We start from the raw sequence: 230,686 nt of genomic DNA on the forward strand, positions 1-230,686 counted from the left end.
TACGTAATGACATGGCAGATCTCTCATTCCACGGCATAAGCAGCTCCACTCAGAAGTACTCATACCTATGTTGTAAGTGTCTACCATGTCCCCGAACAAGTGTTCATGATGTCCTCGGTCTGTACACTCCCACAGGGAGAGGGTTGGGGTGAGGGGCCGCAAACGCCTCAAATCAGCTTAGAAGCGCACCTCGCCACCAAACAGATACGTTCGACCGCGGGCGGTGTTGGCCGCAGTGGCCTCATCCCCTTGGATCGGCAGCATATTCAGCTTGTTAAGCGCATCGGAATAGCTTTTATCCATCACGTTTTGCACGCTGAATTTCAGCAATAGGTTACGGTTTATCTGATAGGTGCTGTACAGATCGATAACGGTGGGAATATTTGGCATCTCCTGTTTCATCAACTTCCCGGTTTGCTCACTCATTTCAAAATCAGGAGAAAGACGGCGAGCCTTGCCGGTATATTTGATGATGCTGCCCACGGTCAGCGCTTCGTCAAAGAAACGCAACCCGCTATCCAGCGTGAAATACATGTCCGGCAGTTCGTTGATATCTCCCGCACCAAAGTAGCTACTGGCGATAGAGGTAGGCTGGTCGGTATGCTGTTTGCTAAATGAGGCACGGGCAAAACCGCGGCCAGCATCATAGTTGGCTTCCAGCTCCACCCCGTGGGTACGCACCGGCGTCAGGGAGTTGACGTAGATATACATGTTATCCGAGAACTCTTCGCTGGCATCGCTCCAGTCATTCTGCAAGTTCTCACCCAAACTACACTTGCGGCCATTTCGGCACACCATGTAAGACTCGCTGAAGATATAGTTTTTGATTTTACTGGTGTAAACCACCGCCTTAAAGCGCAGGGTATCCTGCTTGAACAACAGATCGTTGCCGCTGAGGTTAAAGCCGGCCTGCCAGGTTTCTGCACGTTCGCCTTTCAGGAACGGGTTCATCGAAGCGCCTCCGGAGTTAGAGAAGAACACTTCCTGGATGTTGGGGGCACGCATCGATTTGCTGTAGCTGGCAAAAGGTTGCAGCCAGGGCGTGACCTGCGCAGACAGCATCACCGAAGGGTTAAATCCGTGCTCCTTCAGGTCGATGTTGGCACTCCCCTGCGGAAAACACTCCACCCGCAAATCACAGGCCGGTTTAAAGCCAGTGAGCTTGTTGTTGGCATAATTGAGATTGAGATCGAGCTGGTAGATATCACGGTTGAGTTGCAAGCCAGTGTACAGGCTGGCGATACGCTGGTCGCCCGACGGAGCAAAGGTGTTGTTCTCGATCGCCTCATGCGCCGTCTGCGGATCCTCAATCTGCGATTCGACGTGCTTTTCGTACTGGTTGCGCATCAGTTTACCGCCGTAGGTGAACGCTACGTCGGTCTGCCACAGGCTAAAACGGCTGGTATTATTGATATCCAGCGCGTCGGAGCGGTTTTCCGCATTGGTATTAAAGAAAGTGAACAGTGAATCACTGTCATACTTCTGATTACCCTTGCTGTGGCTGGCGGTCATATTCAGATCCACCCACTCAGAAAATGGCGCATAGTGATATTTGAGATAAAAATCGTTGCTGTCGATATCGCGGCGCGAGAATTTATTCTGGTAAGTTCGGGCGGATAATTCAATGCTGTGATATTCGTTGGGCTTGATATCCACCTTGAACAGCTGCGATTTGGGGTTTTGCTTCATAAACTCGTCGTAACCAAAATCTTCACTGCTCACGCCGTCGCCGTTGTTGAAGTTGGAATAGATGGAGCTGCCGCTAATGGCAGCCATCACGCCCAAGCTGCCGGTATCGGTGAACGCAGCCCCCTTGGCCCCAACGGCGATCATACCGCTGCGGCCAATGCCGTTACTGCCCACGGAGAACTTGGTGCGCACGCCAAACGGATTATCGGCAAACACCACATCATCCACGCCGATAGTGCGGAAGTTGGCGCTGCCAGCCAATGCGTTCACCCCAGATGCACCGCTGTTCTCGCCACGCGCCACGTCGACCCCAACAATAAAATTCGGATCGATCAGCACGCCGGATTGATTGTTGGTAGAACCATGGGACATCACGCCAGAGGTCGAGGTGCCAAAATAGCTCTGGGTAATGCCATCAACCATGGTATTTACCCGGCCAAAACCACTCATCCCACGGATATTGACGCTGACCGCCCCTTGGCTGGGATCGATTTGAGTGAAGGTGCCGGGCATGCTGCGCAGGATATTATCTATCGACTGTAGATTTTTATTTTCGTCGCGCGAGCTGAATGCCCCAGGCTTTTCCAATGCCTCCTGTTCGCTGTTATTAGTCGCCGCCGAAACGTTCAGCGGGCTGAATAGCGCTTGGCCTTTATTTTCTGCAGCCAACAGCGGGCCAGACAAAACCATACCGGTGCCAACCGCACCAATAAGCAGTTTAAATTTCATATATCCCCTAAAGTATTGCTATCAAAATCAGTGAGTGATCAATGCTCAGCAGAAAATACCGCCAGGTAGGCGGAAATTAATTATGGTTATTATCTGCCGCGCAGCCATTAAGCTGCGCGGCCAAGAGCCTTATTTTTGCGTTTTTTCGTCCATTGCTAAAATAAAGCTGTATTCCAGCGCGCTATTTTCCAACCGACTCAAGCGGCCCGATTTCCCCCCGTGGCCCGCCGACATATCCGTGGACAGCAATAACACCGCATCCCCCTGCTGGAATTGGCGCAGCTTCGCCACCCATTTGGCGGGTTCCCAATACTGCACCTGTGAATCATAAAGTCCGCTGGTGACTAACAGATTCGGGTAGCGCTGCGCGCGCACATTATCGTACGGACTGTAGGACTTGATCAGCGCATAGGGCTGCGGCTGATTGGGGTTGCCCCACTCCTCGTATTCACCGACGGTCAACGGAATGCTGTCATCCAGCATCGTCGTCAGCACATCCACAAAAGGTACCTGAGCCACCACCGCGTTATACAGTTGGGGAGCCTGATTGATCACCGCCCCCACCAGCAAGCCTCCGGCACTGCCTCCCATCGCGTAAACGCGCCCCGGCTGCCCGTATCCCTTATCGATCAGCGCCTGAGTGGCATCGATAAAGTCATTGAAGGTGTTTGGTTTGTTCGCCAGTTTGCCCTGCTGATACCAGTCTTGCCCAAGCTCACCACCGCCGCGTACGTGGATCAGCGCATAGACGAAACCGCGATCCAACAGGCTAATGCGATTGGCGCTGAACGCCGGATCCATACTCATGCCATAGGCACCGTAGCCGTACACTACCAACGGACTTTTGCCAGGTTTGAATTTGGCGCTGTTGTATACCAGCGAGACCGGCACCTTTACTCCGTCGCGGGCGGTGATCCACAAGCGCTCACTGTGATACAGGCCTGGTTCTACGCCCTTCACTTCCTGTCGTTTCAGCAACTCGCGTTTACCGCTGTTGAGATCCCATTCATAGGTGCTGGTTGGCGTGGTCATGGCCGAATAGCCATAGCGCAGACGGTCACTTTCCGGGTCCGGGTTGTAGCCCAGCCAGGCCATATAGCTGGCATCATCAAACGCAATGCTGCGTTGCTCGCCCCCTTGCCAGGCAATCTGCCGTAAATGCACCAGGCCCCCACTGCGCTCTTTCACCACCAACCAGTCACGAAACAGGGCAAAGCTTTCCAGCTCACCGTTTTCCTGTGGAGCGATCAGCGGCTGCCATGGCTGGCTCGCGGACGCAGTCTGGTACAAACCAAAGTGCGGGCTTTGATGATTGGAACGCAGATAAAACTCACCGCGATAATGGTCGAGGTAATATTCGCGCCCAGTCTGACGCGGGGCAAAAAGTTGTACCGGAGTTTGCGGCCGGTTGGCGTCGAGCAGACGCACTTCGGAAGTGGTATTCCCGCTGATGGTGACAATCACGTAATCCCGCGAAGAGGAGAGACCCAAGCTCAGGTAAAATGCCCCATCGTTTTCCTGATACACCAGCTTATCGGCCGCAACCGGCGTACCAAATTGATGGCGGTAGACCTGATAGGGTGACAGCGTTTGGGGATGATTGCGCACATAGAACAAGCTGTTGCCGTCGTTGGCCCACACCATATTGCCCGAGGTGTTTTCAATCACCTCTTTGGCCCAAGTGCCGCTAGCCAGATCGCGCAGGGAAATGCGGTACTGCCTGCGCCCTTGAGTATCCTCCGCCACGGCCAGGCGGCGGTTATCTTCACTGACCGCCATTCCCCCCACGCGGTAATAATCTTGGCCCTGGGCGCGCTGATTGGCATCCAGCAACGTCTGCCAGGCGGAGCCATCCGCCACGGCCTGCCGCTGGTAGACGGCAAACTCCTTACCCGCATCAATGCGTTCCTGGTAGCGGTAGCCATTGAGCTGGTAGGGAACCGAGCGATCTTCCAGGCTCATGCGGCCCAGCATTTCGTGATACAACCGATCGCGCAGCGTCTGATACGGCTGCATCACCTGTTCGGTATAACGGTTTTCCGCCGTCAGATAAGCCAACACCTGTTTATTCTGGCGGCTATCATCGCGCAGCCAATAATAATTATCGATTCGTGTTTCGCCCAGGGCGGTTAATTTATGTGGAATAATTTCAGCCTGGGGCGGCTGCGCGGCCACCTTGGTGGCAAAGCTTAATACCCCCATAGAAATCAGTAAATAAGTCACCAAAGGCCTGCGGCAGCGAGCCGATTGAACAGGTAATGTCATAACCCCTCACAATAATTTGAGCGTAGCAACCCCCTCTCCTATTGCGTACAACAAGAGATAACGCCTGATGGGTAAATACTTTTTGGCTGGCTTACAACAACGCCAGGTTAAAATCCACTGCCATGGTCACGGCAATCTTGCCTTGGCGCAGCATTTCCGCTGGTGGCGAAGGTAACGGCTGCGCACGCAATATCACCGCCAGCGCTTCACGATCTAACGACGCGGTAGCGGAGGGCGTTTTCAGTACGACATCGGCCACTCGCCCCTGAGCATCCACCACAAAACTCACCACCGGTGCCCCCGAACGCTGACGCCGTTTGGCGTCTGCCGGATAGCGCTTCACTCGGTTGAGCATCCCTTTGACCTGGCTCTCCCAGGAAAGCCTGGCCTGCGCCTGCGCGGTAGAATCGCTGTTTAACGGAGCCGCCACGCGCTGTGCCAGGTTTTGCGCCTTGGGTGCCGCCGTGCTGGCTGCTGCGGAATGCGTGACGTCTTGCTCTTTCTCCATCGGAGTTGGCGGCTTTGGCGGCGCTTTACGCTGCTGCTTATGCGCATTTTTACTGCGCTCGGCCACCACAATTTTTGCCGCCTCGGCACGTGCCAGTTCGGGCATCTCCGGCTCCCGCTGCTGTTGCGCAGGCTGTGCTGCGGAACTGTCCGCTTGTTGCTGCAACCCCAGCGGCAACGGTTTAGGCTGGCTTGGCGCTTCGATCTGCGCCGCCCAACTGAGCATGATCGCCGGTGGCGGCATCAGCACCGGCGGCAACGAAGTTTGCGGCCAGTAAAACAGCCATACCAGCGCCAGATGAACGCCTAGCGCATACAGTAAACCACGCCCCCAGCGCGGCTGCGGCAGAGCAGCCGCCTGAGTGCTATAAGGCTGACTAAACATAGGGATAGTAGATTACCTAATTGCGAATGATTGCAGATCACATTTGCTAATGATAATCATTTGTAAATGTTAATGACAGATCTTTTCGCTATCCTGACGTAATCATTTTGCGGTTGGCGTGACCCACAGGTAATCCGCCAAGGGCCGATCGATTGCCACGCCCTGCTCTGCCAGCATCAACACCGTAAATTTGGCACCGGGCTGCAGATCCTGGATATGCAGCGGCACACCGACCGTTCTGGAGGCGTGATACCCCCCCACCATCAACAGTGCAGGGGTGGGTGCAGCCAGTAAACTTTCGGCCATACGGCGATCGCGCTGCTGCTGAATGGCGAGCATGGCATGCAGCTGCACCTCATCAATTTTGCCGTCATGGGAATCACGGATGGTGGCAGCGAGCGCCTGCTGGACTTCTGGGCGCACGGAAAGCTGGCCTTTGGGGAATTCGGGCCGCTGATAAAACGCCATGATTTCGCTGCGATCGAGGTTGGCGGATAACAGAGGATAAGGTGCACGCATCGCCGCCATTACCACGTCACCATACAGTGACCACTTCCAACTGGCTTGCCAGGCTGTCAGTTCAGCTACGCGGCTATCACGTACCGTCGGTTCGGTTTGCAGCCACTGCTTTACTTCATCCACTTTGCCTTGCTGGCTGGGTGTGATCATCTCCATCAACACGCTGCCCTGCGGTCTTAGCTTAGGTAATTGCTCTACCAGCCACAGTTCGATCTGGTGGTGATAAGGATTGTCGTGCTTTTCACCCACGATCACCCGTGGCTGATCTGCCAGGCGCGTCAGTAACTGCTGCGGCGTCAATATCTCGCCACTGCGTAAATCAACAATCTTGCCTAGCGTGGTAATGTCGCTTTTCGGGGGAGAGGTTGGCCCCTGGCTACAGGCCGTAAGCACCAACGTTGCAAACAATATCAGAAACTTCATGTTGTCTTTCCTTACACAAAAGTGGCGACATTATAGATAATAGTTATCATTTGCATATAGAAATTGGCAGCACCTGGTGGCTGACACCTGTTTTCTCGTTACCGTGTTTTGAGTTACGTTGATTTCGCGTAATGGAACGGGTATAACTGATAGCCATTTAGACGTCTATATGGATAGAGTGTTATGCAACCTGCCGCTGAAGGGCAATTCAAACGCACCATGAAAGCCCGGCATTTGGTGATGCTGTCGCTGGGCGGCGTGATCGGTACCGGTCTGTTTTTCAACACTGGCTATATCATCTCCACTACCGGTGCACTAGGCACCCTGCTGGCCTATTTGATTGGCGCTGTCGTGGTCTATCTGGTCATGCTGTGTCTGGGGGAACTTGCCGTCGCCATGCCGGAAACCGGCGCATTTCACGTCTATGCGGCACGCTATCTTGGCCCGGCAACCGGCTATACCGTTGCCTGGCTGTACTGGCTGACCTGGACCGTCGCGTTGGGTTCCAGCCTGACAGCCGCCGGTTTCTGTATGCAATACTGGTTTCCACAATCACCGGTCTGGTTGTGGTGTCTGATTTTCTGTCTGGCCATTTTTCTGCTCAACGTCATCACCACCCGCTTCTTTGCCGAAAGTGAATTCTGGTTCTCGCTGATCAAAGTGATCACCATTCTGGCGTTTATCGTGCTGGGTGGTGCAGCCATGTTTGGCCTGATCCCGATGAAAGACGGCACGCCAGCGCCCTTCCTGAGTAACCTGACCTCATCGGGTTGGCTGCCCAATGGAACGTTACCGATCCTGATGACCATGGTAGCCGTCAATTTCGCCTTCTCCGGTACTGAGCTGATCGGCATTGCGGCGGGCGAAACCGAAAATCCGGAAAAAGTGGTGCCCTGGGCCATCCGCACTACGGTGGTCCGCCTGATGGTGTTCTTTATCGGTACGGTATTTATCCTGGCAGCGCTGATCCCTATGGAGCAGGCCGGGATCGTGAAAAGCCCGTTTGTTCTGGTCTTTGAGCGTATTGGGGTGCCTTATGCCGCCGATATTTTTAACTTCGTGATCCTGACAGCCATTCTCTCGGCCGCCAACTCCGGGCTGTATGCTTCGGGGCGCATGCTGTGGTCGCTGGCCAATCAGCGCACCATGCCTGCCTATTTTTCACGAGTGAATGCGCGCGGGATCCCGATGAATGCATTGACGTTCAGCATGCTCGGCGGCGTGCTGGCCCTGTTGACCAGCGTGATCGCTCCCGATACGGTGTTTGTGGCACTGTCTGCCATCTCCGGCTTTGCGGTCGTTGCCGTCTGGCTGAGCATCTGTGCCGCCCACTACGTTTTTCGCCGTCGCTATCTGCGCAGCGGTCAACCGATTGAAGGGCTGAAATACCGTGCACCAGGCTATCCGCTGACGCCTATTGTCGGCTTTGCGCTGTGTTTATTGGCCTGTATCGGTCTGGCATTCGACCCAGAGCAACGCGTGGCACTGTATTGCGGCCTGCCGTTTGTGGCGATCTGTTATCTGGCCTATTACCTGACCCGGCGTTCCGGGCAGAAAAACCTACTGAACACCGGAGAAGAACATGTCGGTTAACAACCCTCTGGCCGCCTTGCTGGCCGATAACCGCACGTTGATTTTGGACGGGGCAATGGCCACCGAACTGGAGGCCCGAGGTTGCGATCTCACCGATCCGTTGTGGTCGGCGAAAGTGCTGATTGAAAACCCGGAGCTGATTTATCAGGTACATCTGGATTACTTCAATGCAGGAGCGCAGTGCGCCATTACCGCCAGCTATCAGGCCACGCCCCAAGGTTTTTTACGCCGAGGCCTGGATGAGTCGCAATCGCTGGCACTGATCGCCCAAAGCGTCCACCTGGCACAGCAGGCACGCGCCGATTATCTGGCCCAGCGCCCGCAGCAATTGCCTTTACTGGTTGCCGGTTCGGTCGGCCCTTATGGCGCCTACCTGGCAGACGGCTCTGAATACCGTGGCGACTACCATCTGCCGCAAGCAGAGATGATCGCGTTCCATCGTCCGCGTATCACTGCTCTGGCCAATGCTGGAGTGGATCTCCTGGCATGTGAAACGCTGCCTTCGTTCGCCGAATTACAGGCCCTGCTGGCGCTGCTGGCGGAATTCCCAGCGCTGGGTGGGTGGTTCTCTTTCACTCTGCGCGATAGCCAGCATCTAAGCGATGGTACACCACTGGCCGTCGTCATGGCTGAGCTTAACGATAACCCACAGGTGCTGGCAGTAGGCGTCAATTGTATCGCGTTGGAAAACGTCACCCCGGCGTTGCAGCAGCTTGCCGCGCTGAGCAATAAACCGTTACTGGTTTACCCAAACTCCGGCGAACACTACAACGCGGTGAGCAAAACCTGGCACAGCTGTGGTAACCACCAGCATCATCTGATTAATCAGTTGGCCGATTGGCAGCATGCCGGGGCCCGCTTGATTGGCGGCTGTTGTCGAACCACGCCTGCCGACATTCAGGCGATTGCCGAACGCTGCCACGCATAAAAAAACCCCCTGTGGCCGAAGCCGCAGGGGGTCTCTTTCACGCTATCACAGCGGTTGGGTTTGTGCTTCTACGACTGCCAATGCCACCATGTTGACGATACGGCGCACCGAAGCGATCGGCGTCAGGATATGTACCGGCTTGGATACGCCCATCAATACCGGCCCTACCGTTACCCCTTCGGAAGACGAGACACGCAGCAGGTTGTAGCTGATCCGCGCCGCTTCCATACTCGGCATGATCAGGATGTTGGCCGCACCTTTCAGCGGGCTGTCCGGCATCAAATCGTGGCGGATACTTTCCACCAGCGCGGCGTCCCCGTGCATCTCACCGTCGATCTCCAATCCCGGTGCCATCTGATTGACCAGCTCCAGCGTTTTACGCATTTTGCTCGCCGACGGGCAATTGGAAGAACCAAAGCTGGAGTGGGACAACAGTGCTACCTTCGGCTCAATCCCGAAGCGCCGTACCGTATCTGCCGCCATCAGGGTGATTTCCGCCAGCTGTTCCGGCGTTGGGTCATCGTTGACGTAGGTATCGGCGATAAAGGTGTTACCACTCGGCAGCAGTAAGGCGTTCATCGCCCCTGCCACATGCACCCCTTCACGGAACCCGAACACCTTTTCCACCACGTCATAATGCTCGTGGTAGCTGCCGATAGTGCCACAAATCATCGCGTCAGCCTCACCACGGTGCAGCATGATGGCAGCAATCAGCGTTGGGTTACCGATCACCGCACGGCGAGCCTGCTCCTGGGAAACGCCACGGCGCTTCATGATCTGGTAATACTCCCCCCAGTATTCATTAAAACGCGGATCGGACTCGTTATTCACCACTTCAAAGTCTTTGCCCGGCGTCAGCTGCAGGCCGAGTTTCTTCAGGCGCATTTCAATCACGCTTGGGCGGCCCACCAGGATTGGGTAAGCCAGCCCCTGCGATACCAGCTCTTGGGTGGCATGCAGGACGCGCTCTTCTTCACCTTCGGCCATTACCACGCGTTTCACTTCTTTCTTCGCCTGGGAGAAGATCGGCTTCATAAACAGGTTGGTTTTGTAGACGAACTCGGTCAGTTTCTCCACGTAGGCATCAAAGTCTTCGATCGGGCGCATCGCCACGCCGGAATCCATGGCTGCCTTGGCTACCGCCGGGGCGATTTTGACAATCAGGCGCGGGTCGAACGGTTTGGGAATGATGTATTCCGGGCCAAAGGAGAGGTCCTGATCGCCATACGCCGAAGCCACCACGTCGCTCTGTTCTGCCAGCGCCAGATCGGCAATAGCGTGCACGCAGGCCAGCTTCATCTCTTCGTTGATGGTCGTGGCCCCCACATCCAGCGCGCCACGGAAGATGAACGGGAAGCACAGCACGTTGTTCACCTGGTTGGGATAATCAGAACGGCCGGTACAGATGATCGCATCTGGGCGTACCGCTTTCGCCAACGGCGGCAGAATTTCCGGTTCCGGGTTAGCCAGCGCCATGATCAGTGGATCTCTGGCCATGGTTTTCACCATGTCCTGCGTCAGCACGCCAGGGCCGGAGCAACCCAGGAAAATATCGGCATTGGGAATGGCATCCCCCAGCGTACGCTGGCCGTTATCCGCAATGGCATACGCCGCCTTGGTTTCTTCCATCTTGGCGTCGCGGCCCTGATAGATCACGCCTTTGGAGTCGCAAACGGTGATGTTCTGCTTGCTCAGCCCCAACGCAACCAGCAGGTTCAAACAGGCAATCGAGGCCGCACCGGCTCCCGATACCACCAGGCGTACGTCGGAGATGTTTTTCTTCACCACCCGCAGGCCGTTGAGCACCGCAGCGGTGGTAATAATCGCCGTGCCATGCTGATCGTCATGGAACACCGGGATCTTCATACGCTCACGCAGCTTCTTCTCAATATAGAAGCACTCGGGCGCTTTGATATCCTCCAGGTTAATGCCGCCGAAGGTCGGTTCCAGCGCAGCGATCACGTCAATCAGCTTGTCAGGATCGAGTTCATCGACTTCGATATCGAACACGTCAATACCGGAAAACTTCTTAAACAGAACCCCTTTACCTTCCATGACCGGCTTACCGGCCAGCGCACCGATATTCCCCAACCCCAGCACCGCGGTGCCGTTGGAGATCACCGCCACCAGGTTACCCTTGGCGGTATATTTATAAGCAGCCAGCGGATCGGCGGCAATTTCCAGGCAGGGAGCAGCCACGCCCGGCGAATAGGCCAAGGCCAGATCGCGCTGTGTAGCTAGCGGTTTAGTCGGCGATACCTGGATCTTCCCTGGGACCGGAAACTGATGGAAATCAAGGGCACTCTGTTTGAGCTGTTCGTCCATTATGGGTTCCTTTGCTTTCTTCTTTTATGTTGAGGTAAGGCTTTATCGCTGAACTAGTATAGTGAGAGAATCGTCACAAACTTTGAAGCGTGCCATAACCTTGGGCGAAACTTGTAAATAAAAGTTAAAAGGAAGTTAAGCGAACAGAAAAGCAGCAGTTTTGATCACCTCAGAAGTCACCGTTGACCGCTCAAGCCGGATAATCTTTGAACGGTAATTGGAAATGTGGCCCATCTTTCAGCGTTTTCCATCCACCGCCCCACTCGACATCAACACCGCACTCCAACCCGGCACGCCGCACAGCCGAAGCGATCTGGGCATAGTAATCCCATTCCCAAGACACCGTCCCTAAAGGCATCGCCACTACGTCAACCGCATGCCCGGTAAGATGGCGGCTTCTTAGCGTTTGGCTTTTCCCCTCACGCAGCAAATCCCGTTGGCGGGCCATGGAGCGCAATCCTTCGGTGACGGTGAACGGCACCAGCGAATAACGCAGCGCCAAACGCATCACCCGCACCAAATCGGGATGTACCCCGATCAGGTTTTTCTCGCTGCGCGCGTTGAATTTAATCTCCGTAGTTTCACTTATCATTGTTAAATCCCGTTTTTTTTCCAATAAATCGTTTAATTAAATCGCCAAGGTAATCCGCACCGAGAAAACCAATTAATACGCTGATGGCATTAGCCCATGCCAACTCCAACCCCATCAGCGATAACAGATCGCGAATGGTTAATGCCAACAAGGCACAAATACCGGCGTTTAATAACCGGCGGCGTGATGGCATATTCAGATAGGCGCCTTTCAATAACGCCATAGTGCCCGCTAAAAGGGCATTAAAGACCGGTTGCAGATATTCACAGACTCGCTGAATGATTGCGCCAACAGCGTCTGGCTCAAAGCTGGACATGGCTCCTCCTGGTTATTATTAGCCGCATGAGCATTTCAAACGCCAAATAAAATTAGGCGACGTGAACTATCCAACCGAATGACTGGAATAGCATCAAGTGCTATCGTTCTTTAATAATTGGATAATTCAGAAGGACAATTATACCGACAACCTCAGCGCTGTCGTTTGCTTTGCGTTGTTAGAGCGCTCACCGAACAAGGGCCGGAGGTCAGTTTTACCAGAAGGGGGGAATCGCAAAGGGTTCAACCTGACGCAGTTAAACCCTTTTTTACCGTAGCGATTACTGTGACATATTAAGAATGGTGCGGATGTTGAGGGCACTGGTCGCGATAATATCGATCGCCCCGGTGCGCAGCGCGCCCAGAATAGCCAACGCTTTGGTATTCTCAGAGGCAATGGCGATCACACAAGGGATTTTCCGCAGTTCATCAATGCTCAGGCCAATGACGCGATCGTTCATCACCGTATCCACATGCATCCCCTGCGCATTGAAAAAGTCATAACCGGCGATATCACCGATCACACCCTGATTCAGACTGGCATCAATGATCTCGTGGGGAGTAAACCAGCCAAGTTTTACCATGTAGCTGTTTTCATTCATATCACCAATGCCCACCAGAGCCACATCGGCCTTGCGCGCCCGATCCAGGGTTTCCTTGATGGTGCCGTTTTGCATAAACGCCTCTTTCAGCGCCCGGTTTTCAACATACGCCGGGGCATACAGCGTCTCGCTGCTACCACCAAACTTCTTCGCCAAACGGCGGCTGATGTGATCAGCATTTATAGCGTCACCAGGGCGATGCGTTCCCCCAATGCCACAGATAAATTTACAGCTTTTTGGTGCCACGCTGCCCACATGGTCGGCGATCGCAGCCACGTTACGCCCTTGGCCAACCGCCAGCACCATATTATCTTTCAATGACATAGCCAGATAACCGGAAACCAATGCTGCTACCTGACGCCGCTGTTCTTCCTCATCCTGATGATCCAGCGCGATTAATGCACGGCTGAGAGAGAAACGCTCCAGCATTTGCTGCTCCAGCCGGGTACTGAATACCGGATGATAACGGACGGTAATCTCAACAATGCCTTCTTCTTTGGCCCGCTTGAGTAAACGCCCGACCTTAATCCGCGAAATACCGAACTTTTTTGCAATCTCCTCCTGAGTGATTTCGTCCTGATAATAAGCCACGGCAATTTCAGTCAGCAGTTCGTTATCCTGGGATCCTGTTTTTTTTTCCATCCGTTACACGTTTCCCCACGGCAAATTGGTCTTTTTCAATAGAAGATGGGTTCAGCATGCCGAACCCAGCTTATCGCATTGCCCGCTAGTATAACCTGTTCAGGCGGCAACGGTATTCAAGCGTTGTTCTACCGCATCAGCCAGTTGGCATAAAAGTAGACAACAGGATACCGCACCGGCATCCAGCGCACCGCGCGAACGTTCACCCAACCGACTCGCGCGGCCAATCTTGGCAACCAGATCGCGGGTTGAATCACGCCCGACAACGGCAGCTCGTTTCAGCTGTTCCAGTGATTCACTGAAGCTATCGCCGCGCCGAACCGCCTGCTCAAACCCTTCGATCGCAGGGATCAACGTATCCATCAGGCACTTGTCACCTACGCCAGCGCTGCTGATGTCTTGCAGTTCAGTGAGTCCATTGCGTAACATAACCAGAAAAACCTGTTTATCCAGCGCCGCTTTATCGCGCACGCCGTCGGCCATGCCCATGAACAGACTGCCATACAGCGGCCCCATCGAGCCACCAATCCCTTCCATCAGCGCGTCCGCTACCGCGTCGAAAGCCTGTGCCAACGACAGATTTTGGCCCTTGATGGCCTCGCCACATAAGGTGAAGCCTTTTGACATATTAATGCCGTGATCGCCGTCGCCAATCGCACCATCTATCTCACTGAGATACTCACGATTGCTGACAATCACGCCAATCAGCGCCGTGACGATCTCATTGCCATACTGCGTCGAAATTTGTGTGGTCATGATTCACTCCACCTGGGTTAGGCCCAATGAATGAGCGGGCATATCAAGCAACGTTTTCAATTGGTCGTCGAGCTTCATCACGGTTAGCGTCACTCCCATCATTTCCAGTGAGGTAAAATAGTTACCCACATAGCGACGGTGAACCTTGATGCCACGCTCCGTCAGCCGCTTTTCAACCTCGGCATAATAGATGTAGAGCTCCATCACCGGCGTGGCTCCCAGGCCAGAAATCAGCAAGGCGACTTCCTGCCCCTTGTTCAACGGCATATCATTGAGCACAAAGTCGAGCATGGTGCCAGCCATCGCGGACGCCGACTGGATCGGTGATACCTCAATCCCAGGCTCACCGTGATGGCCAATCCCGATCTCCATTTGGCCATCGGCAATATGGAAGTTGGGCTTACCTACCGCAGGGATGGTGCAAGAGCTGAGCCCGACCCCGATCGAGCGGCAATTGCCAATGGCCGTTTGCGCAGCAGCGATCACCTCGTCGAGATCGTAACCCAGTGCTGCGGCAGCGGCCCCGATTTTCCACATTAGAATTTCACCGGCGACGCCACGGCGCTTTTCAATTTCACTGGCGGGCGCAGAGGCAACATCATCATTTGCCACCACGGTTTTTACCGCGATACCGGCGGCGCTGGCCTTCTTCATCGCCATTTTGACGTTCATATTATCGCCAGCATAGTTGCCATACAGGCAGGCGACCCCCGCCCCGCTGTCCGCGGCCTTGAACGCATCCAGAAATGCCCCCGCCGTTGGCGAAGAGAAAATCTCACCGATGGCTACAGCATCGAGCATGTTCTTGCCAACATAGCCCAGAAACGCTGGCTCATGCCCCGAGCCCCCACCGGTAACAATACCTACCTTGCCTTTGATCGGTGCAGCAGGGTATTTGAGGACTCGTGCATTATCGGTCGCGGTGAAATATTCCGGATGAGCCTTCAGATAGCCCTGAATGGCATCTTCCACGACGTGATCGGGATCGTTAATGATTCTGTTCATCATGGCCTCTCTTTTGCCTGAGTATCGAGTTATTGAATGGTGTAACCGCCGTCAACCACCAGATTGCTGCCGGTGATCATGCTGGCCGCATCGCTTGCCAAGAACAGCGCGCTGGCGGCAATATCCTCGGGTTCGGCAAAGCGCCTTAGGGGAATTTTCTGCTTCATTTGTTCCGCAACCTCACCTGACCATGCTTTGCGCCCCAACTCGGTCAGCACCACCGTGGGTGAAATGGCGTTTACCCGCACGTTGTGCGGCCCCCATTCCAATGCCAGAACCTGGGTCAAACCAATCACGCCGGCCTTGCTGGCGCAGTAAGCCAGATGATTGGGTAAGGCGACTACACCGGCCTGCGAGGCCAGGTTGATAATGCTGCCACTGCCCTGACGAATAAAATAGTGACCCACGGCCTGACTGGTAAGGAACACCCCTTTCAGGTTCACCGCCATAGTGTTATCCCAAGCGTCTTCGGGCAGTTCTTCCGCCGGATACAGCGCGACGATCCCGGCGCTATTGACCAGTACATCCAGCCGCCCGAAATACGCATTGGCCTGCGCAACAGCCTGTTCTACCGAGGCTTTGTCGGTAACGTCCATCACGATGCCCAACGCCTGCTGCTCATCCAGCTGTTGGGCAATCTGCACCACCTGTGCAGCACGATCCAACAGCACAACCTGCGCACCGTTTTGCAGATAGCATTTGGCAATAGCCAGACCTATTCCCGCCGCGCCGCCGGTTATCAACGCCACTCTCCCTTGCAAGGCTCCCTTGCTTTGACCAGTAATCATAGAAAACTCCCTCAAACGGTTAGTTACGCCAGGCTGTGATGATTTTCTTCCACGGCGGCAGGCACGGCTTTAGGCAAGGTGACATATTTCATCAATACGCCGCTGAACAAATACAGGCCGGTGAAAATCCAAATCACCCCACTGCTCCCCAAGCTGCCAATAAACAACCCTACCACTGCCGGGCCAACGAAGGTGCTCAAACCCGCGCCGAGATTCAGGATCGACATGGCGGCACCTTTATTCTCCGGGGCCAACGTCGGCATAATGGCCGAAAGAGGCACAAAGGCGGCCAGGCAAGCACCGAATAGCCCGGCGGCCACGACGGTCAGCAAAAAATTGGGGCCAAGGAAATAAGGCACGTAATAGAACATCAGCGTGGTGACGGCGCAGCCGACGCAACCGAACCACATGACGACGTTACGCCAGCCCAAGCCGTCGCTGATCACCCCAAAGATCAGGTTGAAGATAATGTTCACCGTCCACAGTGCCGCATACATCTGTAGCCAGTCAGTGCGGCTAAACCCGATATCCATCATGTACATCGGCATAAACACCACGAAGCCATACGCCGCAGAGGTATTGATGGTGCGGACAATGCCACCCAGGCCGATTTTCGGGTTCTCAAACGCAATGGTGATCCCCTTTAGCACATAGCTGAGAGAGGCTTTTTGCTTGTCCCCCATGTCGCTATGGCCAGGGGTGCGGTTAAGCATCAGTGCGATCATCGCCCCGAGCACCACAAAGATTAATGCGCTCCATAAGGTATGAATTTCCCCCAGGAACGGCAGCATGATGCTGGAGTAGAGCACGCCCAGTACGCTCAACCCACCGCTGTAGACAAACCAGAAAATCCCCACGGCGGAACCCAGCCTCTCCGGCGGGGCCTCATAGGCGACCCACACCAGAAAACCATAGGCAAACAGGGGATAGCCCAGCCCGCGCAGCGCATAGGTCGGTATCATCACCGACAGGTTATTACTGGGTAATCCCCACACCAGAAAACACACCGAGCCCAGCAAGAACAGCAACAACCCGGCCAGCATGACGCGGCGAGCGGTAAAGATTTCCGCCAATACGCCGGAAAACCAGGCGGAGATTGCCGCAGCAAAACCGTAAACGCTAAACAGCAGCGCAGATTCCTGAATGGTTAAGCCTTTGCCGATCAAATAGGGTGAAAGCCAGCCTTGTTCCAGCCCCTCCCCCATCATAAAGACCAACACACCGGCATAACCGAGCATTAATTTTGGTGACAGACCAATGCGATGAATCAGTCCATTCAGCATAAAACACCCCAGCACATTGAATTGTGGAGGTGCAGGCTAGCCCGCACCCGAAGAATGATGCAGGCATTACAGATTTGGGTTGAGCACCACTTTGATTGAGCCGATGCCCCGTTTCATCATGGCGAAGCCTTCAGCAAACTGCTCAAGTGGCAACGTTTGAGTGACGACGCCTTTGGTGGGCAGATCGCCATTGCGTATCCCTTCAATCACCAACGGATAACAATAAGGGCCCAGGTGCGACCCGAGCACGTCCAGCTCCTTACGATCGCTGATAATGCTCCAATCGACGGTCACCGGATCTTTAAACACCGAGAACTCGACAAAGGTGCCCAATTTGCGGATCAGCATCAGCCCCTGTTCGACAGATTGCTGCGCGCCGGTGGCTTCAATGTAGATATCGCAGCCGTAGCCTTCGGTCATGTCCTTAACGATCGCCATCACATCATCGCGCAGTGGGTTCAGCACGATGTCAGCACCAAATTCTTTCGCTAACGCCAGGCGCTCGTCAGACAGATCGAGCACCACCAGCTTCGATGGGCCAGATTTTTTAATCGCCCCGATCATCCCCAACCCCAGCGTTCCGGCCCCGGCCAGCACCACCACGTCACCCAGTTTGATATTGGCGCGCTGTACCGCATGGAAAGAACAGGCATAGGGTTCGATCAGAATGGCGTCCTCGATCGGCATATCCGCAGGAACGTGGTAATTGATGGCCTCTTTGGTGAACTTCATGTATTCCGCCATACCGCCATTAACGTTCTTCTGGAAGCCATACAGATCGTGTTTCTCACACATCCAATACTGGCCACGGTTACAGAAGCGGCATTGCCAGCAGGGGACTATCTGTTCAGAGATCACCCGATCGCCCAGCTTAAATCCCTCAACGCCTTCACCATATCCCACTACGTGGCCGATAAACTCGTGGCCAGGGATCATCGGCGCTTTGATATAAGCCGGTTGTTTTTCATCCCCCCAAAAGCTGGCGGCCCCTTCAAACGCTTTAACGTCACCGGCGCAGATGCCGCAGGCTTCAACTTTCACCAGGATCTCTTTCGGGCCAATTTTCGGTACCGCCACAATCTCTAGGCGATAGTCCTTCGGGGCATAGGCCACCACCGCTTTCATGGTTTCAGGAATGCCTTCGGCCATGTTTGCCGCTGTTACGCAGTTCTGACACATAGTTCTATCCTCGGGTAGGGTTTATTTTTATGATCATAAGTACACACAAAGAACAAATAAACATTACATACTCTCAACATGTTTGCCCACCACCAACCTTTGAAATTGTGATCCTGCTCAAGAAGCCCCCTTAAAGTCATCAAAAAGGCCTTTATACCGATTTATTCGTGACGTTAATCACCTTTAGTGACCAAACACTCTTAATAAAAACAAAAACAAATGAACATCAATTGAACATTTGATAAATGATGGTTATGGTAATAGCCATGACGCGCCACCGGGGATCGTCAGCCTTACCCTTGACCAGCAGGAGATGTGTTATGCAGCCTATTGCGATTGGCGCCGATGATGCCGCCATTGAACTGAAGAATGTGATCGTTGCTTTTCTGCAACAACGCGATATTTCGGTCACCGACTACTCACCGGGAAGCGATACGGCCCCCGTCGGTTATCCCGATATCGCCTTTCAGGTGGCACAGGGCATTAAGGATGGGAAACACCAACGTGGCATTTTGCTGTGTGGCACCGGTATTGGCATGAGCATTGTGGCCAACAAGGTCCCGGGGATCCGCGCGGCACAGTGCCATGATACTTATTCGGCACAGCGCGCACGTAAAAGCAACGATGCACAAATCATCACGCTTGGCGCACGCGTTATTGGCCCGGAACTGGCGAAATCGATCGTCGAAGCCTGGCTGGGCTCTGAATTTGAAGGAGGGGGATCGGCGCCCAAGGTGGCAAGAATAGGCTATTACGAACAGGTCGTTGGCCAACGCTGAACCCAATGCCGATAAAGCGTCAATGCGTGGGGGCCCGTAGCAAGCCTGCATTTGCGCCCCCCATTGTTTCTATCCATTGCAACAATCAGAAAAAGCGTATTTCATTCATCAGCCATATGATGCATGGTGTTAACCATAATGAAATACGTTCTCATTTACTGTTATGACTTTGGGCAAGGAGCTTATAAATGAATCAATTAGACGCACTCAAACAGTTGACCGTAGTCGTTGCCGACAGCGGCGATATCGAATCCATCCGCCAGTTCGAACCGCAGGATGCCACCACCAACCCTTCGTTAATCCTCAAGGCCGCGGCGCTGCCGCAGTATAAATCGCTGATCACCGAAGCGCTGGAGTACGCCCGCCAGCAAGGCGGCAGCAAAGAAACCCAACTGATTAACGCCAGTGACAGACTGGCGGTGAATATCGGGGTAGAAATTCTAAAAAGCGTGCCGGGCCGTATCTCCACTGAGGTGGATGCCCGCCTATCCTTCGATCGCGGTATGTGCGTGGCCAAAGCACGCAAGCTGATCGGCATGTATCAAAACCAGGGGATTGATAAATCCCGCATTCTGATCAAGCTGGCAGCCACCTGGGAAGGGATCAAGGCGGCCGAAGAGCTGGAAAAAGAAGGCATCAACACCAACCTGACGCTGCTGTTCTCCTTTGCTCAGGCCCGTGCCTGCGCCGAAGCCGGTGTCTATCTGATTTCGCCGTTCGTTGGCCGTATCTACGATTGGTATCAGGCCAGACAGCCGATGACCGATTACGATGCAGAGCAGGATCCGGGCGTGAAATCCGTTCGTACCATTTATGAATACTACAAACAGCACCGCTATCAGACCGTGATCATGGGCGCCAGCTTCCGTAAAGTTGAGCAGATCCTGGCGTTGGCGGGGTGTGACCGTTTGACCATTGCGCCAAACCTGCTGGAAGAGTTGAAGCAAAGCAATCAGCCTATCGAACGTAAACTGACACCGTCTACCGAAGGATTTTACCAGCCTGCGCCACTGGCCGAGGCTGAGTTCCGCTGGCTGCATAACCAGGATGCCATGGCGGTTGAGAAGTTGGCCGAAGGCATTCGCCTGTTCGCCGTCGACCAGCAGAAGCTGGAAGATATGCTGATCGCACAGCTGTAACGTGATGATAAATAAGTGAGATCGGCAAAGCAATTGCCCCTCACCCTAACCCTCTCCCACAGGGAGAGGGGACCGATCGAGTTCGTTGATTACTCTGTGTAATACCCTATCTTTCTTCTTCCTAATCCCTTACGTGGCTCGAAAATTCGGCGATACGCATTGGATTGGGGGTCGCTCGAGTTTGCTGAGATTATCTATTTACCTGCAAAAGAGCTGGGGCAAACAGCTCCCTCTCCCTGTGGGAGAGGGTTGGAGTGAAGGAAACTACTCCATCACCCGGTGGATCTGCAAATACTGTAACAGCATGATGGTTTTACCATCCTTGATGCGACCATCGGCGATCATCGCGATTGCCTCACCAAAGGGCAATTCCACCACTTCAATATCTTCATCCTCGATGCCACCACCGCTGGTTTGCCGTTCATCATCCTGGTACTCGGCAATAAAGAAGTGGAGTATTTCCGTCACGCCACCCGGTGACATGTAGGCCTCAAAGATCTTTTGCACCTTCGAAACCTGAAAACCGGTTTCTTCTACCGCTTCACGGCGGGCGCACTGTTCAGGCTGATCGTCATCCAGCAGCCCGGCGCAGGCTTCCAACAACATGCCCGTGGCATTGCCGTTGACGTAGGTCGGCATGCGGAACTGGTTGGTCAGCACCACGGTGCCCTTGGCGCGGTTATACAGCAAAATGGTCGCCCCGTTGCCCCGGTCATAGACCTCGCGCACCTGTTCGATGGTTCCGCCATTTTTACGCTTTAACTCAAAGGTATATTTATTCAAAACGTACCAGTTGTCCGATAACAGCTGCTTTCTGATATTTTCAATTTTTGACGACATTTTCCCTTCTTCCGTTAGCCAACGCACTGCAACCTTTGGCCACTAGCAAAGCGCAGCCACGGCGGATTTGCAACAAAAAACCCCGCAGGCCTTGCAGCGCTGCGGGGTTGATATCCACCGGAGTTAGAATCCGTTAGGGATCCCGTGCATGTCCGGCAGTTTATGTGCGATCCCTTTATGGCAATCGATACAGGTTTTGCCTTCGGTGATGGCTTTATCATGCATCTTGGCCGCCACGGTTTTCTGCGCGGTGAAATCCATATACTCGAAGTTGTGGCAGTTACGGCACTCCTGCGAGTTATTGGCCTTCATACGCGCCCATTCGTTGCTGGCCATGGTCAGACGATGCTCTTCAAACTTCTGTGGCGTGTCGATAAGGCCAAACGCCTTGGCGTACAGCTCTTTACTGGCCTTCAGCTTACGCAGCATCTTTGGTGCCCACTCATGCGGAACGTGGCAATCAGGGCAGGTGGCACGTACGCCACTGCGGTTGTTGTAGTGCACCGTCTCCATATACTCTTCGTAGACGTTTTCACGCATCTCGTGGCAGCTGATACAGAATTTTTCGGTGTTGGCCGCTTCCATTCCGGTGTTAAAACCGCCCCAGAAAACGATCCCGGCGACAAAGCCCAACAGCAGCAAAGTCCCCAGAGCTAGCCTGCTCGGCCTGCGCCACCAGCGCCATAGACGACGGATCGGTCCGGCCTTTTTCTCGGATGTTGTGGTATTACGTTCGGCCATAGCTCCCCCGCTTAGTGCCCAAAGCCCTGCATAGGCTTGAAATCATTGCCGATGATAGGTGCCGCATCGGTTTGTGGTACGTGACATTGCAGACAGAAATAACGGCGTGGAGCGACTTCACCCAGCACCTTGCCATCGCTGTCCATAAAGTGTGTCGGGCTGATACGCGGTGCGCCGGTGGTGCGATAGTGCTCCACGCCGTGGCACTGCAAGCAGCGGTTAGTGTTTTTGCTAATCTGGTAGCCGTCGACACTGTGCGGGATCATCGGCGGCTGGTTGACATAGTTTAGCGCCATCTTTTCCTGCTGCTTGGGCATTTTGATCTGCCCTTCAGCCGTGCCGGAAACCTCTGGCGATTGCTTGAGATCGACATCACTGGCGGCAAACGCGGCACTGGCAACTACCAGTGTTAACAGCGCGCCCCACAGGGAAAGCTGCTTTTTCAGGACATTGCTGGTCATTTTTTGGCTCCCGAATAATGAAATTTGCTCTTAATTTCGAATACGTTTTCTGCACAAACGTCGATACAACGTCCGCAGGCAATACAGGCATCACTGGCAACCCGTGGTGTACCTTTTTTTACTAATAACGGCTCACGCAGGATCTGCGGTTCTGGGCAAACATGAAAACAATCCATGCAGCGAGTACAGTTGTCACGCTTCTCCGCGCTGATCTGCACCATACCCTGGCTACCAATGACGCCATACAGCGCTCCCATTGGGCAAAGATGGCCACACCAGCCGTGTTCGACCACCAGCAGATCGAACAGGAACAGCGCCACAATCAGCCAGATGCCTGCACCAAATGCGGCACCCAACCCTTTCAGCCAAGCTAACACGCCCTCCCCACTGCCGTGGATCAACCCGCGCCCCATCAGGGCAACCGGATTAATCCATTCCCAGAGCAGCGTGCCACTCACGGCACTGCCAACCAGTACGACAAGCAAGATGCCATAGCGCAGGGAACGAGGCAGGCTGGCCGATTGACGCAAACCTAACTTGCGCCGTAGCCGGGCCGCCAGATCGGTCACCGGGTTAACCGGGCAAACCCAGCCGCAAAACACCCGATTACCGATCAGGCCATAGATCAGCACTACTACCGCGCCTACCCATACCAGCCAGGCTGGCCAATGCCCGGCCAACAGGCTTTGCAGCATCATCAACGGATCCGTTAATGGAACCGTCTCCGCCAATAGGCTGGCGCTGTAGTTGCCCCGCAGGATCCAGATGCCCCACAGCGGCCCCGAGAGAAACATCAACAGGATCAACAGTTGGCTGCAACGGCGCAGGATCAGGAAGCGGTTGCTACGCAACCAGCCATGGCGCAGACGGGCATCACGCCCGGCTTCAGCGACTGGATTAGCCATCATTCACCTCCCTTTACGCCGCGTGCCGGCAATGTGAGGCCTTCCGGCACCAGTGAATGCCCTGCACGCTGCTTTTCCTGCCAGCCCCAGCGATAGTGTTCACCCAATTGGCCACGCGCCAGTTCCATCGGTAACACCTTGATCGCCGCCTGCTCAAGCACACAAGCCTGCTCACACTTGCCACAACCGGTACAATCCTGGCTGTGAACCGTCGGCAGAAACATGGCGTGCTTGCCGGTACGCTCGTTATGTTGCAGATCCAAGGTGATGGCCTTGTCGATCTGCGGGCAAACGCGGTAACACACGTCGCAACGCAGCCCCTGCCAGTTCAGACAGTTTTCATGATCCAGCAACACCGCCAGCCCCATCCGCGCCTGATCGATATCCGTCAGGTTCGGATCCAGCGCACCGCTCGGGCAGGCCACCACACACGGGATGTCTTCACACATCTCGCAAGGGATATCCCGCGCCACAAAGTACGGCGTTCCCGCCGCTCTCGGCGACAACAGCGTCGCCAGTTTCAGCGTCTGGTACGGGCAGGCTTGCACACACTGACCACAGCGAATGCAGGCGCTATCAAACGCCCCCTCGGCCAGTGCTCCTGGCGGCCGCAGGGCCAGGCCATCACGTGCCTGAGACTGCTTTTGTTGCAGCCCCAGCAGTACGCCTATCCCTGCCAATCCCGCCACACTGCGAGCCGCATCCCGCAGGAAGCGACGCCGGGCCGGTGTTTTATCTCGTTGCTGGCTCATTCCGTTGGCCTTATACCTTCTCCAGTTTTACCGCACACTTCTTGTAGTCGGTCTCTTTCGACAGCGGATCGGTGGCGTCCAGCGTCAGGTTATTGACCAACTGCGCGGCATCAAAGAATGGCATATACACCAGACCTTTCGGCGGGCGGTTACGGCCACGGGTTTCGACAATGCTCACTACTTCACCACGGCGTGACAGTACCTTCACCTTGTCGCCACGGCGTAGATTGCGGCTCTTGGCGTCCAGCGGATGGATAAACAGCACCGCCTCTGGGAAGGCTCTGTGCAACTCTGGCACCCGGCGCGTCATCGAGCCGGTGTGCCAATGTTCCAGCACGCGGCCAGTGGACAACCACAGATCGTATTCCTGATCCGGGCTTTCTGCCGCAGGTTCGAACGGCAGTGCGAAGATCACCGCTTTGCCGTCTGGCTTGCCATAGAAGCGCACGCTTTCACCGGCCTTCACGTAAGGATCGGTTCCTTCACGGTAACGCCACAAGGTTTCCTTGCCATCCACCACAGGCCAGCGTAAACCGCGCGCCTTATGATACATATCAAAGGCGGCCAGATCGTGACCATGGCCACGGCCAAACCCGGCATATTCTTCAAACAGCCCTTTCTGGATGTAGAAACCGAACTCGCGCGACTCGTCGTTCAACTGGTCGGCCGGGATCTCTTCCAGCTTGTACTTGTTCACTTCACCATTGACGAACAGCACGTCGTACAGGGTTTTGCCACGGTATTCCGGCTTCTGGTTAATCAGCTCCGCTGGCCAGACTTCTTCCACCTTGAAGCGTTTGGCAAATTCCACCAACTGCCACAGGTCCGACTTGGCCTCGCCCGGTGCTTTCACCTGCTGATGCCAGAACTGAGTGCGGCGCTCAGCGTTACCGTAAGCCCCTTCTTTCTCTACCCACATCGCCGTAGGCAGGATCAGGTCGGCAGCCAATGCGCTCACCGTTGGGTACGGATCGGAAACCACGATAAAGTTGCGCGGATCGCGCCAGCCTGGCATGCGTTCTTCATTAATATTTGGCCCGGCCTGCATGTTGTTGTTACACATCACCCAGTAAGCATTCAGCTTGCCGTCTTTCAGCGCACGGTCTTGCGCAACCGCGTGCAACCCGACTTTTTCTGGGATGGTGCCCGCTGGCAGTTGCCATTTCTGTTCGGCAATCTGGCGGTGTTTCTCATTGGTCACCACCATATCTGCTGGCAGGCGGTGGGAGAACGTCCCCACTTCACGCGCGGTACCGCAGGCGGAAGGTTGGCCAGTCAGCGAGAATGGCCCGCAGCCTGGCTTAGAGATCTTACCGGTCAGCAAGTGTAGGTTGTAGCAAAGGTTATTAGCCCAGACGCCACGGGTATGCTGGTTGAAGCCCATCGTCCAATAAGACACGACCTTCACATTTGGGTCGGCATACAGTTTTGCCAGCGCTTCCAGTTGGTCTTTTGGCACGCCGCTCATTTCGGCGGTCTTTTCCAGCGTGTATTCCGCCACAAAGGCTTTGTAATCTTCGAAGCTCATCGGCTCCGAAGCATCGCTGCCTGGGTTCTTCGCCGCTTTCTCCAACGGGTGGGTTGGGCGCAGGCCGTAACCGATATCGGTCACCCCTTTGCGGATATTGACGTGCTGCTTGAGGAAATCCTGGTCAACCGCGTTGTTCTGAATAATATAGTTGGCGATGTAGTTCATGATCGCCAGATCGGTCTGCGGGGTGAACACCATGCCGTTATCCGCCAGCTCGAAGCTGCGGTGTTCAAAGGTGGAAAGGACCGAGACGTTGACCTTGTCGTTGCCCAGGCGGCGGTTGGTAATGCGCGACCACAGGATCGGGTGCATTTCCGCCATATTGGAGCCCCACAGCACGAAGGCGTCGGCCTGCTCGATATCATCGTAGCAGCCCATCGGTTCATCCATGCCAAAGGTGCGCATAAAGCCGACCACGGCAGAAGCCATGCAGTGGCGAGCGTTTGGATCGAGGTTGTTGGAACGCAGACCCGCTTTGAACAGTTTGGAGGCCGCATAGCCTTCCCATACCGTCCACTGGCCGGAGCCGAACATGCCTACCGCCTCTGGCCCTTTTTCTTTCAGTGCCCCTTTGAATTTTTCTTCCATCACATCGAAGGCTTTTTCCCAAGTGATGGGAGTAAACTCACCTTCTTTGTCATACTGCCCGTTCTTCATGCGCAGCATTGGCTGTGTCAGACGATCCTTGCCATACATGATCTTGGGCAGGAAGTAGCCTTTAATACAGTTTAAACCCCGGTTAACCGGAGCATCCGGATCGCCCTGCGAAGCCACGACCCGGCCATTTTGGGTACCGACCAGAACACCACACCCAGTGCCGCAGAAACGGCAAGGTGCTTTGTCCCATTTGATTTCGTCACCGCTGCCGACCACGGCTTGGGCGACCGTTGGGATCGTCAGCCCGGCAGCTGCGGCAGCAGCCGCGGCAGCGTTCGCTTTCATGAAGTCTCGACGACTGAGTTTCATGGCATTACCTCACCTTGCTCATCCTGCTGGTGATAAACCAGCGACACTGCCAACACGCCTTCCAGATTGCGCGCCGACTCAATTTTTTCCAGCAACGCCTGGGAGCGTGCTGCTTGCATAACGACGACCAGCTTGCCCTGCTGTTGATCCTGTGCCGGAATTTCCGTATCAGGGATTGCCAGCAATGCCGAGATCAGCGCCGGGAATTTGTCAGGCCGGGCCTGCACCATCAACCCGCTTACGTGCCATTCACTGCTCATTATTTTCACTCCGGGTTATTGCAATCGCCGAGGTCGGGCAGCCGGCAACGCAGGCACCACAACCATTACACGCCGCCGCCTCGAGCGCCGGTTGGGCTATACCGCCTAACCGTGGCCGAAAACGGATTGCCTGCGTTTCACAACTGTCCTGACAGCTGCGACATTCTACCCCCTGCATCGCCAGGCAAACGGCCGAAAACGACGCCACTTGTTGCCAGGGTTGGTGCTGGGGTGGGTAAAACAGTGGGGCTTCGCAGGCATCTGCGCATTGTCGGCAAAAGGTACATTCCGCGCGTTGGAAATCGATTTCGGGATAACCGCCACTGCCGCTGATCAATACACCGGTTTCGCAGGCGTTAACGCAGGCCTGACACCGGGTACAACCCGCAAGGAAGAGAGGGGCTTCACGCGACCACGGGGGACGGATCGCATCAGTTTGATGACGCCATTGTCCGCTGAGCAATCTGCGTCGCGACAATTCGGCCATTCGGGTTATCCTTCAAAGTTGGCAACACGCGCGCGTGTAAAAATTATTTAGTGTGACTTTATTATTGTTTGTCTCGCACCTCGGGTAAGAGGCAAGGATAAAATAGGCTTATCGGAGGGGGTAGATAATCACCCTAAATAGGTAAAAGTAGGTATTACTTGCGCCAGATCAATCACTGATAGCCGATATAGGGCATTTTGCCAACGGTAGGCCGCCCAATCGCTATTTACTTGATTATATAGCGAAGATTGGTTTTGGCGGTAAATCGGCCGTTTGCTCAAAATCGCCATGCTTTTTGCCAGCAAAAGTTATAATTTGACGGCGCATAACACTCCGGCCAATAACCATAAGGACGCTTAATTGCTCGTAAAACGCTCAGTGACAGGCAGCCTGGCGAAGGCGCTGATAGCTATCGTGATCCTTTCCGTGCTGTCCACCGGACTGGCACTGACCACCGTGGCCGGCAGCCTGCAAGATGCCGAAGCGATCAATATCGCGGGATCGTTGCGCATGCAGAGCTACCGGTTGGCGTATGAGCTCACTAACGGTTCCGCTGAAGTGCAGCAGCACCTGGTACAGTATCAGCAGTCGCTGATGGCTCCGGCCCTGCTTAAACTCGATCGATTTTATGTGCCTGACGATGTGCGGCAAAAATACCTGACGCTGCGCCAAGCCTGGCTGGTACTGGAAAAACAGATCCTGGCCGGAAACCCGGAAAACTATCAGGCTAACGTGGCCAGCTATGTCAATCAGATCGATCATTTTGTCTTGGCTTTGCAGCGCTACTCTGAACAAAAGCTGACCATCGTAGCGACGATCAGCGTGATGGGCTACATCGCCATCATTGCCCTAGTGCTGTTCTGCATCCGCTTTATGCGCCGCCAAGTGGTCACTCCACTCAAACGTCTGGTGGACGCCAGCCTGCGTATGCAACAACGTGATTTTAATCATCCGCCGCTCGACGTTTCATTGCCAAATGAACTGGGCGTCCTGTCGCAGACCTTCACCACCATGTCTGGCGAATTGGCGAAGCTCTACCAGTCACTGGAACAGAAGGTGCAGGAAAAAACCGAGCGGCTACAGCAGGCCAACCGCACGCTGGAGGTGCTCTACAGCTGCTCTCAGGCGCTGAGCGTTGGGCAGTTGGATCAGCGGGCGTTTGAGAAGGTCCTGCATATCATCAAGCTGAGCGAACAATTACATTGTATCCGGCTCAATGTGGAAGACAGCCTCAGCCAATGGCAGGTCAGCAGTGGCGAACCCGTGGCGGAGCTGGCCTGGCATTCACAGGTGATTATGCAAGACAACAAACCCTTGGGTAGCCTGAGCTGGCAACATGAGCAACAGCCGCCCCACCCGCACCTGATGCAAAGCGTGACCAATATGCTCAGCCGCGGGGTTTACTTTAACCGCGCACAAAAGCAGCATATGCAGTTCCTGCTGATGGAGGAACGCGCCACCATTGCCCGTGAACTACACGATTCGTTAGCCCAGGCCCTCACTTTCCTGCGCATCCAGCTTACGTTGCTCAAACGTACTCTGACCGGTCATTCATCGCAGGCAGATGAGATCATTGATGATTTTGATCGGGCGCTGGCGGATGCCTATCGCCAATTGCGCGAACTGCTGGCCACCTTCCGGTTGAGCATTCAGGATGCCGATCTGAACGCCGCGTTGCAGCAGGTATTGGAACCATTAAAACTGCTGACCAGCGCACGGATTCAGTTACACTGTCGGTTAGCCTCACAGGCGTTGAATGCCCAACAACAGGTTCATGCGCTACAGATCGTGCGTGAAGCCGTGCTTAATGCCATCAAACACGCCGATGCACAGGAAATTGTGATCCATTGCGAAGTCTCCGCCAGCGGCGACAACGAGATCACCATTTGTGACGACGGCTGCGGCATCGACAGCCTGGATGAACCGGAAGGCCATTACGGGCTAACCATTATGAGCGAACGCGCATCGCGCCTGAACGGTACGTTACATATCAGGCGTGGCAATGCCGGGGGCACGGAGGTCTGTCTTAGCTTCCCGCCCTAAGGGCTAACAGCATTGCACGGCGGCCATTCGAGCCGAGCGACAATGCTAATTACTACTATATTTTAAGAGTCAGCTTTACTGCCGGCAGTACGCAGTGGCTTTACTCGCTACAGGGAGCAAGTTTTATTGTGATGAAAAATTACCGAGTAATGATCGTGGACGATCACCCGTTGATGCGCCGTGGTATCAAACAGTTGCTGGGGCTAGATCCTACTTTCACCGTGGTGGCAGAAGCCAGCGGCGGTGCTGAGGCGATCGCCCTGGCGGCTCAGTTCACGCCAGACGTGATCCTGCTCGATCTGAACATGAAGGGTCTTTCCGGGCTGGATACGCTGAAAGCACTGCGCGATGAAGGGGTAGATGCACGCATTATCGTGCTGACCGTTTCCGACTCCCGCAGCGACGTCTATGCGCTGATCGATGCTGGCGCCGACGGCTACCTGCTGAAAGACAGCGAGCCAGAACAGTTGCTGGAGCATATTCGCCAGGCCGCCGAGGGCCAGAACGTGATTAGCGATGCGGTCGCGGACTATCTCTCGTCTCGCAGCGAGCAACACGATCCCTTTGCCGCTCTGACCGAGCGTGAACTGGATGTCTTGCAGGAAGTGGCGCGCGGTATGTCAAACAAGCAGGTCGCGGCGCAGTTGCATATTTCTGAAGAGACGGTGAAAGTGCACATCCGCAATATGCTGCGCAAGCTCAACGTGCGTTCGCGCGTGGCAGCAACCGTGATGTATCTGGAAGCGAAAAGCCAGTAATGCTTCCCCGGCACGCCGGGGAACATTCAACCAATGGCCGCCAGCAGCATCTCATGATGCTGATTAATCCAGCTTTGGCTTAGCGGGCCCCAGTTTGCCAACTGGTAATAGCCATCGTTATTACGCTTCCCCTGCTGCACAAAGTGCAACTCCAGGCCCAGGCCTGGCAAAGCTTTGAGTACATCCTGCAACGTACGGCGCGGCCAACCGGTCAGTTCCATCAGGCGCGGAACGTTAGGGCGCTCATTGCTGCTGATCAGCCAACACAGATAAAGACGACGAGCAAATACCGGGTTAATTTCCATGCTTAACTCCTGCTGAGGAAAACGTCCTGATTATTTCACCGTAACGCCATAAAATCGCCATAATGACGCATTTCGTGGTGGTGCAATGTGTAACTGTAGATTTCTACTACTGTTATTTACATTATCTCCTTTTTTTCTCCACGCTTTATCTGCGCTTGACGAGTAAAGTGCAGTGGCACCTTTGGGTACAATCAAATCCTGCGACAGCCCGGCCACCAGTCAGCGCCAGGCGTAAGCATAACTGATGCAGTCAAAAATAGAATAAGTCACAACGAGGTTCATGCCGCATGGCCAACTTTTTTATTGATCGCCCGATTTTTGCCTGGGTTCTGGCAATTATTCTTTGCCTGACGGGGACGTTGGCGATTTTTTCTCTGCCTGTCGAACAATATCCGAACCTCGCTCCGCCAAACGTGCGTATCAGCGCCTCCTATCCGGGGGCATCAGCACAAACGCTGGAAAATACCGTTACCCAGATTATCGAACAGAACATGACCGGCCTCGACAACATGATGTATATGTCGTCCCAGAGCACCAATACCGGCCAGGCCTCGGTTACGCTGACCTTTGATGCAGGCACCGATCCCAACGAGGCAATGCAACAAGTACAAAACAAGCTGCAGGCCGCCATCAAGCGGTTGCCACAGGCAGTACAGCAACAAGGCGTAACGGTGTCAAAATCGGGCGATACCACGCTGATGATGGTGGCCTTTGTCTCCAACGATGGCAGCATGGATAAGCAGGACATCGCGGACTACATCGTCTCCAACCTGCAAGACCCGCTCAGCCGTATTAACGGCGTGGGCAGCATGGATGTTTACGGTTCACAATACGCCATGCGTATCTGGCTGGATCCGAACAAGCTCACCAGCTACCAGCTCACCACTCAGGATGTAGTCAACGCCATCAGTTCACAGAACACCCAGGTGGCAGTGGGCCAGTTGGGCGGCTCCCCTTCTGTGGATCAGCAGGCGCTAAACGCCACCATCAATGCTCAATCCCAGTTGCAAACGCCGGAGCAGTTCCGCGAGATAACGCTGCGCGTCAATCGGGACGGTTCCCTGGTCACCCTCGGTGACGTTGCCACGGTGGAATTGGGCGGGGAAAACTATAACTACCTCAGCCGTTACAACGGCCTGCAGGCCGCCGGGATGAACATCAAGCTGGCTTCCGGTGCCAACGAATTGCAAACCGACCAGTTGGTGAAAGCCAAGATTGCCGAGCTTTCACAATATTTCCCGCACGGGCTGGAAGCCAAGATCGCCTATGAGACGACACCGTTCGTGCAGGCGTCGATCCATGACGTGGTAAAAACCCTGCTGGAAGCCATTTTGCTGGTATTTTTAGTCATGTACCTGTTCTTGCAGAACTTCCGCGCCACGTTAATTCCCACTATCGCCGTTCCGGTGGTGCTGTTGGGCACCTTTGCCATCCTTTCGGCCTTTGGCTACAGCATTAACACCCTGACGATGTTTGCCATGGTGCTGGCGATCGGCCTACTGGTTGATGACGCCATCGTGGTGGTGGAAAACGTGGAACGCGTGATGAGCGAGGAAGGTCTCTCACCCAGGGACGCCACCCGTAAATCCATGGGGCAGATCCAGGGCGCGCTGGTGGGGATAGCCATGGTGCTTTCGGCGGTATTTATTCCCATGGCCTTCTTCGGCGGCACCACCGGCGCCATTTATCGCCAGTTCTCGATCACTATCGTTTCCGCAATGGTACTTTCGGTGCTGGTCGCCATGATCCTCACCCCGGCCCTGTGCGCCACTATTCTCCAGCCGATCGCCAAAGGCCATCATCACGGCAAGCGCGGTTTCTTCGGCTGGTTTAACCGCATGTTCAACCGCAACACCGAACGCTATGAACGTGGGGTAGCGCGCGTGCTGCATCACAGTGTCCGCTACATGGTGATCTACCTGTTACTGCTGGCCGGTATGGCAGTGCTGTTTATCAAACTGCCGACCTCGTTCCTGCCGCAGGAAGATCGTGGCGTGTTCACCGTACAGGTGCAGTTGCCTGCAGGCTCCACACTTCAGCAAACCACCAAGGTGGTGGAAAAGGTCGAGCACTACTTCCTGACCAAAGAGAAAGCCGACGTGCTGTCGGTGTTCTCCACCATCGGTGCCGGGCCAGGCGGCAACGGTCAGAACGTCGCACGCCTGTTCTTGCGCCTGAAGGACTGGGATCTACGCAGTTCGGGAGCCAATAGTTCGTTCGATATCATCGAGCGTGCCACCAAGGCCTTTAGCAATATCAACGAAGCGCGCGTGATCGCCAGCAGCCCGCCAGCGATCACCGGGCTGGGGAACTCTTCGGGCTTCGATATGCAGTTGGAAGACCACGCCGGGCTGGGGCATAGCAAACTGATGGAGGCTCGCGATCAATTGCTGCAGTTGGCTGGGAAAAACCCGCAGCTATCGCGCGTGCGCCATAATGGCCTCGATGACAGCCCGCAGTTGCAGATCGACATCGATCAGCGCAAGGCACAGGCACTGGGCGTGTCGATCGACGATATCAACAGCACCTTGTCAACCGCCTGGGGCTCTACCTACGTCAACGACTTTTTAGACCGCGGGCGAGTGAAGAAAGTGTACGTTCAGGCCGGAGCGCCCTTCCGCATGCTGCCAGAGGACATCAACAAGTGGTACGTGCGTAACAACAGCGGTGGGATGGTGCCCTTCTCCGCCTTTGCGACTTCCCATTGGGAATATGGTTCACCGCGTCTGGAACGCTACAACGGTAACTCCACGGTAGAAATCGTGGGCGAGGCCGCCTCGGGCGTCAGCACCGGTACCGCGATGGATGAAATGGAAAAACTCGTCAGCCAGCTACCGACCGGTTTCGGCCTCGAATGGACCGCAATGTCCTACCAGGAACGCCTGTCCGGTTCACAGGCACCGGCGCTGTATGCCATCTCGCTGTTGGTGGTATTCCTGTGCCTGGCTGCCCTGTATGAAAGCTGGTCGATCCCGTTCTCGGTCATGTTGGTAGTGCCGCTGGGGGTGATCGGCGCCGTTACGGCCACTTGGCTACGAGGGCTGGAAAACGATGTGTACTTCCAGGTGGGACTGTTGACGATTATCGGGCTGTCGGCCAAGAACGCTATCCTGATCGTGGAATTTGCCAGCGAGCTGAACAATAAAGGCCAGGATTTGATGGCGGCAACGCTGGAAGCTTCTCGCCTACGCTTGCGCCCTATCCTGATGACCTCACTGGCGTTTATCTTCGGCGTTCTGCCAATGGCCATCAGTTCCGGTGCAGGTTCTGGCAGCCAGCATGCGGTAGGCACCGGGGTGATGGGCGGTATGATTTCCGCCACCGTTCTGGCGATTTTCTTTGTCCCGCTGTTCTTCGTATTGGTACGCCGCCGCTTCCCTGGTAAAGCGCTGCCTCACCATCACGATAGCCAATAGCAGACGTAAAAAAAGCAGCTTCGGGAAACCGAGGCTGCTTTGCTAAAGACTTAATATTGTTACCCTAGGTGCTTTAAATAAAAACAAACCAATTAGCCTTATTCAAGCTTTAAACCCTACATGGTGTTAGTTACCTAACATCTCATCAATAAAGTCTTTCCAATTTGTTAACTCACGATCAACCATAATACTGACTACCTCCGTTTATTGGACGCAGGGATTCTACGCCGGTTTTTTGACCAAGTGAAGCCTTTTGGGAACGATGCCAGTCAAGAAAATCCAGGAGTGGAGCATATTTCCAGATTAATCAAAAACCTACCCTTTCTTTAGCGTTCTGGAAGGTTTACGGGGTAGCGGATACCTACGTAAAGTTGAATTTATCCTACACAATCAACACGACAATTTTAATGTGCTACAAACAAGATCATTCCAATATAGTCACCTGCATCATCCTGTTATTGATACACTCCTTTATGTATGGCTTGAAATTGCACCTTAGATAGCTATCCTAACATTTCATTAATATGAAATAAGGCTGGAACCCATGAAAAAAATAACTCATAAAAAGGCGGCCAATGTTATTGGCGGTAATCATTTGGTGTGTGGTAACACACGCTACTTATGGATAAGAAATGACGATGGCAGCGGCAACTATGTCTGTATGAAGAGGGATGAATGCAATATACCTGGTGATGACAAATTAGGTAACCCGCAAATCCACTTTAACAGAGTCGCCGCTTCATTCTGTGGGCGATAATTAACATCCGTTAATTTATCCGGCGTCTTTTTATAGACACCGGATGTTCAACGTTCAGCCTTACCCAAAAATGCGTGAGTGATTATTGATTTAAAGTAATCATGACGTGTCGCTATCCCTCTTTTTCCGGTTGCCTGCGCTTGAGAATACGCTGATACCATGGCTGAGGCACGGGGTGAACAATATGTCGCAGCGCTCGGGCGTAATCCATCACCAGCCCTGGTGTCCAGGCCATTGAGAGTGCCCTTCTGCGTACCTGCGCGGCAATCCACAGTTCCGGCATGGTCAAAATACGTAATGTGCCCAGCCAGCTTTTACTCTGTTTGGCAAGCACACCATCCAATGAGGCTTCCAAGGCATAGGCAACACTACTGGAGCAGTTACGCGACGTCAGATTGTAGATTTTAGTCAGCTGATAGCCGCTCCAAAAACGTAGCAGCGCCGAGCTGTTATAACGGTGAAACTGGATCTGCCGATTCGAATCGCACCAGTTGGCCGCCTCGGTAACATAGTCCGGCTGGAAAGTGCCGGGCACGTCATTTTCTCGCGTCGCCTTCAACACATTGAGAAACTCTGAAGGAGAACGATCGATATCTGCCGCTGGATACAGGCTGATATAGATGCTCGGTACCAGTTCCAATGCAGCATGTCCGGTGGAGATAACCCCTTGAGCATCCACTGCCGCGATATAGCGATTAATGACTGGCCGGGGGATTGGGGTCGCACTCGCCGTTCCTTCCGGGGTCCAGATATGGACGGTTAAAGGCTGTTTAAAATCAATGCTGGGGGCAACCACCTCGGCTGGCCGAGCCGCCGATTTCTTTCCAAAGACGTAAAATATCTCAGTAGGTACCAACAATTCAAACACCGAGGTGCCGTCCCTTAAAAGGTTGGCCCGCCTGGCTAATTGCAGGATATTGATGCCACTGACAACCATCAATGTGCCCAGGAAAAACGATATGGTGGCCTTGTAATGCACCGGATAGGGGCTAAATATGAGCATGGCGAACAGTATCTGAGCAATGCCGCTGACCAGCGCATTCTTCCAGCGCGGAAACCGCACGATCCAGGCAGAAGCGATCATAAACAAGCCAATAACGAAATAGGAGAAACCGAATATGATTGCCAGTAGCAAATTACTGTAGGGTTTGTTCGCCAGGATCAGCAGTGCGACAACACAAAAGATCCCGCCCTTGAAATAAAGCACCGCTTTCTGCGCCCCAACCCCGCTGGAGGCAATACTCAACGTGACCAGGCTCTCCAGAAGCATCAGGGCACCAAAAACCTGTAAGGGAAAATAGAGCACGCCATCAAGGCCATCGATAAAGATACCGATCCCCATAAGCCCCCAGATAATCCCGATTACGCCCAAAAATTTGGCTTTGGAGCGCACAAAATCAACGCCGAATAATAACAGGGCAATCTGGATCACTGCTGCAACTCTCCGCAATATGCAAATAATAGGTTCATTTAACTGTCCTGGTGATAATGGCTTGCTTGCCAGTTGCCGACAATAATGCTCTGTTCTTCCTCATCCAGCAGGACGCAGCTGTTATCCACCAACGTCAACCACTCGCCCTTTGGCATCTGGATACGGAATACCAACGGGGGACGGGGCTGAGGGCTATCATTGAGGAGCCAATGGTCACGCAGCTTGCCTTGATCATGCGGATGAACCCATTGCATGACGTCATCCATGGTGTCTAGCTTGCTGGGAACCTGCTGCTCAAACAAACTACCGAGCTCATCTTCCCAGTGCAAAATCCCGGTCCGCGGATTGAGGCTATAAATCACCCCCTTGCCGGTTATCCGGCCGGTATCTGGGTTAAAACTGTTGGTCGAGTGCTTCAACACCCTGATAAACACGATCAACAACGCCGTCGCGGAAAGGTAGCTCAAGGCTAATAACAGAGACTCATTGAGATGTAAGCCCTTTAGAAAAAAGGGCCCATGCTGATGATTGGTATAGTAAATCACTCCCAACCCAAGAGTGATAAGCGCGAGAGAGCCCCCGCGATTTCCCCAGGCCACAGAAAGCATAATCGCCAGAATAATGGGGAGGCATGCCAAGGCAAAGTAAAGCGCAGCTGCATTGTGTTGCAACCAGAGAAGGGGGTAACCAAAGATAAACCAGATCGAAACACACAGCAGCAGCCAAAGTGCCCCACCCAGAAGGCCCGTTTGCAGATTGCAACTGGCAGGTTCCAAGCGCCGATTGACAAACCCCATAATAACGGTTGTGGCAAAGATAATGCCGGTAACATCAGCGATAAAGTTCTGCCAGAACAAGCTGAACAAAGGCTGCTGGTGGATTAGGGCATAACCCCCACCAATAATTAACGCATCCAGCCCGCTGAAGACCAAGGTTGCAGTGATACAGATTAAAATAGTATGGAGATCGTCATTAAGCCGTGCAAAGCGTCGAACGGCCCAGGCGACCGCTACGTTGGCTGGCATGGATAGCAGGGCATCGATCAGTGATATCAATGGTTTGTGCTGCCAGCCCTCCGTCAACAACAAGCTCGCCAACGTCAAAATGACGAACAGGGTTAAATAACTACGCCAGCGGGACAAAAGAAAGGCGGCAACCGCAACACCAGAGGGAAACCACACGATTGCGATCGGCGAGTTAGGGTCGTCAAATTTTAATGAGATCAATCCGGCGAGGTAATAGATTATCCCCCACAGCAGCAGGGTGAAAAGTTGTCGAACATACGATGGTACGTGGGGTGTCATTTTTTACTCACTGATATGCACGCAGGCATTTTGTGAAAAATATCACGTGTTGCCGTCAAGAAAAGCCTGATTAACTATAGGACATTCTACATCAGCATGATGTGAACGTACTATTTCAAACTCATCGGAGATCTATCCAAGTATATATTTCTTTGCGGATGAATAGTGAAGGAGTAACGTTGCTACAGGATTTAGCAAAACACCGTTGAAAGGGAAAATCATGTCTTCGAGTATCACCATCGAGCAGTTGAAACAGCAAGGCCGCTACCCGGAAGCCACTGAGCTGGCCCAACAGATGCTGCAACAGGCACCGTTGGATGGCTCGCTGCATTACCAGCTGGCGTGCCTTTATGATGTGCAGGGCTTTGAGCAGCAGGCGATCCCCTGCTATCTCGCCGCCTTGCAGCACGGCCTGCCTGCACAGTTACGCCAGGAAGCCTGGTTGGGTCTGGGTAGCACCTATCGCGCATTGGGGGAATATCAGAAATCGCTAGCCGCTTTCGACGACGGGCTAAACGAGTTCCCGCAGGCCAAAGAGATCACGCTCTTCCGCGCCATGACGCTCTACAATCTGGGGGAAACCAAACAGGCGGTGGCGGATCTGCTGATCCTGTTGGCTGAGACCTCTGCGCATACGGAAATCAGCAGCTACCAGCGTGCTATCCAGCAATATGCTGCGGATTTGGATCGTATTGGCTGAGGGGAAAATTATGGAGATCATCACCGATCCGCGTAAATGTCATATCGACTGGCAACAGTTAGGCGAGTTGCTGGCCGCTGCCGGGCTGGGTGAGCGTGATACGCAGGTCTTACAGAAGGTGTACCAAAATAGCCAATTCTGCTATTGGGGCTTTATTGAGGGAGAGCTGATGGCCACCGCTCACGCCATCAGTGACATGACCTCGGTAGCTTATCTGGCCGATGTCGCCATCCATCCGCACTTTCAAGGGCAAGGTTATGGTCAGCAGTTGATGGATCGCGTCATGCAAGATCTGGCCCCGTTAGGTAAAGTGTTTATTTATTCGGTGCCGGACAAATTGGCATTTTATAAGCGATATGGCTTCCACGATCTGACTACCGGTATGGTGTATGCCGATGGAAGCGCGCTGGAGCGGTTACAAAATAGCGGGTATATGCGTTGAACATCAAACAGCTAAATAGTGACTCCTAATAAGCCTGGCGTATGGATAGCATGAGTAACGATATTAAACACCACCCTCAAATCGATAGCATGAAAATGACTGAGCATAAGGATCACGCGATGAAGTTTTTCATTCTGCTACCATTGGTAATATTAAGCATTACTAATGCAGTGCCTCCTCCATCCCACCTGAAGTGAAAGGTTCGCAATGGCAATACGTCGATGGGATTCCGATCGTAGCCTTGTTTTGATGGACGCCAAGAGAATAGCAAAAAGTACCGGCACTAGCGGAACCTATATCTTGCGCACGGTAACGATAAAGCCATACTATCTGGATGATGGCCGAAACTACAGCGACTCGTTAGAGCAATACCAGATAGAATGTCAGAGAAAAACTATCAACTTACTTTCTTACAGCTTATATCAGTTTCAATGCCTAGCTCACATTGACGTTTAGCATTTTCTCCTTAATGAAAAACCACATCGATTTAATATAGAACCTCATTGGTGTTATATAATATGATGGAATGATTAACATAAGAAACATGAAAATAATAATCCCTAATGCTGGGGCACCATTTTTAAGCGTGGTACCAATCGTGAAGATTGTTAATATCACAGTTAAAGTAACGCTCGTCCTGAATGTCCTTTTCCCTACATCCCTTACCGAATAGATAAAATCAAGGTTGAAGATTTTAGCATTGGCTTTTGCCTGCTTGATTTCATGCCGGGTAAAACCTGACTCCAGCAGCAATCTACTCGTCGTTTTAGTTTTTCTACTAATAGATTTCATTTCTAATACAGCTTTGGTTAATTAATGAATTAAAATAAATTATAAGCTTATTTATGTAAAGTTTAGTGCTAAATCTTTATGGTGTAGCTGTACTGGCGAGGCCTCAAAGACAGATTTATCGCTCTGAGATCCTACACTAAATAACTTCCCCCATACCACTGAAGCCTGAGGCAATACTGTTATAAACGATAACTCCCCCACCCAATCAATACACCCCATGAATGTATTCGCGCCAATTTAATTGCGCGACGAATACATAGCATGCTTTAGATACTGGATTTAAAATCAGATCCTATGTATTATAAATTTTTCTATACTTAATGTAAGGGATTTACATGGCTAATATAATTTACGGAACCATCCAGGGTGACAAGCAAGGGCTGATCTCTGCGGGGTGCTCAACTCCGGATTCAATAGGCAATAAGTATCAAAAAGGACATGAAGATCAGATCTTCATCCTCGAATTGCTCAATCTTATGACCCGTGAGAGTAACGTGCAACTCCACCCGTTGCAAATCAGAAAACCCATAGATAAAGCCACTCCACTCCTAGCCTTGGCAATGAACCAGAATGAACGTTTAACCTGTGAGTTTGTCTTTTACAGAATGAATGCATCTGGTGGGCTGGAAATTTTCTTTAAGATAAAACTAACGGGAGCGACGTTAACTGAAATCAGAATGTTTAGCCCTAACTCATTAACGCATAATGAGGTTCAATCTGATGAAAGTATTTCCATCAAATATGAATCTATCACTTGGGAACATGTTATGGCAGGAACAAGTGCTTATAGTATCTGGGATGATAGGGTGTATTAATTATGGGTACGACTGCAATAGCTCATTTAAAGTATGACTTAGATAGACATGCTGTGGACCTAAGACGTATTGCTACTTTAGCCTCTGCTTACTTTATGCCCGACTATCAGACAAGAAGAGAATACCTCAGGGAAGTTGAGGAGTTTATAAATAACATCAATCGTAGATTTAAGAATACATTTGATATCAATGAACGCATGAGATTAATTTATGAAATGCGTGCTGAAAGTGAGTTGGCCAGTCAAGAATATCAGATTTTAAGACAAGGTAATTATACAAAATACCTCATTACTGACATATACGAAGATCAGGGAGTTATCAAATATGCGAAAATAGGTTGGGGAGTCGCCACCGGTACTGGTCAAGCTGTGGGTGGTGCATTGATGGCCAATCTTGGTCGCAAGCTTCATTCAAGAAAACTGAAAGGCTATGGTGTTATATTATTTGCTCATGGTCTTAACAACGCATATGAGTCAATATCCCCTATCATATATGAACATGAGCATAAAGACTCTGGTTTTCTCAGAGATATCTATAGAAATGGAGCCGGATTAGTCGGTTTGAACCAAAAATATGGTGACTTAGCTTATAGTGCAGTTGATTTCACTATCACTGCATATGCAGGGTATCGCGGCTTAGTTTTGAAGAACCATGGTGATAGACTCGCAACAAGTGCGTTGTTTGAAAAGCCTGGTACCGGCATGATGTTCAGAAATCTCAAACCTGATTATAGACCCAAGTGGGATGGTAAAGGTACTCCAATGAGAATTGTCATGGTAGGTACATCCGTTGTTAAAGCAAAGATTCTATTTTTTGATGGTACATACGAACTGAATGATGAATAATAACAAAATTCATTTATCAACGTATTCTACTTTTGGCGGTGACACTCGATATAAGAACATACGGAATCGAAGTCTAATCAATTTTGCTGTTAGCAAGAGACTTAGCTTCATTCCTCTGCTATTAATCCAGATATAAAACAAAATAAAAATAACGAACAATACTAAATAGAAGATAGCCTGCTTTATATCATCACTAAAGAAGTAAGCTCCAAACATCATCACAAAAAAAACAGAGGAAAGAAATATCATATTTCCACCGCATAGCTCTGAAACTAGCAGAATGTAGTTTTTTAATGATTCATCATCAGTTGTTTTTACTCCTTTCCCATAGGTTTCATTCTTTTTATCCCTATACTGATTTTTTAATTTTAGTAGCTCTTGGTAAGTGAATCCATTCTTCAAAATTAATTCATTGATTTTCATAGTATTATTGCTATCTTATTGTGACTGGCATTCTATTATTCTAACTTAATTGATTGCTATATAACAAGCAAAACCTAAAGTTTCAATTATGTTTTTTTAGAAATAAGCATTCATCATAATAGTCATTTATGTACAATAACCACATAGTATCAGTATAAAAACCTGTACCATACTGTAACTTTAGCTAACTGCGATACAGGTCGAACAATTCAGTAATAAGTACTGAGTGGAGCTTTACCTTTCACTCTAACAAACGAGTAAAAACTTGCCTAAACCAGACGTATTCTGTATGTATTGGCCTTTAAATACAAACCTCTCTCTGTCAATGATGAGCACATCGTTGTCTGGATCTATACCCCGTTTTCCCGCATTATCTGTGCTATCACCGTGCGGTATAAGTTAGTGATCTACTCTTGTGCCACTCAGTACAGATTTTGACGATTAAAAGGTAGCTTTTACGCCATGACAGACAAACCGCAGCACACCTCGCTGACCATGTTCGGCATCAAAAATTGTGACACCATCAAAAAAGCCCGCCGCTGGCTGGAAGAACAGGGAGTGGCTTACCAATTCCACGACTACCGCGCAGACGGCTTGGACGAGCAGCTGTTGCGTGATTTTGTCGCGCGCCTGGGCTGGGAACCATTGTTGAATACCCGTGGAACCACCTGGCGTAAACTGGATGAAGCCCAGCGCAATGCCTGCGACAATGCCGATGCCGCCATCGCCCTGATGCTGGAGCAACCGGCCATGATCAAACGCCCCTTGCTGGACGATGGTAAAGGACATGCCCTGCTAGGCTTCAGCAGCGAAAGCTATCAGCAATTTATTACCGAGGTTAACTCATGATCTGCCCTGTTATCGAACTGGCGCAACAGCTTATCAAGCGCCCTTCCCTCAGCCCGCATGACGAAGGCTGTCAGGAGCTGATGATCGCCCGCCTGAAAGCGATCGGCTTTACCGTCGAACCGATGAACTTTGGCGATACGCAAAACTTTTGGGCCTGGCGCGGCCAGGGCAGCACGCTGGCATTTGCTGGCCACACCGATGTGGTGCCAACCGGCGACGAGAAAAATTGGGATAACCCGCCGTTTGAGCCTGTCATCCGCGACGGCATGCTTTATGGTCGCGGAGCCGCCGATATGAAAGGTTCCCTGGCCGCCATGGTGGTGGCCGCAGAACGCTTCGTTGCCGCCAACCCCAACCATCAGGGCCGCCTGGCGTTTCTGATCACCTCAGACGAAGAGGCCAGCGCCACTCATGGCACCGTGAAGGTGGTCGAAGCCCTGATGGCTCGCAATGAACGCCTTGATTATTGCCTGGTCGGCGAACCTTCAAGCACCGAGCGGGTCGGAGACGTGGTGAAAAATGGCCGCCGTGGCTCGATCACCGCCAATCTGCGTATCCATGGCGTTCAAGGGCACGTCGCCTATCCGCATCTGGCGGATAATCCGGTTCACCGGGCTATGCCTGCGTTAAACGAATTGGTCACCATTGAGTGGGATCAGGGTAACGAATTCTTCCCGCCAACCAGCATGCAGATTGCCAACGTGCAGGCTGGCACTGGCAGCAACAACGTGATCCCCGGTGAAATGTTCGTGCAGTTCAACTTCCGCTTCAGCACCGAACTGACCGACACCCTGATCAAGCAGCGGGTGCAGGAACTGCTGGATCGCCATAACTTGAATTACAGCATCGATTGGTGGCTGTCTGGCCAACCTTTCCTAACTTCACGCGGTGCCTTGGTAGATGCCGTAGTGAATGCGGTGGAACACTATGCCGAGCTCACTCCGCAATTGCTGACTACCGGCGGTACCTCTGATGGCCGCTTTATCGCCCAGATGGGAGCACAGGTGGTTGAGCTGGGGCCGGTCAACGCCACCATCCATAAAGTGAATGAATGCGTACATGCGGCCGATCTGCAGTTACTGAGCCGCATGTATCAGCGTATCATGGAGCAACTGGTCGCATGATCAGCGCAGAAATGCTCACCGGGCGCTCGACGGAGCATCTCGCCGTGCTGAGCGGTAATCATCGGCTGCAACCCGCTGCGGTGGTGGCCTTTCAGGCCATGCAACAGGCGGCTAAAGCGGCAGGCTTCGATCTGCAACCGGCCAGCACCTTTCGCGATTTCGACCGGCAACTGGCGATCTGGAATGGTAAGTTCTGCGGAGAGCGGCCAGTATTAGATCACAATAGCCAGCCGATGGATATCCAGCCATTGTCCACCGCCGAGCGTTGCGAAGCCATTTTGCGGTGGTCGGCCCTGCCGGGTGCCAGCCGTCATCACTGGGGCAGCGATCTGGATGTTTACGATCCGTCGCTGTTGCCAGTTGGGAAAAAGTTACAGTTGGAGCCGTGGGAATATGAAGCTGGTGGTTATTTCCATCCGCTAAATCTCTGGTTGACTGCACATATGGCCGAGTTTGGTTTCTATCGCCCGTTTACCGCCGATCAAGGTGGAGTGGCGATGGAACCCTGGCATTTAAGTTATCGCCCGTTGGCGCAGGAGGCCGAGCATTTACTGACGCCCAAGCTGCTGCTGGCGGCCTGGCGAGATAAGGACGTTGCTGGCGCATCTTGGCTCGCAAGCCATCTGCCCGCGATATTCTCGCGTTTTGTTCGCCCTGAAGGAAAGGTGTAAACATGCATTGGTTAGCTGACTACTGGTGGATAATCCTGGTGATATTGGCAGGCATTATCATTAGCGGGATCAAGGAGTTACGCCGCCTGGATCATCGAAAATTTCTGGCTAACAAGCCTGAATTGCCGCCCCACCGCGATAACAACGCCAAGTGGGACGACGAAGACGACTGGCCGAAAAAGCCATAACCTCAGGGCGCACATAGCGCCCTGCTGTTTATTTAAAGGCGATCAGATCGCCCCGTTTACCAAACATCGCCTCTTCCCAATAGCGCTGTGGCACGTAGTAATGCAAACGCTCCAGAGCAGCATTCATCATGCCCGAGCTGATTGCATGCCCGACGCCTGGCTCAATATCCAACGTCACGTCTGCGCCAACGGCCTGTAACTGAGCCTCAGCCGCTTGCGCATATTCCGCAGCAATAACGCCGTCCGTCTCACCATGGATCAGGTGTACCACGCTGTCACCAAAATCGGCTTGCGGTAACTGGGCAAAACGGCCGCTGAAGGCCACTACCCGCCCGGCCAGTTTGGCTTCGGCTTTCAACCCTTCCAGAGCCATAATCGAACCCTGCGAAAAACCAACCAGCGCGGTGCCCGCGTAGCTCACGCCGCTGTGTTGCTGCCAGTAGCGCACGGTTTCAACAAAGGTTGGCATCACTTCGGCAATACGCTGCGCGCGGTTGTCTTCGGTGATCCCCTGAACCGAGAACCATTGACGACCCTCACCGTTACCAAAAGCGAATGGGCCACCAATGCTCACCACCAAGGCCTGTGGGAAATCTTTGGCGAAGTAACTGCCAATCTCCCCCATCGCCACCGGGTTATCCCCCACGCCATGAAACAGCAATATCAGTTGCTCTGCCGGTGTTGCGGGGCTTTGGACAACAAAATGCGAGTGTTTCATAGTGGACTCCTCAGGTTAGATACATCCGGGACTGACCCGGCAACTGCCCCTTACTATACGCCGTGGAGAAATCAGGAAAATCGGGTTTTATTGAACAACTCTTTCCATTTATTGCAACGACTGCGCCCACTCCTGCCAGTAACGGCAATGTTGCGCATTAAGTTGTTGCAACGCCTGCCCAGCCTCTTGTCGCCAAAGCCGCAGCAAGGCTTTTTGGCCACTCAGGCTATATTGGGCAGCGCACTGGGCCATGGTTTGTTGTTGCTGCAAATGCGCGCGCAATGCCGCACAGGGCAGTGAGCTGGTCAACAGCAGACGTTGTAGCGCCCCCAGGCTGGCCTCCAAGGGCCGGTGGGCAAAGGCAAAACCGGCCAGCTCGCGCCAATCTTCTTCATTTAATAGCGGATCGGTATCATCGTCGAGCTCTAGCAACAGATCGCTACGTTGCCGCAACCAGCGCCAATCCCGTGCCAGATGCTTATGCGCCGCATGGCAAAGCGCCTCCCCTTGCTCGCTAATGGCCAGCAACGCCATGGCGCTATAACAGCCGCTGCTGGCGTCCGGTTTGTTGCCAATCCTCACCAGGGTGAAACCACAAGATTGCCAGAACCGCCACAGCGGCTCGGTATAGCCGAAGCTGACGGAAAGAAAATCCAACCCCTGCGAGACACGTTTTTGCTGTTCCACTAACCGGCTGGCGATCCCTTGCTGGCGTAACTCCGGCAACACGGCGATACGGGTAATGCGACGGGAACGCAGAGTGGGTGCCCACCATTGGCCGCTATGTGCCGCCAAAGATTGAGCGACCAGATTGCCACGTGGCCTTCTGCGCCCCGCCCACACCTCATGGGCCAGTTCAACCGATAAGCCGCCCTCATCCACCAGCCACAGTGCCCCGACCACCTCATCCTCCAGCGATGCCGCACTGAAGTGCATCCCGGGCGCATCCATCAGGCGGCGTAAATCCAGCGGAGAAGTTCGATAGTGTGCGCTACAGAGCAACGCATAGAAACGCCGTAACCGTTGAGGATCGGCACACAGTTCTGCCTGCTCAATAGCACCAAAAATGGGTGACTGCCCGGCCACTGCCCATACGGGTTCCTCGTTGAACAGCAAGGCATGATCGATAATCCGCTCCAGGGCATCGCCCGCTGCCCAACGCATCGGTTGCTGCAAGCTTAGCGGCTGCCACTGTGGCAAGGTGGCGCAGAACTTCAGTAAAAAACCGCGCCCCGTTCCTTCATATCCCTGCACCGTAGTTGTCAGCAATACGCGTGGGAAATAGTCCATTAACTGTTGCAGTAAAGGTCCTGGGATCGCTGCGGCCTCATCCACCAGCAGCCAGCCAACACCCTCTGCACCATGTTCAGCACAATGCTGTAGCAAAGCATCCGGTGCCCAAAACTGGGCCCGTCCTGCGGCCCACTCGCTGGCAACGTCGGTTGCAGCTCGGCTCGGGCCGGTGATCCAACAGGTTAACGGGCTGCTGGCCATCAACATACCTGCTACCGTCGATTTCCCCCGGCCACGTGCAGCGGTTAATACCCAGATCCCAGACTCGGCCGCCAACAAGCGGGCCAAAATGGCCTGCTGTTCCTCACTCGGATTACCCTGAGGAGCTAGCCAAACTGGCCGTGATGGCAAGGGAGCCAGGCACAAGGGTTCACCTTGCCGCCAGATAGACACTTCGCTATCGGCCAGCAATTGTTGTTGCAGATGGTGGATAAAATGGGGCGTAGCGATCGGCTGTGGGCAATCGCTCCAGCGCAGGCTGTCACTATCCGGCTGCTGCGGCCAGCTTTGCCAAGGTGGCACCAGCAACAGTAACCAGCTACCGGCTTGTAATGTCCCGCATAGCTGGGCCAGCGCTTCAACGTCCAACCCTACTGACGCATCAAACACCGCATGCAACCGCTCTTGCCCCAGCAAGGTTCTGACCGCGTGACTCGCCAACGCATCGATTCCTGCGGGCGCGTCATTACCGACCCAAGGCCAGTCACCCGGCAGCTGTGCCGCCAGTTGCTGCGCCTGATCCCGGCACCATTGCGATTCGCCGCTGATCACCAACAGTCGCCGAATACCCTGCTGCTGCATGCGTTGTTGCATTTTTTGTAACATGAATATTGAGGCCTGAAAGCAGAGTGCCGGGCTCTAGGCACCGGCACTGAGTAATATCAACGGGAGGCGAAGGTGTTGCAGGTGTTAGGGTCGCCGCTATCGAACCCTTGCTTGAACCAGGTATAACGCTGCTGCGAGGTGCCATGCGTAAAGCTGTCCGGCACCACTCGCCCCTGGCTTTGCTGCTGCAAACGGTCGTCACCAATCGCCTGTGCGGCATTCAGCGCAGCTTGCAGATCGCCCGCTTCCAGCATCTGCTGTTTCTCGGCGTAATGGCCCCAAACGCCAGCGAAGCAGTCGGCCTGAAGCTCCATTTTCACCGATAGGCGATTAACCTCTGCCTGGCTAGCGCCTTGCTGCATCTGGCGAACCTTGCGCTCAATCCCCAGTAGATTCTGCACGTGGTGGCCCACTTCATGCGCAACCACATAGGCCTGAGCAAAATCACCGCCCGCACCCAGCTTGGTTTTCATATCCTGGTAAAACGAGAGATCGATATAGACCGTATCGTCCGCCGGGCAATAGAATGGCCCCATTACCGATTGACCGGTGCCGCAGCCGGTTCGCGTCGCGCCCCGGTACATCACCAGCTTGGGATCCTGATAGTTTTTCCCCATCTGCTTGAAGATCCCCTGCCAGTTATCTTCGGTAGAGGCCAGCACCACCGAGGTAAACTTGGCCAGTTGATCGTCTTGCGGACTGATGCTGGCGCTTTGCTGTTGAGACTGTGGAGAGACATCTCCGCCATTCAGCAGCGGAGTCAGGTCTACCCCGTAGTAACCGGCAACCAGCACCACTACCAGAATGATCAGGCCACCTTTGCCGCCGATAGGTATCCGGGGACCACCACCACCGCCGCCCAGACCGGAAGACTGCCCACGGCGATCCTCGACATTGTCACTTTCTCGACGCCCTTGCCAACGCATAAATAAACTCCAGAGATGATTTTTAATAATCGTAGGAAACTTGCCCTGGTTACTATTATAAGGCGTTCGTGGCGGATGGAATGCAGTAATTTTCTGGAAAGTGGTGAATGAGGGATGAGAGGCTCGGTTCGATGCTTTGCCCCTTACTCTGCACTCTCCTACCGGGAAAGGGCTAGAGTGAGGGGCATTATTTAACGATTAGTCCAGCTTCACGCCGATACGGCGGGCGACTTCTTCGTAGGCTTCAATCAGGCCACCCAGGCTCTGGCGGAAGCGGTCCTTGTCCATCTTGGCCAGGGTATTCTTGTCCCACAGGCGGCTACCGTCCGGGGAGAATTCATCGCCCAGCACCACTTCGCCGTTGAACAGGCCGAACTCCAGCTTGAAATCGACCAGGATCAGGCCAGCATCGTCAAACAGCTTGCTCAGCACGTCGTTAGCCATGTAGCTAAGCTCGCGCATACGCGCCAGATGCTCTTTGCTCACCCAACCGAAGGTTTCGCAATAGGATTCGTTCACCATTGGGTCGTGCATCGCGTCGTTCTTCAGGAACAGATCAAACAGCGGTGGGTTCAACGGCAAGCCTTCTTCGATACCCAAGCGTTTGACCAAAGAGCCCGCAGCGCGGTTACGGATCACACACTCAACCGGTACCATCTCCAGCTTTTTCACCAGCACTTCGTTATCAGACAGCAGGCGTTCCATCTGCGTTGGGATACCGGCCTCTTCCAGCTTGCTCATAATGAAATGGTTGAACTTGTTGTTCACCATCCCTTTGCGATCGAACTGCTCAATGCGCTGACCATCCAGTGCTGACGTATCGTTACGGAATTCCAACACCAGCAGATCCGGGTTTTCGGTGGTGTAGACGGTTTTTGCCTTGCCGCGATACAGTTCAGCTAGCTTTTGCATCTTAACTTACTCCAATGAGATGGTACCTTCCGGCTGCCAGACAGCCTACTGGGCACAAAATTGACCTGATAAGTTCTTTGGTTTGCTGATAACTATTGTGCCAAATCTGCGACGCAAACGATACCGTATCAGCAAAACAAAAAGGGGCCGTAGCCCCTAGATGTATTTATTTAACGCTGGTTTTACTGAAAGCCGTCTGGAGCACCGCTACCAGCGCATCGTTCTGCGACTGGGTCAACGGCTTACCTTTGGAATCGATAAATTGCAAACTGGTACGGTTATTCAAATCACCGACCTGCAGTTTGTAATCACCCTCTTTCAGTTCAGGATCTTTCGCGCCCAACGCATCCCAATCACTGCTGCTCAGGGACTTGTAGGTTACGGCGACGCTACCCTGCGGACGGCTGCGGTCACCCACTTTCATCCCCAGTTTTTCCAGTGCCGGTGGCAAACGATCCCACACTACCGTGTACGGCGCACGTACGATCAGCGTCGGCAAACCGGTGTCATCCGCGCCGCTCTGCACGTCCAATACGCCAATACGGTTGGCGGACTGGCTGCTCGACAGGTTGTCCTGCTTGTCCAGGCCTTCAACGATGGTGTTCATCATCATACCGTTGTAGCGCTGAACTTCAGAAGGATCGGTAACCTTGTCGGTTTGCCCCTGCTGACGCAGTTCAAGGGTTTTCACCACCAACGCTTGCTGGTAACCCTGTTTCTGTACCGTGATCTGGTAGCGGCCTTCGTACTGGTTGTCTTCATCCAGACGGTTCCACTTCACCCAGTCGGTGGTCAGCGTTTGGCTGGCATCCGTACGTGAGGCGATCGGAATGTTTTTGCTCTGCAACAGGCTGGCTACGCGCGACCACAGGTTATCGTTCTGCGGGCTGCTTTCCAGCAGCAGCGTGCCGCTGTCACCCGCATATTGACCACGGGAACCGCTCAACAGTGCCAGCGGTTGTACCGGTGGCCGGATATCCAGTTGCTTGCCAACAGCGCCTTTCTGCGCGTTTGCCGGCACTTCATAATTACCGGTTTGTACCGGCAGGATCAGGCCGGACGGCGCACTCAGCGGTTTGAGCGGTGCGGCGTCAAGATAGGCCTCATCGCCGCTAACCTGGCGTTTGTAGCGCTGATCGGTAGAACAAGCCGCCAGCGTCATCACCAGCGCTAATCCCACGACCGTTGCTAGCGTCGACTTTTGCAATGAATAAGCCATCAAATCTCCCTAAGAGTTACAGCAAACCGGCGCTTTTCAACGCACGCTCCACGACAGGACGGGCAGCGTCGGTCAACGGCGTCATAGGCAGACGCATCGTATCGGTTGCCATCAATCCCAATGCCTTACAGGCCCATTTCACCGGAATTGGGTTTGCTTCTACGAACAAATCCTGATGCAAAGGCATCAAGCGCTGATTCAAACGGCGGGCTTCGGCAAAATTGCCTTGCGCCGCCAGGCGGCAAAGTTCGACCATTTCACGCGCTGCCACGTTGGCCGTCACGGAAATCACCCCTTTGCCACCCAGTTGCATGAAGTCCAGACCGCTGGCGTCGTCGCCGCTCAGCAAAATGAAGTCTTCATCATCAACCAGCACTTGGATCTGACTAACACGACTTAAGTTCCCTGTTGCCTCTTTAACGGCAACAATATTCTTAATTTTGGCCAAACGAGCGATCGTTGGCGGCAGCATGTCACAACCGGTGCGTGAAGGCACGTTATAGAGGATCTGCGGCAGATCGGTGCTTTCGGCAATGGCTTTGAAATGCTGGTACAGGCCTTCCTGGGTCGGTCTGTTGTAGTAAGGCGTGACCGACAGACAGCCCACGACACCGGTATTGCTGAAACGCTGCGTCAGTGAGATAGCCTCGCTGGTAGCGTTGGCACCGGTGCCGGCAATCACCGGAATACGGCCTGCGGCCAGTTCCAGCGTCTGCAAGACCACGTCCACATGTTCGTCATGGGGCAGCGTGGCGGACTCGCCGGTAGTTCCTACGGAAACGATCGCCGCAGTCCCACTGGCTACATGATAATCAATCAGTTTTTTTAGGCTCGCACGATCGACAGCACCTTTGGTGTCCATCGGCGTAACCAGTGCAACAATACTTCCCGTAAACATTGGCCGTCCCCTTCACAAACAAGTTACCCATGGTACTTTTGTCACCTATCCAAAAGCAAGCAAACAACGTGTCTAAGCGCTTGGCAGGCGGTTTTTTTTGTGTTTACCATGGTAACCCCATTCAGTACGACAGGAAGCTGCATTTTGCCTAAGCCTGATGAACACTATCTGGTGATCACCGCACTGGGCGCCGATCGCCCCGGTATCGTCAACGCCATCACCCGCCACGTCAGTAGCTGCGGGTGCAATATCGAAGATAGCCGTCTGGCCATGCTGGGTGAAGAATTCACCTTCATCATGCTGCTTTCAGGTAGCTGGAACGCGATTACCCTGATCGAATCCACTTTGCCGCAAAAAGGCGCCGAGCTGGATTTACTGATCGTGATGAAACGCACAAACTCGCAAGAAAGACCGCCAATGCCAGCTACAGTTTGGGTACAGGTTGAGGTAAAAGACTCCCCGCATATCATCGAGCGGTTTACCGGCCTGTTTGATTCGAGCCAGATGAACATTGCCGAGCTGGTGTCACGGACTCAGCCAGCAAAAGGTGAGCAGCCCTCGCAGCTCTATATTCAGATCACCGCCCACAGTTCCGGTGGCCAGGATGCAACAAATATTGAACAAGCCTTTTATCGCCTATGTACAGAATTGAATGCGCAAGGCAGTATTAGCGTGGTGAACTATCCACAGCATGATGAGAGAGATGGAGAGTAGTTATGAGCCCATTGAAAGCCGGTGATACAGCGCCGAAATTTAGTTTACTCGACCAGGATGGCGAGGAAATTAATTTGGCCGACTTCCAGGGACAACGAGTACTGGTTTACTTTTATCCCAAAGCCATGACACCAGGTTGCACCGTGCAAGCCTGTGGGTTACGGGATAACATGGATGAATTGAAAAAGGCGGGCGTCGAAGTGCTGGGCATCAGCACCGATAAACCCGAAAAGCTCTCGCGTTTTGTTGAGAAAGAACTGCTCAATTTCACGCTGCTATCCGACGAAGATCATCAGGTAGCTCAGCAGTTTGGCGTTTGGGGCGAGAAAACCTTCATGGGCAAAACCTATGACGGTATTCACCGTATCAGTTTCCTGATCGGCACCGACGGCAAGGTTGAAAAAGTGTTCGATGATTTCAAGACCACCAATCACCACGAAATCGTTCTGAACTACCTGCAGCAGTAAAGGGTAAAGCGCAGCAGCATCGGTTGCTGCGCTTTATTTTTCTCACTTCACCTCATCACCCACATCCACCAGCATGTCATCCGGCCAGGCGTGGATCACGGCTTTCACCAGCGTCGCCAACGGGATGGCGAAGAATACGCCCCAGAACCCCCACAGACCGCCGAAGATAATCACCGAGAGAATGATCACCAGCGGATGCAGGTTGACCGCCTCGGAGAACAGGATCGGCACCAGCAGGTTGCCATCCAACCCCTGCACCACCAGATAAGCGATAATCAGCGTCCAGAAGTCGGCACCAATGCCCCACTGGAACATGGCCACCACCACCACCGGGATCGTCACCAGCACCGCGCCGATGTATGGGATCAGCACCGAGAGGCCGACCAACACCGCCAAGAGCAGGGAATAACGCATATCCAGGATGAAGAACACCAGATAGGTCGCCACCCCGACGATCACCATCTCCAACACCTTGCCGCGAATATAGTTGGTGATCTGCTGGTTCATCTCGATCCATACCTGCCCTGCCAACCCACGGTTGCGCGGCAGCACGCGGCGTACCGCATTGATCATCTGCTCTTTGTCCTTCAGCAGGAAGAACGCCATCAAAGGGACCAGGATCAGATAGATGGCCAGAGTCAGCAGCCCAACCAGTGAGGCCAGCGAGAATTTCACCACCGATTCTCCCATGCCCGACAGGCGTTCACGCAGGTTCTGCGCCATCATATCAATGATGCCCGCATCCACCAGCGCCGGGTAGCGTGTCGGCAAGGTCGCCGCATAGTTGTAGAACTGATTGAGCATGCCCGGTAAATCGGTCATCAGGTTGATGCCCTGCTGCCAGGCGGTTGGCGCGACCACGAAGACCAACAGCATGGCAATACCGCCAAACACGATCAGCATGATACTTGCCGCCCAGGTACGCGAGCATCCCAGGCGCTGAAGGCGCGCGGTAGGCCATTCCAGCAGGTAAGCAAGCACCAACGCAACCAGCAAGGGGGTCAAGATACCGTGCAAAAAATAAAGGATGCAGAACCCGGCAACCAGGATCACCAGCAACGCAATAGCCTGCGGATCGGTGAAACGACGTCGGTACCACTGTAATAACAACTCCAACATCAGAGATTGCTCCTTATGCCATCAATGGGGGGGTGAGGCTCGCTAATCCCTGTGCGGCCGAGCGGGTATGACATGATTTTTAAATAATTTTAGCCCGGTTATCACCGCGCAGGCGTTTCAATGTGGGTTGTGGCTGGCTATGATGTGATAGCGTTTTTGCCGCTTAAGCGCACAACCCCTGAAAATGTATTTTTGTGAGCCAACGCACTTTCGCGATGATTGTACTGGAGAGTCTGGCATGGAAGAAGAACTCTTATCTGATGCTGGCGTCTTAGTTGATGACTTTATTGAGGGAATGACCTGACTATGACCATCCGGTTGACTAAAACAGCGCTAACAGTCCTGCTGCTCGGCTCGCTTTGCACCTCTGCGTTGGCGCCGGTTAACGCCCAAACGCAAGACCAACTGCCGGATATGGGGACTTCCGCAGGGGGGACGTTGAGCATCGGCCAGGAACTGACCATGGGTGATTTTTACGTGCGGCAGCTACGCGCTAGCGCCCCGTTGATCAACGATCCGCTATTGACCCAGTATATCAACCAGTTGGGTAACCGGCTGGTCGCCAGCGCCTATTCGGTACGCACCCCGTTCCACTTCTTTCTAGTCCGTAACGACGAGATCAACGCCTTTGCCTTCTTCGGCGGCAACGTGGTGCTGCACTCGGCCCTGTTCCGTGAAACCGACAACGAGAGCCAACTGGCCTCGGTCCTGGCGCACGAAATCTCACACGTGACCCAGCGCCACCTGGCCCGCGCAATGGAAGACCAGCAACGCAACGCGCCACTGACCTGGGTGGGCGCACTGGGCTCTATCCTGCTGGCAATGGCCAACCCAACCATGGGCATGGCGGCGCTGAGCGGTACGCTGGCGGGAACGCAGCAGGGGATGATCAGCTTTACCCAAGCAAACGAACAAGAGGCCGACCGTATCGGTATTCAGGTATTGCAGCGCGCCGGGTTCGATCCCGAAGCGATGCCAGACTTCTTGCAAAGGCTGGCCGATCAGTCCCGCTATGCCTCAAAACCCCCGGAAATGCTGCTGACGCACCCGTTGCCAGACAGCCGGCTTTCGGACGCCCGCAACCGCGCCAACCAAATGCCACGCCATCTGGTGCAATCCAGCCAGGACTATCTGCTAGCGCGGGTACGTACGCTGGGCATGTACAGCTCGGAAGGCTATGGTCTGAGCGAAGACCTGCTGGACACTTACAGCAAAGGCAACATTCGCGAGCAAATAGCCGCCAAATATGGCCGGGCGATCCTGTTCTATGAAGCCAAGAAATACGACGAAGCGCGCAATCTTATTCAGCCGCTGCTGGCAAAGGATCCGAAAAACGTCTGGATGCTGGATCTGCTGACCGACATCGATCTGGGTCAGAATAAGGCCGCTCAGGCCATTGCTCGCCTTGAGGCGGTCAACGCGGCGCAAAGCAATAACCCGGTGTTGCTGCTCAACCTGGCGAACGCCTACGTTGAGGGCAATCAACCCGCTCAAGCGTCAAAAATTCTCAACCGTTATACCTTTGCCCATCCGGACGATCCGAACGGCTGGGATCTGTTGGCTCAGGCCAGTGCCGCCCAGGGCCTACGTGATGAAGAACTCTCCGCTCGGGCAGAAAGCATGGCGCTGGCTGGCCGTCTGGATCAGGCGATAGGCTTGCTCAGTAACGCCAGCTCATTGCAAAAGCTGGGCAGCCTGAAACAGGCTCGCTATGACGCGCGGATTGACCAACTGCGTCAGTTGCAAAAAACCTTCAGCAAGTTCCAACGCACTTGATTTGAACAAGGAAAGAGAAAAGTTGAAAAACGTCACTATTTATCACAACCCACGCTGCTCAAAGAGCCGTGAGACATTGGCACTGCTGGAACAGCACGGTGTCGAACCGCAGGTGGTGCTGTATCTGGATACACCGCCTTCCGTCGCCGAGCTGAAAAAGCTGTTGCAAGAGCTCGGTTTCACTTCGGCCCGCGAATTGATGCGCAAGAAAGAAGATCTCTACAAGGAGCTGAAACTGGCGGATGAAACCCTGAGCGAAGAGCAACTGCTGCAAGCGATGGTGAGCAATCCGAAACTGATCGAACGCCCAATCGTGGTCAAAGGCGGCAAAGCCCGCATTGGCAGGCCACCGGAGCAGGTGCTGGAGATCTTGTGATCCCGTGACGGCAAGCCGGGCGTTATTCGCCCGGCGGCTGTATTTACAAAGGTTTATGCGCTGTTTCCCGGGCAGAGAGCAACGCCCACAAGGTAATTAGCAGTGCCAGCACAACGTAAGCCGAAATGGCCAGCGTGCTGTTAAAAGAAGTGAATAACGAAGCAATGATCAACGGCGCAAAGCCACCACCCACGATCCCCGCCAGAGTATAAGCCAGCGAAGAACCAGCATAGCGCACCCTGGTCGGGAACTGTTCGGTGATGAAGGCCGCCTGCGGGCCGAACATCGCCGCATGGATCAGCAAGCCAATCACTACTGCGGTACAAATCAACACCGGTTGACTGCTATCGAGCAACACGAAGAAGGCAAAAGCCCAGACTATCCCCGCAAGTGCCCCGCCGATATACACTGGTCGACGGCCTAAGCGATCGGATAAGGCGCCAAACATCGGTACGGTAATCGCGTTGCCGATCGCCCCCAACATGGTGGCAGTCAGGGCCAGTGGCCGTGGCAGGTTCAGCACCGTGGTCACGTAAGTCAGGGTAAACACCACCACCAAGGCGTACAACACGTCGGAGCCAATGCGCGAACCACCGGCGATCAGCAGCGAACGTGGGTGTTGGGTGAAAACCTCACGGATCGGCGAATGGGTAACATCCTTCGACGCTTCCAATTTCAGGAACGCCGGTGTTTCCCCGACCCCACGGCGCAACCACAGGCCAAAGACCACCAGCACCAGGCTCAACAGGAACGGAATACGCCATCCCCACTGTTGGAAATCGTCTGCCGACATCGCCATGGTCACCAACGCAATCAGCCCGGTGCCAATCAGCGAACCGCAAGAGGGACCAACCTGCGCAAATGAGGCGTTACGCCCACGCTGATGTGGCTTACCGTGTTCCATCGAAAGCAGCACGGCTCCAGCCCATTCCCCACCCAGCGCAATGCCCTGGATAAAGCGCAGTGCCACCAGCAACAGCGGGCTCCAAATCCCCCAACTTGCATAGCCGGGCAGTAACCCCATCAGGGTGGTAGTCACGCCCATGATCACTAGCGTGGCAACCAGCACAAAACGCCGTCCCAGTACGTCACCAAGATGCCCAAAAACGATGCCGCCGATCGGCCGTGAAACATAGCCGACCGCATAAGTGGAAAACGCCAGAATGGTGCCGACCAACGGATCGAATGACGGGAAGAAAACATGGTTGAAAATCAACGCCGCCATAATGTTGTAAACGGTGAAGTCATACCATTCCAGCGCGGTACCTATCGAACTGGCGGCCGCCAACCTGCCGGTTTTAGGAGGATCGACGGCGTGATCTTTCACCGATAAGTCCACAATCGGCGTTTCAGTGGTGGACGTATTCATGATGCCAGCTCCTGTGAGGTCAGTTGCCAGCCAAGTGCGTAATGCACCTCCTCGCCAGCAGGGATTTTCAACGTGTGGCAAGCCAGCTCACTCAAACGCTGCCCCGCCTCTGCGCTACTGCTTTCGATCAACACCATCGGTAACAACTGACGATTTTCTCGCGACTCTTGTGGAAGCGGTGAACTGAGCTCGGCGTTTGGCAACAGCAGGCTGCTGCGCACAAAACCCGGCTGTTCAGCCAACAAGGAACCCAGGTGCTTAACATCGTTTTTCAGAACATCCTGCTCACTCACTGCCAGCGTGATGATGCTCAGATGGCTACCACTGCCCTGGCCGGTGACGGCTTCAACCGTGCAGACCCGGCGCATGGGATCGCGCATCTTGCCCAGGCAGGCAACCGACCACGGCGTCTGTTGGGTAAAAGCATTGCGATAGGCCTGGGAGGTAAAACTGGCCAGAGAGGCGGTTTTATACAGCCCGAGGTATTTGCGCCCACCCTGTAGCGCCTGATAGCGCGTACCGGATAGAAAACCGGGAACACGCACCCGCTCTTCCACGTGTTCACGGTCGTACCACTGATTGAAATCCGCCTCATCCTGCGCGGCGACATCCGTTGCAACAAACAGCATTCCGTTAGGGGAACCGATCATGGGTATTCTCCTGGTAGAGTCAGTAAGGCAAGGTGGCACCCTGCCGAAAAATCACGCGCCGGCAAGGCAACGTTCGATTGCCAGCGCCCAACCCAGCAGTGCCTGGTCATGCATGGGTAACCCGGCCACCATCAGGCCGACGGGGGCCTCACCTGGCCGCTGGCAGGGTAGTGATAACGCACAGCCGTCGAGGAAGTTGATGACGGAAGGATTACGCAGCGCGGCACCGTTGGCACGAAAGTAGGCTTCGTCGTCCTCTGCCAGTTCGGCAATGGTTGGTGCTATCAACGGCGCGGTTGGCATCAATAAGGCGTCAAAACCCTGCACCTTGGCCGTCACCCGTTGTTGCCAACTGGCACGCAGCTGCCGTAGCTGCTGCAGATCGCTCTCGCCCAACGGCTGGCCACGGCGAATGCGTGACAGCACCCGGGGGTCATAACCCTCGGCATATTCGGCAATCAACGGCTGGTGCCAATGCCAAGACTCCAGTGCCGTAAAACCACCGGCACCATTGATCTCTGCCAATTCGGCGAATTCGCTGCAAGGGATAGCTTCAATCTGCGCACCGGCCTGGGCCAAACGTTTCAAGGTGCGCTCAAACGCCGCTGCAACCTCTTCGTCCAAGCTATCCAGCACTAACGTTTGCGGGACGGCAAAACGTGCACTCTCCAAGGATTGTGACTCAGGCCGTAGCGCTTGCTCGGCGATCGCCGCATCCAGTGCGATACAGCTGGCAACGTCATGAGCAATCACCCCAATAGAGTCCAGCGACGGCGACAACGGCAGCAGTCCACCGCTGGCCATTCGACGGGCGGTAGGCTTATAGCCGGTCAAGCCACAGAAAGCGGCCGGAATACGTACCGATCCCCCGGTATCACTGCCAACAGCACCGCAGCACATACCGTCAGCTACCGCGACCGCCGCACCGGAAGACGATCCGCCGGGGATACGGCGGGCGGCCCGATCCCAGGGATTTGCAGGGGTACCAAAATGCGGATTGAGTCCCAGCCCGGAGTAGGCGAACTCGGTCATGTTGGTTTTACCGATCACCACCGCTCCCGCCTGCAACAGACGCTCCACTATCGCTGCGTGCTTCTTGGCCACCGCAGCATCAGCCAGCACCCAAGAACCGGCGGTAGTCACCTGCCCGCTCACGTCAAACAGGTCTTTGATCGAAACCGGCACGCCATCCAAAGGGGACAGCGGTTTGCCTACTGCACGACGTTGGTCAGCCGCCAGCGCCTGCTGTTGTGCCCAATCGACATACACCTGAGTAAAAGTACGCTCCCCTTCCCCTTGCGGATCGGCGATCTGCGCCAAGGCACCCGCGATCAACTGCCTGGAAGTAAACTCTCCACTGGCCAACCCGGCTGCGGCCTGCACAAGCGTTAACTTAGCCATCACGCCACCACCGGCAGTTCGATACTGCGATAGCTATGGGCGATGGTGCGCCCCAACACCTCATCCACCAGTTCCATACGGAATTCGGCTGATGGTCGGATCCCCCCAATCGCCGCGACCGTGCCACAGGTCATTGCCAGCCCGTCACTCGGTAGCAGGGGAAGCGCCATGCCGCTTTCTGGAAGTTGCTGCCCACCAAGATAGCGTTCGAGCAAATCACCGGGAGTGCGCAGGCTGGCGAGAGTACCCTGCTGATAAAGCTGAAACGCGCCATTTTCCTTAACCCATGAACGCAGGATCAAGGAGTCCCAGTGATCGCTCACTTCGTGTAACGGCCAGGCAGCACGCGCTACCGGTTTAACGCAGATCTGCTTGGACAGTGCTACGCTGTGTACTTCCAACTGACGATCGGTATGATCGGACGCTAATGAGACATACAGCTCGCCGCCATGGCTGAAAATCAGCGGTTCCGCTTCGCCGGAGGTCGCCTCGCCGATCACTTCGATGCAATCGCCTTGGCTAAGTTGATTAACCGCAACACGGTAAAACAGCGGGACGCTGCTGGGTTGAGGGACACCCAGTTCGGCAAGCTCCTGGATATGATGTTGAATTGCCTTATAATCACGACCGGTCCAGCCAGCGATGACCAGATGATCGATGTCAGCATCCAACGTCTTGGCACTACAGGTTTCTGGTAAAGTAAAGGTCAGCCTCATGGCAATTGTGTCCCTTTGGTTAAAATAGTGTGAAATTTCACTATATCTTCAGTTAACAACTAAGCGACTGTCATGTGACGTTTTTGTGTACCATGTCTAAAAATTTCTTCTTGCAGGAGTAGTATGTGAAGACCATTGACGCAGAAGATCGAGGGTTCCCGGTAGCAGAGGAAGCCGGTTTGTCGCTCAATGAAGTGGCTTACCGCCGCTTCAAGCAGGCATTGGTGACGTTAAGTTACAAACCAGGTGAATACCTCAATACCGCGCAGGTAATGGGAGAGCTGGATATGGGCAGAACGCCGATCAATCAGGCGATCCACCGTCTGGCGAATGAGGGCTTGCTGCAGGTGATCCCGCGCAAAGGGGTGATGGTCTCGCCGCTGTCGATAGACGATGCGTTAGAGTTAATTGATGTCCGGCTGGCCAATGAAATGCTGTGTATGCGCCTGGCCAGTGCCAAGATCACCCTGCCACAGGTTGCCGCGCTGAACGCGCTGAACCAGCAGATCGAAGCCGCTTGCCTGGATCGTGACCGGGTGAGGATGATGATGCTGGATCATCAGTTCCATCAGGAGCTAGCACAAATTGCCGGGAATAACATGTTGACGGATATTCTGAGCGTTCTGCACGCCAGAGCCCAACGTTTCTGGGCCAGCACGCTGTCGCGAGAAGGGCATATGCAGGAGGTTATCGATGAACACCGGGCGATTATCAGCGCGTTGGCCGCACAGGACAGCGACGCCGCCGCCAGCGCTGCACAGGCACACATCCTGTCATTCCGCAGCGCGTTATTGCACGAAAGCTGAATAGCCTAAAGCGTGGTGACGGGCTACAACCCCAGGATTTCCTTCACAAACGGAATGGTCAGCTTGCGCTGTGCCGTGATCGACGCGCGATCCAACTGATCGAGCGTCATAAACAGCGTGCGCATTTCACGATCCAGACGCTTGAGCAGGAAACGGCCCACGTCTTCCGGCAGCTCGAAACCACGCAGTTTGGCGCGCAACTGCAACGCCTGTAGTTTCTCTTCGTCCGACAGTGGCTGTAGCTTGTAGATCTGCCCCCAATCCAGGCGCGAGGCCAGATCCGGCAAATGCAGATTTAGCTGGCGCGGCGGACGATCGCCAGTGATAAACAGGCGGGTGCGGCCAGTTTCCAGAATGCGGTTATAGAGATTGAAAATCGCCATTTCCCATTCCTCATCACCGGCAATGCATTCGATGTTATCGATGCAGACCAACGCCAGCTGTTCCATGCCGTCCAGCACTTCGGGCACAAAATAGGCGCGCTTATCCAGGGGCACATAGCCTACCGCTTCGCCACGCTGCGAGAGTTCGGCACAGGCCGCATGCAGCAAATGGCTGCGTCCCCCGCCTTCGCGTGACCAGAAATAGATGTAGCTACCATGCTCCTGACGGACTGCGGATTGGATCGCGGCTAACAAGGATGGGTTCTCACCCGGATAAAAACTGGCAAAAGTTTCATCATCGGGTAGATAAAGTGGCAGTGAAAGCTGTGCCGGCGTATTCAGAAAAGCACCTCAACCAAAACTGGCAGGAAAACGCGAAGAGTCTACCACAGAAAGCAACCGCTGTTGAACCCGCCATGAGAACAACGCAATTTAGTTGCCAAATTTGTCTTATACGGCAAAGCTGTTCTAAGATAAATCGCACAAATTGAAGATGACCGAAAGGAGTTAGACCGTGAAAGCGTGGAATAAAGTGCTATTGGCCTCAATGGTAGGTTTACTGCTGGTGGGCTGCGATGATGCCAAGGTCGATTCCCATCTGGATAAGGCCAAAGACAGTGCCGAACAAATGAAAGATGCGGCGGAAAAGAAAGCGGATCAACTGACCGACGATGCCAAGGCTAAAGCGGAAGAGATCAAACAGGCCGCGGCGGCCCAGACAGAACAGTTGAAGGACCAAGCTTCCGCCATTAAAGATGACGCCGCCAAGCAGGCAGATGCCCTCACTGATGATGCCAAGGCCAAGGCCGCCGCGATCAAACAGGATGCAGACAAACAAAGCCAGCAGTTGATCGATCAAGCCAAAAACATCAAGGCCGATGCAATTAACGGAGCGAACGATCTGGCGCAACAGGCCAAGGCAAAAACCGAGCAGCTCAAGAACAGCATGGACAATAAGGCTCAACAAGCCGACGGTAAACCCGAACAACCGGCCCAGCCCGCCAATCAATAAACAGAGTTGCTCTGTATGGGCGCAGCATTTACTGCGCCCGCTTGGCTACCCGCCCTTCATTTCTTTCCTGCTTTCCCACCACCTCGATTCAGCCAACCCGTTGATAAAGTGTCTGATATGCCCTCCATCAAATAGGCCTGGCCAAACCCACTTATGGCGAATGACCTAAGAGTTGTCATTAATGTGAAGATTAACACCTCATTAAGATTTTTCTGGTTAATGAGGCACTATCGATTACAGCTAAATATCCCAATAAAAAACAGCCTAAAAACCAAAAATACAACATTATTAATGCAATTTATTTACACCAAGATCCTACAGGATAGTTAGGCCATCTCATTGAGATTGAATGATAAACTTTGAGTTTTATACCGCTGGTTCCTACGTAATATAAGTCTGGCAAACGGGAGTCGCAGCTTGAACAAGTTCAGCGTTCTCTGACGAACCAGAAATTGAAGCGGGCATTAATTTGTCAAAATCAGTGGCAAGAAAATAGGAATTAACTCAATTTCAATCTTGAGCATATCTAAATGAATTTATTAAATTTAATCAAAAATATGGATTTTTATTCCAAAAAATACTTATTTTTGACACTTTATGCTGAATTAAAAATCCTGATCAACCGCAGCGCAAAGTTTAGCACACCTGGATAATGCAGTTTTTACATCTAAAAAATGGAAATAATTTAGTCAAAAACTCCATTTCGTTACAAAATGGAAACCCTAAGATCAGGATATTAAACGTATTGTTTTATATGAGTAAGAACATAGAATTGTCTTACCAACGGATAGGCTCTCTACCTAATAACAGGAGTTTTAGGAAATGGATAGGAAAAAACTATTTGGCTTCTGGGTTGAGCCGGATCTGCAAATCGATGTTAAGCATAACAGGATAGTTCGCCTCAGCACGGACAAACCTAGCGCCAACTTCTCCTGCGCGATCGTCTCGTTAAAAGAAGTGACGATGGCCATACTCACCTATTTACTCAAGCATGCCGGTGACAAGTATGTCAGCCGTCAGGAATTGCTGAGCGAGGTCATTGGCAAAATGAATTATTCATCTTCCAACCAATTCCTGTGGCAAGAACTCAAAGAGCTCAAATTAAAACTGGCGTTATTGGGGATTTCAGAAGAAATTATCATTACATCCAGAAGCAAAGGCATCAGTATTTCAAGGGGCGATATAAAAACGCTTTACTATTAAAAATGGCCTAATAAGCAATAAACTCAGCCAAGAGTCCGATTATCACCTTGCAGTTAAATAACAATAAACCAGATTATGCCAATCATGGTCCCTATTGCGCCTACTGCCAGAACTGTATCTTTGAGGAAAAATGAAGTATAAGCCAGCAATCAATATTTATGGGGTTGACTCATTTTTTAAATATGGAGTAGAGAGCGTCTTAGCCGATATTCCGCTACACCTGCCTTTGGAACCAGGGCAGGCAATACCTCAAATCGATATATGGGTAATCAGCCAGAAATGCCTGACCGACGTGCTGCCCTTTGTTAACCGAGCAGCACCGAAGATACCCAGCATCGTTTTTTGTTCTGAACGCTGCCAGCGCTTGTTACAAGGTACCCCTACCGACTGGAGCGTTTGCCTGTTCGATTTGGATATAACCATCACCAGACTCAAACAGGAATTACAAAAAAAATTATCGATGCTGTTCTTAATGGGCCGGTTTGATGTAAACAGTCCCCCAAAGCTGAACTTATCCGAGATGGAAAGGGAAACGGTACGGCATTTATCGATGGGCCATAGCCCACACCGGGTTGCGCAATTGACCCACAAAAGCGTTAAAACGATTAGTACCCACAAGCGTAATTCAATGAAACGGCTGGGCGTATTCAGCAATCAGGAATTGATGATGAAGGTTAAAATCCTCGGACTGCACTGAAGCGTGTAAATCCGTCATTTAAACCAAGTCAGATAATTTAATCGCTCGTTAAAGGTATCCGTATTAATGGGCGGCAGGTTTGAACGTAGCTTTACGTTTAAAAAAGGAGGCGTGACGAATAAATAAGCCACTTATTGTTCGCTACAACCTACTTATACACCAAGTATTACCATGATGGTAACGATACTCGATCTATAAAGGACGTTTTAAAGATGAAAAAAACAATTGTTAGTCTTTCTCTGCTGGCTGCACTGGGTTTGGCCGCTTCGGCACAGGCTGCTTCAACCGGTACCATTACGTTTAATGGCCTGCTGACTGACAGCACCTGTGACGTGGACATCGAAGGCCAGGGCGCTGATGCCACCATCATTCTGCCCACCGTTAGCGTAACCGAACTGACTAGCGCGGGTGACACCACCGGCCGTGCCTCTTTCAAGATGAACATCTCCAAATGTGTGATCGGTACTGCGGGCGGCCATTCCAAGGTTTCGGCGTTCTTCCAACCGGGCAATACGGTAGACCTGGGCACTGGGCGCCTGAAAAACGTTGGCGGTAGCGCCACCAAGGTTGATCTGCAATTACTGGACGTGTCCGGCAACTATAAAGTCATCGACATCGGTAGCACCAACCAGGTCAATGATATGACTTATATCGACATCGATCAGGCCAATGGTACCGCGCTGTTGCCGTACGCCGTTGAATATTATGCCAATGGCCAAACCACGCCGGGTACAGTGACCAGTAGCGTAGTTTATAACCTGCAGTACAAATAATGTTTTGATTTATCAGGGAGGGCAACCTCCCTGTTCATTGTTCAAGGATAGTGTATTTATGTTCAGCAAATCATTCCCGTTAACACTCTGGGCCGCCTTATGCTTTCTACTGATTTCCCCGCTGCCTGGCTCGGCCAGTATTGTGGTCAACGGGACCCGCGTGGTTTATCCAGGGAATGACAAGGAAGTGACCGTCAAATTATCGAATGTCGGTCAGGCTCCTATGTTGGTACAAAGCTGGATTGATACCGGCGACTCCGATGCCAAACCGGAAAAAATTCGCGTACCCTTTATTCTGACGCCACCCATTAACCGCATCGATCCCAATAAAAGCCAGACGCTACGCCTGAGTTATACCGCATCTCCTGCACTGCCTGAAAATAAAGAATCCGTGTATTGGCTGAACGTATTAGAAATTCCACCGGTGAAGGAAAATATCGCGCCCAATCGCCTGCAGGTCGCCTTCCGTACCCGGATAAAAATCTTCTATCGTCCGGCTGCCATTGCCGATAACACCAAAGCGGCCGACGCCGCCGAAAAATTGGTTTGGTCTTTTAGCAACGGAAAGCTACAGGCAACCAACTCCTCACCCTATTACGTTTCATTAGTCTCGGTGGTCGTGCATCAAGGGGGAAATACGTTCTCTACTGAAGGCGAGATGGTGCCTCCCGGCGGCGTTCAACAATTCACACTGAAAGACGCGCGCACTTTACTTGCGGGAGCTGCAATCTCCTACGAATACGTTAACGACTGGGGGGCGGTTAAAACAGTGAAGGCTGTTCTTTAATCCGTCGTTGTATTTGGGATAAATATAAACAGGGTTGTTTATCTACTATGCGTCATCCATTCCATTATTCTCTATTGGCTACCATGGTAATGTTGGCCGTCATGCCTGCGGCCCAGGCCACAGAAGATACGCCAGCGATTTTGCGCAACGATGCTCCTACGGGAACTGGCGTGCGTTTCGACCCGATATTTCTAAGCTCGTCTGAGGCAGACGCGGTTGATTTATCCCGTTTTGAACACGGCGCAGCAGCTTCACCGGGCACCTACCCTGCCGATATCTATGTTAACGGCGAATTGGCGACGCACGAAAAGGTGTTGTTTGTCGAGCAGGCGGATAAGCAAGTCTTGCCTTGCTTGTCACCAGCCATCCTGAAAAAAATCAACTTTAACTACAGCCAACTGCCAACCTCTTTTACTGAGGCACTACGCAATGAACAAAGTTGCTACCCACTCACCCACCTGATCCCACAGGCTCAGGTGGCGTTCGACTCAGGGTTACAGCGCCTGGATATCAGCATCCCGCAGGCGATGATGCAAAATATCGCGCGCGGCTATGTCAGCCCGGAGCTGTGGGATAAGGGCATCCCTGCGTTGCTGTTAGGGTACAACACCAGCGTCTATACCACGCACTCACGTGGAGAAACCAGCAACTCGGTCTACACCGGGATAAATGCTGGCATCAATATCGGCGCCTGGTATTTCCGCCACGATGGGAATTATAACTGGCAGCAGAAGATAGGCGGGCAATACCAGTCGATCAACAATTATGTCGAGCGCGATATTCCGGCGATCTTGGGCCGTGTGCGCCTGGGGGAAACCAGCACCAAAGGACAGGTGTTTGATACCCTGCCATTCCGAGGGATTGAACTAGTCAACGACGACCGCATGCTGGCCCCTTCCCAGCGCGGGTATGCCCCCAATATCCGTGGGATCGCGCGGACCAATGCGCGGGTCACCGTGCGCCAGAACAGTCTGGTTATTTATGAAACCACGGTATCGCCGGGGGCCTTCGTGATTGACGACCTGTACCCGACCGGCTTTGGCGGCAATCTGGACGTGACGGTTAAGGAAGCAGACGGCAGCGTGCAGAACTTCCAGGTTCCTTATGCGTCAGTCGCCCAGTTGCTACGCCCAGGCACCCACCACTACGACGTGGTAGCGGGTAAACTCAATGATATCTCGCTGTCCTCAAAACCCACTCTGGTCCAGGCTACTTATCAACGCGGGCTGACCAATACCCTGACCGGCTACGGCGGCCTGCAGGCAAGTAATGATTATTATGCGCTGCAATTGGGGGCAGCATTGAGCACCTCGATTGGCGCGTTCTCCGCCGATGTCAGCCAGGCTCGAGTCCATCTGGAAAGCACCAAAGAGCGGATGAACAGCGGGCAGAGCTTCCAGTTGAGCTACAGCAAGTTCTTGCCGGCAACCAACAGTAACCTGACCATCGCCGCCTATCGCTATTCAACCTCCGGCTATTACGACTATATGACCGCCATGCGGGCGATCGATGCCGAGCAGCGCGGTCAGTCGGCTGACAATATCTGGCGGCCACGTAACCGATTTAATATCACCATGAATCAAGGGCTGCCAGCCGGTTGGGGGCAAATGTATGTCACCGGTTATACCCAGGATTACTGGAATCAAGGCAATACCGATCTTCAATATCAACTGGGCTACAGCAACGAGTATCGCGATATCAGCTACAGCCTGAGCGCTGGGCGCGTACGCGGAATGCGGGGCGGGATGGAAACCAACTGGCTGCTGAACCTCAGCATGCCATTAGGGCGTAAAGAAAATGCCAATCTACCCTCGCTGAGCGCCAGCCTGAATCACAGCACCACGGGGCAAAGTGGCCAACAAGTTGGTATTTCTGGCAGTGCCGGGGAAGACTACCAATACAACTACGGCGCCAGCGCGATGCATTATAACCAGGGAGGAGGCAGCAGCATGGCACTCAACGGCGGTTACCGTTCAGCTTACACCCATATGACCGCCACTTACGGCGCGGGAAGACATTACCAGAATGCGTCGGCAGGGCTGAGTGGCACGATGATCGCCTGGCCGCAAGGCGTCGTCATGACCCCTTATACCGGTGATACCTTCGCCGTGGTTGAAGCCAAGGGGGCGACCGGCGCCAAGGTGGGTGGCTATTCCGGGGTGCGTATCGATCCATGGGGACACGCCGCCGTGCCTTATCTGAACCCGTACGAGATGAATGAAATCACCATCGATCCAAAAGGCATGCCGTACGAGGTCGAGCTGGAAAATACCAGTGACAAAGTTGCCCCACATGCAGGCGCGGTGAGCAAGGTGACGTTTAAAACCCAACAAGGGACACCGCTGTTGATCATGGCACAACGCGCTAATGGCGAAGCGGTGCCATTTGGGGCCGAAGTGTTCGACAGTGTGAAAAACAACATCGGCAGCGTTGGCCAGATGGGACAAATCTATGCGCGGGTAGAAAAGCAACGGGACCAGCTTACGGTCAAGTGGGGTAGCCAACCGGGTCAATACTGCCAGCTGAATTATATTTTACCGCCTAAACAACCAGGCTCGACCATTAAAAACATTATCCGCTTTGATTCAATCTGCCGGGAGGATTAACAATGAACAGGTTTACTAACGGGTGGCTTGAAAGCATTCGAACGACCTTAACTAACTATAGCTTGCACGCCTTATTGGTCGTTCTGGTTGCCTACAGTTCAGCTGGTTTAGCGCTAACCTGTAAGATAAATGTGCCGGTCAGAACCGATGCCTTTCCCTTGCAGGGAGGGAATATCACCGTGGGTAACGAACTCCCCCTCGGGTCCATCATTTATCGGCAAAACATCACCTCAACCAAGGATTATGCCAAAGCGCCCCATGGTCTTTGTGATGGCACCGGCCCGCATACGGACAGGCAATATATTTATCTCACCAAAATGCCGCAGTCGCTTTCCAGCTGGCAAGGGGGAACTTATTCAGGAAAAATTTACAACACCAATATCCCTGGCGTTGGCGTGGTGATCGCCAGAGGCAACACGGGTCTTAATGCCACTCCCTTCCAATGGTATAGTGAAACGCGAGCCAGCATTGGTGATATACAGGTGTGGACCACCATCACGATGTTACTGATAAAAACCGGTAATATCACACCGGGTACCCTGAACGGCAGCTCCTTACCTACCGCCGTCATTCGTAACGATTACACCGTTGCCAACGGCAGCGCCGTCCTTTACTCATGGAAGCCCTATACCGTTAACTTTAGTGGCAGTTTAAGGGTCATCTCTCAAACCTGCAGCGTACCGGATTATACTGTTGATCTTGGATCCTGGGATATCTTTGATATGATGTCAAAAGGCTCCAGCGAATGGCGCGATGCCTCAATCAAAATGACCAACTGCCCAAGGTTTTACGGTTATATCAATAATGCCTTTAACACGGTCCACTTAACCGGCGCGATTTCTGGGTTAAAATATACCGGTAATGCCATTGGGCTAAAGCTGTCCGCATTATATGGCAACATCAATGCTGCCAGCGGTATCGTCAAATTAGAACCTTCAAACAACACGGCCAACGGCGTCGGTATCCAGCTTGCTTCGGGTAACAAAGCTAGCAACACCCTGTTCAATCTCGGTACTGAGCAGCGGATAGCCGTTAGCAATAGTGCTAATACCAGTCTGACAATTCCTTTGGTAGCCAGGTATATCAAAACAGAGAACAAAGTGACACCAGGCAAAGCAGACAGCAAGGTGGTATTCACCATAAATTATTATTAGCAAGCTATCCAAAGCACCTTGCTAAATAATAGTGATAATTATAACCTTCTAATGCCGCCAGTTATGGTGGCATTTTTTTGAGACTAATAAACACCCCATCAGACCTTATCTCCCCTGCGCTTTAATCATGATACTTATATCTCCGCAATCCTTTCTGTGGGCTAGTATATTTTATATGCTAGACTCACCGCCTTCAGATTATTATTACTATGAAGGAGCTTGAAATGACCAATGATTACCTGATTAACAAAACTATAGTTTACAATAGCGTAGAGGGTGTCATTTTTAAGCTGAATAAACCAGATGTAAAAATAAAGCTGTCAAAACCTGGCGCCGAGTGCTTACGGATCCTGATTGATGCCAAGCATCAGATCATCTCACAAGATGCTCTTGTTAAGGACATTTGGGGGCAAAAAGGAATGGTTGTCGGCCCGAATACGCTTTATCAACATATCTATATGTTAAGAAAAAATTTCGGGGCTTTAGGGATAGATAGAGAGATTATTAAAACCACGCCACAACTCGGATTTAATATATCCACAAACTTTGCTATTGAGCGAATAGCAGATGAGTTTCAACGCACAGAAAATCGCGCATCAATTCATGAACAAGTGAGCAATAATCTGCTGAGATTATCAGTAAATGCAAACATCCCCCCCCAGGTTGAGACCTCATCCGGGTGGCATAAGCTATTTTATTTCATGCCGTTTATTATCAGCCTAATCATTTTATTGGTTAATAGCGACCGCCAACTGTTAAATAATGACTCGCTTTCGCATCAATATGGAAACTGTGCCCTCTATAGCTCCTCTGATAATGTATCCTGGACCTATCTCAATTCAAAAGCGCACAGCAGAGAGCCCGTATGTCAAAGCCCAAGCAAACATATCGTGAATGGTATATCAAGTAACACGGTATGCCGGGTTGAAAAACAAGGCTATCCGGTAGGTCAGACCGATACCACTCTATTGTACTGCACCCGCATCTGATACACGTGCAATATGCGAAGCCGGAGTAAGGGCATCCCCCTCCGGCACTTTCTACTGCAACAATGCATCTGTACCTGGCCGCCGCACGTTGCCTGTTTACTCTTAGACACTATATATATGTTAAATTAAATCGGGATAAGACTTTACATGCGCCGGGAATAATCCTATCCTTATGGGTGGCATTCATTACTCAGAGGATTGAGATGGTTGGTTACTATTTGATAGATAAAAAGATAGTTTACAATATTGATCACGGGGAAGTTTTCAACCTTAATGAGCCAGAAGTAAAAGTAAAGCTTTCTAACCCTGCGGCTAAATGTTTACAAAAACTCATTGATGCCGAACATCAAATTGTCTCTCCAGATGAGCTTATCGATGATATTTGGGGACAGAAAGGCGTTATTGTAGGCACTAATACTCTATATCAGCACATCTATATCCTGAGAAAACACCTTTGCTCACTAGGGTGTGATAAAAATATTATTAAAACAACTCCGCGCTCCGGGTTTAATATCCCGCAAGAATTTACTATTGAGCCCTTTCAGGATGAAGTTGAATACGTAAAACAAGAAGATCATCAAGAACAACAGCAACAGGTGGAAGAACAACCGGTATTAATAATCAATGAGTTACCAAAGAAAAAAACCGGTTTTATAAAAAAACGCAGCATCTATTTTATGGCGATGGTTTTCATCCTCATTATTGGCTCATCAATTTATATTTACAACGCCAAAGAACCTTTAGAGGTCGATTACACATTAATAGGGAAGTATCAACATTGTGATATTTATGGAGAAGATGGGAAACTCACTCTCTCATATATCAAATCAAGAATTGACACTCACAACATACAGTGCAATAACGTAGAGAGCCAGTCTTTGTATTATTTTGTGAATACCGAAATCAAAAGAGAATCAATTTTCTTATGTGATAATCGCATTGATGGTAATGCTAGAAGTAATTGTAAATCATATCATTGGACTGGCTATGAAAACTAAATTCATTATTCCATTAGTAATTTTGACCAGTGCTATTTTGGCCGCTGCGTATTACTTATTTTATTTTGAAAACAAAACAGAAACTATCTCTTGCGAAACTAAACTTTATTACAAATTTTACAAACCCAACCCCGAAGTAGTCGCCAACTACAATATAATTATAAATTTAAAAGGCGACAGCGATAAAGATGATGGAAGAGGTAAGTTCTCAATAACTGCAAACTTTAATGATGGGAAGAACACTTACTTTATCAGACGTGATATCATCGTCAGCTACCAAGTTGACGATAATGGCTTGTATTTTTTTAAAACCCTCTATATCAATAAATATGCCCGAGACACCATCCCTGAAAATATCGAAAAACGCATTGTGCCAGATGTTTTTTCTAAAATAAACAGTTTGTCAGGCTACACCATACGCCCGGCAGGTAAGCAAGGGTACTTTATCTATGAAACCGATATTCCGGTCTTTTACTGTAATCGGTTATAACCAGGCAACCGTTGGCAGAAGTACTTGCCTGTTGCCCAATTATCCGTGCCTATAGCCTGCAGCAAGCAGGCTATAGGGGACCTAGAAGCACTCAAGAAACATCGCCTGGCCATGAAGCCAATATTCCCACCGTTAAGGTGAATAATATTGGCACAATCATCAGCAGGCCCGCTCTATCAGCAAGCTAATAGAGCTTTGCCGATTATTTTTGGTCCAGTCGCTCTTCTGGCACATCGATCACTTCTTCTTCCTTGCGGTATAGGCTAATCAATTTGAACAGCAGGCTTAGACCGATACCGACGATGGTTGCCAATGCCATACCTTTCAGCTCCGCTGCACCGATATGCACTTTCGCGCCGCTAACGCCGATAATCAGGATCACCGAGGTCAGGATCAGGTTCTGCGCCTTGTTGTAATCCACCTTGGACTCGATCAATACGCGGATACCCGAAGCGCCAATCACGCCATACAGCAACAGGGAAACACCGCCCATTACCGGCACCGGTACCACCTGGATCGCCGCCGCCAGCTTGCCTACGCAAGAAAGCAGAATGGCCAGAATTGCCGCTCCACCGATCACCCAGGTGCTGTAAACCTTGGTAATGGCCATAACACCGATGTTCTCACCATAGGTGGTGTTAGGCGTAGAGCCGAAGAAGCCGGAGATCACGGTGGAAATCCCGTTGGCAAACATTGAGCGGTGGAGGCCAGGATCGCGCAGCAGATCTTTTTTAACGATGTTTGCCGTGACTACCAGGTGACCAACGTGCTCAGCAATTACCACCAATGCCGCAGGCAGAATGGTGAAGATGGCAAACCACTCAAAGCGCGGCGTGTAGAAGGTCGGCAAGGCAAACCAGTGTGCGTCACGGATTGGCGTCAGATCCACCACGCCCATAAAGAACGACAGCGCATAGCCTACCAACACACCAATCAGGATCGGGATAATCGCCAGGAAACCGCGGAAAAGCACCGAGCCTAATACGGTAACACCCAGCGTCACCAGTGAAATAGTGATGGTCGTGCTGTCTGCGGAGGTGCCTTCCGCCGGTAACAGCCCAGCCATGTTGGCCGCCACGCCCGCCAGCTCCAAACCGATGACGGCAACGATTGCGCCCATCGCCGCAGGCGGAAACATCACGTCCAGCCAGCCGGTTCCGGCTTTCTTGACGATCAGCGCGACCAGGCAGAACAGCACGCCGCACATGATAAAGCCACCCAGTGCAACCTCATACCCCAGCGGCAACAGCAGCAACACCGGTGAAATAAACGCAAAGCTGGAGCCCAGATAGGCCGGTATCTTGCCCTTACAGATAAACAGATATAGCAATGTCCCCACGCCGTTAAACAGCAGTACCGTCGCCGGGTTGATCTTGAACAGGATCGGCACCAGCACGGTGGCCCCGAACATGGCAAACAGATGCTGGAAGCTGAGTGGGATGGTCTGGAACAGCGGCGGGCGTTCACTAACGCCGATGGCGCGACGGGTCATGGGGTGTTTTTCCTCTGAGTTAATATCAGTTGTGTTGGCTTGGTGATCAATGCTCAATGGATTGTCAGGGTTGGCAATCCAAAGGGCATTAAAAAGCCGACTCTCAGGTCGGCTTATTTATTATTTGGTACCAAATATCTTATCGCCTGCATCACCCAGGCCAGGCACGATGTACCCTTTGTCATTCAGACATTGATCGATCGAAGCGGTATACAACTCAACATCTGGATGCGCTTTCTCCAGCGCGGCGATCCCTTCAGGAGCGGCAACCAGCACCAGCACCTTAATGCTGCTGCAACCGGCTTTCTTCAGGAGGTCGATAGTGGCGATCATCGAACCACCGGTAGCCAGCATTGGGTCAACCACCAGCGCCATGCGCTCGTCAATGTTGGAAACCAGTTTCTGGAAATAAGGGACCGGCTCCAGGGTTTCTTCATCACGATAAACCCCAACCACGCTGATACGAGCGCTCGGTACGTGCTCCAGCACCCCTTCCATCATGCCCAGACCGGCACGCAGGATTGGCACTACGGTAATCTTTTTCCCTTTAATCTGCTCAACTTCAACCGGCCCACACCAACCTTCGATGGTAACTTTCTCTGTCACCAGATCGGCGGTCGCTTCATAGGTCAGCAAACTACCCACTTCAGAAGCCAGCTCACGAAAGCGTTTGGTGCTGATATCGTGTTCGCGCATCAGACCAAGCTTGTGCTTAACCAGCGGGTGTTTCACCTCAACGATCTTCATCATTTTTCTCCTATTAAGGTGGTTGACGGCCAAAAAAATCGCCGGATTATACCGCCTTTTGCTTCCGACGCCACTACCAATAGCCGGATCGAGATCAACAAAAGCGTGATCAACAGTATAGAAGACGAAAAGTTCGAGCGGGCTCACATGGTTCTCGCAAACGTTTGCTTGCGCTGTTAGAATTGCCGCGCCTGGTTCCGGCACCACCGCCGGAAGCACCGTTCTCAAACCGCAAACCGTCGTGGGGATCGCGCAGTGACCGACAAAACCTCTCTCAGCTATAAAGACGCAGGTGTCGATATCGATGCTGGCAACGCATTGGTAGACCGCATCAAAGGTGTAGTGAAACAGACCCGCCGCCCGGAAGTGATGGGTGGACTGGGCGGTTTTGGCGCCCTGTGCGCGTTGCCGCAAAAATACCGCGAGCCGATACTGGTTTCCGGCACCGACGGCGTGGGTACCAAGCTGCGTCTGGCGATGGATTTAAAACGCCACGACACCATCGGTATCGATCTGGTGGCGATGTGTGTTAACGATCTGGTGGTTCAGGGCGCTGAACCCTTGTTCTTCCTCGATTACTTCGCTACCGGCAAGCTGGATGTGGATACCGCCGCCAGCGTGATCACCGGGATTGCCGAAGGGTGTAAACAGTCCGGCTGTGCGTTAGTGGGTGGCGAGACCGCCGAAATGCCCGGCATGTACCACGGTGAAGACTATGACGTCGCTGGTTTCTGCGTGGGCGTGGTTGAGAAATCCGAAATCATCGACGGCAGCAAAGTACAGTCCGGCGATGCGCTGATCGCTCTGGGCGCTTCAGGCCCGCACTCCAACGGTTATTCGCTGGTGCGCAAGATCCTCGAAGTGAGCAAGACCGACCCCACCACCACTGACCTGGCAGGCAAACCGCTGGCAGATCATCTGCTCGAGCCGACCAGGATTTACGTCAAATCGGTACTGGAATTGATCGAGAAAGTGGAAGTGCACGCGATTGCTCACCTGACCGGTGGCGGCTTCTGGGAAAACATCCCACGTGTGTTGCCAGAAGGGATGCAGGCGGTGATCGACGAGTCGAGCTGGCAGTGGCCTGCCGTGTTTAGTTGGTTGCAACAGGCAGGCAACGTGAGCCGTCATGAAATGTACCGTACCTTTAACTGCGGTGTCGGTATGGTGATTGCGCTGCCACAGGAGTCGGTAGAAAAAGCCATCGCCATATTGACCGCCGCGGGTGAAAAAGCCTGGCAGATTGGTAAACTGACCGCTTCTTCTGACGAACAACAAGTGGTCATCCAGTGATGAAAAAGATTGTGGTGTTGGTCTCCGGCCAGGGGAGTAATCTCCAAGCACTGATCGATGCCTGCCAACAGGGCCGGATCGCCGCCACTATCGTGGCGGTATTCAGCAATAACGCGCAGGCTTATGGCCTGCAGCGTGCCGAAGAGGCTGGCATTGCCGCTCAAGCGCTGGATGCCAAAGCCTTTGCCGATCGCGAAGCCTTTGACGCCGCGTTGGCGCAGGCTATCGACCAATACCAACCCGATCTCGTGGTGCTGGCCGGTTATATGCGCATTCTCAGCAACGCCTTTGTGCAGCACTATGCCGGGCGCATGCTGAATATCCACCCTTCCCTGCTGCCGAAATACCCTGGGTTGCATACCCATCGTCAGGCTATCGACAACGGCGACGCCGAACATGGCACTTCGGTGCATTTCGTCACGGAGCAGCTCGACGGTGGCCCGGTGATCCTGCAAGCCAAGGTACCGATCTTCCCTGGTGACGAGGAAGATGAGATCATTGAGCGGGTGCAGACCCAGGAACACACCATATACCCTCTGGTAGTGAGCTGGTTTATTGAAGGGCGGCTGGCAATGCGCGATAACGCCGCCTGGCTGGACGATGAACGCCTGCCAGCGCAAGGTTATGCCGCCGACTGATCCGCAATTTAACCGCAATCTAAACGGTGCCTTTCACGGCGCCGTTTTTTTTCGCCTTGAATCTGCTCCTGGGGTTATACTTTTGCCAGATTACTGATACCTAGGAGAATGTATGTCGAGTACCACCAACGTCAGGCTGCGCCCGCTGGAGCGGGAAGATCTGGCGTTTGTTCACCAGATGGATAACAACGCCAGCGTCATGCGCTACTGGTTCGAAGAACCTTATGAAGCCTTTGTCGAGCTTTCCGATCTGTACGATAAACACATTCACGATCAGAGCGAACGGCGTTTTATCATCGAGCATGAAGGGGCCAAGGTCGGGCTGGTTGAACTGGTAGAGATCGACCATATCCACCGCCGCGCCGAATTCCAGATCATCATCGATCCGGCGCATCAGGGCAAAGGCTACGCCAGCACCGCCGCCAAACTGGCGATGGACTACGGCTTCTCGGTACTTAACCTGTATAAGCTGTATTTGATCGTCGATAAAGAAAACCCGAAGGCGATCCATATTTACAGCAAGCTGGGCTTTGAGGTCGAAGGCGAATTGATTGACGAATTCTTCGTTAGCGGTGCATACCGCACCGTGCTGCGCATGTGCATCTTCCAGCCGCAGTATTTGGCGAAGTTCAAGACTGCCCAGTCTGGTGATAATCCATTGATTAAATAACAGCCAGTCGGGGAGATATTATTCTCCCCGAAAGATGCAGAATTACTTCGCGCCCAGATAATCCCATTTTCCCACTTCCACACCCTGATTACGCAGGATGTTATAGGCGGTGGTCAGGTGGAAATAAAAGTTGGGGATGGCGAAAGTCAGCAGGAAATCTTGCGCGGTGAAGTGGAAGTCACGCGTTTTGCTTTTAATCTCAATGTTGCGGTCATCGGCCTCGGCAAAATCTGCCGCCTGGAAGCCCTGCACATAGGCGATGGTTTTTTCGATACGCTGGTACAGTTCGGCAAAGCTGGCTTCGTTATCCGGCATGGACGGTACTTCCTGCCCGGCTAATCTGGCCACTGCGCCTTTGGCAGCATCGCTGGCAATTTGTACTTGCCGCAGCAGTGGAAACATATCTGGCGCCAGTCGAGCTTCTAACAGCACGCTTTCAGCCTGCTGCTTCTGCTGCAAGAACTGCTCACCTTTTTTCAGTAACGCCGACAGGATCTGCAAACCACGGACAAACTGTAATGGGGAATGGGCATAAATCGATAAAGACATACAACCTCCAGATGTGAGTGACCAGCCATCTTACGCCGGTTGCCGGAGTAATGTCGTTGAGTTGTTTGACAGAGTGTGTCCGCATCCCATATTCATGCAAAAAATCTATTTAACATTAAAAATCATATAAATAGTCAATTTTCATGCCCCTTTGAGAATATCCTTGGTTGGCCAAGCGAGTGGTGAATTAGCTCGCATTATTAGGTATCATCACTCGCTACTACGGATAGCCCTGCAGGAACCGTCACGCTGGCTGCCGCCTGGCATCCCGCACTTTCGCGGCGAATGGACTTCTAACGGCCTGAAAAACATGCGTAATTACAACTTATTATGGTGTATATGGGGATTATGGACACTGTCCATCGTTCTCTGGCTGACAGGGATCAGCTTCACCGGTATCTACTTAAAACGCGCGCTGCTGGCCGCCTTGGTCCTGGCACTGTTGGCAACGCTGGCGTTTATCTACAAAATAACAAGGATGGATCAAATGCTGTCATTCAATAAGAAAAATAAAGCCGTTAATGAGGAAAAAGCGCAGGAGCTGATCGATCAGCCCGTGCCTCAGCCGGCTGCTCACTCTGAGCCAAACGCCCTGCCTGAAGTTGCCGACGCCATCAAGCCAATCCGTGCCAAGAAGGACACCTTTATCTCCAATGGTGCGCTGTTCACCGGTGTGATCGAAGGCGATGGCAATATCATTGTCGAAGGCCGGGTTGAGGGAAACATCATTTGCAGCCACATGGTGCGCATTGAAACCAGCGGCCATGTCAAAGGCGAGATCCGCGCCCAGCAAATCATGATCAATGGCCCCGTTGAAGGCCGTTGCTTCGCCGACTCGCTGTCAATCCAGCCGAAGGGCAGCATGCGCGGTGATATTTTCGCCGACGAAATCTCCATCGAGAAAGGCGGCCTGTTTATTGGCCAGTCGCAGTTGATGCAAAAAACGCCTCCACAGGCCCAGCCCGCTCAGGCAAAAGTGACCGCACTGAAAAAGGTTGAACCTGAACAGCAGGAACAACCGACCCCGCAGCCGAGCAAGCATGCCAATTAAGCTCCTCGCCCGTCAGCCATAGCGGCCAGTAATGTAATCCTCTGTACGGCGTTGGCGTGGCGAAGTGAAAATCGCGTCGGTATCGTTATATTCCACCAGCGTCCCCTGGTGGATAAACGCCGTATAGTCGGAAACCCGCGCTGCCTGCTGCATGTTGTGGGTCACCAGCACCACGCTGTAGCGCTGTTTCAGCACCGAAATCAATTCCTCGATGGTTAAGGTGGAAATCGGATCCAGCGCAGAGGTCGGCTCATCGAGCAGCAACACTTCCGGTTCAACCGCGATCGCCCGTGCAATCACCAACCGCTGTTGTTGGCCGCTGGATAGGCGGAACGCATTTTCCCGTAACCGATCTTTCACCTCATGCCACAGCGCGGCGGCACGTAAGGAACGCTCCACGGCTTCATCCAGAATGCGCCTGTCACGGACGCCCTGTAAGCGCAGGCCGTAAACCACGTTTTCGTAGATCGATTTCGGGAACGGGTTTGGCCGCTGAAATACCATGCCCACGCGCCGCCGCAAAGCGGCAACGTCAATCTGCGGGCCGGAAATGGTTTCGCCATTAAGTTGCAGTTCGCCGTCAATCCGGCAGCGATCCACCAGATCGTTCATGCGATTAAAGCAGCGCAACAGTGTCGACTTGCCGCAGCCAGAAGGACCGATCAGCGCCGTCACTCGGTGTTTGGGAATACGCAGGGAAATATTGTGCAGCACCTGCTTGTCACCATAAAACAAATCCAGGCCGTTGACCGCCAGCGCGGTATGCTCATCGGCAAGATGCTGGACGTCCAACCGAGGTAGGCTGCCCGGCGTTATCAGACTCATTTGGCACTCCCCAAAAGATTTAACCTTGTTATTGCGACCATGCTTTATACCGTTCCCTTAGCGAATGCCGAATACCCATTGCCGTCAGGTTCAACCCAACGACAATTAACACCAGCAGGAATGCCGTGGCAAACACCAGTGGCCGCGCTGCTTCTACGCTGGGGCTCTGAAATGCCATATCGTAGATCTGGAAGCTCAGGTGCATGAATTTACGTTCCAGGTGCAAATAGGGGAAAATATCGTCCACCGGCAGCACCGGTACCGATTTCACTACGCCAACCAGCATCAGCGGTGCCGTTTCCCCCGCCGCACGTGCTACGGCCAGGATCAGGCCGGTCATCATCGCCGGTGCCGCCATCGGCAGCACGATCCGCCAGAGAGTTTCCGCCCGGGTGGCTCCCAGAGCCAATGATCCCTGGCGCAACGAAACGGGAATACGCGACAACCCTTCTTCAGTAGCGACAATCACCACCGGCAAGGTCAGCAATGCCAGGGTCAATGCGGCCCACAGTACGCCCGGTGTGCCGAACGTCGGGTTCGGCAAGGAGTCGGCATAAAACAGCCGATCGAGCGACCCCCCTACTATATAGACAAAGAACCCAAGACCAAATACCCCGTAGACGATCGATGGCACCCCCGCCAGATTCACTACGGAGATGCGGATCAGCCGCGTCAGCAGATTATTACCGGCATACTCGTGCAGATAGACGGCGGCAATCACGCCAAACGGCATCACCACGATCGACATCAGGATCACCATCAACACGGTACCAAAGATCGCCGGGAACACGCCCCCTTCGGTATTGGCTTCCCGCGGGCTGTCGGTCAGGAATTTTTGTACTTGCTTGGTCCAATGCGCCAGCTTCTGCCCGCTGCTCATGTCGTTCGGATACCAGGCATCGCGCACCTGGCTCAGGGGAATGGTATGAACCTGCCCATGCATGTCGCGCAGCAGCAAGGCATCACGCTGGCGATCGCGTTCCAACCCTTGCAGTTTGCCTGCAAACTGGCGGTATTGGCGTTGCAACTCCTGCCGCTCGGCACGGATAGAGGCTTGCCAGCGCGCATCCAGCTTATTCTCACGCTGCAGACTCTTTTCATGCAGGCGTAAATGCTCAAACTGTTCGTTAATCCGTGCCATGTCGCGGAACTGAATATCACGCGCCTGTCGCGTCAGCGCAGCAATCTGCGGCAAGCGCTGTTGCAACGCCTGGCTCAGATCGCTGCCGGTCAATGGTTGACCATCTTCCAGTAAGCCAGCCAGGTAGCCGTACGCGGTGCCATTGCTGTTACGCTCCAACACCAATAAATCGCGAGGGGTAGTCATTCTACTGACGTCACTGGCCAGCAAAGTACGGAAATCCTGCCCTTCGCTTTCCCGGTTCCCCACTTTGATCAGGTAGCGGATAAAGCTCTGCGCTTCCCCTGGGGGCAACGCAACACCGGCGTCTTGCAATTGCTGGCGCGAGATCGTTTGCCGTTGATATAGCTCGCCCACCACCGATACCGGGCCTGCGGCCGTCTGATTCAGCTCGAACTGATTGACTGGGCTGGGCCAGAAATACCGTGTCCCCTGCCCGGCCAGCAGCAGTAAAATGCCGATCAGCGCCAGCAGGCTGATGGCCACCGATGCCGCCGTCAGCCAAATCCACGGGGAGCCGCTTTTCACCCAGCTTCTCATGGTGTCTCCTGGTTCAGCGTATAGCGCTTACGCAAGCGTAAACGTACCGCCTCCGCCAGCGTGTTAAACACAAAGGTAAAGATAAACAGCACCAGCGCGGTCAGGAACAGGACCCGATAATGGCTGCTGCCCGTGACGGCCTCTGGCATTTCGATGGCGATATTGGCCGCCATCGCCCGTAAGCCCTGGAACAGGCTGCCGTCGATCAGCGGCGTGTTGCCGGTGGCCATCAGCACGATCATGGTTTCCCCCACCGCGCGGCCAAAACCGATCATCAGCGCAGAGAAAATACCGGAGCTGGCGGAAGGCAACACCACGCGCAATACGGTTTGCCACTGGGTGGCCCCCAGGGCCAATGAACCCCGGCTAAGCGAGGCTGGCACACTGAACAACGCATCCTCTGCCAGCGAAAAGATAATCGGCACCAGTGCGAAGCCCATCGCCACACCCACCACCAACGTGTTGCGCTGATCGAAGTCCTCACCCAACCAGAAATGCAGCGGTTCACCAAACAGCTTAAGCTCCAGCCAAGGTCCTACGGCAAGCGCCAGCCAAACGGTCAGCACCACCACCGGTAACAGCAACAGTAAATCCCAACCCGGTGACCAAGGCCGCCTCGTAAATCGGTTAACCAGCCAACTGCATAACAGCACGACCCCTGCCAACAAGAACGGCAAAGCCAACACGGCCAGCAGATAACGCTCGATCATCGGTGCCAGCCAGATACCGGCCACCAGCCCAATCACCACCGTTGGCAACGCGCCCATCACCTCGACCGCCGGTTTGACGACCCGCCTTAACCCTGCCGACATAAAGCAGGCGGTATAAATCGCCCCGGCCAACGCCAGCGGGATGGCGAATAACATGGAGTACGCCGCCGCCTTGAAGGTGCCAAAGATCACCGGCATCAAGCTGAATTTAGCCTGGTAGCTATCTTCACCCGAGGTGGATTGCCACACATAGGCCGGCTCAGGGTAGTTCTCATACCACAGCCGCTGCCACAGTGAACGCCAGGTGACGTCTGGATAGAGATTATCCACAGCATAATGCTGCCAACCCTGGGCCGTTTCCAGCAACAGACCGTCGCCACGCGGGGCAAACGCCATCTGTTGTACGTTGGCGGGAAGCTTGTCCTTGAGCAACGGCTTGGACTGAATACTGGAAAACAAGGCGAACTCGCCCTGCGGCTGCAAGGTGGCGAATACCCGCCGATACGGCTCGGCGACCAACAACTCCTGCGTGGTAGTCTGATGGGCAAATTGCTGTATCGGTGCTAACTGGTAGCGCTGGTTTTTCTCCACGTCAAACCATTCACGCAGGCTACCGTCGCCAGCCTGGATCAATAATGCGCTCCCCCCTGGCAACGCCGTCAGGCGATAGGGAGGATGTTCACCCAAGGTTCGCGTCTCTCGCAGCTGCGGCTGTGCCCCTTCAATCTGATAGCGGGCCAGTTGGTTGCCGGTTAACAGATAAAGCTGGCGGCCATCCGGCGTTAGCAACAGTTGTTGTGGCGCGGCTTCCAAAGGGATTTCCGTGGGGTGGCCCTGAAGCGTCGGGCTGAAACGCCCAAACAGCAACCGGTTGTCGTCCGTTACCGCCGCCAGCAGGAAGTTGCCGCGGCGGACTTGTGCCAGGCTTAGCAATGTCAGTGCATGCCCATGGGGATCAAACGCCAATGGCTCCTGCCCTAGTGGAAAGCGCCACTGTGGTTCACCACCGCCCGCCGGTGCAAAATCGGCCTGGGCAACCATCAATCTGCCATCCGCACGCGCCAGGGCAAACAGGTCGCGCTCTCCAACCGCCTGAGCCAATAATGTAGGCTGGCTCAATAGCGTTTGCTGTGCAGGGTTATTGCTCGGTGCCTGCAACGGATAAAAATGCCCTTCCCCCTGGCGATCGATGCGATAACCAATACGCTGCTGGACGTCCATCCCGATGGCCAGCGCTGGGGAGCTGTAGCTCATTGGCAATACGCGCGAAGTGCCTAGCGAGGCCGGTTTAAACAGCGGTAGAACCGAAAGCAAGAGATAGACAAAGATCAGCATCAGCGTCATCAATACCAGCAGCCCGCTGACGGTCACGGCCCCTTGTACGCCACGATCAACGTGCGCACGCAGGCGATCCCGGGGATGTTGGTTAAGCGTTGTCTGTGCCATTTGCCTGTCGTCGGTTCCGTTGTCGGGCTTGCACCCAAAGATAACCGGGCATCTTATGTCAGTTTTGTGACGTTTGCATGACAAAGTTACCGGGTGCCATGATAGAGGAATAACAATTTGCGGCGGGCAATGCGGCGGGATAACTCCGCAGATATGTTGGACATTGTTGTCAATCTCTCGCAATAATGAAGAAGGACACTAGAGCGGTATTCGGCGATAAGTCCGATCCTTTTCTAAAATTGAACTGGAGTAGCAATGGGTCAGGAAAAGCTCTACATCGACAAAGAATTAAGCTGGTTATCCTTTAATGAACGCGTGTTGCAGGAAGCCGCAGATAAGAGCAATCCCTTGATTGAGCGCATGCGATTTCTGGGCATTTACTCCAATAACCTGGACGAATTCTATAAAGTCCGCTTTGCCGATCTGAAACGGCGCATCTTGATCAGCGAAGAACAGGGTTCAGGTGGCGCTTCACGTCATTTGCTGAAAAAAATTCAGGCCAAGGTGCTGAAGACCGATCAGGAGTTCGACAGCCTGTACAACGATCTGCTGCTGGAGATGGCGCGCAACCAGATCTTCCTGATCAACGAGCGCCAGGTGTCAGAGAACCAGCAAATCTGGCTGCGGCAATACTTCAAGCATCATTTGCGCCAGCACATCACGCCGATCCTGATCAATCACGACACCAATCTGGTGCAGTTCCTGAAGGACGATTACACCTATCTGGCGGTGGAGATCATTCGCGGTACACGCATCGATTATGCGTTACTGGAAATTCCGTCCGACAAAGTGCCCCGTTTCGTCAATCTGCCGCCGGAAGCCCCCCGCCGACGCAAGCCAATGATCCTGCTGGATAACATCCTGCGCTATTGCCTGGACGACATCTTCAAGGGCTTCTTCGACTATGACGCGCTCAACGCCTATTCGATGAAAATGACGCGCGATGCAGAATACGATCTGGTGACCGAAATGGAATCCAGCCTGTTGGAACTGATGTCGTCGAGCCTGAAACAGCGCCTGACCGCCGAGCCGGTACGCTTTGTGTATCAGCGCGATATGCCCAACGAGATGGTGGAACTGCTGCGTAACAAGCTGGGGATTTCCAACTACGACTCGGTGATTGCCGGTGGCCGTTACCACAATTTTAAAGACTTCATCAGCTTCCCGAACGTCGGCAAGGCCAATCTGGTCAACCGCCCGCTACCGCGCCTGCGGCATATCTGGTTCGATAAATTCCGCAACGGCTTCGATGCCATCCGCGAAAAAGACGTGCTGCTGTACTACCCGTACCACACCTTTGAACACGTGCTGGAGTTGCTGCGCCAGGCGTCGTTCGATCCCAGCGTGCTGGCGATAAAAATCAATATCTATCGGGTAGCCAAAGACTCACGCATTATCGAATCGATGATCCATGCGGCGCATAACGGCAAGAAAGTGACCGTGGTGGTGGAGCTACAGGCACGCTTCGACGAAGAGGCCAACATCCACTGGGCCAAACGCTTGACCGAGGCCGGGGTGCACGTGATCTTCTCCGCGCCGGGGCTGAAAATTCACGCCAAACTATTCCTAATCTCGCGCCGTGAAGGTGACGATATTGTGCGCTATGCTCATATTGGTACCGGCAACTTTAACGAAAAAACCGCCCGTATCTACACCGACTACTCGCTGCTGACCGCCGATTCACGCATCACTAACGAAGTACGCCGGGTATTCAATTTTATTGAAAATCCGTACCGGCCGGTCTCCTTCGACAACCTGATGGTTTCGCCGCAGAACTCCCGCCGCATGCTGTACGATCTGATCGATCGTGAAATTGCCAACGCATTAGCCGGTGAAAACGCCGCTATTATGTTGAAAATAAATAATCTGGTGGATAAAGGGCTGGTAGATCGGTTATATACCGCTGCCGCTGCCGGCGTGAAAATCCGTCTGTTGGTGCGCGGCATGTGTTCGCTGATCCCCAACCTGCCGGGAATTAGTGACAATATTCAGGTTATCAGCATCGTCGACCGTTTTCTGGAACACGATCGGGTGTACGTTTTCGAAAACAAAGGTGACAAACGGGTTTATCTCTCTTCCGCCGACTGGATGACCCGTAACATAGATTACCGTATCGAAGTAGCAGTATCGCTGCTGGATCCGGCGCTCAAGCAGCGCGTTCTGGATATTCTGGAGCTGCTGTTTAGCGATACGGTCAAGGCCCGTTATATCGATAAAGAACTGAGCAACCAGTATGTACCGCGTGGCAATCGCCGCAAGGTACGTGCACAGGTGGCCATTTATGAGTATTTAAAAGCTCTGGAACAACCGGACAACTAGGCCAGCCACTATGCCGCTAAAAAGCACTGCAACCAATAATAAGCCACAGGAAATCGCTGCCATCGATCTTGGCTCGAACAGTTTCCATATGGTGATCGCCCGCGTCGTTAACGGCGCCTTACAGGTGTTAGGCCGTTTAAAACAGCGGGTACACCTTGCCGATGGATTGGACAGCGAAAACGTGCTCAGTGAAGAAGCCATGGAGCGGGGCCTGGCCTGCCTGGCGCTGTTTGCCGAGCGATTACAGGGTTTCCCGGCGGATAACGTTACTATAGTGGGTACCCACACCCTGCGTCAGGCGGTGAATGCCGAGGTGTTCCTCAAGCGGGCGGAAAAAGTGATCCCTTATCCAATCGAAATTATCGCCGGGCAGGAAGAGGCCCGTCTGATTTTTATGGGGGTCGAACATACTCAGCCGGAAAAAGGCCGCAAGCTGGTGATCGACATCGGCGGTGGCTCTACCGAACTGGTGATCGGGGAGGATTTCGAGCCTCTGCTGGCAGAGAGCCGCCGCATGGGTTGCGTGAGCTTTGCCCACCTGTTCTTCCCTGAAGGGGAGATCAGCAAAACCAACTTTAAACGAGCACGCCTGGCCGCCGCACAAAAATTGGAAACCCTGGCCTGGCAATACCGCATCCAGGGCTGGCAATATGCTTTGGGGGCATCTGGCACCATCAAGGCCGCCCACGAAGTTTTGGTGGCCATGGGTGAAAAAGACGGTTTGATTACCCTTGAACGGCTGGAGTTGCTGGTTGAGCAGGTGTTGCAGTTTAAAAACTTCAGCGCCCTGAGCCTGCCGGGCCTGTCGGAAGATCGTCAATCGGTATTTGTGCCGGGGCTGGCGATCCTGTGTGGGGTATTTGATGCACTGGCAATCCGCGATCTGCGTCTGTCCGACGGTGCCCTGCGAGAAGGCGTGCTGTATGAAATGGAAGGCCGCTTCCGCCACCAGGATATTCGCAGCCGCACGGCCAAAAGCCTGGCCGATCACTATAATATTGACCGCGAGCAGGCCAAGCGCGTGCTCGATACCACCGAGCTGTTGTACGCTCAGTGGATGGCGCAAAATACCAAACTGGTGCAGCCACAGTTGGAAGCGCTGTTGAAATGGGCCGCCATGCTGCATGAGGTGGGGTTGAGCATCAACCATAGCGGTATGCACCGCCACTCCGCCTATATTCTGCAAAATACCAACCTGCCGGGCTTCAACCAGGAACAGCAGTTGCTGCTGTCGGCGCTGGTGCGCTTCCAGCGTAAAGCGATCAAGCTCGAAGAGTTACCCCGCTTGAACCTGTTCAAGAAGAAATATTATCTGCCGCTGATCCAGTTGTTACGCCTCAGCACCCTGCTTAACAATCAGCGTCAGGCCACCACTACACCGGAAACTCTGCGCCTGACAACCGATGATAATCACTGGACGCTGCGCTTCCCGGTAGGCTATCTGACGCAGAACAACCTGGTACAGCTCGATTTCGAGCGTGAGCAGGAATACTGGAATGACGTGGTTGGCTGGAAACTGGTGATAGAAGAAGAAGGCGAGCAGGACGCAGACACAAAACCTGCGGCCTAACCCACACCGTATTCAGTATGTTTTGATTGGGATCCTAATGAAGTATCCAGCCGTTTGTTCCCCTCACCCCAACCCTCTCCCACAGGGAGCGGGTTGGGGTGCTAGGTTGGCGTGTGCTGCTTCGGTATCTACGGAGTAAGAAGAACGCGGATGGAGTATGACGCAGAAAAATCAGCGTACTCGATCGGTCCCCTCTCCCTGTGGGAGAGGGTTAGGGTGAGGGGCATACTCTCAGTCAGACTCTTCGTCTTCCGGCAGTGCCTCCATCGGCACTAGAGACGCCAACAACTGGGGTTTACCGATAAAGTAGCCCTGCATATAATCCACGCCCAGACTTTTAAGCGCATCGCGCTGCTCGGCCGACTCGACGTATTCCGCCACAATCGACAACCTCCTCATCAGCGCCACCTTACAGATTGACGAAATGATCTGGTAATCCACCTTGCTGGTCAGCATGTCCTGCACAAAACTGCCATCGATCTTCAAGATATCGACATGCAGCTCCTTCAGGCGATCGTAGGTGGCATAGCCGGTGCCAAAATCATCCAGGGCAATGCGACAACCTAACTGACGCAGCTCTTTCAGCGAGTTCTTGGCATATTTCACATCCTGCACCAGATGAGACTCCGTCACCTCCAGCACCAGTTGATAAGGCTCAATCTGGTATTGCCGCAGGGCATCGCGCACGTCTTGGCACAGGCTTGGGCGACATAGCGAGGACGGTGACAGATTCACTGCAAAGCGCGCGCTAGGCATACCTTCGCGATGGAGCTGCATAAACTGCAGGGTTTGGCGCAGTACCCACATATCCAACTGGTAAGCCAAACCAAATTCATGCACCACCGGTAGAAATTCGTTGGGAGGAATGACGTTACCTTCATCATCCAGCATACGCAGCAGGATCTCATGGTAAGAATCGCCGCGAATCCCGACAATCGGTTGAGCCATCAACATGAAACCGTCGTTATCTAGCGAGCGTTGCACCCAGTGTAACAAAGCGACTTTGCGCTTGATTTCATCCTGCACCACATGATGACCATTCTGCACGTTTTCAGGCCGGCCGCTGGTCAGCGACATTTCCGCCAACGAGCTCAATTCCCCCAGTAACAGATGCAGGTGTTCCACTTCCGAATAGACTCCACAGTAGCTAATTCCCAGCGGTGGATGGATTGGCAGACCGTTCCACACCAGACGAAACTTCTCCAGCGTACTCTGGATTTTGGCCACCCGGGCCTCACCGTCAGAACCGTTGAGCCGCAGCACCAGATCGTACCCCGGCAGGTGATAGACGTCTTCCCCTTCCTCCAGCACCGTGCGCAGGCTGCTCGCCAGCTTCTGTTTGAAGCGGATGCGCAACTGCATGCCATAGTTCCGGCTGAGCAAATCCAGCTCGGAAATCCGCAGGAAGCACAGCGTAGAACGCGGCACCTTGGCCAGATCGCGCTTCAATGCGCGCAGGTTGGGTAAGCCGATGACCGGATCTTTCAGTGAGGCATTTTGCGCCTTGGCATGATCCATCCGCTGGCGAGTATGCACCGCAGAAGTCAGCAAAATACTGAGGGTGAACGCCAGCATCATTGACGAGATCATGGTCAGGTTATGCAGCAGGCTGTCCCATTGCACATAACCCGGATAGTTAAAGAACAACACCAGCAGGGTTGCTGCCCAGATAATACAGTTGAACAGGTAACCAAAGCGCATAGCGCTATACAGCATCACCGGCAGTAGCAGCGTCAGGCTGTAGTCGGGCACCTGCATCGCGTTGGTATCTGCCGTGTGGTAGGCAAGTACCACCACCAAGGCAATCAGCACCACCAACCACAGTTGCAGTTCACTCTTTTTGACCGACGGCGCCATCTCACGGCGGATCCTTCCCAACAGTACGCGGGCAAATTTGGGATTCTTGATGATCCGTAAGGCGAAATAGAACAACTGCATGGAAGACAGGCAGCCAATCAGGATGGCCTGGAAATTGATCAGTGCGTGTAGGTGATTACCGCTACCGGAAAGCATGCCGAGTTCGTCCGGCAACAAATCGAGACCGATAACCAGCTGTAAACCAAATATAAACAGCACTGGCGGCATCAGTACCAGCCAGATCAGCCGGTATTTACCCAGCTTCAACTCGGTGAGCCCCACACACCAGCGGCGCTGCGACTGGCAGCGATAGCCCCACCAGCAAATGCTCAGACATCCCACATACAGCAACGTCATGATCACGTCGACATCATTGCCGGAACGGTTGGAGTAGCGGATAAGGATAGCCAAAGCGATGCCTGGCATGGCACGCCAGTCATAAACCATCAGCAAAGAAAAACAGACCGCCAGCGGTAGATAGACCAGATACACTTTGCCATCAGGCAGCATCAGGCGTGGCGATAGCCAGCCTGCAAGCGGCACCAGTAGCAGGCTCAGCACTATAGGCTGCCCCCACCAACGGTCACGTAAATTATTCCAGAACTTTAAAATACCCATCAAGACACTGTATCCGCTAAGGCGTGATTCACTTCGTCGCTTAAGCGTTTTAAATCGCAGAAAAGGCAGGATCCGATCCCACCACAGAACCATTCTGGGAACAAGCTGAGACATCCGGTTCCAGCATCAAGAATGGCTGTGAATTCTATTCTCTGCGATAGCTTAAGATTTGACCACGATCAATTAATAGAGAAAAGGCTAAGAAAAATCCATACAACACTCAATAGGTCGATAATAACCTATTAATACACAACAAAAAATCAGACAAAATCTATATCCCGTCCATTTCGAGTGACCGCTTAAAAAGTGGTGGACATAAACCCCAGCTAAATTGCTCAGTCAAACGCACGGAAATAAATGGACATCTTTTGTCATCAGAGCCTAGAATTCCATTTACAATTTAAATCAATGTTAGCTATGGCAGGCATGCGTCAAACAACGGTAATCGCTACCATCATTTTCCAGGGGCAGCCCCAAAACGGTGCTTGAACAATGCCAATGGGAAAAACCGACGGGCTCAATCAACCATGAGAAAGACCACAACCGGGCGCATGACCAAAGTCGTGCTGCTGATCAGTTTCATCATTCTAGTCGGTCGCCTGCTGTATGCTGCCATTGCCGCTATTCCCCATCATCAGGAAAAAAGATCGCTGCCTGAACCGCAGACCCAGGAAGCCCGCGTGGATAATCGGTGATTATCTTGCCCTACCAAGCGACCCTCACCCTGAGTCACTGGCACGCCAAAGCTGCTGACCCTGCACCATCAGAGTGATAAAAATCACGCCAACTGCCGCTATGCTCTATCTTTTAAAGATAGTCTAAAAGGAACCCGGTGTGCCAAGTCAGCGTTAAGGAATTCCATGTCCGCCGCAACACATAACGTCAAAAAAGTCGCTGAGTATCGTCAGCGCATTCTAAGCCTACTGTTAAATAATACCCCTTTGGTTGACGGCATTCTTGGCCGCTCAGGGGATGAAAAACAACTCAGCGAAGGCGAACTGCTTAATCATACCGCCGAAATCACCCACTTGCTGCAAGATATGCACGCCGCTGACCTCGCGGACCTGCTAGAAGCATTGCCACAAGATGAACGCCTGGCGCTGTGGCGGCTGGTAGATAACAACAAGCGCGGCCAAACCCTGGTAGAAGTTGCCGAACCCGTCTGGGATAGCCTGATCGAAGAGATGAGCGATAAAGACCTGCTCAAGGCGATCAAAACCCTGGATGTCGATGAACAGGCCTATCTGGCGCAATACCTGCCACGTAACCTGATGGGCCGCCTGCTGACCTCACTGGAGCCAGAGCAGCGTGAGCAGGTGCGCGAGATGGTGCATTACGGCAAGGATACCGTCGGCTGGATGATGGATTTCGAGCTGGTCTCGGTACGCCCGGATGTCTCCTTGGGGGCCGTACACCGCTTCCTGCGTCAACGCAAAACCATCCCGGACGCCACCGATAAGCTGTTCGTCACCGATCGCAAAAACACCCTGTTAGGCGAACTGCCGCTGACCGCGATCCTGCTTAACGATCCACAAACCCCGGTGTTTAAGGTGATGGACAGCGATCCCACCACCTTCCAGCCGGAAGATAAAGCCGAAGCTGCGGCCAGCGCGTTCGAACGTTATGACCTGATCAGCGCGCCGGTGATCGATGCCAAAGGCAAACTGATGGGGCGGTTAACCATCGAAGAAATCGTTGACGTGGTTAACGAAGAAAGCGACACCACTCTGCGTCGTATGGGGGGGTTAAGCCCGGAAGAAGACGTGTTTGCCCCAGTCAGCAAGGCGGTGAAAACCCGTTGGGCCTGGCTGGCAATCAACCTCTGTACCGCCTTTATCGCCTCCAGGGTTATTGGCCTGTTTGAACACACCATTTCACAATTGGTAGCGCTGGCCGCCTTGATGCCCATCGTCGCCGGTATCGGCGGCAATACCGGCAACCAGACCATTACCATGATCGTGCGCGCGCTGGCGCTGCATCAGATCGAAGAGGGCAATATTTCGCGCCTGTTGTTCAGAGAGCTGGGCGTAGCCATCATCAACGGGATCGTCTGGGGTGGCATCATGGGGCTGGTTACCTATCTGCTGTATGGCGACCTGGCAATGGGGGGCGTGATGACGCTGGCCATGATGCTCAACCTGCTGGTCGCCGCGCTGATGGGGGTGATCATACCGATGACCATGCTCAAACTGGGCCGCGATCCTGCCGTGGGCTCCAGCGTACTTATCACCGCCCTGACCGATACCGGCGGCTTCTTTATCTTTCTGGGGCTGGCGACCGTGTTCCTGCTTTAGTCAGTGTCGCCGATAGCTAGCGCGGGTTTCCCTTGCGGAGGAAGTGCCGAATCGCAACGGTGTGTCTTGATAGAGGTTGGGTATATACTTGGATAGGTCTTCCTCGTCCGCTGTACTTCCCTATGGCGGCAGGGTTTAGTGGTCGATAGCACAAAGTGAAGGTTACCGATGGATCTCAGCGCAGCGCAGCACCCACTCAAAGCTAAAGGTTCCTTGTTCACCCACTCGTTGCTGAGCGCACTGATTGTGTTTCTGCTGGCCTATCTGTGCCTGACGCTGTCAGCAGAATCCAGCCACTTTACCCCGCTGTGGTTCCCGACTGCCGCCGTTATTATGCTGATGTTCCACCAGCCACCGCGCAATTGGCCATTGCACTTGATCCTCAGCGGGATCGGCATGTGTATTGCCAGTTTCCTGCTGTTCGGCCTCAGTTGGTTCCCGGTCAAACTCACGCTGATTAACCTGCTGGAAGCCACCGTCTGTACCCTGCTGTTACGGCGAATACTGCAGCCGAACGATCCGTTAAACGACTTGGCAAGCTGGTTGAAATTTGTTTTCTGCGCCGTGATCTTCATGCCTATGTTCAGCGCACTACTGGCGGCCACAGTAGCACCGGAGCCAGGAGAAACCTTTTGGCAGCCCTTCAGCACCTGGTTTATTTCCGAAGCGATTGGCGTACTGGCTCTGGCGCCGATCGGGCTGGTTTATCGCCGCTCAATGTTAAGAACGCTAAACCTGTTTGAACTGCTGCTGGTATCGCTGGGGACACTGGTCTTCAGCTATCTGGCACTGCTCAACCTTCCCTTCCCGTTTACCTTTATCATCCTGCCGTTGCTGTGGGCAGCGATCAGCCTGCCGCGGTTCGAAGCCTTTATCATCTGTTTTACTACGACCCTGATGATTACGGTGATGATCTCGCTCGGGCTGTTGCATTTTCAGGATAGGGGGACGTTTTTAAGCGATGTGACAATCTACCTGCCACTGATGTTGATCCTGATCCCGGCACACTCCATGGCGATGGTGATGCATGCTTTCCGGGTGGAAAAAGAGCATATCGTGGAAAGCGAAGCGCGTTTCCGTAATGCGTTGGAGTATTCGGCCATCGGCATGGCGCTGGTATCACCAGAAGGTAAATGGTTACAGGTTAATCAGGCGCTGTGCAAGCTGCTGCGCTATCCCCCAGAAACCCTGCGCCACCTGACGTTTCAAGAAATCACCCATCCCGATGATTTAAATGCCGATCTGACACAGTTACAAGACCTGCTTGATGGGCACATCAGCAGCTACACCATGGAAAAACGCTATATCCGTAGCGACGGTGAGAGCGTCTGGACACTGCTGGCGGTATCCCTGGTGCGCGATCCGCAGGGCCAACCGCTGTACTTTATTTCTCAAGTTGAAGATATCAACGAACTAAAGCGTACCGAAGCGGAGAACCGCAGCCTGGTGGAGCGCATAACGCTAGCCAATCAGGCTGGCGGGATCGGCGTGTGGGAATGGATGCTGGCTGGGGATAAACTCACCTGGGATAAACGGATGTTCGAGCTGTACGAACTGACGCCGGATCAACCACCCACCCTGGCACTGTGGAAGTCATTGCTGCTGGAGGAGGAGCGTGAGCGCATCGGGCGGCAAATGGCAACGCTTACCGACCAGCACCGGCCGTTTGTGATGGAGTTCCGCATCAAGACCCGGTTGGGGGGAATACGCCATATTCGCGCCCAGGGTAATACCATTTTCGATGAGCATGGTGAGCCAAAGCGGATGATCGGTACCAATATCGACATGACGGAAATCAAATCGCTGGCCGAAGCGCTGCACGAAGAGAAGGAACGTTTGCACATTACGCTCGACGCCATTGGCGAAGGGGTGATCTCCACCGACCGCGAAATGCGCATCACCTTTATGAACCCGGTAGCGGAACAAATGTGCGGTTGGCCGCTGGAGATGGCGCTCGGTATGCCGATCAACGGCGTGGTGCGGATGACCAACGGCAAGGATGGCCCAGAGATAGAAAATCCGGTGAAAAACTGTCTGCAAGAGGGGCCCCCTCTGCCAGCAGAATACGCGCTGGTACTGCACAGCCGCGACGGCCGCCGTTTCGATGTACAGGAATCGGTATCTCCGCTGAAAACCATCGAGGGCGGAGTGATGGGGGCAGTGATGGTGTTGCAGGATGTCAGCGCCTCGCGGGAACTGATGAAAAAGCTCAGCTACAACGCCTCACACGATGCGCTGACCAACCTGCAAAACCGTACCAGCTTCGAAAAGCGGCTGAAGGGCGCGATTGCCAGCGCGGCCGAAAACCAGCAACAGCACTCGCTGGTGTTCCTCGATCTCGACAGGTTCAAAGCGGTTAACGATAGCGCCGGACACGCGGCAGGCGATGCCTTGCTCAGGGAGATTGGCCAGTTGATGCAACGCCAACTGCGTAACAGCGACTGCCTGGCACGGCTCGGTGGCGACGAATTTGGCCTGATCCTGTTCGACTGTTCGTTGGAACAGGCCAAGTTGCTGATGCAACAGATGATCGAGCAGATCGGCGAACACCCATTCTGCTGGGCAGGAAAGATTTATCATGTCGGTGCCAGCGCGGGTATTACACCAATCGGGGCCAGCAGCGGTAAGAGCAGCGAGCTATTGGCACAGGCCGATATCGCCTGTTATACCGCCAAGCACCAAGGCCGCGGCCAGGTTTATATCTATGAAGCCCGGCAAAAACAGCAGATGGAGCGGCAGCATGAGCTGCTAACGCGCCAGGAAGTGCTGAATATTATCGATAATCAGCAATTGCTGTTACGCGTCAGGGCAGCCTCGCCGCCTAAAACGCCGCAGGCGGCCTGCTTCTATCAGTTAAAGCTGCACGTTCGCCCCCCCGATGACCGCCTGCTGGCCTCCGAGTCCTTCTTGGCAGCTGCCCAGCTCTACGGTTTGCTGCCAGATGTCGATCGCTGGTTGGTAAGCCAGGTACTGGAAAGACACGCCGAAGCTCTACGCCGCAAGGGGCTGGCCATTGCGCTGCCATTGGCCACCGACAGCGTACTAGATAGTGATTTTCAAAATTATTTGCTGGAATCACTGGCGGCTTCCGTGCTGCCGGCCAGCGCGCTGTATCTCATGGTGGACGAGACTATCGTGCTCGATCACCCAGAGGATGGCGGTGCCTTTATGCGCCGTTTGCAGCAGATGGGCTGCAAGCTGATCGTCAATGGTTTTGGCCGCAACCTGAACACCTTCGATCAGTTAAACGGCCAGACTATCGATTACATCCGCATTGACGAACGTTTTATCACCGACGTCCACTGCAATCAAATGGATGAGCTGATGGTTTCAATGATCCATGGTGCAGCACATCGTGTAAATGCCCAAACCCTGGCTGGACCAGCACATCAACAGGTTACGCTAAGTGCGCTGATTGCCATCGGGGTCGATCTGGTAGACGGTGACACCATTGCACTGGAGCTACCGCTGAGCGATTTACTCAGCGGCGGCTACTTCGGTATTCACTGAAGGTGTCCAACGATCGTTATGCCACAGATGCAAGGTGGCGTAGGACCGCCAAGGCCGCCAGCGTTCGGCATAGCGCTCAATCTGGCGCGGCGTCATGCCGGGGAAACGCTGTTTGATCAGATAGTCCCCCGCCAGAAAAACGTCCGGCCATGACCAGGCCCGCATAGCAATATAGCTGGCGGTCCAACTGCCTATCCCCGGCAGTGCGGTTAACTCTTTGATACCCTGTTCGATATCCAGCACGTTATCCAGTTGCAAACGCCCTTCTGTCACCCTGCGCGCAATTTCAATCAGCGCCGCCGCACGCTTCAGTTGTACGCCCAATGGGCGCAGCTCTTCCGGTTGCAGTTGGGCAATCCGCGCCGCCTGCGGAAAAATATGAGTGATATCGCCATACGGTTGCTCCAGCGCCGTTCCCCAGCGTTCGGCCATCCGTCCGGCAAAGGTAGCCGCCATCTTGACGCTGACCAACTGACCCAATACTGCACGCGTAGCCTGCTCAAAGCTGCTGACGCAGCCTGGCAAACGTAAACCGGGCGCATCCGCCGCTAGCGCGCCTAACGCCTCGCAAATGCGGTCCGGCGCGGCATCCAGATCAAACAGTTGGCGAATGCGCCGTAGGACTTCGGTCGTCACTCGGCTAAGTGACGGAGCAATTTCCACCCGCACCCGGTTTCGCGCCTCTTCCGGCTGGACGCTCACCCAACCGCAATATTCGACGCCCCCCTGATCCACCGCAATCGAACGGCAGTATTGTTGACCGATAACGCTTTCCACGCCGCTGACCGCACGCGTCTGTAAGAACCCCAGCATACGCGGCCAATCGTAAGGTGGCCGATACCCCAGATGAAACACCAGCCCGCTGGTGGCGGCACGCTCACTACGGCCAGCAGTGCTGCGCAATACCGAAGGGATCAGGCGATAACGGGCTTTAAACAGCTCATTGAAACGCCGCAGGCTGCCAAATCCTGCGGCAAACGCCACCTCGCTCAAGGGTAAATCGGTATCCGCCAGCAGCCGTTTGGCCTGCAACAGACGGTGCGACTGGGCGTAATCAATGGGGGAAGCGCCGAACTGCTCGGCAAAAATGCGCCGCAGATGGCGATCGGAAATCCCCAGTCGGGTAGCCAGTTGTTCACAGCTGTGCTCTGAAAGATAGCCCTGCTCGATCAATTGAACCGCAACCTGAGCATAGCGATTGCCCAGATCGATCAGCGCCAGCCCTGGAGCCAATTCAGGGCGGCATTTCAGGCAGGGGCGAAAACCGGCCAGTTCGGCGGCGGCAGCGCTGGGGTAAAACGTACAATTTTCGATTTTCGGCGTCCGGGCGCTACATACCGGCCTGCAATAGATACCGGTGGAGGAGACACCGACAAAAAATCGTCCGTCAAACTTACGGTCACGCGCACTCAGCGCGCTGTACAGCGCCTGTTGTTGATTCTTCATGGCATCGCTCGGAGTCAGTTTTTTGTTCATTATGGCGTTCGGACCTGTGGCTGACGTGCGGGAATCGGACATTAACCTGTTTGATATCGCTGCCATCAAGTTAACCATGCCGCCGCGATTGCCGCTAAATTTTTCGCCAGTTAGCCGCCCACTCGTTGCTCGGCAGACCAGTCTCGGGTAAAGTCGCCCCCCTTCATCGGCATGGGGAACGAAAAATGTTTATTGGCTTCGATTATGGCACTGCCAACTGTTCTGTCGCCGTTATGCGCGATCAGGGCCCTGAATTACTGACGTTGGAAAACAACGAACCGTATCTCCCTTCGATGTTGTGCGCACCGACGCGTGAGGCGGTGAGTGAGTGCCTGCATCGCCACTGGCAGGTGCCAACCGGCAGCGAGGAAAACCAGCAGTTGCTGCGCCGCGCCATCACCTTCAACCGCGAAGAAGATATTCCGGTCAACGGCGACAGCGTGCTGTTCGGCCTGCAGGCGCTGGCGCACTACATCGAAGATCCGGAAGAAGTGTATTTTGTCCGCTCGCCGAAATCCTTCCTCGGGGCTAATGGCCTTAAGCCACAGCAGATTGCGCTATTTGAAGATCTGGTGTGCGCCATGATGTTCCACATCAAGCGCCAGGCGGAAGGCGTGTTACAAACCAGCATCGATCAGGCCGTCATTGGCCGCCCGATCAACTTCCAGGGCACCGGCGGTGAAGAGGCTAACCAGCAGGCGCAGGGGATTTTGCATCGTGCCGCACAACGGGCCGGTTTCAAAGAGATCGAGTTCCAGTTCGAACCGGTTGCCGCCGGGCTGGACTTTGAAGCGACGCTAAGCGAAGAGAAAACCGTGCTGGTGGTCGATATCGGCGGCGGAACCACCGACTGCTCGGTGCTGCTGATGGGGCCACAATGGCGCGATCGTGCCGAACGCCAACAGAGCCTGTTGGGGCACAGCGGTTGCCGCGTGGGCGGTAACGATCTGGATATCATGCTGGCGTTCAAACAGTTGATGCCGCTGTTCGGTATGGGCGGTGAAACCGAGAAAGGGATCGCCATGCCTGCATTGCCTTACTGGAACGCGGTAGCGACCAACGATGTCCCGGCCCAAATCGATTTCTACAGAACGGCCAATGGCCGTATGCTGCGCGATCTGATCCGCGACGCTGCCGAACCCGAGAAGGTGAAACGTCTGTTGAAAGTACATCAGCAGCGCCTGAGCTATCGGCTGGTACGTGCGGCGGAAGAGAGTAAAATTGCGCTATCTGGTCAGGCAAGCATCAGCGCCCAACTGGATTTTGTGCAGCCGGAGCTGGCAGAGATGATCAGCCAGGAGCAGTTGGCCGATGCCATTGCCCAACCTCTGCTACGTATCCAGGAACAGGTTAGCGCAGCCTTGGCCACCAGCCAAAGTAAGCCGCAGGTCATTTACCTGACCGGTGGTAGCGCACGCTCACCGCTGCTGAGAACTGCACTGCAACAGCAGTTGCCAGGGATCCCGATCGTCGGTGGCAACGATTTTGGCTCGGTCACCGCCGGGTTGGCACGCTGGGCGCAGACGCTGTTTCGTTGATTAACGCAGGGGCGGCTAACGCCCCTGCCAATGGAGCATTATGGCTATCATCGCTGGTGAAACAACCAGATTGCTGCTGCGCGGTTGGCAAGATAGCGATCTGCCCGCCTTTGCCGCGCTCAACAGCGACCCTGAGGTGATGAAATACTTCCCGACAACGCTAAGCCACGCTGAAAGCGACGCTCAGGCCAATCGCATCCGCCAATTTATGCAACAGCACGGCTGGGGATTGTGGGCCGTCGAGGTGAAGCATCAAGCCGCCTTTATCGGCTTTGTCGGGCTAGCCATTCCTGGCGACGATTTGCCCTGCTCGCCCTGCGTGGAAATTGGCTGGCGGCTGGCGAAGGAGCATTGGGGCCAAGGCTATGCCAGCGAAGCGGCTCGTTGCGCGCTGGATATCGCTTTCAATAGGCTGCAACTGTCAGAAGTCGTATCCTTTACTGCTGAAATTAATCTCCCTTCCCGCCGAGTGATGGAGCGCATCGGGATGACCTTCAGCGGTGAAACCTTCGAGCATCCCCGTTTACCTCTGGGCCATCCACTACGCAAGCATGTGTTGTATCGTAAGCTGTCGCCAAACACGTGATGGTGATGATAACGCATTGAATAATATTTGATGTCAGGTGTCTTACCAGGCACTTGCCTCATCCAACGTCTTGATATCCTGGGCGGCCAATTGCAGCCGTGTGGCACTCACCAACTCATCCAACTGCGTTAACGAGGTGGCGCTAACGATTGGTGCGGTGATGCTTGGCCGTGCAATCAACCAGGCCAACGAGATCTGTGCGGGCGTGGTCTGGTGTTTCTCTGCCAGCAGATCGAGGGCCGCCAGAATGCGGAAACCGCGCGGATTCAGATAACGCGACACAATGGTATCCCCACGCTGACTCTTACCCACATCCTGTGCGCTACGATATTTGCCAGTGAGGAAACCACTGGCCAGTGAGAAGAAGTTGATCACCCCCAACCCCTGTTGCTGCGCCACCGCTTCCAGCGCCTGCTCATAACCTTCACGGGCATACAGATTGTATTCCGGTTGCAGGGTTTCATAGCGCGCCAGTCCGTTTTCCTTGCTGACTTTCAGCGCTTCCACCAGCCGGTCTGCCTGATAGTTGGAAGCGCCAATGGCTCGCACCTTCCCGGCCTTGATCAGTTCATCAAACGCCGCCAGCGTTTCCGCCAGCGGGGTGTCCTGATCGTCATCATGGGACTGATAAAGATCGATATAATCGGTTTGCAGGCGGCGCAACGAATCCTCTACGGCCTGACGAATATAGCGTGGTGACAAGCCTTGCTTGCCCTCACCCATCGGTTTTCCCACCTTGGTAGCGATGATCACCTGGTCGCGTTTGCCGCTTTTCTTCAGCCAGTTACCAATCACCGTTTCTGATTCACCGCCTTGATTGCCCGGCGCCCAGCTCGAATAGACGTCGGCGGTATCGATAAAATTCAGCTGATTGGCTACCAGAGCATCCAGCAGGCTGAAAGACGTGGCTTCGTCTGCCGTCCAGCCAAAGACGTTGCCGCCAAAGGTCAGTTGCGGGACCTGAATGCCTGAACGGCCCAACGGTTTCTTGCTCATGATGTGGCTCCTGAGGGAAAAGAAAAAATTCGCCCTAAATTATTAGCGCGAAAACGGCTGGAACGCTAAAACGAATCGGTTATATGTCAGAAAATGTCTAGCTAAGCGTTGTTTGGGTTAAATATACATTCTCCGCCGATAAACCTGACGCTTCCTCCATATTTCCTTCATTTTTACACCGTGGCGGCTCGCTAAACTAGTATCCTGTAAGGAGTATCACTTTTGGCAACTGATTGCCCGCACGACTGTCTCTGGAGAGAATGCCCAACGCCATGAATACAAAACCCAAACGCCGCTCATTGCTCCTGCGCCTGCTAGCCATAGTTATCGTGGTGCTTGCCGCCATTCTGATCTGGCGTCACTTTAGCGCGCCACAGGTTACCGATGCAGCGCCGGGTGCGCAGCAGGCAGGTTCAGGCCAAGCAGGAGCCGCAGGCAGAGCCGGTGGTAGACGAGGGGTTCCTATGTCTCCAGTACAGGCCGCCACCGCCACAGTGCAGAGCGTGCCACGTTTCCTTTCGGGATTGGGCACCGCTACCGCGGCCAACACCGTGACCGTCACCAGCCGCGTCGATGGCCAACTGATGGCGATCCACTTTACCGAAGGCCAACAGGTCAAGGCGGGAGACCTGCTGGTTGAGATCGACCCACGCCCTTACGAAGTGCAATTAACTCAGGCTCTGGGGCAGTTAGCCAAAGATCAGGCGACGTTGGCCAATGCCAAACGCGACCTCGCCCGTTACCAACAGTTGGCAAAAACCAATCTGGTATCGCGCCAAGAGCTGGATACTCAGGAGTCATTAGTTCGCCAGACCGAAGGGGCTATCAAGGCCGATCAAGGGGCGGTGGACAGCGCCAAACTGCAAATAACCTACAGTAAGATCACCGCACCGATTGATGGCCGCGTGGGCCTTAAGCTGGTTGACGTGGGCAATTACATCGCCAGCGGCAGCACTACCGGCATCGTGGTGATCACCCAAACACATCCGATCGATGTGGTTTTCACCCTGCCGGAGAGCAATATCGCCGATCTGGTGAAAGCGCAGAAAGCTGGCCCCGTGAGCGTAGAGGCTTGGGACCGCACCAACCAACAACTGTTAACCACCGGTGAGTTATTGAGCCTGGATAACCAGATCGATACCGCGACGGGCACCATCAAACTGAAGGCTCGCTTCGACAATCAGGACGACGCGCTGTTCCCGAATCAGTTCGTTAACGCCCGGCTGAAGGTTGCCACCCTGCAAAATGCGGTGGTGATCCCTACCGCCGCGCTGCAAATGGGTAACGAAGGCAACTTCGTCTGGCTGCTGAGCGCAGACAATAAGGTCAGCAAACATCGGGTTACCGCCGGTATTCAGGATAGCCAGCAGGTGGTCATTAGCGCCGGTGTCAATGCGGGCGACCGCGTCGTCACCGACGGGATCGACCGCCTGACCGAAGGCATGCAGGTTGAAGTGGTGGCGCCTCATCAAGCGGCGGCCACCACGACTACAGAGCAACCGAAACACCGCGCTAAACCTCAGGGGAATTCCTGATGCAGTCGATGTCCCCCCATAGCGGCGGTGGGCCTTCCCGCCTGTTTATTCTTCGCCCGGTAGCCACCACGCTGTTTATGCTGGCTATCATGCTGGCCGGGATCATTGGCTATCGTTCACTGCCAGTTTCTGCCCTGCCAGAAGTGGATTACCCAACCATCCAGATCGTCACGCTCTACCCTGGCGCCAGCCCGGATGTGGTTACCTCGGCAATCACCGCGCCGTTGGAGCGGCAGTTCGGCCAGATGTCCGGCCTTAAGCAGATGGCCTCGCAGAGTTCCGGTGGAGCCTCGGTGATCACCCTGCAATTCCAGCTTGAACTGCCGCTGGACGTTGCCGAGCAGGAAGTGCAGGCGGCCATCAATGCCGCCACCAACCTGCTGCCCAACGATCTGCCCTACCCGCCGATTTACAGCAAGGTTAACCCGGCCGACCCACCGATCCTGACGCTGGCCGTGACCTCAACCGCCATGCCGATGACCCAGGTAGAAGACATGGTGGAAACTCGGGTGGCGCAAAAGATTTCGCAGGTTACCGGGGTCGGTCTGGTCACCATTTCCGGCGGCCAGCGTCCGGCCGTACGGGTGAAGCTCAATGCCACGGCGGTGGCCGCCTATGGGCTGGATAGCGAAACCATTCGCACCGCCATCAGTAACGCCAACGTCAATTCGGCCAAAGGTAGCCTGGATGGCCCGACGCGTTCGGTTACGCTCTCTGCCAACGATCAGATGAAAACCGCTGAGGATTACCGTCAGCTGATTATCGCCTATCAGAACGGCGCAGCCATTCGCCTGCAAGATATCGCCACCATTGAGCAAGGCGCGGAGAACAACCGCCTGGCAGCATGGGCCAATAAAGAGCAGGCCATCGTGCTGAATATTCAGCGCCAGCCAGGCGCCAACGTGATCACCACCGCCGACAGTATTCGCGAGATGCTGCCAGAGCTGATCAAGAGCCTGCCAAAGTCGGTAGATGTGAAGGTGCTGACCGATCGCACCACCACCATCCGGGCCTCGGTCAGCGACGTACAGTTTGAGCTGCTGCTGGCGATCGCCCTGGTCATCATGGTGATCTACGTCTTCCTGCGTAACGTACCCGCCACCATTATTCCGAGCGTGGCGGTGCCGCTTTCCCTGGTGGGCACCTTTGCCGTCATGTATTTCCTCGACTTCTCCATCAACAACCTGACGCTGATGGCGCTGACCATCGCCACCGGCTTTGTGGTGGATGACGCCATCGTGGTGATCGAGAATATCTCGCGCTATATCGAAAAAGGTGAAAAACCGCTCGATGCGGCGCTGAAAGGGGCTGGAGAGATCGGCTTTACCATTATCTCGCTGACCTTCTCGCTGGTGGCGGTGCTGATCCCGCTGCTGTTTATGGGCGATATCGTTGGCCGTCTGTTCCGTGAGTTTGCGGTGACGCTGGCAGTGGCGATCCTGATTTCCGCGTTGGTGTCGCTGACGCTGACGCCGATGATGTGCGCCAGGATGCTTAGCCACGAATCGCTGCGTAAGCAAAACCGTTTCTCCCGCGCCTCCGAGCGTTTCTTTGACCGGGTGATCGCCCAATACGGCGTGTGGCTGAAAGTGGTGTTGAACCATCAGTGGCTGACGTTAGGCGTCGTCTTCGGCACCATGGCGCTGACCGTGTTGCTGTATCTGCTGATGCCGAAAGGCTTCTTCCCAGTGCAGGATAACGGCATCATTCAGGGTACGCTGGAAGCCCCACAGAGCGTTTCATTCAGCAATATGGCCGAGCGCCAGCAGCAGGTGGCAGCCGAAATCCTCAAGGATCCGGCGGTAGAAAGCCTGACGTCCTTTGTCGGTGTGGATGGTAGCAACGCCACGCTCAACAGCGGCCGTTTGCAGATCAACCTTAAACCGCTGAGCGAACGTAGCGATCGCATTCCGGCGATCATTACCCGCCTGCAGCAAAAAACAGCGCAGTTCCCCGGCTTGAAGCTGTATCTGCAACCGGTGCAGGATCTGACCATCGACACCCAGGTGAGCCGCACGCAGTACCAGTTCACCCTCCAGGCGATGTCACTGGATGAACTCAGTTTGTGGGTGCCGAAGTTGATGGCCGAATTGCAGCAGGCGCCGCAACTGGCCGAAGTGACCAGCAACTGGCAGGATCAGGGGCTGGTAGCCTATGTGAATGTCGACCGAGACTCGGCCTCGCGCCTTGGCATCACCATGAGCGATGTCGATAGCGCACTGTATAACGCCTTCGGTCAGCGCCTGATCTCCACCATTTACACCCAGGCCAACCAATATCGGGTGGTGCTGGAACATGATGTCTCCACCACGCCAGGGCTTTCCGCGTTAAACGATATCCGTTTGACCAGCAGCAACGGCACCATCGTGCCATTAAGCACCATCGCCAAAATAGAAGAACGCTTTGGCCCGCTGTCGATCAACCATCTCGATCAGTTCCCGTCGGCCACCGTGTCGTTTAACGTGGCCGGTAATTACTCGCTCGGGGAAGCGGTAGAGGCGATCACTCAGGCTGAGAAAGACCTCAATATGCCCAAAGACATTACCACCCAGTTCCAGGGGGCCACGCTGGCATTCCAGGCTGCCCTTGGCAGCACACTGTGGCTGATCCTGGCGGCGGTGGTCGCGATGTATATCGTGCTGGGCGTGCTGTATGAGAGCTTTATCCACCCGGTGACCATTCTTTCGACCCTGCCCACCGCCGGTGTCGGGGCCCTGCTGGCGCTGATGCTCTCCGGCCATGAGCTGGATGTGATCGCCATTATCGGCATCATCTTGCTGATCGGCATTGTGAAAAAGAACGCCATCATGATGATCGACTTTGCGCTGGCCGCCGAGCGTGAGCAAGGGATGACGCCGTACGATGCCATCTATCAAGCCTGTCTGCTGCGTTTTCGTCCGATCCTGATGACCACGCTGGCGGCGCTGCTGGGGGCATTACCACTGATGCTGAGTACCGGCGTCGGAGCCGAACTGCGCCGCCCGCTGGGTGTCTGTATGGTCGGTGGCCTGGTGATGAGCCAGATCCTGACGCTGTTCACCACGCCGGTGATTTACCTGCTGTTTGATAAATTGGCGCGCAATACCCACCGCCAGCCAGAACCGCAGGAGCTGTCGTGAAATTCTTTGCCCTGTTTATCTACCGGCCGGTTGCCACAACGCTGTTGACGCTGGCGATCACCATCGCCGGGGTGATTGGCTTTCGGCTGCTGCCGGTTTCGCCGCTGCCGCAGGTGGATTTCCCCGTCATTCTGGTCAGCGCTTCGTTGCCTGGCGCCGATCCGGAAACCATGGCCTCCTCGGTGGCTACACCGCTGGAACGGGCCCTGGGTCGGATCGCCGGGGTGAATGAAATGACCTCGACAAGTTCACTTGGCAGCACCAGGGTGATCCTGCAGTTCGATCTCGATCGCGATATCAACGGGGCTGCGCGTGACGTACAGGCAGCGATTAACGCCGCCCAAAGTCTGTTGCCTACCGGGATGCCAAGCCGCCCCACCTATCGCAAGATCAACCCATCCGACGCGCCAATCATGATCCTGACGCTGACTTCGGATACCTACAACCAAGGGCAGCTGTATGACTTCGCTTCCACGCAGCTGGCGCAAAAAATTGCCCAGACGGAAGGCGTAGGGGATGTCTCGGTCGGCGGCAGTTCTCTACCTGCGGTACGCGTGGAGCTTAATCCCGGCGCCTTATTCAACCAGGGGATTTCACTGGATGCGGTAAGGCAAACCATCGCCAACGCTAACGTGCGCCGCCCGCAAGGAGCGGTGGATGACCCACAGCAGCGCTGGCAGATCCAGGCCAACGACGAATTGAAAACCGCGGCGGCCTACCAGCCGTTGGTTATTCACTATAACAACGGCGCGGCGGTACGCCTGAGCGACGTGGCCAACGTCATCGATTCGGTCCAGGACGTACGCAACGCCGGGATGACCAACGCCAAACCAGCCATCATTCTGACCATCAGCCGTGCTCCCGGTGCCAATATCATTCAAACCGTGGATCGTATCCGCGCCGAGTTGCCCGCGTTGCGGGAGAACATCCCCGCCTCGATCGAACTGAGTATTGCCCAGGATCGCTCGCCGACGATCCGTGCCTCGCTGGCCGAGGTGGAGCAATCTTTGGTAATAGCCATCGGGCTGGTGATCCTGGTGGTCTTCATCTTCCTGCGCTCTGGCCGCGCAACGCTGATCCCGGCAGTGGCCGTACCGGTTTCCCTGATCGGTTCCTTCGCCGCCATGTATCTGTGCGGCTTCAGCCTGAACAACCTGTCGCTGATGGCGCTGACCATCGCCACCGGCTTTGTGGTAGATGACGCCATCGTGGTGCTGGAAAACATTTCGCGCCACGTCGAGGCCGGGATGAAACCGATCAAAGCCGCCCTGCAAGGGGTGCGAGAGGTCGGCTTCACAGTGCTTTCCATGAGCGTATCGCTGGTGGCGGTGTTTATCCCCTTGCTGTTTATGGCCGGCTTGCCAGGCAGGCTGTTCCGTGAATTTGCCGTGACGCTTTCGGTGTCGATCGGGCTTTCATTGCTGATTTCACTGACGCTGACGCCAATGATGTGCGCCTATCTGCTGCGCTACCAGCCACCGCGCGAACAGCGGCGTATTCGGGGTTTTGGCCGCATGTTGCTGGGTTTGCAGCAGGGCTATGGCCGCTCGCTCAACTGGGTATTGGGCCATTCCCGCTGGGTAATGGCTGTGTTCCTGGCCACTATTGCCCTCAACGTCTGGCTGTACATCAGTATTCCAAAAACCTTCTTCCCCGAGCAGGATACCGGCCGCCTGATGGGCTTTATCCAGGCCGACCAGAGCATTTCATTTCAGGCAATGCGCAGCAAACTGCAAGACTTTATGAAGATCGTGCGGGAAGACAAGGACGTGGATAACGTCACCGGTTTTACCGGCGGTTCGCGCACCAACAGCGGATCGATGTTTATCTCCCTCAAACCGCTCTCGGAACGTACCGATGATGCCCAGAAGGTGATCGCTCGCCTGCGTGCCAAACTGGCGAAAGAACCGGGGGCTAGCCTGTTCTTGATGGCGGTACAGGATATCCGCGTCGGTGGGCGGCAGGCCAACGCCAGCTATCAATACACGCTGTTGGCCGACGATCTTGGCGCACTGCGCGAATGGGAGCCGAAGATCCGCACCGCGCTGGCAGCGTTGCCGGAGCTGGCGGACGTCAACTCCGATCAGCAAGACAAAGGCTCTGAAATGGATCTGACCTACGATCGCGAGACCATGTCGCGACTGGGCATTTCGGTCAACGACGCCAACAACCTGCTCAACAACGCTTTCGGACAGCGCCAGATTTCCACCATCTATCAGCCGCTCAACCAATACAAAGTGGTGATGGAGGTGGCTCCGCCCTATACGCAGGACGTGAGCTCGCTGGACAAAATGTTTGTGATCAACAGCAGCGGCCAGCCGATCCCGCTGTCTTACTTTGCCCAATGGCGGCCAGCTAACGCACCGCTGGCGGTGAACCATCAGGGGCTGTCGGCAGCCTCCACCATCTCATTCAACCTGCCGGACGGTGGCAGCCTGTCCGAGGCGACGGCAGCCATCGAACGGACCATGACGCAATTGGGAGTTCCCTCCACCGTGCGAGGTTCGTTTGCCGGTACCGCACAGGTGTTCCAGGAAACGTTGAAATCACAGCTGTTCCTGATCGCTGCGGCCATCGCCACGGTGTATATCGTGCTGGGTATACTGTATGAGAGCTATATCCACCCGCTGACCATCCTGTCTACTCTGCCTTCTGCCGGGGTCGGGGCACTCTTGGCACTGGAGCTGTTTGACGCACCGTTTAGCCTGATTGCGCTAATCGGTATTATGCTGTTGATTGGTATAGTTAAAAAGAATGCCATCATGATGGTCGACTTTGCCCTGGATGCGCAACGCAACGGCGGGATCAGCGCCCGTGAGGCGATCTTCCAGGCCTGCTTACTGCGTTTTCGCCCCATCATGATGACGACGTTGGCGGCCCTGTTTGGCGCCTTGCCGCTGGTTCTGACCAGCGGCGACGGGGCAGAGCTGCGACAGCCGCTGGGGATTACCATCGCGGGTGGGCTGCTGATGAGCCAATTGTTGACGCTGTATACCACGCCGGTGATCTATCTGTACTTTGACCGCTTACAGATGAAGTTCCGTCGCGGTAAAAAACTGACGCCGCTGCCTCACTGATCGGCAGCAACGCGGGAGATAAAGGGCCTATAAGATGAACATCAAACCCAGCGCCCCGCCAGGATCCACCTCGGTGCGATGGCAGCTGTGGATCGTGGCTTTCGGCTTCTTTATGCAGACGCTGGATACCACCATCGTCAATACCGCGTTGCCCTCCATGGCGGCCAGCCTGGGGGAAAACCCGCTGCGCATGCAATCGGTGATTGTTTCCTATGTGTTGACGGTTGCCGTAATGCTACCTGCCAGCGGCTGGCTGGCGGATCGGGTTGGCGTCAAACGGGTGTTCTTCAGCGCCATCGTGCTGTTCACGCTCGGGTCGATCCTGTGCGCCCGTTCGGAAACCCTGAATGAGCTGGTGGCCTCCCGCGTGATACAGGGCATCGGTGGCGCGATGATGGTGCCGGTCGGCAGGCTGACGGTGATGAAAATCGTCCCGCGTGAACAGTATATGGCGGCGATGACCTTCGTCACCCTGCCCGGCCAGATCGGCCCACTGATGGGGCCTGCATTAGGGGGCTTTCTGGTGCAATATGCCAGTTGGCACTGGATCTTCCTGATCAACATTCCCGTGGGGATCGCCGGAGCGATTGCCACCGCGCTGCTGATGCCCAATTACACCATGCAGACCCGGCGTTTCGATATCAGCGGCTTTATCATGTTGGCGATCGGCATGGCTACGCTGACGCTGGCGCTTGACGGGCATAAAGGCATGGGGCTTTCCTCTGCCACCATCGCCGGGCTGGTGGCAATGGGTTGCGCTGCGCTGGCTGGCTACTGGTTGCACGCCCGTGCTAACAGCCGGGCACTGTTCTCACTGCGGTTATTCAAGACGCAAACCTATCGCGTCGGCCTGACCGGCAGCCTGTTGGGGCGGATTGGCAGCGGTATGTTGCCCTTTATGACCCCGTTATTTCTCCAGGTGGGCATGGGTTTTTCCCCTTTCCACGCCGGGTTGATGATGATCCCGATGATCATCGGCAGCATGGGCATGAAGCGCATCGTGGTGCAGGTGGTTAACCGCTTCGGTTATCGTAATGTGCTGGTGGCCGCCACGCTGATGCTGGCGCTGGTCACCCTGAGTTTTCCGCTAGTGGCGATGCTGGGCTGGGTTTATCTGCTGCCAGTGGTACTGTTCTTTCAGGGCATGGTTAACGCCCTGCGTTTTTCCGCCATGAATACCCTGACGCTGAAAGATCTGCCCGATCGGCTGGCCAGCAGCGGCAACAGCCTGCTGTCGATGGTGATGCAGCTATCCATGAGCCTGGGCGTCAGCATTGCCGGGATCCTGATTGGCAGCTTCGCGCATCATCAGGTGGTGGCCGATAGCCCGGCTATCCACAACGCCTTTATCTACAGCTATGGCTGCATGGCGCTGATTATTGCCCTGCCGGCGCTGGCTTTCGCTCGCGTACCGACCGACATCGCCCCCAACCGCACGTTGACCAAAGAGCCGGGCACCGGCTCCACGAGGACACAATGAGAATTGGCATAACCGGCAAGCTGTTTATGGCGATCTTCGCCACCTGCATGTTGGTGTTGATCACCATGCACTGGGGCGTACGCGTCAGCTTTGAACGGGGTTTTATCGATTACATCAAGCACAGCAATGAGCAACGCATCAGCATGCTCGGCGACGCGTTGGAAGATCAGTATCGCCGCCACGGCAACTGGGAATTTCTGCGTAACAACGATCAGGTGGTGTATCAGATCATGCGTTCGTTTGAGCAGAACAGCGACAGCAGCCACAATCTGCCCCCCAAGGGCTGGCGCACCCAATTCTGGGTGGTGGACAGCCAGTATAACCGGCTGGTGGGTCATTCCGGCCCGATCCCTAAAGAGAGCACCCGCCACCCGATCCACTACAACAATCAGATCGTCGGTTGGGTGGTAGCTACCCCGCCGGAAAAACTGACGCGCAATGCCGACATCAACTTCGATCGCCAACAGCGGCGCACCAGTTGGATGATCGTTGGGCTATCCACCTTGTTGGCAGCGGCAGTGACCTGGCTGATGTCGCGCGGCCTGCTGGCACCGGTTAAACGCCTGGTGGGCGGCACCCATCGACTGGCTGCGGGTGATTTCAGCGCTCGGGTGGCGGTTAGCAGCCAAGATGAGCTGGGCCGGTTGGCGCAGGATTTCAACCAGCTTGCCACCTCGCTGGAAAAGAACGAACAGATGCGGCGGGCGCTAATGGCGGATGTTTCCCACGAGTTGCGTACCCCACTGGCAGTATTGCGTGGCGAGTTAGAAGCGCTGCAAGACGGCGTTCGCCAACCCACACCGGCTTCGCTTAGTTCGCTACAGGCGGAAGTCTCAACCCTCACCAAATTGGTGGACGATCTGCACCAGTTATCACTCTCCGATCTCGGTGCCCTCGCCTACCGTAAATTGCCGGTGGATTGCGTGCATCTGGTGCAGATCGCAGTGGCGGCCTTCCGTGAACGTTTTCATGCCAAGCAGTTGGAAATCGTCACCTACCTGCCGGAGCAGATGCCATTGTTTGGCGATCCTGACCGACTGCTCCAGTTATTCAACAACCTGTTGGAAAACAGCCAACGCTATACCGATGCCGGTGGTCGGCTGGAGATTGGTATCGAACGCCTGCCGGGAACGGTGCGGATTTACTGGCAGGACAGCGCCCCTGGAGTGAACGACGAGCAACTGGCTCTCATCTTCGAACGCTTTTATCGCACTGAAGGTTCGAGGAACCGTGCCAGCGGCGGTTCGGGGCTAGGGCTCTCCATCTGTCAGAACATTGTGGAGGCACACGGCGGCGAGATCCGTGCACAACACTCGCCTTTAGGCGGCGTGCGCATTACAGTAGATTTCCCCATCTCTGGTGAATAATAAGGTTGTTTGATGGAAAACCAAAATCAGCCACTACAGATCATGATTGTGGAAGATGAACCCAAGCTGGGCCAGCTGTTGGTCGATTATCTGCAGGCGGCTGGCTACGCCACCCGCTGGCTGAGCAACGGCAGCGAGGTGATCCCGGCGGTGCATGAGCAGCCACCGGCGCTTATTTTGCTGGATTTGATGCTGCCAGGCTGCGATGGCTTAACCATTTGCCGTGAGCTACGGCGCTTTACCGACATCCCCGTCATCATGGTGACCGCCAAAATCGAGGAGATCGACCGGCTGCTGGGGTTGGAGATCGGGGCAGATGACTACATCTGCAAACCTTACAGCCCGCGCGAAGTGGTTGCCAGGGTGAAAACCATTTTGCGCCGTTGCTACCGGCCCCAGGAACATAGCGATGATGATTCACTGTTGCATATTGATGAGCCACGCTTTCAGGCCAGCTATCAGGGCCATATCCTGGATCTGACACCGGCGGAATTCCGCCTGCTGAAAACCCTGGCCTGCCAGCCGGGCAACGTGTTTTCACGCGAACAGTTGCTGAACAATCTGTACGACGATTACCGGGTGGTAACCGATCGCACCATCGATAGCCATATCAAGAATCTGCGCCGCAAGCTGGAGCTGATCGACGGCGACAAGGCGTTTATCCGTTCGGTTTATGGGGTGGGCTACCGCTGGGAAGCCGAACAGTGCCGGTTGGTCAATGGGTTGTGACGCTTACTGCGTCCAGTCTTCCACCTCAAGCTCCGCGACCATAGTGAAAGCCCGATCGCTAGTCACTATGGTTGCACCACGGCTTACCGCATGTGCGGCAATCAGCTGATCCAGCGCCCCCAGCGGTCTGCCTTGTTTTTCCATGCTTGCGCGCATGACTCCATAGCAATGTGCCGCCGCAGAGTCCCAGGAGTAAACGGTGACGGCGTCCAGGAACATCATCACCGTCTGTTTTAGCGCCTTGTTCTGCCGCTTGGCTACGCCATAAAGCAGTTCCGCCTGGGTGATGCTGGAAATGCACACCGACGATGGCGGTACCCGCTCCATCGCCGCAAGCAGCCGGGGATGTTGACGAAAAAGCAGGCTCACCGTGTTAGTGTCGAACATATTTTTTATTCGCATAAGGAATGCGGATATCAGCCACCCTATCCTCTCAACGTAGCAAAATCATCTGCCGTCGAACGTTTTGTGCCAACGATGCGAACCGTTACGCAATCGCCAATGCAACCAGGGCAACCTGCCCCCAGGCCAACCTGGCCAGGAGCACAAAAAGCCCCCCATTTCTGTGCACTGGTACGCATTACTTCACCGTTAAAAAAACGCTTGCTGAGACATTAGCTACACTTATCTCACTTATTGGCACTAATCAGGAGCAGGACCATGGCAAGCGGACATTATGAGCTGACAAAATCGAGCAACGGGCAGTATCACTTCAACCTGAAGGCCAGCAATGGCGAGATCATTCTCTCCAGCGAGATGTATGCCAGCAAAGCCTCGGCGGAAAACGGGATTGCGTCCGTGCAAACCAATTCGCCTAATGAGGCGCAGTTTGAAGTGAAAGTCAGCAGCAACAACAAACCCTATTTCGTGCTGAAAGCCAAAAACCATCAGGTGATTGGCACCAGCCAGATGTACAGCTCGGATAGCGCAGCGAAAAGCGGGATTCAGTCGGTGATCAAGAATGGCCCTACAACAGATGTGCGTGATTTAAGCGTATAAATCTCATCAGGCCTGCGCGCGGTATCCGCTACCGCGCGGTTTTTCTGATGATGAAGATCAATCTCCCTTTAAAATTTCCGGTTAATTGCTGATTTCTTGGCGGGCTGCCGCTACAATCCCCCGCTTTCACTGCGCCATTGGGTGGCGCGGTGCTGACCTGAAATCAGACCGAGAATCACTATGTTTACACCAGAACTCCTCTCCCCGGCGGGAACGCTGAAAAACATGCGTTACGCCTTTGCCTATGGGGCCGATGCGGTTTACGCTGGCCAGCCGCGTTATAGCCTACGGGTACGTAATAACGAATTTAACCACGAGAACCTGCAGCTTGGGATTAACGAAGCCCATGCGCTAGGCAAAAGGTTCTACGTGGTGGTTAACATCGCTCCACACAACGCCAAACTGAAAACCTTCCTGCGTGACCTGAAACCGGTGATCGACATGGGCCCGGACGCGCTGATCATGTCCGACCCCGGTTTGATCATGATGGTGCGCGAAGCCTTCCCGCAGATGGACATTCACCTCTCGGTGCAGGCTAACGCGGTGAACTGGGCAACGGTGAAGTTCTGGCAGCAGATGGGCTTGACGCGAGTGATCCTTTCCCGCGAGCTGTCGCTGGATGAAGTGGCGGAAATCCGTAGCCAGGTGCCAGAAATGGAGCTGGAGATCTTCGTGCATGGCGCACTGTGCATGGCCTATTCCGGCCGTTGCCTGCTTTCCGGTTACATCAACAAACGCGATCCCAATCAAGGCACCTGCACCAATGCCTGCCGCTGGCAGTACAAGGCAGAAGAAGGCAAGGAAGATGATACCGGCAGCATCGTGCATCTGCATGAGCCTATCGCGGTGCAAAACGTTGAGCCGACGCTGGGCATTGGCGCGCCAACCGATAAAGTCTTTATGCTTTCCGAAGCGCAAAAACCCGGCGAGTACATGAGCGCGTTTGAGGACGAGCACGGTACCTACATCATGAACTCAAAAGATCTGCGAGCCATCCAGCACGTAGAGCGGCTCACCCAGTTGGGCGTACATTCGCTGAAGATTGAAGGCCGTACCAAGTCGTTTTATTACTGCGCCCGCACCGCACAGGTTTATCGCCGTGCCATTGACGACGCCGTTGCCGGTAAACCCTTCGATCCTAGCCTGCTGACCACGCTGGAAGGCCTGGCTCATCGTGGCTATACCGAAGGTTTCCTGCGCCGCCATACGCACGATGCCCACCAGAACTATGATTACGGCTCCTCCATTTCCGAACTGCAACAGTTTGTCGGGGAATTTACCGGGGTGCGCCGTAACGGCTGGGCGGAAGTGGATGTAAAAAATAAATTCCTGGTCGGCGACAGCGTAGAGATGATGACGCCAGGGGGTAACGTGTTGTTTACTCTGGAAAGCCTGCAAAACAAGAAGGGCGAGACGATCGATGTCGCGCCGGGCAACGGCCATATCGTTTATTTGCCGATCCCCGAGGATATCGACCTCAATTATGCGTTATTGATCCGCAATTTGCCGCAGGACGATAGCCAGAACGGTTAAGATGTTTATCGCCACCCACCTGGGTGGCAATTTTTGGCAAATATTAGAATCAGATCACATCAATTAGCGCGCAGCTTGGTTATTATCAGGCTGCTTAAAACTAATAACGAAAATATTTGCATAGCAATACTAGGAACCACCTCCTTAGCCAGCCCAATCTCCCTTGGGTTGGCCTTTTCTTTTTTATCCCCTTTAATTTCAATCAGCTGCAAATTTCATTGGTATTTTTAGGATATTTCTTGCATTACGCCAAGCGGTGTATCATTTTCCCTGCAATATATAAATTATTCTATAGCGATTAATAAGGTCGTTAATACCAACGCTTAACTCGCGTGAGAGAAAAGTATTACCCCCATTGGGCATTGACTATATAAATACCCTGTAGCAGCCAAACTCGGCATTACCTGAATATTCTTATGGCCCGCCGCTGGCTTGTGGTTTATCGTTAACGGCTTGGGTTAGGGGGTTAGCTACATGGCAACCCATCTGGCCACCCTTTGACAGCCGATTCGTTTTTCGCCACAAGGATCAGGAATGCACCAATATGCACCAGCACTGCTTATCATCAATGGTAAAAGTTCCGGCAACGAGGAAGTTCGCGCAGCGGTGAATCAGTTGCGTAATGAGGGCCAGACCCTGCATGTCCGCGTCACCTGGGAACTGGGGGATGCCGCTCGTTACGTCAAAGAGGCTAGCCAACTGAGGGTTGAAACCGTGATCGCCGGTGGTGGCGACGGCACCATCAACGAGGTCGCTGCCGCATTGGCACAACTCCCCGCAGAATCTCGCCCAATACTCGGCATACTACCGCTGGGGACCGCCAACGACTTTGCTACCGCCTGCTCTATTCCCCTACAGCCAGATTTTGCCTTGCAGTTAGCCATCAAGGGCCGAGCGGTGCCGATCGATCTGGCCAAAGTCAATGACGAGCGCTATTTCATCAATATGGCAACCGGCGGCTTTGGCACCCGCATCACCACCGAAACCCCGGAAAAACTGAAGGCTGCGCTGGGGGGCGTTTCTTATTTCATCCATGGGCTGCTGCGTCTGGATGCACTGAAAGCCGACAACTGCGAGATCCGCGGGCCAGACTTCCATTGGGCCGGAGAAGCGCTGGTGATCGGTATCGGCAACGGCAGGCAGGCCGGGGGTGGGCAGAAGCTTTGTCCTGGCGCGCTGATCAACGATGGTTTATTGCAGGTTCGCCTGCTCACTGCCGAAGAGTTGCTGCCTACGCTGGTCAATATCTTGTTTAGCGGTGAGGAAAACAGCAACGTAGTTGATGCCTCATTGCCATGGCTGGAAATCACCGCGCCACATGAAATAACCTTTAACCTTGATGGCGAACCGCTGAAAGGTCGTGATTTCCGCATTGAGGTGCTGCCTAATGCTATCGAGTGCCGCTTACCGCCAAATTGCGATCTGCTAGGATAAGCAAATAAGCCGCGTGCTCAGATCGAGCAGGCTTTAGCCCGACGTAACTCCCCTCACCCTCTCCACAAGGAGAGGGGACGGTACGTGCTACAAATCAGCATCCACACCTGACCTTATCACCAAATCAGCTCCCTCTCCCTGTTGGAGAGGATTGGGGTGAGGGGCTGGTGCGACAAATTAACTTCCGCTCCTGAACACACCTGCGAACCAACTTCCCTCTTTTTACCTCAAGATAAAACCACCTCCCCATGCCTGCGATCCACCAATAAATGTGATCTTCAGCGGCAATTCTCACAAATCATACTTGTATGGTAGTTAGTTCAAGGTTAATTTCCGCCCATACGTTATCAGCAACAACAGGATGTGGAAGTCATGAAAATTGTTAAAGCCGAGGTGTTTGTCACCTGCCCTGGAAGAAATTTCGTCACCTTGAAGATCACTACCGACTGCGGGCTAACCGGGATCGGCGATGCAACCCTGAACGGCCGTGAACTGCCGGTCGCGTCTTACCTGGAAGACCACGTCTGCCCGCAGTTGATTGGCCGCGATGCTCACCAGATCGAAGATATCTGGCAGTACTTCTACAAAGGTGCTTACTGGCGCCGTGGCCCGGTGACTATGTCGGCAATCTCTGCGGTGGATACGGCATTGTGGGATATCAAGGCCAAAGCCGCCAATATGCCGCTGTACCAGTTGCTGGGTGGCGCTTCACGTACCGGCGTCATGGTGTATTGCCACACCACCGGCCACTCGATTGACGAAGTGTTGGACGATTATGCCAAGCACAAGGAGCTGGGCTTCAAGGCGATCCGCGCTCAATGTGGCGTACCTGGGATGAAAACAACCTACGGCATGGCCAAGGGCAAAGGCCTGGCGTATGAGCCTGCGACCAAAGGTAACTGGCCGGAAGAGCAGCTGTGGTCAACCGAGAAATACCTCGATTTCACCCCTAAATTGTTTGAAGCCGTGCGTGACAAATTCGGTTTTGACGAACATCTGCTGCATGACATGCATCACCGCCTGACGCCGATCGAAGCGGCCCGCTTTGGCAAAAGCGTTGAGCAATATCGCCTGTTCTGGATGGAAGATCCTACCCCGGCCGAAAACCAGGAGTGCTTCCGCCTGATCCGCCAGCATACCGTGACCCCGATTGCGGTCGGTGAGGTGTTCAACAGCATCTGGGACTGCAAACAGCTGATTGAAGAGCAACTGATCGATTACATCCGCACCACCATCACCCACGCCGGGGGCATCACCGGCATGCGCCGTATCGCCGATTTCGCTTCGCTGTATCAGGTGCGTACCGGCTCACACGGCCCTTCCGATCTTTCACCAATCTGCATGGCGGCGGCGTTGCACTTTGACCTGTGGGTGCCGAACTTCGGCGTGCAGGAATATATGGGCTACTCCGAACAGATGCTGGAAGTGTTCCCACATAACTGGACGTTTGACAACGGCTATATGCATCCAGGCGAAAAACCAGGGTTGGGCATCGAGTTTGACGAAAAACTGGCTGCCAAATATCCCTACGATCCAGCCTACCTGCCGGTAGCGCGCCTGGAAGACGGCACCCTGTGGAACTGGTAAACCGAGGTATTTCTATGAAAAGCATTACTGTTCAACAGCCAGGGCAATTGGTGATTGAAGAACGCCCGATGCCCTCACCGCAGCAGGGTGAAGTCCGGATCCGTGTGGCTAGCGCCGGGATCTGCGGTTCCGACGTGCATATCTACCGTGGCCATAACCCGTTTGCCAAATACCCGCGCGTGATCGGCCATGAGTTCTTTGGCCATATCGACGCTATTGGCGAAGGTGTCGACCCGTCACGCATCGGCGAACGCGTGGTGGGCGATCCGGTCGTCAGCTGCGGCCATTGCTATCCCTGCTCGGTGGGCAGGCCAAACGTCTGCACCGAACTGCAGGTCATTGGCGTGCACCGTGACGGCGGATTCAGTGAATATGTGACGCTACCGGCTCAAAATGCCCATCGGGTGCCGGACAGCATTCCAGACAACGAAGCCACGATGGTCGAACCCTTCACCATTGCTGCCAACATCTGTAGCCAACTGCAACCGGGCCCGTTAGATGTGGCATTGGTGTATGGTGCCGGGCCGATGGGCCTCACCTCTATTCAGGCACTGCGCGGCGTTTACGGCGTTAAACAGATTGTGGTGGCTGACCGTATCGATGAGCGTCTGGCTATGGCCACCGCCAACGGCGCGGATGTGGTAATCAACAACAGCCAGCTTGATTTGACCAACGAGTTACAAAAACTCGGCATCCGGCCAACGCTGATCATCGATGCTGCCTGCCACCCGGCCATTCTGCCGGAGGCGATCGGCTTGGCTTCTCCCGCCGCACGCATTGGCATTATGGGCTTCTCTGCCGAGCCCTGCGTGATCAGCCAGCAAGCCATTACCAGCAAAGAGATCTCGATTTACAGCTCCCGCCTCAACAGCAACCGCTTCCCGCAGGTGATTGCCTGGATGACGCAACGCCAGATCCAACCAGAGAAGTTGATCACCCATCAGTTTGCGTTTACGCAAGTGCTTGAAGCGATGGAGATCTTCGAAAAAGACCAAAAGCAGTGCTGTAAGGTTTTACTGAAATTCTGACCTGACCACTTTCCAGCTATGGCCTGCTGTAGCTGGAGAGAAACAGGGGCTTCTGACCCTAATCTTTGCCGTCCTTACAACAACAATTTGCAGAGAACAGAACAATGATGAACGCAAAAATTGACAACACTCAGCCGGAAAGAAGTACCTCGGATCTGATCAAGGCGGCCGTTTCCGGCTGGCTTGGTACCGCACTGGAATTTATGGATTTTCAGCTTTATTCGCTAGGTGCAGCATTAGTCTTCCATGAAATATTTTTCCCGGAACAGTCTGCCGCCATGGCGTTAATCTTGGCGATGGGAACCTACGGCGCGGGTTATATCGCCCGTATTGCGGGTGCCTTCTTCTTTGGACGCATGGGGGATACCATCGGCCGTAAAAGGGTGCTGTTTATTACCATTACCATGATGGGGATCTGCACCACCTTAATCGGCGTGCTGCCAACCTATGCGCAAATCGGTATTTTCGCCCCTCTATTACTGGTGTTACTGCGTATTATTCAAGGGCTGGGTGCCGGTGCGGAAATATCCGGAGCCGGAACCATGTTGGCGGAATATGCGCCTAAGGGTAAACGCGGGATTATCTCTTCCCTGGTTGCCATGGGCACCAACTGTGGCACGCTGTCGGCAACCGCCATCTGGGCCGTCATGTTCTTCTTCCTGTCTAAAGAAGAACTGCTGGCCTGGGGCTGGCGCGTACCTTTCCTGGCCAGCGTGGTCGTCATGCTGTTCGCCATCTGGCTGCGTATGAACCTGAAAGAGAGCCCGGTGTTTGAGAAGGTTAACGACGACAGCACCACCGCAACATCGGCACACGCCGTGGCTGACAATACCCATTCGCTGTCGGCGATGTTCAGCAGTAAATCCTTCTGGCTGGCTACCGGGCTGCGTTTTGGCCAGGCAGGCAATTCCGGTCTGATCCAGACCTTCCTGGCCGGTTATCTGGTGCAAACGCTGCTGTTTGAGAAGGCTATCCCAACCGACGCCTTGATGATCAGCTCCGCCATTGGCTTTATTACCATCCCGTTCCTTGGCTGGCTCTCCGACAAGATCGGCCGCCGGGTGCCTTATATCTTGGTCAATATCTCCGCCATCATTCTGGCTTACCCCATGATTTCGATGATTGTGGATAAGACCAATGAGGTGAACGTGATTATGGCCTCGATCATTATTATCCATAACGTCGCGGTGCTGGGCCTGTTTGCGCTGGAAAACATCACCATGGCGGAAATGTTTGGCTCACGTAACCGTTTTACCCGCATGGCGATCTCCAAAGAGGCCGGTGGTTTGGTGGCGGTCGGCTTCGGCCCGGTATTGGCCGGCATCTTCTGCAATATGACCGACTCCTGGTGGCCAATCGCCGTCATGATGATCGTCTACTCCGTTATCGGCTTGCTGGCAGCGATATTGATGCCAGAAGTCAGAGATCGCGACCTGAGCCTGGCGGAAGATGCCGCAGAAAGCCCAGTGCTGCCGATAGCCCAACGCGTCAGCAGTCATTAATCCCCTTCAATTCTCTGCCGCAGAGAAGGTTCTGCGGCAATCAGACCATTACACAGTGAGTTTTAACATGGATACCAAGCTGTTAGCAGCCAACGCCATTGTTCCGCAGTACGATCGTAGCAAACTGGTTCCACGCCTGGTTCATCTGGGCTTTGGTGCCTTTCATCGCGCCCACCAGGCGCTATACGCCGATATCCTGGCACAGGAGCACGGCAGCGACTGGGGATATTGCGAAATCAACCTGATCGGTGGCGAACAGCAAATCGCCGATCTCAAACAGCAAGATATGCTCTACAGCGTGGCCGAAATGTCAGCCGATGCCTGGCAATGCAGAGTGGTGGGCGTAGTAAAACAGGCGCTGCATGCGCAAGTTGACGGGCTGGACGCCGTATTCCAGGCCCTGGCCCAGCCCGAAGTGGCGATTGTGTCCATGACCATCACCGAAAAAGGCTACTGTCATTCCCCCGCCACCGGCCAGTTGCAGCTGGATCATCCGTTGATTGTGCGGGATCTGGCTAATCCACATCACCCACAGAGCGCCGTTGGGGTCATCGTCGCAGCCTTAGCTCAGCGTAAAGCGGACGGGCAACCTGCGTTCAGCGTAATGTCTTGCGACAATATGCCGGAAAACGGCCATGTCACCCGTAACGTGATCACCGCCTATGCCAAAGCGCTCGATCCGGCGTTGGCAACGTGGATCGAAACCCACGTCACCTTCCCTTCCACCATGGTCGATCGCATCGTGCCAGCCGTGACGCCAGACACCCTGGCCCAGGTCGCACAGCAAACCGGCGTGCAGGATCCGGCAGCCGTAGCCTGCGAGCCGTTCCGCCAATGGGTGATTGAGGACAATTTTGTCGCGGGCCGCCCGGCATGGGAACAAGCCGGTGCCGAACTGGTCAGCGATGTTTTGCCGTTCGAAGAGATGAAGCTGCGTATGCTGAACGGTAGCCACTCGTTCCTGGCCTATCTGGGTTATTTAGCCGGTTACCAACATATCAGCGACTGTATGCAGGATGCGCATTACGTCAATGCCGCCCGCCATCTGATGCTGGCTGAGCAGGCTCCCACGCTGAACACCCCGGGCACCGATCTGGAGAAATACGCCGATTCCCTGCTGGCACGCTATCGCAACACGGCGTTGAAGCACCGCACCTGGCAAATCGCCATGGACGGTACGCAAAAGATGCCGCAGCGCATGCTGGATTCGGTGCGCTGGCATCTGGCCAACGGTAGTGATTTTGACTGTCTGGCGCTGGGCGTAGCGGGTTGGATGCGTTACGTCGGCGGTAAGGACGAACAGGGTCAACCGATCGACATCAGCGATCCATTGCGTGAGGAAATTGCCCGGCGCGTCGCCAACAGTGCTGAAGGTGAGCCTCGCGTGATGGCGTTACTGCAAATGACCTCGGTATTCGGACGCGACCTGCCAGATAACCAACGCTTCGTCAATGCCGTGACCAACGCTTATCTGGCGCTGTTGGCGCGGGGAGCGAAAGCAACGGTGGCAAGAGTGCTGGCGCGCTAAGAGCAAAGCATAGAATGCGGGTGGATTTATCCGCCCTCTTTCACAGGTTAATCTGCTAGTATGGTGGCATTCACTACTACTCTCATATATTGATTGTCGCCATGTCAGAATCGTACGTCCTCACGAATAATGTCCCGGTCAATCAGCAGATCTATCGTTTCCTGCGCAAAGATATCGTCGATTGCACCATCCCTCCGGGCACGTTGCTTTCCGAGAAAGAGATCTCCACCCGTTTCAGCGTTTCACGCCAACCGGTGCGCGAGGCCTTCATCAAACTGGCTGAAGCGGGGCTGGTGCAGATCTTGCCGCAACGCGGTACCTTCGTGATGAAAATTTCCGCCAAACGAGTGGCCGACGGGCGCTTTATCCGTCAGGCGGTGGAATGTGCCATCGTGCGGCGAGTTGCCACCACCATCACCCCCGAGCAGTTGATGACGCTGGAGCATAACCTGCATCGCCAGGAGCTGGCGGCACAGAATAATCAGATCCGTGAGTTTTTGGCGCTGGACGACGAATTCCACCATCTGCTGACGCAAATGGCCAACTGTGCCCTGGCGTGGGAAACCATCGAGACCATCAAAGCGACGATGGATCGGGTGCGCTTCCTCAGCCTGAGCGAAGTGTCACCGCCGGAGAATCTGATCCACCAGCATTACCGTATTTTTGAGGCGCTGAAAGCCCAGGATCCAGATGCGGCGGAGCGGGCTATTCACGAGCATTTACAAGAGATGATCTATTCGATCACCCCGATTGCCCTGCAAAACACCGACTGGTTTGAAGCCGAGTAAAAACTGTTCCCCTCTCCGGCCAGGAAAGGGGACACCATCAACAAGCGCTCACTCGCAAATTTTGCCTTCTAAATAGCATTTCTTCTCAATCGCATCTATTGTCTCTTCGCATCATCAGGTTTTGATTAGTATCTTTTGCATAGCTTCAATCACCGCTTTTGACTACGCCGGTGGCCAAATACCCAGAGTTACCGGTGTATAGGAAGCTTTAACGGGAGTGAATCATGACGGATATTGCACAATTGTTAGGTAAGGAAGCGGAAGACCTTCTGCAACACCGCTGCACCACCATCCCTGCGGAAAATCTGTACCTGCCCGGTGGCGACTTTGTTGATCGGGTGATGATCGACAACAACCGCCCAAACAGCGTGCTGCGCTCAATGCAAACCTTGCTCAACCATGGCCGCCTGGCGGGCACCGGTTACCTATCGATCCTGCCGGTCGATCAAGGCGTGGAGCACTCTGCCGGGGCCTCGTTTGCCGCTAACCCGCTCTATTTTGATCCGAAAAATATCGTTGAACTGGCGATCGAAGCCGGGTGTAACTGCGTGGCATCCACTTACGGCGTGCTGGCTTCGGTCTCCCGCCGCTACGCCCACAAGATCCCGTTCCTGGTCAAACTGAACCACAACGAAACCCTGAGCTATCCAACGCAATACGACCAGACCCTGTATGCCAGCGTTGAGCAGGCGTTTAATATGGGCGCGGTGGCGGTTGGTGCAACCATTTACTTCGGTTCCGAGCAATCACGCCGCCAGATTGAAGAGATCTCGATTGCCTTTGAGCGCGCTCACGAACTGGGCATGGTGACCGTTTTGTGGGCCTATCTACGTAACCCTGCGTTCAATAAGGATGGCGTCGATTATCATTCCAGCGCCGATCTGACCGGCCAAGCCAACCACATTGCGGCTACCATCGGTGCCGATATCGTTAAACAGAAAATGGCCGAGAACAACGGCGGCTACCGTGCGGTGAAATTCGGTTATACCGACGATCGCGTCTATGACAAGCTGACCACCGATCACCCAATCGATCTGGTGCGCTACCAGTTGGCAAACTGCTACATGGGCCGTGCCGGTTTAATCAACTCTGGCGGCGCGGCAGGGGAAAATGACCTGCAAGAGTCAGTGCGTACCGCCGTGATCAACAAGCGGGCTGGCGGGATGGGTCTGATCCTGGGGCGTAAAGCGTTCAAGAAATCGATGAAGGATGGCATCGCCCTGATCAATGCCGTGCAGGACACCTATCTCGACAGCAGCGTCACCATCGCTTAATCATTATTTATCAAATCATTAGTCTTCAAGGCTCAGCTCTGCTGGGCCTTTTTCATGTCCTAACCCTTCTATCCTTTCATAATTAATTACTTTTCTTTCATCTTTAACTTTCACAATAAAATATTTATCTTTCAAAGTGTGATCCATTTAAAACAAAAACCGCAGCAAAGTGGTTACTGTATGACCCATGGCGACAGAGCCGCACTTCGCTCCAGGCCATAGCATCCATCACAGGAGAAAAAAATGATTGAGCTAATAACCCACGGAGCCGAATGGTTTATCGGCCTGTTCCAAAAAGGCGGGGAAGTGTTTGTCGGTATGGTGACCGGCATTTTACCGTTGTTGATCAGCCTGTTAGTTATCATGAACGCGTTGATCAACTTTGTTGGCCAGGAACGTATCGAACGCTTGGCACAGCGCTGTGCCGGTAACCCGGTTTCACGCTACCTGCTACTCCCCTTGATCGGCACCTTTGTGTTTTGTAATCCGATGACGTTGAGTCTCGGACGTTTTATGCCAGAGAAATATAAACCCAGTTATTACGCCGCAGCCTCCTACAGTTGCCACTCTATGAACGGCCTGTTCCCCCATATCAACCCTGGCGAACTGTTCGTTTACCTCGGAATTGCCAGCGGTTTGACCACGCTTGGCCTGCCGTTGGCTCCTCTGGCAGTGAGTTATTTCCTGGTTGGGCTGTTCACCAACTTCTTCCGCGGTTGGATCACCGATCTCACCACCAGCGTATTTGAACGCAAGATGGGCATCCAACTGGATCGCCAGGTTCAACTTTAATTTGTGGAGCGCAGCATGAGTGCTTATATCCGTATTGAGAAAGGTGCAGGCGGCTGGGGTGGCCCACTACAGTTACCTATCGAGCCAGGTAAGAAAATCGTCTATATCACCGCCGGTACCCGCCCGGCGATCGTCGACAAACTCAGCGATTTAACCGGCTGGCCTGCGGTAGACGGTTTCAAAGAAGGCGAACCACCGGCGGAAGAGATTGGTCTGGCGATTATTGACTGTGGGGGGACGTTGCGTTGTGGCATCTACCCTAAACGCCGCATCCCAACCATCAATATTCATTCAACTGGCCGTTCTGGCCCGCTGGCGCAGTTTATTCTGGAGGATATTTACGTTTCCGGCGTGCGGGAAAACAACATCAGCCTGATTGAGGTTGCACAAGGGTCTGAAACTCCTCTGCCCACTGAAAAACAGCCACAACCAAAGGTACGTGACTACGATACCAGCAAAAAAATCACCGAACAGAGCGATGGCCTGTTGGCAAAAGTCGGGATGGGTATGGGGTCAGTTGTAGCGGTGTTTTTCCAGGCCGGACGTGACACCATCGACACCGTGTTAAAAACCATTTTGCCGTTTATGGCCTTCGTCTCGGCGCTGATCGGCATCATCATGGCCTCTGGTCTGGGTGACTTTATCGCCCACGGCCTGACGCCGCTGGCCAACAGCCCAATCGGCTTGGTGACATTGGCGCTGATCTGTTCCTTCCCCCTGCTTTCACCGTTCCTCGGCCCTGGCGCCGTCATCGCTCAGGTCATCGGCGTATTGGTGGGCGTACAGATTGGTCTTGGCCATATCCCCCCTCAGTTGGCGCTCCCGGCGCTGTTCGCCATTAACGCCCAGGCCGCCTGCGACTTTATCCCGGTGGGTCTGTCCCTGGCAGAGGCCAAGCAGGATACGGTGCGTGTCGGCGTCCCTTCGGTATTGGTTGGGCGCTTCCTCACTGGCGCACCTACGGTACTGATCGCCTGGGCCGCATCGGCCTTTATCTATCAATAAATTGCCCGGAGGAAAACCATGAGCACCATTTTCCAGACCACGATCACCCAGATTGGCGGCTGCGCCCGTGACGCACTGTTGGACAACATGCTGATCACCTTCCGCGAAGGCGCACCGGCAGATATTGAAGAGTACTGCTTCATCCACCAGCACGGCGAGACCGCCGGTGAATTACAAACCGGGGGCGTAATGGAACTTGGCAACCGGCGCTACCCCATCACCGCTGTCGGAAAGGTTGCCACCCAGAACCTGCGCGAATTGGGCCATATCACCGTACGTTTTGATGGAGAAACTCAGGCCGAATTCCCTGGCACGATCCACGTAACAGGCAGCACGCCCGCTGATATCCCGTTAGGCAGCACACTGAAATTTATCGCATAAGGAGTAGATCATGTCTGAAGTAGCTGTAGTGATTGGCGGTGGCCAAACGTTGGGTGCTTTCCTGTGCCATGGCCTGGCTGAAGCGGGTTATCGCGTTGCGGTCGCCGATTTGAATGCCGACAACGCCAATCTGGTGGCACAGCAAATCAATCAGGAGTTCGGAGCCGATCGCGCCATCGGTTTCCAGGCCGATGCCACCGATGAGGCCAGCGTTATCGCGCTGGCTGGTGCGGTTGACCGGGCTTTCGGTCAGACAAACCTGTTGGTGTACAGCGCCGGGATTGCCAAAGCCGCGCCGATCACCGATTTCCCACTGGGGGATTTTGACCGCTCCTTGCAGGTGAACCTGGTGGGTTATTTCCTGTGTGCCCGCGAGTTCTCTCGCCTGATGATCCGCGACGGTATCGCTGGGCGCATCATTCAAATCAACTCTAAATCCGGCAAGGTCGGCAGCAAGCATAATTCAGGCTACAGCGCCGCCAAGTTCGGTGGCGTTGGATTGACACAGTCGCTGGCGCTCGATCTGGCCGATTACGGGATCACCGTGCACTCCCTGATGCTCGGTAACCTGTTGAAGTCGCCGATGTTCCAGTCACTATTGCCACAATATGCGCAGAAGCTGGGGATCAAGCCTGAAGAGGTCGAGAAGTATTACACCGATAAGGTTCCGCTGAAACGCGGCTGTGACTACCAGGATGTGCTGAACACGCTGCTGTTTTATGCCAGCGATAAAGCCTCTTACTGCACCGGCCAGTCGATCAACATTACCGGTGGCCAGGTGATGTTCTGATGTTAATCGGTTAGGGGCCAGAGGAAAAACACCTAGCAGCCCCTCACCCCTACCCTCTCCCAATGATAGACCAGAGGCATCATGGACACTTGCTTGGGGGAGAGGGAGCCAGTTCGGTGTCGCGGTAAGGTGCTGGAGATCATCTGTGGCATAGGCTCAATGGCTAGGTACGAAAGTTAATTTGTAGCACATTCAGTCCCCTCTCCCTGTGGGAGAGGGTTAGGGTGAGGGGACGATCACCGGACTCTCACTTTTATTTTCACACAGGAGAACAACCGTATGACCAGCGCACTAGTTACCTTCGCCGTTATCGCCTGGCTGATGCAAATCGCCCTGGGTTGGTGGCAGCTCCAGCGCTTTAACCGCGCGTTCGAGAGCCTGTGCCAGTTGGGCACCGTAGGCGTTGGCCGTTCTGGGGGCAGGTTCAAACCTCGCGTGGTATTGGCGCTGGCGTTTGATGCCCAACAACGAGTCTGTGGCAGCATGCTGATGCGTGGCCTGACCATCTTCGCCCAGCCGAAACAACTCACGCAGTTACATGGCATGCACCAACAACAACTCTGCCCAGATGTGATCTTCCCTGAGGATCGGGCATGCCAAACTGCACTATCGTTAGCGATCGCACCGAAATCATGATATTTTCACATTAAAAGACATTACCTTTCATAGTGAACTATATCACCGAGAGGAATGGTCAACTCTTGTGAACAGGGATCTCTATGAAACCAAAGCAGCGGCAAGCCGCTATCCTCGAATACTTGCAGCGGCATGGCAAAACGGCAGTGGATGCCCTGGCAGAGCATTTCTCCACGACCGGCACCACCATCCGTAAAGATCTCACCTTGCTGGAAGAAGAAGGCGAGGTGATCCGCACCTATGGCGGCGTGGTGCTTAGCCGTGACGATGGCGATCAGCCCATCGATCGTAAAACCCATATCAACACCGAAAAGAAACGCCAGATCGCCTATGCGGCCATCAAGCTGATAGACGATGGCGATTCACTGATCTTTGACGCGGGCAGCACGGTATTGCAGATGGTGCCGCATTTGGCGCAGTTCAATAACATCACCGTGATGACCAACAGCCTGACTATCGTTAACGCGCTGGTGGAACTGGATAACGATCAAACCATCCTGATGCCCGGCGGCACCTACCGGAAAAAATCTGCCTCCTTTCACGGCAGCCTGGCGGAATCGGCATTTCAGCAGTTCAGCTTCGACAAGCTGTTTATTGGGGCCGACGGTGTCGACCTCAATGCGGGTGTCACCACCTTTAATGAGGTGCATAATGTCAGCAAGGCGATGTGTGAAGCCGCCAGCCGCATTGTATTGCTGGTCGATTCCTCGAAGTTTGGCCGCAAAAGCCCTAACGTGGTGTGCGATCTGAGCGTCGTGGATACTTTGATCACCGATAACGGCATCAACCCGGATTACCTGGCTGCGCTACAGGCCAAAGGTATCAATATCATTCTGGTAGGAGACCCACTTGATGAGTAATGCCACTGCCCTGCTCAACTTTGCCCGTGAAACGCTGGAAATTGAGCTGACCGAAGCGCAGCGCCTGCTGACACGCCTGGATGACAACTTTGTCCAAGCCTGTGAACTGCTGCTCAACTGCCGTGGCAAGGCGGTGATTTCCGGTATTGGTAAATCCGGCCATATCGGCAAGAAGATTGCCGCTTCGTTGGCCAGCACTGGCACCCCGTCGTTTTTCGTCCATCCGGCGGAAGCCTTGCATGGCGATTTGGGGATGATCGGCGCCGAGGATGTGGTGATCTTCATCTCCTATTCAGGCCGCGCCAAAGAGCTGGATCTGATCCTGCCGCTGCTGGCAGAGAGCAAGATCCCAGTCATTGCCATGACCGGTGGCAAAGAGTCGCCACTGGCGCTGGGTGCTGCCTGTACGTTGGACATCAGCGTTGAACGTGAAGCCTGCCCGATGGGCCTGGCACCAACCTCCAGCGGAGTGACTACGCTGATGATGGGGGATGCATTAGCGATGGCCCTGATGCGCCAGCGTGGTTTTAATGCCGAGGACTTTGCCCGCTCCCATCCAGGTGGCAGCCTGGGTGCTCGCCTGCTAAATCGCGTCCATCATTTGATGCGTACTGGCGATCGCCTGCCGATGGTGCAAGAAAGCGCCAACGTGATGGAAGCCATGCTGGAGTTGAGCCGTACCGGACTAGGCTTGGTAGCCGTATGTGATGCACAGCAAAAAGTGGTGGGCGTGTTTACCGACGGTGACCTGCGCCGCTGGTTGGTGAAGGGTAATAGCCTCAATGATAGCCTCAGCCCGGCGATCACTCGCCCCGGCTACCGCTTGCCAGAACAGTGGCGTGCCGGGGAAGCCCTGGAAGCGCTGCACGAACAGCACATCAGCGCCGCTCCGGTGGTAGATATCGATGGTGTACTGGTAGGGGCAATCAACCTGCACGACCTGCATCAGGCCGGGATCGGCTGATAGTAGCAAACCTCTCAAGCAGGGGCGTAGCATGCTACGCCCGCTTAACGGCCTTGGCGCGTAGCTTTGCCCCTCAGCAGCGTTACTTCCAGTCTGGATTACCCTCAAACTGTTTCTTCAGCAACGCTTTCATCTGATCATCCGGTTTACCCAACCATTGATATTTGGCGTATTTCTTCGGATGGTCAATGGCCTGCGGCTTATTGGGCACTTCAATCCGCACGCCCCAAGCCTGGGACTTGTCTGCTTTAAAAGCCACAATCATAAAGTTATTGGCGCAGTCATGCGGCTTGCAGATGTTACCGATCTGGTAGCTTTGCCCTTGCCAGGTGACGGTTTCGGCTGGTGTGGAAGTGCCGATCCCTTTGCGCGCCCAACCCGGTAACTGTGCCTGGCCCTTCACCATATTTTTCCAACTGGTTTGGTAGCCCGGCTGCTGGATCAGATCTGAAGCAGTGATAATCTGTTCGGCAAAACTGCCGGTGCTAAATCCAAGCAGGGCCGCAACCAGGGCTCCCAGCAACCTCTTTTTTCCTATCATGGTCTTCTCCCTCGGTAAATCAAAAGCGTAGCTCCAAGTAGCTCAGACCACAATTAAACGGGAAAGTTGGCTCAGCGTTTTTCGTCAGACTACCTGCCAATAGCCTTTTTTGGTTGCCCCAACCCCGATTAACCGCTTTCCTTCCAGGAAGCGGTGGTAAATTTTCTTCCGACATTTCTTCCGACATTTCTTCCGACATTATGGCAAGTTTTCCCTTCTGCCCGCCAATACCTTCAGCTAATGCCGCCAGCTTAAACTCAATCTCTGGCTCACCACCAGGCATGGAAATGATGCACCGGCCCAATACCCTGCCCCACCTCCAGGCTATCGGCCTGCTGTAAAGCCAGTTGCAGGTAGTTTTTTGCCGCTGCCACGGTATCGGCCCAGCTCTGGTGGCGCGGGCGCAAGGCTGCCAGTGCCGCAGATAAGGTGCAACCGGTGCCGTGCGTATGCCTGGTCGCTATGCGCGGCGCACTAAAGCGCTGCTCAAAGCCGGGAGTAAATAACCAGTCTGGGCTTTCCTCTTCACTTAGATGCCCCCCCTTCATCAACACCGCCTGACAGCCCATCGCCAACAATGCCTGGCCCTGCTCACGCATTTGTGATTCGTTTTGTGCCGGAGCGCAGGCCAGCAAAGCAGCGGCCTCTGGCAAGTTCGGCGTGATAATGGAAACCAATGGCATTAGCTCATGGCGGATGGATTCCACCGCTTCCGGTGCCAGCAGCGGGTCACCACTTTTAGCCAGCATCACCGTATCCAGCACCACATAAGGCAGCTTGTAATGGCGTAGGCGCTCGGCCACTGCCCGCACGATATCGGCATTAGCCAACATGCCGATTTTAGCGCTATCGATACGCACATCGCTGAGTACCGAATCCAACTGGGCAGCCACAAATGCCGGTTCGATATGATATACCGACTGTACGCCACGGGTGTTCTGCGCCACCAGCGCGGTGATCACGCTGGTGCCATAGGCCCTCAACGCGGAGAAGGCTTTCAGATCGGCCTGAATACCGGCTCCACCACTAGGATCGGTGCCAGCGATGGTGAGTGCGTTAATTCGTTTCATAGCAGATCCTCCATCCGCAGTTGGTAGAGGGCATCCAGAAAGGCGGCAGTAAAGCTGCCAGGGCCAGAACACTGCGCCGTGGCCCTTTCACCACATAGCGCCATCACGCGGCAAGCGGTGGCAATGTTATCCAGCCGATCGCCCGGCAAACTGCAAAATGCTGCCACGACGGCAGAAAGCGCGCAGCCCGTACCCACCACGCGCGTCATTAATACATCACCACCCGTGACGGCCCAGTCTCGCTCGCCATCGGTGATATAATCTGTCTCTCCGGTGACGGCCACAATGGCCCCGCAATTACGCGCCAATACCTGTGCTGCGGGTAATGCCACCAGCGAGTCATCCTGGCTATCTACGCCACGGGCGCTAGTCTGCAGGCCGCTCAATGCAATGATTTCCGACGCGTTGCCACGGATCGCCGCTGGCCGCAAGGTGAGCAAACGGCGGGCGAAGGTAGCGCGATATTCCAATCCCCCAACGGCAACCGGATCCAGTAACCAGGGTTTTTCAGCACGATTGGCAGCCTCTATGGCGGCTAGCATTGATTCTGCTCGCGATGCGTGCAGGGTGCCGATATTGATCAACAGCGCATCGGCCATGCGGCTGAACTGCGCGGCCTCTTCCGGTTCTACCACCATCGCCGGGGAAGCACCAAGCGCCAGCAGCACATTAGCCGTCAGCTCTTGCACCACTTCGTTGGTCAGGCAGTGGATCAATGGAGGTTGGCGTTTAAATTGGTTAAAACAGGCCGCGGCACGGGTGCCGGGTAACACATCAGGTCGAGTAAACATAATGCTCCCAACCGGCGTTCAAGAAGGCGGGTACCGGTTGAGATACCGCGACATCCCTACGCTGGCATAATCCAGATCAGGTAATACGGGTAATTTCTCAGCCCCTAAGGGCACCCCGAGTCGACGTTTGCCATTATTAGCGCTGCCGCCAGTGAGGTCAATCACGCGATAGCGTCAAAAAATAAAAAGGAGACGCCGCCCCCCCCAGGTAATGTATAGTTCGCGTTTGACGGGGAAATCATGCTAACTCACTCATCTATCCGCCTGAACAAATACATTAGCGACAGCGGCATTTGTTCTCGTCGATCTGCCGACCGCCACATCAAACAAGGCAACGTTTTCATCAACGACAAGTTAGCCTCCGTGGGCGCTCAGGTATTGGTCGGGGATGTGGTGAAAGTTAACGGCCAGCCGATCGAACCGCGTGATGCGGGCGATCTGGTGCTTATCGCTCTGAATAAGCCTGTTGGCATCATCACCAGCATGGGGAAGCACGTGCGGGGTAACATTGGTGATTTCGTTAATCACAGCAGACGCGTCTTTCCCATCGGGCGCCTGGATAAAGATTCCCAGGGGCTGATTTTCCTGACCAATGACGGCGAACTGGTCAATAAGATCCTCCGTGCTGGCAACAATCACCAAAAAGAGTATCTGGTGACCGTCAACAAACCGGTAACCGATGAGTTTATTCAGGGCATGAGCGCAGGCGTCCCCATCCTGGGCACGGTGACTCAAAAATGCCTAGTGGAACAAGAAGCCCCGCTGGTGTTTCGCATCACCCTGGTGCAAGGGCTTAACCGCCAAATCCGCCGCATGTGCAAATATTTTGGTTATGAAGTCACCAAGCTTGAGCGCGCACGTATTATGAACATCATTCTGAAAGGGTTGCCGCTAGGCGAATGGCGGGATTTCACCGCTGAGGAACGGAGCGAGCTATTTAAGCTGATTGAACACTCCTCGTCAGAGGATATTTTCACCCCGAGGGTCGGCGGCCAAGCATAACCGCCTCATCATCATTCAATTGCGGGAAAGCACCCGGCACCACCAGTTGTAATGCGGCGCAAGTGAATCCCTGACGAAAATTATTTATGCGTAACAACCGGCGTACAGCTTGGTGCGCTCAGCGTTGGGGCCGACAATAGAAGACCCGGCATCATCATCGAAGAGCAGTCAAAAATTCGCCCTTTCTCAGTAGTAGCTCGGTAAGAAAGTTTCTGTCCACCCAAGGCATCAGGTTGGGCGCTATTAACATTAGTCACGGTAATCTCATCCGATGATCCCAGACCCAGCATTTTAGCTGTTTCCGCCTGCAACAGCGGTATTGCCTGATCGGTTTTCAATGTTGAACAACCCGCCGCCAATAGCGTAACAGTTAAAGCGATAAACATTCTTTTCATAAATCATCCTTTAAAACCAAACAGAATCCTGATGGGTCTCTATGTTTTTCAGCGTATGAACTCCCGCGTAATATATTTCTCCGCCATAAATAAAGGAACCCTCCTAAGGTAGGGTATGCTCACGCTATATTGTGTGATGGGCGAGCAACTGATCTTGCGGCAATCATTGATTAACCTGATACAAAATACACTGCGTTACTCCAGGAATGGGGCGTACTGATAGCGATCCGTCCTCACTTAGCGGGTCTGCAATTTTCTTGAAAATCTGCACCTTCCTGCCTTTACCTCTCCTTGCGTTCGAAATTGCAATCAACCTCTCAAAACAGCCGATAATTATCAGTTGATCTTGTTTTCATTCGGCTCTATCTTCTCGCATCCGGGTACATGAAGCGGCTCGCTGGATGCGGTCTATCCCTCCTCCCCTTTCCGTCTACCAAACGGATTTATGACTCTTTTCTTGTCAGAGTTACCACACGGCATTTGATAACTTTCGGTAAACATGAACTCAACGGTTAAAGATACCCTGGCAGCACGTGACGTCACCCTCACCCCGTGGACAGGCTTTTACTTCCTGCAGTCGCTGCTGATCAACTTCGCCCTCGGCTATCCATTTAGTCTGCTGTATGCCGTGGCCTTCGGCTGTGTGTTACTGCTGCTGTGGCGTCTCAGCCCACGCTTGCAAAAGAGTGTGATCGGGCTGTTTAGTCTCATCGCTGCCATGTACTTCCCGTTTGCTCAGGCCTATGGCTCGCCCAATTTTAATACCCTGCTGGCGTTACACTCGACCTCGGTGGAAGAGTCCAGCGAGATATTGACCATCTTCCCGTGGTACAGCTATCTGGTGTCCCTGTTTATTCTGGCTCTGGGCATTATCGCGTTGCGCCGTAAGCCAACCCCGAAAGGCGCTTGGAACACCCTCAACAGCTTATGTCTCACCATCAGCGTGGTCTGCTTTTTTGTCACACCAGTACAGAATCTGGCGTACGGTGGCGTGTTTAAATTGACCGATTCTGGTTATCCCGTGTTTCGCTTCGTCAGGGATGTGATCGTCAATAACCAGGAAGTGATTGATGAAAAAGCCCGTATGCAGGCGTTTTCACAGCTGAAAGACTCCTGGAACGTGCTGGCGGTGAAACCGAAATATCACATCTACATGGTAGTGATCGGCGAAAGCGCACGGCGGGATGCCTTAGGTGCGTTTGGTGGGCACTGGGACAATACCCCCTTTGCCAGCCACGTAAACGGCTCGCTGTTGCTTAACTATATTGCGGCCAGCGGATCAACACAGAAATCGCTCGGCTTAACGTTAACCCGTGTCATCAATGGCAAACCGCAGTATCAGGATAACTTCGTCACGTTGGCCAATCGGGCAGGGTTTCAGACCTGGTGGTTCTCAAACCAAGGCCAAATTGGTGAATATGACACCGCTATCGCCAGCATTGCCAAACGTGCCGATGAAGTGCAGTTTCTGAAAAACGGTGATTTTGAAGCGGATAAGAATACCCATGACGAAACGCTGCTCAAGATGACCGCCCAGGTTTTTGCCGCCCCACGCAGCACTAACCCGCAGTTGATCGTCTTGCACCTGATGGGTTCACATCCGCAAGCCTGCGACCGGACTCAAGGGAAATACGTGGACTTTGTGCAGTCCAAAGAAACCTCCTGCTATCTTTACACCATGACGCAAACTGACAGCCTGCTGAAACAGCTCTATCAGCAGTTGCGCGATACCGGGGAAAGTTTCTCAATGGTCTACTTCTCCGATCACGGCCTGGCGTTTAAAGAGCGCGGTACCCAGGTGCAATATCTGGCGCACGATGACCAGTTTCAGCAAAATTTTCAGGTCCCCTTTATGGTGCTTTCCAGCGATGACACCGAACACCGTCTGATTAAAGCCCCTCGTTCAGCCAATGATTTCCTGACCTTTTTCGCCTCGTGGACCGGGATAAAAACCAAAGAGCTAACGCCGAAATATTCGTTTCTTTCCGAGCAAAAAGCCGGCCCCATCTATATCACCAACTTCAAGCTCAAGAAGGTGGACTACAGCCATTTGCCGACGGATATCTTTGAAACCCAAACGCGCTGAAGTGTAATAAGGTAGCCTTTGCATCTCGGGCCACTTCGTCTGTAATATGAGGCAGTTAAAATGAAAAGAGCCTGTTGACCAATGAAAAAACTGACTTTTCTACCCCTCACTTTCCTGACACTGACGCTGGCGGGTTGCACCAGTGACTACATTATCACGACTAAATATGGCGATATCCTACAGGCCCATGGTGAACCTGACACTGACCGCAATAGCGGTATGACCAGCTATACCGGCATGAACGGCGACTATCATCTGATCAATACCAATGATATTTCAGGGATAGTCAAAAAATAGCCTTTCCTGCGGCTGTGTGACTTTTATCGGTTCCCTCAGAAACCAAACGTTCAAAATTGGCATTCGCGCTCATCAAGTGGCTGTTCTACTATCAATAGATAACACGCTTGGTGAGCGAATTTAGATGGCAACTGCGATTACTCCTACTATGCATAAAGCCTTGCCATGGATTGCAGCGGTTGCATATTTTATGCAGGCCCTTGATACCTCAATACTCAACACTGCGCTGCCAAAGATGGCGGCAGACTTACATGAATCACCGTTGAGCATGGAGTCGGCAGTGATTTGCTATGCCCTCAGCCTGGCACTTTTCATCCCGGCTAGCGGCTTTCTCTCCGACAAATTCGGCACCAGAAACGTATTTATCTTTGCCCTAACCTTCTTTTCTATCGGATCCTTGTGCAGCGCCAGCTCCACATCCTTGTTCTGGCTGGACATATCCCGTGTTCTTCAAGGGGTTGGAGGAGCCATGATGGTTCCCGTCTCCAGGCTGACGCTGATAAAGTCGTTTGATAGAAAAGATTTTCTCAAGGCGCTGAACACATCGACCCTTTTAGGGCTCGCGGGCCCCTTCCTCGGTCCTGTGCTGGGTGGATTTTTAGTCGAAAAGTTCACCTGGCACTGGATATTCCTGATTAACGTGCCTATCGGTATTCTGGGGATCATATTCAGCCTGAAATTTATGCCGAATATTCGTGGCAAATCGACAGATCTGGACGTCAAGGGGCTGGTTTTGGTTTCCCTGGCGTTCATTATTACGACCTTAAGCCTTGAAATGATGAGCGATGGCGAAGGCATACACTACCCAATCTTATTGCTCATCCCAGGAGTGCTGCTGCTGTATGTGTACGTCACTCATGCCAGAAAAAACCTCAAAGTTTTTCACAAAAGCTCGATCTTTCCTCTCGAGTTATTCAAGGTAAAAACCTTTAGTATCGGGTTGGCAGGCAACTTTGCATCACGCTTGGGGGCGCAGGCCATACCTTTCCTGCTCCCTTTAATGTTGCAACTGGCGTTAGGCTTTTCCGCCATTCATTCAGGCTTGATGCTGATCCCACTGGCCCTGGCGGCCATGATCATGAAGGAGCTGGTCACCCCGATCCTCCGCCGTTTTGGTTATCGCAATGTGCTAATTTATAGTACGTTTTTTGTCGGCATGGCCATCATGACCCTGGGTCTCTTTGACCAGAATACGCCAATATACTTCCTGGCGATAAACCTGTTCCTGATCGGTTTCGTCAACTCACTGCGATTTACCGCCATGAGCAGCCTTACCCTTGCTGACCTCTATGATGAGAAGGCCAGCAGCGGTAACAGTTTGATGTCTGTCAGCCAGCAGCTCTCTACAACATTCGGTGTTGCGATCAGCGCAGTGCTGCTGAGGATGTTTCAGGCGCCTGCCGATTCCATGCATCTGGATCTGGTGGATTCATTCAGAATAACTTTCGTTATTCTCGGGGTAATAACCATTGCCTCTGGGTTTATTTTCTTCAAGCTCTCGGAACAAGACGGGGCAAATCTGACTGCTCGCCATAACAAGGAATGAGGGGATACGGTGACCCCTCTCCCAAAAGAAAAGGGGGCCAACTATGGCACTTGAGCTCAGGTATGACACCCGTATTAGCTTACCCTCAAAGGGTTTTTATAACCGCGCCGTGCAACGCCGACGTCACTAACCCTGTCAGGCCAGATACCAGCAATTGCAATGACAGAGCAACCAGAATAATGCCAGAAATACGTGCAATCGTGTCCATGGCACCGGTGGAAAGCCGCCCATGCAGCGGGCCAGAAATCAAAAACGTTAAGGCAATGGTCGGTGCCATTGCCAGGATCACGGCCGAAAGCAGCATCATGCCCGCTAAAGTATCATTATGTGCCGCCGACGAAATCCCAACGGCAATCGTCCCGCCACCAATCGATATCGGAAATAGCAATGGCACCACCGCCAAATCATCCGCATTTTTCGGGCTATCGCTGTTTAACGCCGCATTACTTTGATCGGCTTTAGTGCCACGCGTCATCAACGGCCAGCCTTGAAAGAGCAAGGCTGCCCCACCGGTGGCGCTTAACGCATGGGTGCTGAGCCCTAATGCTGTCAACATGTAATTGCCCAGCCAGATAACGATCAACATGACTATCACATAGGCCAGTGACACGCGAAATGCTACCCGCCGCAAAACCTTGTTGGATACGCCTCCCAGAATAGTGGCCGCAGCGGCCATGGTTGCGGGCGGGCTGAACATGGACAGAAAAGTGATATACAACAGTAAAAACTGAATCCACCAGGCTTCCATTTTATCCCCCTACTACGCGCGACTTACGGTTTGCGTTTAATGCAAATAGCCGAACGCTTTAACAAAGCCGTTTGCTCGAACAGTACAATAATCCCTGCCCCCACCCTGGCACCAATGCCAGGCGCGGCAACATTAAAAAACCGTCAGGGGATTATCCCACTCGCAAAAACTAGCGACCTGTTCGTTGTTAACGCCCCCGATAAAGGTTATACACCATCTGCTGGGCAACAGCCGCAACCATTTTTTGCCCCCGTACGCTGTTACCAACGGGATCAAGAGGAGGTGAGAACGCAGCAATCCCCATTACGCCGGGCACCACGGTCAAGATACCGCCTCCAACACCACTTTTACCTGGTAAACCAACGGTGTATGCCCAATCGCCAGAACTGCCATACATCCCTTCCATCGTCATTTCTGCCAGAATAAAGGGCGTGTTAGACTCTGTCAGCACTCGCTTTTTGCTGACGGGGTTGATACCACCGGCGGCAATTGTCGCCCCCATCGTGGCCAATTCAATGGTATTAAGCAGCGTTGAGCATTGGCGGGTATACACATCGCAGGCTTCCATTGGATCGCAGTACATCGCATCAGCGCTATAGAGTAACCAGGCGATCGCACGGTTATGGAAGTTGGTCGTTTGCTCTGAATCATTCACCTCGTCAGAGAGTGCGATCTGTGCCCCCGCTAGTCGCTGTTGCATATCAAGAATACGCAACCAGCGGTTTTCCCGGTCACTCGCTTTCACTAAGCTCACCGTTGACATTGCCCCGGCATTCACCAGCGGTGAGAGGGGTTTGCCGTTATGTAGCTCCAGAGCAATCACCGAGTTAAAGGGCAAGCCAGTGGGATCGGCACCAATCTTGTCCTGAACTTCTTGTGGGCCAACATCTTCCAACGCCAAGGCGAGAGAACACACTTTTGAAATTGACTCCAGCGCAAAGCGAAACTCCGCATCCCCCTGAGAAATGATATCCCCGTCGACGGTCACAATCGCCAAGGCGGCTAAATGGCTTGGCACGCTCGCTAAAAAAGGGATATAGCTGGCATTCTCGCCGCCACTCAATGTGGAATACTGCGCATAGGCATCCGATGCCACCTGTTGAAGACGTTGTAAATCGATAGTCATGTTGTTGCCCCCCAGACTGAATTTGCGGAGTTGGGAGATAATACTCCCAACCCTTGAAAGAAATATTAAGGTTTTGGCACCTGAGCGGCTGTTACAGCAGGCTCAATAGTTCTCATCACGCCAATGGCTATGCAAAGCCACCATCAGGCCCAGCCATTCTAGGCCCGCCCACTTAAACATAGCGTAATAGGCGACCAATGAGCTCTGGGTGAGGTTGATATCGGGTTGAGGGCCCCAAAAAACCGCTAGCGTGCCTAGCACAAAGGTTACCCACTGCTGCTAACATAATGGCGATAGGATAGTTTCAATAGCGATGTGACCAGCTCTACCGGCATAAACGGCAATTATCATCTGATCAGAGTGAAAAAATAGCGGCTGTCTGAGTTTTTATCTTCTCAACCGTAGCGGCTTTCTTGTTTATTCGAGTTAACCAAACAAATAGAACTTTCGCTAACCAGGCTTGAATAAGCCTGGCTGCGATAATGTTGAAGCGATATCCGCCCTTATTTAGCCGCCAGCTTACACAGCGTTAACGCCACGTTATAGGAAGCCTCGAACGACTTAAGGGGTAAAAACTCGAACCGAGAATGGAAGTTGTGCGCGCCGGTAAAGAAATTGGGTGTTAATAACCCCTTGGCGGACAACGCAGCACCGTCTGTACCGCCGCGCATCGGGATGACTTTAGGCTCTATGTTCAACTCGGCCAGTGCGGCAAAAATCAAATCTATGGCCCGGCGGTCATCGGTGATGGCATTGCTGATATTGCTGTAGGTATCGGTGATGTGATACTCCACGCGGGCAGTAGGATATTGCACAGCAATCTTCTCTGCTACTTCACCAATCTGCTGTTTGCGGCGCTCAAAGTTCGCCAAATCGAAATCACGGATATTGGCTTTCAGCAGCGCTTCGCTTTGCGATGCCTGCATGCCGTTAAACCAGATATAACCTTCGCGCCCTTCGGTATGCTCAGGAGTCTGCTGGCGATCGAAGTGGCCGATGTAATCCATCGCCATCAGCAGCGGATTCACCAGCACACCTTTAGAGGACATCGGGTGACTGGTCACGCCGGTAAAGCGCAGTTCGGCGCTGGCGGCGTTGAAGTTTTCATACACCACTTCACCCAATTCGCAGCAGTCGATAGTCCAGGCAAAGTCGACGTCGAAACGCGCCAGATCCAGCGCTTTGGCGCCACACAGGCCAATCTCTTCGTCCGGTACAAACGCCACCACGATATCACCGTGTTGGTCCTCTGCGGTAAGGTTTTCCAACACCGTCATCACTACCGTGACGGCCGCTTTGTTATCCGCCCCCAACACGCTGGTGCCATCGCTGAAAATAATCTCTTCCCCCGGATAGGCTTTGATTTCCGGGTGTTCAGCGGTGCGTAGCCAGATATCTTGCTGCGCGTTCAGGCACAAGTCCTCACCGGTAAAACGCAAGATTTGTGGATGGATGTCCGGCGATAAACCAACGTCTACGGTATCAATATGGGTGATGAATCCGATACGTGGCGCACCGGGTACGTTGCCTTTTTTCACTGCGGTGACGGTGGCATGTTCGTCAATAACCACATTATCCAGGCCGAGTTGGCGTAGTTCCTCAGCCAGCATCTCCGCCATGGCGAACTGACCAGGAGTGCTGGGCAAAGTACTTACCGCTGGGTTGCTCTGGCTGGTGACGGCCAGGTAGCGGAAGAAACGTTGGGTTAACTGCGTGGCGAGCGGTGAAGACATTATGTTGTGTATGAACGCATCCCGTTTGCAAGGCTTCCATGGCTAGGATCACCAGAGCAATCTTTCAGAATTCACCCTTTTGTTAGAGTTTATTTTTGCCAACTACTGCCTTTACCGAGGCTAGCGTTGACCTCATTGTTATCGTTCGATGTTGTTTGCTGACAATGTAAATTTAATGTTATTTATTAAGCGCTTTAGTACAAGCTTTATTTTTCAGTGGTAGGCTCACCAACAGGAAGATAGTGATGATAATTAAAATTACAAAGCTTGCGCTGGCCATAGCAGCGCTCTCAATAAGCTCTGGGGTAGCAGCAAAAACGTTAGTCTATTGTTCAGAAGGTTCACCAGAAAACTTTAACCCGCAACTCTACACCTCCGGGACCAGCGTCGATGCCAGCGCGGTGCCGATCTATAACCGACTGGTGGATTTCAAAGTCGGTACCACCGAACTGCAGCCTAGCCTGGCAAAAAGCTGGGACGTCAGCGAAGACGGTAAGGTGTACACCTTCCATTTGCGCCAAGGAGTGAAGTTCCAGAGCAACAAATATTTCAAGCCAACGCGCGACTTTAACGCCGATGATGTGATCTTCTCGTTTATGCGCCAGAAAGATCCAAACCATCCCTATCACAACGTTTCCAACGGCAACTACTCCAACTTCGAAAGCCTGGAGTTCGGCAAGCTAATCACCGCCATCGACAAGGTTGATGACCATACCGTACGTTTCACTCTGGCCCATCCGGAAGCGCCGTTTGTTGCCGATTTAGGCTGGTATTTCGCCTCAATTCTCTCTGCGGAATACGCCAATAGCATGTTGAAGGCGGGCACGCCAGAGCGTGCGGATATGGAGCCGATTGGCACCGGGCCGTTTGAATTGAAGCAATATCATAAAGACTCCCGCATCCTGTTTACCGCCTTCCCTGATTACTGGCAGGGCAAAGCGAAAATCGACCGTCTGGTGTTCTCCATCACGCCGGACGCGTCGATCCGTTACGCCAAGCTGGAAAAAAATGAATGCCAGGTGATGCCGTTCCCTAACCCGGCAGACCTGCCACGCATGAGGGAAAATAAAGACATCAACCTGATGCAAAAAGCGGGCTTGAACACCGGCTTCCTGGCATTTAACACCCAGAAGGCACCGCTGGATAACGTGAAGGTCCGTCAGGCATTGGCGCTAGCCATTAATAAACCGGCGATCATCGAGGCGGTATTCCAAGGTACTGGCACTGCGGCGAAAAATATACTGCCTCCGGGCGTGTGGAGTGCCGATGCGGATTTGAAAGACTACGATTACGATCCGGAGAAGGCCAAAGCACTACTGAAAGAAGCTGGCTTCGCCAACGGCATGACCATCGATCTGTGGGCAATGCCGGTTCAGCGCCCGTATAACCCGAATGCCAAGCGCATGGCCGAGATGATCCAGGCCGACTGGGCGAAAGTGGGCGTAACGGCCAAAGTGGTCACCTTTGAGTGGGGCGAGTACCTGACACGGGTGAAAAACGGCGAGCATCAGGCTGCACTGATGGGCTGGACCACGGCAACCGGAGACCCGGATAACTTCTTTGGCCCGCTGTATAGCTGTACGTCAGCCAACGGCGGCTCTAACTCGTCGAAGTGGTGTTATCAGCCGTTTGATAAGCTGATCCTGGAGGCTCGAGCCGAAAGTAATCACCAAAAGCGCGTTGATCTGTACAAAGAAGCCCAGCAGATGATGCACGACCAGATGCCTGCGGTGATGATTGCCCACTCGACGATTTTTGAGCCGGTGCGCAAAGAGGTCACCGGATACGAAATCGACCCGTTCGGCAAACACATTTTCTATCAGGTCGATGTGAAATAAACGCTGACGCTTGAACGATGACTCAGGGCTTCAAACCGAGAGGGATGAAGCTTTTTTTTGGCGAAAAGCTCATTCAAGGTATGTTGCCTATTAAGCCCCAAAAAACTCGAATAGTATGATGTTTGAAGAATAAAACCGCCATCGCCTGTGATCCAGAACCTATATTTAATTAATGAGGCCTGCCTTTTTCGGCCAGGGTTCCACAGGGAGAAAAGTATCAACCACTTATTCGGCCACCAATGGCTGCTGGCAATGACGTTGATCACCAGCGCCAATGCGGCTCCCACAACGCCACCGGATCCGATTGTTCTGGCGCAGGAGCAATTTGCGCAGATTGCTGCCTACCAGTGCAGGATCGACTCCCGTTCGGCACAAGGCGATCGTACCCTGATGCGTTACAGCTACCGTAAGCCGGGCTATGTGCGGATGGATTTTAGCGAACCTCATCGCGGTGCCGTGCTGATCTATGATCCCGACAGCGGTAAGGTGCGCGTATGGCCATTCGGTATCGGCACTCTGCCAGTGCTGAGCCTGTCCCCCAGCAACTCGTTGGTACAAGGCCCTAATGGCCATCGCGTAGACCAATCGGACGTCGGCACCTTGCTGCGTAATATTCGCCATCTCCAGCAAAGGGGGAAAACGACCGTGATCGGCAAGGAAGCCCTGGCAGGCCAAGCCGCTTTGCATGTCACCATCCTTGAAGCGACAGGGGTTAGCATCGATGGCGTTCACCGTTATGAGGTTTGGCTAGAGGATAGCCACGGCTTCCCAACCAAGGTGGTCAGCTACGATAGCAACGATCGAGAAATGGAAACCGTGATGATGGATGCGCTGGTGTTCAACCTGCATTTTCCCGCTGACTTCTTTACCCCTTAAGGCAGAACCTGATATGACCGAATACCAGTTAACCACCCTCTGGCGCATCAAAGCCCCGTTACCAACGGTATGGGAGGTGCTTTATCATCCCGATATCTGGCCAAGCTGGTGGAAAAACCTGTTACAGGTGGTTGAGATAGGCAAAGGCGATGCGCTCGGCATCGGTGCGTTGCATCGTTATACCTGGCAAGGCGTACTGCCTTACCGCATCACCTTTGATATGCATATCGTGAATATTGTGCCGTTACAGTTACTGGAGGGACAAGCCAGCGGCGAAGTAGAAGGGGTCGGCCAATGGCTGTTAAGTTCCGATGGGGTTTATACTCTTGCGCGTTATACCTGGCATGTCCGAACCACTACGCTCTGGATGAACTGCCTGGCACCGCTGGCAGCACCGTTATTTCGCTGGAACCACGATGCGGTGATGCGGGCCGGAGCCAAAGGATTGGCGCAACGGCTGGGTACCAGCGTTGAAATGAGTTGATTGTCAGCTATAGTGCTAGCAAATCATCAGGAACCGCCATGCACATAAGACCTTACCAAGAGGCCGATCGCCCTTTCCTACGCAGCCTGTATCTGACCGCCCGCCAAGCCACCTTTACCTGGCGTGATACGCGAAATTATCAGCTGGAAGATTTTGATCGCTCAACGATTGGCGAAGAGATCTGGGTAGCCGAGCAGGACGGCAAGCTGCTCGGCTTTGTCTCGATTTATCGCGCCGAAAATTTTATTCATAATCTGTATGTCGACCCCCTGTTGCCGCCACAGGGCGTGGGCAGCGCGCTGTTGCATGCCGCAGAGCAGACGTTTACCTCAACCGGCTCGCTCAAGTGCCTGGTGAAAAATGACAAGGCGCTGGCGTTCTATCACAAACACGGCTGGCAGATCGTCTCCACCGGTGGTGACGGCGGCGAAGAGTATTACCTTTTACATTCGCCGAAAGGATAGCGTTGTTCTTAAGCTTGCGGTTTCAGCACAATGGAACAAGCGTATCTGTCCGCCGGATGGATAGACACCGTCGTTTCGAACGTTTCACCATGGCGATCAACGTAACGACGAACAATCCTCAGTGCGGGTGAGCCGGGTTCAACGCCAAGCACTTTGGCAATTTTCGGCGATACGCCAACGGCGGTGATGGTCTGCCGAACCTCTTCACTCTTGACCCCATAATGTTTTTCAATCAGCTCGCTGATCAATGCGTAGGGATCGCTGCGCACCAGGCGACGTATCTTGTCATAAATAAGTCGGGTATAGCTGTCTGTCCAGCAGATGGGGGCGTCTTTCTTTGCGCCGTCTTCACGGATACTGGCGATATGTAACCAGCGCGATCCTGGCGCACCACCGATCACTTGAGATAGCTCCTCATCAGCCACCACCTCATCAATCTTTTTCACCACCCGAAGGTTATTGTTGGCCAGGAAAAGCAAATCTTCCAGGCTGGCCAGCGGGTGATTCATAGCGCTGTCTGATTTTTTTTCCACTATCAGCGTGCCAATCCCCTTACGCCTGACGATCAACCCCTGCTCGGTGATATCACGCAAGGCTTCACGAATGGTATGTCGGCTGACATCAAACTGTTCGCACAGCTCCATTTCAGGTGGCAACAGCGTGCCTACCGGGTACTTACCCGAGGCAATGCTTTGCACCAGCTCACGAGCAATACGTTTATAAAGAGATTCTTTCATAGCGGTCTGGCCGTTACTCCCGAAAAAACTTTCAGATCAACATCACAAAGTTGTAGCAAGACAGCTTTGTTCAAATGTCCGTACATTATATATTGTCCGTACATATCAAATGTACGGACATTTAAAATAACCTGAACAGCAAGAGTCCTCGTTTCCTCGCGCCTCACGAGCTGCTGTTTAGCCACCTGTCCCTATATGACATATGAAATAAATCTTACCACCATTCTTACACTCAGGGAGGCAATATGGCTTCTAATGTTCTTGATTCTATTCTGTTCCGTGACGCTTTTGGTACCCCGGAAATGCGTGCCATTTTTGATGATCGCGAGTTGGTACGCAAGTACGTCGAGGTGGAGGTCGCTCTGGCCAAAGCCGAAGCTCGCTGTGGGGTGATCCCAGTGGAAGCCGCAGAGGAAATTGCGGCCAGATGCAGTGCGGACACGCTGGATTTTGACCTACTGCGTCATGAAACCGAAATCGTTGGCTATCCCATTTTACCGTTGGTGCATCAGATATCGAAGCAGGCTGGCAGCTCAGGGGGATACGTTCACTGGGGGGCAACGACACAAGATATTATGGATACCGCAGTAGTCCTGCAAATCCGCGATGCATTCGAACTTATCGAAACCGATATCAACGAACTACGCCGCATTCTGGCTGACATGGCACAGCGCTACCGAACCACCCCAATGGCCGGACGCACCCATTTGCAGCAAGCCTTGCCGATCACCTTCGGCTATAAGGCAGCAATCTGGCTCAATATGTTTGATCGGCACGCCGAACGCCTGGCGCAAGCCCGCCCGCGCGTCCTGGTAGGCCAATTCGCCGGAGCCGCCGGGACGTTGGCATCGCTGGGGGATAAGGGGCTGGTTGTGCAGCAGGCGATGATGGAAGAGCTGAGGTTGGGCACTCCGGACTCCACCTGGCATGTAGCACGCGACGGTTTTGCCGAAGCCGTTAACCTGTTGGGCCTGATCACCGGATCGTTGGGCAAAATCGCCTATGACGTCATGCTAATGGCCTCAAACGAATTCGGCGAACTCTATGAACCCTTCGTCAAAGGCCGTGGTGCCAGCAGTACCATGCCGCAAAAACGCAATCCCATATCCAGTGAGCTTATGCTGGCCTGCGCCAAAGGAGTTCGTCAGCAGGCTGGGTTGATGTTGGATGCGATGGTCCAGGATCTGGAGCGCGCTACCGGGCCCTGGCATGCCGAATGGATAGCCATCCCAGAAAGCTTCATTCTCAGCGCCGGTGCACTGAAGCAGGCAAGATTTATGCTCGGTGGGCTGATTGTGGATGAAGCTGCCATGGCAAAAAACCTGGACATGACGAATGGGTTGATCGTAGCCGAAGCCGTGATGATGGGGCTTGCACCTTATATTGGCCGCCAGGATGCCCATGATGTGGTGTATGACGCCTGCCGCATTGTCAATGAACAGGGAGGACGCCTCGCCGATGTGCTGAACGCGTTACCGGCCATTGCCAGTCGTCTGGAACCAGAGCTGATTGAGCAGCTTACCGACCCGACCAATTATTTGGGTATGGCACCGCAAATGGTGGATCGGGCAGTACAGCAATCAGCCAAACAGGGCTAACGCATCCGCAGGAAATTCAATCCTTGTATAAGGAGATAATTATGTCAGCAGGATCACCCGACAGAAAGAAAAAAGCTATCGCCACCCTGATCCCACTGCTTTTAGGCTTGGCGATCTGGCTTTACCCGGTCCCCGAGGGATTAACACCGCAGGCTTGGCAGATGTTCGCCATCTTTGCAGCAACTATTGCGGCTATTCTGACTCAACCACTGCCCTCCGGGGCAGTCATGCTGGTCGCGCTTTGCGTAGCCATTTTTACCGGAACCCTGACGGAGGCTAAAGCCTTATCCGGCTTTGCCAGTGGGACAGTATGGCTGATTTTCTGTGCTTATATCCTGTCACTGGGGTTCGTTACCTCCGGCTTGGGCAAGCGTATCGCCTATAAAATGCTGTCACTATTTGGTGGCAGCAGCCTGGGTATTGCCTACTCGCTAGGGGTATCCGATCTGATTATGGCTCCGGCCATGCCATCGGTAACCGCCAGATCGGGAGGCATCATCTTTCCCATCGTACGCTCTATCAATGAAGTCTTAGGGTCGGCACCAGGTAAGAGCGGTAAAAAGATCGGCGACTTTCTGATTATGGTGTGCTTCCAGTTCACCCCCATTACCGGTGCCATATTTCTGACGGGTATGGCGGCGAACCCACTGGTGGGCAGCCTGGCAAAAGATTCGTTGGGGGTAGAAATAACCTGGGGTGGCTGGTTCGTGGCCGCGGTCGTTCCCGCCATGGTGTGCTTTTTCCTGATGCCACTGCTGGTCTATAAGATCTTGAACCCGGAACTTAAAAAGACCCCGGAAGCGAAAGACATGGGACGCCGTGCCCTCAATGAGCTGGGTGCTATGTCAGGCGTTGAAAAAAAGGTCGCGCTGGGTTTTATCTTGGCGCTGCTGGGCTGGGGCACCAGTCTGCTGACAGGATTATCGGCCACCACGGTAGGGCTGGGGTTGGCTGCCTATCTGTTTGCTACTCATGCCGTGAGTTGGAAAGACCTGCTTAAAGATCAGGCCGCGTGGGATACGGTGATCTGGTTCAGCGTCATCATCAGCCTGGCGGGCGGGCTATCCAGCCTCGGTTTTATCAGTTGGATGACCACCAAGCTCGAAACCACTATTAGCGGTTTTGGCGCAATGCAGACGTTTGTCATTCTGGGGATACTGTATATTTATGTGCATTATCTGTTTGCCACGGCCTCCGGCCATGTCGCTGCACTGTATGCACCGTTCGCGGCTACCGCTATCGCTGCTGGCGCGCCACCGATGATGGTTGCCATCTGTTTTGGTATTTTCAGCAATTTGATGTGGGGAAATACCGAATATGGCGGCGGCCCTGGCCCCATTTACTTCGCTCAGGGATATTTTGAACGGCCACGTTTCTACAAAATCAACTTTTGCGTGGTGACGTTCAACGTCATTCTGATCTTCGTTGTCGGCCTCGCCTGGTGGAAATTGCTAGGGTACTATTGATTACTATTACCGAATCAGGCGTCATGGGCATAGCGCCTGATTCATTCAGTGCATTCACTCCCCATAACCAACCAAGGAATAGCCATCGTGGATCCGGCTGGCGTCAATACAGGGATAGACACCTACCGCGCACAAACAAAGCGCTACGTACATCTGCTTTTTGCCCTTCAGGCGATAGGTGCATCCTCACCTGCGATTATCATCTCACTGGGCGGATTGGTGGGTGAGACATTAAGCAGTAATAAAGCCTTATCCACGCTGCCGGTCAGTCTCTTCAACATTGGCCTGGCCTTGTCCGTGTTACCTGTAGGAGCCCTGATAGCCCGCTTTGGGCGCGTTAACGCCTATACCCTTGGTGCGCTCAGTGCGTTCATCGGTGGGATAATAGCTGCATGGGGCGTCATAAACGGCTCTTTCATCCTGTTCTGTCTAGGCTGTCTGATGGCCGGGGGTTACGCGGCGTGCGTGCAAAGCTACCGTTTTGCGGTAACGGATTATGTCACCAAACCTGAGCAACCCGTGGCGATCTCCCGGGTTATGCTTGGCGGACTGTTAGCAGCAGTGATTGGCCCACAACTGGTGATCTGGACGCAAAACCTGTTGCCAGTTCCCCTGTCGGCCAGTTTCCTCGGGCAGTCTCTGCTGGCGTTGATTGCGTTGCTGCTTTTATGGCAAATGCGGCGCATGACCGCTCGCTTGGCGGCTCAACAAAACCCGCTTTCCGACCCCGTTCAAACAACATCAACAGATAAAATTCGCTCTCTGGGGGAAATCGCCGGTTCATTGCGCTTTATCACCACCGCAGTGGCAGCCTTGGTCTCTTATGGGCTGATGACGTTTATGATGACCGCAACGCCGCTGGCGATGATCCATCACGGACACAGCCTGTCTACTGCCACATTAGGGATCCAATGGCATATTCTGGCCATGTACGCGCCGGCGTTTATCACTGGCCGGCTGATATCGCGTTTCGGGCCACGTTACGTCTGCGCCAGCGGGCTATTGCTGACGGCCTGCGCCGCTGCGGTTTCCATGATAGGCACCGAGGTCATCTGGTTCTGGGGAGGATTAATTCTGCTTGGCGTCGGCTGGAACTTTGGCTTTGTCAGCGCGACCGTCATGCTGAGCGCTTGTTACACACATCAAGAACGGCTGAAGGTTCAATCACTGAATGACTCTTTTGTCTTCGGCACCACCGCATTAGCCTCTCTGTTATCTGGGCAGATGATGCATATTCTCGGCTGGTTCTGGCTGAATATGCTGGTGTTTATTCCGGTCGTCATTGCGTTGGGATTGCTGTTTATCCAGGGTATGGCGGAAAAAAAAGCTGCTGGATAAACCTTCACTAGCGCACGGAAGGGTCAACGGCAATATTTCAGCGTGCGCCACCAAAACAGCAATGCCACCAGGCTTACCGAGCCGCCCAGCCAGCATACGCCATGCCACCCCGCCCACGCATAAATATGGCTACCGGCAAACGCCCCCAACCCACTGCCGACGGCATAAAACAGCATGTAGCACCCAACCAGACGACTGTGGGACTGCGGATGCGCAGTGAAAATCATACTCTGGTTGAGGACATGGATTGCCTGCCCGGCCAGATCCAGCAAGATGATACCGCCAATCAGGTACGCCATTCCTCGCTCCATCAACCCAAGCGGCAACCAAGCGATCATCAGCAACAACAGGCACATCCCGCTAGCTAGCTGCCCCCAGCCTTGGTCAGCTAGATGCCCGGCCCTCATCGCCGCCAGCGCACCAACTGCCCCTACCAACCCAAATGCACCAATGGTCGAATGAGAAAAAAGAAATGGGGGCTGGCTCAAGGGGAGAACCAGCGTGCTCCAGAAGATGCTGAATGCCGCGAACATCAGCAACGCCAACATACCGCGTACCTGCAAAATCCGGTCATGGCGCAGCAGGTCCAGCATTGAGCTCAGCAGTTGCCAATAGCTTAACTTCAACTCGCAAGCAGGCTGTTTTGGCAATAAACGAGCCAGAACAGGAAGCAATATCAGGGTAATCGCCGCTGAGAAAAAGTAGATCGTTCGCCAACCGCCGATATCCGCCAGTAACCCAGAGAGAGTGCGCGCCAGCAGTAAACCCATCACCACTCCGCCCTGAGCGGCCCCCACCACGCGTCCACGTTCCTGCGGGGAGGCCAACGTAGCGGCAAAGGCGATCAATCCCTGCGTCATCGCGGTTCCCAATAGCCCCACCAGCAGCATGGCTGCCAGTAGTGCCAGACTACTACTAGACACAACAACCATCAGCAACGCAGCAATCAACAGTATTTGCTGCACCGCCAGCAGGCGATGGCGATCCAGCAAATCCCCCAAAGGAACCACCAATAACAGCGCACAGGCACAGCCGACCTGGGTCGCCGCGATCACCATCCCTACTCTTGCCAGGCTGATATTAAAATCCACCGCAATGGCATCAAGCAGCGGTTGCGCGTAATAAACATTGGCCACGCTGAAAGCGCAGGCTGCTGCCAACAGCAGCACCAGTGACGAAGGTAAAAGCTCAACAGATTGCGAGCGGAAGGCTTCCAGCGGTTTATCACTCATTAAGCGCCTCATTAAAAGTGGTTTCATTATTAAACTCAATGCACTTTAGTGAAAGAGGTTTTATAATGCAACCAGAATAATTCTGGAGCCGCAGCATGAAACGAAAAAGCCTTGAGGATGCTCAATGCCCGGTAGCACGAACCTTGGATGTGCTGGGTGACTGGTGGTCACTGTTGATCATCCGCGACGCCTTTGACGGTATTAGCCGGTTTAGTGAGTTTCAAAAGAATCTGGGGATGGCAAAGAATATTCTTTCCACTCGGCTACGCACGCTGGTCACCCAGGGGATTTTGCAAGTGAGCCCTGCCGCCGATGGCAGCGCCTATCAGGAGTATTTGCTGACCGATAAAGGCCGCGAAATCTTCCCGATTATCGTCGCACTGCGCCAATGGGGAGAGGATCATCTTTTTGCGGCAGGAGAGGACTATTCACGCCTGGTGGAAAACGACAGCGGCCAGCCAATACCTCGCATGACGCCAATCGGCCATGCAGGGCAAGAACTCAACCTACGCAATACCCGGGTTGTCAAAGTAGATGAGAAATAAAAATGCTGAAAGTCATTGCCGAAGATTTTATCAAGGTTGAAGCGATAGAAACGGTGTTACCGCTTTATCAAGAGTTGGTTGAAGCCACCAAGTAGGAACCCCGCTGCATAGCCTATGATCTGTATGTCGATCAAAAGGATGCCGGGCACTTTATCTTTATCGAAGAGTGGCCCGATCGCGCGGCGTTGGAGGCTCACTGCGCGAGTGAACACTTTAAACGCCTGGTGCCGCTGATCGATCAACATAAACGTAAGGATGCCAGCTATATATTGATGGATAATTTTCCTGAGAAAGCATAGAGAAGTGGCCAAGCAATAGCCTGTCAGGCCAGCCTGAGTCCGTTTGAATACCGAACTCAGGCCTGGTTAACCGCTTGATGCAGGCAAACTAAATTTATAGGCTCCGTTAAAAATATAGAGCTAATAATAAATAGTTACTGTTTAGTGACTCCCAATGTGACTATGGCCTCATTGCCAGAAACGTATAACGAATAATCCTTATTAGAGGATACAGGTTTAATGCCTTTTTCTATCATCCCTGTAAGTCTATCCATATTGGCTTGCTCATCACCGTAACCATGCAATGTTTGCGTTAACCCCTTATTAATCAACTGGAAAGACGCAATAAACTCTGAGGCCGGGCTAAGAAAATGGCCAATCAGCGGCTTGTTTTCCATGATTAATTTTGTTCTTTCGTTAATATTCACTTGCCCAGTTGTGCCGATAGTCTCTATGTTTGGGTAGCTCAGCATTTCTCTGGCAATCATGTTAAAAACAAAATCTTCATATTCACGCTGTGACTTCATGGCGCTGCTTAGCTGAGCACTGAATGCAAAAACGGTGATTAGAGGGACAAGTGATAGATATTTTAATCTTGGAGAAAAATACATAATCGGAATGGCAATAATGACCAATAGTACCGAAAATGAAACCAGAGTCCTTGGGAATATAGGGGCATCTTGCAAAAGGACTGTTGGCCCCATTAGAGACACCAAGAAAATAAAACATGACAGTAAAGCGTATATCATGAATGAAACTATTTTCTTTTTATGTGCATAATTCCTGACTATCATGAATACCAAAGCAACCACTACAGGCACCAGGAAATAGATATAAACAGGGCCGTAAAAATACGATAGAATCAGTTCTTTCAATGCCTTTATCGTGCCTAACAGTTTTTCAGCACCCTCAGCATTCGGCAAAATAATTTCCGATCGCGAGTTGTTTTTTACAGCAAAAAACAGCATATAAACCAGATAAAAACAAACAAATGTCACTGCCTTGTTTATTATTAATTTTATGGATTGGGCTATTGTAGATTCACTTTTAACTGCAATAATCATCATATCAATGGCAAGCAGGCCGATGAAAATATTCATGCATGGTTGATAGATGGTTAGCGATAACACGCCCGCTATTATTTTTATTGAGCCTTCACGAATTATGCTGTCGTTCCTATAGGTATAGGCTAACACGGCAAGAAACAAGGCAATAACCATGCCTAAAGAATCGTATCTATAGGCAATATTTTGTAATAAGTAGGGATTGAAAATAAAAAGGGCCGCAACAAGCTTGGCATGCGGAACATCCATTTTATCCAAATGTTTAAAAAGCAATAAGGAAGCGGCACCCATAAACAGACAAGATGCAATCATTGTATAGGGGAACAGGTCAAGATTATAGCGCCCACTCGCCGATAGAATTTTCATCAGAATATCCGCGATTGGCCGCCCTAATCCACGCCATCCATATTGACCTGTAATCGCTCGATCTAAGTCATCCCTGTAAAACACCCCAGCTTGAATAAGAGGATATATAAACAACAGAGCCAACCCTGAATACAAGGCCAATGTTTTTTTATCGTCTTTGCAGATCATCTGATTTTCCATCTCACTTTTTAACTATGTAACGCGGCCTGCGTTTTGTTTCTACGTAAATCCGTCCTACATATTCACCTAGGACACCTATTCCTATTAGCTGCACACCGCCAAGGAAGAGGATAGAAACTATAATAGAGGAATAGCCCGGTACCGGATTGCCCCAAATTAATTTATCCAGAATCATCCATGCACCATAAATGAAGGATAAAGTGGCAACGAAAAAACCGATATATGCCCATACCCGTAGCGGAAAGGTCGAAAAACTGGTGATACCTTCTATCGCAAGATTCCACAGTTTCCAGCCATTGAATTTACTTGAGCCAGCAACTCGTTGAGCTCTTGAATACTCAACGATATCAACCTTCCCACCCACCCAACTTAATATCCCTTTCATAAACAGGTTTCTTTCGGGAAGTAATTTGATGTTATCCACGACTTCTCGAGACATGAGCCTAAAATCGCCGACGTTTTCTTCTATGGCCGGTTTGCTTATTTTGTTGTGAATGCGATAAAACCATTCTGCAGTTTTACGCTTCATTCTACCATCACTCTGTCTATCTATACGTTTGGCTAAAACAACTTCCGCACCATTTTCCCATTTATTCAACAACAACGGGATAACATCTATTGGATCCTGGAGATCTACGTCAATAGGAATGATGACATCACCCGAAGATGCCTCCAACCCAGCAAATAAGGCTGGCTCTTTTCCAAAATTACGAGTGAAATTGATAATTTTTATCTTCTCATCAGCTAGTGACAAGGCCGATATTATGTTCTCTGTTTTATCAGAACTGCCATCGTTTACAAATACAATTTCTATATCTTTGTCTGCAAACTCTTTATATTCACGAACGGATTTATAGAAGAGAGGAATTGCTTCCTCTTCATTATATACAGGAACCACCAGCGATATTTTCATTTATCATCCTTGAATACAACTAGTTTAGAATAAATGAAGCCACAGATGAGACTTACTGCAGAAAAAGTAATCAGTGTGACTATTGGGTTAGCGTTTACTTCATCTGCGATCCAACCTACGCAAAATGCCATGCCCCCCATAAACAGCACATACGCCATGTAGCGGACAGTAGTCGCTTCTTTTTTAAAGGTCCACCTGGCGTTTGCAAAGAACGAGAAGGTCACCGCGATGCAAAAGGCAACCACGTTGGATATTGATTGGGAGAAACCACTAAAAAATATGAGCGCAAACACAGCCCAATGAACAAAGGTGTTCAGCACACCTATAGATGCATAACGTAAAAAAGTATTCAATGCGAAAAATTCTTATAAGTTAGTTTGCCGTATTCTGCCACCACATGATGCTGATGGCAAAACTTTCGAGGCTAACACAATGAATGCTCGCTGAAAAAGAAAAATCCCCTGTAAAACAGAGGATTTTCTTTCTATTCACGCTATCGAGTGAGGCTGATATTAACTTATCATTCCCATTCGATCGTCGCCGGTGGCTTCCCGCTGATATCATAAACCACACGGGAAATACCGTTGACTTCGTTGATGATACGGTTAGAAACACGGCCAAGGAAATCGTACGGCAGGTGTGCCCAATGCGCGGTCATAAAGTCGATGGTTTCTACCGCACGCAGTGAGACTACCCAATCGTATTTACGGCCATCGCCCATCACGCCAACGGAACGCACCGGCAGGAACACGGTGAACGCCTGGCTGACCTTGTTGTACAGATCGGCTTTGTGCAGCTCTTCGATGAAGATCGCATCGGCACGGCGTAGCAGATCGCAATACTCTTTCTTCACTTCGCCCAATACGCGCACGCCCAGACCTGGCCCTGGGAACGGGTGACGGTACAGCATGTCGTACGGCAGGCCCAGCTCCAGACCAATCTTGCGCACTTCGTCTTTGAACAGCTCTTTCAGCGGTTCTACCAGCCCCAGCTTCATTTCTTTCGGCAGGCCACCAACGTTGTGGTGCGATTTGATCACGTGCGCTTTGCCGGTAGCGGAAGCGGCAGACTCGATCACATCCGGGTAGATGGTGCCCTGAGCCAGCCACTTCACGGCGCTCTGCTTGCAGGCTTCTTCGTCAAACACTTCGACAAAGACGCGGCCAATGATCTTACGCTTGGCTTCTGGCTCATCCACACCCGCCAACGCGCTCAGGAAACGGTTTTCTGCCGCTACGTGCACGATGTTCAGACCGAAGTGGTCACCGAACATTTCCAACACCTGGTCGGCTTCGTTGAGGCGCAGCAGGCCGTTATCTACGAATACGCAGGTCAGGCGCTTGCCAATGGCACGGTGCAGCAGCATGGCGGTAACGGATGAGTCCACGCCGCCAGACAGGCCGAGGATCACGTGATCTTCACCGACCTGCTCACGAATACGCGCAACGGCATCTTCGATGATGGTGGCAGGCGTCCACAGCGCTTCACAACCACAGATATCCAGCACGAAACGCTCCAGGATACGCTGGCCTTGGCGGGTATGGGTGACTTCCGGGTGGAACTGTACGCCGTAGAAGCGTTTTTCCTCGTTGGCCATAATGGCAAACGGGCAGGTATCGGTGCTGGCAACGGTGACGAAATCTGACGGGATAGCGGTAACTTTATCGCCGTGGCTCATCCATACGTCTAATACCGGTTTGCCTGCCGGGCTGATCGCATCTTCGATATCGCGGATCAGGGCGCTTGATTGGGTGATTTCCACCTGCGCATAACCGAACTCACGCTCGGTTGAACCCTGTACATGGCCGCCCAGTTGCATCGCCATGGTCTGCATGCCGTAGCACACGCCCAATACCGGTACGCCGGCGGTGAAGACATATTCTGGCGCACGCGGGCTGCTCAGTTCGGTGGTGCTTTCCGGGCCACCGGAGAGAATGATGCCGCTTGGATTGAATTCGCGGATCTGCTCTTCGCTGACGTCCCAGGCCCACAGCTCACAGTAAACACCAATCTCACGCACGCGGCGGGCAATCAGTTGGGTGTATTGTGAACCGAAATCCAGGATCAGGATGCGATGCTTATGAATATTTTTTGTCATGTGAGGCAAATTCCAGCAACAGAGAAAAAGAGCAAAAAGGGTATTTGGGATGAGAGGTTGCCCCCTCATCCCTGCCCCTCTCCCGCAGGAGAGAGGTTAAAGCATTAGCCCATGCGGTAGTTTGGTGATTCTTTGGTGATGGTCACGTCATGCACATGGCTTTCTTGAATCCCGGCACCGCTGATGCGCACAAACTCGGCTTTGGTACGCAGTTCGTCGATGGTCGCACAGCCGGTCAGGCCCATGCAGGAACGCAGGCCACCCATCTGCTGATGTACAATCGCCTTCAGCATGCCTTTGTAGGCCACACGGCCTTCGATACCTTCCGGCACCAGTTTATCAGCGGCGTTATCGGTCTGGAAGTAACGGTCCGAGGAACCTTTGGACATCGCGCCCAGAGAACCCATCCCACGGTAAGATTTGAACGAACGGCCCTGATACAGCTCGATTTCGCCCGGAGATTCTTCCGTCCCTGCCAGCATTGAACCAACCATCACGCAAGACGCACCGGCAGCAATCGCTTTGGCGATATCGCCAGAGAAGCGGATACCACCGTCAGCGATAACAGGGATACCTGTTCCTTCCAGCGCTTCGACCGCATCGGCGATAGCGGTGATCTGCGGAACACCCACGCCGGTTACGATACGAGTCGTACAGATAGAGCCAGGACCGATACCGACTTTCACCGCGCTTACGCCGGCTTCCATCAGGGCTTTGGCACCAGCCCCGGTCGCGACGTTGCCGCCAAGGATTTGCAGGTCCGGGTATTTGGCACGGGTTTCACGGATGCGCTGTAACACGCCTTCGGAATGGCCGTGTGAAGAGTCGATGAGCAGTACGTCAACACCAGCAGCGACCAGCGCATCAACACGCTCTTCGTTACCGGCACCAGCACCCACCGCAGCGCCTACGCGCAGACGGCCATGCTCATCTTTACAGGCGTTAGGTTTACGCTCTGCTTTCTGGAAGTCTTTGACGGTGATCATGCCCAGCAGGTGGAAACTGTCGTCCACCACCAGCGCTTTTTCAACGCGTTTTTCGTGCATTTTTTGCAGCACAACTTCACGCGCTTCGCCTTCCTTGACGGTGACCAGGCGCTCTTTTGGCGTCATCACTGCGGTGACAGGCTGAGTCAGATCGGTTACGAAGCGCACGTCACGGCCGGTAATGATCCCCACCAGTTCGTTTTCTTCGGTCACAACCGGGTAACCGGCAAAGCCGTTACGCGCGGTTAACTCTTTCACTTCTGCCAGCGTGGTGGAAGGTGTAACGGCCTGTGGGTCCGTGACCACGCCGCTTTCATGTTTTTTCACCCGGCGAACTTCTTCCGCCTGGCGCTCAATGGACATGTTTTTGTGAATGAAGCCCAGACCGCCTTCCTGCGCTAGCGCAATGGCCAGGTTGGATTCGGTTACGGTATCCATGGCTGCGGACAGCATAGGGATATTCAGGCGGATAGATTTGGTCAGTTGGGTGCCAAGATCTGCGGTATTAGGCAGAACTGTGGAGTGGGCTGGAACCAGGAGAACGTCATCAAACGTTAGAGCTTCTTTTACAATACGTAGCATGGGCAATATCTCACCAAGGTGGATGCGGAAAAGATAAAATATTGCCGTGGCATTATACAGAGCGTAATCGGTTGCCTCCAGCACTTTCTTACAAAAACTCTTGATTACCTTTCGCCGAGCTGTAATATCGACCAATTAAGTGCTTGTTTTGAAATTTGATCTGGGTCACATGTCACTACCTACTTCACCGTCCATTTTTACCGTAAGCCGCCTCAATCAGACGGTTCGACAGCTGCTGGAAATGGAAATGGGGCAGATTTGGCTCTCCGCCGAGATCTCCAACTTCTCCCAGCCCTCCTCCGGCCACTGGTATTTCACGCTGAAAGATGACCGTGCCCAGGTGCGTTGCGCGATGTTCCGCAACAGCAACCGCCGCACCACCTTTCGCCCACAAAATGGCCAGCAGGTTCTGGTTCGTGCCAGCATCACCCTGTATGAACCACGTGGTGATTACCAACTGATCGCCGAAAGCATGCAGCCTGCCGGTGACGGCCTGCTGCAACAACAATTCGAACAGTTAAAACAGCGCCTGGCGGCCGAAGGTTTGTTTGATCAGCAGTTCAAACAACCATTGCCAAGCCCGGCTAAATGCGTTGGGGTGATCACCTCCGCCAGCGGCGCGGCTCTGCACGATATTTTGCAGGTGCTACAGCGGCGGGATCCTTCACTGCCGATCGTGATTTATCCCACGTCCGTGCAAGGTGCAGAAGCTCCGTTGCAGATCGTTCGCGCGATCGAAACCGCCAACCGCCGTGATGAGTGCGATGTGCTGATCGTCGGGCGCGGCGGTGGCTCGTTAGAAGATTTATGGAGCTTTAACGACGAACGCGTCGCGAAGGCAATTTTTGCCAGCCGTATCCCGATCGTCAGCGCCGTCGGCCATGAAACAGACGTTACCATTGCCGACTTTGTTGCCGACCTGCGGGCACCTACCCCTTCCGCGGCCGCAGAGTTGGTCAGCCGTAATCAGCTTGAGCTGTTGCGCCAATTGCAGTCACAGCAACAGCGGCTGGAAATGGCGATGGACTATTATCTGGCGCAGCGCCAGCAGCAGTTCACCCGCATCAACCACCGTCTGCAACAGCAGCATCCACACCTGCGGCTAGCTCGGCAGCAAACGCTGTTATTCAAGCTACAGCGCCGTTTGGAAGATGGGATGCAGCAGCAATTGCGCCTATCTTCTCGCCGCAGTGAACGCGTGCAGCAGCGCCTGGCGCAGGTACAGCCGATGGGCCGCATCCACCGCTTGCAGCAGCGTGTTCAGCAGCAGGAATACCGATTGCAGCAAGGGATGGAGCGGCAACTCAATGGCTATCGCCAACGCTTTGGTGTCGCCTGTAGTCAGTTGGAGGCAGTTAGCCCACTGGCAACCCTGGCTCGCGGCTATAGCGTAACGCAGACGCCACAGGGTGAGTTACTGAAAACCACTAAACAGGCACAGGTTGGGGAAATGCTGAAAACCCGCCTGCAGGATGGCTGGGTGGAGAGCGAAGTCAAAACCGTCACCGTGGCAAAAAAGCCGCGTAAGAAACGCGTGGTGGAATAGCGGTTAGTGGCAGAGCTGATCGACTTCTTCTGCGGAAAGGCCGGTCAGTTTCATTACCATGGTGCGTTCGAAACCGTTCTCCAGCATGGAACGAGCTATTTTCACTGCTTCCTCAAGTTTGCCTTCTAGCCGTCCTTTTTGCTCAAGATATTCTGCAATAGTCATCAATTCCTCCTCATGCGATGGCGCACGACTGGCCAACTCACGGATCAGCGTATCCTAATTGCGTAGCGTAAGGCTACCTAGATAGCAGTGTATTAATGATAACCAATCCCACGCAAAGCTTCATCCAGTTTGATACTTCCCCAACCCTCTGCAGAGGGTTGGGATATGACATTAATTACAGCACAAAAGTATCCCGGCAAACCCCGTTCACCCACAGCTCGCGAGTCTCACCTGCTGGCAGCACAATGTTCAGCACCTGCCACGTCGGTTTGAAATGCCCCTCGTGGGTGAAGGTCAGTTCGATGCGCTGATTGTCACTCACCGCCTCCCAGCGGAGCCACAGCGCATTATTCTGCTGCCAGCCATGGCTTTCCCCGTCGTCTTCAAACAGCAGGCCTGAGGACCATCCGCAGCCCTTGGTGGGGAACAGCCGCAGTTCCCGGCGATCGTCTGCCGCATTGTCTACATGCCCCAACCGCTGTGACATTGGGATCCCTGCCCCAGCGCGTACCAGCAGTGGTAAGCGTTCCAGCGGTGCCTCCAATACAATGCTTTGTCCACCGCTGTACCATTGGCCGCTATAGAAGCAATACCAACCATCAACGTTATCCGGCAGGTAGACTTCACGCTGGTGCTGCCCCTGCTCCACCACGCTGGCAACCAGCAGGTTGCGGCCAATCAGGAAATCATCGGTCTCACCGAAGGTGCGCTCATCGTGCTCATGATCGAGGAAGGTTGGCCGCAGCATCGGCTCATCATCATGGCTTGCCTGCCAGAGTAGCGTGTAGAAGTATGGCATGAGGCGATAACGCAGGTTGATGGCATCTCGGATCATCGGCGTCGCCGCCGGGTACATCCAGGGTTCATTGACGGTAGCATCATCATTCCAGGAATGAATGGTAAAGCGCGGGTGCATTACTCCGTTTTGTACCCAACGCACCAACAGTTCCGCGTCTGGTTTATCGCCGGAGAAACCGCCCACGTCATGCCCAACGTTAAACAGCCCGGACAGGCTCATCCCCACCCCCATTCGGGTGTTATAGCGCAAGGTTTGCCAACTGGTGCGGTTGTCGCCACTCCAGGTTTGCACATAACGCTGCATACCGGCGCAGCCAGAACGCGAGATCAAATAAGGCCGCAGGTTCGGCGCAAAACGCTGCTGTGCTTCAAGTGAGGCTCGCATCATCAGCAGCGGCATCACCGGGCGAATATGCTTGATGGCAATCGGCTTGCCGAAGCCATGGCAGCGCGCTTCACCATCCCACACTTCATACTCGTTGTTGTCATTCCAGGTGGAATCAATCCCCATTTCCAGCAGTTGCTCCGTCACCCCCTGCTGCCACCAGCGCACCGCTGCCGGGTTGGTAAAGTCGAGATGCGAACCTTCGTCATCCCAGAAGCTGGAACGTTCTGGGCCGTCGCTCTGCGAATCGCGGATAAACAAGCCAAGTTCTGCCACTTGTTGATATTTGGGATGGTCCTGCAACAGGCAGGGTTTGATATTCGCCGCCAGCTTCAGCCCAGCATCGTGGAAGGCTTGGCTAAGCTGTTTAGGCTGAGGCACCTTGTCGTAGTTCCAGTTGAAGACATAGCGTTTGTTATTGATCGAGGTATAGCCGGAAGAGAGCTGGAACGAATCGCACGGTATGGCGTGCTGGCGGCACAGCTGGATAAACTGCTGCAACTGCTGCTGGGCATCCGGTGCGTCGGTGTAGTGCATCGTCGAGCCGCTGTACCCCAGGCTCCACTTCGGCCCAAAATGGGTTTTACCGGTCAGACGCACGAAGGCCTTGGTGACGTCGAGCACCTTTGGCCCCAGGAACAGATAGTAATCCAGATCGCCCGCCTCGGCCTGATAGCGGCGATAGGCCAGGTGATAGTTGTCGATCTCATTCCCCAGATCCAGCCAGCAACTGCTCAGGTTGTCATAAAACAGGCCAAAGCTGACCTCTTCCCGGCGCGTGATGGTAAACGGGATATGCTTATAAAGCGGATCGGTGCTGGCAGCGTTGTAACCCATCGCGTCCAGGTTACGCATTTCAAAGCGGCGGCCCGTACGCTCCAGATCGCCCGCTTTTTCACCTAGCCCATAGTAACGTTCGCCCTGATGGCGGCGCTGATAGTGCGCCACGCCGTCGCCGTGCGCATTAAGCAGATAGGCACTGGTTGGGCGATCCGCAGCCAGTGGTAGCCATTCCCCCGCCGCATTACAGTATTCCCATTCCAGCCATAGCGGCTGATGTATCGTCACGCGCAACTGCGAAGTCGCTACCGTCAAACTGTCTGCCTGCTGGCCCAGTTGATAGCCCGGCAGGCCAAAACCGGCGACGCTGAGGCGATCCCGCCCTTCCCAAGGCACATCCTCCTGCGGAGCGATACTCCAGGTGCGATCCAGTGCCAATTCGCCGTGGCGTTTGATCAGCACGCGGAACAGATTGCTTTCCAGCACGTACAGGCAGAACAGGTGTTGCTCATCCACCAGCAGTTCAACACGGTCGGCATATTGCCCAGCCAGCGTCCAGTTTTTTAACGTTTTCATAATTATCCAACTTAAACAGTAGGTGAAGGTTTTTTGCCGCGCTCGGCGATCAAACCGATCAGGAACATCGCACCGATCAGATCGAAGAAGCCCATCGCGACGAAGAGCGGGTTGAAGCCGACGGTATCGGAAACGGCACCAATCAACAGCGTGAACAGGAAGCTGGCGATCCAGGCGCTGGAGCCGCGCATGCCGTTCACCGTTGCCATCTGGTTTTTATCGAAGGATTCCACCACCAGCGCGCTCAACATGCAGGAGATCACCTGGTGCCCAAAGCCACCAATTGAGATCAGCGCGATCGCGATGTAGGGATCTTTGGTGATCGCGACAAACGCCAGCGATACCATCATGAAGGCTCCGGTCACCGAGCTGGCCACCACCGAGTTCACCCGTGAACAGCCGAACCATTTGCGATACAGCGTAGTGAGATAACCACTGGCGACGCTGCCGATATCAGCCGCCAGGAAGGGAAGCCAGGCAAACATGGCGATCTGTTTGAGATCCATGCCGCGCTCGGTGGCCAGATACAGCGGCACCCAGAAGCTGAACACCGCCCAGGCCGGCTCAGCAAGAAACGCTGGGATGGCGATGCCATAGAATTTTTTGTTTTTGCACAGGATCGCCAACGATTTAAAGAACGGCAGCTTCGGCAGTACCGGTTCATTATCCTCGTTGATCAGATCAAACTCCTTTTGGCTCAGGTTCGGGTGCTGTTGCGGCGAGTGGTAAAACACCCACCACAGCACCACCCAGATCAGCGCCAGGGCACCAGAGAACAGGAAGGCTCCCTGCCAGCCAAAGGACACATGGGCAATCACAATGATCGGCGGTGCCAACATCGCGCCGATCGAAAAGCCAACCCCTGCCCAGCCAGCGGCAATCGGCCGTTCTTTTTTCGGGAACCAGTCAGAAATAGCTTTCGCGTTAGCCGGCGTGGCCGCCGCTTCAGCTGCACCCATGAAGAAACGCAGGATCGCCAGTTGCAACCAACTGCCCGCGCCAGCATGCATCATGCACACCACCGCCCAGATGCTGGCACAAACCAGAAACCCCATCTTCAAACCAATGACGTCTATCAGCCAGCCGCAGATCGGTTGGAACAGGGTATAAGCCAGTTGGAAGGACGCCACCACCCAAGAATATTGCTCGGTGGTCATGTTGAGGCTGGTTTTCAGCTCAGGTGCCAGAATACCCAGCGAGTTACGGGTAATGTAGTTAACCGTGACGCCCAACAGGAACAGGGCCAACATCCACCAGCGCAACGATTTGAATTTACGGCGGCTGCTGGCGACAACCGTTTGATTGATTTCTACACTCATCTTGATCTCCGTGGCGACCATACGCCTTTTTGGTAGGGCAACTCTTGCTAACGGAGGTGTTAACAGCGTTATTTGTGACGTCGGCCACAAATACAACGTCAATGCTGCGACAACCCTATGATTTAATGTTGTTTTACTTGTATTCCATCCAATAAATTGGACTGATAAATCTATAAAATTGGTGTACCAAGGCAGACTAACCAGCGGAGAGTGCAAGTGAAATGGCGAAATTTGCAAAAGTTTTCATACACCAGCTAAATTTTCGCCGTTATAGCCATAGAAAGCCGTCTGAAAGGAAGATATACGCCGTGAAAATATTCTCACGACCGAATTTGAAGGAGATCACAAAATGAACGGAAAGCTGAAAATACAGGAAATTGCGCGCCAAACCGGGCTTTCGATCAGCACCGTCTCACGCGTGTTGGCAGGGAAAGCCAACACCAGCGCCGAGGCACGGCAACGGGTGCTGGCCTGTGCGCAGCAAAACGGTATCCTGCAGGGGCTTTCCAACGGCAGGCTGATGTTGAACAATGTGATGGTATTTGCCCCACAGCGCGCCTTTGATGTCCGCACCGATATTTTCTACTACAAGGTGATCCAGGGGATCACCACCGCACTGGCGCAACATGATGTGAGGATCCGCTACTGCGGGTTGGAGGAGCAACACAGCGACAGCGTGCTGTTTTTGGAAAAGATGAGCGACCCGTTAACCGAAGCCGTGCTGATCATCGGCATTGATGACGAGCATATCCATACGCTGGCCGCCGATCTGAACAAACCCTGCATTCTGATTAACTGCACCGATCGCCAGATGCGGTTAGACAGCGTTTCCCCCGATCATCAGCTGATTGGGGAGTATTCCGCCAACTATCTGTTGCAACAGGGCCACAGCCGTATCCTCAATCTGCAATGTCTACGGCGCAATACCATGGAGTTGCGGCTGGCGGGGATCAAACAGGCCTATATGCGGCACAATATTCCCTTCGATGACCGCCAGCATCTGGTCACCACTTCCGGTTTCGGCAGCGAAGAAGCCGAGCAGGCCATCACGGCCTTTATCAACAGCGTTACCGATCGGGCACAATTGCCAACAGCAATCCTGGCAGGGGGTGACTATATGGCGGTCGGTGCCGTCAATGCGCTAAAGAAAATGCACATCAGCGTGCCAGGGCACATTTCGGTGATGAGTACGGATGGTTTTAATCTGGCGGAGATCCACGACGTGCCGCTGACCTCGGTTCACGTTCCTCGTGATGAGCTGGGTGCAGAGGCCATAGCGCTGTTGCAGCGCCGTATGCTGCGCCCGGATGCGCCACCCAGCAATATGCTGTTGCATGGGCGTTTAGCGGTTCGGGCCTCGGTTAAACGCCTCAGCCAAAACAAGGTGTCGCCAGCGGTCAGCACGCACGACCACCGGCTCTATGATGCATGAGGTCATTCCACCGGTTGATAGCTGAACTTCACCCGCTTTTTGGAGATCAGCCCGTGGCCATGTTGGCAGAGATAATCCACGGCGCCACAGGCTTTCAGTTCTTGCAACGGTTGCCCGCAGTCGGGGCACTCGGCAAGCTGCCGGTAATCACTGTTGCAGTCGTCACAATGATAGTGGCCATTCATCCAGCTCATCGGCTGGGCACAAACCGGACATAAGGCGTCCATCTTTCCTCCTGGTTTAAATCACGCCCCACGAGCGCAAGAAAGAGATCCCCAGCGCGGTGGTAAAGAACGATCCCACGGTGGTGATCGCAATAATATTGGCGGCCAACGTCGCGTTGCCCCCCATGGCTCGCGTCATCACATAGCTGCCGGAGGCGGTTGGCGTCGCAGAGAACATAAAAATAATGCCGAGCGTAGCGCCCTCGAAACCGCAAAGCCAACCCCCAAACGTCATCAACACCGGTACCAAAAACAGTTTAGCCGACGAAGACAACGCAGCGACGTTGGAAGAGCGGAACATTGCCCGCAGATCGAGGCTGGCCCCGGTACACAGCAAGGCCAGCGGTAATGACAGGCCTGAGATATAGCTGCCGGTCTGCTTGAGCACTGGCGCAATCCCCAGCCCGGTCTGCGCATAGGCCAGGCCACTCAGCAGCCCCAAGATCAGCGGATTAGTCACGATACTGCGCAGCAATGACAAATGTTTGATCTTCCGCCCGTTGCCGCCTTGCAGGCTGCGCGTCAGGGTGATGACCGACAGCACGTTAAACAGGATCACCGTCACTGTCAGATACAACGAGGCAATCGCGACGCCCTCATCGCCGTAGGCGGTCATAGCATAAGCCAGACCAACAATCGCGGTATTCGCCCGGAACCCTCCCTGTACAAACACGCCACGCTCGCGTGGCTCTTTCACCAGCCACTTGGCCGCGATCTCCAGCAGCAAGAAGGTCGCTATCGTCCCCACCGCACCGTAGATCACCAGAGCAAAATTATCGCGCAGTTGCGGGTGGTTAGTGGCAATGCTGAAGAACAACAGGCAGGGCAGCGCCAGATTAAAGACCAGTTTGGTGGCCCCATCGATAAAGCGATCGTCCATCAGCCGCCAGTGGCGCAGCAGGATCCCCAGCAGCATCATCAATAAGTTGGGTACGGTGACGCTAAAGGCAAAACTCCAGGTTTCCCAGGACATGAGCTTCCTTTACAGGGTCGGTGAGAAGTGAGATTGGCAGATAATAGAACGGTTTAAGCAGGATAAAAATAGGGCGCGGTATCAATTCCACGCCCTACGATTGTTATTTTGACTTCTTCAGGTGGCTCATCAAGCGCTTGCGCTTGCGCATCTGGTTTGGCGTCAAGGTGTTGCGCTTACCCGCAAACGGGTTCTCACCCTCTTTGAACTGGATGCGGATCGGCGTACCCATCACCTTGAGTGAACGACGGAAGTAGTTCATCAGATAACGTTTGTAGGAGTCGGCCAGATCGGATACCTGGTTACCGTGGATCACCACGATAGGCGGGTTATAACCCCCTGCGTGCGCGTATTTGAGCTTCACGCGGCGGCCACGCACCAACGGCGGCTGGTGGTCTTCGGCAGCCATCTGCATGATCTTGGTCAGCATCGAGGTATTTACGCGACGAGTAGCACACTCATAGGCTTCGTTCACAGATTCGAACAGGTTACCCACACCGCTGCCGTGCAGCGCAGAGATAAAGTGCACACGCGCAAAATCGACAAAGCCCAAACGCAGATCGAGCATCTCTTTCACGTGATCGCGATCTTCCTCACTCATGCCGTCCCACTTATTGACCGCAATCACCAGTGAGCGCCCACTGTTGAGGATAAAGCCCAGCAGCGACAGATCCTGATCGGAAATGCCTTCGCGGGCGTCGATCACCAACAACACTACGTTGGCATCTTCGATCGCCTGCAACGTTTTGATCACCGAGAATTTCTCTACGGTTTCGGTAACTTTGCCGCGCTTGCGCACCCCGGCGGTGTCGATCAGCACGTATTCACGCTCGTCACGCACCATCGGAATGTAAATGCTGTCGCGAGTCGTGCCTGGCATGTCAAACACAACGACACGCTCTTCGCCGAGAATACGGTTAGTGAGCGTCGACTTACCTACGTTAGGGCGGCCAACGATCGCCAGCTTGATCGGCAAATCCTGCGGGTTGAAGTCATCTTCCGGATCTTCATATTCACCCTCTTCCAGCTCACCGCTCTGCTCGGCCCAATAGGCGGCATTGGCTTCTTCTTCGGTCAGCTCGACTTCTTCCGGTTTTGCCGGAATGAACGGCACCAGCACGTGTTCAATCAGCTGCGTGACGCCACGGCCATGGGAAGCGGCAATCGCATAGACGTCGCCCAGGCCCAAGGAATAGAAATCTGCCGTCGCGGTGTCCGGATCCATACCATCGGTTTTGTTGGCAACCAGAAACGTCGCCTTCTGGCGATTACGCAGGTGCTGAGCAATCCCCTGATCGGCAGGCATCAGCCCGGCACGGGCATCGACCATAAACAGCACGATATCGGCCTCTTCGATCGCCAGCAGCGACTGACCGGCCATACGCGTTTCAACGCCATCTTCCGTCCCGTCAATACCCCCGGTATCGACGATAATAAATTCGTTGCCCTCAACTTCAGCACGACCATACTTGCGGTCTCGCGTTAGCCCGGGGAAATCCGCCACCAGCGCATCGCGCGTCTGTGTTAAACGGTTAAACAAGGTGGATTTACCGACATTCGGGCGCCCGACCAGCGCAACGACAGGTATCATGTTGAAGCCTCATTACTTAATAATCAATGCGTTACTATGCAGCGCAATAGACAGCAGCAGCATAGCTTAAAAATACGAAACGGCTCCTGGTATCAGGAGCCGTTATCCCATGAATCTTACAGGCTGCACAGCCTGCGATTGATTGGGTATAAAACTGTTAGCGAGTGAAGGCGTAAACCTTGCCGCCACGCGCCTGGATCAGCAGTTTGTCACCCGCCACAATTGGCGCGGACAGGAAGCCGGAGCTATCCACTTTTTGCTGAGCCACAAAACGGCCATCGGTGGTATTGATCCAGTGCAGATAACCTTCGGCATCGCCGACGACAAGGTAGCCATTATACAGCGTTGGTGCGGTCAGGTTACGGTGCAGCAAATCGCTCTGACGCCACAGGTTAACGCCACCTTCGGTATTCATCGCCACTACACGGTCATTCTGATCGACCACATAGATACGGCCTGCGTCGACGATAAAGTCGTTCACCGAGCCCATATCACGTTTCCACATGATTTGGCCGGAGCGCAGATCCAGCGCCGCCATGTTGCCATTGTAACCCAAGGCATAGACCACGTTGTCAATAATCACCGGCGTGGTGTCTACGTCATTCAGGCGGTCGATCTCAGTCGCACCGCTTGGCTGGGAAATACGCTGCTGCCAGATCAACTGGCCCTGCTGCATCAACACGGCGCTGACGCGACCGTTGTCACCGCCAACTACCGCTGCACCAAAGGCCGTTGCCGGAGCAGACTCACCACGCAGTGACAGTGAAGGGATATCCAGGTTGACCGTCCACTTGATGGCACCATCAGACTCGTTCAACGCTTGCAGTTGGCCGTTGGTGGTATGGATCAGCACCAGCCCCTCGGCGACCACCGGACGGGAAATCGCTTCACCCGCCACCTTGGTTTGCCAGGCGACTTTACCGTCTTCGGTATTCAGCGCATATACCACTGCTTTCTCACTGCCAACGTATACGTTGGAGCCAGACACCGTCAGGCCACCAGACAGCAGCGCAGGCAGGTTACTGGAGAAGAAGCCGGTTTTCTCGGAGAGATCGGCCTTCCATTTTTCTTTACCGTCGGCCAGGTCCATCGCTTTCACCGTACCGCGACGATCGGCAGCATAAACCGTGCTGTCCTGATAAGCCGGGCGCAGGTGAGAGTAGTACTCGCCAATGCCATCACCGACCGACGTGCTCCACGCTTTGTTCGGCGTGAACTGATTTTCAACCGTTGGCAGCGGCGACATGGTAACCACGTCTTCTTCGCCACTAAACAGCGAGCAACCACTCAGCAAAGTCACGGAAACCAGTCCGACCAAGAGTGTTTTACGCAATTGCATGGGAATTCCCCTTAGCTGGACAAGTTATTCAATTTCATGCGCATCACTGCCGCAAGCGCCTGAGAAGCATTGGATTCGATGCCTTTGCTGTAAGCTTCGCGTGCACCTTTGCTGTCGCCTTTGGCCAACAGCACGTCGCCGCGTACGTCTTGCATCATTGCCATCCAACCTTCGCCTTTGACGCCATCCAGCGTTTTCAGCGCTTCATCCAGCTTTTTCTCTTGCATCTGAATACGAGCCAGACGCAGATTTACCAACGCCAGCAGGTTTTCATCTTTGGCATGGCCCTGTGCCACCACCAGTTGCTGTTCTGCCTTGGCAAAATCACCTTGTTCTGCAAAGTGTTTAGCCAAATCCAGAGCCGCGAACACGCCGTAGCTGTTGTCGTTCGCCTGGATAAACTTCTCTGCCGTTGCCACGTCTTCGGCTTTACCCGATGCCAGGGCAACGTCAACCTGTTGATAAGACTGTGAAGCAGCCATCATGCTGGAGGTCTGGTTGCTCTGCCAATAGCGCCAACCAACCAGGGCACCAATACCGAGCACCACACCCACAACCAAAGCTTTACCGTTTTCGGCAAAAAAGTTGCGCACGGCGTCAAGCTGTTCGTTTTCAGTGGTATAGACTTCCACGGTGTCCTTCTCCTTAACCTAACATCAAAGCCAGACGCGCAGCGACTTCGCTTTGCGCCAGCGTTTCTTGTTCACCACTGCGCAGGTCTTTAATCACCACCTGCTGTGCTGCGACTTCGTTCTCACCCAGGATCAGGGCGATACGCGCGCCCCACTTGTCCGCACGGGTGATCTGCTTTTTAAAGTTGCCGCCGCCATAGTTGGTCATCAATTTAATCTGCGGCGCAGCATCACGAACCTGCTCTGCCAGCAACATGGCCGCACTCTGGGTACCCGCACCGCTCGATATGACGTACACGTCGATGGTGGCCGGTGCCTTGAAGTCCGGATTAACCGCCTGAACCAGCAGCACCAGACGCTCCAGACCCATGGCAAAACCAACGCCAGGGGTAGCGCGCCCACCCAGTTGCTCAACCAGGCCGTCGTAGCGGCCACCGGCACACACGGTGCCCTGAGCGCCCAGGCTGGTGGTGACCCACTCAAACACCGTGCGATTGTAATAATCCAGGCCGCGCACCAGGCGCTCGTTAACGGTATATGGGATACCGGCCTGAGCTAAAAGTTCACACAGCCCGGCAAAGTGGGCTTTGGACTCGTCATCCAGATAATCGGAAAGACGCGGCGCATCGTTAAGCAGGGTTTGCACTTCTGGATTTTTAGAATCCAGCACGCGCAGTGGGTTGCTGTACATGCGGCGCTTGCAGTCTTCGTCGAGTTTTTCCTGATGCTGTTCCAGGAAAGCCACCAGAGCGTCACGGTAGTTGGCGCGAGCTTCCAGTGAACCGATGGAGTTCAGTTCCAGATTGACGTGTTCGGCAATACCCAGCGCTTTCCACCAGCGGGCAGTCAGCAGGATCAGCTCGGCGTCAATATCCGGGCCTTGCAGACCAAATACCTCTGCCCCTAACTGATGGAACTGGCGGTAACGGCCTTTTTGTGGACGTTCGTAACGGAACATCGGGCCGATATACCACAGACGCTGTTCCTGATTGTACAGCAGACCATGTTCGATACCGGCGCGTACGCAGCCAGCCGTTCCTTCCGGGCGCAACGTCAGGCTCTCGCCGTTGCGGTCCTCGAAGGTATACATCTCTTTTTCCACGACGTCGGTCACTTCACCGATGGCGCGCTTAAATAACGGGGTCTGCTCTACAATCGGCAACCGGATTTCGCTATAGCCATAGCCGCTCAGCACCTGCTTGAGTGTGCCTTCAATACGCTGCCACAGTGCCGTTTCTTCCGGCAGGTAATCGTTCATGCCGCGAATGGCTTGAATGTTTTTTGCCACGTGAGTTCTCTGTCCGTTTATATAAAATGGATCCGATTATAGGGACTTTGCCACCCGCTATTCAACGCAGATGCGCAATCCAGTCCTCGGATTATCAATCAGCGGGCCAATAGCCGCCGACTTATTCTTCCAGAAGATTGATCGAAATGCGCTTGGATTCGTCCATCATGGCCGCTTTAGCCCGGATCTTCGCTTCCAACTGGTCAATCATCTGTTCGTTATCAAAACGCTCTTTCTGGCGCACGCCGTCTTCGTAGAAGCCACTCTTCTTGTGCCCGCCAGTTACCCCAATGGTCGACACCAGGGCTTCGCCCGGCCCGTTCACCACGCAACCGATAATGGACACATCCATCGGGGTGATGAGGTCTTCCAGGCGTTGTTCCAACGCATTGACGGTGCCAATGACGTCAAACTCCTGACGTGAACAGGTTGGGCAGGCAATGAAGTTGATACCACGGGCGCGGATGCGCAAGGACTTCAGGATATCAAAGCCAACTTTCACTTCTTCAACCGGATCCGCCGCCAGCGAAATGCGCAGCGTATCGCCGATCCCTTCCGACAGCAGCATGCCCAGGCCAATGGCTGATTTCACTGAGCCACTGCGTGCTCCGCCCGCCTCGGTGATGCCAAGATGCAAGGGTTGGTCAATTCGGGCAGCCAGCAGCCGGTAAGACTGTACGGCCAGGAACACGTCGGACGCTTTCACGCTCACCTTGAACTGGTCAAAGTTGAGACGGTCCAGAATATCCACGTGACGCATGGCGGATTCCAGCAGCGCTTCCGGCGTAGGTTCGCCGTACTTTTCTTGAATATCTTTTTCCAATGAGCCGCCGTTAACGCCGATGCGGATCGGGATATTTTTGTCACGCGCACAATCAACCACTGAACGGATACGAGATTCGTTGCCAATGTTGCCTGGGTTGATACGCAGGCAGTCAACGCCGTATTCGGCAACCTGCAGCGCAATGCGGTAATCGAAATGGATATCAGCCACCAGCGGTACGTTGACCTGCTGCTTGATCAGCCGAAACGCCTCGGCGGCGTCCATGGTGGGAACGGAAACGCGGACGATATCAACCCCCACGCGCTCCAGAGCCCGGATCTGATTAACCGTCGCTTCGACATCGGTGGTACGGGTGTTGGTCATCGATTGCACGGCAATCGGCGCTCCATCGCCTATAGGCACGTTACCGACGTAAATACGGGTAGATTTGCGACGGTTAATGGGAGCTTGGTTATGCATCAGTTACTCTCCACTGCTGCTCAGACATAACGACAATAGCCGCGCAATTACTGCGCGGCAACGGTCAGACGAGCAACACGGTTTGACTTGACAAACCGGCTTAAATCGACCGGTTTACCCTGGAATTGGACCTGTACCGAAGCCGGTGCGCCAAGGGTCAGTTTAAACGGCGCCTTGCCAGCCAGATTCAGCCGGGAACCGCTTTTCTGGATGCCGCTGACCAAGGATTTCCCAGTCGCGTCAACCACTTGTACCCAGCAGTCGCCGGAAAAATCCATCACCAGCCCGTTGGCATCAGCCTCCGAAGCACTGACGCCAGCAGCACCGGTAGGCAACTGAGCCTGAGCGACTGGCGCGGTCGATGTCGCATCCGGGATAGTAGCCTGGCTTGGTGCTACCACAGCAGGCTGTTGAGCCGCCTGAGGATCAAGCACGGCCGGGACCTGTTGAGTCGTAGCAGCACTATTGGTTGACGGCGCAGGGCTGTTGTCTGGAACAACTGCCGATGCACCATTATCCACGTTACCGTCGGTCAATGGCACGGGCTGGCCTTCACCATGCTGAGACAACTGTGCGGAAGATTGATCCGCCATGGTGGCGATCTCTTCCTGCTGAGCCTTGTGATTCTGCCACCACCAGGCACCGGTCAAACCCACGACCACAAACACAATCAGCCAGGTAAAACTCATCAGCCAGCCATCACGCTTTTTACGGCGCTTACCCAAAGAGAAGCTCTGCATCTGAGCCACCTTGGCCGCTCTCACTGGTGCCTGTTTTTCCATCATCGGCAACAGTTCATCTTCTGGCAAATGCACCAGCTTGGCATAGGAACGGATATAACCACGCACAAACGTTGAAGCCAGATCGGCAGACATATTGTCGTCTTCAATGTCGCGCACGGTAGACATTTTTAGGCACAGGCGTTCAGCCACGGCCTGTTGACTCAGCCCGAGTTGTTCACGAGCCTGGCGCAGGCGTTGACCTGTTGTCATAGATACGGTTTTATCTTGGGAATCTTCAGTATTCATTAGCTAAGAACTGCTGGTACTGTTTGGATTGTGGAAAACTTCGCGCTAGCTGTTTGCCATAGCGTTGAACGCTATCCTGACGGCCCGCTAACGCGGCGAAACGAATCTGTAACCATAGACTGTCGGCACTCGCCGGCAGAACATGTTGATAACTGTCCAATAAAAGTTGCGACTGTGCGCGCTTCCCTTCTCCAAATTGCTTTTCTGCTTCCACTAGCAGCGGAGCCCCCTTGTCCGGATCGATCTTCAGCGCTCGCGTTAATAACTTACGAGCTTCATCATTTTGACCGGCCTTGAGGAAACAGTAACCTGCGTTTTCCAGACTGTCGGCAACCTGGCCATATTCTGGCGCCAGTGCCGCAGCGCTAAACTGCTGTTGGGCCGGTACATACTGCCCTAAACTACAGAGAAACGCACCGTAATTATTCAATACGGTACCGTTACCCGGTGCAAGTTTAAGCGCTTGCTGATAACGCTGTTCAGCGGCGGCGTTATCGCCAATCCGCTGATTGTAGAGTGCCATGCCCAATTGGGTACGATAATCCTGTGGGGCCGCATCGACCGCTTTTTGCAGATTCTGCCTGGCAGCCGGTAGATCGCCCTGGTTCAGATACTCCAGGCCCAGTTGTAACCGGGTCTGGCCTGCTGCCACCGCTGGCCCGTCGTTATCGGGTTGCGAGCTGGAGCAGCCCGCCAGCAAACTGGCCGCCAATATTACACCCCACAGTTTCAGCTTCATGCTTGCACTCATTTCCTTATCCGATGTTACCCGATCGCCTGAAGGATTGCTGCTCACATAACAGGCTGTTAGATAACAAAAAAATCATGCTATAGGATTCAGACCGCTCGTACATTGATAGGTTCCCCGGCCATTTTCTTTTTCAGGGTACGCTTGGTACGATCGATCACCTCTCCCGCCAACTGCCCACAGGCAGCATCGATGTCATCGCCACGGGTTTTACGAACAATAGTCGTAAAGCCGTATTCCATCAACACCTTGGAGAAACGGTCTACGCGGCTGTTGGAGCTGCGGCCATAAGGTGCGCCAGGGAACGGGTTCCATGGGATCAGGTTGATCTTGCACGGCGTATCTTTCAGCACTTCCGCCAGTTGGTGCGCATCGTCAGTGCTGTCGTTGATATGATCCAGCATCACGTACTCAACCGTGACCCGCCCTTGGTTGGCATTGGATTTTTCCAGATAACGGCGTACCGCTGCCAGGAAGGTTTCAATATTGTACTTGCGGTTGATCGGCACGATCTCGTCGCGGATCTTGTCGTTAGGCGCATGCAGCGAAATAGCCAGGGCCACATCGATCATGTCGCCCAATTTGTCCAGAGCGGGTACGACACCGGAGGTAGACAAGGTAACGCGGCGCTTGGACAGACCAAAACCAAAGTCATCCAGCATGATTTCCATCGCTGGCACCACGTTGGTCAGGTTAAGCAACGGCTCACCCATACCCATCATCACCACGTTGGTGATAGGACGTTGGCCGGTGACTTTGATGGCCCCCAGGATTTTAGCAGCACGCCAAACCTGGCCGATGATTTCCGAGACGCGCAGGTTGCGGTTAAAGCCCTGCTGAGCCGTGGAACAGAATTTGCACTCCAGTGCGCAGCCTACCTGTGAAGACACGCACAGGGTGGCGCGATCGCCATCTGGGATGTAGACGGTTTCGACCTGTTGATCGCCCACCTTGATGGCCCACTTGATGGTGCCATCGGCCGAACGCTGCTCTTCTGCGACTTCCGGCGCACGGATTTCCGCTACGCGCTGTAATTTATTGCGCAGCACCTTGTTGATGTCGGTCATCTGCTCAAAATCATCGCAGCAATAGTGATACATCCACTTCATCACCTGATCGGCGCGGAAAGGTTTTTCACCCATATTGGCGAAGAATTCGCGCAATTGCTGACGGTTCAAATCCAGCAGGTTGATTTTGGCCGTAGCCGGTTGTTCCGTTTGCACGGTCAGGGAATTATTTTCAGACAAGGTATGCTCGGGCGCGATGGGTTCTAACATAATGATCTCTTAGCCTCGTTATTACACGTTATGGCTTGAAGGAGTGGAAAGTAAGTGTGTCATCAAAAGACACGCCCCAGGCAAGATAGCTTCCCTGGGGCGCGGCATTGTACAAATTTTAGTAGCGGGTTTCTACGTCTGAACGGCTTTCACGGCATTTTTATTGTATCTGCCGGTAAATAGTCGGTTTCAGCAGAAAACACCCACAATTAGCGTGGGCAGATTTCGCTTTCGTTAAAGAAATAGGCGATTTCACGCTGGGCAGATTCTACTGCGTCTGAGCCGTGAACGGCGTTGGCAGTGAAGCTGTCTGCATAGTCAGCACGCAGGGTGCCGGCCAATGCGTTGTCCGGGTTGGTTGCGCCCATGATGTCACGGTTACGCTGTACGGCGTTTTCGGCTTCCAGAACCTGAACTACGATTGGGCCAGAGGTCATGAACTCCACCAGACCGTCGAAGAAAGGACGACCTTTGTGCTCAGCGTAGAAGCCTTCGGCCTGTTCGCGAGTCAGACGCAACATTTTAGATGCGATGATTTTGAAACCCGCGCGCTCGAAACGAGCATAGATAGCGCCGATGTCATTGTTAGCTACTGCGTTTGGTTTAATGATGGAAAAGGTACGTTCTACGGTCATGATGGCCTCTATTATGTCTTCCAAAACAGGCCGGGCGATAAGGTGAGGTGCCGGCCTTTCAAGTGGCGCAGATTATATGTGCGCTGTTAACGCTTGCCTACGGGAAAATCAACATTTCATTAAAAAAAAATTATCTTAATCCTCGATAGTCAGCGACAAATTGGATCCCGATCGGTCGGCTTACTGTGTTTTATCGGTCGATGGGATCATATTTCGCAGCCAACTGCCCCAGCGACGCTGATAGAAGGCCTGGGTATGGGTGATCAGATAATGGCTCACGCCCCGCGCATTCTCTTCCACCAGGCAAAAATCAACTGGCTCATCGTTCGGCGCGGTTTCGCTGGCCACCATACCGGCTTCGCTGATCAGGGCTTCAATCTCTGCCGGATCGCCATCCACTTCCAGACCCACTAACAGGTTCGGCTTCTCGTCTACGGCGCGATCGTGCATCAACGCCAGGAAAGCGCGGCGTACCGGTTTCCGCTGGCTGAACAAGGTCGTCAGCGCATCCACCATCGCCGCCGGATACTCTTCAGGCTGCCCTAGCAGTAGCTGAGTTTCGGTATCGATATAGCGCTCTGCCGGTTTCACTACGCCACCGGTAGCCAACAGCATCGCGATCTCTGCTGGCAAGAATTCTTTGCCGTGGGTGCCTTTCGGGTTCAGGAACAGTTCGGCACCTTGGGTGATTTCAAACAGCACTCGAGCGGGCATGGCGATAAAGGGTTGCTCATCCTCCACCGCTTTTTGCAGCGCCTCCAACGAGGTGAAGAAAGGCACCACGCTGCTGCCATCCTGCTTTTCCCAGTGCTGAATGTTCACCGGCGTCTCGGCATTCAGCGTAATTTCACCGTCGTGCGGCACCTGCTCGCTGTCACCCAGAATGTAGACCGTTGAATCCAACAGTTCGCGGAAAAATGCAGGGCGGTGCGCTGGCTCCGAGGCCGCCAGCCTCAGCAGGCGCTCAAGCTCGTTTTCGCCTGAAACGGCGTCATCATCATGATGGTGGGAACTCATTGCCGACTCCTCCAATGTATTAAGGGCCCAGCATGCTGGGCCCCTACGGAAAAACGTAATGTTAAACTTACTTGGCTTTGCTCAGCAACAGGTTGGCCAGCGTACGCACGCCCAGACCGGTTGCACCTGCTGACCACTGATCCACGGCACCTTTGCGATAGGTGGCAGAACAGTCGATATGCAGCCAACCCTGTTGATAATTCTGCACAAAGTGCGACAGGAAGGCCGCTGCGGTACTGGCACCAGCGGTGTAAGCCGGGCCCGCAACGTTGTTCAGTTCAGCAAAGTTTGACGGTAACTGGCTGCGGTGGAATTCCGCCAGTGGCAGACGCCAGAATGGCTCATGCTCTTCGTCCGCACTGGCTAACAGCTCTTGCGCCAACGCATCGTCAAAGCTGAACAGCGCGTGGTAATCATTACCTACCGCCGTTTTGGCCGCGCCGGTCAAGGTCGCACAGTCGATGATCAACTGAGGGTTTTGTGCGCTGGCATCGATCAGGCCATCGGCCAACACCAGACGCCCTTCCGCATCGGTATTCATCACTTCAACCGTCTTGCCATTGCGGTAGCGAATAATGTCGCCCAGTTTAAAGGCGTTACCGCTGACCATATTGTCCGCACAGCACAGGTACAGTTTGACACGCTGCTGCAAGCCGCGTGCCACCGCTAATGCCAATGCGCCAGTGATGGTAGCCGCACCGCCCATGTCGGACTTCATCGAGTCCATAAACGCGCTCTGCTTGAGGCTGTAGCCACCGCTGTCGAAGGTGATACCTTTACCTACCAGGCAGGCAAATACCGGTGCATCCGGGTTGCCCGTCGGGTTAAAGTCCAGCGCCAGCAGTACCGGGGAACGATCGGAACCCCGGCCAACGGTATGAATACCGGCGTAGTTCTGCTCTCGCAGATCTTCACCTTTGGTGATACGGTAGCTGACGGCATCGCAACCAACAGCACACATCAGATCAACCGCTCGGGTTGCCAGTTGCTCTGGCCCCAGCTCTTCCGCTGGCATATTGATGGTGTCACGCACCCAATCGACAATCTTCAGGCGCTGTTGCAGCTCTTGGCTTTCCGCTGCCGGCAGCTCAGCCCATTCAACGCTACGCTGCCCTTTCGGCCCGCGAAAGCCCTGCCAAAACGCCCAGCTGTTTTCCAGGTCCCAGCCTTCCCCGGCCAGTTTCACTTTCTTGATGCCCTGGCCATCGATTCTGCGTGCCGCGCGCTGGATCAGGCCCAGTTTGCCGGTTGCGGTCAGATGGATGGTAATGCCTTGGTCATTGGTGCTCAGCAGCGCCTTTTCGCCCCAGCGCGCATCGGCGGGTTGCTGGGATAGCGTGATCTGCATGATTTCGGTTGTCATAGCCTTACTCCGGATTCCCCCCTTCATTCTTCACTCTATCAAGCGAAATTCATTGGGGATTTTTATTGTATACCCTATGGATTTCAAGTTGCAGCCAGGCGACAAGCTATCTCAGCCTCAGGAGCTTACTTTTGGTAAGTGACTGGGGTGAGATAGCGCAGCTAACAACGCTGCAGCTTGCAAGACGACGGGTATGTCGGATACAAAATAAACGGGCTGCCTTTGGCAGCCCATTTCGCTATTTACTCTGCTTCATCTAACCAGACCAGCAGGATCGCTTCCAGTATTTTTTCATTGGAAGCCTGCGGTTCGTCGTCAAACTCTTCCAGATCGCAAATCCACTGGTGCATGTCGGTGAAACGCACGGTTTTAGGATCGGTATCTGGATAGGCGTCGTACAGGGCTTCGCCGATTTCGCGGCTGTCTGTCCACTTCAGTCCCATTCTTATCTCCTAGTGCTCGCGCGCATGGTTAACAGTGTAACGCGGCATTTCGACTACCAGGTCGTCTTCAGTGACGCGGGCCTGGCAGCTCAAGCGGCTTTCCGGCTCCAGCCCCCAGGCTTTGTCCAGCATGTCATCTTCCAGCTCGCTGCTTTCGGCCAGGGAATCAAACCCTTCACGCACGATGCAGTGGCAGGTGGTACAGGCGCAGGATTTCTCACAGGCATGTTCAATTTCAATACCGTTACGCAGTGCGACATCGAGGATGGTTTCCCCAACTTCCGCTTCCAGTACTGCCCCCTCTGGGCATAGATCTTGATGGGGCAGGAAAACAATTTTCGGCATGGTTAAACCTCATCCACAGAATGGCCAGCCAGCGCACGGCGAATGGAGGCATCCATGCGGCGCGCGGCAAAATCTTGGGTTGTTGCATCGACTATTTTTATTGCAGCCTCGATCGCTGCAGGATCGGAGCCTTGCATCACTTGCTGGAGCTCGGCTACCGCGTTATTGATAGCCAGGCTTTCTTCGTCACTCAGCAGAGCAGCATCGCTCGCCAGTGCACCTTGCAGGCTTTCCAGCACGCGGGAAGCTTCTACCCGTTGCTCCGCCAGCTTGCGAGCACCGACATCGCTTTGCGCATTGGCCATCGAGTCCTTCAACATGCCGGCAATCTCGGCATCGGACAGGCCATACGAAGGCTTGACCTGAATAGAGGCTTCGACGCCGGTGGATTTCTCCATCGCCGTCACGCTCAGCAGGCCATCGGCATCCACCTGGAAGGTCACACGAATATGTGCCCCACCGGCAGGTAACGGCGGCAAGCCACGCAGCGTAAAGCGTGCCAGCGAACGGCAATCTTGCACCAGTTCACGCTCGCCTTGCAGCACGTGGATCATCATCGCGCTCTGGCCGTCTTTAAAGGTGGTGAACTCCTGCGCACGCGCCACCGGGATGGTGGTGTTACGCGGGATCACCTTCTCAACCAGGCCACCCATGGTTTCCAGACCAAGCGAAAGTGGGATCACGTCCAGCAGCAGCATTTCGCTATCTGGTTTGTTACCCACCAGGATATCCGCCTGAATAGCAGCACCGATCGCCACCACCTTGTCCGGATCGATCGACGTCAGCGGCGTGCGGCCAAAGAACTCGCCCACCTGTTCGCGTACCAATGGCACTCGGGTTGAGCCGCCCACCATCACCACTTCCAGCACCTCTTCGGCACTGACTGCGGCATCTTTCAGCGCGCGGCGGCAGGCCATCAGGGTACGTTTCACCAGCGTGGCGATCAGCGTTTCGAACTGTTCGCGGGTCACTTCCCCCTGCCAACCAGCGATATCGACCGTGGTGCTCTGCGCATCGCTCAGGGCGATTTTGACCGCAATCGCGGCATCCAGCAATTGACGTTGCACACCATGATCGCGGCGATCGCTAATGCCGGCCTGTTCACGCAGCCAGTCCGCCAGCAGATGATCGAAGTCATCGCCACCCAATGCGGAATCACCGCCGGTAGCCAGCACTTCGAACACGCCACGGCTGAGGCGCAAAATGGAAATATCAAAGGTGCCGCCGCCCAGATCGTAAACAGCGATCACCCCTTCCTGACCCGAATCCAACCCGTAGGCGATAGCCGCGGCAGTCGGTTCGTTCAACAGGCGCAGCACGTGCAGGCCTGCCAGACGCGCAGCGTCTTTGGTGCCTTGGCGTTGAGCGTCATCAAAGTAGGCAGGAACGGTGATCACTACCCCATCAAGTTCACCTTCCAGTGCCGCTTTAGCGCGGGTAGCCAGTGCCCTGAGGATATCGGCAGATACGCCAACCGGGTTAACCAGGCCTGCGGCGGTCACGATCATTGGCAAGCCGTTGTCGCTGGCCTGGAACTGATACGGCAGGTTTGGATAGCGTTGTTGCACGTCCGCCAAAGAGCGGCCCATCATGCGTTTGACAGAGCTGACCGTATTGACCGGATCTTGTGCCGCCTGTGCACGAGCACTCCAGCCAACCTGATGTTCGGTGGCCTGATAATGCACCACGGAAGGCAGCAGATAGCGCCCTTCAAGGTCAGCCAGCGTCTCGGCTTGGCCGCTACGCACCGTAGCCACCAGCGAGTTGGTGGTCCCCAGATCAATACCGGCAGCCAAGCGGCGCTGATGCGGCGCAGCCGTGAGGCCAGGCTCACTAATTTGTAATAAGGCCATTTACAGAGCTTCCAAAATCAAGATCAAGAATCTATTACTCAAAACCCAGCAATTTTTCTTCGAGTTGTTCAATCTGTTGCTGGAGCTTGTCCAAAAAGCGTAGCTTGCGCACGGTATCGGCAGCCTGTGACCACTGCTGATCATCCAGCTCCTGCACCATCTGCGCACTACGCTGCTTGAAGGTCTTGTTCAGGCGCGTGGCGAAGGCAGCCAGTGCGTTTTGCGCATCCGGCGAGCGTTCAATGGCATCAAGCTCTTCACGCAGCTCCAACTGCTCCATCAGGAACGCGGTGTCGCGCAGGGTATGTTGCTCGTTGCCCAAATCAAAGCCGTGCAAAGATAACATATACTCGGCACGTTTTAACGGGTGCTTCAGCGACTGATAGGCTTCATTGATGGTCGCCGCCTGCTGTAACGCCATCAGGCGTTCACGCTCCGGTTGGAGGGCATGACGATCGGGGTGGAATTGGCGCTGCAAATCTTGATAGCGTGAGGTAAGCAAGCTGCCGTCTACGCTGTAGCGGACCGGCAACCCGAATAAAGTAAAGTAATCCATAGCGTGCTCGGGGCGTTATCGTGATGATTGAGGTTCCCCCGTGGTTCACGGGGGAGCACGATGGACTGTCAGACGTTAAAGCTTTCGCCGCAGCCGCACTCGCTTGAGACGTTCGGGTTGTTGAACTTGAAGCCTTCGTTCAGACCTTCCTTGACGAAATCAAGCTCGGTACCGTCCAGATAGACCAGGCTCTTGCCGTCAATGATCACCTTGACGCCTTTGTCTTCAAAAACGATATCATCGTCGTTCGTTTCATCAACAAATTCAAGCACATACGCCATTCCGGAACAGCCGGAAGTTCGCACGCCCAGACGCAGGCCGAGACCTTTGCCACGGTGGTCCAAAAATGCCTGAACCCGCTGCGCGGCGCTGTCGCTCATGGTAATCGACATAACAACCTCTTCAATCTTAGCCCGCAAGGCGGGCTAACTGACTCAATAATAACTACTTGGCGCTGTGCTTGCTCTTGTAGTCGGCGATCGCTGCTTTAATGGCGTCTTCGGCCAGAATTGAGCAGTGAATTTTAACCGGAGGTAACTCCAGTTCTTCGGCGATCTGGGTATTTTTGATCGCTTCGGCCTGATCAAGAGACTTGCCTTTCATCCATTCGGTCACCAGCGAACTGGAAGCGATGGCGGAACCGCAGCCGTAGGTTTTGAAACGGGCATCTTCAATAATGCCTTCGTTGTTGACCTTGATCTGCAGCTTCATCACGTCGCCACAGGCTGGTGCCCCTACCATACCGCTACCGACGGTAGGATCTTCGTTATCAAACGACCCTACGTTACGCGGGTTTTCATAATGATCGATTACTTTTTCGCTGTAAGCCATGACGTTGCTCCTGGATGCTGAGAATTAATGATGTGCCCATTCGATGCTGTTGATATCCACGCCCTGTTTGAACATGTCCCACAGTGGGGAGAGATCGCGCAGACGGCCAATGGATTTACGCACCAACGAAATGGTGTAATCGATCTCTTCTTCCGTGGTAAAACGCCCCAGGGAGAAACGGATCGAGCTGTGCGCTAACTCATCACTCATACCCAGTGCACGCAGCACATAGGAGGGTTCAAGGCTGGCAGAAGTACAGGCAGAACCTGAAGAAACCGCCAAGTCTTTCAACGCCATGATCAGCGACTCACCTTCAACATAGTTGAAGCTGACGTTGAGAATGTTCGGTGCACCGTGTTGCAGATCGCCGTTCAGATACACTTCTTCCATATCTTTCACGCCGTCCCACAGACGATCGCGCAGGATGCGCAGGCGTGCCATTTCGCTGGCCATTTCTTCTTTGGCGATACGATAGGCTTCACCCATGGCAACGATCTGATGCACTGGCAGGGTACCGGAACGCATACCGCGCTCATGGCCACCGCCGTGGATCTGGGCTTCGATGCGGATGCGCGGCTTACGCTGCACATACAGGGCACCAATACCTTTCGGGCCATAAATCTTGTGGCCGGAGAAGGACATCAGATCCACTTTCAACTTACTCAGATCGATAGGCAGTTTACCTACGCTCTGGGTCGCATCGACGTGATAGATGATGCCACGCGCCCGGCACATTTCGCCGATGGCGGCGATGTCCTGCACCACGCCAATTTCGTTATTCACGTGCATGATGGAAACCAGGATAGTGTCTTCACGCATCGCGGCTTCGAGAACCTGGAGATCGATGATCCCGTTGCTCTGCGGTGCCAGATAGGTGACTTCAAAACCTTCGCGCTCAAGTTGGCGGCAGGTATCCAGCACGGCTTTATGTTCGGTTTTACTGGTGATGATGTGCTTGCCCTTCTTCTGATAGAAGTTGGCAGCACCTTTGATCGCCAGGTTATCGGATTCGGTAGCCCCAGAGGTGAACACGATCTCACGCGGGTCCGCGCCAACCAGCTCAGCGATTTGGTTGCGGGCGATATCAACCGCCTCTTCCGCCTGCCAGCCGAAACGGTGGGAACGGGAGGCCGGGTTACCGAAAGTGCCGTCCAGGGTCAAAAACTGCATCATCTTCTCGGCAACACGCGGGTCGACGGGGGTCGTGGCCGAGTAGTCCAGATAAATCGGTAATTTCATTGCTCTTGTACTCCGTACATCACTTCCAAAAACCAATAAATTAGTCGTCAGCTGCTTATGCGCGCAGATTAACGTTGATCGTTTCTTGCAGACGACCGTTGGCCGTGCGGCGCGTATCACTATTTTGACGGTCTGCCACGTCCAGCACTTCCTGGTTGTTCACCAGTTCGGCCAGCGTAATATTGTTCAAGAACCCGCTGATGCGCTCGCTTAGATCGCGCCACAGGGTATGGGTCAGGCAACGATCGCCTCCCTGGCAGCCTTCTTTACCCTGGCAACGGGTTGCGTCTACTGATTCGTCGACTGCGGAAATCACCGCACCTACGGCGATAGCGTCCGCGTCTTTGCCCAACAGGTAACCACCGCCTGGCCCACGCACGCTGGCCACCAGGCCGTTCTTACGCAGACGGGAAAACAGTTGTTCCAGATAAGAGAGCGAGATACCTTGGCGTTCGGAAATATCCGCCAGTGGTACCGGCCCTTCCTGGGAGTGTAATGCCACGTCGAGCATGGCAGTTACTGCATAACGGCCTTTGGATGTCAGTCTCATAGCTAATTGGTTACCTGTTGGTCAAACATGGGCCAAATTCTGACATTCCCGAGTAAATCAGTCAACTATTTAACCTACTAATTTACTCAAGTATTCGTGCTTTTTGTGCGCTTTGCTATCCGATGCATATAAAATACACCTTATAACCTGCAGATAAGCAATACTATCTTGCGTAACTGCAGGTGATAGCAAAATTAATTACCTTGCTGTTTATCCTGTTTCTCGATCGAGGTCAGCATACCACGCAAGATATTCAGCTCCTGCGCTTCCGGACGTGCCCGAGCAAACAGGCGGCGTAAACGGTTCATCACCTGCCCTGGATGGGCGGCGCGGATAAAGCCGGTGCGCACCAAAGTCTGCTCCAGATGCTGATAGAAGCGTTCAATATCATCCACCAGAGGATACGGCGACTCTTCCACCGGAGTGGTCTCTTCCTGCTGGCGATCGAGGAAGGCAACGCGAACCTCATACGCCAGAATTTGCACCGCCATGGCCAGATTCAGCGAGCTGTAATCCGGGTTGGCAGGAATGGCGACATGATAATGGCATTTCTGTAATTCGTCATTGGTTAGCCCAACGCGTTCACGGCCAAAGACCAACGCGACCGGCCCCTGCTCGCCTTCCTGTACCGCGCGCACGCCACATTCGCGAGGTTCCAGCATCGGCCATGGGAGAGTGCGCGAACGAGCGCTAGTGCCCACCACCAAGCGGCAACCCGCAATGGCTTCATCAAAGGTATCGACAATCGTGGCGTTGCCAATCACATCGCTGGCGCCTGCGGCCAGGGCGATCGCCTGGGAATCGGGTTTCACCAGTGGATTGACCAGATAAAGGTTGGTTAACCCCATGGTTTTCATGGCACGGGCAGTAGAGCCCATGTTGCCAGTATGAGAGGTTTCAACCAGAACAATGCGGATATTGTGCAGCATACAAACTCTGAGCGTTGCGGAAAATCGTAGCATCCTAACACAGTCGTAGGTATTTTGCCGAACACCTGCTATACTTCGCGCCGTTTCCTGTTCTTTAACATCCTGTGGAAGATACCCATGCATCCGATGCTGACTATCGCCGTGCGCGCTGCGCGCAAGGCTGGCAACCTGATTGCCAAAAATTACGAGACTCCAGACGCTGTAGAAGCGACACAAAAAGGTTCTAACGACTTTGTCACTAACGTCGATCGCGAGGCTGAGCGTCTGATCATCGAAATCATCCGTAAATCTTACCCGAACCACACCGTTATTGGTGAAGAGTGCGGTGAGTTAACCGGTGAAGATCAGGATGTACAATGGGTGATTGATCCACTGGATGGCACCGCCAACTTCATCAAACGTCTTCCACACTTCTCCGTTTCCATCGCCGTACGCATTAAAGGCCGTACCGAAGTGGCCGTGGTTTACGATCCAATGCGCAACGAACTGTTCACCGCCACCCGTGGCCAGGGCGCACAGCTCAACGGTTACCGTCTGCGCGGTACCAATGCCAAAGATCTGGATGGTACCATCCTGGCGACTGGCTTCCCGTTCAAAGTCAAACAACATGCACCGGCTTACATCAACGTGCTGGGCAAACTGTTCACCCAATGTGCCGATTTCCGTCGTACCGGTTCCGCCGCGCTGGATCTGGCCTACGTTGCCGCTGGCCGCGTTGATGGTTTCTTTGAGATTGGTCTGAAGCCTTGGGACTTTGCTGCTGGCGAACTGCTGGTACGTGAGTCTGGTGGCTTGGTCACCGACTTTGTTGGCGGGCATAACCACTTCAGCTCTGGCAACGTGGTTGCCGGTAACCCGCGTGTGGTGAAAGCATTGCTTTCCAACATGCGTGAAGAACTGAGCGAAGCGCTGAAGCGTTAATAACTCAGATGAAAATCAAGGCGCTGCATTTGCAGCGCTTTTTTTATGTCATCAACGGGCAAAAGGCCGTATCCCGCCACCAAATTCCGGCTGAGCGCTGACGTACAGCAGCACACCGGCAAACAGCAGAATTAAACCTCCGGCTAACGCCAACGCCCCCCAAGCAACCGCACTCCAGGCCGCCGGTGCGCGCTGACGGCTGATGCGTATCGCCAGCTTACGGCTGTAATGCACCAACAGCGCCAACCCGGAAATCGTGATCGAGGTACCCAGTGCCATGGCCAGTGCCGACAACACACCCCAGGTAAAAACGCCGATCACCTTGGAAAACAGCAAGACCAAGATTGCCCCGGAGCAAGGCCGAAGCCCCATTGCCAGCACAATCGCCGTTTTGGTACGCCAATCATTGCCAGCTTTCAGTTCCTCATCGCTCGGCAAATGCCGGTGGCCACAACCACAATTCGCGCTATGTACATGATCGGCAGGCAGAGGCTGCAAGCTGTTGATGCGCAGCGCAGGCCGAGGCCGCATGGCTTTCACCGCCATAAACAAGCGCTTTAACGCCCGCCAACTGAGCAAGACACCGAGCAGGATCACCAGAATAAAACTGCCCTTCTCCAGCCAGAAACTACTTTGATGCAACTGCCGGGAAGAAAGTTGCAGCACCACCAGCACTAGCGTGACCAGGGCGATCGCGACCAATCCCTGGACCACGGAGGCGGCAAACGTCAGCTTCAGGCTGCTTTTCAACCGTGCCGGGTGGGTAGCCAGATAGGTGGCGATCACCACTTTACCGTGGCCCGGCCCCAGGGCATGCAACACACCATAACCTAAACTGAACAGCATCAGCGCCACTCCCGCTTGCTGGGGAGCCGCCTTGACCTGTTGCAGCAAGGCCGCCATTTCCTGATGTAGCCCTTTCTGCCACACCACGCTTTGCATCAACAGCTGCGGCCAGTAATGCCAAACCCACTGAGCCACCGCCGCCAGTAGAGTGAAGAACAGCAACAACGGCCACAGGCTGAAGGCCCAATGGCGCTGAGGTTTGCTGGTCTGGCTGAGGTTTACTGACATGTTAACGTCACCCGCTGGGCAAACTGTTGCCCTAATGCCATATCTTCACCGGGCGAGTCGTTCTTATCGAGAGACAATGCGTAGGCTTGTAATGACGAATCGGGCTTTGGTGTCATCAGGCTGAATTTGCACTGCTTTGCCATTTCTGGCGGCAGATGCAACGCCTTTTGATCCTGATAGGTCATGTCCACAAAATAGGTGGGATCGTAGGTGGCAATCTCAAAGGGTTTCCCCACCAACGGCTGCGGCTCCGCCAGCGGCAACACAAATTCCAGCACGGCTTTATGGCCCTGCCGGGATAGATGGTATTCGGTTGGCAGGTTGAGGTATTTCACCGGTTTGCCTGCGCGGTAAATATCGGTGAAATAGTGCTGCCCGAGGACGTTAGCCATCACTTCCGCCGCCAGTTTTTTCCAGACTTCTGAATCGCTGTTGGCATTTTCTGCGTCATACAGCAGATCCGCCGAGGTGATCTCATCCATTACCCAAACCATTTTTAAACCGGTCAGCTTCTGATCCTTAGCCACAAAGGTGGTGTTCATATCGATAAAACTGTGTGGGTGGGCCAGTGCCCCCATGCTGATCATCATTACCAAGCAGGCCACCAGGGCGCGGAGTTTCATCCTCCAAGCATACTTTTTATTGTTATAATATAACATCAACAAAACCTCAACCGGCGTTAACAAGCCGAATAACTGTGACGAAAGTAGTAAGCCGAAGTAAAAGCAGGGGTAACTGCCACGCCCCGCAGAGCCTTTTGCTATGCTTAAACATAATTTAAACACGACCTGCCAGAAGGTGATATGAGCCTGGAGACTTCTTCTGCGCCTGAGTTCTCCGGTCAACAACGGCGCTGTCATTTACTGTTGATGCTGTATGCGCCAGTACCCTCGGTACAACTGGAAACAATCGGCCAAATCAACGGCGTAGACATGCTCATTACCCGGCAAGATATAGCCGAGGTTGCCAGCGAGATCCAGCATTTCCATCATCTGGAAATCAGCGGCGATCCCGACGAAGGCTACCAGATCCAGGGCAGCGCGCTGGATCTTCGCTTGTGTCTGCTCCAATGGCTACGGCGAGCCTTGCGTTGCAGCCCTGAGTTTGTCGAACAACACTTTGGCCCTCAGTTTCAGCGGGCGATGCAACTTCAGCACCAACAGCTTCCGGCACTGGAATTGTGCATCAACCAATGTGAACAGCGCCTTAACCGCCGTTTTGAGCAGCGTGACCGACTGTTTTTGCAACACTATCTTTGTTATTGCGTCTGGGCTAGCCAGCATCAGCGCCATCCTCAATTTGATCGCCGCCAGCATGAGTGGCTGCTAAGCAAGCCAGAGCACCTGGCAGCAGCGGAACTGCATCAAGCGCTGAATCAGCTATTTGGCCAGCCCGGTGATAGTAGAGAATGCGACTTCCTGGCGTTGATGTTTACCCTGCTGAAAAGTCACAGCTACCAGAGCAGCGATTCGCCAGAGGACCAACGCCTGATGGCGGCCATTGGGCAGGTGGTGGAACGCTTCCAGCAGATCTCCGGCATGCATTTCAGCAGCCAGGGGGGGTTAATCAGCCAGCTGTTTGCCCATTTGGCCCCTGCCGTGGAACGCTGCCGGTTTGCTATCGGCATCGACAATACGCTACTGGAAGAGGTAGTCCGTAAATATCCCCGTCTGATGCGCACCACGCAGGAGGCGTTAGCGCCGTTTGAACAGGAATATGAGATTCAATTTTCGCGGGAAGAAGCAGGGCTAGTGGCGATCAGCTTTGGTGCCTGGTTGATGCAGGGCAACGCGCTGCATGAAAAGCAGATACTGTTGCTGACGCTGGATAACCCGCAGTTGGAAGAAGAAGTGGAATATCAGATCCGCGAACTGACGCTATTGCCGTTGAACATCAAATATCAGCCATTGCACGACTACCTGCTTGCTGGTGCACCACAAGGGATTACGCTGGTGATTAGCCCCTACGCCACACCGAGCCAGGAGCAACCACCCACACTGATTATTACCGAACTGCCGCTGGAGCGTCAGCAGCGCAAGGCGATCCGTGCGCTGCTGGAAAGCCCTTAACGGCTATTGCTAACCGCCACCGCCGGTGGGCGAATAAACAACGCTGGCACCACCACTGCAACCATCACCCAAAACACTCCGCCCTGATAGTGCTCAAACAGGAAGCCCGCTACCACGGTCATAACGGCAATTCCACCGCCCATCGCCAGCGCCGAATAAACCGCCTGCAGACGGATCACTTCCGCCCCCTGACGCGCCGCAATAAAGCGCATTGCCGCCAGATGGCAGACCGTGAAGGTACCACAGTGCAGCACCTGCACCAGCAACAGCCAGCCGATTTCTGTCGTGGTTGCCATCAAGCCCCAACGCAGCAGGCCACATACGGCGGAAAGTAACAGCAGATTACGCGCGTTCCAGCGGCGGAACAGGAAATTGCTGCTGGCAAAGATAACCACTTCTGCGACCACGCCCAAAGACCACAGGTAGCCAATAGTCGCCGCAGAGTAACCCGCCTCTTCCCAATAGATGGAGGCAAAGCTGTAATAACCGGCATGTGCCCCTTGCAACAGCGTCACACACAGCAGAAAACGCCAGACAGGTCCTTCGCTGAGCAGTTCACGCCAAGAGCGGCTGAGTTCATTCTGCGCCCGAGCCTCACCTTGTGGCAGCACGCTCGGTTTCAGCAACATGCCCACCAGCATCGCCAAAATGCTGACCAACAGGCTGATCAATATCGCATTATGGCCCCAAACGGACACCAGCTTGCCGGTTAACGCCGAACCGATCACAAAGGCCAGCGATCCCCACAGCCGCACCCGGCCATAGTCCAGAGTGATCTGCCGTTGCCAGGTGGCAGCCAACGCATCGGTCAGCGGGACCAACGGGGAGAAGAACAGGTTAAAACCGGCGATCACCAGCATCAGCCAGGCCCAGCCATTACCAAAACAGAAGCCGACGGCAAACGCCAAGGAGAGCAATGCCAACAAACGCAACGCGGTGATTAAATATGAGGGATCTTTAACGCGAGGAGCAATCAGCAAGCTACCTAGAAAACGCGCTACCAGGCCAGCGCCGAGCAAGATACCGATGGTTTCAGGCGGTATGCCCTCACCTTTTAACCAAACGCTCCAAAACGGTAGATAGATGCCATAGGAAAAGAAGTACGTGAAATAACTGAGAGCGAGCCAACGCGTTGATTGCAGAACCATGTTCCCTCCAGGATGAGGGCAATACTTTGACAGAGCTCACACCTTGCAGCAATCTTCATTCATACTCAAAGGGCTAGAGTGCAAAGTAGTTCACAGTTTCGCTGCAACAACGCTAAAAAAACCCGCCGAGGCGGGTTTATCTGCAAACCAATCGAAGTATTTAGGCATAAACCGGGAAGCGAGCGCAGATATCCAGCACTTTCTTCTTGGTACGTTCAATAGTGGCTTCGTCGTTCAGATTGTCCAGCACGTCACAGATCCAGCCAGCCAGTTCACGCACTTCGGCTTCTTTGAAACCACGGCGAGTCACCGCTGGAGTACCCAGACGGATGCCAGAAGTCACAAACGGGCTTTTCGGATCGTTTGGCACGCTGTTCTTGTTAACGGTGATGTTGGCACGGCCCAACGCGGCATCGGCTTCTTTACCGGTCAGGTTCTTATCTACCAGATCCAGCAGGAACAGGTGGTTGTAGGTGCCGCCGGAAACCACTTTGTAACCGCGCTCCAGGAACACTTTCACCATCGCTTTGGCGTTATCGGCCACTTGCTGCTGGTAAACCTTGAACTCAGGCTCCATCGCTTCTTTCAACGCTACCGCTTTACCCGCGATCACGTGCATCAGCGGGCCGCCTTGGCCACCAGGGAAGACGGCAGAGTTCAGCTTCTTATACAGCTCTTCATCACCACCTTTGGCCAGGATCAGGCCGCCACGCGGACCCGCCAGCGTTTTGTGGGTGGTGGTGGTCACGACGTGGGCATGAGGAACCGGGTTCGGGTAAACGCCAGCGGCAATCAGGCCAGCCACGTGTGCCATATCCACGAACAGGTAAGCGCCGATGCTGTCAGCGATTTCACGCATTTTGGCCCAATCAACCACACCGGAGAAGGCCGAGAAGCCGCCGATGATCATTTTTGGTTTGTGGGTCTGCGCCTGTTTGGCCAGATCGTTATAGTCAATCTGCCCGGTTTCGTCGATACCGTAAGGCACCACGTTATACAGCTTACCGGACAGGTTCACCGGTGAACCGTGCGTCAGGTGGCCGCCGTGTGCCAGGTTCATCCCCAGGATGGTGTCGCCTGGCTGCAACAGTGCGGTATAAACGGCAAAGTTAGCCTGGGAACCTGAGTGTGGTTGCACGTTGGCATAGTCGGCACCGAACAGCTCTTTGGCGCGATCGATCGCCAGTTGCTCAACGATATCAACGTATTCGCAACCGCCGTAGTAACGCTTGCCCGGATAGCCTTCTGCGTATTTGTTGGTCAGTTGGGAACCCTGAGCCTGCATCACGCGCGGGCTGGTATAGTTCTCAGACGCAATCAGCTCAATGTGCTCTTCCTGACGCACGACTTCCTGCTCCATTGCATGCCACAGTTCGGCATCATAATCAGCAATGTTCATTTCACGCTTTAACATCCGGCATCTCCTGACTGAAATCAGCTAGCTTTCCCCTATGGATTTCATGCTGCAGCTAGGCGACAAGCTATCTCATCCCCAGGAGCTTACTTTTCGTAAGTGACTGGGGTGTGATAGTGCAGGTAACAACGCTGCAGCTTGAAAGACGACGGGGATAATTTTACCCATATGGGTTCTGGGCCACAGTGTAAACCGTTTCGGCCTATCGAAGATAGGTCTTGACAGAGGTTTTTACGCAAACGATTGGCATCAGGTGGCGTAAGGCTTTGAACCCTTAAAGGTCGCATTTTGGCAACGGAGTTTTACTCATCAACAAAATGCGCTTTTTTCATGTTCTGTGAAGACGATCGACGGTTAACAACCCCGCAACAATAACAGGGATATTTACAAGCACGGGGTAATTTTATAAGATTCATTTAAAATACACCTACAAAATGACCATAAAAACATCCCCAAGGAGCCTCACCATGCTGGATAGTCAAACCATCGCCACCGTTAAATCTACCATCCCCCTGTTAGCCGAAACCGGCCCCAAACTGACCGCCCACTTCTACGATCGCATGTTTGCTCATAACCCTGAATTGAAAGATATTTTCAATATGAGCAACCAGCGTAACGGCGATCAGCGCCAGGCGTTGTTCGATGCTATCTGCGCTTACGCCAGCAATCTGGAAAACCTGGCCGCCCTGCTGCCTGCGGTAGAACGCATTGCCCAGAAGCACGCCAGCTTCAATATCCAGCCCGATCAGTATCAGATTGTCGGCCACCACCTGTTAGCCACGTTGGACGAAATGCTCAGCCCTGGCCAGGAAGTGCTTGATGCCTGGGGAAAAGCTTACGGGGTGCTGGCCAACGTGTTTATTCAGCGTGAAGGACAGATCTATCAGGAAACGGAAAAGAGTGATGGTGGCTGGCGTGATTTGCGTGCCTTCCGCATCGTGAAAAAACAGCCGCAGAGTGAGGTGATATCCAGCTTTGTACTGGCTCCAGTAGACGGTGGCCGCGTGGCCGATTACCAACCAGGCCAGTATCTGGCGGTCTATATTAACGATGGCAGCCTGCAACATCAGGAGATCCGCCAGTATTCACTCACCACCGCGTCGAACGGGGAATATTACCGTATCGCGGTCAAACGTGAGGAACAGGGCGCCGTTTCCAACTTCCTGCATCAGCAGGCCAAAGAAGGCGATATTATTCATCTCGCGGCACCACACGGCGATTTCTTCCTGCAGGTGGAACCTACTACACCGGTGGCATTAATCTCGGCAGGCGTTGGCCAAACGCCAATGCTGGGGATGCTTAACACCCTGCACGACAATCAGCATCCGGCCAACATCCACTGGCTGCATGCAGCAGAAAACGGCTCAGTGCATGCTTTTGCTGACGAAGTGGCGGATATCGCCGGGCGCATGCCGAATCTGAGCCGTCATGTCTGGTACCGTGAACCTAATGCCGATGATGTTCAGGGCCGCGATTATCACAGCCAGGGCCTGATGGATCTGAGCGCATTGCGTAGCGAGTTGAGCGATCCGCAGATGCATTACTACTTCTGTGGTCCGGTGCCGTTTATGCAGCACGTGGGTAAGCAGTTGCTGGCGATGGGCGTGGAGGCCGAACGTATCCACTACGAATGCTTCGGCCCGCATAAGGTGCTGTAAGGCTTCAGGTAACGGGCGCAGCAATGCTGCGCCTCTACACCCTGTTATTTAGTCCGCTTCCACGCATCCCGTACCTGTTCCGCCGTCACCGGCGCAGCCTGGTTCCCCCAGCTTCCGCGCAGATAGCTCATCAGATCGGCAGTCTTCTGATCGTTGAGCACCCAGCCATAACCCGGCATAACGATCGCCGTGGCATGTTGGGTGACCGGCGTGTGAGCGCCTTCCAGCACCACGCGCAAGGCGGTCAGCGGATTTTCCGCCGTCACCGACAGATTACCCGCCAGAGCAGGTATTACGTTGTCGCTCCCCTCCCCCTTATTGCCATGGCAAGTTGAGCAGTACATCGCATAGGTCTGCCCGCCAGAAGCCATGCTCGCGCTTGATGCCGCCATGGTTGCTACAGGTTTTGGTGCTTCTATCTCCAGGCTGTGTACATACTGCGCGATAGCCTTTAAATCGTCATCACTGAGATATTGTGTGCTGTGCGCCACCACGTCACTCATCGGCCCGGCCACTGCCGCATGTCGGCTACGGCCGCTTTTCAGCAGCGCAACCACATCATCCGGCTTCAACCCACGCAGGCTCGGTGCATACCAACCATCCAGCTCTGCGCCGCTCAGGAACTCTGGGGATTGGTTATCCAGCCCTTGTTCCTGCATCGCCCAGCCGCGCGGAGTATGGCAACTGCCACAGTGACCCAACCCCTGCACCAGATAGGCGCCGCGATTCCATTGTGCGCTTTGCTTAATGTCTGGCTGATAGGTTTGGTCTTCATGGAACAGCGTATTCCATACCGCTAGCGGCCAACGCATGGACATTGGCCAGCTGATATCGCTTTCCCGGTTGGCAGTGTCTTGCGCCGGAACTTCGTGCATCAGGTAGTCATAGAGAGCGCGCATGTCCTGCTCGCTCATTTTAGCGTAAGAGGTATAAGGCATGGCGGGGTACAGGCGGTGCCCATCTTTGGCCACGCCCTGCCGCATGGCACGGTCGAACTCTTCAAAGCTATAGCTGCCAATACCTTGCTGTTTATCCGGTGTGATATTGGTGGCATAGATATCCCCCACCGGCGTTGGGAATTTCATCCCGCCCGCCAGTTCCTTGCCACCCGGAGCCGTATGGCAAGCCGTACAGTCCCCTGCCTTGGCCACGTATTCACCGGCGGACATGGCGTGAGCCGAGCCACCAGCCAGTAACAGCATCAGATACAACGGACGTAATGTCATACCCCCTCCTTGGCAGCCACTTTGCCGTAAGCCAGTTCATTCACTGCTCGCCAAGCCTGATCGATCGCCGAGTTGGCATAGGGGCTCCAGTCGGAATCGGAATTGGCAATGACGATCTTGCCGATCGGCTGCCGCGCGGTTTCGATGATCTTTTTAGCCTCATCTTCATCATCGAACATGCCGTTGAGGAAATAGGAGTAACCATGCGACCAGCGGTTGACGGTGATCGCCTGAATATCCCGCTGATGATCAAATCCGGCATCACCTAACATGCCCTGCAACTGTTCACGGATCATCTGCTCGTGTACCTCAAACGGGGTTCCTAGCAACAGCGCTCGTCCTTTGCGCGACTGTTCACGCGGGCTAAGGCCGCTGCCGGGCAAGGTCGGCACATACACCATATGCAGCCCGATAGGCTGGTTTGGATCGCGCGGGTGCTGATATCCCCCCATGCTTACCGGATAGTCCAGCTTCACCCTGCTGTAAGGCGCGGTAGGAGAATAGACTTCGTGCACCCCCAGTTTGATAAACGGCTGCCAGTTGCGGATCACCACCTTACTGTACACCAACGGCGATTTGACGTTCTGCTTCAGCGCTTCTTGCTGCTCGTGAGGCATTTCCGGGATCAGATAAGGGATCATCATATTGTAACCGGCCATCACCACCTGCCCGGCACGCACTTTGACCATCTTCTCGCCGTTGATATAGGCCACCTCGGCCTTATCACCCACGTTGGCCACGTGCAGCCCGGTGCTGTTCAAGCGTAGTTTTACCGGCGACTCGGGACGATCCAGCTGGCTGTAATCGAACTGCGCCAGGATGATATCGTTCATATCTTTGCCACCCGGTGCCACCGCCGGGATTAAATGGCGCACCATCAGGCGAGCCAGCGTGGCATTGCCATCCGGGAAGTGGAATACATAGGGATCGTCAAGATCGGCCTGCGATTCCTCATCCAGCGGCGGCAGGTTCATGCCGTTGAGGCCCGGCAGATCACAGATTCGGGCATCGCTGCACGAGGTCGCATCAATGCCGACGGCCTGAAAATCGTTGGTGGTTTGCTGGAAATAGCGGATCGCCATTTCGCTCAGCCCCACTTTCTCACGTAGGAACTGGCTATAGCTGTGCTTGTCCAACCAGGCCACCTTCTCTTCCTGGCTCAGCCCCGGCAGGTAGTCTTTTTCGACGGTGTGCAGCGCAATCAAGGCCTGGCGATCGGCCTGCGGCAACGGGAAGTCGTTGATAAAATCTTCATAAGAGCGACCATTGAGGCGATCGCGCGGAATATCATCCGCCACCACTCGGCCCGGATCGCCACTCACCACCTTATCAACGCCAAAGTTCTGGCGATCGAAGTAGACGCCACGGCTGAGATTCAGGTCCGGATAGAAGGTGGTATCGAAGGCCTTTTCCATACCGTCCAGACTAACGCCCAGATTTTTCAGCAACCCCATGGCGACCGGGCTGAAGTTGGAACGCGGCGACTGTAGCGATTCGCTGCCCCCGTAGCCAAGGAGAGTACCGTTCTCGCTGCTGAATTCGTTACGCTTGGCGTGGCCGCCAAAGTCATCATGGTTATCAATCAGCAAAATACGTTGCTGTTTGCCCTTCATCTGCTGCCAGAAACAGGCCGCCGCCAGTCCGCTGATACCAGCGCCGACGACCACCAGATCGAATTCCTCCTCGATCGGCAGGCGGCCAAAATCAAAGGTTTTGCCATCACGCCCCAGTTGGTGGGCATGTTCGAATGAGCCTGGGTGATTGCCACGCAGGCCTGTTAACGCGGGTGGGTAATACAGGGTTTGATGGGCGGCTTGCGGCGATGCGCGCAGGATCTGCATCGGCGTTAGCCCGGCGGCGATGGTGATCGCTACCCCATTAAGAAAATCGCGACGGGTGATAGCCATAAAAGCGTCCTTTTATTCTTTATTATTATCAGGCCAGCCGAAGCCAGCCTGAGAGCCGCGTTATTGTGCGTATAAATCCTGCCAGATCAAGCAGATTAGTGTTTGAACATCACGTGGCGAATGGTGGTGTAATCCTCCAGCCCGTACATCGACATGTCTTTGCCATAGCCAGACAGCTTCTGCCCGCCGTGCGGCATTTCGCTCACCAGCATAAAGTGGGTGTTGACCCAGGTGCAGCCATACTGCAAACGCGCGCTCAGGCGATGGGCACGCCCTACGTCCCGCGTCCACAAGGAGGAAGCCAAGCCGTAATTGGAGGCGTTGGCCCAGGCCAGCACCTGCGCTTCGTCGTCGAATTCCGTCACCGTCACTACCGGGCCAAACACTTCGCGCTGGACGATTTCATCTTCCTGGCGTGCGCCTGCCAACAGCGTTGGTTGGAAATAGAAGCCAGGACCAGCGACTTTTTCGCCCCCGGTGACCACCTGGATATGAGGCAGTGCTTTGGCTCGCTCAACAAAGCCAATCACTCGCTCCAGATGCTGGGAAGTGATCAACGGCCCTAATTCGGTACTGCTGTCTTCCGGAGGCCCGATCTTCAAGCTGGCCACCGCTTCACCCAGCGCTTTCACCAGTTGTGGGTAAATGCCTTTTTGCGCATAGATCCGGCAGGCGGCTGTGCAATCCTGCCCGGCATTGTAAAAACCGAAGGTGCGGATACCGTCAACAACCTGCTGGATATCGGCATCATCGAAGACGATTACCGGCGCTTTGCCTCCCAGCTCCATATGGGTGCGTTTAATCCCAGGTGCGGTATGGGCAATGATATGCTCGCCGGTAGCAATAGAACCGGTAAGAGACACCATGCGCACCTTGTCATGGCCGGTCAGCACATCGCCCACGCCGGCACCACGGCCAAACAACACGTTAAGTACGCCCGGCGGAAACACTCCAGCGGCCAGTTCGGCCAGCTTGAAGGTGGTTAGCGGCGTCTGTTCCGAAGGTTTAATCACCACGCAGTTCCCCGCCGCCAACGCGGGTGCCAACTTCCAGGCGGCCATCATCAGCGGGTAGTTCCAGGGAGCAATCGAAGCCACCACACCCAGCGGATCGCGGCGGATCATCGAGGTGTGTCCCGCCAGATATTCACCGGCCGCCATGCCACTCAGGCAACGGCTGGCACCGGCAAAGAAGCGGAAGACATCGGCCACCGCAGGCAATTCGTCATTCAACGCGCAGTGATAAGGCTTGCCGCAGTTGAGGGATTCCAGTTTGGCGAAGGTTTCCGCATGCTGGTCAATCACGTCCGCCAGCGCCAGTAAGTGCTCAGCACGTTCTTTCGGGGTGGTTTGCCCCCACTGTTCAAACGCCGCATCGGCGGCCAGCACGGCCTCTTCAACCTGCTGTGCGCTGGCCTCGGCCACCTGCACAATCACTTCTCCCGTCGCCGGGTTGTAGACCGGCAACTTTTCGCCCTGGCCGGTAACCAGTTGACCATTAATCAGCAGTTGGCTTTGCATAGGGTTATCCTTTGAAAATGTTGGCGTAATTCGGTGCCTGCCTTTATGGCAAACACCTGGTTATTCATTCTTAGAAATACAGTTCCCATCCCCAATGGATTTCAAGTCATAGCTAGGCGGCAAGAGCGTAAATCCCCAGGAGCTTATACAAAATAAGTGACTGGGGTTTACGCTCGCAGCCAACAACGCTATGGCTTGAAAGACGAAGGGGATGTTATTTACCGCTACCAGCGACGCTTTCTCCGCCTTTGGTCAGGTAGTACGCGCCCAGGATCGGGAACATCGTCAATACCATCACCGACAGCGCGACCACGTTGGTGATCGGCACATCACGTGGGCGGCCCAGTTGATTCAGCAGCCACAGCGGCAGCGTACGTTCGTGCCCGGCGGTAAAGGTGGTCACGATGATTTCGTCAAATGACAGGGCAAACGCCAGCATCCCCCCCGCCAACAGTGCCGAGCCCAGATTCGGCAAGATCACGTAACGGAAGGTCTGCCAGCCATCAGCCCCCAAATCCATCGAGGCTTCGATCAGGCTGTGTGAGGTACGGCGGAAGCGGGCAATCACGTTGTTGAACACGATCACCACGCAGAAGGTGGCATGGCCGATGACGATCGTCATGATCCCCGGTTCGATATTCAGCGCCTTAAACGCCGCCAGCAGCGCCAGACCGGTGACAATCCCCGGCAAGGCAATAGGTAACAGCAGCAGCAACGAAATGCTGTCCTTGCCGAAGAAGTCCCGGCGATACAGCGCCGCTGCTGCCAACGTACCGAGCACCAGCGCAATCGCCGTGGCTAGGCAGGCGATCTGCACCGAAAGCAGTACCGCATCAATAATGTCCTGCCGCCCCGCCGCCACGCTGAACCAATGCAGGGTAAAACCCCGCGGTGGGAAGCTGAACGCCGCGTCTTCGGTGTTGAAGGCGTACATGGCGATAATCACTATCGGGAAGTGCAGGAAGATCAGGCCACCCCAGGCGGCCAGTTTCAGCCCTAACGGCGCGCGTTCAGAGTGCATCGAAGGCCCCCAGGCGTTTCACAATCGAGAGATAAATGGCGATCAGGACGATCGGTACCAGCGTAAAGGCGGCCGCCATCGGCATATTGCCGATCGCCCCCTGTTGGGCATACACCATGCTGCCGATAAAGTAGCCCGGCGGCCCCACCAGCTGCGGCACGATAAAGTCGCCCAGCGTCAGCGAAAAAGTAAAGATGGAACCGGCTGCGATACCCGGTACCGCCAGTGGCAGGATCACATAGCGGAACGTCTGCGATGGGCGAGCCCCCAGATCCGCAGAAGCATGCAGTAACGAAGGTGGCAAGCGCTCTAACGCCGCCTGGATCGGTAAGATCATGAACGGCAGCCAAATATAGACAAACACCAGGAAGCGCCCAAGACCGGAAGTGGATAACGTATTACCCCCTACGCCGGGAATGCTCAGAATGCTCGCCAATACCGGCTCCAGCCCCATATGTTGCAGGAACCACTGGGCCACGCCGTCTTTCGCCAGCAGCAGCGTCCAGGCATAGGCTTTAACGATGTAGCTGGCCCACATCGGCATCATCACGGCGATATAAAAGAACGCCTTCACCTTGCCGCTGGTATAGCGGGCCATGTAATAGGCGATCGGGAATGCCAATACCGCACTGGCCAGCGAAACCACCACTGCCATGGTCAGCGTACGCACGATGATGTCGTAGTTGGCCGGGTTGAACAGCGCGCTCAGGTTGGCAAAGGTCAGATCCGGCGTCACCGTCATGGTGAAATCGTCGAAGGTGTAAAAACCCTGCCACAGCAAGGTCAGCAACGAGCCCAGATACACCGCCCCAAACCACAGCAGCGGTGGCACCAGCAATAACAGCAGATACAGCGTTGGCTTGCGGTACAGGTAGGTTGAAATCGCGCGAATTTTACCGCCGGGCGCTGCCGGCTGCTCGATGCTCATGTCCATCTCACCTCTCCTCCAGCAGTGGCACCATTGCCTCTCTGGCCCAACAGGCGGTGACCGGCTGGCCGATCAGGCGCTGCTGTGCCACGGCCTGCCACTGCGGATTAGCCTGGCTGACCAGCAGTTTCTCACCGCTGCTCAGGGCGATTTCATAGCGTGTCGCCGCCCCTTGGTAATGGATATCCTGCAAGGTGCCCTGAACCTGAACTTCCCCTTGCGTTGCGCCGCTTTGATCCAGCAGGCGGATATGCTCCGGGCGGATCGAGAAGGTGGCCGATTGCCCCAGCAACCGTTCCGCCAGTTCGCTGCGTACCACGTTGGACGTGCCGACAAACTCGGCAACAAACGGCGTTCTTGGCCGCATATACAGTTCGCGTGGCGCATCTACCTGCTCAATACGGCCATTGTTAAATACCGCCACCCGATCGGACATCGACAGGGCTTCGCTTTGATCGTGCGTGACGAAGATAAAGGTGATGCCCAGTTGGCGTTGCAGCTTCTTCAACTCCCCCTGCATCTGCTCGCGCAGTTTCAGATCCAACGCCCCGAGCGGCTCATCCAGCAGCAGTACGCGTGGGCGATTGACTAATGCACGAGCCAGAGCCACGCGCTGACGCTGGCCACCGGAAAGGTGCGCCGGTTTACGCTCGGCAGCAAACCCCAATGCCACGCTTTCCAATGCCTGATTCGCCCTGGCCAGTCGTTCACGCTTGGCCACGCCTTTCACCATCAGGCCGTAAGCCACGTTCTCCAACACGGACATGTGCGGGAACAACGCATAATCTTGGAACACGGTATTCACATCGCGCTGATAAGGCGGCAAATTGCTCGCCTCTTGCCCATGAATACGGATGGAGCCGGAGCTCAGTTGCTCAAAGCCGGCAATCAACCGCAGGCAGGTGGTTTTACCCGAGCCAGAAGGCCCAAGCATGGAGAAAAACTCGCCGTCCTGTATTTCAACAGAAACCCGATCTACGGCGCGAACATCGCCGAAAATGCGCGAGACATCGATAAACTGCACAGCAATGGTCATGATGTACGCTCCAAAATGTTGCCCCTCACCCCAACCCTCTCCCACAGGGAGAGGGAGCCGTCTGGCGCTCTCAGGTGAGAACAATGATGGTTATCTACCGCCCATAATGGCGATGTAGTCCTGTGTCCAGCGGCTATAAGGGACGAACTTGCCGCCCTCGGCCTGTGGCGTTTTCCAGAAAGCAATCTTGTCGAACTGGTTGAAACCGTTGTTTTCACACCCTTTGTCACCGAGCAGGGTGCTGGCTTTGCAACCTGCTGGAACCGCTGGTAACGAACCAAACCAGGCCGCAACGTCACCCTGTACCTTCGGCTCCAGCGACCAGTTCATCCACTGGTAGGCGCAGCTTGGATGCTTGGCCTCGGCGTGCAACATGGTGGTATCTGCCCAGCCGGTAACCCCTTCTTTCGGGAATACGGTAGCGATAGGCTGGCCTTCGCCTTTCAGGGCGTTGGCCTGGTATGGCCAGGCGCTGGAGGCCACCACGCCTTCGTTTTTGAAATCGCTCATCTGTACCGAGGTGTCATGCCAGTAACGGTGGATCAGCGCGTGCTGGCTGCGCAGCAGTTTCAGTGCCGCCTGATACTGCTCTTCGTTCAGTTGGTAAGGGTCGGTGATGCCAAGCTGGGGTTGAGTCGCTTTCAGGAACAGAGCCGCATCGGCGATATAGATTGGGCCGTCGTAAGCCTGCACCCGGCCCTGATTGGTCTTGCCGTCCGGCAGGTTTTGCTGCTGGAACACCACGGCCCAACTGTCTGGCGGCGTCGGGAAGGTTTTGGTGTTATACATCAGCAGGTTTGGCCCCCACTGATACGGCGTACCGTAGGTTTTGCCCGCCACGTTGTACCAAGGGCCGTTTATCAGGCGTGGGTCGATATTCTTCCAGTTAGGGATCAGCGCGGTATTGATTGGCTGCACGCGTTTGCCGAAGATCAGGCGCAACGACGCATCGCCAGAAGCGGTTACCAGATCGTAACCGCCTTTTGCCATCAGGCTGACCATTTCATCCGAGGTCGCGGCGGTTTTCACATTCACCGCACAGCCGGTCTGTTTCTCAAACTGGGTCACCCAGTCGTAATTCTTGTCGGACTGACCACGTTCGATGTAACCGGGCCAGGCGATAATGTCCAACCGCCCTTCCCCTTTGCCCAACTGCTGTGGCGTATCGGCAGCCTGAGCCATACCGCAAAGGATCGTCATACAGAGCGCGGTGACTGTGGTGATTGCGTGTGTTTTTCCCATCGTAATTACCCCTGTGTTGCATTAGATATGCGGCAAGGAACGGTTGCCGCCGATTTTTTATCGGCCGTGTGGCTAGAAGGAAGCCTTGAACTTCGCCATCACGTGCCGGACAACGCTGTAATCCTGTAATGAATCACTGGAGAGATCTTTGCCGTAGCCGGAGCGCTTTAAGCCACCGTGGGGCATTTCGCTCGCCAGCGTAAAGTGGGTATTGATCCAGGTGCTGCCATATTGCAAATGCGCCGCGATATGCAGCGCGCGGTCGATATTCTGTGTCCAGACCGAGGAGGCCAGACCGTATTCGGAGTCATTGGCCCAGGTCACCGCCTGCTCCAGGGTGTCGAAACGCGTCACGCTGACCACCGGGCCAAACACTTCACGCTGGACGATTTCATCGGTTTGCAGGCAGCCAGCCAATAGCGTGGGCTGGTAGTAAAAGCCGGGGCCAGAGTGCGCCGCCGCGCCAGTGATCAATTCGATATGTGGCTGGCTGAGGGCCCGTTCGACAAAGCTGGCCACCCGGTCACGCTGGCGGCTGCTAATAAGTGGGCCAATTTCATTATCTTCGTCACGCTTGCGGGCAAAGCGCAGGCTAGAGACTGCCTCCCCCAAAGCTTCCACCAGCTTCGGATAGATTCCTGCCTGGGCGTAAATGCGGCAGGCCGCGGTGCAATCCTGCCCGGCATTGTAGTAACCGAAGGTGCGGATACTGCTGACGACCTCATCCAAATCGGCATCGTCACAGACGATCACCGGGGCTTTACCGCCCAGTTCCAGATGGGTACGCTTGACGCTTTTGACCGCCGCCTGCAGGATTTTTTGCCCGGTAACGATATCGCCGGTAACCGAAACCAAACGAACCTGCGGATGACCCACCAGATGGCTACCCACCCCTTCGCCACCGCCATAGACAATGTTCAACACGCCTGGCGGCAGGATTTCCTGCAACGCAGGCACCAAGGCCAGGATGGTCAATGGGGTATGTTCGGAGGGCTTGAAAACTACGGTGTTGCCTGCGGCCAGCGCCGGAGCAATCTTCCAGGCCGCCATCATCAGCGGATAGTTCCATGGCGCGATGGAGGCCACCACACCGATCGGGTCACGCCGGATCATTGAGGTATGGCCCTCGACATATTCACCGGCCAACTGGCCTTGCTGGGTGCGCACGGCTCCGGCGAAGAAGCGGAATACGTCAATGGCTGCGGGGAGATCGTCGTTCAGTGCCTGATGGAAAGGTTTACCGCAGTTCAGCGCTTCAAGGCGCGCCAGATGTTCTGCCTGCCGTTCAATGGCATCGGCAATACGCAGCAGGATTGTTGCTCGGAAAGCGGGAGTGGTCCGTGACCAGTGGGAAAATGCCCGCTGCGCGGCGGCAACTGCGTGACCCACCTGAGTTGGCGTTGCCTCGGCAATGGAAACCAGAGTTTCACCGTTGGCAGGATTAACAATGGTCTCCTGGTGGCCTTCACCCTCGACCGATTCGCCGTTAATGAATTGCCGACAGGACAAACCTGAAACCAATTGTAACTCTGCCATTGCGCCGCCTCATGTGACAAAAGCGTTAACTAAATGTGATAATTTAGTTTTAATCAGACTAAGCGAGCGCACTGCGGACAACAAATTCTAAATACTGAAGGCAGCGTTCGATTAAATCGAAGGCTTGAGACCGGTCATGTTCGTTTTGCTGTTCTCCCGCGCAATGGTGAGGAATGGCGTCACCAATTCAGGCCGTGCGCTGCCACGCCGCCAGGCCAAGCCGATATCCAACGGTTCCAGTAAATCCACCAGCTTGCGCGCTTCAATCATATTGCCCTCCAACGACCAGGCGCGATAAGCCATATCCGGCAGGATGGCAATGCCCATGCCTGCCGCCACCAGGCTGCGCACCGCTTCGGTGGAGGCAGTTTTCATGGCGATCTCCGGCTTCAGGCCCGCTCTCCCCCAGATACGCCGGGCATGAACGTCCATTTCATCAACGTTGAGTTGGATCAGCGGCTGTTTGGCAACGTCTGCCAAACCGATGCTTTCGTGCTCCAGCAGCGGGTGCAGCGGCGGCAGCCACAGGCGATACGGGGAGTGCATCAGCACTTCGGTCTGTAAGGCATCGCGGTCTTCAATGTTAGATAGGATCAGCACCCCGATATCAATTTCACCGCTCACCAGCAAATGCTCGATATAGGGCCGTTCATCCTCAATCACCTGGATGGTCACGTTGGGATAGGCAGACTTGAAGCGCTTGAGCAGCTCAACCAGGAAATACCCCGCCACCAGGCTGGTGACGCCTATGGTCAATTTGCCACTCAGGCTTTCGGTGCCTAGTTGCAGGCTGCGCTTGGCATTATCCACCGTTGCCAGGATCAGGTACGACTGGCGCAGGAACTGGTGCCCCTGGTGGGTCAGGTTCATTCCCTTGGCGTGGCGTTCAAACAACCGCACACCAATGTCGGTTTCCAACTGCTGGATCGCCAGCGTAAGCGAAGACTGTGACACAAACACCGCCTGCGCCGCCGCCGAGATCGACCCGGTTTCGGCCACGGCAATAAAATGGCGGATTTGGCGTAACGTCATCATGGTAGCAACCTCAAACAAAACAGTTGGTTTGAGTGTAGATGCTCACCGGTAAGCCATCAGGAAATGTGTGAAAAACGCGATATCGTTCGCTTTTTTAGAACGCAAATAGGGAGGCAGTGCACAAAAACAACAAAGGCGCAGCTAAGCCGCGCCTTTGTTGTGAGCCTGTTGGCTTGTCAGCCGAATGATTAAATCGCTTCTTCGTCCTGCTCGCCGGTACGGATACGCACCACACGGGCCACGTCGAAGACAAAGATTTTACCGTCGCCGATCTTACCGGTCTGCGCCGTCTGCATGATGGTTTCCACACAGGTGTCCACGATATCGTCAGCCACTACGATCTCGATTTTAACCTTTGGCAGGAAGTCGACCATATACTCGGCACCACGGTACAGTTCGGTATGGCCCTTCTGGCGACCAAAGCCTTTCACTTCGGTCACCGTCATGCCGGTGATGCCTACTTCGGCAAGTGCTTCACGCACGTCGTCCAGTTTGAAGGGCTTGATAATCGCGTCAATTTTTTTCATTTTTATTCCTTAATTACCAATTTTTACGGCCAAAGCCGGAGGTGATCGGGTAGCGGCGATCTTTGCCAAAGTTACGAGCGGTAATGCGCGGCCCGACGGCGGCCTGACGGCGTTTATACTCGTTGATATCCACTAGGCGGATCACCTTGCGCACCACGGCTTCTTCAAAGCCCTCAGCAACCAGATCGGCAACCGATTTATCGCGCTCGACATAACCTTCCAGAATAGCATCCAGAATGTCATACGGTGGTAGGCTGTCCTGATCGAGCTGATCCGGCGCCAGTTCAGCAGACGGTGGACGATCGATCACCCGCTGAGGGATCACGTAGGAGACAGTATTACGGTATTCGGAAAGCTTGAACACCAGGGTTTTCGGCACATCTTTCAATACGTCGAATCCACCGGCCATATCACCATACAGCGTGCAATACCCGACAGCCACCTCGCTTTTGTTACCCGTGGTTAACACGATGCTACCGCGTTTGTTAGACAACGCCATCAGCACCACGCCACGGCAGCGGGCCTGCAGGTTTTCTTCGGTGGTATCCCGTGCGCTATCAGCAAACATCGGGGCGAGCTGGCCCATAAAGGCGTCGAACATCGGTTCAATCGAGACGATGTCAAATTCGATGCCGAGGATTTCGGCCTCTTCCTTGGCATCGGCGATGCTGATGTCTGCCGTATAGCGGAACGGCATCATCAAAGCCTGAACCTTGTCTTTGCCCAACGCATCCACGGCGATCGCCAGGGTTAGCGCCGAGTCGATCCCGCCAGACAAGCCCAGCACCGCACCTTTGAAACCGTTCTTGGTCACATAGTCGCGTACGGCCAGCACCAGCGCTTCATATACCTGCGCCAGCTGTGGCAACTCCGCCGCCGGAGCCGTCATCGGCACCACTTCCAGGCCTTTGAACTCAAGCAGCGTCACCTGCTCGGCGAAAGCCGCCAGGCGATGAGTCATATTGCCAGCGGCATCAAAGACTTTTGAACAGCCGTCGAAAATCAGTTCGTCCTGCCCGCCGATCTGATTCAGATAGACCAACGGCAGACCGGTACGCTGGCAGTGGCCCGCCATCAGGGTTTTGCGGATATACGGCTTTTCACGGTTATACGGGGAAGCGTTGATCGACAGCAGGATCTCTGCCCCCGCCGCTTTCGCCGCATCGACCGGTTCCGGGAACCACAAATCTTCGCAGATCAGCAATCCCAGACGATAACCTTTCAGCTCCACCACGCAGTTTTTATCGCCCGCATGGAAATAGCGCTTCTCATCGAATACGCCGTAGTTAGGCAGCTGTTGCTTGAAGTAACGGGCCTGCAAGGCCCCCTCAGAGAACAGGGACAGCGCGTTATACAGCTTGCCGTCTTCACGCCACGGGTGGCCGACCAGGATCGCCACATCGGCGGAGGCCTGCTGCAAGCGGCTTAGCTGAGTATCACAGCGCTGGTAGAAATCATCACGGTACAGCAGGTCTTCCGGCGGGTAGCCGGACAGCGCCAGTTCGGTGAACATGACCAGATCGGCTCCCGCCTTCTGCTGCTCCTGCACGGTTTGCAACATGCGCTCGCTGTTGCCTTCAATATCGCCCACCAGCAAATTCAGCTGGGCTAACGCAATGGAAAGTGATCTGCTCATATCTCTATGGTCTGCCATGCCACAACAAAGAAAACGGAGTGTAAATCATTCCGGCTACTTTGTTGAGAACCTGCGCATGCAGGTTCAGAAAAGAAAACATCATTCTTTGAAATCGTTGGCATCCAGTTCATGGCGCGACAACAATTTATAGAACTCAGTACGGTTACGGCCCGCCATGCGCGCGGCCTGGGTGACGTTACCCTTGGTGATCTGCAACAGTTTACGTAAATAGTGTAATTCAAACTGGTTGCGCGCCTCGACAAAGGTCGGCAGCGCCGTGTTTTCCCCTTCCAGAGCCTGCTCGACCAGCGCTTCACTGATCACAGGTGCCGTGGTCAATGCCACGCACTGCTCGATCACGTTCACCAACTGGCGCACGTTGCCGGGCCAACTGGCGGTCATCAGGCGTTTCATGGCATCGGAGGAGAAACTGCGTACAAAAGGTTTGTGGCGCAGCGCCGAAGCACGTAGCAGATGGTTGGCCAGCAGCGGGATATCTTCGGCCCGCTCGTTGAGCGCCGGTATTTTCAGGTTAACCACGTTCAGACGGTAATAGAGATCTTCACGGAACTCGTTTTTTACCATCGCCTTAGGCAGATCGCGGTGGGTGGCGGAAATGATACGTACGTCAATATCCAGATCGCGGTTGCTGCCCAGTGGGCGCACCTTGCGTTCCTGCAACACGCGTAGCAATTTTACCTGCAGCGAGAGCGGCATATCGCCAATCTCATCCAGGAACAGCGTGCCCCCTTCTGCCGCCTGGAACAAACCTTCACGGCTGCTGACGGCACCGGTGAACGCCCCCTTGGCATGACCAAACAGCTCCGACTCCAGCAGTTGCTCCGGCAACGCACCGCAGTTGATGGCGATAAAGGCTTTCTTGGCCCGTGGGCTGGCCGCATGGATGGCCTGTGCCAGCACCTCTTTGCCGGTGCCGCTCTGGCCATTGATCAGCACGCTGACGTCCGACTGGGCGACCATCTTGGCCTGTTCAAGCAACCGCAGCATAATCGGGCTGCGGGTGACAAAATCCTCACGCCAGCTGTCATCACCGGCCGGGATCGACGACAGCGACAGCGCTTCATCGATCGCCTTATACAACGCATCGCGATCGACCGGCTTGGTCAGGAAGCTGAACACCCCCTGTTGGGTCGCCGCCACCGCATCCGGGATAGAACCGTGTGCGGTCAGAATGATCACCGGCATCCCCGGCTGGTATTTCTGGATCTCGGCAAACAGCGCCATGCCGTCCATTTCATCCATCCGCAGATCGCTGATCACCAGGTCGATCTTTTCGCGGGCCAGCAGGCGCAAAGCCTCTTGTCCGCTTTCCGCCGTGGTAACGTGAAAACCTTCGCTGGTCAGGCGCATTCCCAACAGCTTAAGCAGGCTGGGATCGTCGTCAACCAACAAAAGATTGGCCGGTTTGCGAGCTGTCATTGCGCTGGGGACTCCTTGTTAGCTGCGGGCGGCGTGTAGGTCTCTTCCGGCTCTACCGGCAAGGCGGTACCGGTTTCAGTCACCGGGGCTGGCTCTGCGGGCTCGGCCACTTTGGCGGGTGCTGCGGGCTTGCCTGCGGCATCTGCTTTAGGCTGCGCCACGCTGCTTTCCGGGATTTCCCCCTGCAGTTGCTTGCGTGAGGAAAGCTGGCGTTCGATATCGGTCAGGTTCTCCAGTTTGCGGGAGGTCTCCTGCAACTGGCTCTGCAGATGGATCTGGTTCTGGCGCAGCGAATCGATCTGGCTGTCCGAACTTTCCTGCAGGTGCTGGTAACGCGCCCGCTCGTCAAACAGGCTCACTTGCAACGCCTGCTGCTGACGCCACAGTTGCAGCAATGGACGCAGCGAGTTAGGGAACTCGAGACGATAGCTGTTCAGACGATCGATGATCTGGCGGCGCTCGCTCGAGCTTGGCTCAGCGCTGCCCAGCAAAATGCTTTGCTTGAACACGTTCTGCCAATTGTTGCCCGGCAGGGTTTTCGCTAAGGCTCTGGCCTGCGTGGAGCCGATACGATCGGCGCAGTCCATCGCCCGCAGCCAAAAGAGTGAGTTTTCCAAGGCTTCTTTTTCGTCAAGTTGCCATAGCGTATCGCAAGGTGCAATGCGGTAATCCACCACCTTGGTATCCGGGATCGCTTCCTGTTGCTGCTGGGCCGGGCCGCTACTGACGGCACGATCGACACAGCCGATCAGCAGAAACGGGGCAAAAAGGATCGTGCCCAAAAAAGAAAGCGAATGTTTGCCGAGCGGTGCGCGTAGAGAAACACGCGGTGAACCTTCGGTCTGCGATTGATAAGCGCGATTAGACCCTGTGTACATTATTTATTCATTCTCGGCGGTTAATGGCAATTCAATACGGAAGCAGACGTCGGCATCGGCGAGATCCACTAATGTCAATTCGCCTCGCATACGGCGAATACAGTCCTGTGCAATGCTCAGCCCCAGTCCGCTTCCTTTAACGGCCCCTTTTCTCTGGTGACTCCCCTGGAAAAAAGGCTCAAAAATCATGGTTCGTTCCGCTGGCGGGATCGCGCTGCCGGTATTGGCAACGTCAATCTGTACCCGTTGGCCGACCTGGCGGCTGCGGATCCAAATGTTACCGGATTCCTTGCCGTAGTGCACCGCATTGGAGTAGAGATTATCCAGTACGCGCATTAATAGCGTAGGCTCTGCCCAGCAGATTTCCGCCTCAAGTTTGACTTCCGTGCGGATCATCTTGGCACGTGCTGGCAAACTGTGGGCGGCGACCACCATGTCCACCAGTTCTTCCAGCTCGACGTTTTCATGTTCCGACGGGCCATCTGCCAGTTTGCGGTTGTAATCCAGCAGTTGCTCAATCAGCAATTGTAGATGGCGGCTGCTCTGATCGAGGATCGCCACCACCTCTTTCTGATCGGAGGTGAGCGGGCCTGCCACACCATCGGCCAACAGCTCGGTGCCTTCACGCATGCTGGCCAGCGGCGTTTTCAGCTCATGAGAGATATGGCGCAGGAACTCATGGCGCTGTGATTCCAGCCAGGCCAGGCGCTCGCTCAACCAGACAATACGCTGAGCCAAAGAACGCAGTTCACGTGGGCCTTTAAAGGACGCCGTCATGCCGATGGGGCGCCCTTCCCCCAAGCGGTTAATCATACGCTCAACGGCCTTGACGGGCCCGATAATCATGCGGGTAAACAGCACCACCAACAGCACGCTGACCAGAAACAGCAACAGCGCCTGCCAGCCAAAGTATTGGCCGCGCTCGGCGATCGCCTGTTGCAGTTGCTGCCCACGGGAAAAAATCACGGTGCGCGTGGCCTGGACCATTTCGGCGTTGGAATGTGAAAAAGACTCTAACAGTTGTGAAGCGTCCTTGTCCGGCCCGCTGCTCTGGCACTTGATGGTGGCAAGCTGAGTCAGCAGTTTACGTAGCGTCTGGTAGTAACGTTCGTCCGGCAGGATCGGGGCGTGGGCATCCAGCATTTGTGAATACTGTTTTCGCTGGTTCTGGTACAGCCGCTCCAGGGTCGGATCGACCAGTACGCAATACTGGCGATAGCTGCGCTCCATTTCCAGCGCCACGCTGGTCATTGCCTCACTACGGCGGGCATCCACCAGCGTCGTACGGTTGATATCTGCCGCCTGCGCGCTGAGATGATCCAGGCTTTGGTAGGCCTGATAAGCCAATACCAGCAGCGGTAACAGCACCAGCAGGAACGCCATTACGACCAATTGGCGCAACGAGCGTGGAAATAGACGCCATCTTTTCAAAGAAATCATCTCATTATCTCTAGTCTGCCCAGATGCTAACCGACAATCCGGGGAGAGAAAAGCCCGGCAGCGGATTAATGGCGCTTAGATAAGCAAAAACGCGTTATCCCCAAAAGAGGAAATTGATGTGGTTTGGGAACGTATCGAGGGAAATAACGAAGGCAATGCGGTTTGGATATTGACGCTGGGGCATGATGCCCCATCGCAAGGAATATGTGGATGCCCTTACTCCTCGTCCCCAGGTGATGTAGCACTAGGCTGGCATCTGATCAGGACGAATAGCATCCAAAAAGTATCCGGGATTGATGAACGCTTCATCACAGTTGGATACTAGGCGGTGCCTCACTCCACGTGTCGTCCGATGCTTGATAAAGTCGCTTGCGCGTCTGTTATCGGTTTGGTTGGACGATAGGCACCATTTCTTAGGCATCATTCGGAGGCTTATGAGGCGCTGTTCCGTACTAGACGGGGCCAATCATAAAAAGGTGAATGAGCAACTGATAGTTATAATGCACCATCCGTGCCAACTTTATAAAAATATTTTTATCATATTGTTTATTAACAATAAATTATTTTAACGTCACGTCCAGCGCGCTACCTGGGTAGTCGAGTTTGAGTATTAATCCGACACACCGTCGCCAAAACACGACAACTAAATCCAATCGCTTTAACCCTGATTAAAATCAATGAGTTAAGTGTCTCTTTTTAGAGACAGGCAACACGGCCTTTGTCTCAAAAAACCGACATATTAGCTAACCACTTAAAAAATAAAGAAATAAAAAAGGCGCCAACGCGGCACCTTAGTAAACTTTCACGCAAAACTCAGGTTAAATCACCCCAGTTGCTTGCGAGCGTTGCGGAACATGCGCATCCAAGGGCTGTCTTCACCCCACTCCTCTGGATGCCAGGAGTTGCTGACGGTGCGGAACACGCGTTCAGGATGCGGCATCATTACGGTGGCGCGGCCATTGCTGCTGGTCACTGCGGTAATCCCATTCGGTGAACCGTTCGGGTTGGCAGGGTAAGCTTCGGTCACTTGACCATGATTGTCGACAAAGCGCAACGCAACCAGGCCGTGATGTTCCAACGCCGCCAGATGCGCCGCATCGCGCACTTCTACATGGCCTTCACCATGAGAAACGGCAATCGGCATGCGCGAGCCTGTCATACCCTGCATAAACAGCGACGGGCTACTGGCCACTTCCACCAGACTGAAGCGCGCTTCGAAACGATCCGACAGGTTGCGCACAAAGCGCGGCCAATGTTCAGCCCCCGGGATCAGTTCACGCAGGTTAGACATCATCTGGCAACCGTTACAAACGCCCAGTGCCAAGGTCTGCGGGCGATGGAAGAAATCGGCAAACTCATCACGTACGCGCTCGTTGAACAGTATCGATTTCGCCCAGCCTTCCCCGGCACCCAACACGTCGCCATAAGAGAAGCCGCCACAGGCCACTAACGTGTGGAACTCTTGCAGATCGCGGCGGCCTGCCAGCAGATCGCTCATGTGAACGTCAACCGCATCAAAACCGGCACGGTGGAACGCCGCCGCCATCTCAACGTGGGAGTTAACCCCTTGCTCACGCAATACCGCAACCTTGGGGCGTGCGCCCTTGGCGATATAAGGTGCCGCGATGTCGTCATCGGTCGCGAAGGTCAGCTTGACGTTCAGGCCCGGATCGCGTTCATCCTGCTTGGCCTGGTGCTCCTGATCGGCACATTCCGGGTTATCACGCAGGCGCTGCATCTGCCAGGTGGTTTCAGCCCACCAGGTACGCAGGGTGTTGCGGCTTTCGCTGTACACCGGTTTGCCAGCGCTGGTGATAACGAAACGATCGCCACTCAGCGCCTGGCCAAGGTGATGCACGTTATCCGTCAGACCGTGTTGGGCAAATATTTGCTGTACGGCTGCCAGCTGCGCAGCTGGCACCTGGATCACCGCGCCCAGTTCCTCGTTGAACAAGGCAGCCAAGGCGTCGGAACCCAGCGCCTGAATATCGACTTCCACGCCGCAATGCCCGGCAAATGCCATCTCGGCCAAGGTGACCAACAGGCCGCCATCAGAACGGTCGTGATAGGCCAACAGCGTACGATCCGCCACCAGCTGCTGCATCGCGTTGAAGAAACCGGCCAATTGCTCCACGTTGCGTACATCGGCTGGCTTGTCGCCCAGTTGGCGATAGACCTGCGCCAACGCCGTTGCCCCCAGGGCATTGTGGCCATTACCCAGGTCGATCAGTAACAGTGCGCTATCACCTTTGTCGGTACGCAGTTGCGGCGTCACGGTGTGGCGCACATCTTCGACGCGAGCAAATGCGGTGATCACCAGCGACAATGGTGACGTCATTTCCCGCTGTTCATTGCCTTCCTGCCAGCGGGTTTTCATCGACATCGAGTCTTTACCCACCGGAATGGTGATCCCCAACGCTGGGCAAAGTTCTTCCCCCACCGCCTTCACCGCTTCATACAGACCGGCATCTTCGCCAGGGTGGCCCGCTGCGGCCATCCAGTTGGCGGAAAGTTTCACCCGCTTGAGCGAACCGATTTCCACCGCGGCCAGGTTGGTCAACGCTTCCCCTACCGCCAGGCGGCCAGAGGCGGCAAAATCCAGCAATGCGACGGGAGCACGCTCACCGATCGACATCGCTTCCCCGTAATAGCTGTCCAGGCTGGCCGTGGTTACTGCACAGTCGGCTACCGGGATCTGCCACGGGCCGACCATCTGGTCACGCGCAACCATGCCGGTGACGGTACGGTCGCCAATGGTGATCAGGAAGGTTTTCTCCGCGACGGCTGGCAAGTGCAGCACCCGCTCGACCGCATCGGCAATGGAGATACCAGCACGCTGCAACGCTTCGCCGCTCGCCTGTTGACGTTTCACGTCGCGGGTCATTTTTGGCGTTTTGCCCAGCAGCACATCCAACGGCATGTCGATCGGCTGATTGTCAAAGTGACGATCGTTGAGCGTCAGATGGCGTTCTTCCGTCGCTTCGCCAATCACCGCGAAAGGCGCGCGCTCACGGCGGCAGATTTCCTCGAAGGTCGCCATCTGCTCAGGCGCTACCGCCATCACATAACGCTCTTGGGATTCGTTACACCACACTTCCAGCGGGCTCATGCCCGGCTCGTCGTTGAGAATGTCACGCAGTTCGAAACGGCCACCGCGGCCACCATCGCTAACCAGTTCCGGCATCGCGTTCGACAGACCACCGGCACCCACATCGTGGATAAACAGGATCGGGTTGCTATCGCCCATCTGCCAGCAGCGGTCGATCACTTCCTGGCAGCGGCGTTCCATTTCCGGGTTATCACGCTGCACCGAAGCAAAATCCAGATCGGCATCAGACTGGCCAGAGGCCATCGACGAAGCAGCCCCGCCGCCCAAACCGATGTTCATCGCCGGGCCACCCAGCACCACCAGTTTGGCACCAACGGTGATCTCACCTTTTTGCACATGATCGGCGCGGATGTTGCCCAGGCCGCCTGCCAGCATGATCGGTTTGTGGTAGCCACGCAGCTCAACACCGTTGTGGCTATTGACGCGCTCTTCATAAGTACGGAAGTAACCGACCAGCGCCGGACGACCAAACTCGTTATTGAATGCCGCGCCGCCCAATGGGCCTTCGGTCATGATATCCAGCGCGGTGACGATGCGATCCGGTTTGCCGAAATCCTGCTCCCAAGGCTGTTCGAAACCCGGAATACGCAGGTTGGAAACCGAGAACCCTACCAGGCCAGCTTTCGGCTTCGCGCCACGGCCGGTTGCGCCTTCGTCGCGGATCTCACCGCCAGAACCGGTCGCAGCGCCTGGCCAAGGCGAGATCGCCGTTGGATGGTTGTGGGTTTCCACCTTCATCAGGATGTGTGCTTCTTCCTGATGATAGTCATACAGGCCGCTTTGCGGCGCGGCAAAGAAGCGCCCTACCTGGGAACCCTCCATCACCGCTGCGTTATCTTTATAGGCAGAAAGCACGTAGTCCGGCGTCTGCTCAAAGGTATTTTTGATCATTTTGAACAGCGACTTCGGTTGCTGTTCGCCGTCGATGACCCAGTCGGCGTTGAAAATCTTGTGGCGGCAATGTTCGGAGTTGGCCTGTGCGAACATGTACAGCTCAATATCCGTTGGGTTGCGCCCCAACTCGGTAAAGGCGGCCAGCAGGTAGTCGATCTCGTCCTGCGCCAGGGCCAGCCCCAGTTTGGTGTTGGCCTGTTCCAGCGCGCTGCGGCCTTGGGCCAGGATATCCACCGTCTGATACGGAGCGGGCTGATGATGAGAGAACAGTGTTTCCGCCTGTTGCAGCTCGCTGAATACCGTTTCCATCATGCGATCGTGCAGCAGGGTGGCAAGCTGTTGCCACTGGGCCTCGGTCAGGGTCGGCGCTGTGACATAAAATGCCAGGCCGCGTTCAAGGCGAACCACCTGCGTCAGGCCACAGTTATGGGCGATATCGGTGGCTTTGGAAGACCATGGCGAAATGGTGCCCGGGCGTGGCGTCACCAACAGCAGTCGGCCTTGCGGAGCATGTTCAGCGAGAGAAGGGCCGTACTTGAGCAACCGCTGCAGCTTGGCCTGCTCTTCGGCGCTTAACGGTGCGCTGACATCGGCAAAGTGAACGTACTCGGCATAGATATCAACGATCGGGAGTTGAGCATCCTGGCAGCGGGACAGTAGTTTGGTAATACGAAAAGCCGATAAAGCGGGCGAACCACGCAGTATTTCCATAATCAAAGTTCTCTCGTCTTCGAAGCAACTGGGTTCAGCACTTCATTGGGCGCAACAGGGGGAAAACGCGCGCCATTATAGATAATCCAAGCCGCCGACGAAACCGTTTGCGTAGCTATTATTGATAAAAGCTATTCCCGCTGCCGAATTCTCATAACCTATCAATAAAGTTGCGCGCTGGCGTAATGTTGCGCAAAATGCCCCGGCACTGGTGATTTAACCATAAAAAAAACCTGATTACGGTCAACATAAAGCGTGCATTTATTTGAGATAACTATTTGAAACGCCTAAAAATAAATTACATTCTAATCGGTGTTGTAGCCCTACTGCTGGCGCTTGCCCTGTGGCCCAATATCGCCTGGCGTGGTGGACAGGGAGGCCAACTCGAGGCGATCAAAGCGCGGGGGGAACTGCGCGTCAGCACGTTAAACTCACCGTTAACCTATTTCACTACCCCACAGGGGCCTAGTGGCCTTGACTATGAGCTGGCCAAAAGCTTTGCCAACTACCTGGGGGTCAAGCTGGTGGTGATCCCACACCAAAACATCAATGACCTGTTTGACGATCTCGATGATGACAATGCCGATATTCTCGCCGCCGGGCTGATCTACAACCGGGATCGCCTCAGCCGGGCCAGTACCGGCCCAGCGTACTATTCCGTTTCCCAGCAGTTGGTTTACCGGTTGGGAACCACGCGGCCAAAAACCTTTGCTGATATCAAAGGCAAGCTGGCGGTCGCCTCCGGTTCAGCCCACGTCAGCACGCTAAAGCAGCTCAAACAAAGCAAATACCCCGATCTCAGTTGGGAAGCGTCGAGCGATATGACCTCGAAAGAGCTGCTGGAACAGGTGGCCGATGGCAAGCTGGATTACACCATCGGCGACTCCGTGACCATTGCCCTGTTGCAACGCATCCATCCACAGCTGGCCGTCGCTTTTGACATTACCGATGAAGAACCTGTGACCTGGTATCTTAAGCGCAGCAATGACGATAGCCTGTACGCCGCGCTGCTGGATTTTTATAGCCAAAGGGTAGAAGACGGCACGCTGGCCCGATTGGAAGAGAAGTATCTGGGGCACGTGGGCAGTTTTGACTACGTTGATACCAAAACCTTCCTGTCGGCCATCGACTCGGTATTGCCCACTTTCCGCTCACTGTTTGAAAAGTATGCCAGCGAAATTGACTGGAAACTGCTGGCCGCCATCGCTTACCAGGAATCGCACTGGAATCCGCAGGCGACCTCCCCCACCGGTGTCCGTGGGCTGATGATGCTGACCAGAGCCACTGCCGACGGCCTGGGCGTCACCGACAGGCTCGATCCGGAACAGAGTATTCAAGGCGGGGCGCTCTATCTGCAGCGTCTGATGGAGAAGGTGCCCGACACGGTGCCGGAAGATGAACGGATCTGGTTCGCACTGGCCGCCTATAACATGGGCTGGGGCCATATGCTGGACGCGCGTAAACTCACCAAAAGCCAGCAAGGCAATCCCGACAGCTGGGTCGATGTGAAACAGCGCCTGCCGATGCTGAGCCAGAAGCGCTACTATCCGTCACTCACCTATGGCTATGCCCGTGGCCGCGAAGCCTATAACTACGTGGAAAACATCCGCCGTTATCAGGTCAGCCTGGTGGGCTATCTGTTGGAAAAAGAGAAGAAAGCGGTAGAAGCGATGAAACAGGCCGAACTGGCCAAGGGCTATCCGGCCGTGGAGGCCAAACTGGCGCTGGCCCTGTAGTTATTCCCGATAATTCTTTACTGCGGGTCTTTTCCGGCCCGCTGCGCCAGTTTCAGCGCTTTTTTCTGATCGCGGCGCATGCGGAAAAAGTTGCTGAGGGTGGCAGCGCACTCTTCTGCCAGCACGCCCGAGACGATTTCTACCTGATGATTCATGCCCGGATGGCGCAGAATATCCACCAGCGAACCCACCGCCCCGGTTTTTTCATCGGCCGCACCGTATACCAAACGACGGATGCGGCTGTGCACCATAGCCCCGGCGCACATCACGCAAGGCTCCAGCGTGACATACAGCGTGGCATTCAGCAGGCGGTAATTCTGCAATACCGCCCCCCCCTGCCGCAGCGCCATGATTTCAGCATGAGCGGTGGGATCGTGGCGGCCGATCGGCCGGTTCCAACCTTCGCCAATCACCTGATTGTCCAGCACCAGCAGCGCCCCAACCGGCACCTCACCTTCTTCCTGCGCACGTTGAGCCAGGCTTAACGCCTGACGCATCCAATACTCATCACTATATTCATTCACCACATCAGTCCTCGTGCGCATCGCGGCGGGCATTATACACACTAGTCCCTTTTGCCGCAGCCACTCGGCCTTGTTGATGCAAATAAGCTTGAACCTGCCACGTTTGTCGATCGCTCAAAACGCCACCAACAAATCAATAACATCATATTTAATGATGATTAAATTTTGTTCACCTCTTAGAATTTCAGATAAACGTTATAAACTGGTGGAAAATCAAGCCGTAAAATTAAGCAAATTTTTTCTAACTAAATTGTGATAGATCATATTCTCTTATGCATTAGCACGATAAGGTTTACCTCACGCAAAAAGCCTTTATAAGGAGTAGGTTATGGCTGCCTCAACATTCTTTATCCCTTCCGTCAACATGATTGGTTCCGGCTGTCTGGAAGACGCGGCAAAAACCATGAAAGAGCATGGTCTGCATAACGCACTGATCGTGACCGACAAGGTTTTGAACGGCATTGGCGTCGTCGCTCAGGTGCAAGCCCTGTTAGCGGCACAGAACATTGAAAGCTGCGTCTATGACGGCACGCATCCCAACCCGACCACGGAAAACGTAAAACAGGGCCTGGCACTGTTGCGCGAGCATCACTGCGACTGTGTCGTTTCTCTGGGTGGCGGTTCGCCGCATGACTGTGCTAAAGGGATTGCCCTGGTCGCCGCTAACGGCGGGGAAATCAAAGACTATGAAGGGGTTGATCGCTCAGCTAAACCACAGCTGCCGGTCGTCGCGATCAACACCACTGCAGGTACCGCTTCCGAGATGACGCGTTTTTGTATCATCACCGACGAAGCGCGCCACATCAAAATGGCGATTGTCGACAAGCATGTCACCCCGATCCTGTCGGTAAACGATCCTCACCTGATGGCTGGCATGCCAAAAGGCCTGACCGCCGCCACGGGTATGGATGCTCTGACCCACGCTATCGAAGCTTACGTCTCCAGCGCCGCCAACCCAATCACCGATGCCTGCGCGCTGAAAGCCGCCACCATGATTGCCGAGTCTTTACGTGATGCGGTCAACGATGGGCAAAACATGCAGGCGCGCGAGAACATGGCCTATGCCCAGTTCCTGGCCGGTATGGCATTTAATAACGCCTCATTGGGTTATGTGCACGCTATGGCGCACCAGTTGGGTGGTTTCTACAACCTGCCACATGGCGTGTGTAACGCCGTGCTGTTACCGCACGTGCAAGAGTTCAATACTCAGGTTGCCGCTGGACGTCTGAAAGACATTGCCGCCGCTATGGGCGTAAATGTTGCAGGCCTTAGCGATGAGCAAGGGACTGCCGCTTGTATCGCCGCCATTCGCCAACTGGCGAAAGACGTGGGAATTCCTGCTGGCTTACGCGATCTGCAAGTCAAAGAAGAAGACTTTGCTACGTTAGCCACTAACGCCCTGAACGACGCCTGCGGATTTACCAACCCAATTCAGGCAAGCCACGAACAGATCGTTGCAATCTTTAAAGCAGCCATGTAACCGCTGCCAGGCTCCCTCGTTTTACTGGGGGAGCCTCATTTAATCCAACTGCTGTAACTCGCCTTCTTTACCTACCCGCCAGCGGTGTTCGCAAAAATAGAGCAAAGGGTTATCCTGCTTGCTGTCGCTGTAGCCACTGAACAATTTCAATGGCGCTCCCAGACGCTGCTCCAGTTGCACGACCTTTTGAACTCCCAGGCAGCGCATGGGCAATACCCAGCCCCCGTAACGACGCACAATGCTGCTCCCCACCAGTTGTACCCGTGGCAAGAACGCAGAGTCCCGATAAACCTGCTCCACCAGCCGTTCCGGCGAGCCGGTGATCAACCACACCTGAGCATCCTGGGCATCCAGGTACTGGCGCAAACGCATCTGCACGACCGGAAAGGCGGTGACCTTACGGCGAAAATAGTCGACAAATTTCGCCTCCAGTGCTTTCAGCCTGGCCTCTGAACGGCCAAAAGTCATTGCCCACAATAGCAGGCTCATGGGCCAGCGCGTTGCCCGCCCACCGATCAACAAACCCAATCCGATAATGGGCAACAGTGGCACCACCAGCACCAGGTTCAACGGCAGATGCCGTAGCAAAAAGCGCAGGAAACTGCCAAACATGTCTTCCTGATGCAAGGTGCCATCCAGATCGAAAAATACCACGCGCTGGGCCTGTGCAACCGGTTTGTCAGTCAAGCGTTACTCCTCGGGATCGTTGACCCCATTATGCAGGTGAAAATACAACCGGCTATTATCGTAATCACTAGACCGACCAGATACAACCGACATTGGTCAACGCCAAAGGCGCGTTAACTCATCAAGTCATAGTGTTGCTGCTCGCAAAAATGATTGCTGCCCGTTTTGCCACCGGCATGGCAGAATGCCAACTGGCTCAAAGGAAAAAACCATGAGTACCCTTCTTCGCATTCGTCAGATTTACCCAACGCTGGCACAAAACGATCGCAAACTGGCGGACTTTCTGTTGGATAACGCCGAACAGGCCTGCCACCTCAGCTCACAAAAGCTGGCCCAGTTGGCCGGTGTCAGCCAATCGAGCGTGGTCAAGTTCGCCCAGAAACTGGGCTACAAAGGATTTCCGGCGCTGAAACTGGCATTGGGTGAGGTGTTGGCTCAACCGCAGGTCGCACCGGTGGTGACTGTCCATAACCACATCCTCAGCAGCGATCCACTCAAAACCGTCGGTGAGAAATTGCTGCTGGAAAAGCAGGCCGCATTACGAGCGACTCTGGATATCAACAGTGAACAGCGGCTGCTTACCGCCCTGGAGATGCTGCGTGCGGCGCGGCGGGTGATCTTGGTTGGCATCGGGGCTTCCGGGCTAGTGGCCAAAGACCTGTCGTTCAAGCTGCTAAAGATTGGCGTGATGGCGGTGGCAGAAGCGGATATGTACGTTCAACTGGCGACGATAAAGGCGCTGAGTAAGGAGGACCTGCTGCTGGCGATCTCGTTTAGCGGCGAGCGGCGTGAAATCAACCTGGCCGCCGAAGAAGCACGTATTGCCGGAGCCAAGGTGTTGGCACTGACCAGCTTCTCGCCTAATGGCCTACAGCAACGGGCCGATCACTGCCTTTATACCATTGCGCAAGAGCCCAATATCCGCAGCGCGGCTATATCTTCCAGCACCGCGCAATTCGCCCTTACCGACCTGTTGTTTATGGCGCTGCTCCAGCACGAGCTCGATCAAACCCACGATCGCATCCACACAGCGAACAATTAGTGAAAAAACGGGTGTAAGGCGTATAATCTGCGCTCCGCGAAATACCCCTGTAAATAATGAGAGAGTTGCCATGGCCCTGCTAATCACACGCAAATGTATCAACTGCGATATGTGCGAGCCGGAATGCCCGAACCAGGCGATTTCGATGGGGGATGAGATTTATCAGATCGATGCCAACCGCTGCACCGAATGCGTGGGGCATTATGAGACCCCAACCTGCCAGCAGGTGTGCCCGATCGATAACACCATCATTACCGATCCGCAGCACGTAGAGAACCAGGAACAGCTGTGGGACAAGTTTGTTGTGCTGCACCATGCCGATAGCCTGTGAGCTAAATGCCCTCTCCCAAAGGGAGAGGGGGCCGATCGAGCTATTTATCGTTACTGAGCTCACCTTTGCTCTTCCAACGAAGGTGCCATAGACTTACTTCTGTAACAGACGGCGACACCTAACTAGCTCCTTCTCTCTGTGGGAGAAGGTTGGGATGAGGGGACTAGATTGACTCCGGCACCTGACAACCACTCAGGGCAAATCCGTCCTTACCCCTCGATGATCACCGTAGCACAGGCATAGCGGCGTTCATCCGCCAGAGAAACATGGATCGACTTCACCCCCATCTCCTGCGCCAGCTCGGCAGCACGTTCATGCAGCCGGATATTGGGTTTCCCCAAGCCATCATTGAACACTTCGAACTGATTGAACGCCAGGCCGTTGCGGATGCCGGTGCCGAACGCCTTGGCGGCGGCCTCTTTGACCGCAAAACGTTTAGCCAGGAAGCGTACCGGCTGCTGATGCTGCTGATACACCTCCCATTCGGCCGGGCTTAACACCCGGCGAGCCAGGCGATCGCCGCTACGTTCCACCACCGCTTCGATACGCGCCATCTCCACGATGTCGGTTCCCAAGCCCAGTATCGCCATTAGCGACGCGCTTCCCGCATCAACAGTTTCATGTCCGCCACCGCGGCCGGTAAACCGCTCATCACCGCCTGGCCAATGATGGCATGGCCGATATTCAGCTCATACATCTCTGGCAGCGCGGCGATCGGCTGCACGTTATGATAGGTCAAACCGTGGCCCGCATTCACCTTCAGGCCTTTGCTGGCCGCGTAGGTGGCCGCTTTGGCGATGCGCTTGAGCTCGGCTTGAATCGCCAGATCGCCCTGCGCTTCGGCATAAGCACCGGTATGGATCTCGATATAAGGCGCGCCTACGGCCACCGCCGCGTCGATCTGGCGGTGATCGGCATCGATAAACAACGAAACCAAAATGCCAGCCTGTGCCAGGCGTTCAACCGCCACCGCCATTTTGTCCTGCTGCCCGGCCACGTCCAACCCGCCTTCGGTGGTCACTTCCTGACGTTTTTCCGGCACCAGACAGCAAAACTGAGGTTTCAGCTCAATGGCGATATCGAGCATTTCATCGGTGACGGCCATTTCCAGGTTCATACGGGTCTGGATGGTTTGGCGCAGGATACGCACGTCGCGGTCGGTGATATGACGGCGATCTTCACGCAGGTGAACGGTGATGCCATCGGCCCCCGCCTGCTCGGCAATAAATGCCGCCTGCACCGGGTCCGGGTAATTGGTGCCGCGCGCGTTACGTAACGTGGCAATATGATCGATATTGACGCCCAGCAGTAAATCAGCCATGACAACCCTCTACTAAGTCATTTTCAGTAGCAGCAGTTTACACGGGCGGGCAAAACGGCAAAAGCAGAAACCGCTCAGGCTTCGTCGACGGGGGTATCAGGTTGTTTGCGCACGAACTGGCGAAACAGTTCACGGCTCTTCAGTGGCTTACCACCGAGATAGGGTTTCAGCGCCATACGGGTAAAGCGCTTGGCTGCACGCAGGGTTGCTGCATCGGGGAATTGGCGTTCATACAGGGCGCGGAGTTCACGGCCGGTAAAACTGTAATGATCCACCACCAGGCTGGCGATAAAGCCCTTTTCTTCGCGGTAGCGATAGGTCATGCCGTCATCCACCGGTTCGCCGCTGCCAGCACAATGTAGAAAATCCAGCCCGTAACCCAAGTGCCCCAACAGCGCCAACTCGAACTGCCGCAGGGCATGTTCGGGGGAACTGTCCTCCGCCGCCAAAGCCTGTAAGCATTGCAGATAATCAAAGAACAACACCGAATAGTTGCCTTCCTGCTCCAGCACCCGTGATAACAGTTCATTCACATAAAGGCCGCTGTAAAGCATCATGCCGCTGAGAGGTAAACCAAGGGAGACCGCTTCGGCACCGCGCAGCGTTTTGACTTCGCCACGACCGCCCCAGCGTACTAACAGAGGAGTAAAGGGTTGCAAGCAACCCTTTAGATTGGAACGGCGACTGCGTGCGCCTTTTGCCAGCAAGCGCACCCGCCCATGGCCTTCCGTGAACAGGTCCAGCATCAGGCTGGTTTCACTAAAGGGCCGCCCATGCAGGACGAAAGCGCGCTCCCAGCCATCCATTGGATAGTTTATTTCAGGTCGTCGGTATAGCCCAGGCTACGCAGCGCACGTTCGTCGTCCGCCCAGCCGGATTTCACTTTCACCCACAGCTCCAGATGCACTTTAGCTTCAAACATCTGTTCCATGTCCTGACGGGCTTCAATACCGATGGTCTTGATCTTCGAACCTTTGTTGCCGATAACCATCTTCTTCTGGCCTTCACGCTCAACCAGGATCAGACCGTGCACGTCGTAACCACCGCGCTCATTCGGTACGAACTGTTCGATTTCGACCGTCACCGAGTAAGGCAGCTCCTCACCCAGGAAACGCATCAGCTTTTCACGGATGATTTCCGACGCCATAAAGCGCTGAGAACGGTCAGTGATGTAATCGTCCGGGAAATGGTGTTCCGCTTCCGGCAACACTTTGCGCGCGATAGCCGCAATAGTGTCCACATTCATGCCTTTTTCGGCAGAGATCGGCACCACATCGAGGAAGTTCATCTGCTTGCTTAGGAACGCAATGTGCGGCAACAGCTTGGATTTGTCGGTAACGTTGTCGACCTTGTTGATCGCCAGCAGCACCGGGCTTTTCAGGCTGCGCAGCTTGTTGACCACCATTTCATCATCGGCAGTCCAGTTCGTGCCTTCTACGACGAAGATCACCAGCTCGACGTCGCCGATTGAGCTGCTGGCCGCGCGGTTCATCAAACGGTTGATGGCGCGCTTTTCTTCGATATGCAGACCCGGGGTGTCGACGTAAATGGCCTGATAAGCACCATCGGTATCGATACCCATAATACGGTGACGGGTCGTCTGTGGTTTACGCGAGGTGATGGAGACTTTTTGCCCCAGCAGTTGGTTCAGCAACGTGGATTTGCCCACGTTGGGACGACCTACGATCGCAATAAAACCGCAGTATTGTTTTTCTTCGCTCATTCAAGCTCCAGCTTTTTCAGCGCTTGTTCCGCTGCCGCCTGCTCGGCTTTACGGCGGCTTGAGCCGGTGCCCACGACGGGCTCGCTCAAACCACTCACCTGACAGTGGATAGTAAACTCCTGATCGTGCGCCTCACCGCGAACCTGCACCACCAGATATGTTGGCAACGGCAGATGACGACCTTGTAAAAACTCCTGCAAACGGGTTTTCGGGTCTTTCTGCTTATCACCGGGGCTGATTTCGTCCAACCGGCTACGATACCAGTCCAAAATCAGTCGCTCAACGTTTTGAATATCGCTATCCAGGAACACACCGCCAATCAGTGCCTCCACCGTATCCGCCAGGATTGACTCGCGGCGGAATCCACCACTTTTCAGTTCGCCCGGCCCAAGGCGTAAACACTCGCCCAGATCGAATTCACGCGCCATCTCCGCCAACGTATTGCCCCGCACCAGCGTGGCACGCATGCGGCTCATGTCTCCCTCGTCTACGCGAGGAAAACGCTGGTAGAGCGCATTGGCGATGACAAAACTAAGGATCGAATCACCCAGAAACTCGAGACGTTCATTATGTTTACTGCTGGCGCTACGGTGAGTTAACGCTTGCAGTAAGAGCTCCTGCTGTTGAAAAGTGTAGCCCAGCTTCCGCTGCAGCCTGTTTATTACGATGGGGTTCATGAGTTACCAATAGATCAAGAATGCGTCAAAAACTTGCAGCATACGGAACAGGCCTGCTTTGCCAAAAGCCAATCCAAAGCTGTTTCGTTTGCAGTGGCGCCCAAAAGGGGCCAACTTTTATCGCTCGAGGGGCTATTCTACAACGAGTGGAAATATATTGCTGCGTTTTTCCCGTCGTCTTTCAAGCTGCAGCGTTGTTACCTGCACTATTTCCCCCAGTCACTTACCCAAAAGTAAGCTCCTGGGGATTAAATAGCGTGTCGCCTAGCTGCAACTCGAAATCCATAGGGATCTTGACCATATAAACTGCAGCCTAATTGGCTGCAGTTTGCAAAACGCTATTAGTGAATACCACCGATACGGCTCAATCTGACGCCCGTTGGCCATTCACCTTCCTGCTTTTCAAAACTCATCCAGATCGCAGTGGCTTTACCTACCAGATTCTTCTCAGGCACGAATCCCCAATAACGGCTGTCTGCACTATTATCGCGGTTATCGCCCATCATGAAGTAATGGCCAGCGGGTACTACCCACTCGCCCAACGGCTGGCCTGCTTGCTGATAGTAAGCGCCGACCTGATCTTGTGCACCGGGCACGGTCAGAATGCGGTGAGTTACGTTGCCCAACGTTTCCTTGCGCTCACCCAGGCGAATACCGCCCTGTGGCACGTTATCCGTCAGTGGGATCTGGAAGAAACCGTTGCTGGCTTCGCCCATGCCGCTACGGGTAAACATCTGCACAAAATCGCTCGGTTGCATATCGCTGTAGGTGACCGCCAATGCGGTATCACACGCCTGGCCACTATTACAGGACTCTTGCACCGTCACGCGCTTATTCACCGGATCATAGGTCACGCGATCGCCAGGTACGCCAATCACGCGTTTGATATAATCCAGTTTGGTGTCGCGTGGATATTTAAAGACCGCAATATCGCCGCGCTTGGGATGACCAGTTTCAATTAGCGTGGTCTGGGTGATTGGATCCTTTACACCGTAGGCAAATTTTTCCACCAGAATGAAATCACCAATCAACAGCGTCGGCATCATTGAGCCTGAAGGGATCTGGAATGGCTCGTAAATAAACGAACGCACCACAAACACCAACAGCAATACCGGGAACACTGAAGCCCCGGTTTCAACCCAACCCGGCTGCCTGGCCACTTTCGCCAAGGCCGCTTCGTCGATCGTTCCAGCCGCCTGTGCATTGACCGCCGCGATTTTCGCCCGGCGTGCCGGCGCCCATTTAAAGCGCTCAAAGCACCAGATGATCCCGGTCACCAAAGTGGCTATCGCCAAGATCAAGGCAAACATATTCGCCATGCAAACTCCCTAGTTACGCGAGCTTTCGCTCTTACTTACCGTCTTTACCCACGTGCAGAATGGCCAGGAACGCTTCCTGCGGCAACTCAACGTTACCCACCTGCTTCATGCGTTTTTTACCGTCTTTCTGCTTCTGCAGCAGCTTCTTCTTACGGCTGACGTCGCCGCCGTAGCATTTGGCCAACACGTTTTTACGCAGCTGCTTCACCGTAGAACGAGCGATGATATGCGTGCCGATCGCCGCCTGGATCGCAATATCAAATTGCTGGCGTGGGATCAGCTCTTTCATTTTCTCAACCAGTTCACGGCCACGATACTGCGCGTTATCACGGTGAGTGATCAGCGCCAGCGCATCTACGCGTTCGTTGTTGATCAACACGTCAACGCGCACCATGTCCGAGGCCTGGAAACGTTTGAAGTTATAGTCCAGTGACGCGTAACCGCGCGAGGTGGATTTCAAACGGTCAAAGAAGTCTAGCACCACTTCGGCCATTGGGATTTCGTAGGTCAGCGCCACCTGGTTACCGTGGTAAACCATGTTGGTCTGTACGCCACGCTTCTCAATACACAGCGTGATCACGTTGCCCAAATATTCCTGCGGCATCAGCATGTGACACTCCGCAATCGGCTCACGCAGTTCAGCGATGTTATTCAACGGCGGCAGCTTGGAAGGGCTATCGACGTAGATGGTTTCATTGCCGGTGGTTTCGACTTCATACACTACCGTAGGTGCCGTAGTGATCAGTTCCAGATCGTATTCACGCTCCAGACGCTCCTGAATGATCTCCATGTGCAGCAGACCCAGGAAGCCACAGCGGAAGCCAAAGCCCAACGCGGTGGAACTCTCTGGTTCATAGAACAGGGAGGCGTCGTTCAGGCTCAGCTTGCCCAGCGCATCACGGAAGGCTTCATAATCGTCGGAACTGATCGGGAACAGGCCGGCATACACCTGTGGCTTCACTTTTTTAAAGCCTGGCAGCATTTTGTCTGCCGGCTGGCGAGCCAGCGTCAAGGTATCGCCCACCGGCGCGCCGAGGATATCTTTAATGGCGCAGACCAACCAACCCACTTCGCCACAGTTCAGCACGTCGCGATCGACACGTTTCGGGGTGAAGATCCCCAGACGATCGGCGTTATAAGTTTGGCCGGTGCTCATGACCTTAACTTTATCACCCTTGCGCAGGGTGCCGTTTTTCACGCGGATCAGGGAGACAACGCCAAGGTAGTTATCAAACCAGGAGTCGATGATCAACGCCTGCAGCGGAGCATCCGCATCACCTTCTGGTGGCGGGATATCACGCACCAGACGCTCCAACACTTCAGGCACGCCAACGCCGGTTTTTGCCGAGCAGCGCACCGCGTCAGTCGCATCAATGCCCACGATATCTTCGATTTCCTGTGCGGCGCGATCCGGATCGGCGGCAGGCAGGTCAATCTTGTTCAACACCGGCACCACTTCCAGATCCATGTCCAGTGCGGTATAGCAGTTGGCCAAGGTCTGGGCTTCTACGCCCTGCCCGGCATCCACCACCAGCAATGCGCCTTCACAGGCGGCCAGTGAGCGGGAAACCTCATAGGAGAAGTCAACGTGCCCAGGGGTGTCGATAAAGTTAAGGTGGTAAACCTGCCCATCCTTGGCTTTATAGTCGAGCGTTACGCTCTGCGCTTTGATGGTAATACCACGCTCACGTTCCAGATCCATAGAATCCAGCACCTGTGCGGCCATTTCACGCTCGGTCAGGCCGCCGCAGATTTGGATAATACGGTCAGACAGCGTCGACTTACCGTGGTCAATATGGGCAATGATAGAAAAATTTCTTATGTGTTTCATTTAATTAGTTTTTCTGCCTTGGTATTTCTGAATTACTCGCCTATGGAACCCGCATGGACATAAAGCGACGGTGAATGGGTCGGCTATTTTTCGCCTGAATCGCAGCATTCTACATGCCACAACACTGAAAACCTAGCAATCGGTGTAGGGAAGCTATTCGATTATACGTAGTTTAGTGTTACAACGCGCCGCAGTTGATGAAAGCAGATATTAACGCGGAGAAGGCCTGATAAAAATTGTGGGTTAATTACGCCAATCCTCTTGGCCAGACACTATTTACCCGGTGGTAATACATATTACGCGATTACGCAATAAACCCAATCTTAATTGTTTAATAAATAATATTTTTATCAATAACTTACATTTAAACCACGACGCGACCGCTTTAGGATAAACCTGATATACGCTCCTTTGCCCCTCGGTTACAAGTGGCAAGAACTTTGGATAAAAACAGACTTCAGGGCACTACGACATCGGCAAGCCCACCAGAGTTCACCAGCATCTCCTCTGAACATTGATTGGAAGGTTTATCATGATCGATAAAGGGCAAATGCTGAGCCGGCACGATTTTTCCAAGGTCAACTGGGGCATTTTGGCAGCGGTAACGCTGTTGTTCACTCTCGGTGCGGCGCTGTTGTTAATGCCGTTATTGAGCAACATGGAAGATCCTCACGTACTGGCCTTACTGCAAGCCGGCGCGGCAACCATTCTGTTAGGCACTACTTTGTTGGCATTGCGCCATTATCTGCGGCCAATGCTGACCTATCGCCTGTATGAGCATGGCGTACGCGTGCTGGATCATCACAGTCATAAAGAACGGTTTATCGCGTTTGAAAAGATTGCCGATATCTACCATTCTCGCGGTAGCAGGCTGCTTGGCGGGCTAAACGACAGTATGGCGTTTCGCACCTCGGAGGCGGCGTTCTGGTACAGCATCAAGAGCAATATCTCTCACTCTCGGCAGCTGATTGAAACCCTGATCCAGCAACAGATCCAGCAGCGTGGACCGCTGGCATTAAATTCGCTTTATCAGGGGGAAATATTGACCTTCGGCTATCTCATTAGCGGTAGGGGCTGGCTTGGTTCGTGGCAAGAGAAGCCGACTCAAACATTACGGCTTAGCGCTACGACGCTGAGTACCGCCCAGGCCAGGGTTCAGATCGAAAAGATCCACCGGCTGGAAAACAATATACCGCATGGCACCCTTCGTTTGCTGGATCTACAAGGCAATGAGCTGTTTTCGCTGGGTTATGACTCGCTGTTCAGCGCCGATCTGTTTATTGCGCTGATGGAGCATATGATCAACAACCGCATCCCCGCCTATAACAACCCGGCGATGACGCGGCCAGCATATTAAAGCGAGGATTCGGTTTCGGTGTTCAACCGCAAGGCACCGGGCGGCAAACCGATTTGCAGCACCACGGGTTGATAATTGGCCTGTTCGCCGAGGCGTTTTGCCAAGGCGCGTGCGATCAGGAAAGCGAGGCCGCCCCCTAAAATCCCACCGAGTGCCGCCGCTGCGTCACTGCCCAGCCACCATTGCAGCAGGCCACCACCTAGCATCATGCCTAATAGCGGGGTCAGATAGACCAGCATCGCCGAGCGCAACAGGCTGCCTTCGGCGATACCGACTTCAACGCGCTGGCCGGGTTCCAGAGGCTGGGCGATTGCCACCTGCAGGTGATGTTCACTTTCAGGCACCAGTTCGTCGAATGCGCGAGCACCGCAGCCAGAGCGCGCGGTGCAGCTGCCACAGCCAGCTTTAGGCTCACAACGCAGCTGTGCTACACCCTGTTGCCACGAGATGACCGTGGCCCACTCTTTCATCATTTCGGCGCTACCTTGAAAGTAATACTGTCGGCAATGCGTTTCGCCGTTGAAGGAGGTAATTCCCCAACCACGGTAATTTCATTGCCATTACGAATTTCGGTTTGGATGGTGCGCCGGCCCTGACGATAAAACTGTTGGCTGGTATTGCTGCCCGAAGGGCTGATGTTAACCGAGAAGCTGAACAAGCCATCGCTATAAAGCCGCGATTCAACCGGCACCGCCACATTCGGTAACTTGCGGCGATTACGCGCCACCTCGTTAACGCCAGCGGGCAACCAACCGGCATTCCAGGCCAGCTTAACGTCTTCAGCGGCGGGTAAGGTCAATAGCGGTGGCAGATTGGCCTTGAGCAACGGTTGCATGACGTTTTTCACCTGATCGCCCACCACTACCGAGATGACCCGATACTGTTCCAGCGTTTCGCCATCACGATCGAGCAAATCGACCCGAAGCGGCAACTTGGTCTCCATATCCATCCAGACCACATAGCTGTAACGGGAACCGTCACGAGCCACGACGCGGTAGACGTCACAAGGCCGATCGGAAATGCGGGTGCGACCAACGGAGATGAAGTCGTAGTATTTCGCCAGATAATCGAAATCGGCAAATACAATGGCGGGCAAGGCGTCGACGATGTGATCGCCAGACAGCGTGAACGGTTCCAGACCAGGCTCAAAATAGCTGATCCCACCACCACGTTGCAGCACTTCCCGACGAGGGCCGTCCATATGCAGTAACTGCCCAAGGGGCTGCTTATCGATCACCGCATGGCGATAGCGTAATGACTCTATCCCCTGCTTGCTGATGCTGATATAGGCGAGTTCATAGTTGAGTGAACGGCTGGCACTGCTCATTTGTTGCAATAACGCCCCGGACGCAGGTTCCTGCGCCGAGGCGATATTTGAATTGAGCAGGCCGCCCGTTAAAAGACAAACGGAGAACCAGATTTGCTTCATTACTGCTGTTGCATTCCTAAAGACTGTGTTCCAGGAACCTGAACTGCGGCCTGCTGTGGCCTGCTTTGTTCAAGTTGCAGCTGATCGGAGTGCAAACGGCGTTGCAGCTCATAATCCTGCAGCATGGCATTGATACGCTTACGCTGTTCCTGCACCTGCTGCTGTTGACCGCTGCCGGTTGAGAAACTGTCTGCCGGGACGCCCAGGCTGACCGGGGAAGCTTGCCCCATGATTGGCAACGTATTGAACGCTGGTGCTTCAGCCGCACCTGATTGTGCTGTCGGCTGATTGTACTGTTGCACACCCACGATCACTGCCAGAGAGACACAAGCGGCAACGCCAACTTGAGTTAGCTGACTAGCCCAAGGACGAACCTTGTGCCAGAACGGCAGTTTACCCCAGGTGTGAGGTTGCGGTTGAGATTCGGGGATTGCCGAAGGAACCAGACGAGCGGGCTCTTTTTCCAATGCGGCAGCAACACGGTCTGCGATATCGAAATGCATGACTTGCCCGATATCACCCCGTAACGTGTCACGGATTAGGTGATAGCTCTGCCAGCTTTGTTGAAGCGCCCGATCTTTACTCAATGAACTCAGCAGCTCATTGTCGAGCATTTCACCATCCATTAGAGCGGAAAGCTTTTCTTTCTGCATGCCTAAGTACCCTTCCAGTGTCCGCTATCGCTAACGTTGGATCAGCGGTTGAACTTTATTATCGATAGCCTCCCGAGCACGGAAAATACGTGAACGTACGGTTCCGACCGGGCAATCCATGATGGCGGCTATCTCTTCGTAGCTTAGACCATCCAACTCCCGCAGGGTAATCGCCATGCGAAGATCCTCTGGGAGTGACTCAATGGTACGGAAAACTATCTGTCTCAGTTCTTCTGACAACATTAAGTTCTCAGGGTTCGAAATTTCTTTCAGTGCACCCGCACTTTCGTAATTTTCGGCATCATTGGCATCCACATCGCTTGACGGTGGGCGCCGGCCCTGAGCAACCAGATAATTTTTTGCTGTATTGACAGCAATTCGATACAACCAGGTGTAAAAGGCGCTATCGCCACGGAACGACTCCAGTGCGCGATAAGCTTTAATAAACGACTCCTGCACCACATCCGGCACGTCGCCCTGTGGTACGTAGCGCGAAACGAGACTCGCCACTTTATGCTGGTAACGAATTACCAGTAAGTTAAACGATTTCTGATCGCCCTTCTGGACCCGCTCAACCAGAACCTGATCCGTTAACTGCTCGCTCATCCGAGGTAAATTCTCCCCAAATCTATCTCCACGCGTGAAATTGTACCGCCAGCCATACATTATTTTCCTGAGCAAGCACTCGCTTGGAGTTCATACGGAACGCTAAGTTCCATACCGCCATTGTTTTTTTGTTGATGTCACCTTGTCCGTGGCTTTTGCCCGGACAAGTAGGCTAACATGAATTTCACTCTTCTTCTGCACACATCATACGTTATGCAACCATCATCTGAACATGTTAGCGATGTATTGATCGTCGGTAGCGGTGCTGCTGGCCTCTCCCTGGCGTTGCGCCTGGCGCAACATTGCAAGGTTAC

General features: G+C 54.1%; 205 protein-coding genes, 3 pseudogenes and 1 riboswitch (1 of these 209 cut by a window edge). Of the genes and pseudogenes, 88 read left to right on the forward strand and 120 right to left on the reverse strand.

Annotated elements, in window-relative coordinates:
* Window positions 1-177 precede the first annotated feature (177 nt).
* From A6U95_RS25335 to A6U95_RS25350, 4 genes are all read right to left on the reverse strand, one after another.
* The gene (locus tag A6U95_RS25335) at window positions 178-2,418 is read right to left on the reverse strand and encodes a TonB-dependent receptor (protein WP_065686500.1); all 2,241 of its coding nucleotides are present in this window, start codon (window positions 2,416-2,418) and stop codon (window positions 178-180) included.
* Window positions 2,419-2,547: 129 nt separating this feature from the next.
* Entirely contained in the window at window positions 2,548-4,620 is a 2,073-nt protein-coding gene (locus A6U95_RS25340; protein WP_065686501.1) for a S9 family peptidase, read from the reverse strand.
* A 154-nt stretch (window positions 4,621-4,774) separates the two neighbouring features.
* Window positions 4,775-5,575: an energy transducer TonB gene (locus tag A6U95_RS25345; protein ID WP_065686502.1), complete on the reverse strand. Its 801-nt coding sequence runs from the start codon at window positions 5,573-5,575 to the stop codon at window positions 4,775-4,777.
* 102 nt (window positions 5,576-5,677) lie between these two features.
* Window positions 5,678-6,517, reverse strand: coding sequence for a ChaN family lipoprotein (locus tag A6U95_RS25350; RefSeq protein ID WP_065686503.1), 840 nt, complete (start codon window positions 6,515-6,517; stop codon window positions 5,678-5,680).
* Window positions 6,518-6,700: 183 nt separating this feature from the next.
* Between A6U95_RS25350 and mmuP the strand changes: the two genes are divergently transcribed.
* Together mmuP and mmuM are read left to right on the forward strand one after the other, a co-directional pair.
* The gene (gene mmuP, locus A6U95_RS25355) at window positions 6,701-8,110 is read left to right on the forward strand and encodes an S-methylmethionine permease (RefSeq protein WP_024527100.1); all 1,410 of its coding nucleotides are present in this window, start codon (window positions 6,701-6,703) and stop codon (window positions 8,108-8,110) included.
* Window positions 8,100-9,038, forward strand: a complete 939-nt coding sequence (gene mmuM / locus A6U95_RS25360; protein ID WP_065686504.1) for a homocysteine S-methyltransferase — start codon at window positions 8,100-8,102, stop codon at window positions 9,036-9,038. Before mmuP ends, mmuM begins: the two co-directional genes overlap by 11 nt.
* A 45-nt stretch (window positions 9,039-9,083) precedes the next feature.
* Here mmuM and maeB read toward each other — a convergent pair whose 3' ends face one another.
* The 9 genes from maeB to A6U95_RS25405 all read right to left on the reverse strand — a co-directional run bounded on the left by maeB (window position 9,084) and on the right by A6U95_RS25405 (window position 18,525).
* Window positions 9,084-11,363: an NADP-dependent oxaloacetate-decarboxylating malate dehydrogenase gene (gene maeB / locus A6U95_RS25365; RefSeq protein ID WP_065686505.1), complete on the reverse strand. Its 2,280-nt coding sequence runs from the start codon at window positions 11,361-11,363 to the stop codon at window positions 9,084-9,086.
* A gap of 190 nt (window positions 11,364-11,553) precedes the next feature.
* Entirely contained in the window at window positions 11,554-11,955 is a 402-nt protein-coding gene (locus A6U95_RS25370) for a M15 family metallopeptidase (RefSeq protein ID WP_065686506.1), read from the reverse strand.
* Window positions 11,945-12,271: a phage holin, lambda family gene (locus A6U95_RS25375; RefSeq protein ID WP_065686507.1), complete on the reverse strand. Its 327-nt coding sequence runs from the start codon at window positions 12,269-12,271 to the stop codon at window positions 11,945-11,947. The genes A6U95_RS25370 and A6U95_RS25375 overlap by 11 nt, the downstream gene beginning before the upstream one ends.
* A gap of 280 nt (window positions 12,272-12,551) precedes the next feature.
* Window positions 12,552-13,514 (reverse strand): sugar-binding transcriptional regulator, encoded by a 963-nt coding sequence (locus tag A6U95_RS25380; protein WP_024527097.1) that lies wholly within the window; start codon window positions 13,512-13,514, stop codon window positions 12,552-12,554.
* Window positions 13,515-13,613: 99 nt separating this feature from the next.
* Entirely contained in the window at window positions 13,614-14,270 is a 657-nt protein-coding gene (gene dhaL / locus A6U95_RS25385; RefSeq protein ID WP_065686508.1) for a dihydroxyacetone kinase subunit DhaL, read from the reverse strand.
* Window positions 14,271-14,273: 3 nt separating this feature from the next.
* On the reverse strand, window positions 14,274-15,275 hold the full coding sequence (locus tag A6U95_RS25390) for a dihydroxyacetone kinase subunit DhaK (protein ID WP_065686694.1): 1,002 nt from the start codon (window positions 15,273-15,275) through the stop codon (window positions 14,274-14,276).
* Between the two features lie 29 nt (window positions 15,276-15,304).
* Window positions 15,305-16,063, reverse strand: coding sequence for an SDR family oxidoreductase (locus A6U95_RS25395; protein WP_065686509.1), 759 nt, complete (start codon window positions 16,061-16,063; stop codon window positions 15,305-15,307).
* A gap of 23 nt (window positions 16,064-16,086) precedes the next feature.
* Complete coding sequence (locus tag A6U95_RS25400) at window positions 16,087-17,346, reverse strand: MFS transporter (protein ID WP_065686510.1); 1,260 nt, start codon at window positions 17,344-17,346, stop codon at window positions 16,087-16,089.
* Between the two features lie 66 nt (window positions 17,347-17,412).
* Window positions 17,413-18,525: an alcohol dehydrogenase catalytic domain-containing protein gene (locus A6U95_RS25405; RefSeq protein WP_065686511.1), complete on the reverse strand. Its 1,113-nt coding sequence runs from the start codon at window positions 18,523-18,525 to the stop codon at window positions 17,413-17,415.
* A gap of 320 nt (window positions 18,526-18,845) precedes the next feature.
* On the opposite strand from A6U95_RS25405, the gene rpiB reads away from it, so the two are divergent.
* Together rpiB and tal are read left to right on the forward strand one after the other, a co-directional pair.
* On the forward strand, window positions 18,846-19,304 hold the full coding sequence (gene rpiB / locus A6U95_RS25410) for a ribose 5-phosphate isomerase B (RefSeq protein WP_065686512.1): 459 nt from the start codon (window positions 18,846-18,848) through the stop codon (window positions 19,302-19,304).
* A 188-nt stretch (window positions 19,305-19,492) separates the two neighbouring features.
* Window positions 19,493-20,443 (forward strand): transaldolase, encoded by a 951-nt coding sequence (gene tal, locus A6U95_RS25415; RefSeq protein WP_024484505.1) that lies wholly within the window; start codon window positions 19,493-19,495, stop codon window positions 20,441-20,443.
* 264 nt (window positions 20,444-20,707) lie between these two features.
* Here tal and nudK read toward each other — a convergent pair whose 3' ends face one another.
* From nudK to napF, 8 genes are all read right to left on the reverse strand, one after another.
* Window positions 20,708-21,283, reverse strand: a complete 576-nt coding sequence (gene nudK / locus A6U95_RS25420; RefSeq protein WP_065686513.1) for a GDP-mannose pyrophosphatase NudK — start codon at window positions 21,281-21,283, stop codon at window positions 20,708-20,710.
* A 123-nt stretch (window positions 21,284-21,406) separates the two neighbouring features.
* Window positions 21,407-22,024, reverse strand: coding sequence for a cytochrome c-type protein NapC (napC, locus tag A6U95_RS25425; RefSeq protein ID WP_065686514.1), 618 nt, complete (start codon window positions 22,022-22,024; stop codon window positions 21,407-21,409).
* A gap of 11 nt (window positions 22,025-22,035) precedes the next feature.
* Complete coding sequence (gene napB, locus A6U95_RS25430; RefSeq protein ID WP_021178725.1) at window positions 22,036-22,485, reverse strand: nitrate reductase cytochrome c-type subunit; 450 nt, start codon at window positions 22,483-22,485, stop codon at window positions 22,036-22,038.
* Window positions 22,482-23,390: a quinol dehydrogenase ferredoxin subunit NapH gene (napH, locus tag A6U95_RS25435; RefSeq protein ID WP_065686515.1), complete on the reverse strand. Its 909-nt coding sequence runs from the start codon at window positions 23,388-23,390 to the stop codon at window positions 22,482-22,484. Before napH ends, napB begins: the two co-directional genes overlap by 4 nt.
* A complete protein-coding gene (napG, locus tag A6U95_RS25440; RefSeq protein WP_021807091.1) occupies window positions 23,390-24,142 on the reverse strand; it encodes a ferredoxin-type protein NapG in 753 nt (250 codons plus the stop codon). Before napG ends, napH begins: the two co-directional genes overlap by 1 nt.
* Window positions 24,143-24,152: 10 nt before the next feature.
* The gene (napA, locus tag A6U95_RS25445; protein ID WP_065686516.1) at window positions 24,153-26,639 is read right to left on the reverse strand and encodes a nitrate reductase catalytic subunit NapA; all 2,487 of its coding nucleotides are present in this window, start codon (window positions 26,637-26,639) and stop codon (window positions 24,153-24,155) included.
* On the reverse strand, window positions 26,636-26,902 hold the full coding sequence (gene napD, locus A6U95_RS25450) for a chaperone NapD (RefSeq protein ID WP_166735081.1): 267 nt from the start codon (window positions 26,900-26,902) through the stop codon (window positions 26,636-26,638). Before napD ends, napA begins: the two co-directional genes overlap by 4 nt.
* Window positions 26,889-27,386, reverse strand: coding sequence for a ferredoxin-type protein NapF (gene napF / locus A6U95_RS25455; RefSeq protein WP_021807093.1), 498 nt, complete (start codon window positions 27,384-27,386; stop codon window positions 26,889-26,891). The genes napD and napF overlap by 14 nt, the downstream gene beginning before the upstream one ends.
* Before the next feature lie 360 nt (window positions 27,387-27,746).
* Between napF and narQ the strand changes: the two genes are divergently transcribed.
* Window positions 27,747-29,429, forward strand: a complete 1,683-nt coding sequence (gene narQ, locus A6U95_RS25460; RefSeq protein WP_065686517.1) for a nitrate/nitrite two-component system sensor histidine kinase NarQ — start codon at window positions 27,747-27,749, stop codon at window positions 29,427-29,429.
* Between the two features lie 125 nt (window positions 29,430-29,554).
* Window positions 29,555-30,187 carry a nitrate/nitrite response regulator protein NarP gene (gene narP, locus A6U95_RS25465; RefSeq protein WP_024484513.1) on the forward strand — a complete coding sequence of 211 codons (633 nt, stop codon included), beginning with the start codon at window positions 29,555-29,557 and terminating at the stop codon, window positions 30,185-30,187.
* Window positions 30,188-30,213: 26 nt separating this feature from the next.
* Here narP and A6U95_RS25470 read toward each other — a convergent pair whose 3' ends face one another.
* A complete protein-coding gene (locus A6U95_RS25470; protein WP_065686518.1) occupies window positions 30,214-30,492 on the reverse strand; it encodes a helix-turn-helix domain-containing protein in 279 nt (92 codons plus the stop codon).
* 287 nt (window positions 30,493-30,779) lie between these two features.
* Here A6U95_RS25470 and acrD point away from each other — a divergent pair, with 287 nt between their 5' ends.
* Both acrD and A6U95_RS30935 read left to right on the forward strand, forming a co-directional pair.
* A complete protein-coding gene (gene acrD / locus A6U95_RS25475) occupies window positions 30,780-33,908 on the forward strand; it encodes a multidrug efflux RND transporter permease AcrD (RefSeq protein ID WP_065686519.1) in 3,129 nt (1,042 codons plus the stop codon).
* A gap of 544 nt (window positions 33,909-34,452) precedes the next feature.
* Window positions 34,453-34,665, forward strand: coding sequence for a DUF4762 family protein (locus tag A6U95_RS30935; RefSeq protein ID WP_139102464.1), 213 nt, complete (start codon window positions 34,453-34,455; stop codon window positions 34,663-34,665).
* Between the two features lie 112 nt (window positions 34,666-34,777).
* On the opposite strand, the gene A6U95_RS25480 is transcribed toward A6U95_RS30935, so the two are convergent.
* On the reverse strand, window positions 34,778-36,097 hold the full coding sequence (locus A6U95_RS25480; RefSeq protein WP_065686520.1) for a peptidase: 1,320 nt from the start codon (window positions 36,095-36,097) through the stop codon (window positions 34,778-34,780).
* Window positions 36,098-36,135: 38 nt separating this feature from the next.
* Window positions 36,136-37,401: an MASE1 domain-containing protein gene (locus A6U95_RS25485; protein ID WP_065686521.1), complete on the reverse strand. Its 1,266-nt coding sequence runs from the start codon at window positions 37,399-37,401 to the stop codon at window positions 36,136-36,138.
* A gap of 220 nt (window positions 37,402-37,621) precedes the next feature.
* On the opposite strand from A6U95_RS25485, the gene A6U95_RS25490 reads away from it, so the two are divergent.
* From A6U95_RS25490 to A6U95_RS25510, 4 genes are all read left to right on the forward strand, one after another.
* Window positions 37,622-38,101, forward strand: coding sequence for a tetratricopeptide repeat protein (locus tag A6U95_RS25490; protein ID WP_065686522.1), 480 nt, complete (start codon window positions 37,622-37,624; stop codon window positions 38,099-38,101).
* A 10-nt stretch (window positions 38,102-38,111) separates the two neighbouring features.
* Window positions 38,112-38,543, forward strand: coding sequence for a GNAT family N-acetyltransferase (locus tag A6U95_RS25495; protein ID WP_065686695.1), 432 nt, complete (start codon window positions 38,112-38,114; stop codon window positions 38,541-38,543).
* A gap of 1,127 nt (window positions 38,544-39,670) precedes the next feature.
* A complete protein-coding gene (locus tag A6U95_RS25505; protein ID WP_024484521.1) occupies window positions 39,671-40,150 on the forward strand; it encodes an Hcp family type VI secretion system effector in 480 nt (159 codons plus the stop codon).
* A gap of 2 nt (window positions 40,151-40,152) precedes the next feature.
* Window positions 40,153-40,995 carry a DUF4225 domain-containing protein gene (locus A6U95_RS25510; protein ID WP_065686524.1) on the forward strand — a complete coding sequence of 281 codons (843 nt, stop codon included), beginning with the start codon at window positions 40,153-40,155 and terminating at the stop codon, window positions 40,993-40,995.
* 9 nt (window positions 40,996-41,004) lie between these two features.
* Here A6U95_RS25510 and A6U95_RS25515 read toward each other — a convergent pair whose 3' ends face one another.
* Window positions 41,005-41,418 carry a hypothetical protein gene (locus A6U95_RS25515; RefSeq protein ID WP_024527075.1) on the reverse strand — a complete coding sequence of 138 codons (414 nt, stop codon included), beginning with the start codon at window positions 41,416-41,418 and terminating at the stop codon, window positions 41,005-41,007.
* Between the two features lie 462 nt (window positions 41,419-41,880).
* Here A6U95_RS25515 and A6U95_RS25520 point away from each other — a divergent pair, with 462 nt between their 5' ends.
* From A6U95_RS25520 to A6U95_RS25535, 4 genes are read left to right on the forward strand one after another with little or no spacing between them, the layout of a single operon-like run.
* Window positions 41,881-42,267 carry an ArsC family reductase gene (locus A6U95_RS25520; protein ID WP_024484524.1) on the forward strand — a complete coding sequence of 129 codons (387 nt, stop codon included), beginning with the start codon at window positions 41,881-41,883 and terminating at the stop codon, window positions 42,265-42,267.
* Entirely contained in the window at window positions 42,264-43,391 is a 1,128-nt protein-coding gene (dapE, locus tag A6U95_RS25525; RefSeq protein WP_065686525.1) for a succinyl-diaminopimelate desuccinylase, read from the forward strand. Before A6U95_RS25520 ends, dapE begins: the two co-directional genes overlap by 4 nt.
* Window positions 43,388-44,062: a M15 family metallopeptidase gene (locus tag A6U95_RS25530; RefSeq protein ID WP_065686526.1), complete on the forward strand. Its 675-nt coding sequence runs from the start codon at window positions 43,388-43,390 to the stop codon at window positions 44,060-44,062. Before dapE ends, A6U95_RS25530 begins: the two co-directional genes overlap by 4 nt.
* A gap of 2 nt (window positions 44,063-44,064) precedes the next feature.
* The gene (locus A6U95_RS25535; RefSeq protein WP_021178743.1) at window positions 44,065-44,250 is read left to right on the forward strand and encodes a YpfN family protein; all 186 of its coding nucleotides are present in this window, start codon (window positions 44,065-44,067) and stop codon (window positions 44,248-44,250) included.
* Between the two features lie 28 nt (window positions 44,251-44,278).
* Here the strand turns inward: A6U95_RS25535 and ypfH are convergent, their stop codons facing one another.
* The 6 genes from ypfH to dapA form a co-directional block, all read right to left on the reverse strand.
* Window positions 44,279-44,968: an esterase gene (gene ypfH / locus A6U95_RS25540; RefSeq protein WP_065686527.1), complete on the reverse strand. Its 690-nt coding sequence runs from the start codon at window positions 44,966-44,968 to the stop codon at window positions 44,279-44,281.
* 108 nt (window positions 44,969-45,076) lie between these two features.
* Window positions 45,077-47,086, reverse strand: a complete 2,010-nt coding sequence (locus A6U95_RS25545; RefSeq protein ID WP_065686528.1) for a GNAT family N-acetyltransferase — start codon at window positions 47,084-47,086, stop codon at window positions 45,077-45,079.
* A gap of 56 nt (window positions 47,087-47,142) precedes the next feature.
* Entirely contained in the window at window positions 47,143-48,012 is an 870-nt protein-coding gene (locus A6U95_RS25550; RefSeq protein WP_046807978.1) for a neutral zinc metallopeptidase, read from the reverse strand.
* A gap of 198 nt (window positions 48,013-48,210) precedes the next feature.
* A complete protein-coding gene (purC, locus tag A6U95_RS25555) occupies window positions 48,211-48,924 on the reverse strand; it encodes a phosphoribosylaminoimidazolesuccinocarboxamide synthase (RefSeq protein WP_021178747.1) in 714 nt (237 codons plus the stop codon).
* A 166-nt stretch (window positions 48,925-49,090) separates the two neighbouring features.
* A complete protein-coding gene (bamC, locus tag A6U95_RS25560) occupies window positions 49,091-50,143 on the reverse strand; it encodes an outer membrane protein assembly factor BamC (RefSeq protein ID WP_065686529.1) in 1,053 nt (350 codons plus the stop codon).
* 16 nt (window positions 50,144-50,159) lie between these two features.
* Window positions 50,160-51,041 (reverse strand): 4-hydroxy-tetrahydrodipicolinate synthase, encoded by an 882-nt coding sequence (gene dapA / locus A6U95_RS25565; protein ID WP_021807111.1) that lies wholly within the window; start codon window positions 51,039-51,041, stop codon window positions 50,160-50,162.
* A 108-nt stretch (window positions 51,042-51,149) separates the two neighbouring features.
* Between dapA and A6U95_RS25570 the strand changes: the two genes are divergently transcribed.
* A complete protein-coding gene (locus tag A6U95_RS25570) occupies window positions 51,150-51,755 on the forward strand; it encodes a glycine cleavage system transcriptional repressor (protein WP_071784392.1) in 606 nt (201 codons plus the stop codon).
* Window positions 51,756-51,757: 2 nt separating this feature from the next.
* Window positions 51,758-52,222: a thioredoxin-dependent thiol peroxidase gene (gene bcp / locus A6U95_RS25575; RefSeq protein ID WP_021178751.1), complete on the forward strand. Its 465-nt coding sequence runs from the start codon at window positions 51,758-51,760 to the stop codon at window positions 52,220-52,222.
* Between the two features lie 42 nt (window positions 52,223-52,264).
* On the opposite strand, the gene A6U95_RS25580 is transcribed toward bcp, so the two are convergent.
* A complete protein-coding gene (locus A6U95_RS25580; RefSeq protein ID WP_065686530.1) occupies window positions 52,265-53,341 on the reverse strand; it encodes an AI-2E family transporter in 1,077 nt (358 codons plus the stop codon).
* Window positions 53,342-53,647: 306 nt separating this feature from the next.
* Between A6U95_RS25580 and A6U95_RS25585 the strand changes: the two genes are divergently transcribed.
* Together A6U95_RS25585 and arsC are read left to right on the forward strand one after the other, a co-directional pair.
* The gene (locus A6U95_RS25585; RefSeq protein WP_065686531.1) at window positions 53,648-55,117 is read left to right on the forward strand and encodes a M48 family metallopeptidase; all 1,470 of its coding nucleotides are present in this window, start codon (window positions 53,648-53,650) and stop codon (window positions 55,115-55,117) included.
* Between the two features lie 22 nt (window positions 55,118-55,139).
* A complete protein-coding gene (gene arsC, locus A6U95_RS25590) occupies window positions 55,140-55,493 on the forward strand; it encodes an arsenate reductase (glutaredoxin) (protein WP_065686532.1) in 354 nt (117 codons plus the stop codon).
* Window positions 55,494-55,536: 43 nt separating this feature from the next.
* Here the strand turns inward: arsC and A6U95_RS25595 are convergent, their stop codons facing one another.
* From A6U95_RS25595 to A6U95_RS25610, 4 genes are read right to left on the reverse strand one after another with little or no spacing between them, the layout of a single operon-like run.
* Window positions 55,537-56,862 (reverse strand): MFS transporter, encoded by a 1,326-nt coding sequence (locus A6U95_RS25595; RefSeq protein ID WP_065686533.1) that lies wholly within the window; start codon window positions 56,860-56,862, stop codon window positions 55,537-55,539.
* Window positions 56,859-57,512, reverse strand: coding sequence for a DUF4286 family protein (locus tag A6U95_RS25600; protein ID WP_065686534.1), 654 nt, complete (start codon window positions 57,510-57,512; stop codon window positions 56,859-56,861). The genes A6U95_RS25595 and A6U95_RS25600 overlap by 4 nt, the downstream gene beginning before the upstream one ends.
* Before the next feature lie 51 nt (window positions 57,513-57,563).
* Window positions 57,564-58,913: an amidase gene (locus tag A6U95_RS25605; RefSeq protein ID WP_065686535.1), complete on the reverse strand. Its 1,350-nt coding sequence runs from the start codon at window positions 58,911-58,913 to the stop codon at window positions 57,564-57,566.
* Window positions 58,913-59,629 carry a DUF2848 domain-containing protein gene (locus tag A6U95_RS25610; protein WP_065686536.1) on the reverse strand — a complete coding sequence of 239 codons (717 nt, stop codon included), beginning with the start codon at window positions 59,627-59,629 and terminating at the stop codon, window positions 58,913-58,915. The genes A6U95_RS25605 and A6U95_RS25610 overlap by 1 nt, the downstream gene beginning before the upstream one ends.
* Before the next feature lie 125 nt (window positions 59,630-59,754).
* On the opposite strand from A6U95_RS25610, the gene A6U95_RS25615 reads away from it, so the two are divergent.
* Window positions 59,755-60,435 carry a GntR family transcriptional regulator gene (locus A6U95_RS25615; protein ID WP_065686537.1) on the forward strand — a complete coding sequence of 227 codons (681 nt, stop codon included), beginning with the start codon at window positions 59,755-59,757 and terminating at the stop codon, window positions 60,433-60,435.
* Window positions 60,436-60,458: 23 nt separating this feature from the next.
* On the opposite strand, the gene hda is transcribed toward A6U95_RS25615, so the two are convergent.
* Entirely contained in the window at window positions 60,459-61,160 is a 702-nt protein-coding gene (gene hda / locus A6U95_RS25620; protein ID WP_024484905.1) for a DnaA inactivator Hda, read from the reverse strand.
* Between the two features lie 172 nt (window positions 61,161-61,332).
* On the opposite strand from hda, the gene A6U95_RS25625 reads away from it, so the two are divergent.
* The 10 genes from A6U95_RS25625 to A6U95_RS25670 all read left to right on the forward strand — a co-directional run bounded on the left by A6U95_RS25625 (window position 61,333) and on the right by A6U95_RS25670 (window position 71,527).
* Window positions 61,333-61,830, forward strand: coding sequence for an E3 ubiquitin--protein ligase (locus tag A6U95_RS25625; RefSeq protein ID WP_065686538.1), 498 nt, complete (start codon window positions 61,333-61,335; stop codon window positions 61,828-61,830).
* A gap of 822 nt (window positions 61,831-62,652) precedes the next feature.
* A complete protein-coding gene (locus A6U95_RS25630) occupies window positions 62,653-63,033 on the forward strand; it encodes a winged helix-turn-helix domain-containing protein (RefSeq protein WP_065686539.1) in 381 nt (126 codons plus the stop codon).
* Between the two features lie 130 nt (window positions 63,034-63,163).
* Window positions 63,164-63,730, forward strand: coding sequence for a LuxR C-terminal-related transcriptional regulator (locus tag A6U95_RS25635; protein WP_065686540.1), 567 nt, complete (start codon window positions 63,164-63,166; stop codon window positions 63,728-63,730).
* A gap of 212 nt (window positions 63,731-63,942) precedes the next feature.
* The gene (locus A6U95_RS25640) at window positions 63,943-64,503 is read left to right on the forward strand and encodes a fimbrial protein (RefSeq protein WP_065686541.1); all 561 of its coding nucleotides are present in this window, start codon (window positions 63,943-63,945) and stop codon (window positions 64,501-64,503) included.
* Window positions 64,504-64,561: 58 nt separating this feature from the next.
* Window positions 64,562-65,290, forward strand: a complete 729-nt coding sequence (locus A6U95_RS25645; RefSeq protein ID WP_065686542.1) for a fimbria/pilus periplasmic chaperone — start codon at window positions 64,562-64,564, stop codon at window positions 65,288-65,290.
* 47 nt (window positions 65,291-65,337) lie between these two features.
* Window positions 65,338-67,896 (forward strand): fimbria/pilus outer membrane usher protein, encoded by a 2,559-nt coding sequence (locus tag A6U95_RS25650; protein ID WP_065686543.1) that lies wholly within the window; start codon window positions 65,338-65,340, stop codon window positions 67,894-67,896.
* A gap of 2 nt (window positions 67,897-67,898) precedes the next feature.
* On the forward strand, window positions 67,899-69,050 hold the full coding sequence (locus A6U95_RS25655) for a fimbrial protein (RefSeq protein ID WP_065686544.1): 1,152 nt from the start codon (window positions 67,899-67,901) through the stop codon (window positions 69,048-69,050).
* 224 nt (window positions 69,051-69,274) lie between these two features.
* The gene (locus A6U95_RS25660; RefSeq protein ID WP_065686545.1) at window positions 69,275-70,039 is read left to right on the forward strand and encodes a winged helix-turn-helix domain-containing protein; all 765 of its coding nucleotides are present in this window, start codon (window positions 69,275-69,277) and stop codon (window positions 70,037-70,039) included.
* Between the two features lie 203 nt (window positions 70,040-70,242).
* Window positions 70,243-71,037, forward strand: a complete 795-nt coding sequence (locus A6U95_RS25665) for a winged helix-turn-helix domain-containing protein (RefSeq protein ID WP_158006243.1) — start codon at window positions 70,243-70,245, stop codon at window positions 71,035-71,037.
* The gene (locus tag A6U95_RS25670) at window positions 71,027-71,527 is read left to right on the forward strand and encodes a hypothetical protein (protein WP_065686547.1); all 501 of its coding nucleotides are present in this window, start codon (window positions 71,027-71,029) and stop codon (window positions 71,525-71,527) included. The genes A6U95_RS25665 and A6U95_RS25670 overlap by 11 nt, the downstream gene beginning before the upstream one ends.
* A 202-nt stretch (window positions 71,528-71,729) precedes the next feature.
* Here A6U95_RS25670 and uraA read toward each other — a convergent pair whose 3' ends face one another.
* Entirely contained in the window at window positions 71,730-73,019 is a 1,290-nt protein-coding gene (gene uraA, locus A6U95_RS25675) for a uracil permease (protein WP_065686548.1), read from the reverse strand.
* A 120-nt stretch (window positions 73,020-73,139) separates the two neighbouring features.
* Window positions 73,140-73,766, reverse strand: coding sequence for a uracil phosphoribosyltransferase (upp, locus tag A6U95_RS25680; protein ID WP_024484908.1), 627 nt, complete (start codon window positions 73,764-73,766; stop codon window positions 73,140-73,142).
* A gap of 255 nt (window positions 73,767-74,021) precedes the next feature.
* On the opposite strand from upp, the gene purM reads away from it, so the two are divergent.
* The 3 genes from purM (at window position 74,022) to speG (ending at window position 76,367) form a co-directional block, all read left to right on the forward strand.
* Window positions 74,022-75,059 carry a phosphoribosylformylglycinamidine cyclo-ligase gene (purM, locus tag A6U95_RS25685; protein ID WP_024527056.1) on the forward strand — a complete coding sequence of 346 codons (1,038 nt, stop codon included), beginning with the start codon at window positions 74,022-74,024 and terminating at the stop codon, window positions 75,057-75,059.
* Window positions 75,059-75,697: a phosphoribosylglycinamide formyltransferase gene (gene purN, locus A6U95_RS25690; RefSeq protein ID WP_065686549.1), complete on the forward strand. Its 639-nt coding sequence runs from the start codon at window positions 75,059-75,061 to the stop codon at window positions 75,695-75,697. The genes purM and purN overlap by 1 nt, the downstream gene beginning before the upstream one ends.
* 112 nt (window positions 75,698-75,809) lie before the next feature.
* The gene (speG, locus tag A6U95_RS25695; protein ID WP_065686550.1) at window positions 75,810-76,367 is read left to right on the forward strand and encodes a spermidine N1-acetyltransferase; all 558 of its coding nucleotides are present in this window, start codon (window positions 75,810-75,812) and stop codon (window positions 76,365-76,367) included.
* Between the two features lie 42 nt (window positions 76,368-76,409).
* Here the strand turns inward: speG and A6U95_RS25700 are convergent, their stop codons facing one another.
* A complete protein-coding gene (locus tag A6U95_RS25700) occupies window positions 76,410-76,916 on the reverse strand; it encodes a DUF1993 domain-containing protein (RefSeq protein ID WP_024527053.1) in 507 nt (168 codons plus the stop codon).
* Between the two features lie 310 nt (window positions 76,917-77,226).
* Between A6U95_RS25700 and A6U95_RS25705 the strand changes: the two genes are divergently transcribed.
* Complete coding sequence (locus tag A6U95_RS25705; protein ID WP_083196466.1) at window positions 77,227-77,967, forward strand: polymer-forming cytoskeletal protein; 741 nt, start codon at window positions 77,227-77,229, stop codon at window positions 77,965-77,967.
* Window positions 77,968-77,979: 12 nt separating this feature from the next.
* Here A6U95_RS25705 and pstB read toward each other — a convergent pair whose 3' ends face one another.
* The 3 genes from pstB to A6U95_RS25720 are packed head-to-tail and all read right to left on the reverse strand — an operon-like array spanning window position 77,980 to window position 82,629.
* Window positions 77,980-78,792, reverse strand: a complete 813-nt coding sequence (gene pstB / locus A6U95_RS25710; RefSeq protein ID WP_065686551.1) for a phosphate ABC transporter ATP-binding protein PstB — start codon at window positions 78,790-78,792, stop codon at window positions 77,980-77,982.
* Window positions 78,793-78,820: 28 nt separating this feature from the next.
* Entirely contained in the window at window positions 78,821-80,473 is a 1,653-nt protein-coding gene (pstA, locus tag A6U95_RS25715; protein WP_065686552.1) for a phosphate ABC transporter permease PstA, read from the reverse strand.
* Window positions 80,470-82,629, reverse strand: coding sequence for an ABC transporter permease subunit (locus A6U95_RS25720; RefSeq protein WP_065686553.1), 2,160 nt, complete (start codon window positions 82,627-82,629; stop codon window positions 80,470-80,472). Before A6U95_RS25720 ends, pstA begins: the two co-directional genes overlap by 4 nt.
* A gap of 255 nt (window positions 82,630-82,884) precedes the next feature.
* On the opposite strand from A6U95_RS25720, the gene ppk1 reads away from it, so the two are divergent.
* Window positions 82,885-84,948 (forward strand): polyphosphate kinase 1, encoded by a 2,064-nt coding sequence (ppk1, locus tag A6U95_RS25725; RefSeq protein WP_065686554.1) that lies wholly within the window; start codon window positions 82,885-82,887, stop codon window positions 84,946-84,948.
* A gap of 10 nt (window positions 84,949-84,958) precedes the next feature.
* Complete coding sequence (ppx, locus tag A6U95_RS25730; protein WP_065686555.1) at window positions 84,959-86,518, forward strand: exopolyphosphatase; 1,560 nt, start codon at window positions 84,959-84,961, stop codon at window positions 86,516-86,518.
* Between the two features lie 231 nt (window positions 86,519-86,749).
* Here the strand turns inward: ppx and A6U95_RS25735 are convergent, their stop codons facing one another.
* Window positions 86,750-88,993: an EAL domain-containing protein gene (locus A6U95_RS25735; protein WP_065686556.1), complete on the reverse strand. Its 2,244-nt coding sequence runs from the start codon at window positions 88,991-88,993 to the stop codon at window positions 86,750-86,752.
* Window positions 88,994-89,520: 527 nt separating this feature from the next.
* Between A6U95_RS25735 and A6U95_RS25740 the strand changes: the two genes are divergently transcribed.
* From A6U95_RS25740 to A6U95_RS25750, 3 genes are all read left to right on the forward strand, one after another.
* Entirely contained in the window at window positions 89,521-89,688 is a 168-nt protein-coding gene (locus tag A6U95_RS25740; RefSeq protein WP_065686557.1) for a YfgG family protein, read from the forward strand.
* Between the two features lie 165 nt (window positions 89,689-89,853).
* Window positions 89,854-91,287, forward strand: a complete 1,434-nt coding sequence (gene mgtE, locus A6U95_RS25745; protein ID WP_021178779.1) for a magnesium transporter — start codon at window positions 89,854-89,856, stop codon at window positions 91,285-91,287.
* 168 nt (window positions 91,288-91,455) lie between these two features.
* A complete protein-coding gene (locus A6U95_RS25750) occupies window positions 91,456-94,797 on the forward strand; it encodes a diguanylate cyclase (RefSeq protein ID WP_065686558.1) in 3,342 nt (1,113 codons plus the stop codon).
* Here A6U95_RS25750 and alkA read toward each other — a convergent pair.
* The gene (gene alkA, locus A6U95_RS25755; protein ID WP_065686559.1) at window positions 94,765-96,273 is read right to left on the reverse strand and encodes a DNA-3-methyladenine glycosylase 2; all 1,509 of its coding nucleotides are present in this window, start codon (window positions 96,271-96,273) and stop codon (window positions 94,765-94,767) included. The two genes, A6U95_RS25750 and alkA, sit on opposite strands and share 33 nt — an antisense overlap.
* 185 nt (window positions 96,274-96,458) lie before the next feature.
* Here alkA and yegD point away from each other — a divergent pair, with 185 nt between their 5' ends.
* A complete protein-coding gene (gene yegD / locus A6U95_RS25760; protein WP_065686560.1) occupies window positions 96,459-97,811 on the forward strand; it encodes a molecular chaperone in 1,353 nt (450 codons plus the stop codon).
* A 37-nt stretch (window positions 97,812-97,848) separates the two neighbouring features.
* Entirely contained in the window at window positions 97,849-98,397 is a 549-nt protein-coding gene (locus tag A6U95_RS25765; protein ID WP_139102465.1) for a GNAT family N-acetyltransferase, read from the forward strand.
* 42 nt (window positions 98,398-98,439) lie between these two features.
* Here A6U95_RS25765 and A6U95_RS25770 read toward each other — a convergent pair whose 3' ends face one another.
* Complete coding sequence (locus A6U95_RS25770; RefSeq protein WP_065686562.1) at window positions 98,440-99,393, reverse strand: aldo/keto reductase; 954 nt, start codon at window positions 99,391-99,393, stop codon at window positions 98,440-98,442.
* Between the two features lie 272 nt (window positions 99,394-99,665).
* On the opposite strand from A6U95_RS25770, the gene A6U95_RS25775 reads away from it, so the two are divergent.
* The 6 genes from A6U95_RS25775 to baeR are packed head-to-tail and all read left to right on the forward strand — an operon-like array spanning window position 99,666 to window position 110,700.
* Window positions 99,666-100,928, forward strand: coding sequence for an MdtA/MuxA family multidrug efflux RND transporter periplasmic adaptor subunit (locus A6U95_RS25775; RefSeq protein ID WP_065686697.1), 1,263 nt, complete (start codon window positions 99,666-99,668; stop codon window positions 100,926-100,928).
* On the forward strand, window positions 100,928-104,047 hold the full coding sequence (locus A6U95_RS25780; protein WP_065686563.1) for an MdtB/MuxB family multidrug efflux RND transporter permease subunit: 3,120 nt from the start codon (window positions 100,928-100,930) through the stop codon (window positions 104,045-104,047). The genes A6U95_RS25775 and A6U95_RS25780 overlap by 1 nt, the downstream gene beginning before the upstream one ends.
* Window positions 104,044-107,124, forward strand: coding sequence for a multidrug efflux RND transporter permease subunit MdtC (gene mdtC / locus A6U95_RS25785; RefSeq protein WP_065686564.1), 3,081 nt, complete (start codon window positions 104,044-104,046; stop codon window positions 107,122-107,124). Before A6U95_RS25780 ends, mdtC begins: the two co-directional genes overlap by 4 nt.
* 34 nt (window positions 107,125-107,158) lie before the next feature.
* Complete coding sequence (locus A6U95_RS25790; protein WP_065686565.1) at window positions 107,159-108,604, forward strand: MFS transporter; 1,446 nt, start codon at window positions 107,159-107,161, stop codon at window positions 108,602-108,604.
* A complete protein-coding gene (gene baeS / locus A6U95_RS25795; protein WP_065686566.1) occupies window positions 108,601-109,971 on the forward strand; it encodes a two-component system sensor histidine kinase BaeS in 1,371 nt (456 codons plus the stop codon). The genes A6U95_RS25790 and baeS overlap by 4 nt, the downstream gene beginning before the upstream one ends.
* Window positions 109,972-109,983: 12 nt before the next feature.
* Window positions 109,984-110,700: a two-component system response regulator BaeR gene (gene baeR / locus A6U95_RS25800; RefSeq protein ID WP_065686567.1), complete on the forward strand. Its 717-nt coding sequence runs from the start codon at window positions 109,984-109,986 to the stop codon at window positions 110,698-110,700.
* 3 nt (window positions 110,701-110,703) lie between these two features.
* Here the strand turns inward: baeR and A6U95_RS25805 are convergent, their stop codons facing one another.
* Window positions 110,704-111,087: a type II toxin-antitoxin system VapC family toxin gene (locus tag A6U95_RS25805; protein ID WP_065686568.1), complete on the reverse strand. Its 384-nt coding sequence runs from the start codon at window positions 111,085-111,087 to the stop codon at window positions 110,704-110,706.
* 273 nt (window positions 111,088-111,360) lie between these two features.
* Here A6U95_RS25805 and A6U95_RS25810 point away from each other — a divergent pair, with 273 nt between their 5' ends.
* The 16 genes from A6U95_RS25810 (at window position 111,361) to gutQ (ending at window position 127,801) form a co-directional block, all read left to right on the forward strand.
* On the forward strand, window positions 111,361-111,699 hold the full coding sequence (locus A6U95_RS25810; RefSeq protein ID WP_024527033.1) for a YegP family protein: 339 nt from the start codon (window positions 111,361-111,363) through the stop codon (window positions 111,697-111,699).
* A gap of 180 nt (window positions 111,700-111,879) precedes the next feature.
* A complete protein-coding gene (gene yegQ, locus A6U95_RS25815) occupies window positions 111,880-113,232 on the forward strand; it encodes a tRNA 5-hydroxyuridine modification protein YegQ (RefSeq protein ID WP_021178794.1) in 1,353 nt (450 codons plus the stop codon).
* 534 nt (window positions 113,233-113,766) lie between these two features.
* Window positions 113,767-114,666 carry a lipid kinase YegS gene (gene yegS / locus A6U95_RS25820; RefSeq protein WP_065686569.1) on the forward strand — a complete coding sequence of 300 codons (900 nt, stop codon included), beginning with the start codon at window positions 113,767-113,769 and terminating at the stop codon, window positions 114,664-114,666.
* Between the two features lie 372 nt (window positions 114,667-115,038).
* On the forward strand, window positions 115,039-116,253 hold the full coding sequence (gene manD, locus A6U95_RS25825) for a D-mannonate dehydratase ManD (protein ID WP_024486179.1): 1,215 nt from the start codon (window positions 115,039-115,041) through the stop codon (window positions 116,251-116,253).
* Between the two features lie 14 nt (window positions 116,254-116,267).
* A complete protein-coding gene (locus tag A6U95_RS25830; RefSeq protein WP_065686570.1) occupies window positions 116,268-117,281 on the forward strand; it encodes a Zn-dependent oxidoreductase in 1,014 nt (337 codons plus the stop codon).
* Window positions 117,282-117,400: 119 nt separating this feature from the next.
* Entirely contained in the window at window positions 117,401-118,783 is a 1,383-nt protein-coding gene (locus A6U95_RS25835) for an MFS transporter (protein ID WP_139102468.1), read from the forward strand.
* Between the two features lie 67 nt (window positions 118,784-118,850).
* Window positions 118,851-120,311 (forward strand): fructuronate reductase, encoded by a 1,461-nt coding sequence (locus tag A6U95_RS25840; RefSeq protein WP_065686571.1) that lies wholly within the window; start codon window positions 118,851-118,853, stop codon window positions 120,309-120,311.
* 101 nt (window positions 120,312-120,412) lie between these two features.
* On the forward strand, window positions 120,413-121,099 hold the full coding sequence (locus A6U95_RS25845) for a GntR family transcriptional regulator (RefSeq protein ID WP_024527027.1): 687 nt from the start codon (window positions 120,413-120,415) through the stop codon (window positions 121,097-121,099).
* Window positions 121,100-121,323: 224 nt separating this feature from the next.
* Window positions 121,324-122,373, forward strand: coding sequence for a class I fructose-bisphosphate aldolase (gene fbaB, locus A6U95_RS25850; RefSeq protein WP_065686572.1), 1,050 nt, complete (start codon window positions 121,324-121,326; stop codon window positions 122,371-122,373).
* 243 nt (window positions 122,374-122,616) lie between these two features.
* Window positions 122,617-123,165 (forward strand): PTS glucitol/sorbitol transporter subunit IIC, encoded by a 549-nt coding sequence (locus tag A6U95_RS25855; protein WP_021178802.1) that lies wholly within the window; start codon window positions 122,617-122,619, stop codon window positions 123,163-123,165.
* Between the two features lie 15 nt (window positions 123,166-123,180).
* Complete coding sequence (locus A6U95_RS25860; protein ID WP_024527025.1) at window positions 123,181-124,170, forward strand: PTS glucitol/sorbitol transporter subunit IIB; 990 nt, start codon at window positions 123,181-123,183, stop codon at window positions 124,168-124,170.
* An 18-nt stretch (window positions 124,171-124,188) separates the two neighbouring features.
* Window positions 124,189-124,551 carry a PTS glucitol/sorbitol transporter subunit IIA gene (gene srlB, locus A6U95_RS25865; protein WP_065686573.1) on the forward strand — a complete coding sequence of 121 codons (363 nt, stop codon included), beginning with the start codon at window positions 124,189-124,191 and terminating at the stop codon, window positions 124,549-124,551.
* Window positions 124,552-124,561: 10 nt separating this feature from the next.
* A complete protein-coding gene (gene srlD / locus A6U95_RS25870; protein ID WP_024486186.1) occupies window positions 124,562-125,341 on the forward strand; it encodes a sorbitol-6-phosphate dehydrogenase in 780 nt (259 codons plus the stop codon).
* Between the two features lie 279 nt (window positions 125,342-125,620).
* Window positions 125,621-125,977: a transcriptional regulator GutM gene (gene gutM, locus A6U95_RS25875; RefSeq protein WP_024527023.1), complete on the forward strand. Its 357-nt coding sequence runs from the start codon at window positions 125,621-125,623 to the stop codon at window positions 125,975-125,977.
* Window positions 125,978-126,060: 83 nt separating this feature from the next.
* Window positions 126,061-126,837 (forward strand): DNA-binding transcriptional repressor, encoded by a 777-nt coding sequence (locus A6U95_RS25880; protein ID WP_021178807.1) that lies wholly within the window; start codon window positions 126,061-126,063, stop codon window positions 126,835-126,837.
* Entirely contained in the window at window positions 126,830-127,801 is a 972-nt protein-coding gene (gene gutQ / locus A6U95_RS25885; protein ID WP_065686574.1) for an arabinose-5-phosphate isomerase GutQ, read from the forward strand. Before A6U95_RS25880 ends, gutQ begins: the two co-directional genes overlap by 8 nt.
* Before the next feature lie 82 nt (window positions 127,802-127,883).
* On the opposite strand, the gene A6U95_RS25890 is transcribed toward gutQ, so the two are convergent.
* Genes A6U95_RS25890 through thiM form a run of 4 tightly spaced genes read right to left on the reverse strand, consistent with a single transcriptional unit; the run spans window position 127,884 to window position 130,203 of the window.
* On the reverse strand, window positions 127,884-128,342 hold the full coding sequence (locus A6U95_RS25890) for an inhibitor of vertebrate lysozyme family protein (RefSeq protein WP_065686575.1): 459 nt from the start codon (window positions 128,340-128,342) through the stop codon (window positions 127,884-127,886).
* Between the two features lie 19 nt (window positions 128,343-128,361).
* The gene (locus A6U95_RS25895) at window positions 128,362-128,625 is read right to left on the reverse strand and encodes a hypothetical protein (RefSeq protein ID WP_065686576.1); all 264 of its coding nucleotides are present in this window, start codon (window positions 128,623-128,625) and stop codon (window positions 128,362-128,364) included.
* Window positions 128,612-129,412 carry a bifunctional hydroxymethylpyrimidine kinase/phosphomethylpyrimidine kinase gene (gene thiD, locus A6U95_RS25900; protein ID WP_065686577.1) on the reverse strand — a complete coding sequence of 267 codons (801 nt, stop codon included), beginning with the start codon at window positions 129,410-129,412 and terminating at the stop codon, window positions 128,612-128,614. The genes A6U95_RS25895 and thiD overlap by 14 nt, the downstream gene beginning before the upstream one ends.
* Window positions 129,409-130,203 carry a hydroxyethylthiazole kinase gene (thiM, locus tag A6U95_RS25905; protein ID WP_065686578.1) on the reverse strand — a complete coding sequence of 265 codons (795 nt, stop codon included), beginning with the start codon at window positions 130,201-130,203 and terminating at the stop codon, window positions 129,409-129,411. Before thiM ends, thiD begins: the two co-directional genes overlap by 4 nt.
* A 36-nt stretch (window positions 130,204-130,239) precedes the next feature.
* Window positions 130,240-130,331, reverse strand: a riboswitch (TPP riboswitch).
* Between the two features lie 112 nt (window positions 130,332-130,443).
* Here thiM and rluF point away from each other — a divergent pair.
* Window positions 130,444-131,205: a 23S rRNA pseudouridine(2604) synthase RluF gene (gene rluF / locus A6U95_RS25910; protein WP_065686579.1), complete on the forward strand. Its 762-nt coding sequence runs from the start codon at window positions 130,444-130,446 to the stop codon at window positions 131,203-131,205.
* Between the two features lie 80 nt (window positions 131,206-131,285).
* On the opposite strand, the gene A6U95_RS25915 is transcribed toward rluF, so the two are convergent.
* Window positions 131,286-131,600: a hypothetical protein gene (locus A6U95_RS25915; RefSeq protein WP_065686580.1), complete on the reverse strand. Its 315-nt coding sequence runs from the start codon at window positions 131,598-131,600 to the stop codon at window positions 131,286-131,288.
* A gap of 499 nt (window positions 131,601-132,099) precedes the next feature.
* Between A6U95_RS25915 and A6U95_RS25920 the strand changes: the two genes are divergently transcribed.
* From A6U95_RS25920 to A6U95_RS25930, 3 genes are all read left to right on the forward strand, one after another.
* On the forward strand, window positions 132,100-133,686 hold the full coding sequence (locus A6U95_RS25920) for a phosphoethanolamine transferase (RefSeq protein ID WP_065686581.1): 1,587 nt from the start codon (window positions 132,100-132,102) through the stop codon (window positions 133,684-133,686).
* 81 nt (window positions 133,687-133,767) lie between these two features.
* Window positions 133,768-133,983 carry a YgdI/YgdR family lipoprotein gene (locus A6U95_RS25925; protein ID WP_065686582.1) on the forward strand — a complete coding sequence of 72 codons (216 nt, stop codon included), beginning with the start codon at window positions 133,768-133,770 and terminating at the stop codon, window positions 133,981-133,983.
* A 124-nt stretch (window positions 133,984-134,107) separates the two neighbouring features.
* Window positions 134,108-135,529, forward strand: a complete 1,422-nt coding sequence (locus A6U95_RS25930) for an MFS transporter (RefSeq protein WP_241810727.1) — start codon at window positions 134,108-134,110, stop codon at window positions 135,527-135,529.
* 85 nt (window positions 135,530-135,614) lie between these two features.
* On the opposite strand, the gene A6U95_RS25935 is transcribed toward A6U95_RS25930, so the two are convergent.
* From A6U95_RS25935 to pepT, 4 genes and pseudogenes are all read right to left on the reverse strand, one after another.
* On the reverse strand, window positions 135,615-136,277 hold the full coding sequence (locus tag A6U95_RS25935) for a MarC family protein (RefSeq protein WP_065686584.1): 663 nt from the start codon (window positions 136,275-136,277) through the stop codon (window positions 135,615-135,617).
* Between the two features lie 187 nt (window positions 136,278-136,464).
* Entirely contained in the window at window positions 136,465-137,403 is a 939-nt protein-coding gene (glsA, locus tag A6U95_RS25940; protein WP_065686585.1) for a glutaminase A, read from the reverse strand.
* 113 nt (window positions 137,404-137,516) lie between these two features.
* Window positions 137,517-137,707 (reverse strand): annotated as a pseudogene (locus A6U95_RS31635) (amino acid transporter); the annotation flags it as partial.
* Window positions 137,708-137,906: 199 nt separating this feature from the next.
* Window positions 137,907-139,136 carry a peptidase T gene (gene pepT / locus A6U95_RS25945; RefSeq protein ID WP_065686586.1) on the reverse strand — a complete coding sequence of 410 codons (1,230 nt, stop codon included), beginning with the start codon at window positions 139,134-139,136 and terminating at the stop codon, window positions 137,907-137,909.
* A gap of 245 nt (window positions 139,137-139,381) precedes the next feature.
* On the opposite strand from pepT, the gene A6U95_RS25950 reads away from it, so the two are divergent.
* The 4 genes from A6U95_RS25950 (at window position 139,382) to A6U95_RS25965 (ending at window position 142,798) form a co-directional block, all read left to right on the forward strand.
* Window positions 139,382-140,974 (forward strand): ABC transporter substrate-binding protein, encoded by a 1,593-nt coding sequence (locus A6U95_RS25950; RefSeq protein ID WP_065686587.1) that lies wholly within the window; start codon window positions 139,382-139,384, stop codon window positions 140,972-140,974.
* Between the two features lie 252 nt (window positions 140,975-141,226).
* A complete protein-coding gene (locus A6U95_RS25955; RefSeq protein WP_065686588.1) occupies window positions 141,227-141,850 on the forward strand; it encodes a DUF1571 domain-containing protein in 624 nt (207 codons plus the stop codon).
* 13 nt (window positions 141,851-141,863) lie between these two features.
* Window positions 141,864-142,334, forward strand: coding sequence for an SRPBCC family protein (locus A6U95_RS25960; RefSeq protein WP_065686589.1), 471 nt, complete (start codon window positions 141,864-141,866; stop codon window positions 142,332-142,334).
* Window positions 142,335-142,372: 38 nt separating this feature from the next.
* Window positions 142,373-142,798, forward strand: coding sequence for a GNAT family N-acetyltransferase (locus A6U95_RS25965; protein WP_065686590.1), 426 nt, complete (start codon window positions 142,373-142,375; stop codon window positions 142,796-142,798).
* Between the two features lie 8 nt (window positions 142,799-142,806).
* On the opposite strand, the gene A6U95_RS25970 is transcribed toward A6U95_RS25965, so the two are convergent.
* On the reverse strand, window positions 142,807-143,535 hold the full coding sequence (locus A6U95_RS25970) for a GntR family transcriptional regulator (RefSeq protein WP_065686591.1): 729 nt from the start codon (window positions 143,533-143,535) through the stop codon (window positions 142,807-142,809).
* Window positions 143,536-143,780: 245 nt separating this feature from the next.
* On the opposite strand from A6U95_RS25970, the gene A6U95_RS25975 reads away from it, so the two are divergent.
* From A6U95_RS25975 to A6U95_RS25985, 3 genes are all read left to right on the forward strand, one after another.
* Window positions 143,781-145,133, forward strand: coding sequence for an adenylosuccinate lyase family protein (locus A6U95_RS25975; protein WP_065686592.1), 1,353 nt, complete (start codon window positions 143,781-143,783; stop codon window positions 145,131-145,133).
* A 41-nt stretch (window positions 145,134-145,174) separates the two neighbouring features.
* Window positions 145,175-146,599, forward strand: coding sequence for a DASS family sodium-coupled anion symporter (locus A6U95_RS25980; RefSeq protein ID WP_065686593.1), 1,425 nt, complete (start codon window positions 145,175-145,177; stop codon window positions 146,597-146,599).
* An 87-nt stretch (window positions 146,600-146,686) separates the two neighbouring features.
* Window positions 146,687-147,937, forward strand: coding sequence for an MFS transporter (locus A6U95_RS25985; RefSeq protein WP_226906462.1), 1,251 nt, complete (start codon window positions 146,687-146,689; stop codon window positions 147,935-147,937).
* A 23-nt stretch (window positions 147,938-147,960) separates the two neighbouring features.
* Here A6U95_RS25985 and A6U95_RS25990 read toward each other — a convergent pair whose 3' ends face one another.
* The gene (locus tag A6U95_RS25990; RefSeq protein ID WP_065686594.1) at window positions 147,961-149,169 is read right to left on the reverse strand and encodes an MFS transporter; all 1,209 of its coding nucleotides are present in this window, start codon (window positions 149,167-149,169) and stop codon (window positions 147,961-147,963) included.
* Between the two features lie 95 nt (window positions 149,170-149,264).
* Between A6U95_RS25990 and A6U95_RS25995 the strand changes: the two genes are divergently transcribed.
* Both A6U95_RS25995 and A6U95_RS26000 read left to right on the forward strand, forming a co-directional pair.
* Window positions 149,265-149,714 carry a helix-turn-helix domain-containing protein gene (locus A6U95_RS25995; protein ID WP_065686595.1) on the forward strand — a complete coding sequence of 150 codons (450 nt, stop codon included), beginning with the start codon at window positions 149,265-149,267 and terminating at the stop codon, window positions 149,712-149,714.
* Window positions 149,715-149,716: 2 nt separating this feature from the next.
* Window positions 149,717-150,013, forward strand: a pseudogene (locus A6U95_RS26000) (putative quinol monooxygenase).
* Window positions 150,014-150,147: 134 nt separating this feature from the next.
* Here A6U95_RS26000 and A6U95_RS26005 read toward each other — a convergent pair.
* The 5 genes from A6U95_RS26005 to guaB all read right to left on the reverse strand — a co-directional run bounded on the left by A6U95_RS26005 (window position 150,148) and on the right by guaB (window position 156,181).
* A complete protein-coding gene (locus A6U95_RS26005; protein ID WP_065686596.1) occupies window positions 150,148-151,590 on the reverse strand; it encodes a glucosyltransferase domain-containing protein in 1,443 nt (480 codons plus the stop codon).
* 13 nt (window positions 151,591-151,603) lie between these two features.
* On the reverse strand, window positions 151,604-152,515 hold the full coding sequence (locus A6U95_RS26010; RefSeq protein ID WP_065686597.1) for a glycosyltransferase family 2 protein: 912 nt from the start codon (window positions 152,513-152,515) through the stop codon (window positions 151,604-151,606).
* Window positions 152,512-152,868: a GtrA family protein gene (locus tag A6U95_RS26015; protein ID WP_065686598.1), complete on the reverse strand. Its 357-nt coding sequence runs from the start codon at window positions 152,866-152,868 to the stop codon at window positions 152,512-152,514. Before A6U95_RS26015 ends, A6U95_RS26010 begins: the two co-directional genes overlap by 4 nt.
* 167 nt (window positions 152,869-153,035) lie before the next feature.
* Window positions 153,036-154,613: a glutamine-hydrolyzing GMP synthase gene (guaA, locus tag A6U95_RS26020; protein WP_065686599.1), complete on the reverse strand. Its 1,578-nt coding sequence runs from the start codon at window positions 154,611-154,613 to the stop codon at window positions 153,036-153,038.
* Window positions 154,614-154,717: 104 nt separating this feature from the next.
* Entirely contained in the window at window positions 154,718-156,181 is a 1,464-nt protein-coding gene (gene guaB / locus A6U95_RS26025) for an IMP dehydrogenase (RefSeq protein WP_037411907.1), read from the reverse strand.
* Between the two features lie 169 nt (window positions 156,182-156,350).
* Here guaB and xseA point away from each other — a divergent pair, with 169 nt between their 5' ends.
* Complete coding sequence (xseA, locus tag A6U95_RS26030; protein WP_021178839.1) at window positions 156,351-157,727, forward strand: exodeoxyribonuclease VII large subunit; 1,377 nt, start codon at window positions 156,351-156,353, stop codon at window positions 157,725-157,727.
* Window positions 157,728-157,730: 3 nt separating this feature from the next.
* On the opposite strand, the gene A6U95_RS31145 is transcribed toward xseA, so the two are convergent.
* The 3 genes from A6U95_RS31145 to A6U95_RS26040 all read right to left on the reverse strand — a co-directional run bounded on the left by A6U95_RS31145 (window position 157,731) and on the right by A6U95_RS26040 (window position 161,750).
* Window positions 157,731-157,892 carry a hypothetical protein gene (locus A6U95_RS31145; RefSeq protein ID WP_158006244.1) on the reverse strand — a complete coding sequence of 54 codons (162 nt, stop codon included), beginning with the start codon at window positions 157,890-157,892 and terminating at the stop codon, window positions 157,731-157,733.
* Between the two features lie 175 nt (window positions 157,893-158,067).
* Window positions 158,068-160,431, reverse strand: a complete 2,364-nt coding sequence (locus A6U95_RS26035) for a glycoside hydrolase family 31 protein (RefSeq protein WP_065686600.1) — start codon at window positions 160,429-160,431, stop codon at window positions 158,068-158,070.
* 11 nt (window positions 160,432-160,442) lie between these two features.
* The gene (locus tag A6U95_RS26040) at window positions 160,443-161,750 is read right to left on the reverse strand and encodes an MFS transporter (protein WP_024484230.1); all 1,308 of its coding nucleotides are present in this window, start codon (window positions 161,748-161,750) and stop codon (window positions 160,443-160,445) included.
* Window positions 161,751-162,099: 349 nt separating this feature from the next.
* On the opposite strand from A6U95_RS26040, the gene A6U95_RS26045 reads away from it, so the two are divergent.
* Window positions 162,100-163,182: a LacI family DNA-binding transcriptional regulator gene (locus tag A6U95_RS26045; protein ID WP_065686601.1), complete on the forward strand. Its 1,083-nt coding sequence runs from the start codon at window positions 162,100-162,102 to the stop codon at window positions 163,180-163,182.
* Window positions 163,183-163,184: 2 nt separating this feature from the next.
* On the opposite strand, the gene A6U95_RS26050 is transcribed toward A6U95_RS26045, so the two are convergent.
* The 22 genes from A6U95_RS26050 to trmJ form a co-directional block, all read right to left on the reverse strand.
* Window positions 163,185-163,409, reverse strand: a complete 225-nt coding sequence (locus A6U95_RS26050; RefSeq protein ID WP_065686602.1) for a zinc ribbon domain-containing protein — start codon at window positions 163,407-163,409, stop codon at window positions 163,185-163,187.
* A gap of 13 nt (window positions 163,410-163,422) precedes the next feature.
* Window positions 163,423-164,379 carry an AEC family transporter gene (locus A6U95_RS26055; protein WP_065686603.1) on the reverse strand — a complete coding sequence of 319 codons (957 nt, stop codon included), beginning with the start codon at window positions 164,377-164,379 and terminating at the stop codon, window positions 163,423-163,425.
* 103 nt (window positions 164,380-164,482) lie between these two features.
* Window positions 164,483-165,970 carry a ribosome biogenesis GTPase Der gene (gene der / locus A6U95_RS26060; protein ID WP_024526997.1) on the reverse strand — a complete coding sequence of 496 codons (1,488 nt, stop codon included), beginning with the start codon at window positions 165,968-165,970 and terminating at the stop codon, window positions 164,483-164,485.
* Between the two features lie 157 nt (window positions 165,971-166,127).
* Window positions 166,128-167,309, reverse strand: a complete 1,182-nt coding sequence (gene bamB / locus A6U95_RS26065) for an outer membrane protein assembly factor BamB (protein ID WP_065686604.1) — start codon at window positions 167,307-167,309, stop codon at window positions 166,128-166,130.
* 11 nt (window positions 167,310-167,320) lie between these two features.
* Window positions 167,321-167,941 carry a YfgM family protein gene (locus A6U95_RS26070; RefSeq protein ID WP_024484236.1) on the reverse strand — a complete coding sequence of 207 codons (621 nt, stop codon included), beginning with the start codon at window positions 167,939-167,941 and terminating at the stop codon, window positions 167,321-167,323.
* A gap of 13 nt (window positions 167,942-167,954) precedes the next feature.
* Window positions 167,955-169,229 carry a histidine--tRNA ligase gene (hisS, locus tag A6U95_RS26075; RefSeq protein ID WP_065686605.1) on the reverse strand — a complete coding sequence of 425 codons (1,275 nt, stop codon included), beginning with the start codon at window positions 169,227-169,229 and terminating at the stop codon, window positions 167,955-167,957.
* A 121-nt stretch (window positions 169,230-169,350) separates the two neighbouring features.
* The gene (gene ispG, locus A6U95_RS26080) at window positions 169,351-170,472 is read right to left on the reverse strand and encodes a flavodoxin-dependent (E)-4-hydroxy-3-methylbut-2-enyl-diphosphate synthase (protein WP_024484238.1); all 1,122 of its coding nucleotides are present in this window, start codon (window positions 170,470-170,472) and stop codon (window positions 169,351-169,353) included.
* 47 nt (window positions 170,473-170,519) lie between these two features.
* A complete protein-coding gene (gene rodZ / locus A6U95_RS26085) occupies window positions 170,520-171,500 on the reverse strand; it encodes a cytoskeleton protein RodZ (RefSeq protein ID WP_065686606.1) in 981 nt (326 codons plus the stop codon).
* The gene (gene pilW, locus A6U95_RS26090; RefSeq protein WP_065686607.1) at window positions 171,490-172,239 is read right to left on the reverse strand and encodes a type IV pilus biogenesis/stability protein PilW; all 750 of its coding nucleotides are present in this window, start codon (window positions 172,237-172,239) and stop codon (window positions 171,490-171,492) included. Before pilW ends, rodZ begins: the two co-directional genes overlap by 11 nt.
* Window positions 172,240-172,337: 98 nt before the next feature.
* A complete protein-coding gene (locus A6U95_RS26095; protein ID WP_024484240.1) occupies window positions 172,338-173,525 on the reverse strand; it encodes a bifunctional tRNA (adenosine(37)-C2)-methyltransferase TrmG/ribosomal RNA large subunit methyltransferase RlmN in 1,188 nt (395 codons plus the stop codon).
* Window positions 173,526-173,734: 209 nt separating this feature from the next.
* Window positions 173,735-174,160 (reverse strand): nucleoside-diphosphate kinase, encoded by a 426-nt coding sequence (gene ndk / locus A6U95_RS26100; RefSeq protein ID WP_004952077.1) that lies wholly within the window; start codon window positions 174,158-174,160, stop codon window positions 173,735-173,737.
* Between the two features lie 180 nt (window positions 174,161-174,340).
* Window positions 174,341-175,177 carry an enhanced serine sensitivity protein SseB gene (gene sseB / locus A6U95_RS26105; protein WP_065686608.1) on the reverse strand — a complete coding sequence of 279 codons (837 nt, stop codon included), beginning with the start codon at window positions 175,175-175,177 and terminating at the stop codon, window positions 174,341-174,343.
* Between the two features lie 67 nt (window positions 175,178-175,244).
* Window positions 175,245-176,540 carry an aminopeptidase PepB gene (pepB, locus tag A6U95_RS26110; protein WP_065686609.1) on the reverse strand — a complete coding sequence of 432 codons (1,296 nt, stop codon included), beginning with the start codon at window positions 176,538-176,540 and terminating at the stop codon, window positions 175,245-175,247.
* Window positions 176,541-176,782: 242 nt separating this feature from the next.
* Entirely contained in the window at window positions 176,783-176,983 is a 201-nt protein-coding gene (iscX, locus tag A6U95_RS26115) for a Fe-S cluster assembly protein IscX (RefSeq protein ID WP_021178855.1), read from the reverse strand.
* Window positions 176,984-176,992: 9 nt separating this feature from the next.
* Entirely contained in the window at window positions 176,993-177,328 is a 336-nt protein-coding gene (gene fdx, locus A6U95_RS26120; RefSeq protein WP_021178856.1) for an ISC system 2Fe-2S type ferredoxin, read from the reverse strand.
* 2 nt (window positions 177,329-177,330) lie between these two features.
* Window positions 177,331-179,181 (reverse strand): Fe-S protein assembly chaperone HscA, encoded by a 1,851-nt coding sequence (gene hscA / locus A6U95_RS26125; RefSeq protein ID WP_065686610.1) that lies wholly within the window; start codon window positions 179,179-179,181, stop codon window positions 177,331-177,333.
* A 34-nt stretch (window positions 179,182-179,215) separates the two neighbouring features.
* Window positions 179,216-179,737 (reverse strand): co-chaperone HscB, encoded by a 522-nt coding sequence (gene hscB, locus A6U95_RS26130; protein ID WP_024529351.1) that lies wholly within the window; start codon window positions 179,735-179,737, stop codon window positions 179,216-179,218.
* 68 nt (window positions 179,738-179,805) lie between these two features.
* Window positions 179,806-180,129, reverse strand: coding sequence for an iron-sulfur cluster assembly protein IscA (gene iscA, locus A6U95_RS26135; RefSeq protein ID WP_021178859.1), 324 nt, complete (start codon window positions 180,127-180,129; stop codon window positions 179,806-179,808).
* A gap of 52 nt (window positions 180,130-180,181) precedes the next feature.
* Window positions 180,182-180,568: a Fe-S cluster assembly scaffold IscU gene (gene iscU, locus A6U95_RS26140; protein ID WP_004952090.1), complete on the reverse strand. Its 387-nt coding sequence runs from the start codon at window positions 180,566-180,568 to the stop codon at window positions 180,182-180,184.
* 24 nt (window positions 180,569-180,592) lie between these two features.
* Window positions 180,593-181,807 (reverse strand): IscS subfamily cysteine desulfurase, encoded by a 1,215-nt coding sequence (locus A6U95_RS26145; RefSeq protein ID WP_024529352.1) that lies wholly within the window; start codon window positions 181,805-181,807, stop codon window positions 180,593-180,595.
* Between the two features lie 55 nt (window positions 181,808-181,862).
* Window positions 181,863-182,357, reverse strand: coding sequence for a Fe-S cluster assembly transcriptional regulator IscR (iscR, locus tag A6U95_RS26150; RefSeq protein WP_021178861.1), 495 nt, complete (start codon window positions 182,355-182,357; stop codon window positions 181,863-181,865).
* A 194-nt stretch (window positions 182,358-182,551) separates the two neighbouring features.
* The gene (trmJ, locus tag A6U95_RS26155) at window positions 182,552-183,286 is read right to left on the reverse strand and encodes a tRNA (cytosine(32)/uridine(32)-2'-O)-methyltransferase TrmJ (protein ID WP_065686611.1); all 735 of its coding nucleotides are present in this window, start codon (window positions 183,284-183,286) and stop codon (window positions 182,552-182,554) included.
* Window positions 183,287-183,403: 117 nt separating this feature from the next.
* Here trmJ and suhB point away from each other — a divergent pair, with 117 nt between their 5' ends.
* On the forward strand, window positions 183,404-184,207 hold the full coding sequence (gene suhB, locus A6U95_RS26160) for an inositol-1-monophosphatase (RefSeq protein WP_065686612.1): 804 nt from the start codon (window positions 183,404-183,406) through the stop codon (window positions 184,205-184,207).
* Window positions 184,208-184,258: 51 nt separating this feature from the next.
* On the opposite strand, the gene A6U95_RS26165 is transcribed toward suhB, so the two are convergent.
* Entirely contained in the window at window positions 184,259-185,281 is a 1,023-nt protein-coding gene (locus tag A6U95_RS26165; protein ID WP_065686613.1) for a nickel/cobalt transporter, read from the reverse strand.
* A complete protein-coding gene (locus tag A6U95_RS26170) occupies window positions 185,272-185,940 on the reverse strand; it encodes a DUF1007 family protein (protein ID WP_065686614.1) in 669 nt (222 codons plus the stop codon). The genes A6U95_RS26165 and A6U95_RS26170 overlap by 10 nt, the downstream gene beginning before the upstream one ends.
* A gap of 144 nt (window positions 185,941-186,084) precedes the next feature.
* On the opposite strand from A6U95_RS26170, the gene csiE reads away from it, so the two are divergent.
* Window positions 186,085-187,350 (forward strand): stationary phase inducible protein CsiE, encoded by a 1,266-nt coding sequence (gene csiE / locus A6U95_RS26175; RefSeq protein ID WP_065686615.1) that lies wholly within the window; start codon window positions 186,085-186,087, stop codon window positions 187,348-187,350.
* On the opposite strand, the gene A6U95_RS26180 is transcribed toward csiE, so the two are convergent.
* Both A6U95_RS26180 and glyA read right to left on the reverse strand, forming a co-directional pair.
* Complete coding sequence (locus A6U95_RS26180) at window positions 187,347-188,498, reverse strand: 3-phenylpropionate MFS transporter (RefSeq protein ID WP_065686616.1); 1,152 nt, start codon at window positions 188,496-188,498, stop codon at window positions 187,347-187,349. The genes csiE and A6U95_RS26180 overlap by 4 nt on opposite strands.
* 160 nt (window positions 188,499-188,658) lie before the next feature.
* Window positions 188,659-189,912 carry a serine hydroxymethyltransferase gene (glyA, locus tag A6U95_RS26185; RefSeq protein ID WP_024529358.1) on the reverse strand — a complete coding sequence of 418 codons (1,254 nt, stop codon included), beginning with the start codon at window positions 189,910-189,912 and terminating at the stop codon, window positions 188,659-188,661.
* Window positions 189,913-190,379: 467 nt separating this feature from the next.
* On the opposite strand from glyA, the gene hmpA reads away from it, so the two are divergent.
* Window positions 190,380-191,570 (forward strand): NO-inducible flavohemoprotein, encoded by a 1,191-nt coding sequence (gene hmpA, locus A6U95_RS26190; protein WP_065686617.1) that lies wholly within the window; start codon window positions 190,380-190,382, stop codon window positions 191,568-191,570.
* A gap of 44 nt (window positions 191,571-191,614) precedes the next feature.
* Here hmpA and A6U95_RS26195 read toward each other — a convergent pair whose 3' ends face one another.
* From A6U95_RS26195 to purL, 15 genes are all read right to left on the reverse strand, one after another.
* Complete coding sequence (locus A6U95_RS26195) at window positions 191,615-192,796, reverse strand: cytochrome c (RefSeq protein ID WP_065686618.1); 1,182 nt, start codon at window positions 192,794-192,796, stop codon at window positions 191,615-191,617.
* Window positions 192,793-194,703 carry an FAD/NAD(P)-binding protein gene (locus A6U95_RS26200; protein ID WP_065686619.1) on the reverse strand — a complete coding sequence of 637 codons (1,911 nt, stop codon included), beginning with the start codon at window positions 194,701-194,703 and terminating at the stop codon, window positions 192,793-192,795. The genes A6U95_RS26195 and A6U95_RS26200 overlap by 4 nt, the downstream gene beginning before the upstream one ends.
* Window positions 194,704-194,798: 95 nt before the next feature.
* Entirely contained in the window at window positions 194,799-196,223 is a 1,425-nt protein-coding gene (patD, locus tag A6U95_RS26205; RefSeq protein WP_065686620.1) for an aminobutyraldehyde dehydrogenase, read from the reverse strand.
* A 214-nt stretch (window positions 196,224-196,437) separates the two neighbouring features.
* The gene (locus tag A6U95_RS26210) at window positions 196,438-197,244 is read right to left on the reverse strand and encodes an ABC transporter permease (RefSeq protein WP_021178881.1); all 807 of its coding nucleotides are present in this window, start codon (window positions 197,242-197,244) and stop codon (window positions 196,438-196,440) included.
* Window positions 197,234-198,178, reverse strand: a complete 945-nt coding sequence (locus tag A6U95_RS26215; protein ID WP_021807702.1) for an ABC transporter permease — start codon at window positions 198,176-198,178, stop codon at window positions 197,234-197,236. The genes A6U95_RS26210 and A6U95_RS26215 overlap by 11 nt, the downstream gene beginning before the upstream one ends.
* Window position 198,179: 1 nt before the next feature.
* Complete coding sequence (locus A6U95_RS26220; RefSeq protein WP_021178883.1) at window positions 198,180-199,208, reverse strand: ABC transporter ATP-binding protein; 1,029 nt, start codon at window positions 199,206-199,208, stop codon at window positions 198,180-198,182.
* 90 nt (window positions 199,209-199,298) lie between these two features.
* The gene (gene ydcS / locus A6U95_RS26225; protein WP_065686621.1) at window positions 199,299-200,450 is read right to left on the reverse strand and encodes a putative ABC transporter substrate-binding protein YdcS; all 1,152 of its coding nucleotides are present in this window, start codon (window positions 200,448-200,450) and stop codon (window positions 199,299-199,301) included.
* A gap of 72 nt (window positions 200,451-200,522) precedes the next feature.
* Window positions 200,523-201,986 (reverse strand): gamma-aminobutyraldehyde dehydrogenase, encoded by a 1,464-nt coding sequence (locus A6U95_RS26230; RefSeq protein ID WP_065686622.1) that lies wholly within the window; start codon window positions 201,984-201,986, stop codon window positions 200,523-200,525.
* Between the two features lie 111 nt (window positions 201,987-202,097).
* A complete protein-coding gene (locus A6U95_RS26235) occupies window positions 202,098-203,021 on the reverse strand; it encodes a LysR substrate-binding domain-containing protein (RefSeq protein WP_021178886.1) in 924 nt (307 codons plus the stop codon).
* Between the two features lie 188 nt (window positions 203,022-203,209).
* Window positions 203,210-203,548: a nitrogen regulatory protein P-II gene (gene glnB, locus A6U95_RS26240; protein WP_004847623.1), complete on the reverse strand. Its 339-nt coding sequence runs from the start codon at window positions 203,546-203,548 to the stop codon at window positions 203,210-203,212.
* A 13-nt stretch (window positions 203,549-203,561) separates the two neighbouring features.
* Window positions 203,562-205,184, reverse strand: coding sequence for an NAD+ synthase (locus A6U95_RS26245; protein ID WP_065686623.1), 1,623 nt, complete (start codon window positions 205,182-205,184; stop codon window positions 203,562-203,564).
* 99 nt (window positions 205,185-205,283) lie between these two features.
* Window positions 205,284-206,624 (reverse strand): two-component system response regulator GlrR, encoded by a 1,341-nt coding sequence (gene glrR / locus A6U95_RS26250; protein WP_021178888.1) that lies wholly within the window; start codon window positions 206,622-206,624, stop codon window positions 205,284-205,286.
* Window positions 206,621-207,502 (reverse strand): two-component system QseEF-associated lipoprotein QseG, encoded by an 882-nt coding sequence (gene qseG / locus A6U95_RS26255; RefSeq protein WP_065686624.1) that lies wholly within the window; start codon window positions 207,500-207,502, stop codon window positions 206,621-206,623. The genes glrR and qseG overlap by 4 nt, the downstream gene beginning before the upstream one ends.
* 3 nt (window positions 207,503-207,505) lie before the next feature.
* Window positions 207,506-208,942, reverse strand: coding sequence for a HAMP domain-containing sensor histidine kinase (locus tag A6U95_RS26260; protein WP_065686625.1), 1,437 nt, complete (start codon window positions 208,940-208,942; stop codon window positions 207,506-207,508).
* Between the two features lie 823 nt (window positions 208,943-209,765).
* On the reverse strand, window positions 209,766-213,659 hold the full coding sequence (gene purL / locus A6U95_RS26265; RefSeq protein WP_198927326.1) for a phosphoribosylformylglycinamidine synthase: 3,894 nt from the start codon (window positions 213,657-213,659) through the stop codon (window positions 209,766-209,768).
* 275 nt (window positions 213,660-213,934) lie between these two features.
* On the opposite strand from purL, the gene mltF reads away from it, so the two are divergent.
* On the forward strand, window positions 213,935-215,392 hold the full coding sequence (gene mltF / locus A6U95_RS26270) for a membrane-bound lytic murein transglycosylase MltF (RefSeq protein WP_065686627.1): 1,458 nt from the start codon (window positions 213,935-213,937) through the stop codon (window positions 215,390-215,392).
* Between the two features lie 17 nt (window positions 215,393-215,409).
* Here mltF and tadA read toward each other — a convergent pair whose 3' ends face one another.
* The gene (gene tadA, locus A6U95_RS26275; protein ID WP_065686700.1) at window positions 215,410-215,916 is read right to left on the reverse strand and encodes a tRNA adenosine(34) deaminase TadA; all 507 of its coding nucleotides are present in this window, start codon (window positions 215,914-215,916) and stop codon (window positions 215,410-215,412) included.
* A gap of 328 nt (window positions 215,917-216,244) precedes the next feature.
* Between tadA and yiaY the strand changes: the two genes are divergently transcribed.
* A complete protein-coding gene (yiaY, locus tag A6U95_RS26280) occupies window positions 216,245-217,396 on the forward strand; it encodes an L-threonine dehydrogenase (protein ID WP_065686628.1) in 1,152 nt (383 codons plus the stop codon).
* Window positions 217,397-217,435: 39 nt separating this feature from the next.
* On the opposite strand, the gene yfhb is transcribed toward yiaY, so the two are convergent.
* On the reverse strand, window positions 217,436-218,083 hold the full coding sequence (yfhb, locus tag A6U95_RS26285; RefSeq protein WP_024529371.1) for a phosphatidylglycerophosphatase C: 648 nt from the start codon (window positions 218,081-218,083) through the stop codon (window positions 217,436-217,438).
* Window positions 218,084-218,294: 211 nt separating this feature from the next.
* Here yfhb and A6U95_RS26290 point away from each other — a divergent pair.
* Both A6U95_RS26290 and A6U95_RS26295 read left to right on the forward strand, forming a co-directional pair.
* Window positions 218,295-219,142, forward strand: a pseudogene (locus A6U95_RS26290) (MurR/RpiR family transcriptional regulator).
* Window positions 219,143-219,195: 53 nt separating this feature from the next.
* Window positions 219,196-219,456: a YfhL family 4Fe-4S dicluster ferredoxin gene (locus A6U95_RS26295; protein WP_021807691.1), complete on the forward strand. Its 261-nt coding sequence runs from the start codon at window positions 219,196-219,198 to the stop codon at window positions 219,454-219,456.
* A 209-nt stretch (window positions 219,457-219,665) separates the two neighbouring features.
* Here A6U95_RS26295 and acpS read toward each other — a convergent pair whose 3' ends face one another.
* The 7 genes from acpS to lepA form a co-directional block, all read right to left on the reverse strand.
* Entirely contained in the window at window positions 219,666-220,046 is a 381-nt protein-coding gene (acpS, locus tag A6U95_RS26300) for a holo-ACP synthase (protein WP_065686629.1), read from the reverse strand.
* Window positions 220,046-220,777: a pyridoxine 5'-phosphate synthase gene (pdxJ, locus tag A6U95_RS26305; protein WP_065686630.1), complete on the reverse strand. Its 732-nt coding sequence runs from the start codon at window positions 220,775-220,777 to the stop codon at window positions 220,046-220,048. The genes acpS and pdxJ overlap by 1 nt, the downstream gene beginning before the upstream one ends.
* A gap of 74 nt (window positions 220,778-220,851) precedes the next feature.
* Window positions 220,852-221,583: a DNA repair protein RecO gene (gene recO / locus A6U95_RS26310; protein ID WP_065686631.1), complete on the reverse strand. Its 732-nt coding sequence runs from the start codon at window positions 221,581-221,583 to the stop codon at window positions 220,852-220,854.
* Window positions 221,584-221,591: 8 nt separating this feature from the next.
* A complete protein-coding gene (era, locus tag A6U95_RS26315) occupies window positions 221,592-222,500 on the reverse strand; it encodes a GTPase Era (protein ID WP_065686632.1) in 909 nt (302 codons plus the stop codon).
* Complete coding sequence (gene rnc / locus A6U95_RS26320) at window positions 222,497-223,177, reverse strand: ribonuclease III (RefSeq protein WP_021178901.1); 681 nt, start codon at window positions 223,175-223,177, stop codon at window positions 222,497-222,499. The genes era and rnc overlap by 4 nt, the downstream gene beginning before the upstream one ends.
* 341 nt (window positions 223,178-223,518) lie before the next feature.
* Entirely contained in the window at window positions 223,519-224,496 is a 978-nt protein-coding gene (gene lepB / locus A6U95_RS26325) for a signal peptidase I (protein WP_065686633.1), read from the reverse strand.
* 31 nt (window positions 224,497-224,527) lie between these two features.
* On the reverse strand, window positions 224,528-226,327 hold the full coding sequence (gene lepA / locus A6U95_RS26330; protein WP_024529376.1) for a translation elongation factor 4: 1,800 nt from the start codon (window positions 226,325-226,327) through the stop codon (window positions 224,528-224,530).
* 532 nt (window positions 226,328-226,859) lie between these two features.
* Between lepA and A6U95_RS26335 the strand changes: the two genes are divergently transcribed.
* Window positions 226,860-227,684 carry a hypothetical protein gene (locus A6U95_RS26335; protein WP_065686634.1) on the forward strand — a complete coding sequence of 275 codons (825 nt, stop codon included), beginning with the start codon at window positions 226,860-226,862 and terminating at the stop codon, window positions 227,682-227,684.
* On the opposite strand, the gene rseC is transcribed toward A6U95_RS26335, so the two are convergent.
* The 4 genes from rseC to rpoE are packed head-to-tail and all read right to left on the reverse strand — an operon-like array spanning window position 227,681 to window position 230,372.
* Window positions 227,681-228,157, reverse strand: coding sequence for a SoxR-reducing system protein RseC (gene rseC / locus A6U95_RS26340; RefSeq protein ID WP_065686635.1), 477 nt, complete (start codon window positions 228,155-228,157; stop codon window positions 227,681-227,683). The genes A6U95_RS26335 and rseC overlap by 4 nt on opposite strands.
* The gene (gene rseB / locus A6U95_RS26345; RefSeq protein WP_024485798.1) at window positions 228,154-229,113 is read right to left on the reverse strand and encodes a sigma-E factor regulatory protein RseB; all 960 of its coding nucleotides are present in this window, start codon (window positions 229,111-229,113) and stop codon (window positions 228,154-228,156) included. Before rseB ends, rseC begins: the two co-directional genes overlap by 4 nt.
* Entirely contained in the window at window positions 229,113-229,766 is a 654-nt protein-coding gene (rseA, locus tag A6U95_RS26350) for an anti-sigma-E factor RseA (RefSeq protein WP_065686636.1), read from the reverse strand. Before rseA ends, rseB begins: the two co-directional genes overlap by 1 nt.
* A gap of 30 nt (window positions 229,767-229,796) precedes the next feature.
* Window positions 229,797-230,372, reverse strand: a complete 576-nt coding sequence (gene rpoE, locus A6U95_RS26355; RefSeq protein ID WP_012146382.1) for an RNA polymerase sigma factor RpoE — start codon at window positions 230,370-230,372, stop codon at window positions 229,797-229,799.
* A gap of 213 nt (window positions 230,373-230,585) precedes the next feature.
* Here rpoE and nadB point away from each other — a divergent pair, with 213 nt between their 5' ends.
* On the forward strand, window positions 230,586-230,686 hold the 5' portion of the coding sequence (gene nadB, locus A6U95_RS26360; protein WP_024529381.1) for an L-aspartate oxidase. Its footprint extends 1,501 nt past the window's final position; 101 of the gene's 1,602 nt are visible here — the first part of the coding sequence; the start codon lies at window positions 230,586-230,588; its stop codon lies off the right edge, out of view.

It is taken from the genome of Serratia sp. 14-2641, from assembly GCF_001692375.1.
Classification (GTDB): domain Bacteria; phylum Pseudomonadota; class Gammaproteobacteria; order Enterobacterales; family Enterobacteriaceae; genus Chania; species Chania fonticola_C.

Excerpts from the sequence above, each read along its gene's own strand:
- A6U95_RS25335 (WP_065686500.1), bottom strand. The coding sequence starts at position 2,418 with ATGAAATTTAAACTGCTTATTGGTGCGGTTGGCACCGGTATGGTTTTG.
- A6U95_RS25340 (WP_065686501.1), bottom strand. The coding sequence starts at position 4,620 with ATGGGGGTATTAAGCTTTGCCACCAAGGTGGCCGCGCAGCCGCCCCAG.
- A6U95_RS25345 (WP_065686502.1), bottom strand. The coding sequence starts at position 5,575 with ATGTTTAGTCAGCCTTATAGCACTCAGGCGGCTGCTCTGCCGCAGCCG.
- A6U95_RS25350 (WP_065686503.1), bottom strand. The coding sequence starts at position 6,517 with ATGAAGTTTCTGATATTGTTTGCAACGTTGGTGCTTACGGCCTGTAGC.
- mmuP (WP_024527100.1), top strand. The coding sequence starts at position 6,701 with ATGCAACCTGCCGCTGAAGGGCAATTCAAACGCACCATGAAAGCCCGG.
- mmuM (WP_065686504.1), top strand. The coding sequence starts at position 8,100 with ATGTCGGTTAACAACCCTCTGGCCGCCTTGCTGGCCGATAACCGCACG.
- maeB (WP_065686505.1), bottom strand. The coding sequence starts at position 11,363 with ATGGACGAACAGCTCAAACAGAGTGCCCTTGATTTCCATCAGTTTCCG.
- A6U95_RS25370 (WP_065686506.1), bottom strand. The coding sequence starts at position 11,955 with ATGATAAGTGAAACTACGGAGATTAAATTCAACGCGCGCAGCGAGAAA.
- A6U95_RS25375 (WP_065686507.1), bottom strand. The coding sequence starts at position 12,271 with ATGTCCAGCTTTGAGCCAGACGCTGTTGGCGCAATCATTCAGCGAGTC.
- A6U95_RS25380 (WP_024527097.1), bottom strand. The coding sequence starts at position 13,514 with ATGGAAAAAAAAACAGGATCCCAGGATAACGAACTGCTGACTGAAATT.
- dhaL (WP_065686508.1), bottom strand. The coding sequence starts at position 14,270 with ATGACCACACAAATTTCGACGCAGTATGGCAATGAGATCGTCACGGCG.
- A6U95_RS25390 (WP_065686694.1), bottom strand. The coding sequence starts at position 15,275 with ATGAACAGAATCATTAACGATCCCGATCACGTCGTGGAAGATGCCATT.
- A6U95_RS25395 (WP_065686509.1), bottom strand. The coding sequence starts at position 16,063 with ATGATTACTGGTCAAAGCAAGGGAGCCTTGCAAGGGAGAGTGGCGTTG.
- A6U95_RS25400 (WP_065686510.1), bottom strand. The coding sequence starts at position 17,346 with ATGCTGAATGGACTGATTCATCGCATTGGTCTGTCACCAAAATTAATG.
- A6U95_RS25405 (WP_065686511.1), bottom strand. The coding sequence starts at position 18,525 with ATGTGTCAGAACTGCGTAACAGCGGCAAACATGGCCGAAGGCATTCCT.
- rpiB (WP_065686512.1), top strand. The coding sequence starts at position 18,846 with ATGCAGCCTATTGCGATTGGCGCCGATGATGCCGCCATTGAACTGAAG.
- tal (WP_024484505.1), top strand. The coding sequence starts at position 19,493 with ATGAATCAATTAGACGCACTCAAACAGTTGACCGTAGTCGTTGCCGAC.
- nudK (WP_065686513.1), bottom strand. The coding sequence starts at position 21,283 with ATGTCGTCAAAAATTGAAAATATCAGAAAGCAGCTGTTATCGGACAAC.
- napC (WP_065686514.1), bottom strand. The coding sequence starts at position 22,024 with ATGGCCGAACGTAATACCACAACATCCGAGAAAAAGGCCGGACCGATC.
- napB (WP_021178725.1), bottom strand. The coding sequence starts at position 22,485 with ATGACCAGCAATGTCCTGAAAAAGCAGCTTTCCCTGTGGGGCGCGCTG.
- napH (WP_065686515.1), bottom strand. The coding sequence starts at position 23,390 with ATGGCTAATCCAGTCGCTGAAGCCGGGCGTGATGCCCGTCTGCGCCAT.
- napG (WP_021807091.1), bottom strand. The coding sequence starts at position 24,142 with ATGAGCCAGCAACGAGATAAAACACCGGCCCGGCGTCGCTTCCTGCGG.
- napA (WP_065686516.1), bottom strand. The coding sequence starts at position 26,639 with ATGAAACTCAGTCGTCGAGACTTCATGAAAGCGAACGCTGCCGCGGCT.
- napF (WP_021807093.1), bottom strand. The coding sequence starts at position 27,386 with ATGGCCGAATTGTCGCGACGCAGATTGCTCAGCGGACAATGGCGTCAT.
- A6U95_RS25470 (WP_065686518.1), bottom strand. The coding sequence starts at position 30,492 with ATGGAAATTAACCCGGTATTTGCTCGTCGTCTTTATCTGTGTTGGCTG.
- acrD (WP_065686519.1), top strand. The coding sequence starts at position 30,780 with ATGGCCAACTTTTTTATTGATCGCCCGATTTTTGCCTGGGTTCTGGCA.
- A6U95_RS30935 (WP_139102464.1), top strand. The coding sequence starts at position 34,453 with ATGAAAAAAATAACTCATAAAAAGGCGGCCAATGTTATTGGCGGTAAT.
- A6U95_RS25485 (WP_065686521.1), bottom strand. The coding sequence starts at position 37,401 with ATGACACCCCACGTACCATCGTATGTTCGACAACTTTTCACCCTGCTG.
- A6U95_RS25490 (WP_065686522.1), top strand. The coding sequence starts at position 37,622 with ATGTCTTCGAGTATCACCATCGAGCAGTTGAAACAGCAAGGCCGCTAC.
- A6U95_RS25495 (WP_065686695.1), top strand. The coding sequence starts at position 38,112 with ATGGAGATCATCACCGATCCGCGTAAATGTCATATCGACTGGCAACAG.
- A6U95_RS25505 (WP_024484521.1), top strand. The coding sequence starts at position 39,671 with ATGGCTAATATAATTTACGGAACCATCCAGGGTGACAAGCAAGGGCTG.
- A6U95_RS25510 (WP_065686524.1), top strand. The coding sequence starts at position 40,153 with ATGGGTACGACTGCAATAGCTCATTTAAAGTATGACTTAGATAGACAT.
- A6U95_RS25515 (WP_024527075.1), bottom strand. The coding sequence starts at position 41,418 with ATGAAAATCAATGAATTAATTTTGAAGAATGGATTCACTTACCAAGAG.
- A6U95_RS25520 (WP_024484524.1), top strand. The coding sequence starts at position 41,881 with ATGACAGACAAACCGCAGCACACCTCGCTGACCATGTTCGGCATCAAA.
- dapE (WP_065686525.1), top strand. The coding sequence starts at position 42,264 with ATGATCTGCCCTGTTATCGAACTGGCGCAACAGCTTATCAAGCGCCCT.
- A6U95_RS25530 (WP_065686526.1), top strand. The coding sequence starts at position 43,388 with ATGATCAGCGCAGAAATGCTCACCGGGCGCTCGACGGAGCATCTCGCC.
- A6U95_RS25535 (WP_021178743.1), top strand. The coding sequence starts at position 44,065 with ATGCATTGGTTAGCTGACTACTGGTGGATAATCCTGGTGATATTGGCA.
- ypfH (WP_065686527.1), bottom strand. The coding sequence starts at position 44,968 with ATGAAACACTCGCATTTTGTTGTCCAAAGCCCCGCAACACCGGCAGAG.
- A6U95_RS25545 (WP_065686528.1), bottom strand. The coding sequence starts at position 47,086 with ATGTTACAAAAAATGCAACAACGCATGCAGCAGCAGGGTATTCGGCGA.
- A6U95_RS25550 (WP_046807978.1), bottom strand. The coding sequence starts at position 48,012 with ATGCGTTGGCAAGGGCGTCGAGAAAGTGACAATGTCGAGGATCGCCGT.
- purC (WP_021178747.1), bottom strand. The coding sequence starts at position 48,924 with ATGCAAAAGCTAGCTGAACTGTATCGCGGCAAGGCAAAAACCGTCTAC.
- bamC (WP_065686529.1), bottom strand. The coding sequence starts at position 50,143 with ATGGCTTATTCATTGCAAAAGTCGACGCTAGCAACGGTCGTGGGATTA.
- dapA (WP_021807111.1), bottom strand. The coding sequence starts at position 51,041 with ATGTTTACGGGAAGTATTGTTGCACTGGTTACGCCGATGGACACCAAA.
- A6U95_RS25570 (WP_071784392.1), top strand. The coding sequence starts at position 51,150 with ATGGTAACCCCATTCAGTACGACAGGAAGCTGCATTTTGCCTAAGCCT.
- bcp (WP_021178751.1), top strand. The coding sequence starts at position 51,758 with ATGAGCCCATTGAAAGCCGGTGATACAGCGCCGAAATTTAGTTTACTC.
- A6U95_RS25580 (WP_065686530.1), bottom strand. The coding sequence starts at position 53,341 with ATGTTGGAGTTGTTATTACAGTGGTACCGACGTCGTTTCACCGATCCG.
- A6U95_RS25585 (WP_065686531.1), top strand. The coding sequence starts at position 53,648 with ATGACCATCCGGTTGACTAAAACAGCGCTAACAGTCCTGCTGCTCGGC.
- A6U95_RS25595 (WP_065686533.1), bottom strand. The coding sequence starts at position 56,862 with ATGAATACGTCCACCACTGAAACGCCGATTGTGGACTTATCGGTGAAA.
- A6U95_RS25600 (WP_065686534.1), bottom strand. The coding sequence starts at position 57,512 with ATGATCGGTTCCCCTAACGGAATGCTGTTTGTTGCAACGGATGTCGCC.
- A6U95_RS25605 (WP_065686535.1), bottom strand. The coding sequence starts at position 58,913 with ATGGCTAAGTTAACGCTTGTGCAGGCCGCAGCCGGGTTGGCCAGTGGA.
- A6U95_RS25610 (WP_065686536.1), bottom strand. The coding sequence starts at position 59,629 with ATGAGGCTGACCTTTACTTTACCAGAAACCTGTAGTGCCAAGACGTTG.
- A6U95_RS25630 (WP_065686539.1), top strand. The coding sequence starts at position 62,653 with ATGGATAGGAAAAAACTATTTGGCTTCTGGGTTGAGCCGGATCTGCAA.
- A6U95_RS25635 (WP_065686540.1), top strand. The coding sequence starts at position 63,164 with ATGAAGTATAAGCCAGCAATCAATATTTATGGGGTTGACTCATTTTTT.
- A6U95_RS25640 (WP_065686541.1), top strand. The coding sequence starts at position 63,943 with ATGAAAAAAACAATTGTTAGTCTTTCTCTGCTGGCTGCACTGGGTTTG.
- A6U95_RS25645 (WP_065686542.1), top strand. The coding sequence starts at position 64,562 with ATGTTCAGCAAATCATTCCCGTTAACACTCTGGGCCGCCTTATGCTTT.
- A6U95_RS25650 (WP_065686543.1), top strand. The coding sequence starts at position 65,338 with ATGCGTCATCCATTCCATTATTCTCTATTGGCTACCATGGTAATGTTG.
- A6U95_RS25655 (WP_065686544.1), top strand. The coding sequence starts at position 67,899 with ATGAACAGGTTTACTAACGGGTGGCTTGAAAGCATTCGAACGACCTTA.
- A6U95_RS25660 (WP_065686545.1), top strand. The coding sequence starts at position 69,275 with ATGACCAATGATTACCTGATTAACAAAACTATAGTTTACAATAGCGTA.
- A6U95_RS25665 (WP_158006243.1), top strand. The coding sequence starts at position 70,243 with ATGGTTGGTTACTATTTGATAGATAAAAAGATAGTTTACAATATTGAT.
- A6U95_RS25670 (WP_065686547.1), top strand. The coding sequence starts at position 71,027 with ATGAAAACTAAATTCATTATTCCATTAGTAATTTTGACCAGTGCTATT.
- uraA (WP_065686548.1), bottom strand. The coding sequence starts at position 73,019 with ATGACCCGTCGCGCCATCGGCGTTAGTGAACGCCCGCCGCTGTTCCAG.
- upp (WP_024484908.1), bottom strand. The coding sequence starts at position 73,766 with ATGAAGATCGTTGAGGTGAAACACCCGCTGGTTAAGCACAAGCTTGGT.
- purN (WP_065686549.1), top strand. The coding sequence starts at position 75,059 with ATGAAAAAGATTGTGGTGTTGGTCTCCGGCCAGGGGAGTAATCTCCAA.
- speG (WP_065686550.1), top strand. The coding sequence starts at position 75,810 with ATGTCGAGTACCACCAACGTCAGGCTGCGCCCGCTGGAGCGGGAAGAT.
- A6U95_RS25700 (WP_024527053.1), bottom strand. The coding sequence starts at position 76,916 with ATGTCTTTATCGATTTATGCCCATTCCCCATTACAGTTTGTCCGTGGT.
- A6U95_RS25705 (WP_083196466.1), top strand. The coding sequence starts at position 77,227 with ATGCGTAATTACAACTTATTATGGTGTATATGGGGATTATGGACACTG.
- pstB (WP_065686551.1), bottom strand. The coding sequence starts at position 78,792 with ATGAGTCTGATAACGCCGGGCAGCCTACCTCGGTTGGACGTCCAGCAT.
- pstA (WP_065686552.1), bottom strand. The coding sequence starts at position 80,473 with ATGAGAAGCTGGGTGAAAAGCGGCTCCCCGTGGATTTGGCTGACGGCG.
- A6U95_RS25720 (WP_065686553.1), bottom strand. The coding sequence starts at position 82,629 with ATGGCACAGACAACGCTTAACCAACATCCCCGGGATCGCCTGCGTGCG.
- ppk1 (WP_065686554.1), top strand. The coding sequence starts at position 82,885 with ATGGGTCAGGAAAAGCTCTACATCGACAAAGAATTAAGCTGGTTATCC.
- ppx (WP_065686555.1), top strand. The coding sequence starts at position 84,959 with ATGCCGCTAAAAAGCACTGCAACCAATAATAAGCCACAGGAAATCGCT.
- A6U95_RS25735 (WP_065686556.1), bottom strand. The coding sequence starts at position 88,993 with ATGGGTATTTTAAAGTTCTGGAATAATTTACGTGACCGTTGGTGGGGG.
- A6U95_RS25740 (WP_065686557.1), top strand. The coding sequence starts at position 89,521 with ATGAGAAAGACCACAACCGGGCGCATGACCAAAGTCGTGCTGCTGATC.
- mgtE (WP_021178779.1), top strand. The coding sequence starts at position 89,854 with ATGTCCGCCGCAACACATAACGTCAAAAAAGTCGCTGAGTATCGTCAG.
- A6U95_RS25750 (WP_065686558.1), top strand. The coding sequence starts at position 91,456 with ATGGATCTCAGCGCAGCGCAGCACCCACTCAAAGCTAAAGGTTCCTTG.
- alkA (WP_065686559.1), bottom strand. The coding sequence starts at position 96,273 with ATGAACAAAAAACTGACTCCGAGCGATGCCATGAAGAATCAACAACAG.
- yegD (WP_065686560.1), top strand. The coding sequence starts at position 96,459 with ATGTTTATTGGCTTCGATTATGGCACTGCCAACTGTTCTGTCGCCGTT.
- A6U95_RS25770 (WP_065686562.1), bottom strand. The coding sequence starts at position 99,393 with ATGAGCAAGAAACCGTTGGGCCGTTCAGGCATTCAGGTCCCGCAACTG.
- A6U95_RS25775 (WP_065686697.1), top strand. The coding sequence starts at position 99,666 with ATGAATACAAAACCCAAACGCCGCTCATTGCTCCTGCGCCTGCTAGCC.
- A6U95_RS25780 (WP_065686563.1), top strand. The coding sequence starts at position 100,928 with ATGCAGTCGATGTCCCCCCATAGCGGCGGTGGGCCTTCCCGCCTGTTT.
- A6U95_RS25790 (WP_065686565.1), top strand. The coding sequence starts at position 107,159 with ATGAACATCAAACCCAGCGCCCCGCCAGGATCCACCTCGGTGCGATGG.
- baeS (WP_065686566.1), top strand. The coding sequence starts at position 108,601 with ATGAGAATTGGCATAACCGGCAAGCTGTTTATGGCGATCTTCGCCACC.
- baeR (WP_065686567.1), top strand. The coding sequence starts at position 109,984 with ATGGAAAACCAAAATCAGCCACTACAGATCATGATTGTGGAAGATGAA.
- A6U95_RS25805 (WP_065686568.1), bottom strand. The coding sequence starts at position 111,087 with ATGTTCGACACTAACACGGTGAGCCTGCTTTTTCGTCAACATCCCCGG.
- A6U95_RS25810 (WP_024527033.1), top strand. The coding sequence starts at position 111,361 with ATGGCAAGCGGACATTATGAGCTGACAAAATCGAGCAACGGGCAGTAT.
- yegQ (WP_021178794.1), top strand. The coding sequence starts at position 111,880 with ATGTTTACACCAGAACTCCTCTCCCCGGCGGGAACGCTGAAAAACATG.
- yegS (WP_065686569.1), top strand. The coding sequence starts at position 113,767 with ATGCACCAATATGCACCAGCACTGCTTATCATCAATGGTAAAAGTTCC.
- manD (WP_024486179.1), top strand. The coding sequence starts at position 115,039 with ATGAAAATTGTTAAAGCCGAGGTGTTTGTCACCTGCCCTGGAAGAAAT.
- A6U95_RS25830 (WP_065686570.1), top strand. The coding sequence starts at position 116,268 with ATGAAAAGCATTACTGTTCAACAGCCAGGGCAATTGGTGATTGAAGAA.
- A6U95_RS25840 (WP_065686571.1), top strand. The coding sequence starts at position 118,851 with ATGGATACCAAGCTGTTAGCAGCCAACGCCATTGTTCCGCAGTACGAT.
- A6U95_RS25845 (WP_024527027.1), top strand. The coding sequence starts at position 120,413 with ATGTCAGAATCGTACGTCCTCACGAATAATGTCCCGGTCAATCAGCAG.
- fbaB (WP_065686572.1), top strand. The coding sequence starts at position 121,324 with ATGACGGATATTGCACAATTGTTAGGTAAGGAAGCGGAAGACCTTCTG.
- A6U95_RS25855 (WP_021178802.1), top strand. The coding sequence starts at position 122,617 with ATGATTGAGCTAATAACCCACGGAGCCGAATGGTTTATCGGCCTGTTC.
- A6U95_RS25860 (WP_024527025.1), top strand. The coding sequence starts at position 123,181 with ATGAGTGCTTATATCCGTATTGAGAAAGGTGCAGGCGGCTGGGGTGGC.
- srlB (WP_065686573.1), top strand. The coding sequence starts at position 124,189 with ATGAGCACCATTTTCCAGACCACGATCACCCAGATTGGCGGCTGCGCC.
- srlD (WP_024486186.1), top strand. The coding sequence starts at position 124,562 with ATGTCTGAAGTAGCTGTAGTGATTGGCGGTGGCCAAACGTTGGGTGCT.
- gutM (WP_024527023.1), top strand. The coding sequence starts at position 125,621 with ATGACCAGCGCACTAGTTACCTTCGCCGTTATCGCCTGGCTGATGCAA.
- A6U95_RS25880 (WP_021178807.1), top strand. The coding sequence starts at position 126,061 with ATGAAACCAAAGCAGCGGCAAGCCGCTATCCTCGAATACTTGCAGCGG.
- gutQ (WP_065686574.1), top strand. The coding sequence starts at position 126,830 with ATGAGTAATGCCACTGCCCTGCTCAACTTTGCCCGTGAAACGCTGGAA.
- A6U95_RS25890 (WP_065686575.1), bottom strand. The coding sequence starts at position 128,342 with ATGATAGGAAAAAAGAGGTTGCTGGGAGCCCTGGTTGCGGCCCTGCTT.
- A6U95_RS25895 (WP_065686576.1), bottom strand. The coding sequence starts at position 128,625 with ATGCCTGGTGGTGAGCCAGAGATTGAGTTTAAGCTGGCGGCATTAGCT.
- thiD (WP_065686577.1), bottom strand. The coding sequence starts at position 129,412 with ATGAAACGAATTAACGCACTCACCATCGCTGGCACCGATCCTAGTGGT.
- thiM (WP_065686578.1), bottom strand. The coding sequence starts at position 130,203 with ATGTTTACTCGACCTGATGTGTTACCCGGCACCCGTGCCGCGGCCTGT.
- rluF (WP_065686579.1), top strand. The coding sequence starts at position 130,444 with ATGCTAACTCACTCATCTATCCGCCTGAACAAATACATTAGCGACAGC.
- A6U95_RS25915 (WP_065686580.1), bottom strand. The coding sequence starts at position 131,600 with ATGAAAAGAATGTTTATCGCTTTAACTGTTACGCTATTGGCGGCGGGT.
- A6U95_RS25920 (WP_065686581.1), top strand. The coding sequence starts at position 132,100 with ATGAACTCAACGGTTAAAGATACCCTGGCAGCACGTGACGTCACCCTC.
- A6U95_RS25925 (WP_065686582.1), top strand. The coding sequence starts at position 133,768 with ATGAAAAAACTGACTTTTCTACCCCTCACTTTCCTGACACTGACGCTG.
- A6U95_RS25930 (WP_241810727.1), top strand. The coding sequence starts at position 134,108 with ATGGCAACTGCGATTACTCCTACTATGCATAAAGCCTTGCCATGGATT.
- A6U95_RS25935 (WP_065686584.1), bottom strand. The coding sequence starts at position 136,277 with ATGGAAGCCTGGTGGATTCAGTTTTTACTGTTGTATATCACTTTTCTG.
- glsA (WP_065686585.1), bottom strand. The coding sequence starts at position 137,403 with ATGACTATCGATTTACAACGTCTTCAACAGGTGGCATCGGATGCCTAT.
- pepT (WP_065686586.1), bottom strand. The coding sequence starts at position 139,136 with ATGTCTTCACCGCTCGCCACGCAGTTAACCCAACGTTTCTTCCGCTAC.
- A6U95_RS25950 (WP_065686587.1), top strand. The coding sequence starts at position 139,382 with ATGATAATTAAAATTACAAAGCTTGCGCTGGCCATAGCAGCGCTCTCA.
- A6U95_RS25955 (WP_065686588.1), top strand. The coding sequence starts at position 141,227 with ATGACGTTGATCACCAGCGCCAATGCGGCTCCCACAACGCCACCGGAT.
- A6U95_RS25960 (WP_065686589.1), top strand. The coding sequence starts at position 141,864 with ATGACCGAATACCAGTTAACCACCCTCTGGCGCATCAAAGCCCCGTTA.
- A6U95_RS25965 (WP_065686590.1), top strand. The coding sequence starts at position 142,373 with ATGCACATAAGACCTTACCAAGAGGCCGATCGCCCTTTCCTACGCAGC.
- A6U95_RS25970 (WP_065686591.1), bottom strand. The coding sequence starts at position 143,535 with ATGAAAGAATCTCTTTATAAACGTATTGCTCGTGAGCTGGTGCAAAGC.
- A6U95_RS25975 (WP_065686592.1), top strand. The coding sequence starts at position 143,781 with ATGGCTTCTAATGTTCTTGATTCTATTCTGTTCCGTGACGCTTTTGGT.
- A6U95_RS25980 (WP_065686593.1), top strand. The coding sequence starts at position 145,175 with ATGTCAGCAGGATCACCCGACAGAAAGAAAAAAGCTATCGCCACCCTG.
- A6U95_RS25990 (WP_065686594.1), bottom strand. The coding sequence starts at position 149,169 with ATGAGTGATAAACCGCTGGAAGCCTTCCGCTCGCAATCTGTTGAGCTT.
- A6U95_RS25995 (WP_065686595.1), top strand. The coding sequence starts at position 149,265 with ATGAAACGAAAAAGCCTTGAGGATGCTCAATGCCCGGTAGCACGAACC.
- A6U95_RS26005 (WP_065686596.1), bottom strand. The coding sequence starts at position 151,590 with ATGATCTGCAAAGACGATAAAAAAACATTGGCCTTGTATTCAGGGTTG.
- A6U95_RS26010 (WP_065686597.1), bottom strand. The coding sequence starts at position 152,515 with ATGAAAATATCGCTGGTGGTTCCTGTATATAATGAAGAGGAAGCAATT.
- guaA (WP_065686599.1), bottom strand. The coding sequence starts at position 154,613 with ATGACAAAAAATATTCATAAGCATCGCATCCTGATCCTGGATTTCGGT.
- guaB (WP_037411907.1), bottom strand. The coding sequence starts at position 156,181 with ATGCTACGTATTGTAAAAGAAGCTCTAACGTTTGATGACGTTCTCCTG.
- xseA (WP_021178839.1), top strand. The coding sequence starts at position 156,351 with ATGTCACTACCTACTTCACCGTCCATTTTTACCGTAAGCCGCCTCAAT.
- A6U95_RS31145 (WP_158006244.1), bottom strand. The coding sequence starts at position 157,892 with ATGACTATTGCAGAATATCTTGAGCAAAAAGGACGGCTAGAAGGCAAA.
- A6U95_RS26035 (WP_065686600.1), bottom strand. The coding sequence starts at position 160,431 with ATGAAAACGTTAAAAAACTGGACGCTGGCTGGGCAATATGCCGACCGT.
- A6U95_RS26040 (WP_024484230.1), bottom strand. The coding sequence starts at position 161,750 with ATGAGTGTAGAAATCAATCAAACGGTTGTCGCCAGCAGCCGCCGTAAA.
- A6U95_RS26045 (WP_065686601.1), top strand. The coding sequence starts at position 162,100 with ATGAACGGAAAGCTGAAAATACAGGAAATTGCGCGCCAAACCGGGCTT.
- A6U95_RS26050 (WP_065686602.1), bottom strand. The coding sequence starts at position 163,409 with ATGGACGCCTTATGTCCGGTTTGTGCCCAGCCGATGAGCTGGATGAAT.
- A6U95_RS26055 (WP_065686603.1), bottom strand. The coding sequence starts at position 164,379 with ATGTCCTGGGAAACCTGGAGTTTTGCCTTTAGCGTCACCGTACCCAAC.
- der (WP_024526997.1), bottom strand. The coding sequence starts at position 165,970 with ATGATACCTGTCGTTGCGCTGGTCGGGCGCCCGAATGTCGGTAAATCC.
- bamB (WP_065686604.1), bottom strand. The coding sequence starts at position 167,309 with ATGCAATTGCGTAAAACACTCTTGGTCGGACTGGTTTCCGTGACTTTG.
- ispG (WP_024484238.1), bottom strand. The coding sequence starts at position 170,472 with ATGCATAACCAAGCTCCCATTAACCGTCGCAAATCTACCCGTATTTAC.
- rodZ (WP_065686606.1), bottom strand. The coding sequence starts at position 171,500 with ATGAATACTGAAGATTCCCAAGATAAAACCGTATCTATGACAACAGGT.
- pilW (WP_065686607.1), bottom strand. The coding sequence starts at position 172,239 with ATGAAGCTGAAACTGTGGGGTGTAATATTGGCGGCCAGTTTGCTGGCG.
- A6U95_RS26095 (WP_024484240.1), bottom strand. The coding sequence starts at position 173,525 with ATGTTAGAACCCATCGCGCCCGAGCATACCTTGTCTGAAAATAATTCC.
- ndk (WP_004952077.1), bottom strand. The coding sequence starts at position 174,160 with ATGACCGTAGAACGTACCTTTTCCATCATTAAACCAAACGCAGTAGCT.
- sseB (WP_065686608.1), bottom strand. The coding sequence starts at position 175,177 with ATGAGTTCCCACCATCATGATGATGACGCCGTTTCAGGCGAAAACGAG.
- pepB (WP_065686609.1), bottom strand. The coding sequence starts at position 176,540 with ATGACAACCGAAATCATGCAGATCACGCTATCCCAGCAACCCGCCGAT.
- iscX (WP_021178855.1), bottom strand. The coding sequence starts at position 176,983 with ATGGGACTGAAGTGGACAGACAGCCGCGAAATCGGCGAAGCCCTGTAC.
- fdx (WP_021178856.1), bottom strand. The coding sequence starts at position 177,328 with ATGCCGAAAATTGTTTTCCTGCCCCATCAAGATCTATGCCCAGAGGGG.
- hscA (WP_065686610.1), bottom strand. The coding sequence starts at position 179,181 with ATGGCCTTATTACAAATTAGTGAGCCTGGCCTCACGGCTGCGCCGCAT.
- hscB (WP_024529351.1), bottom strand. The coding sequence starts at position 179,737 with ATGGATTACTTTACTTTATTCGGGTTGCCGGTCCGCTACAGCGTAGAC.
- iscA (WP_021178859.1), bottom strand. The coding sequence starts at position 180,129 with ATGTCGATTACCATGAGCGACAGCGCCGCGCAGCGGGTTCAGGCATTT.
- iscU (WP_004952090.1), bottom strand. The coding sequence starts at position 180,568 with ATGGCTTACAGCGAAAAAGTAATCGATCATTATGAAAACCCGCGTAAC.
- A6U95_RS26145 (WP_024529352.1), bottom strand. The coding sequence starts at position 181,807 with ATGAAATTACCGATTTATCTGGACTACTCGGCCACGACCCCCGTCGAC.
- iscR (WP_021178861.1), bottom strand. The coding sequence starts at position 182,357 with ATGAGACTGACATCCAAAGGCCGTTATGCAGTAACTGCCATGCTCGAC.
- trmJ (WP_065686611.1), bottom strand. The coding sequence starts at position 183,286 with ATGCTGCACAATATCCGCATTGTTCTGGTTGAAACCTCTCATACTGGC.
- suhB (WP_065686612.1), top strand. The coding sequence starts at position 183,404 with ATGCATCCGATGCTGACTATCGCCGTGCGCGCTGCGCGCAAGGCTGGC.
- A6U95_RS26165 (WP_065686613.1), bottom strand. The coding sequence starts at position 185,281 with ATGTCAGTAAACCTCAGCCAGACCAGCAAACCTCAGCGCCATTGGGCC.
- A6U95_RS26170 (WP_065686614.1), bottom strand. The coding sequence starts at position 185,940 with ATGTTATATTATAACAATAAAAAGTATGCTTGGAGGATGAAACTCCGC.
- csiE (WP_065686615.1), top strand. The coding sequence starts at position 186,085 with ATGAGCCTGGAGACTTCTTCTGCGCCTGAGTTCTCCGGTCAACAACGG.
- A6U95_RS26180 (WP_065686616.1), bottom strand. The coding sequence starts at position 188,498 with ATGGTTCTGCAATCAACGCGTTGGCTCGCTCTCAGTTATTTCACGTAC.
- glyA (WP_024529358.1), bottom strand. The coding sequence starts at position 189,912 with ATGTTAAAGCGTGAAATGAACATTGCTGATTATGATGCCGAACTGTGG.
- hmpA (WP_065686617.1), top strand. The coding sequence starts at position 190,380 with ATGCTGGATAGTCAAACCATCGCCACCGTTAAATCTACCATCCCCCTG.
- A6U95_RS26195 (WP_065686618.1), bottom strand. The coding sequence starts at position 192,796 with ATGACATTACGTCCGTTGTATCTGATGCTGTTACTGGCTGGTGGCTCG.
- A6U95_RS26200 (WP_065686619.1), bottom strand. The coding sequence starts at position 194,703 with ATGGCTATCACCCGTCGCGATTTTCTTAATGGGGTAGCGATCACCATC.
- patD (WP_065686620.1), bottom strand. The coding sequence starts at position 196,223 with ATGCAAAGCCAACTGCTGATTAATGGTCAACTGGTTACCGGCCAGGGC.
- A6U95_RS26210 (WP_021178881.1), bottom strand. The coding sequence starts at position 197,244 with ATGCACTCTGAACGCGCGCCGTTAGGGCTGAAACTGGCCGCCTGGGGT.
- A6U95_RS26215 (WP_021807702.1), bottom strand. The coding sequence starts at position 198,178 with ATGGACATGAGCATCGAGCAGCCGGCAGCGCCCGGCGGTAAAATTCGC.
- A6U95_RS26220 (WP_021178883.1), bottom strand. The coding sequence starts at position 199,208 with ATGACCATTGCTGTGCAGTTTATCGATGTCTCGCGCATTTTCGGCGAT.
- ydcS (WP_065686621.1), bottom strand. The coding sequence starts at position 200,450 with ATGGGAAAAACACACGCAATCACCACAGTCACCGCGCTCTGTATGACG.
- A6U95_RS26230 (WP_065686622.1), bottom strand. The coding sequence starts at position 201,986 with ATGGCAGAGTTACAATTGGTTTCAGGTTTGTCCTGTCGGCAATTCATT.
- A6U95_RS26235 (WP_021178886.1), bottom strand. The coding sequence starts at position 203,021 with ATGATGACGTTACGCCAAATCCGCCATTTTATTGCCGTGGCCGAAACC.
- glnB (WP_004847623.1), bottom strand. The coding sequence starts at position 203,548 with ATGAAAAAAATTGACGCGATTATCAAGCCCTTCAAACTGGACGACGTG.
- A6U95_RS26245 (WP_065686623.1), bottom strand. The coding sequence starts at position 205,184 with ATGAGCAGATCACTTTCCATTGCGTTAGCCCAGCTGAATTTGCTGGTG.
- glrR (WP_021178888.1), bottom strand. The coding sequence starts at position 206,624 with ATGACAGCTCGCAAACCGGCCAATCTTTTGTTGGTTGACGACGATCCC.
- qseG (WP_065686624.1), bottom strand. The coding sequence starts at position 207,502 with ATGTACACAGGGTCTAATCGCGCTTATCAATCGCAGACCGAAGGTTCA.
- A6U95_RS26260 (WP_065686625.1), bottom strand. The coding sequence starts at position 208,942 with ATGATTTCTTTGAAAAGATGGCGTCTATTTCCACGCTCGTTGCGCCAA.
- yiaY (WP_065686628.1), top strand. The coding sequence starts at position 216,245 with ATGGCTGCCTCAACATTCTTTATCCCTTCCGTCAACATGATTGGTTCC.
- A6U95_RS26295 (WP_021807691.1), top strand. The coding sequence starts at position 219,196 with ATGGCCCTGCTAATCACACGCAAATGTATCAACTGCGATATGTGCGAG.
- acpS (WP_065686629.1), bottom strand. The coding sequence starts at position 220,046 with ATGGCGATACTGGGCTTGGGAACCGACATCGTGGAGATGGCGCGTATC.
- pdxJ (WP_065686630.1), bottom strand. The coding sequence starts at position 220,777 with ATGGCTGATTTACTGCTGGGCGTCAATATCGATCATATTGCCACGTTA.
- recO (WP_065686631.1), bottom strand. The coding sequence starts at position 221,583 with ATGGATGGCTGGGAGCGCGCTTTCGTCCTGCATGGGCGGCCCTTTAGT.
- era (WP_065686632.1), bottom strand. The coding sequence starts at position 222,500 with ATGAGCGAAGAAAAACAATACTGCGGTTTTATTGCGATCGTAGGTCGT.
- rnc (WP_021178901.1), bottom strand. The coding sequence starts at position 223,177 with ATGAACCCCATCGTAATAAACAGGCTGCAGCGGAAGCTGGGCTACACT.
- lepB (WP_065686633.1), bottom strand. The coding sequence starts at position 224,496 with ATGGCGAATATGTTTGCCTTGATCTTGGCGATAGCCACTTTGGTGACC.
- lepA (WP_024529376.1), bottom strand. The coding sequence starts at position 226,327 with ATGAAACACATAAGAAATTTTTCTATCATTGCCCATATTGACCACGGT.
- A6U95_RS26335 (WP_065686634.1), top strand. The coding sequence starts at position 226,860 with ATGATCGATAAAGGGCAAATGCTGAGCCGGCACGATTTTTCCAAGGTC.
- rseC (WP_065686635.1), bottom strand. The coding sequence starts at position 228,157 with ATGATGAAAGAGTGGGCCACGGTCATCTCGTGGCAACAGGGTGTAGCA.
- rseB (WP_024485798.1), bottom strand. The coding sequence starts at position 229,113 with ATGAAGCAAATCTGGTTCTCCGTTTGTCTTTTAACGGGCGGCCTGCTC.
- rseA (WP_065686636.1), bottom strand. The coding sequence starts at position 229,766 with ATGCAGAAAGAAAAGCTTTCCGCTCTAATGGATGGTGAAATGCTCGAC.
- rpoE (WP_012146382.1), bottom strand. The coding sequence starts at position 230,372 with ATGAGCGAGCAGTTAACGGATCAGGTTCTGGTTGAGCGGGTCCAGAAG.